This window comes from Streptomyces sp. CA-210063 (genome assembly GCF_024612015.1).
Lineage (GTDB): Bacteria > Actinomycetota > Actinomycetes > Streptomycetales > Streptomycetaceae > Streptomyces.
This window is the reverse complement of record NZ_CP102512.1, coordinates 285,235-514,744: the sequence shown is the minus strand read 5'-3', so window position 1 is coordinate 514,744 and position 229,510 is coordinate 285,235. Positions and strand designations below refer to the sequence as shown.

Below are 229,510 nucleotides of genomic sequence, written 5' to 3'. Positions count from 1 at the left end.
AAAGCTTCCTCGGCCCCATACGTGCCACTGATGGTCCCCCCCCGTCAGCTCTGTGTTTCGTCGTCAGCGCCGGACGCGGCGGAACACGTCGTCGGAGTCGGAGTCGTCCCAGCCCGCGATCTCCTCCGGCGCGGTCCGGCGGGCGGCCCGCGCGGAGGTCGCGTACATCGCCTCGATCTCGGCCTCGTACCGCTGCACGATGCTGTCCCGGCGCAGCTTCATCGACGGGGTCAGCAGGCCGTTGGCCAGGTCGAACGGCTCGGGCAGGATACGGAAGACACGGATCGACTCCGAGCGCGACACCGCGCTGTTGGCGCCGGCGATCGCACGCAGCACCTCCTGCCGCAGCGCGTTCTCCTCCCGCGCCTCCCGGCCCAGCAGCTCACCCGGCGCGGACAGCGACCCCCGCCAGTGGGCCAGGAACTCCGGGTCCAGCGTGATCAGGGCGCCCACGCAGGGCCGGTTGTCGCCCACGACCACGGCCTGGTGGATCAGCGGATGCATCCGCAGCTGCTCCTCCAGCGGCGCCGGGGCCACGCCCTTGCCCCCGCTGGTGATGATGATCTCCTTCTTGCGGCCGGTGATCGACAGATACCCCTCGGAGTCCAGCCGCCCGATGTCGCCCGTGGCCAGCCAGCCGTCCTGGAGCGCGTCCCGGGTGCCCGCCTCGTCGTTGACGTACCCCTGGAACACCGACGGCCCGTTCACCAGGATCTCCCCGTCCCGCGCCACCCGGATCTCCGTGCCCGGCAGTGGACGGCCCACGGTGCCGAACTTCTCCCGGCCCACCGGCTGGGCGGTGATGCCCCCGGCCGTCTCGGTGAGGCCGTACCCGTCGTGGACGAGGATGCCGATGCCGGCGTAGAAGAGCGTGAGGTCACGGTTGAGGGGAGAGCCGCCGGAACAGCCGCCGCGCACCCGGCCGCCGAGGGCCGCGCGCAGCTTGCGGTACACCGTCTTCTCGTAGAAGGCGTGCTGGAGCCTCAGGTCCATGGCCGGGCCGGAGCCCGTGTTCAGCCGCTGCCGTTCGACGGCGAGGGCGTAGTCCTGGGCGGTGCGCACCGCACGGTCGAACAGCGGGCCCCGGCCCGCCTGTTGGGCCTTGCGCAGGAAGTTCTTGTAGATCTTCTCGAAGACGTAGGGAACGCCGAAGAGGAACGTCGGGCGGAACGACCGCAGCGCGGCGGACAGCGCCTCCTCCGTCAACTCCGGCTCGTGCGCGAGGAGCAGCCCGCCGCGCAGGCACATCCCCTGGATCATGAGGCCGTAGACGTGCGAGAACGGCAGGAAGGCGAGGATCGACGGCTGTTCGCCGGGCGCGGCGGCGGTGTGCCGCCACCCGGCCAGCAGGACGTCACAGGGGCTGGCGAGGCTGCGATGGGAGAGCGCGCAGCCCCGGGGCCGGCCGGTCGTGCCGGACGTGTACGCGATCACCGCGGTGGAGTCCGGCATGACGATGCGGCGCAGCGAGTCCACCGTCGCGTCCGGTACGTCCCGGCCCGCCTCGACGAGTTGCGGCAGCGAGTGAGTGTCCAGCTGCCAGACGTGGCGCAGCAGCGGGAGCTTGGCGCACACCGAGCCGACCGTCATCACACCCGGCTCGTCCTCGACGACCACGCCCACACAGGCCGCGTCCCGCAGGATCCACTCGATCTGGTCGCGCGACGACGTCGGATAGATCGGCACGATCTCGGCGCCCACGGACCACAGCGCGACCGCGAGCACCGTCCACTCGTAACGGGTCCGCGCCATCACGGCCACCCGGTTGCCCGGCCGGATCCCGGACGCGATCAACCCCTTGGCGAGATCCACCACTTCGTCCCGCGCCTCGGCCGCGCTCACCCGGGTCCAGGTGTCCGGGGAGGTGGTGTCGCGGCGCGCGATCTGCGGCAGCGCGGGATCACGGTCGGCCGTCTGGAAGAGCGAATCGGCCAGCCCCGCGGTCATGACCGGGTCCGTCGGTGGAGCAGTGCCGAAGTTGCCCATACGACGCTCCAGAACCTTCCCTGCACGCGACCTCGCCGATGGTGCGGTAACCGGCGGTGATCGAACGTAGCGTACGGCGCCGACGCCCGCGCGGGGAATCGGCAAGTCGGCCGCCGCACATCCGCACAGCCGCATATCCGCACAGTGGGCGGTGAACGTGATGTGCGGCACGTAAGGGACCCCCTCCGCGAGCCCCTCCCTGGAATCGTCGCTGCACACGGCTTGATCACGTCTGACCGGCGGTAATGCCCCGAAGCAGGACGTCTGACGGGTGTGGCACTGTGGTGCGCGCGAACGCGGGAGGTGTCCCGCCGGTGTGGAGAGGTGGACGGTGCGCGAGCCCAACGTGATCGGGGACTGGCAGGAGTACGACGGCGATCTGGCCGGCCTGCGCGTGCGCGTCCACGGAGTGGAGTGCGCGGAACCCCCACGGGGACGCGACGACGCCGCCGAGGGCCTGACGTACTTCCGGTTCCGGGTGACCGTGGAGAACCGCGGCACCGAGCACGTCGGCCTCCACCTGGAGGACGGCCAGCTCGACATCCGCATGGGCCCGGACGGCGAGAGCGCCTTCCTCGACTGGCGCAACTCCCGGTTCATCGAGGGCTTCGACCTCTACCCCCTGCGCCGCGCCACCGCCGTCCTGTACGCCGCCGCCACCGAGGCCCAGCTCACCCAGTTCGACATCCAGGTCCAGCTGCGCGTCGACGAGGAGTGGGCCGAGCGGTATCTGTGGTCCGGCGGCATCGGCGTGGACGAGGACCTCCTCGACCCGGCGGGCGGCACGGGCCGGGAGGGCATCGCCGGGCAGATCAGCGCGTTCCTGCACGAGGAGGCGGAGCGCGGCGCGAGCTGAGCGGGGTGCCGCGGCTCGCCGGCGCTCGGCTCACCGGGTCCCGGCGGGCGTGCGGTCGCGGTCGCGGGTCACCAACCGCTTCAGCAGCGGCCAGGCCAGCAGCACGGCGATGATCACGTACACCGTCACCGCGAACGGCGTGTTCACCAGGCCGGTGACGCTGCCGTCGCTGATCTGCAGGGCGCGCCGCAGCTGCTGCTCCGCGTTCGGGCCCAGGATGACGCCGATGACGGCGGGCAGCACCGGCAGCCCGTAGCGGCGCATACCGAACCCGATCAGGCCGATGACCAGCAGAATCACCAGGTCGATGACCTCGCCGCCGACCGCGTACGCGCCGACCGCCGCGAAGAAGAGGATGCCCGCGTAGAGATACGGCCGCGGGATCCGCAGGAGCTTCGCCCACAGCGGGGCCAGCGGCAGGTTGAGCGCGAGCAGCAGCACCATGCCGACGAAGAGCGAGGCGATCAGGCCCCACACCAGGTCGGGCTCGCGTTCGAACAGCAGGGGGCCCGGCTGGATGCCGTACTGCTGGAAGGCGGCCAGCATGACCGCCGCGACCGCGGTGGTGGGCAGGCCGAGCGTCAGCATCGAGACCAGGGTGCCTGCCGCGGAGGCCGATGCCGCCGACTCCGGGCCGGCCACCCCCTCGATCGCGCCCTTGCCCCACTCGTCCTTGTGCTTCGACAGCCGTTTCTCGGTGACGTACGACAGGAAGGTGGGGATCTCGGCGCCGCCCGCCGGGATCGCACCGAACGGGAAGCCGATGAACGGGCCGCGCACCCACGACTTCCAGGTCCGCTTCACATCGGAGCGGCCGAGCCACGGCCTGCCCACCGGGATCGGCTCGGGCGGGCTGCGCCGCAGATGGGCGGCGACCCACAGGGCCTCGCCGATGGCGAAGAGACCGACCGCGACGATCACCACGTCGATGCCGTCGGCCAGTTGCAGTGAACCGAAGGTCAGACGCTGCTGACCGGTCATCTGGTCCAGGCCCACCAGGCCGATCGTCAGACCGATCAACAAGGAGGCGAGCCCCCGGATGCGGGACGAGCCCAGCACGGACGTCACGGCGATGAACGCCAGCACCATGATCGCGAAGTAGTCCGGGGCACCGATGTCCACGGCCAGCTTGGCGACCGTCGGCGCCAGCGCCACCAGCAGGAGCGTGCCGACCATGCCGCCGGCGAAGTGCCCGATGGCGGCGGCCGCCAGCGCCTGCGCACCGCGCCCCGACTTGGCCATCGGGTTGCCCTCCATGGCCGCGACCACAGCCGCGCTCTCACCGGGCGTGTTGAGGAGGATCGAGGTGGTGGAACCGCCGAACATCGCGCCGTAGTAGATGCCCGCGAACATGATGAACGCGCCGACGGGGTTCAGCCCGTACGTCACCGGCAGCAGCAGCGCCACCGCCATGGCGGGCCCGATGCCGGGCAGCACGCCGATCGCCGTGCCCAGCAGGACGCCGATCGCGGCCCACAGCAGGTTGATCGGGGTGAGGGCCGTGCCGAAGCCGTCCAGGAGGGAGTTGAGGGCGTCCATGTCACAGCACTCCCATCAGCGGTCCGCCGGGGAGCGGCACCCCGAGCAGGTTGTTGAAGACGCCGTACGTGACCAGGGAGATGACGGCCGCGATCAGCGGATCGCGGTCCAGGCGACGGCTGCCGAGGGCGAACGCCGCACCCCAGAAGAGCAGGGCGCCCGCTATCGGGAAGCCGAGGGGTTCGATCAGGACGGCCGCGCCGAGGAACACCCCGGCGAGCAGCAGCACCGTGCGCCAGTCGGCGGGCTCGGACAGGTCGATGTCCTCGCCGGTCTCGGCCTGGCCCCGGCCGCCGCGGAGCACGTCCACGGCGAGCAGCGCGGCGATCAGCAGCAGGCCGGCGCCGACGACGATCGGCACGGTCTTCGGGCCGACGGGACCGCGCTGCGCGATGTCGACGTCCATGGTGAGCGCGTCGGTCAGGACCAGGACGCCGAGGGCCAGCAGGACTACGCTGACGCCGAGTTCAGAACGCTGGTAGAGTTTTTGACTGCGTAGCGAGAGCCAAGCGCGCATGTCAAGTCCCGCAGTTCGTAATCGTGTCCGGGCTGGTCTCAACCCGGCTGGTGTTGATCGCGTAAGTCCCGGTCGCTTGCTCAGCGGCCGAGCGGCGTGAGCCAGGAATCCCCATCCTGTGGGGAGGAGTCAAAGCCCCAGCTCCTTCAGTACTGAACTGACGCGCTGATCCTCACCGGCGAGGAAGTCGCCGAACTCGTCGCCGGTGAGGAAGGCGTCGTCCCAGCCGTTCTGCTTCATCGACTGCCGCCACTCCGGCGAGTCGTGCAGCTCCTCGATCAGCCGGGTGAGCTTGTCCCGCTCGGCCCCGGTCAGGCCGGGCGGGGCGACGATGCCGCGCCAGTTGGTGAAGTTCACGTCGTAGCCCGCCTCCTGGAGGGTCGGCGCGTCCAGTCCGTCGACCCGCTCCGGGCCGGTCACCGCGAGCAGCCGCAGCTCGCCCGCCTTGATCTGGTCCAGGTACTCGCCGACCCCGGACACCCCGAAGGCGACCTTGTTGCCGAGGATCGAGGCGAGCAGCTCACCGCCGCCGTCGAAGGGGATGTAGTTGACGTCCTTCGGCGCGATCCCGGCGGCCTGCGCCATCAGCATCGGCGCGAGGTGGTCGGGCCCGCCCGGCGCCGACCCGCCGCCCACCGGCAGTTTGCCGGGGTCGTCCTTCCACGCCCCGATGAGATCGTCGATCGTCTTGTACGGCGAGTCCTTGGCGACCACCACGACGTCCTGCTCCTCGGTGAGGCGGGCGATCGGCGTGGTGTCGGCGAGGGTCTTCGGGGCGTCGTTGGAGCGGACGGCGCCCACGACACCGAGGCCCATGGACATCGCGAGCTTGCCGTTGCCGTGCTCGCTCACCAGCCGGCTCAGACCGACCGTGCCACCGGCGCCGGGCAGGTTGAAGACCTCGATGTTGTGGGTGAGCCCGGCGTCCTCGGCGTTCTTCGCGGCCGTCCGGGCCGTGATGTCGTAGCCGCCGCCGGGCGTGTTCGGCACCATGAAACGCAGTCCCGGGATCTGTGTGCCGGTCTCGCTACCGCTGCCGGCCGTCAGCAGCGGCGGCCCCACGAGCACGAGCACGGCGGCCCCGAGCAGGGCGAGGACATGTCCTCGGGGGGTGCGCAGACGCACGAATGCCACCACCTGTCGGTTGGGTCGAGGGCGAAGAGTGACCTGGGACACAGCGTGCCCGCGAGGGGCGGGCCTGCCTCACTTGCGGAAGCAACGGAGGTTGTGGTCGTTGTGGTCACGGCGCCTGTCACCTTATGGGCACGTCCCCCACACCTCTCTTTCCCTGATCGCACGGGGGCGCCATGATTGTGCGACCCACCGCACAGCCGGCGCCTGAGCCGCCCCGGATGTCGTGTCGGCACGAGAGATGAGTCCGCCGTGGTCGCCGAGTTCCGTCGCCATACCCTCGCAGGCGAGATGCTGGTCCTCCAGCTCGCCATCGTCGTGGTGGTGCTGCTCGCGGTCGCCGCGGTCTCGCTCACCCAGTCCGCCGCGACGTTCAACCGGGTCGAGGGCCGCCGCGTCACCGCGCTCGCCGAGCAGCTGGCCGCCAACCCCCTCGTACGGGACCGGCTCACGCGGCCTGTCGCGCACGAGGCGCTGGCACCTCTGGTGAACTCCACCCAGACCCAGTCCGGGGTGACCTCGGTCACGGTCGCCGACGCCGACGGCCGGATCGTCAGCTCCACCGACCCCACGGTGATCGGCGACCCGATGCCGGTCGGCGAGGGCGCCGCCGCGGGCCGTGGCTGGTCCGGCTCACTGACCCTGGACGGCAGCCACGAGCTCGTCGCCCAGGTGCCTGTCCTCGGTGACACGGAGGCGAACCTCGGCCGGCTCCTGGGCACGGTGATGATCGGTGAGGCCTCCCCGACCGTGTGGCAGCGCCTCAGCGGCGCCTCCTCGTACCTCCTCGCCTACCTCGGCATCGCCAGCGGCCTCGGCCTCGTCGGCTCCTGGCTGCTGGCCCGGCGCGTCAAGCGGCAGACCCTCGGCCTGGAGCCCCACGAGATCGCCGGCCTCGCCGAACACCGCGAGGCCATGCTGTACGGCATCGCCGAGGGCGTGATCGCCCTGGACCCCCACCACCGCCTCACCCTCGTCAACGAGATGGGCCGGCGTCTGCTCGATCTGCCCGAGGACTGCGTCGGCAAGAGCCTGGCCGACCTGGGTGTCGAGGGACGGCTGCGGGACGTGCTGGTCGGAGCGCAGGAAGAGGCATCCCACAAGCGCGACGAGGTCGTCATACGCCGGGGCCGGGTCCTGGTGATGAACCGGATGACCGTCACCAAGGACGGCCGCCACCTCGGCTCGGTCACCACCCTGCGGGACCGCACCGAGCTGGCCCGCCTCGAACGCGAGATCGGCTCCTTCCGCAGCTCCTCCGAACTGCTGCGCGCTCAGGCCCATGAGTTCGCCAACCAGCTGCACACCATCTCCGGGCTCATCCAGATCGGCGAGCAGGACGAGGTCGTCCACTACATCCGCGCGCTGAGCCGGCACCGCCACTCCCTCGACGTCACCCTCAGCCGCCGCGTCCGGGACACCGCCGTCGCCGCCCTGCTCATGGCGAAGACATCCCTCGCCGCCGAACGCCGGGTCACCCTGCGGATCTCCGACGACACCGCACTCGACCGGCTCGCCCCGGAGGACGCCGCCGACGTGGCGACCGTGGTCGGCAACCTCGTCGACAACGCGGTGGACGCGGCCGCCACCACGACCACGTCCGACGACCCCGAGCCCTGGGGCGGCGCCGACGGCCGCGAGGCCTGGGTAGAGGTGGAGCTGCGCCACGACGCCTCCAGCGTGGAGATCGTCGTCCGGGACTCGGGCCCCGGCGTGGCTCCCGAACTCGCCCGTGAGGTCTTCTCCCACGGTTTCACCACCAAGGCCGCGCGGGAAGGCGAACGCGGGATCGGCCTGGCCCTGACCCGCCTGGTCTGCGAACGGCACGGTGGTGAGATCTCGGTGACCAACACCCCCGACGGGGCCATGTTCACCGCCCGCATGACCGTCAGCCACCTCGCCGACGCGGTGGCGGAAGGAGCGACACCATGACCGGCACGAGCAGTGCGCCCGGCACGATCGACGTGCTCGTGGTCGACGACGACTTCATGGTGGCCCGGGTCCACCGCACCTTCGTCGAACGCGTCGAGCCGTTCCGCGTCGTCGGTGTCGCCAGCACCGGCGAACAGGCGGCCCTGGCCGTCGACGAGCTGCGCCCCGATCTGGTCCTGCTGGACCTCTACCTTCCCGACGGCTTCGGCCTCGACGTCATACCCCGGCTGCGCACCGCCGGCCACGACTGCGACGTCATGGTCATCAGCGCCGCCCGCGAGGCCGACTCCGTACGCGGCGCGGTCCGCCACGGCGTCGTCGACTACCTCCTCAAGCCCTTCGAGTTCGAGGAGCTGCGCTCCCGGCTGCAGCGGTACGCCGCCCAGCGCGGCCGCCTGCTCACCACCGTCGTACGCGGCCAGGCCGACGTCGACCGCGTCCTGGCCGGAGCCGCCGCACCCGCCTCGGCGGCCGGAGCCCTGCCCAAGGGCATGAGCGTCGAGACCGCCGAGCTGATCGAAGGCACCCTCCGCGGCACCGACGGCACCCTCTCCGCCACCGAGTGCGCCACCCTCACCGGCATCTCCCGCGTCAGCGCCCGCCGCTACCTGGAGTACTTCCACGGCATCGGCAGCGCGGACGTCTCCCTGCGCTACGGGGTGGCGGGGCGGCCGGAGCGGCGGTACAGCTGGCGGGTGTGACGGCGCGGACAGGCAGAGGTCGCCCCTGGGCTACAGCCCGAGGTGCCGCCGTACGACGTCGACGACCTCCTGCGGCCGGTCGTTGAGATAGAAGTGGCCGCCGGGGAACACACACAGCTCGCTCGGCCCGTCGGTGTGGGACGTCCAGGCACGCGCGTCCGCCACCGGGGTCACCGGGTCCTCGTCGCCGGTGAGGACGGTGACCGGGCAGGCAAGCCGGTCGCCGGGGCGCGGTTCGTATGTCTCCAGGGCCTTGTAGTCGCCGCGCAACGCCGGCAGCACGAGCTGTACCAGCTCCGGGTCCTCGAAGACCTGGCTGTCGGTGCCGTTCAGCCGGCGCACCGCCTTGAGCAGATCGGCGTCGCTCGCCTTGTGCAGTTCCCTGCCGTCCCGGTCCGTGGAGGGGGCGCGCCGTCCCGACACGAAGAGCCGGAGCGGGGCGCGGTCGGCCGCCTCCAGTTTCAACGCCACCTCGTAGGCGACCACCGCGCCCATGCTGTGCCCGAAGACGGCGAGCGGACGGTCGTCGTCACCGGAGACGGCCTCGACGATCCGCTCGACCAGTTCCCCGACGCTCTCCGCCGGCGGCTCGGCGTAACGGTCCTGACGCCCCGGATACTGCGCGGCCAGCACATCGACCGAGGGGGCGAGGGCCTGCGCCATGGGGTGGTAGTAGCTCGCCGAGCCGCCCGCGTGCGGCAGACACAACAGCCGGACCGCCGCTTCGGGCGCGGGCCGGTAACGACGTATCCACACGCCGCTGTTGACCGCTGAGGTCATGTGAGAACTCGCTTCCTGGTCCGCACGCACCGTGCCACCGCCGTCCGCTCACAGGCTACGCCCGAGGTCCACCGGCTGGGGCAGTCCGCGTCGGGCCTGCTCGGTCGGTACGCGTTCCAGGACGCCGCCCGCGAAGACGTCGTACAGGGGGAGCGTTTCGAGGTGGACGTACCCGATGTGGCAGTCGCAGACGGCAAGCGGGCACGGGCGGGGTGCGAGCGCCGTGCGGAACGAACCGTCGTAGAGGTTGCCGAGTTCGGCCTTGACGAAGTGGCAGCGACGTACCGTTCCCTCGCCGTCCACGGACACGACGGTCGAGCCGGTACGGCACGCGTTCCCCGCCGAGCGGTGCGGATGGCGGCTGAAGTGGAACAAGGGGTCCAACTCGCCCCACAGTGCCGCCTCTTCGTCCGTGTATGTGTGCCCCTCGGCGGCGTTCACCCACAGATACACCCGCTCCGGCAGCTCCCCGCGCAGCCGACGGGCATGCTCCAGGTGCTCGGGAAGACCGACGATCCCCACGCTGAAGCGGATCCCCATCGCAGCCAGCCGCCGGGTCTTCTCCAGGAATCGCTCGTAGGGGGTCTGCCCGGGGTGGTAGGTGCACCACAGGGCCACCGTGTCCGGGTCGGCCTCCGCCAGCCACTCCGTTCGGCAGCTGAGGTTGGTCTGGATCGCCACCCGGTCGATGTGCGGCTCGTGGGAGAGGTCGACCAAGGCCTTGCGGTACCAGGAGCGCACCAGCCCCTCGCCCCACGGTGTGAAGAGCACCGACAGCCGGTCGCCGGACTGCGCCCGCGCCCATGTGGTGAAACGGTCCAGGGCCGCACGGTCGGCCCGCAGTCGGTCCGTCGAATCGCGGCGCTTGGCGAACGGGCAGTAGGGACAGTCGTAGTCGCAGGAGGCGAGGGGGCCGCGGTAGAGGATCGTCAGGTCCATGGGCGCCGTCACTTCAGCTCGTACTCGGTCATCGCGGCCCGTACGGAGGGGGAGAAGAAGTCGGGACCGATGGCGTCCGAGTGGGCCAGCCCCTCGGCGGAGAGCTTCAGCAGCCCGGCTCCCGCCTCCGCCAGCCAGCCGCGCGATTCCAGCCGCTCCAGCTCCACCGGGAAGTCCGCGTACGGGTCGGACCCGAACCGCCGGCGGTACTCCGCCACCGGCAACCCCTGCGCCTGGAGCAGCGACTGCAGCAGATGGCGACGCCGCGCCTCGTCCTCGTCGACCTCACGGCCGTGCACGGCCCGGCTGAAGTCCTCCGTGGCGGTGTAGTCGTCGATGATGCCTCGGATCTCCCGCATGGCGACCGCGTAGTCGAAGGAGTAGTGCAGCTTCGAGGTGTACGAACGGGCCCCGCAGCCCAGGCCGATCATGCCGTCGGTCTGGCAGGCGTAGTCGTCCGGGCCCTGCGGGGGCGCGTCCGCGCGGCGGAACATCCGCATGGAGACCTGCTCGTAGCCGTGCGCGAGCAGATGGTCGCGGCCCTCGCGGTAGCGGCGCAGTCGCGCCTCGTCCCACTCTCGGTCCGCGATCGACGGATCGGCGTTGCGGCCCAGCCCCGTCAACGGCCGTACGTACAGCGGATAGAGGTAGATCTCCTCCGGCCGCCAGGCGAGGGCCGCGTCCAGGGACAGCCGCCAACTGGCCGCCGTCTGCCCGTCGATGCCGTAGATCAGGTCGATGTTGAGGACCGGGATGCCGGCCTCGCGGATCCGCGACAGCGCCGCCTCCACGTCGGAGCGCCGCTGCGGTCGTACGGCCGCACGCGCCTCCTCCTCCACGAAGCTCTGCACGCCGAGGCTCAGCCGCGTCGTGCCCCGCTCGGCCAGGACGGCCAGCCGGTCGGCCGTCGCCGTGGCGGGGGAGGCCTCGACCGACAAGGGGATCGCCCGCAGATCCGCGCCCATGTGCCGCTCGGCGATGTCGCACAGCCGCTCCAGCTCGGCGGCCTCGAGATAGGTGGGCGTGCCACCGCCGAACGCGGCGTTCGCGAACCGCACGGGCTCTCCGTCCCCGAGCGCCTCCCGCACCGCGACCGCCTGCCGTTCGAGGGCGTCGAGATAGCGGCCGGTCAGCCCGTCCGGCGCGCCGATCCGGGTGAAGAGGTTGCAGAAGCCGCAGCGGACCTCGCAGAACGGTATGTGCGCGTACAGCGACAGCGCCTGCCGGGACTCGCCGGCCCACAGGTCCGAGAGGAGCGGGTGGTCCGGCAGCTCCCGGTAGGCCGTCTTGTGCGGGTAGGCGTACACGTACTGCTGGTACGGCCGCGTCGGCGCGTGAGTGGTGGTGACGGCGTTGGCGGCTGTGATGGTCATGCGGACGACTCCAGGAAGAAGTGGCTGTAGGGGACGGTCCACACGGCCTCGTGGCCGAGCCGGTGCCCGGTGTAACCGTCCTCGCCGTACGTGGTCCCGTGGTCGGAGCAGACGACGGCGAAGCAGCGGCGCCGCGAACGCATCGCGGCGAAGAGCCGCCCGACGTGCCGGTCGATGTACTCCAGGGCCGCCGCGTGCGTGACCAGGCTGTCGCCGGTCTCGCGGGTGGCGCCCGGCAGGTGGAACCAGTTGGGCTGGTGCAGCGCCGAGGCGTTGAGGAAGAGGAACAGCCGCCGCTCGGCGGGCAGTTCGGCCACGACCCGCTCGGCGCGGGCCACCTGGGACTCGAAGGACGTCGGCGACGCCACGGAGAACTCCGGCTCCCAGTGGCTCTCCTGGAACAGGCCGGGCAGGACGCTGCCGAGCGCCCCCTGCTTGTTGAAGAACCCGACACCCCCGATGCACACCGTGCGATAGCCGTGCTCGGCGAGCGCCGACACCAGGTCGGGGCTGTCGAAGACGAAGGTGCGCCCCGCGGTCGTCTCACTGCCGGCGAACCGGCCCGCGAAGAGCCGCGGGTGCTGCCCGGGGGCCGCCGGGGTCGGCAGGAAACCCGCGAACATCGCCTGGTGCGAGGCATAGGTGAAGCTGCCGGGCGCGTGCCGCTTCTCCCAGGTACCGCCCGGCAGTTCAGCGGTGAGATTCGGCAGCCGGCCCTCCGCCGCGAGCCGCACGGCCACGTCGTACCGCAGGGTGTCGAGCGTGAGCAGCAGCAGATCGTCGCGGCCGACCACCTCGTTCATGTCGGGGACGCCCACCGTCTCGTTCAGGTCGGGTGCGCCCACCATCTTGTTCAGGTCGGGTGCGCCCTTGACCTCGATCAGGCCGGGTTCCTGCGTGGCCTCGTAGGGCCGGCGGGCCGGGGCAGCCGGGTCAGCCGGGTCAGCCGGGTCAGAAGGGTGCATGGTCTTTCCTTGTCTGAGGGGGGTGCGAGGGCGCCGGGAGCAGCGCGCTCCGCACCGCCGCGAGCTGCGCCGCATAGGTGTCCAGGCCCTCTGCCGGGCCGCCCGGCAGCCCGGTCAGCCGGGGCAGCAGATCACCGAACGCGTTGACCTCGCCGACGGCGAACCGGCGCCAGCCGATCGCCGGCAGCAGGTCCACACCGACGCACAGTGTGTCCGGGAAGCAGGCGGCGGCTCGCTCGCAGATGTCGAGCGCCTGCCGCCAGCGGTCGCCCGCCGCGTCGACGACCGACGCCAGATCGCCCCGTGCCCCGCCGAGATGGAGATTGGTCATGGGGAAACGGCTGGTGCGGACGACCGCGTGCGTGGCCCGGCCCGCCACGACCAGGACCCGCAGGTCGGCGGACCTGCCGTGCGCGGACGCCTTCGGCAGCCAGCGCTCGATGTGCAGACCGTCGACCGCGAGGGCGTCGACGATGCCGGCGATCTCCCGCTCGTCCGTGTAGCGCCGGACCCGCAGCGAGTTGTGCAGCCGCCCGTCCGGGGCCGCTTCCACCGAAGTGGTCGCCCTGATCCGCCCGCTGATCGCCGACTCGACGGCCAGCACCCCGGACGCGGAGGACCCGTGCGCCGGCTTCACGAAGACACGCGCCATGCCGTGCTCCCGCATGGCCGCCCGTACGTCGTCCCAGCCGCGCACCGGCGGCGTGTCGCCCGAGGTGGGCGACGGGGGCACCGGCACCCCCGCCGCGTCGAGCCGGGCATGGCACAGCCGCTTGTCGAACAGCACCGCCAGATCCGCCGGATCGTCCAGCCGCACCCCGCCCCGCAACGAGCCCACCGCGGCCAGGAAACGGGCGTACCAGGTGGCCGAGCCCTCCACGCGCGTCGGATCGTCGACACCCCGCAGCAGCCGGTCCACCTCGGCGTTCTCGCCCGGCGAGTCCAGCCGTACGATCTCGTCGGCGGCGAACTCGTGGCCGCCGTCGCGCAGCACGTCCCGCCACTCGACGACACGCGGCGTGCCGACACCGGCCGCCTCCGCCGCCGCGACGAACAGCCCGACCCGCCGGTTCTCCCCGTTCCCGACGACGACCCACCTGTACGGGCCGGGCCCCGCATCTGCCGCTCCGGTCCAACCGGACACGCGGACCCCCCTCACCTCGAAAACCCTGAACCCCCTGCGCCGCGCGGTGCGGTGCTACTCGCCGACCGCGACGAAGCGCCAGACCGTGCCGTCCTCCTCCTCGTCCGACTCGGCGTCGTCCGCGTCGACGTCGACCTGGACCCCCTCGGCCTCCAGGGAGTCCCGGAGGCGGTCGCGTATCGCCGGGCTGAGGTAGTTGTGGTGCAGGTCCAGCGTGGTGAGGTGGGTGAGCGGCTGGCCCGTGAGCAGTGCGGTCGCGCCGTCGTCGGTGAGGACGCCCATCGACACGTCGAGGACGTCGAGGCGGGCCACCACCGGGGCGGAGGCGAGCGCCGCACAGATGTCGTCCTGCATCTCGCTGTTGCGCAGCGCCAGATACTTGAGAGCCGGCAGCCGGGTGCCCGCGAGGATCGGCGCCAGGTCGGCCACCTCCGAGTCGCCGCCGTACTCGGAGGTTCCCAGCCACAGGTCGAGGTGGACGAGGGCCGGCAGGTCGCTCTCCGCGACACCCCGGACCGCGTCGACGGGCATGCCGCCGGTCTCGACCGTCAGCGTCCGCAGCCGCTCGTGACGCACGGCGGGGAAGACGAGCCCCTGGCCGCCGCGCACACCGAACTCCTCCAGCTCGGTGAAGGCGTTCAGCAGCGGGTCCACATCGCCCTGGTTGATCCAGGAGATCTCGCACTCCTCCATCACGATGTCGCCGAGGAACAGCGCGCGCAGCGCGGGCAGCCGGTCCTTCGCCGCCACCAGGGCCTTGATCAGGTCCTCGGGGCCGTTGTCGTACGCGTCGCTCCAGGCGCCCACGACCAGCGCCCGCACCTCGGTGGTGTCGACAGAGGCGAGGAACCGGGCGAACGCGTCCTCCCACGCCTCCTCGCTGTCGTAGGAGTCCACGGCGATGCTCCAGGCCACCGACTCGGGAGCGGGCAGGTCCGCGGCGCCCTCCGGGCCCTTCACCGACTTGGGGAAGCGGTGGACCGGCAGGTCGTGGAACTCCTCCAGATGGCTCCCGATGGTCATGTGTGCCCCGCCCCTTCGTTCCATGTCCGGTCGGGCGGCAGCCGAGTCCGTGCACGGTCCGCCCGTTGCGCACCCGAAGCGCACACAGCGCCGCCGGGTACGGGAGTTCTACCAAGCCCCACTGACATCGTGTGCGGCGGACCCCTGTCCTGTGGACGAACAGTCGTGCGCGGCCCGACGAACAGCCTGCGCGGGCCGATTGTCAGTGCCTGCCTCTACCGTCCTTTCCGTGGCACAGCGAGTGCCCGACGGGAGGGAGACCCATGTACCGGCAAGGAGACGTCCTCATCGTGCCGTTGGCGCAGAGCGCCGTGCCCGCCGCCGCGCTCGACGCCGCGTCGGAACCGCGCGACGGGCGCGGCCGGCTCGTCCTCGCCCTCGGCGAGGTCACCGGCCACGCCCACGCCGTGGTCGGCCCCGGCCGTCTCGTCCGCGAGGCGAGCGTCTTCGGACCGATGCTGCTGCATGTGCCGGAGGGCGCCCGCGTCGTCCACGAGGAACACGCGGCCATCTCCCTGCCCAAGGGCTGGTACCGGGTCGTACGGCAGCGCGAGTACGTACCGGGCTCGATCCGGATCGTCGCGGACTGATACGGCGGTGGATGTGCGGCACAGGACGACGACGAGGAGGAACGACGTGACCGAGCAGGCGAGTTGGCGGGCGGTGGCAGCCGCCACCGGAGCGGGCGACCGGGCGCGGGCCGAGGCGGGCGTACGGCTCGCCTACCGGCAGGCGGGGCTGCGGGAGCCCGAGCGGATCGTGTGGGCCCGCTCGCCCCTGGAAGCGATACACCTGCTGTCGGGAACACCGGCGGAGGACGGCGAGACACTGCCGGCGACCGGGGCGAGCGTCCGTGACGCCGTCCGCAACAGAGCCGTCGCCGCCGCACGCGACCGGCTGCACACCCGGCTGGGCCCCACCGGCTGGAGCGACCACTGGCGTGCCACGGGCGCCGACCTCTGGGACACGACCCGGCCGCTCGTCGACCGCGTCCGCACCGGCATCGTCGAGGCCCTGGCCCCCGCCGACCGCAAGGAGGAGACCCGCGTCCGGCTCCTCCTCCTCGACGCGGTCCTGGGCCAGCACGACGCGGCCTGGCTGTGCGCCTTCGACGCCGCCCCCGGTCTCGACGGGCTCACGGAGGTGGCCCGTACGGCGGGCTGGTGGTGGCCCTACGAGACCGTCGCGGTCGTCGCCGAACGGCCCGTGGAACTGCACCGCGACGAGGCGGGCCGCCTCGACCGCGGCGACGGGCCCGCGCTCGCCTACGCCGACGGCTTCGCCCTGCACGCCTGGCGCGGGCTGCCCGTGCCAGGCGAATTCCTCGACCGGCTGGGCGAGCTGACCGCCGAGCGGATCCGGACGGAGGAGAACGCCGAGCTGCGCCGCGTGATGCTCGAGTACTACGGCTACGACCGCTACCTGGAGGAGTCCGGGGCGAAGCCGGTGCACCGCGACGAGACGGGTGTGCTGTGGCGGACGGCCCTGCCCGGCGACGAGGACGTGGTGATGGTGGAGGTCGTCAACTCCACACCGGAGCCGGACGGCACGAGCCGCACCTACTGGCTGCGGGTGCCGCCCACGACGACCACGGCCCGGGAGGGAGTGGCCTGGACGTTCGGCCTGAGCGCCGAGGCGTACGAGCCGCTGCGGCAGACCTGAGACCCACCGAGGCCCCCGGGCCTCACTCGAAGCGTGAGGTGTCGCCCGCGCCCTTGCGGATGATCTCGGCCTCGCCGCTGGAGAAGTCGATCACGGTCGTCGGCTCCGTGCCGCAGTCCCCGGAGTCCACCACCGCGTCGACCAGGTAGTCCAGGCGCTCCTTGATCTCCCAGCCCTGCGTCAGCGGCTCCTCCTCGTCGGGCAGCAGCAGCGTGCTGGAGACGAGCGGTTCACCCAGCTCCGCGAGCAGGGCCTGGGCCACCCGGTGGTCGGGGATGCGCACACCGACGGTCTTCTTCTTGGGGTGCATCAGTTTGCGGGGCACCTCCCTCGTCGCGGGGAGGATGAAGGTGTAACTGCCGGGCGTCGACGCCTTCACGGCACGGAACACGTCGTTGTCGACGTGCACGAACTGACCCAGCTGCGCGAAGTTCTCGCACACCAGGGTGAAGTGGTGACGGTCGTCGAGCTGCCGGATCGAACGGATCCGCTCGATGCCGTCACGACTGCCCAACTGGCACCCCAGCGCGAAGCAGGAGTCCGTCGGATACGCGATGAGCCCACCCTGACGAATACTGTCGGCCACCTGCCCGATGGCACGAGGCTGAGGATTGTCGGGGTGCACGTCGTAGTACTTGGCCATTGCCCGAGCTTATGCCTCCGAGGGACACGCGCCCGCTGATGGGGCCGCAGGCCCCTGAAAGGGGCGCGGGGAACTGCGCGACCAGCCACGACCGACCCGCAGTCGGACAACAGCCGCGCAGTCCCCCAACAGCCTCCTCGCGGGCGCTACGCGCCGCTCTCCCGCAGCATGTCCTCACGCTCGACGAGCTTCACGCGCTCACGGCCCTGCGGCTCACCCAGCGCCTTCTCGGCCGCGTCGAGCTTGTACCAGCCCTCCCACGTGGTGAAGCGGACGTTCCGCTCCGCCAGGAAGGCGTCGACGGCCTCCGGGGCGGGCGCGGAGGGCTCCTGCAGCCGCCCGTTCGCGAAGTCGTCCAGCAGGTTGGCGACGGTCTCGTTGGCGTCGCCCTTGGTGTGCCCGATGAGGCCCACCGGACCGCGCCGGATCCAGCCGGTGACATACGTCGACCGCAGGTGCGCGCCGGTCTCCTCGATGACCCGCCCGCCCTCGTCCGGGACGGTGCCCGACTCGACGTCCCAGGGCAGCTTGGGCAGCTTGTCGGAGAGGTAGCCGACCGCGCGGTAGATCCCGGTGACGTCCCAGTCCTTGAACTCTCCGGTGCCCTTGACGTTGCCGGTGCCGTCGAGGGCGGTGCGCTCGGTGCGCAGGCCGACGACCTTGCCGTCCTCGCCGAGTATCTCGGTGGGCGACTCGAAGAAGTGCAGGAACAGCTTGTGCGGGCGGTCGCCGATGTCGCGGATCGCCCAGTTCTCCAGGGTCTTGGCGACCATGTCGGCCTGCTTGTTGCCGCGCCGGGTCGCGATCGAGCCCTCGTCGTAGTCGATGTCCTCGGGGTCGACGATGACCTCGATGTTGGGGGAGTGGTCCAGCTCCCGCAGCTCCATCGGGGAGAACTTCGCCTGCGCCGGGCCACGGCGGCCGAAGACGTGGACCTCCAGCGCCTTGTTGGCCTTCAGGCCCTCGTAGACGTTCGCGGGGATCTCGGTCGGCAGCAGCTCGTCGGCCGTCTTGGCGAGGATGCGGGCGACGTCGAGCGCGACGTTGCCGACACCGAGGACGGCGACCTTCTCGGCCTCCAGGGGCCAGGTGCGCGGGACGTCCGGGTGGCCGTCGTACCAGGAGACGAAGTCGGCCGCGCCGTACGAGCCGTCGAGGTCGATGCCGGGGATGTCGAGCGCGCGGTCGGCCGTCGCGCCCGTGGAGAAGATCACGGCGTCGTAGAACGCGCGCAGATCGTCCAGGTTGATGTCCGTCGGGTAGTCGACGTTGCCGAAGAGACGGATCTGCGGCTTGTCGAGCACCTGGTGGAGGGCCGTGATGATGCCCTTGATGCGGGGGTGGTCGGGGGCCACGCCGTAACGGATCAGTCCGAACGGGGCGGGCATCCGCTCGTAGAGGTCGATGGACACACCGGGCTCGGTGGCCACGTCGGACTTCAGCAGCGCGTCGGCGGCGTAGATCCCGGCGGGTCCGGCTCCGACAATGGCTACCCGCAGAGGGCGGGGCATGTTCAGGTTCCCTTCGAGCGGAGACAAGCAACTCGTCGGCAACCCTAAGCTAAGGTAACCCTTACCCGGTACGCGGGTCGGGTCTATGACCTCATAAGGCGATCTTATGCCATGCGGACGCATGGGTGGACGGTGGGGAAGCGGTGAGGTCCGGTCGCGGAAACAGGTATCGACGCGCGGTGTTTGCGCGGGCGGCGAGCGGCAACGCGGTTCCCATGAATCGAACGAACAAGGACACCAGCGAGAACGCCGCGTCCGCCGGGACCACCGCCGCCAAGGCCCGCCGGACCACCGACAAGGCGACGGCCCCGGCCACCGAGTCCGCGAAGACGGCCGCGATCAAGATGGACGACGCCGCGTCGTCGACCAAGAGTGGTGCCGGACGCGCGGCCGACGCGACCAAGCGTGCGGCCGACAGCACGAGCAGCGCCGTGCACAGCGCGGTCAAGGGCGTCGAGGCGGGCCGTCAGGCGGTGGTCCAGGCCTCCGGCCAGGTGGCCGCCACCGCGAAGACGGCCATGACCGTCCTCGCCCATCGCAAGTTCGTCGCCGCCGGTGTGGGAGCGGGCCTGACCGTGCTGACCGCCGCCTCCTACGCGGCCGGCCGCCGCTCCGAACGCCATGTGCAGGGCCCGCTCACCCGGCTCACCGGCGGACGCATCTGACACGCCCGACGAGGCACGGACGCACCGCGCGGGAAGCGGCCCGACCGGCCGCTTCCCGCGCGGCGGCACCGCCTGGTGCTACCAGCGGCTCTCCACCTGCTCCTTGATCCGCCGGTCGTACAGCTCCCGGATCGCGGTGAGCGTCTCCTCGGGCAGCGCCGGCAGCGCGGCGGCGGCCGCGTTGGCGCGGGCCTGCTCGGGGGTGCGGGCACCGGGGATCACGGTCGTGACACCCGGCAGCTGGATGATCCAGCGCAGCGCCAACTGGGCCGGAGTGAAGCCCTCGGGAGCGAGCGCGGCGAACTCGACGGCCGCCTCGACACCCGTCCCGTAGTCGACGCCGGAGAAGGTCTCGCCCTGGTCGAAGGACTCGCCGTGCCGGTTGTACGTGCGGTGGTCGTTCTCCGCGAAGACCGTGTCCTTGGTGTACTTGCCCGACAGCAGCCCCGACGCCAGCGGAACACGGGCGATGATCGCGACGCCCGCCTTCTCGGCCGCCGGGAGGACGTCCAGGAGCGGCTTCATACGGAACGGGTTGAGGATGATCTGCACGCTCGCCACGTTCGGCCGGGCGATCGCCGTCAGCGCCTCGGCACAGGTCTCCACGCTGACGCCGTACGTGGCGATGCGCTCCTCCTCGACCAGGGTGTCCAGGGCGTCGAACACCTCGTCCGAGGAGTAGACGGGCGTGGGCGGACAGTGCAGCTGGACCAGGTCGAGGCGGTCCACGCCGAGGTTGCGGCGGGACCGGTCGTTCCAGGCCCGGAAGTTGTCGAGGACGTAGTTCTCGGGGATCTGGTCAACGCGACGGCCCATCTTCGTCGCGACGAACACATGGAGGTCGGGCCTGCTCCGCAGGAACGTGGCGATGGTCTCCTCGCTTCGCCCGTCGCCGTAGACGTCGGCCGTGTCGAAGAAGGTCACCCCCGACTCGGCCGCCGCCTCCAGCACCGCCAGGGCTTCCTTGTCGTCGACGTCTCCCCAGTCGGCGCCCAGCTGCCATGTGCCGAGACCGACCACGGACGCGTGCTGACCCGACCTACCGAATGCGCGTTCTTCCATGGCGTCAGTCTGTCATCTGTTCCGCACGGACCCCCACGGTCAATGCGGGAAGGCGCGTGGCTGGCGCTGCCGGGGAAGTTCGTCCCGGAACTCCGCGATGACCGAGCTGATCTGCCGGGTGAGTTCGGTCTTCTCCAGCCGGTCGAGATAGAGGTTGCGGCGGGCGAGCCCGACGGCGTCCACACAGAAGTACAGGGCCATCAGCGGGTTGATGAACAGTTCGCTGTTCCGGGTCCGGTCGGTGAACCGGACGTCGCCGAACTCGCCGCGTACGGCCGCCGCGACCGACCCGTTCACGATGCTCGGGTGATCCGGCGTACACCGCTGGGCATGGGCCACCGCGTCCAGATACAGGGCCCCCTCACGGCTGTCGCGCGGCAGCGAGAACGCGCCGAGGTAGGCGCCGTCGCGCTCCAGCGCGGCCAGGTTCTCCAGGACCAGCGAGTGGTTGACCCCGTGGTAGGAGTCCACGCCGAAGCCGAGGCACGCCACCAGCCGCTCCGGGACCTCGTCGAGCCCGGCGACAGCACCCAGACTCGCCATGTCCTCCTCCGGCGTCCCGAGCCCGTGCTCGTCGCCGCGCATCAGGATGTCGGTTCCGCCGTCCACCAGCACGACGGCGTCCACCCCGCCCAGATGGTCGAGGAGCGCGCGATACGCGGCCCGCAGGGGTGTGACACCCGTACGGGAGAGCGCGTACACCGTGCTGGGCAGCCGGTGCAGGGCCAGCCACTGGGCGAGGGCGCGCTCGGGGAAGTAGTCGCCCCGGAACGTGGTGTCCGGACCGATGGCCGCGACGTCCTGTTCCAGCCACACGTCCAGGCTCAGGCCGTACAGATCGGCGAACGAGAGGTTCGCGAGATGGACCTCCTTGCCCGCCGAACGCAGGGCGAGGGCCAGCGGCAGACCGGCGTAGACGTCGAAACCGCCACCGGCACCGGCTATGAGCACGCGCCGCGCGTCGCGCAGCCGGGTGAAGAACGCGGGTTGTCCGAGTGAGAACACCGGGGGAAGCTAACAGGGCCCTGGGCGCGGGCGCGCGCGATTTCCGGGAGCCGGCGGTCATGAACGAGTGCGGGGGCACCCTCGATTTCCTTGGTGGACTTCCCTGGACGACGATGACGCGGGGCCGGGCCGGCGGATACCGTACCGGCCAGTAACCGGATCGCACCGCAGGAGGCCCTCATGCCGCAGCTCGAAGTCGCCGGCGCCGCACTGACGTACGACGACGAGGGCCCCCGCGACGGCGACGGGGTGCCCCTGGTGTTCGTCCACGGCTGGACGGCGAACCGGCACCGCTGGGACCACCAGGTGGCGCACTTCTCCGCGAAACGGCGCGTGGTCCGGCTCGACCTGCGCGGGCACGGCGAGAGCGGCGGCGCCGGGGTGCGCACGATCGAGGAGCTGGCAAGGGACGTCCTGGCCGTCCTCGATCACCTGAAGATCGAGCGGTTCGTGCTCGTCGGCCACTCCATGGGCGGCATGATCTCCCAGACCATCGCCCTGTCCCACCCCGAGCGGGTGGAGCGCATGGTGCTGGTCAACTCCATCGGCCGCATGACCTACAGCCGTGGCCGGGGCCTGCTCATGGCGGCCTCGGCCCGCGTCCCCTTCAAGCTGTTCGTCGCCGCCAACATCCAGCGCGCCTTCGCCCCGGGCTACCCCCGCGAGGAGATCCGCGAGTACGTCCGCGCCTCCGCGGCCACTCCGCGCGAGGTCGTCATGACCCTCTACGGCGCGATGCGCGCCTTCGACGTCCTCGACCGCCTCGGCGAGATCCGCACCCCGACCCTGCTCGTCCACGGCTACTACGACATCCAGCTCCCCGTCTCCCAGATGCTCCGCATGGCCAAGGCCTACCCGGACGCCGAAGTCCGCATCCTGGACGCCGGCCACGAGCTCCCGGTGGAGAAGCCGGCGGAACTCACCGCCACGCTGGACCGATTCCTCACCGGCACTCGCGCCTGAGGCCCCTGCCGGTCAGGAGTCGCTGATCAGAGCCCGGCCGGGTGTGGTCACGTCGCCTCACGCGAGCGCGGCTTCCCCCGGCCCACGAGACCGCCGAGGCCACGGAGCCAGTCGAGCACGGCCCCGACGACCGCCCGGGTCCGGGACAGACGGTCGATGTCCGCGGCGAGGGACAGGGCCGCGCCCGTCCAGGCGAAGCCGAAGGACCAGACGGACAGCCACTCGCACAGGTACAGGGGCGTGATCAGCCAGTCGTCGCCCACCTTGGTGAGCGCCGCCGCGGCCGCGAGTGCCATGAAGGCGAGGATCAGCACACCGGCCACGAGGTAGGGACGCCGCACGTACGACCGGTCCTTGACACCGGGCGCCCGGTACATGAGCAGGCAGAAGGCGGCCATCGACGTCAACAGGGCGACGGCGAAGATCTGGTGGAACACGGAGATCGTCTGCTGACCGGTGTCGCCCCCGGAGCCCGGGGCGGTCGGGAAGAGCGCGACGCCGAGGGCGCAGGCTCCGGCGATCGTGCCCATGACGTCGTTCAGCTTGTTGTAGCGGTAGACGATCAGGAAGATCCCGAGGGCGCACAGCGCGCCGACGAAGATGTCGCGGGTGCTGGTGTAGTACGCACCGCTCATGGACCCGGGCCAGGCGTCCTCCCCGGTCCGGCCGTCGAGCCGCGCCGCGATCCAGTTGCCGGCCGGCAGCGCGAGGGGCAGTAGGACGCCGATGACGCCGACCCCCAGGCGCAGCCGCATGACCGTCCGCGCGTCCTGCTCCCTCTGTCCGGCCGCCGCCCCGTCCCTCGGGGGCACGGCGGCGGTCCCGTCCGGTTCGCTCACGGGCACCTCCTCACCGAAAAGCGCGAGGCGAAGGCGTGCCCGCCACCGGTCGATTGCCGGTGGCGGGCGAACACAAACCCGAACAGCGTCGGTGAGTTGGTGTGTCAGCCGGTCAACTGCCCTTCAGCGGCGACCAGCAGCTCGGTCACCCGCAGCGCGAACGCGGCGTCGCACGGGTGCGGGCGGCCACCGCGGGCAGCGGCCAACAGGGCGTCCCCCGCGCGGACGAGAGCCGGTACGGCACCTTCGTCGGACGTGGGCAGTACGGTCGTCCCGGCCCGGCCGCGCAGCTCGACCGTGGCGCCGGAGGCCGCCGGCGGGGCCGTGAGGCTGAGGGTGACCGTGCTGGACGCCCCGCCGGTGTGCAGGAGGATCAGATGGACCGTGTCCTTGGGCCCGCGCACGGCGGCGGCCACCTTCTCGACGTCCCCGAGGATCGGCAGCAGCACGGACAGGGCGTGCGGGCCGACATCCCACAGGGCCCCCTTCTCCCGCCGCCACGGCGAGGCCGCGAAGGGGCTGTCGCTCTCGTCGTCGAACAGTGAGCCGAACCACTCCGCGCGGGCCGTGAACCAGCCCTCGCCGGCGGCCTGTTCGGTGATCCACGCGTCGATCGCGGTCTGGAAACGGGCGGTGAAGAAGACGACGGAGGCGACACCGGCCTCCTCGACCGCGTCGACGACGGCCCGCCCCTGCTCGACGTCCGTCGCGAGGGGCTTGTCGAGCAGCAGATGACAGCCCGCACGGGCGGCACGCGCCGCGAGCGGTGCCTGGACCGAGGGCGGCAGGGCCACGGCGACCGCGTCCACGTCGGCGAACAGGGCGTCGACGTCCTCGTACACGTGCAGACCGCCGTACTGGTCGGCCAGTTCCTTGGCCGCCTCCGGCCGCCTGCCCCACACCCCCACGAAGTCCAGCTCCTGGTGAGCGCTCAGCGCGGGGGCGTAGGCCATCTCGGCCCACGGTCCTGTTCCGAGCAGTCCGATACGCATGCTCCGGTCTCTCCTTGGGCGTGGGGGGCCGTGTCCCTCAGGACGAGGCCTGTGCGGTGGCCGTCAGGGCAGTGCCTGTTCGGTCCAGATGGTCTTGCCGGTGGGGGAGTAGCGGGTGCCCCAGCGCTGGGTGAGCTGGGCGATGAGGTAGAGGCCGCGGCCGCCCTCGTCGGTCGTGGCGGCGTACCGCAGATGCGGCGAGGTGTGACTGCTGTCGGTGACCTCGCAGATCAGATTGCGGTCGTGGATGAGCCGGACACGGATGGGGTCGCCGCCGTACCGGATCGCGTTGGTGACCAGCTCGCTGAGGATCAGCTCGGTGGTGAACTCCAGCTCCTCCAGGCCCCATGCGGCCAGCTGCCGGGTGGCGTCGGCCCGTGCCCGGGCGACTGCCGCGGGATCGCCGGGCACCTCCCACTCGACGACGCGGCCGGTGTCCAGCGCACGGGTGCGGGCGACGATCAGCGCGATGTCGTCGCTCGCCCGGCTCGGCGGCAGAGCGTCCAGCACGGCCTGACAGGTGCCCTGCGGCGAGGTGTCGGACCCGGCCAGGGCGGTGCGCAGCAGTTCGAGCCCGTCGTCGATGTCCCGCTCCCGGTCCTCGACGAGCCCGTCGGTGTACAGCACCAGCCGGCTGCCCTCCTCCAGGTCCAGCTCCGCCGTCTCGAAGGGCAGGCCGCCGAGTCCGAGCGGCGGACCGGCCGGTATGTCGGGGAAGTCGACCCTGCCGTCGGGCCGGGCCACCGCGAGCGGCGGATGGCCGGCCCGGGCGACGGTGCAGCGCCGCGAGACCGGGTCGTAGATCGCGTACAGGCAGGTCGCCCCGGTGATCGGGGCGGTGCCGTCCACCACCGCCTCGTCCTGGTCGATACGGCTGACCATCTCGTCGAGCAGTCCGAGGATCTCGTCCGGCGGCAGGTCGAGCGCGGTGAAGTTGTGGACGGCGGTGCGCAGCCGCCCCATCGTGGCCGCGGCGTGCAGCCCGTGCCCGACGACGTCGCCCACGACGACCGCGACCCGGGTGCCGGACAGGGGCAGTACGTCGAACCAGTCCCCGCCCACCCCGGCCTGCGCGGGCAGATACCGGTAGGCGACGTCCAGTGCGCTCTGCTCGGGAAGGTTGCGCGGCAGCAGGCTGCGTTGCAGGGTCTCGGCCATCGTGTGCTCGCGCGTGTAGCGGCGCGCGTTGTCGATGGAGACCGCCGCCCGGGCGACGAGTTCCTCGGCGAGGGCCAGCTCCTCCTGGTCGAACGGCTCGGGCTTCTCCGAGCGCCAGAAGTTGGCGACCCCCATCACCAGCTGCCCCACGCGCAACGGCACGGTGATCAGCGAGTGGATGCCGTACTCCACGACCTGCGCGGACCGTTCGAGGTCCTGTGCCTGCCAGCCGGGTGCCCTGCTGAGGTCGACCACGAGCACCGAACCGCCGCTGTCGATGCTGTGGGCCTGCGGAGAGGAGGGGACGAGGTCGATCGTCTCGCCCACCTTGTACAGCGGCGCGTCCTTGCGGATCCCGCTGAACGCCGTACGGCGCAGGGTGGTGACCGTCTCCGGCTCGTCACCGCTGAGCGCCGCCGGGGCCAGGTCGACGGTGACGAAGTCCGCGAACCGGGGGACGGCCACCTCCGCCAGCTCCTCGGCGGTGCGGGTCACGTCCAGGCCGGTGCCGACACCCACTCCGGCGTCGTAGAGCAGCTTCAGGCGCTCCCGCGCGGCCTCCGCCCGGCCGGAGAGGGCGCGCAGCTCGGTGGAGTCGCGGAGCGTGGCGACGCTTCCGGAGGGCTCGCCCTGCAGATCGGTGGCGCGCTGGTTGACCGCGATCAGCCGGTCGCCCACCAGGTGCACCTCGTCGTTGGCGACGCGTCCCGAGGCCAGCAGGTCGGCCATGTGCGGCTCCAGGCCCAAGGCGAGGACGTCTTGGCCCTCGGCGTCCGCCGGCAGGTCGAGCAGGCGGTGGGCCTCGTCGTTGGCGAGCAGCAGCCGGCCCCCGCCGCCGACGATGATCACGCCCTCCCGTACGGCGTGCAGCACCGCGTCGTGATGCTCGTACATGCGGGTCATCTCGGACGGGCCGAGGCCATGGGTCTGGCGCAGAAGCCGCTTGCTGACGAGGGCCGTGCCCGCCGTGCTCAGGACGAGGGCCGCCGCGGCGGCGGCCAGTACGAGAGGCAGCTGCTGTTCCGCGGCCCCGCCCACGTTCTCGGTGGTGATTCCGGCCGAGACCAGGCCCACGACCGAACCGTCGGGTGCCTTGATCGGCACCACGGCCTGGACGAGCGGTCCGAGCGTTCCGTCGATCTCCTCCGTGAAGGACTCGCCTTCGAGCGCGGGTTCGAGGGTGCCGACGAACTGCTTGCCGATGCGGTCCGTCTTCGGATGGGTGTACCGGACCCCGTCGGTGTTCATCACGACGATGAAGTCCACCTCGGACTGGATCCGGGCGGCCTCGGCCCTCGGCTGGAGCACCGCCGTCGGATCGTCCGCGCTGAGCGCCTCCCGGGTCCCCGGCGCGTTGGCGAACGTCTCCGCCACGGCGAGTGAACGGTTGTGCGCTTCCTTGGTGCTGTCGTGCCGTACCTGGAGGACCAGCGCCACCACGGCCGACACGACCAGGACCAGCACGATCACCACTTGCAGCAGGAACACCTGCCCGGCGACACTGCGCCCGCTCAACGCCGCCCGCAGCCCCGCGAGCCGGCCCCACCCGCCTCCGCGCTCCCGAGGTGCGCCGCCGTCGGATCCGTGCATCACCCGCCGGGCGCGGTCCGCCCGGCCCTGCGCGCGCTGACCTCGGGGACGGCGGGTCGACTGAGAGCGAGATCGACCCAGGAGACGGACCATGTGCCCATGTCTACACTGCCCCGCGCTCAGAGGCGAGAGGGGATCACACACTGTCACAGCCCGTGCCACCGGCCGCACGGCGGGGAGAGCGCCCGCCGGTGCGGTGACCACCTGCGACATGCGGCTTCCTATGAGATTCCTGTGAATTCACCAGGCGCTTGAACGCACCGGGGGCCGGCTCCGTATGGGGCTGGGGTTTTCCATGCCCGGAACCGACCACGACGTCGTAGGAGCTATCCGTGGGACGCACCACCAGGCGCAGACGCCCATCAGGAGCACGGCGCGCGACCTCTGCCGCGATCGCGCTGATCTTGGGCGGGGGCGGGCTCGTGGCCGTCAACGTCTACGCGTCGGCCACCGAGGAGGGCTCGCCGGACGACACTGTCCAGCAGGTCGACTCGGCGGCCGGCACGATCGACTGCCCCGATGTCGGCAGCGAACTGACGGAGGTGCCCGACGGGGCGCGGGCGGAGGTCGACAAGGAACTCGCCGCCCTGGACCAGCAGATAGCCGAGGCCTACCAGCGGCTGCAGAACTCCGTTCAGGCCCAGCAGCAGGACAGCGGCTTCGCCGACAACGCGATCATGAACCCGTTGAAGGAGAAGCGGGCCGCCACGATCGAGCGGATCGCGATCGCCATCGACCGCGTCGGGGACCGCCCCGAGGGGCTCGACTCGCTCGCCACCTGTGAGCTGCGCCCCGCCGAGAACCCGAACGCCGATCAGAACGGCGGCGATCAGGACGGCGCCGACCAGAACGGCGACGGCGGCGACGGTCAGGACCAGGGCGATCCGCAGGACGGTCAGCAGGGCAACGGCGGGCAGGCCGGCAACGGGCCGGTGGCCGCGGACTACGCCGACATCACATCCGTTCAGCCGAACGCACAGGATCGGGGCGGGCAGCAGAACGGCTCCACCGGTTCCTTCAGCACGGACTGCGGTGTGAACGCGAACGGTCTGTTCAACTCGGACAACGTCATCGTCGCGCCCGGTGTCTCCAACGGCGCCCACCACTTCCACGACTACGTCGGCAACCAGGGCAACAGCGCGTTCGCCAGCGACGAGGACCTCGCCGCCGCCGACACCAGCTGCGAGAACCAGGGCGACAAGTCCTCGTACTTCTGGCCGGTGATCCGTCTGCAGAACGGCACCGTCGAGCAGGACGCCAACTCGCCCGGCGGCGGTATCGAGGGCAACGCCGGAGAGATCGTGACGCCCAAGCAGGTCACGATGACCTTCGTGGGCAGCCCGCGCGGCGAGGTCACGGAGATGCCGAGGCTGCTGCGCATCATCACCGGTGACGCCAAGGCCTTCATCAACGGCACGGCCAACGCCAACGCCTCCTGGAGCTGCACCGGCTTCGAGGACCGGCAGCTGAAGGACAAGTACCCGCTCTGCCCCGCCGGCAGCGACGTCGTACGCACCTTCGAGTTCCAGAGTTGCTGGGACGGCCGCAACATCGACAGCGCCAACCACCGCACCCACGTGGCCTTCGCCGCCGCCGACGGCAGCTGCCCCAGTGGCTTCCAGGCCATCCCGCAGCTGGTCCAGCGCATCGTCTACGACGTCGACGCCCCGAGCCTCCAGGACGGCGGCCGTACGACCCCGCTCTTCGCGGTCGACGCCTTCCCCGAGCAGCTCCACAAGCCCGTCACCGACCACGGCGACTTCATCAATGTCTTCGACGAGGACCTGATGCGGGAGATGGTGGAGTGCATCAACAGCGGGCGCGAGTGCGACGCGGCCGACGTCGGTGGTGACCAGGGCAATGGTGGTGATCAGGGCAATGGTGGTGACCAGGGCGACGGTGGCGACCAGGACCCGGGTCAGGAGCAGCCGGGCAACGACCAGGGTCAGGACCAGGAGCAGCCGGGCAACGACCAGGAGCAGCCCGGCAACGGCGAAGGCCAGGACCAGGGACAGGACCAGGGCCAGGAGCAGCCGGGCAACGACCAGAACCAGGACCAGGATCAGGACCCGGACCAGAACCAGGACGAGAACACGGCCGAGCCCACCGAGACCGCCCAGGCACCCGCCGACGGTGACGACGCGGCGAACCAGGGCGGCGACAAGGAGCCTCAGGTCCTCGGCTCGCTGAAGGCGACCCAGCGCGGCACCGCCGCCGGGGGCGAGGGCGGTGACGATGCCGGAGACAACGGCGCCAAGGCCGTCACCCCCGAGCAGACGACCCCCGCCGCCAACGTACCGTCGGCCGCGGGTCAGCCCGGATCGCAGGGGTCCGAATCGCAGGGGTCCGAATCGGCGACGGGCGACCTCGCCGAGACCGGGGCGCAGTTGTGGCCGGCCATGATCGGTGGCGCGGCGGTGCTCGCCGGAGTCGTACTGCTTCGCCGGGTCAGGCGCGGGGGCGTCTGACCCCGGGAAACCTTCCGGACGCGATCCCATGCTCCGCCGACCTTGTTGATGCGAACAGGAACTGACCTGTATCGGATGACCCGGGGCGGAGCATGGCGGAGGTACGGGCCCCGGCGGCTGCCGTCGCTCGACGGCCCGCGGCCGTCAGGCGCCGCGCACCGCCGACCGGGTGCGTCCTGGGCACGGCCGGGCTCGCCGACGAACTCGCCCACGCCGCCCAGGAATCCCCCGCCGCCGGACCCCGGTCCCCGGACCGGCGGCGGGAAAGTCCCCGTTCACCGAGCACGGGCCGTGTGACCGAACCTTTCGCGCCACGTCTCGGGCGGTGGTCACGAATAGAAATCGATCTCCACCTGCGCCCGAGAACCGCCTGTCGCGGCATCGAGTTTCGGCCGTACACTGACAATTCGTAGGCATGCGGGTGGAGTTGACGGGGGGATCTGAGATGTCCGGGGATCAGTACGGCGTAAGAGACCAGGACGGCTGGAGCCACAGTTTCGTCGTCCCGCCCATGCCGCAGGGGCCGCCGCCCGGTCCGGCGGACGGCTGGCGGGCCGTCGGGGTGGGGCTGCTGAACCTCAGCGGGCTCGGACTCGGCTACGCCCTGATGCGCCGCCCGCTCCTGACACTGCTGTGCTGGGTGGCCACCGGCCTCCTGCTCTTCACCGTGCTGCCGGCCGACCCTGACGGCATCTCGGGCGCGACCCTCGTCGTCTACGGTCTGTTCCTCGTCCTCACGGCCGTCCACGGTGCCTTCCTGGGTCTGCGCAACCGCCTGGTGTGGCCCGCGAAGTCCCCGCTGGCGATCGCGCTCGGCGTCCTGCTCCTCGCCGTACCGGTCGCGGGCGGTCTGCTCTACGAGACCGCGCGGAAGGAAGCCGTCGAGGAGATGCTCCTGGACCGGCTGGAGAAGGCCGACGAGCTCGTGCGGAAGGCATCCGGCGAGTCGTTCGGCACGACCCAGTCCGAGTACCGCAGGGCCCTGACCGCCTACGACGACCTCAGCACCGACCACCCCGACTCGCGGGCGGCCGAGGAGGTACCGGACCGGCTGAAGACCTTCTACACGACCGTCGGCGCCCCCTACGAGGAGCAGGAGTACTGCGACGCGGTCGCGCCCCTCGAGTACCTGCGCACGGTCCCGCAGACCGTGAGCAAGCAGGACCTCGGCTCGCTGGCCGGCTGGCCCGACGACCGGCTCGCCACCTCCCTGTACGAGTGCGCCTCCGACAGCCTGGCGGGCGGCACGGCCGGCTGGCAGGACCAGTTCAGCGACCTCCTCACCACGTTCCCCGACTCCGACCAGGCGGCGAAGGTCGAACCCGACATCAAGACGGCCGTCGACAAGGCGATCAAGGCCGTGGGCGGCGACGACCCGTGCACCGCCGTGGACCAGCTGGAGACGCTCGGCACCCAGGTCAAGGCGCTGCCGGGCGACAAGGCGGGCGTGGCCGACGCCCTCGCCGCCGACGCCGGACGCGCCGAGGACTCCGCCTCCGCGGGCGTCTACACCTGCGGCGTGGACCAGTACAACGACGGCGCCTTCGCCGAGGCGGTGACCTCGATGAACGACTTCGTCGACGCCAACAAGAACCACAAGAACGCGCCGCGCGCCAAGAAGATAGCGATCGCCGCCGAGATCGCCCAGGAGGTCCCGGAGGCGGGCAAGAAGCTGCCCACCACCCGCTCCGGCGGCAGCATCACCGTCACGGTCAAGAACGACAGCCCCGACGAGATCCAGGTCATGTACACCGGCCCCGTGACCGGCACCTTCACCCTGAAGGGCTGCGGTGGCTGCACCAGCTACGACTGGAGCAGCACGCTGAACCCCAACTTCAAGCCGTGCAGCGGCAGCAAGAACTACCCGCAGCGCACGATCAGTCTGCCGGTCGGCACCACCTACTTCCTGCACAAGCCGAAGGGCGGCAGCGCGTCCAGTCCCGCCTCGGACACCGCCAAGCTGGAGTCGGGCTACATCTACACAGAGTGCGCCTACGTGACCACCGGCTACGGCCTGAACTCCTGACGCACACGGACGCACACCGACGCACGGTGACCGGAGGGCCGCGGGGCGGCTCAGCTCCTGCGGCCCTCCACCCACGCGGCGACGTCGTCCAGGTCCTTGGCGACGGCCTTGCGCACCGCGCGGGCGCCGACCCCGCCCATGACCTTGGCGAGCAGCCCCGCGACGGCACCGGTCGGCTCGGCCGAGAACGTCATGAGGATCGTCGTGGTCGTGGGGCCGTCGGCCCGCAGCACCCACTCCGAGACATAGCGGGAGCCGTGCGACTCGGCCTCCACCACATAGCGCTCGGGCGGCACGCTGACGGTCACCCCCATCTCCTCGGTGGCCTCCTTGCCGAACATCCGCCGGGTCTCCCGCCATCGCGTGCCCACCCCGAAGACCCCGTCCGTGAGCACCTCGACCTTCGTGACACCGCTGAGCATCCGATCCATGGCGCCGAGGTCCGTCAGGGCCTCCCACACCCGCCCCTGAGAAGCGGCGACCCGCCGCTCGACGACGACACTTCTGCTGGTCATGACTCCCATGAAACCACCGGGCACCGACAACTGCCTTACGACGGCCACCGCCCCGGCCGGCGCTTCAGGTCGCGGAACCAGGGTGCGTAGTTCTGCGTCTCCGCCGCCGCACCCCGTCCACCACGACACGAGGAGAACCCGATGACCGAACGCCCCGAGGGTGCACCGGCGCAACCACAGCCGCAGGATCAGCCGTCCGCGTCCCCGGCCTGGCCGCCCCCGGCACAGCCCGGCCCCCAGAGTCAGCCGCAGCCACAGGCGGCGCCCCAGCCGCAACCGGCGCCGCCCCCGGGGCAGGCCCAGCCGCAGACACCGACCCAGCCGCAGATACCGGCCCCGGCGCAGGCGCCGACGCAGGCGGCCCCGAGCGCCTACCCCTACCCCAATCCCCAGTCACCGGCCGGCTTCGGCCCTCCGGTCGCCCCGATACCCACCCAGGCCCATCCGTACGGCCAGCCGCCCGGCGGCTACCCGCCCCTCGCGGCCCCGCCCGCGACGGGCGCCGGCGGACGCGCCGTGCTGTGGCTCCTGGTGGGCGCGGCGGTGGCCTCCGCGGCCTGGGCCGGCGGTGTCTTCCTGCTCGGCGAGGACGAGACGAAGGCGGACCTGCGCGGCTACCAGGCCAAGACCAACCTCTGCTCCTCGGTGGACTACTCGTCGTTCAAGAACGAGTACCCGGAGGAGGACGGCTCGCCCGTGGACCAGTCCCTGGAGCACGAGGCCCTCGACCAGAGCTACTGCAGCATCTCCCTCAAGAAATCCTCGGCCTCCACCCTCTCCGACGCGTACTTCTCGGTCCAGGTCGACCTGCACAAGAAGACCGACCCCGGACCCGAGTTCACCGCCCTGTGGTCCGAGTACGACCAGCGGTACGACGACTACGACGTGGACGAGGTCTCCGGCTTCGGCGACGAGGCGTATCTGGTCACCGAGGACACCACCTCCGGCGACGACACCAGCGGCAGCCGGTCGGCCACCCTCGCAGTGCGCGACGGCTGGATGACGTACGAGATGCGCTGGAGCGCCTACGGCTCCAGCTACGACGACGTGACCATGCCGGAGGTGAACGACGTCGTGGAGTGGCTCAAGAGCGACTCCAACGCGACGCTCGACAACCTCAAGTCGTCCGACGGGATCTAGCGTGCTTCGTCAGGGGCGGGCGCGCGGACGGATGGAGGCGGGGTGCTCGCACACCACCGCCTCCACTCCCTCTCGCACCCGAACGGGTTCCCTCGGAAGCCCGGTCGATCGGTTCCCGCGCACCGGGTCGCTCGACCGGATCCCGGAGGATCACTCCTCGTCGGCCGCTTTGGCGTAGTCCTGTGCCATCCCACCGGCGAAGTCGAGCACCACGCACGGCTCGTCGCCCACGACCCACGCGTCGTGCCCGGGCGGGCACACAAAGGCGTCGCCCGGTCCGACCTCGCCCTCACCACCGTCGTCCATGCGGATGTGCAGGCGCCCCTGGAGCACATAGCCGTTGTGGTGGATCTGGCAGCTCTCCGTGCCCGCGAGGGGGGCGACGGACTCGGACCAGCGCCAGCCCGGTTCGAAGGTGGCCACGGCGAAGTCGAGCCCCGAGAGGTGAACGGCTTCCAGGTGCCCCCGTGGGAAATCGCGCCGCTCATCGGGCTTCTCGACCGTCTTGATCTCCAGCATCACGGCTCCTTCCGTTCCGTCCCACCTCCCCATCGTCCGCCCGTCAAGCCGGGCCCGCCAACCGGGGGACCGGGGGTCGCCGGAGGCGCCGGGCGACGGGGGCATCGTGTGGGGAAGACGGGAGACCGCTCCTGCTGGAGAGGCCTGTGGAAACTGCGGCACGTGCTGTCGGTCCAGAACCCGCTCACACGGCCGAGCGGCCGGTCCCGCGAGGGCAGGACCGACCGCTCAGCAGCTGACTCTGTTCAGCCACAAGGGAGTTGACAGAACGTCAGAATGTCAGCTTCCAGCTGTTGATGTAGCCGGTGTCGAGGCTGGCCACGTCCTGGACCCGCAGGTTCCAGGTGCCCGCGGCGGTTTCGGCGGAGGCGTCCACCGTGTACGTCGCGATCACGTTGTCGGCGGAGTCGGACGAGGCGGAGTTCTTCAGCCGGTACGTCGTGCCGTCCGGGGCCACGAGGTCGATGACCAGGTCACCGCGCCAGGTGTGGACGATGTCCACATCCACGGTGAGCGCGCTGGACGCGGCTCCGGCCCGGTTGACGTTGATCGGGGACTCCACGGTGGAGTTGTCGGGGATCTGGTAGTCGGCGGTGTTCTCGAAGACCGACGCGTTGCCCTCCTCGTCCACCCGCCAGGCGAAGCTCGCCGTACCGGTCTCGCCGGCCGAGTCCGTCACGGTGACCGTCGGCGTCCAGCTCCCGGCCGTGGTCGGCGTACCCGAGACGCGGCCCGTGGCGGTGTCGATGGACAGCCCGTCCGGCAGACCGGTGGCCGCGTACGACAGTGCGCCGACGTTGGTGGAGGACGCCTGGACGTCCAGCGTGACGGCCTGGCCGATCAGCGAGTACTGGGCGGCCGGCGGGATCACCGTCACCCCGTCCAGGATCCGGGAACCGACGTTGATCGCGGCCCAGGCGTTGGCGGTGTTGTTGTAGGTCACCGAGCCGAGCCCGTACAGGTCGGCGGCGGCCTGCAGGGTGGCGGTGCGGGCGGCCGCGTAGTTGGTGGTGGACGTCATGTACGTGGTCAGCGCCCGGAACCAGATCTTCTCGGCCGCTTCCCGGCCTATCGGCGTCACCGGGAGCCCGTCGTACGTGGGGGAGTCGTAGTCGACCCCGTTGACGGTCTTCGCGCCGCTGCCCTCGGAGGCCAGGTAGTACCAGTGGTTGGCCGGGCCCGAGGAGTAGTGGACGTCGATGTTGCCGAGCGTGGAGGACCAGTAGTCGCGCGAGGACCCGTCCCGGCTCGGCTTGTCCATGTACCGCAACGGCGTACCGTCGCCGTTGATGTCGATCTTCTCGCCGACCAGGTAGTCCCCGAGGTCGCCCGCGTTGCCGGCGGCGAACTCGACCGCGGCGGCGAAGATGTCGGAGGTCGCCTCGTTCAACCCGCCCGACTCACCGCTGTAGTTGAGGCCCGCGGTGACCGACGTCAGGCCGTGCGTCATCTCGTGCGCGGCCACGTCGATGGAGGTGAGCGGGTTGGCGTTGCCCGCCCCGTCGCCGTACGTCATGCAGAAGCAGGAGTCCTGCCAGAAGGCGTTGACGTAGGCGTTGCCGTAGTGGACCCGGCTGTACGGCGCGACCCCGTCGTTGCGCAGCCCGTTCCGCCCGTGCACGTTCTTGTAGTAGTCCCAGGTCAGCGCCGCCCCGTAGTGCGCGTCCGCGCCCGCGGTCTCCAGGTCGGCGGTGGTCCCGTCGCCCCAGACGTCGTCGGTCCCGCTGAACAGCGTGCCCGTCCCGGACGAGCCGCGGTTCAGGTTGTACGTACGGTGGTTGCCCCGGTCCGCGTCGGTGAGCGTGTACGACGACCCCGACTGGCTGGTGCCGAGCGTGACCGTGCCGCTGTAGCGGGTGTTGCCCGTGCCGGTGTGCACGGCCTCGTACTCGTACAGCTTGTCGCCGGTCTGCGCGTCGGTGATGACGTGCAGCTCACTGGGCGTGTCGTCGTGCTGGAAGCCGCTCACGACGGTCTCGTAGGCGAGCGTGGGCGTGCCCTTGGCGGCCCAGACGACCTTGCGGCTGCTGTCCGCCTCGGTCTTGGAGGAACCCTCCTCCTTGGCCGCCGCGAGCGCCTGCTTCTCGGCCGCTGCCTTGCCGACCTCGGCGCTGAGGTCCGACACCTTCAGCCCGGGCTTGTAGGCCCGGGTGACGCTCTCGACCGCGCCGCTCTTGGAGGCGTGGACGACCAGGTCTCCGCCGAGCACCGGCAGACCGGCGTAGGTGCGCTCGTACCGTGTGTGCACGGTGCCGTCGGCGTCCTTGACGACGTCACGGACCCGCAACTCCTCCTGGCCGCCCAGTCCGAGGCGGTCGGCGGTCTCGTCCGTGGCCTTCTCGGCGCGCTGGATGAGGGTCTCGCGCTGCGTGGGAGTGAGCTGCGCGGGCAGAGACCCGCGGTCCGGCTTGGGAGCGGCAGCGGTACGTACGGTGCCTTCGCCGCCGTCTCCGCGTGCGAGGGCCGGGGCGCCCGGGACGGCGACGGCGAGCACCGCCGCCGTGACGACGAGCGCGGCCGTGGTCTTGGTACGTCTGTGGGGGGTGGATCTCACGCGAACTCCTTTGCTGCGGCCGACGTCGGACGAGCGGCCGTACGAAGGACCCGGTGCACGGGTCGAGGCACCGGGTGGTGCAGGGAGTACTGCGATGCGGGTGCGCGTGCGCCGTCGTGAGACGGAGTGCGCACAGAGTGACAGACGGGCGCTGGCTATGTCAGGGGCATATCAAGTGTTTGGCCGGAACCGTTCGATCAATGAGTGGCGTCGACCAGGCGTTTCCCGGCGGCGGCCCGTACCTCGGCCTCCTCCATCGGGTCGTCCCGTAGCTCCGCCAGCCGCTCCCGGACGTGCGGCAGACCGGGCGCGTGCGCGATCCCCAGCAGGCGGGCGTTCGATTCGCAGTCCCACAGCGATTCGGTGTACGCGAAGTCGAGTCCGGCCGGTGCGACGGCCGACAACGCCCTCAGGCAGTCGGGCCGTTCGTACGAGTGCGGCGTGCGCAGCCACAGTCTGCGCAGGACCGGCCCGGCTTCCGCGCCTGCCGCGCCGAAACGGGCGATCCCGGCGGCCAGTGTGGAGGGACCACACCACTGGCGTGCCTCTTCCTGCGCCGACAGCTCCGCCATCAGTACCGGCAGATCCTGGGTCGTACCGTGTGCCGCCAGCACCTGGACGCCGATCCACGACAGCCACGGCCGCCCGTCCACCGCCCAGGCCCGCGCCTCGGGCACGGCGAGGGCACCGAGCCGCAGGACCGCGACGCCGAGCAAGGGCAGGGGCAGTTCACCGTTCACCTCCGCAAGGTCGGGCACCAGCGGGATCAGTGCCGGTTCGGGGGGACGCCCGGTCAAGGCGCGTAGAGCCCGGGTCTTCGCGTGGGCGGCCGACCCGTCATCGGCGAGGACTTCCAGGAGCTGACGGCTGCTCGGCCCCACGTCGATCGTGTGCGGCATCGTGTGTGGCCGGGGCGGGCGAACGGGCGTGTTCGTCCCGGCCCTCATCCTCCAGCGCGCCCAGGGCTCGGAGCGCCACCATCGAGGCCGGTCCCCGCCGAGACGATCCCGTGCGACATCGGCCAGGTCGTCCCACCACTCGGCAGGCCAGAGATCCGCCACCGACTCCAGTACGTCGGCCCAGTGCTCGCCCTCGCGGACGTAACCCCGCAGCCCTTCACGCGCCTCGACCGATCCCGCCAAGGCCAGCAGCTCCAGAATCCCGGTGGCCCGCTCGCAGTCGTCACCGTCCCCTGCCAGCAGCGCGAACACCGGATCCAGGGGGAGCTCCAACTCCCGGATCAGGCGCGCGAGATAGAGGTGGCGGTCGTCCACGATCGTGTCCCACCGCCAGTCCTGCCGCACGACCTCGTACACCAGCTCGGCCGATGTCTCCGGTTCGTCGAGCGCCCGCAACGCGCCCAGGCCCCGTCCCCGTTGCAGCAGACCCTTGAGCGAGCGCGGCGAGGCATACACGGGGTCGCCCGCGGATTCGTCAGTCATCGCCGCGAAGCCTGCCGGAGACCCCCCACCGGCAACCAGCGAATTTCGCGCGGGACCCGCCCCTACGGCAGGTCGCGTCCGCCCGTGAGACGCCCCCCACCGAGGAGGAACTCCCCGCCCACGGCCAGTGGGCGGGCGCGGGCGGGGATGAAACCGGCCCGCGCCCGCGCCACCTACGTCACGGCATCACGGCAGCACGGCGTGGCGTCACGGCTTGCGGGCGAGGCCGCCGTGTTCGGCGATGACGTCCGGGGCCGGGTCGATGGGGTCCGGGCGCCAGAGGGGGACCGAGACGACGCCGGGCTCCAGGAGTTCCAGGCCGTCGAAGAACGAGGTGATCTCGTCGACGGTGCGCAGGTTGTACGGTACGGCGCCACTCTCGTTGTACGCGTCCTGTGCCTGCTCGAAGACCGGGTCGATGCCTCGCGAACCGTCGTTGATGGAGAGGTAGCTGCCGGAGGGCAGTGCCCCCATCAGGTGGGTGACGATGGAGCGCGCCTGGTCGTACGTGGCGACATGGCCCAGGATGTTGCTGAGGATGAGGGCGGTGGGTCGGCTGAAGTCCAGTGTGTCGGCGGCGGCCTCGAGGATGCGGTCCGGGTCGAGCACATTGGAGTCGACGTAGGAGGTCGCCCCCTCCGGCGTGGAGTAGAGCAGTGCGCGGGCGTGCGCCAGGACCAACGGGTCGTTGTCGACGTAGACGATCCGGGCCTCGGGGGCGATCCGCTGGGCGACCTCATGGGTGTTCTCGGCGGTCGGCAGGCCCGTTCCGACGTCCAGGAACTGGCGTATGCCCGCCTCGGCGACCAGGTACGTGATGTTGCGGCGCAGGAACGCGCGGCTGCTGCGGGCGATGGTCACGATGCCGGGGAACACGGCGGTGTACGCGTCACCGGCCTGCTCGTCGACGGGGTAGTTGTCCTTACCGCCCAGCCAGTAGTTCCAGATACGGGCCGAGTGCGGCACCGAGGTGTCGATCTTCTGATGCGCCGCCGGTCCGGGGGTGGTCGCGTGGTCGGTCATGTCTACCGTCCGTCTTTCAGCCGAAGCGAGGAGTTCCGGTCACAACTTACGGCCCGACACCCGTGTTACGTACGTCAGTTCATATTTCCGGGGGGTCCCCAGCAGGGTTTTACGGACACCGGTACCTGTTCGAGCGACCAGCGGTCCACGACTCGCTGGCGACAAGGCGATACGGAGATCCCCCCAGGGGAACTTCTTGGCTCGAACAGGCGTCCTTCGAGTTGAGGCTGGACACACCTGGTGTGCGCGATGGAAGTGAGTTGCCATGACGACGAACGACCCGACCAAGCTGGAGACCACCCTGGCCGACGGCCGGCGCATGACCCTGTCGCTGCCTCCGACGGACGCGGGATGGGCCGCCGACGGCATCAAGGCGCTCCGGGTCGTCCCGCCCACGCACACCGGCCGAGGCGAAGAGCCTCCGGCCCTTCCCGAGCGCCCCGCGCTGCCCCTCGAGGTGGCCCTGCTCGGCCTGGGCGCCTAGCCGGAGCGGAGCCTTTTCGTCGAGCGACTGCGAGGTGGACGAGGTCGGGCCGGTGGTCGAGTCCCCGTTCGCTGAGCAGCCGGGCGGGTGGATGCCGTGGCGTCCACCCGCCCGGTGGCCGTTGAGTGCTATGGCCCGGCCTGGTCGCCGGAGTCGTAGACGGAGATCTCGGTGAGGGTCGGCGTGTACTGCTCCGTGGCGATCTGCCCGGTCAGCGCCACCCGGAGCCGGGAGGTCGTGATGTCGCCGAAGCCGGTCACGGTGAGGTCGTGACCGATGCCGGTGTCGCGGGTCGCGAAGGTGACCCACCGGCTGCTTCCGGCGTCCCACCGCTGCAGGTCGAACGACCGCACTCGCGGGTTGGTGCCCGAGTCGGTGTACTCGTCCAGGTAGACCTCGTCGAAGGTGGTGTCCGCGCCGAAGTCGATATCGAGGGTGAGGGGGTAGGTGGCGTCGTCGGCGGCGGCCCAGCGGGTGGTGAGGCTGCCGTCGGTCAGCTTGTCGGCGGTGAGTGTGCCGTTCGCCCCGGTGTGGGTCGAGCTCGCGGTGGCCGGTTTGCCGAGGGCGAGGTCGACCCGGTTGTCGGCCTCCTCCTCGATGGGATCGTCGTCGACGGGGTTCGGGACCATCGGACCGATGCGGGTCTCGGCCATGCCGATGTCCGGTGCGTCGCCGTAGTAGATGTGGGCGCCGAGGAAGTCGTCGGTGCCCAGATGCGGGTTGTACCGGCCGGCGTCGACGAGCGGCGAGTCGTCACGCAGCGCGAAGTGCGCGGCGGCTTCCCGGATGCGGTTCACGCCCACCCCGGTGACGTAGTCGGCGGGGTCACCGACGAACCGTGGGTCGGTCCGTAGCCCTCTCGGGTCGGCCGGTTCCTGGGTCGAGTGGGTGCCGCCGGCCTCGTAGTAGTCGTTGTTGGCGAACACGGCCTGCCGCAGGGCGCCGGTCCGGCGATACCACGTGGTCGGCTTCGTCTTCGAGGTGTTGTAGAAGATGTTGTTGAGGAAGTAGACGCGGCTCAGGAACGTCTCGTCGTGGACGTGGTCGAGGTCGGCGCCGTCGTAGACGAAGGTGTTGTTCGTGAAATACGTCGGCGAGTAATTCGTCGACAGCATGTTCTTCACCAGCACGCCGTTGTCGTTGACGCTCAGGTTGTAGCGCGCTGTCGAATTCGAGCTGTTGCCCATGTAGGCCATCCAGCCCGCCGCGTTGTCGTGCGAGTAGTTGAACTGGTACGTGACATTGAAGTTCGTGTACTCGAGGTCCCAGGGCGTGCCGTCGTACTCGTTGTCCGGGCCGCCGTAGACCTCGTTGAACTGCATGACCGAGTCGGCGCCGGCCCACAGATAGAGCGCGCAGGACACCGCGTCGTAGCGCTCCAGATAGCCGTTCACCTCGTTGTACTCGACCGTCATGTTCTTGGTGTTGGCGAGCTGGATCGCGCCCTGGCCGATGCTCTCGGCGTAGTTGTGGCCGATGTGGACATCACGGCTGTACAGATCACGCGTGCGCACCCACAACTGCTCCCAGCCCTCGTGCCACTTGCCGCTCTCGTCGTACTGACCGGCGTCCGCGCCGTCGGCCGCGAACCAGTTGAACGCGAACTGAACGGCGTGCAGTTCGACGTTCTCGAAGGTGTTGTTCTCGATCCGGACGTCCTTGAAGTAATAGCCGCCGGTGCCGTAGTCCTTGTAGCTGCGGCTGCCGAAGACCTGGAAGTCGACGGCGCCGTAATGGATTCTCTGCCAGTGACTCGGGCCGTCGAGGTTGTGGACGAACACGTTCGAGACGCGGAAGTGGTCCATGATGCTGTCCGCGCCGTTGGACAGGAGGTCGGCGTTGATCGAGACCATGATTCCGTCGCGGACGTACGTCCCCGTGGTGATGTCGGTCGCGAAGTCGTCGTCGTTGGACAGCTCGACGTTGTTGATGTCCCAGTACTGCTGATTGCGCAGCACGATGGCACCGGTCAGCCCGACGGTCGCGGGATTCTTCGTACCGTCCGCCTTGAACGGGCTCGGCACCTCGCCGTTCGTCGCGATGTACGGCCGGCCCGCGCCCGGGTCGCCGTACGCCGAGATGGTGATCGGCCTGCCCGCGCTGCCCGACCCCTTCGGCCACAACTGCTCGTCCTGCCACTCCTCACCGGCCTTGAGCAGGATGCGGTCACCGGGCCCGAACGTCGTCGCGTTCGCCTTGGCCAGGGTGCGCCAGGCGGTGCTCGGCGAGGTCCCGGCCGCGCTGTCGCGACCACGCGTGGCGTCGATGAAGTAGTCCCTGCCGCCGGTCGTGTTCGGCGTGTTGCCCGGCCAGGACGGCTTGACCTTGACGGGGGCGCGGTGCGGGGCCGTGGTGGCGTGCGCGGCGGGCACGAGCGCTCCGACGAGCAGCGCGGCGAGCAGGGCGACGAAGCCCACGTACAGCGTCCGTGTCGGGGGTGGTCCGGTGTCGAGGCGTCTCATTGCTGCACATCCTCTGCGTTGATGGCACCCAACGCCGAGACGTCGACATCGATGTCGCTGTCGTCGACCCGGCGCTGGAGGTACTGGTCGAACTTCTCCTCGACGAGCGACTGCCGGATCCGCTGGGAGTACGCGGCGAACGCCTTGTCCTCGTCGACGCTCCTGCCGTCGAGCTCGTAGTAGGTGATCTGGCCGGTGCCCGTGACGGGAGCGGAGACCTCGCCCGTCCTGAGCTTGCCGAGCACCGCCATGAGGTCCTGGTCGTGCGTGTTCAGCCCGGTGGAACCACTGCCGTCGTACGTGTCGGTCGTGAGCCTCGCGCCGGGTTCTTCGGGCGCGACGTCCGCGAGGCCCTTGGCCGCGGCCACACGTCGCTGGAGCCCGGCGGCGTAGTCCTCGGCGGCGTCGGCCGGCACCGGGACAACAAGCTTCGCGTACGTGTACGTGGTCGCGTTGGCGCTCCAGGCGTCCCGGTCGCTGTCGAACGCGTGCCGGACGTCGGCGTCGGTGACCCGGAGGGGGCCGTCGGCGTTCGCGCCGAGCCGTTTCTTCAGGCTGGTGGTGAGCTCGGTCAGCCGGTGTGTGTAGTACTCGTCGGGGGAGAACTCCGTGACGCCGTAGACGGTCCGGCCCGCGGCGACGGCCTTGGCCCGGGACTCGTTCTCCCTCGCCAACTCGGCCAGGAAGTCCGCGTGGTCCACCGAGTCGACGAGCCCCTGCTCCTCGGCGAGGACGAGGGTGCTCTTGTCCCGCCAGATCTCGTCGAGCGCACGGCCTTCGAGACGCTGCAGCGCGGTCCTGTCACCGGCCTTCGCGTTCCAGTCGATCGTGCCGCGCAGGTCGTACTCGTTGCGCAGCTCGTTCCGCACGGTCGGGGCGAGCCGCCGCATGTGGAAGAGCAGTTCGTCGCGGGTCACGGGGTGCCCGTCGAGGGAGGCGACCCGACTGTCGCTCTCGCTGTTGCCGAGCACCGTCACTCCGGTGACGACCAGCGCGGCGAGCGCGAGGCCCGCGCCGGCGATCAGGACGACGGCTCGACGGGACGGTCTGTGGGAGACGCTCGGTCTGTGGGAGGCGCTCGGTCTGCGGGAGGCGCTCGACTTGCGCGAAGTGCCTGGCTTACGCGAGTTGGTCGGCTTACGCGAGTTGGCCGGCTTACGGGATGTGCCCTGCCTGGGCAACGTTTCCTTCATGACGCAGCCCCTATCGCCGCCACTCGGACCAGGACGGGCGTGTCCCGGGATTGGGCCACCTCGGCCCGTACGGCGTCGACCTCGGTCGGCGGGAACGTCAGGATGCGCTGGTATCCCACCGACTTCGCCTCGGTGAGCGTCGTCCACCGACCGTCCCGGAAACCCCGTACGACAACGTGCTCGACGCGCTGCCCCCGCGTGATGTCCTCGCCGAGGACGACCGCCTCGACCGGGTGGGGCCGAGTGAAGGTGAGTGTCACCGCCGTCAAGGGAGTCGCGTCGCCCGGGGCGCCGGACGAGACCGTCACCGCCGCCTCGATCCGCCGTGCCCGGAAGTCCTCGATCCGCCGGCCCAGCCCCTCCAACACCGCCACGTCGGTGTCCCGTACGAGCCCGTCCCTGGCCGGCGGGACGTTGAGCAGGAAACAGGAGTTGCCGCCGACCGAGCGCAGATAGACGGTGAACAGCTCGTCCACGGAGCGGACCTCGCCGTCCTCGGCCGGATGGTGGAACCAGCCGGGCCGGATCGAGGTGTTGACCTCGGCCGGGTACCAGACGAGGTCGTCCTCGTGCCCGGCCAGCGCGGCACGGCTGCCCAGGTCGCGCTCGTCGCTGCGGACGAGGCGGGCGAAGGCCCCGTCGTCCGCCTGCTGCGAGCGGTCCGCGGTCCGCTCCGCGTCCCGCAGGGCGCGCGGCACCACGCTCCACTCGTCGGGGCGGGTGTCCCCGGCCTCGTTGCCGCACCAGCGGACGTCGGGGCCGCACACGCTGATCACCGCGTCCGGCTGCAGCTCGCGGACCACCGCGTAGTACCGCTCCCAGTCGTAGACCTGGCGCCTGCCGTTCGGGCCCTCGCCGTTCGCGCCGTCCAGCCAGACGGAGAACACCGGCCCGTACCGGGTGAGCAGTTCGGTGAGCTGGGCGACGTAGAAGTCGTCGTACGCCGTGCCGGAGCCGTACGACGCCTCGGTGCGGTCCCAGGGGGAGAGATAGATCCCGAACCGCAGTCCGTGCCGCCGGGCCGCGTCGGCGACCTCCGCGACCACGTCGCCCCGGCCGCCCCGCCACGGCGACGCGGCGACCGAGTAGGACGTGACGTCGCTCGGCCAGAGGCAGAACCCGTCGTGGTGCTTGCAGGTGAGGATCACCCCGGTCATCCCGGCGCTCTTCAGCGCCGCGACCCACTGGTCGGGATCGAGTCCGGCCGGGTCGAACAACGCGGGGTCGTCGTGTCCCTCGCCCCACTCCCGGTCCGTCATCGTGTTCATGCCGAAGTGGATGAAGCCGTAGAACTCCATGGCCTGCCAGGCGAGTTGGCGCTCGCTGGGCCGCACCGAGGCCAGAACCTGTCCGGACACGGCGGCCGCGGTCACCGGAACCGCCGGTTGTACGAGGCGAGCAGGGCCAGCAGCCCGGCCAGCGCGGCGAGCATGACCAGGAGGTTTCCCCACCCGACCGTCGTGCGCGCGGTGACGACGAGCGTGACGCACGCCGCCGCGACGAGCGTACGGACGGCGACGAGCAGCGCCGTACGCGTCGATTCCTTCATGTTCGGCATGTTCGGTTTCCTTCCGCTGATGCCGCGGGGGCTCACAGCCGCAGGGGTCGGTCAGCCCTTCACTCCGCCGGATGCCATTCCCTCGATGAGCCGGCGCTGGATGACCGCGTAGAGGAGGAGGACGGGAACGATGACGATGACCATCCCGGCGTAGAGGCGCCCGTAGTCGGCCGCCGCCTTCTGCGCGGTGAACAGGTTGAGCAGGCCGACCTGCAGGGTCTTGCCCTCGCCGGGGAGCAGGGTGAGCGCGATGATGAAGTCGTTCCAGTAGGCCAGGAAGTTGAAGAGGATCACGGTGGTGACCGCCGGACGCGCCATCGGCAGCATGACGGTGGTCATGATCCGGAAGCGCGAGGCCCCGTCCAGCGCGGCGGCCTCCTCGTACTCGACCGGGATCGACCGGAAGTACGCGGTGAGCAGATAGATGGTGAACGGGATCGACGTCGCCGCGTAGACGAGTGACAGGACGGCCGGGTTGTCGATGAAGAAGCCGCCGGGGAAGACGTCGATGAGGGAGCGGTCCCAGTCGACGAGCATGAGGAAGATCGGTACGACGATGTAGTTGACGTTGACGAAGAGGCCGGCCAGGAGCGCGAGTTCCACGAGGCGGCGGCCCCGGAACTCGTAGCGGGCGATGACGTAGGCCGCCGGCACGGAGACCGCCAGGACGAACACCAGCCCGAGCGCCGTGACGAACACCGAGGTCAGGAAGTACTGGCCCATGTGCGCGGTGACGAACGCGTCGACGTAGTTCTGGAAGTGAAGGCTCTTCGGCAGCGTCCAGGGGCTGCCGAAGAACTCGCTCTTCCGCTTGAGCGAGGCGAGCAGCACCCAGGCGACCGGCACCGCGATGGCGAGCGCGAGGGCGACGACGAGAACGTGGGTGAGCACCCGACCGGCGCGTGGGCGGTCGGTGCGCGGGCGGGGCGAGTTGATCGTGGTCATGGTGTCTGTCCTCAGAGCTCTCAGAACTGGAGGGGCTCGCGCCGCGTCGCCCGGCTCACCAGGAGCGACACGAGGAACGAGAACGCGAAGATGACGACACCGATGGCCATGCCGTAGCCGTACGACGAGTTCGTGTACGCCTGCTTGTACATGTAGCTCAGCAGGACCTCGGAGGAGCCGTCGGGCCCGCCGCCCGTCATCGCGCGGACGAGGACGAAGCTGAGGTTGACGGCGCTCATGATGAAGAAGGTCAGCGTGGTGCGGAGGTTCTCCCAGATCAGCGGCAGCGTGAGGGCGAAGAACTGCCGGGCGGGGGAGGCACCGTCGAGCGCGCTCGCCTCGTAGAGCTCCTCCGGGATGCCGGCCATGCTCGACATGTAGAGGACCATGTAATAGCCCAGCGACTGCCACACCATCGCGATGGCGACGGAGTAGAGCACGACCTTCTGGTCGCCGAGCCAGACCTGTTGCAGACCGTCGAGCGACAGCAGCCGGAGCGTGCCGTTGAGCAGGCCGTTCTCCTGGTCGTACATGGCGGAGAAGATCGCGGCGATCACCACCACCGAGAGCACGTTCGGAATGTAGAGCACGAACCGGTACAGGTTCCGGCCGCGCAGCCGTTGCCGGGTCATGATCGCGGCGAGGAACAGGCCCATGCCCATCGTCACGACGGTCACCACGACCAGCAGCGCGATCGTGTTCTGGAACGCCCGCACGAACTGCTGGTCGTCGAGGAGATGGCGGAAGTTGTCGAGCCCCACGAAACGCATGTCCGGGGAGAACCCGCTCCAGGTGTAGAGCGACATCCGGAACACGTTCACGGTCGGCACGATCATGAACACCGCGAACAGCACCGACGCGGGCAGCAGACAGACGAGCACGAACCGCGTGTCGGCGCGTCGACGGACCCGAGGTCGGGCGCCGCGGGAATTCCCGGCGGACGGCGCCGCTTCGGACTTCGAGATGCCGTCAGCCGAACTCGGGGGTGGAGTGGCGGGGGGCGTCGCGGTGCCTGTCCTCACCTCAGCTGCCCGCCTGCCGCAGCTTCTCGCTCGCCTCGTTCAGCGCGGACTGCCACTTGTCCTCGGTGGTGTCGCCGCTGACGATGCTGTTGGCGGTGTCGAAGAGCGTGGCCTTGATGTCGACGCCCTCGACGGGCGCGGTGCTCGCGAAACCGCCCACCAGCGCGGCGACCTTCGGGTCCTCGTACACCTTGTAGAACTCGGCGTTCTCCGCCGACAGGCTGTTCGCGATGCCCTCGACGGGCTGGATCGCGTTCGACTCGGCGAAGATCTTCGCCGCCTCGTCGGAGTACAGGTAGGCGATGAACTTCTTCGCCGCGTCCTTCTGCCGGGCCGCGCTGGGCACCCACACCGACTCGACCGACGTCGTGATGTACCGCTTGCCGCCCGAAGTGACCGCCGGCAGCGGTGTCAGGCCCCACTGGAAGCCGTCCGCGCGCGGCGCGTCCGCCATCTCCCCGACGATCCAGGTGCCGTTCGGCATGAACAACGCCTTGTTGTCGAGGACCAGCTGCTGGTTCTTGGTGAAGTCCTGCTCATTCGCGTAGCCCACGGTCGCCGGCGCGGCGTACCCGAGCAGCTTGGTGGTGATGTCGAGCGCCTTCCGAGCGTTCGCCGACTTCCAGACGTCCTTCTTGTACGTCATGACGTCGGTGTAGAACTGCTCCCCGCCGACATCGGCGAGGAGCGCGAAGAAGTACGAGTCGAGGTACCCGGCGGTCGGATAGGTGAACAGCGGTATGCCCTGCTTCTTCGCCGTGTCACCGAGCGCGAACATCTCGTCCCAGGTGCCCGGGACCTTCCAGCCCTTCTGCTCGAACAGGCCCTTGTTGTGGAAGAGCCCGGTCGGCGCGTAGTACATCGGCATCAGATAGGTCTGGTCCGTGCCGTACGGGTTGGTGTTGAGGTTCCCGACGATGCCCTCGGTGAGCTTGTCCCCGACGGTGGTGTCCTCACCGGGGACCTTCTCCTTGAGCACCGGGGTCAGGTCTTCGAGGGCCTTGTCCTTGACCAGGGTCTCGGTGAGGGCGGCCTTGCGGCCCTGGCCGAGCACCACGACGTCCGGGTACCGCCCCGCCTTCATGTTCGGGGTGATCTCGTCCTCGATGCTCTTCGAGATCTGCAGCTGGACATCGATGTCGGGGTGCGAGGCCTCGTACGCCTTGATGACCTGCGTGTACATGTCCCGGCCGTAGCCGCCTTCGAGGGCGGCGACCTGGAGAACCGTCCTGCCGGAGTCCGAGCCGCTCCCGCCGGCCGAGCAGCCGGCGAGCAGTCCGAGCACTGTGACCGCGGTGCCCGTGCGGACGAGCGATCTCCTCATGCCGTGTCCTTCCCGTGGACGGTTGCCCACCTGGCTGCGAGCGGTGGAGCAGGTCCGAGGCCGGCCCCGTCGGGGGCCACGCCACCGGGACGCCGCGCCACCGCGCCCGAGATCTGGATCACATGATGATCCGGTGTTGTTACGGTGGCACCGATAACATGGCGGCGCAAGGGGCCCATGAGAGGCAATCGGCGAACGGTCGGGACGGAGTCCGGTCCGAGAGCGGCGGTGCAGGGTCAGGCAGAGCGCGGCGGTGCGGTGGAGGCGCGTACCGTCAGTGACGCGGTGACCACGGACGTGTCGACATCGGCTTCGTCACCCAGCAGCAGGGCGACGGCCGCCGCGCCGTAGCGGTAGAAGTCCTGCCGGACGGTCGTCAGCGGGGGAGCGGAGTAGGCCGCCAGGGCGATGTCGTCGACGCTCACGATGGACACGTCGTCGGGCACCGACCGGCCCCGCTCGTGCAGCGCGCGGATCACCCCGAAGGCCATCTCGTCACTGGCGACGAAGACCGCCGTGACCTCCGGGATCATCGCGATGATCTGCCCCTGCCGGTAGCCCGAGTCGGGCGACCAGTCGCCCTCCAGGATCGGCGGCGCCTCGATCCCCGCCGCGGCAAGGCACTCCTGCCAGCCCTGCCGCCGCCGGCGCGCCTCGATCCACTCGTCCGGCCCGGCGAGGTGCCAGACCTGACGGTGCCCCAGGTCGAGCAGATGCTGTGTGGCGACCCGGCCCGCCTCCTGCTGGTCGATCCCGAGCACCCGGGCACCCGCCGTCCGCGAGCCGTCGAGGGTGACGGTCGGGATGTCGCGGGTGATCTCCTCCATCTTCCGCGTCACGGAGATGAGCGGTACGGCGATGACGAAGCCGTCGACGCCCTGGTCGGCCAGCTTGGACAGGGACTGCTCCATCAGGCCGGTGTCCAGCGCGGCGATGGTCGCGATGCTCACCGCGTACCCGGCGGCGCCGGCGGCCGCCTCGACACCGGCGGTCACCGCCGAGCGCGAGTAGTACCCGCCGGACGCCAGCAGCACGAGTCCGATGGTGTGGCTGCGCCCCGAGGAGAGCGCCCTGGCGGCGCTGTTGAACCGGTACCCGACCTGCTCCACCGCCACGAGCACACGCCGCCGGGTCTCGGGGTTGACGTTCGGTGAGCCGCGGAGCGCACGCGAGACGGTCTGCGCCGACACCCCGGCGGCCCGGGCCACGTCGGCCATGCTCGGCTGCCTGAGCCTCGCGGTCTCGTCGGTCATGGCGCTCCTCTCCCGCGGCCGGCCCGCGGTGTCGTTCACCGATTCTATCGACCTTGTTACACATGGCACCGATAACATAGGCTCACCTCGTGACTGAGCCGTCCACGACCCACCTCTCTCCGGCCCACACCACCACCGATACGTCGGCCCGCGGCGCGAGCGATACGGCGGGCGACCGCGCGACCGAGGCGGCGGCGGACGCGGCGGGCAGCGCCGTCACCGGGGCCCTCACCTGGGGTGGGCGCCGCCTGTACCGGCACGGCGTGCCCCATCGCATCCTCTCCGGGGCACTGCACTACTTCCGCGTCCATCCGGACCTCTGGCGGGACCGGATCCGCCGCCTCGCCGACCTCGGACTCAACACGGTCGACACCTATGTACCGTGGAACTTCCACCAGCCCCGCGAGGACGAGCCGCCACACTTCGACGGCTGGCGGGACATCGAACGGTTCATCCGCACGGTGGGGGAGGAGGGCCTCGACGTCATCGTCCGGCCCGGCCCCTACATCTGCGCGGAGTGGTCCAACGGCGGCCTGCCCAGCTGGCTCACCGCCCGCGACGCCGCGATCCGCAGCTCGGACCCGGCGTTCACCTCCGCCGTCGGCCACTGGTTCGACGACCTGGTCCCCCGCATCGCCGCACTCCAGGCCGCTGCGGGCGGTCCGGTCGTGGCCGTCCAGATCGAGAACGAGTTCGGCAGCTACGGCGACGACCACGCCTACCTCAGCTGGAACCGCCGGGCCCTGTCCGAACGGGGCATCCGCGAGCTGCTGTTCACCGCCGACGGCCCCACCGACCTCATGCTGGACGGCGGCACCCTGCCCGGCACCCTGACGGCCGTCACCCTGGGCTCCAAGCCCGACGCCGCCCGCCGGCTCCTCGCGGCCCGGCGCCCCGACGAACCGTTCGTGGTCGCGGAGTTCTGGAACGGCTGGTTCGACCACTGGGGCACACGGCACCACGTCCGTGGCGTGGACAGCGCGGTCCACACCCTGAGCGGCATCGTCGCCGACGGCGGCAGCGTGAGCGTCTACATGGCACACGGCGGCACCAACTTCGGCCTCTGGGCGGGCGCCAACGACCACGAGGGCCGCCTGCGGCCCGTCGTGACCAGCTACGACTCCGACGCGCCCATCGCCGAGGACGGCAGCCTCACCCCCAAGTTCCACGCCGTACGCGAGGCACTCGGCGCACGGGGGCCGATCCGGTCGCCCGCGCGGATGCCGACGCTCCCACCGGCCCGTGTCCCGCTGGTCCACCGTGCCGACCTGCTCGCCGGCCTCCGTGCCGTACCGGCTCGGACCACGACGGCCCCACGCCCCGCCTCGTTCGAACAACTCGGCCTCGACGCGGGCATGGTCCTGCACACCGCGCACCCGCGCATCCCGGCGGGCGAGCACCGACTCGTCCTCACCGATGTACGCGACCGGGCTCTGGTCCTCGCCAACGGCACGCTCGTCGGTGTCGCCTCTGCCGACTCCCCGGAACTCCGTGTCGACGGAACCGGTGACGTCGTACGGCTGGAGATCCTCGTCGAGAACCTCGGCCGGGTGAACTACGGTCCGGGCATCGGCGGGCACAAGGGCCTGCTCGGCCCGGTCCTCATCGACCGGCGCATGGTGCAGGGGTGGGACAGCACACCGGTCGCACTGCAGGAGTGGTCCGACGCGGAGCTGGCCGACGCGATCGCCGCCGGGTCCCCGTCCCCGCACGTCGCCGGGTCCCCGTCCCCGCACGCCGCCGGGCCCGCGACCGCGCACACGGGGTTCGCCGTCGCGGAGCTGCACGTCGACGCGCCCGCGGACACCTTCCTCGCACTGCCGGGATCGGGCCGCGGCCTCGTCTGGGTCAACGGCTTCCTCCTCGGCCGCTACTGGGAGATCGGACCGCAGGTCACGCTGTACTGCCCGGCACCACTGCTGCGTGTCGGCGAGAACACGGTCACCGTCCTCGAACTGGAACGGCTCGGCGGGGTACTGGAGTTGAGGGATCGTCCTGAGCTGGGACCGCCGGAGGAGTACGTCGAGGAGTTCGACTGAGCCGGCGGCAGCCGGCCGCAGCCGGTGACAACGCTGATGCGAGGGGATCACGGGGTCTGACACATGGGGTAGATCTGCCGACGCCCGCGCGATGCCGACGCCTGCGCGAACTCGTGGAATGGAGCTGAGCGGAATGGAGCGGAGTGGGATGGATGCCTGAGGGATGGGAGTGGGACCGCACACTGTTCCAAGGGAGCGCCGCCTATTACGAGCGCGGCCGGCTCCCGTACGCGCCGGGCTTCGCCGACGCGCTCGCCGAGGCCCTCGATCTGGACGGCCGGGGCAGACTCCTCGACGTCGGCTGCGGCCCGGGCATCGTCCTGCTCCCGATGGCGCGGTTCTTCACGGAGGCGGTCGGCGTCGACCCGGACGAGGACATGCTGGCCGAGGCCGAGCGACAGGCCGGGCGCCGAGGGGTGACCAACGCCCGCTGGGTGGCCGCCCGGGCCGAGGACCTGCCGGCGGGACTGGGGGAGTTCCGGGTCGTGGTGTTCGCCCAGTCCTTCCACTGGACGGACCGCGATCGGGTCGCGGCGACGGTACTGGAGATGCTGGAGCCGGGCGGCGCGTTCGCCCACATCAGCGACCTCAAGGACCCGCTCCCCGAACCGCCGCCCCTGCCGTTGACCGCGCCCCCGTACGACCAAGTAAGTGACCTGGTACGCCGATACCTGGGCCCGGTGCGCCGCGCCGGACAGGGAATGCTCGTCAACGGCACGCCGAACCGGGAGGACCTCGTCATCGCCGGCGCCGGATTCGGCAACTTCCAACGACGTGTCGTGCCCGCCGGGGACGTGGTCACCCGCACCACGGACGACATCGTCGCGTGGACGTTCTCCCGATCCGACTCCGCGCCACACCTGTTCGGTGACAGGCTGAACGACTTCGAGCGGGATCTGCGCGCGCTGCTGGAGCGGGCAGCCCCTGACGACCGTTTCGCAGAACGTCTTCCGGCAACCGAGATCAGGACGTGGCGAAAGCCACGCGCCTGACAACTGGTGCGGGAACGTGCCCCGCGGTGAGCACTGCCCAGGTGAGCGGGCTCATGCCGTAGAAGTGGCGCCGGCAGGTCAGGGGTACCGGGGGACAGGTAGGCTCGGCGCGTCCAGGGTGCCGGCAAGCTCTGGGCGTCCACCGGCGGCCGCGCCCACCTAGTGCCGCGTCAGCCAAGGTTCGCCCCGTCGCGACGCCCGGCACGTACTCTCGCCGCACCGGCCGAAAGCCCAAGTACGTCCAGTACGAGGACTTCCGGCCGGCACGCCGAGAGCACGCACCGGACGCCGCTCCTTGACGGGCAAACCTTGGCTGACGCGGCACTAGCTCCTGCTCGGAGTGGGGTCCGTCTCATGACGGGTGGCCGCCGGTCCAGATGCTGGAAGGAACCAACGAGATCATGCGCGTCCTCGTGGCCCGGGGCCTGACGGAGGCAGTCGCTACGGAGGCAGTGGGATGACCGGCAGCGAAGAACCCGTCCTGCTGCACACCGCCGGCCGGGCCGCCCACATCACCCTCAACCGTCCGAGGGCCATCAACGCCCTCAACCACGCCATGGTGCGGCGCATCGACGAGGCACTGACCGCCTGGGAGCACGACCCCACGGTGGAGACCGTCGTCCTCACCGGCGCGGGGGAGCGCGGTCTGTGCGCGGGCGGCGACATCCGCGTCGTCCACGACGACGCCCGCGACGGCGACGGCACCGTCGCGGCCGCGTTCTGGCGCGACGAGTACCACCTCAACGCCCGTATCGCCCGCTACCCCAAGCCCTACGTCGCCGTCATGGACGGCATCGTCATGGGCGGCGGCGCCGGCGTCTCCGCGCACGGCAGCGTCCGTGTCGTCACCGAGCGGTCGAGGATCGCCATGCCCGAGACCGGCATCGGCTTCGTCCCGGACGTCGGCGGCACCCATCTCCTGGCCCGCGCCCCGGGCGAACTCGGCACCCTCCTCGCCCTCACAGGCACGCGGATCGGCGCCGGTGACGCCCTGCTGTGCGGCCTCGCCGACCACTACATACCGTCCGCCGAGCTCCGGCGGTTCGTCGACGACCTGGCCGACCTGCCCGTACGGGAAGTCCTCGACCGCCATGTGCGGCCCGCCCCTCAGGGGGAGTTGGCCGGACGACGGGAGTGGATCGACTCCTGCTTCGCCGCCGACACGGCCGAGGAGATCCTCCGCCGGCTGCTCGCCCACGGCGACCCGGCGGCGAAGGAGACCGCGGAGACCCTGCTCGCCAAGTCACCCACCGCCGTCAAGGTCACCCTGGCCGCCCTGCGCCGCGCCCGGCGGCTCGGCTCCCTGGAACGGGTGCTGGACCAGGAGTACCGCGTCTCCTGCGCCGCCCTGACCACGCCCGACCTGGTCGAGGGCATCCGCGCCCAGGTCATCGACAAGGACCGCGACCCCCGCTGGTCCCCGGCCGCCCTCGCCGACGTCACCGGCACCGACGTGGAACGCTTCTTCGAGCCGCTCGGCGAACACGAACTCGGCCTCACCGGGCCCTGACACCACCGAGCAGACGGCCCGCTGACCCAACGGGTTCCAGAATCAGCCGGCACTAGGCTTCTGCCATGACCGACCTCTCCCCTGACATACGGATCAGACCTGGCGGCCCGGCCGACGCACCGGCCGTCCTCGGCATGCTCGACTCGGCGGTGGCCTGGATGAACGCCCGCGGCAACACCGAGCAGTGGGGCACGATTCCGTATTCACGGCGGCCCGGCGGGGTGGAGCGGGTCGAGCGGTACACGACGGAGAACGCCCCGTACATCGCTGAGTCGGACGGAACACCCGTCGGAGCCCTCGTGCTGGACTCCGGCCCCAGCCCGCAGATGCCGATCGCACCGGCCGGCGAACCCGAGCGGTACGTCCGGCTGCTGGTCTCCGACCGGCGGTACGCCGGTATGGGCATCGGCGCGGCGCTGCTGGCCCACGCCGTCGAGGAGACCCGGCGGGCCGGCGTACGGCTCCTGCGTGTCGACTGCTGGGCGGGCGGCGGAGGCCAACTGGTCGCGTTCTACGAGCGCAACGGCTTCACCCCCACCGACCGCTTCCTCTCCGACACCTGGCCGGGACAGGTCCTGTCCCGCCGGGTCACCTGACGCCGTCCATCCCGGGTTAGGCGACCCGGACTCGCGGGCCGTCGACGGCGGCCGGCTCGTCCGCCGTACGGACTACGAGTTCCTCATATCGCCCCGTGCCCACGAACCCCTGAGCCATGAGGGCACCGTCGTGATCGACTACCGGACGGTCCAGGAAACCCGGACACGGGTCAGTGGGGAATGCCGTCGATGAGGTTCCGCGCGCCTTGGCGGAGCAGGGCCACCGCGACGGAGGTGCCGAGGGTCGCCGGATCGAGTCGGCCGGCCCATTCGTGGGCGTTGAGGACGGTCTTGCCGTCCGGGGTGAACACGGAGGCGCGCAGGGAGAGTTCGCCGTTGCGTTCGGTGCGGGCGAATCCGGCGATCGGGCTGTTGCAGTGCCCCTGCAGGACGTGCAGGAACATGCGTTCCGCGAGGGTTTCGCGATGGGTGTCGGGGTCGCCGAGCCCGCTGACCGTGTCGATGGTGTCGGCGTCGTCCTCGCGGCACTGGAGCGCCAGGACGCCCGCGCCGATCGGCGGCATCATCGTCTCGACGGACAGGATCTCGCTGATCACATCCGCGCGCCCGATCCGCTCCAGCCCGGAGGCCGCCAGCAGCAGGGCGTCCGCCTCGCCGGCGTGGAGCTTCTCCAGACGGCGGTTGGCGTTGCCCCGGAACGGGATGCAGTCCAAGTGCGGGTGGGACGCGGCGAGTTGCGCGGTGCGCCGTACGGACGAGGTGCCGATACGGGTGCCCGCGGGCAGCTCGTCCAGAGTGCGCCCGGCGGGATCCACGAGGGCGTCACGGATGTCGTCGCGCTTGAGGAACGCGGCGAACATCGTCCCTGCCGGGAGCGGCCGGTCGGCGGGAATGTCCTTCACACAGTGGACGGCGAGATCCGCCTCACCCGCGACGAGCGCCGCGTCGACCTCCTTGGTGAACGCGCCCTTGCCCTCGACTTTGGCGAGGTCCCCCATCCACTTGTCGCCGGTCGTCTTCACCGGCACCACTTCGGTACGAAGCGCCGGGTGGAGCACGGCCAGTTCGGCACGGACACGCTCCACCTGGGCCAGAGCCATGGGCGAGTCCCGGGAGACGATACGAATCAGGTCCTGCGGCATGAAGGCACGATAGCCCCTCACGCATCCGCCTCCCGGCACTGCCCAGCAAGTCGACGCCGGAAGCACGCGAGTTCGAGGATTCCGGATGCTCGAACTTGCCGGCCCTCAACCGCCAACCACCATTGACGTGGATGAGGAACTGCCCCACTCTGAACGCATGTTCAGAACAGTTGTTCAGAACTCTGGTCGGTGCGCGGACGGTCGTGATGCCGACGAGTGCGCCCATACGTGCGCCGACGTAGCCGTGATCGGCGGTGGCATGGCCGGCATGGCGACAGCGCTGCGGTTGCAGGCGGCGGGACTGTCCACGGTCGTGCTGGAAGCGCACGGCCACGCGGGCGGCTGCGCCGGCTACTACCGCAAGCGCGGCTTCTCCTTCGACGTCGGCGCGACCACCCTGGTCGACTTCGGCCTCGGAGGCGTCGGCCGTGAACTCCTCGACAGCGTCGGGATTCCACCGCTCGACGCCCAGGAACTACCGGGCTACCAGGCCCATTTGCCGGACCGCCAGGTCGTGCTCCATCGCGACCAGGCCGCCTGGCACGCCGAACGGCTGCGCAAACTCGGCGACAGCGAGCGGCATCGCGCGTTCTGGGCCCTGCTCGACCGGCTCGCACACACCTTCTGGCGGGCAAGCCGGGCGGGCGTACGGCTGCCGATCCGCGGCCCCGCCGACGCGGTGCACGCCCTGCGGGCGGTCGGATTGTCCGGACTCCCGTACGCCCGCCATCTGAACCGGACCCTGGGAGGCGCGCTGCGCGACCACGGCCTGCGCGGGGACGCAGCGCTGGTCGGGCTGCTCGCCATGCTGGTCGAGGACACCGTGCACACGGGCGTCGACGACGCGCCCCTCATCAACGCGGCGCTCGGGGTGACCATCCGGGGCGCGGGACTCAGCAGACACAGCGGCGGCATGCACGGTTTCTGGCGCGTGCTGGTCAGGCACTATCGAGGATTGGGCGGCTCGCTCCGCACCGCCTGCCGCGTCACGCACGTGGAAGGCGGGCCTGGTGCCTACCGATTGACGACCCGTCAAGGGTCGCGTCAAGGAACTGCCCACGCCCGCCGGATCGTCTGCGCCGTACCCGCCGCCACCACGGCGACGATCTGCGCGGGACTCCCCGTCGCCCGCCGACTCCGCACCTACCTGCAACGCGACGCGGACGCGCTCGGCGGCGCGACCGTCCTTTTCCTCGGCGTCCCCGAATCCGAGGTCGCCGGGCGGGAGCTGACCCACCACCAACTCCTCCAGTCCTACGACCGTCCCCTGGGCGACGGCAACAACATGTTCGTCTCCGTGTCCGCCCCCGGAGACACGCTCAGCGCACCGCCCGGCCACCGCGCCGTGATGATCTCCACCCACACCGACCTCGCCCACTGGCGCGACCTCGACCCTGCGGAGTACGAGCAACGCAAGAAGGAGACCGGTGAAGGGCTCCTCGCCCACGCGCGGCGTGCCTACCCCCGGCTCGGGGAGCACGCCGTGATCGCCCAGACCGGAACGCCCCGCAGCTACGAACGGTTCGGGTTCCGTCCGGGCGGCGCGGTCGGCGGCGTACGCCAGCGCCTCACCAACACCAACCAGCACGCCGTTCCGCACGACCTCGGCGGGCCCGGCCTCTGGCTGGTCGGCGACTCGACCTGGCCGGGCCTCGGCACGGTCGCCTGTGTGCTGGGCAGCCGCATCGTCGCCGAAGGCATGCTGAGGGAGAAGGGACACGGCAGATGACCACACCTGACCATGCCGCCGAAGCCGCCGGGCCCGGCGAAGGACCTTATGGGCCCGGGGGACCCGCAGGACCCCCCGCCCCCGGTCTGCCGACCCTGGCCGAACTCGGTGAGGACCTTCTCGTCACGACCCGCCGGCAGCGGATCGTCGCGCTGGTCCGCCCCGGTGCCGGAGTGCTGGTCTTCGCGGGCGCGGTGTGGCTCGGCTGGTGGTGGCTGACCCCCGTGATCGTGTTCGGGATCTTCGTCGCCGTCGTGACCGTCACCCACGACGTGGTGCACCGCACGATCGGCCTCTCGCCCCGGGCCACCGACTGGGCACTGTTCGCGATGGGGCTGACCCTGCTGGAGAGCGGGCACGCCTACCGCGCCACGCACACCCAACATCACCGGTTCTTCCCGCACCCCGACGACCCCGAGGGCTACCCGGCCGAACTGTCGCTGCTGGGCGCGGTCTGCTACGGCCCCGTCTTCCTCGTACGCCTGTGGCTCTGGTCCTACCGGCGCGGCCGGGACCGCCGCTGGCTGCTGGCGGAGGCCGCGGCGCCGCTCGCCGCACTCACCGGCGGAGTGCTGCTCCTGCCGTACACGCCGGGACTGCTGGTCTATACGGTGATGGCGATCGTCGGGAGCTGGGTGTACCCCCTCCTGACGGTGTACCTGCCGCACCACGACTACGGAGACACCCCGTTGACGCAGACCCGCACCCTGCGCGGGAGGATCATCCCCGCAGTCTTCCTGGAGCTCACGTACCACCTGGAGCATCACCTCTACCCGCGTGTGCCCAGCCACCACCTGCCGGAGCTGGCACGCCGGCTCGAAGGCCACTTCGCCGCCCACGGTGTACGGCCGGTGCGCGTTGTCTGACCCCCGCGGCACCCGTGACCGCGTCCTGGAAGCCGCCCTCGTCTGCCTGGTCCGCAACGGCTACGGCGGGACCACCGCGCGGGCGATAGCCCAGGCCGGCGGTTTCGCACCGGGGGTGATCTACTACCACTTCGCGGACCTGGACGACCTGCTGGTGGCGGCCCTGGAACGTACCAGCGGAGCCCGCATCGACCGCTACCGAGCCGAACTGTCCGGCATCGACCGGGCGGTGCCCGCCCTCGCGCGGCTGCGCGAGCTGTACGACGAGGACACCGAGACCGGGCACATCGCGGCGGTCCAGGAGCTGTACGCGGGGGCCAGGCCCGGAACGCGGCTGGCCGCCCAACTCGCCCTCGAAACCCGCAAGTGGGAGGAGTTGGCCGAGGAACAGCTCACGGTCCTCCTGCGCGGCAAACCCCTCGCGTCCGTCGTCCGGGTGCGCGTACTCGCCGGCGCGGCGGTGGCGTTCTACCTCGGCATGGAGACCCTCACCCACGTCGACGGCGACCGCTCCCGCCCGGCGACCCTCTTCGACCAGGGAGCCCGACTCGCCGCGATCTTCGACCGCGTACCCCGCCTGAAACGACGGGCACGCCGGGTGAGATGAACGAACGACTGCCGTCGAACGCAGTGCGGTCAGGGTGATCTTGAGCAACAGGGCTCAAAGGTTGTACGGCCGATCAGTCGGCCGATCGTCGTCGCTTCGCCGCCGGTGTTCTCAGGTGGCGTGGATGAGGAGGAGCGCGATGTCGTCGCTGCGTGGGGCGGAGCGGCGGGCGTGCTGGATGAGGGTGTCCGCGACGGTGCTCATGGCGTGGGGTTCGGATCGGGCGAGCACATGGGCGAGGTCGTCGACCGCTTCGTCGATGTCGGTGCCGGGGGCCTCGACGAGTCCGTCGGTGTAGAGGGCCAGCACGGAGCCCGGGGGCAGCGGGATCTCGGTGGACACGTAGGTGGCGTCGGGGTCGATGCCGAGGAGGAGCCCGGGTGGCAGGTGGAGGGGCTCGGTGCGGCCGCCGGGGTGGCGCAGCAGCGGGGGAGGGTGTCCGGCGGTGGCCAGGCAGGCGCGGTGGGAGCGGAGGTCGAGGTGGACGTAGAGACAGCTGGTGAACAGGCCGGGGTCGAGGTCGGTGAGCAGACGGTTGGTGCGGGCGAGGACCTCGTCGGGCGGTGCGTCGGCGGTGGCGTGGACGGCGGTGCGGACCTGTCCCATGAGGGCGGCGGCGTTGACGTTGTGGCCCTGCACATCACCGATGGTCGCGGCGGCCGTGGTGGTGTCGAGACGGATGAGGTCGTAGAAGTCGCCGCCGATGTCCATGCCACGCGTGGCCGGGAGGTAGCGGGCGGCCACGTCCAGACCGGGGACGTCGGGCAGGGTGTGGGGCAGCAGGCCGGCCTGGAGGTTGTGGGCGAGCTGCTGCTTGGTGTCGTACAGACGGGCCCGGTCCAGGGCCTGGGCGATCAGCCCGGCGGTGGAGACGAGGACGGCGCGCTTCTCCGGCGAAGGGGTGGGGCCGCTCGTAGGCCAGGACGAGCGAGCCGACCGGGCGCCCCGAGGTGATCAGGGGAAGGAAGGCCCAGGCGGCCATGTCGTCCTGGAGGACCGCCGGGGGATGGGCGCGCTCGAGGTCGGCGAAGCTGCCGAAGAAGCCGGGACGCCCGTGGTCAGGGCGCGTACGGCAGGGGTGTCCGAGGTGAGCGGGACGGCGTCGAAGCGTTCCATGAGCTCGGCGGTGTAACCGCGGTAGCCGATGATCCGCAGCCGGCCCTCCTCCGCGGTCATCAGGGCGAGCGCCGCGGCACCGAAAGCGGGCAGGAGCTGGTCGGCGACCTGGTCGACCACGTCCCGTACACCGACGGCTTCGGTGAGCGTGGCGGCCAGATGCATCAGGTGGTAGAGGGTGGCGGCCCGCCCCGGCGCGGCGGGGGACGACGGACGCGCCCGGGGAGGAGGCGCGACCGGAGCGTGGGCGTGGGCGGAGTGGGTGGGCGCGATGCGGACGCTGATACCGGGGGCGTCCGGCACGAGGCTGAAGGACAGCCAGTGGTCCGGCGGACGCAGCGCGATAGGGAACCTTCTCCTGGCGGACAGATCAGAGCGGACCGCCGCCGAATCCGATCTCGTTCCCGTCCGGGTCCTTGTACGTGACCTTGCGTACGCCGTTGGCGTAGGTCTCGCGACTGCTGGGCTCCAGTCCCCGCCCGGCGATCCCGGCGACACGGGCGTCGAGATCGCCGACGAAGACGGTGTGCAGGGCGTGACCGGCCCGCCCGGGCCGGTGCTCGATGAACAGGTACCGGTGCTCCGCCAGCTCCCACACGGCCTCGGTGTCGTTCGGGAGGAACGCCGGCGGGGAACCGAGCAGTCGCTCGTACCAGTCCAGCGCGGACGCGTAGTCGTTCACCGGGATGCCTGCGAAGAGGTCGACGGCCATGACCCCATGGTAGGGCCGGCGGTGCCCCGCCTTATTCGTCGACGTCGAGTTCCAGGTGGGTGCGGGGGCCGTCCAGGGTGATGTAGCCCTCCCCGTAGGCGGACCTGTAGTGGCCGGTGCCACCGATGATGGCGGTCTTGGCGGTCACCGGCTTCGGCGGGCGGTAGGTGATCATGTCGCTGAGAGTCAGCGTCCCCTTCTTCAGGCGCAGTACGCGGGTGCACTGCGAGGTCACCTCACCATGGGAGACCTGGACCGCGCCGCACTCGGACTCGCCTTTACCGGCGTACTGGACCGTCCTCTTCCCTTTCGTCTTCTTCACCGTGTACAGCTTCTGGTGGGTCACCCACCGGTCACCGGCGGCGATGTGCTCGGGTGCCGTGTCCACGCTGACGCCGAACAGCTCGACCTTCTCGATGTTGTTGTCCTTGTCGGACTCCTCGGCCTGTGCGGCTGTCGTGGGAAGGAGGGCCAACGCGGTGGTGAGGGCGGCGACGACGGTGTGACGGACAGCTGAATTGATCATGGAATCTCCAGAGGGACGACCGGCCTGCTGTCGGGCGGGGGAGCGGGATCGACGTCAGTCGTCGACGTGGAGGTCGAAGTGGACCCGGTCGCCGTCCAGGGTGATGTAGCCCTCCCCCTCGGCGTCGTTGTAGATACCGGTGCCGCCCGCGATGGACGTCTTGGCGGTGATGGGCGAACGGTCCACACGGGTGATCACGTCGTGGAGCGTGATCTCCCCCTTCTTCAGACGCAGCACGCGCGTGCACTGGGTGGTCAACCGGTGCTCGGTCGCTTCGACGGCGCTGCACCGCGCACTCGCGTCGCCGACGAACTTCTTCTTCGGGGAGTACAGCTCCAGGTAGGTGGTCCAACTGTCACCGGCCTTGACGTGCCACGGCTTGGTGTCGACGGTGGTGACGCCGGTGAGCCTCACCCGCACGATGTCCTCGTCCCCGGTGTCCGCCAACGCCTGCGCGGACATCGACGGAAGAGCGAACACGGCGGTGAGGGCGGCGGCGGTCACGGCGCGACGGACAGGGGCAGTGGGCATGGATCCTCCCGGGGGCGGACGGCGGATGCCCCGGCCTCCGGGGCATGGATGAGCCATTCGATGCGCCCGGGATGTCGACGGGCAACGCGCCTCGCGGGCCCGGACCGCCCCTGCCACCCGGCCAGGTGAACGTGTTGTCCCTGAACTGGAGGAGGTCCACCCGCACCTCGACCGGGGGAGCGGTCAGTGTGCGGGCGGCGCGGACCTTGCGCGGCAGACTGCCGTAGGCCGCCTGGAACTGTGCCGGACCGACCCCGTGCCGGCCCTGGGCGATCCGCGTGTGCTCGCTGCCGAGCCGCTCCCCGATCAACCAGCCGTGGGCGGTACGGGCGTTCTGGGATGTCGTTGTGCCCACGGTGATCGAGTCGCCCACGAACTCGACCAGTTCGGCCGGCGCGGACGGGCGAAAGTCGTCGCGCCGCTGTGCAGGACCTCACGGGTCCGTCGTCGATCCGCGCCCAGAAGTCGATCGTGCCGCGCTGCTTCACCTAGGGGGTGTTTTGAAAGCCCCGCACAGCACCCACGGCGCCCGGCACGCCGAGGCCACGCACCGAACACCGCGGGCACCGCACTGGACTTTCAAAACACCCCCTAGGACCGTCCGGCCGGTGAAGCCGACAAGTGCCGAGCCGTGCTGATGACGGGAGCCGGCCGGTCGTGTCGACGTAACGGCCCGTCGAGGGGGAGAGACGGAGTCAGCGGCCCTTGCGTACCCGGGCCGCCGCTCGGGCTTCCGCGGTCTTGCGGGCCTCGGCGGCCTTGCGGGACTCCTTCGCGGGGCGGCCCGGACGGGTGCCGAGACCGCGGAAGGGCGCGTTGCCGCCGCCGGCCTTCGTCCCGGTCGGCGGACGCTTCGCTCCGGTGATGGAGGTCAACTGAGCCTCCCCGGAGCGCACCTGAGTGACCGTCGGGCGGACCCCGGCCTCGGACATCACCCGGTTCACATCGCGCCGCTGGTTGGGCGTGACCAGGGTGACCACCTTCCCGGACTCCCCGGCGCGCGCCGTACGCCCGCCACGGTGCAGGTAGTCCTTGGCGTCGGCGGGCGGGTCGACGTTGACGACGAGGTCGAGCGCGTCGATGTGAATGCCCCGCGCCGCGACATTCGTGGCCACCAGCACGGTGATCGCACCGTCCTTGAACTGGCCGAGCGTGTGCATGCGTTGAGGCTGTGACTTCCCGCTGTGCAGGGCCCCGGCCCGTACCCCGCTGGCCCGCAGATGACGGGTGAACTGGTCCACCCCGGCCTTGGTGTCCAGGAACATCAGCACCCGGCCGTCGCGCGCGGCGATCTCGGTCGCGGTCGCGTACTTGTCGGCGGCGTGGATGTTCAGGACGTGGTGTTCCATCGTGGTGACCGAGCCCGCGACCCGGTCGACCGAGGCGAGCACCGGGTCGTGCAGATAGGTCCGCACCAACTGGTCGACGTCACGGTCGAGGGTGGCGGAGAACAGCAGCCGCTGCCCGTCGGCGCGGACCTGGTCCAGGAGTTCCGAGACCTGCGGCAGGAACCCCAGGTCGCACATCTGGTCCGCCTCGTCCAGCACCGTGATCCGTACCTGATTCAGATGGCAGTCCCTGCGCGACACCAGGTCGGTCAGCCGCCCCGGCGTCGCGATGACCACCTCGGCGCCGGTCTTCAGCAGCGCCGACTGCTTGTTGATCGACAGCCCGCCGACCACCGTCGCCAGTCGCACCTTCAGTGTCTGCGCGTACGGCGCCAGCGCGTCGTTCACCTGCTGGGCGAGTTCCCGGGTCGGCACCAGGACCAGTCCGAGCGGCCGCTTCGACTCCGCCCGCAGACCCGCCGTCCGGACGAGCAGCGCCAGCCCGAAAGCCAGCGTCTTGCCGGAGCCGGTCCGCGCGCGGCCGAGGACGTCGCGGCCGGCCAGTGCGCCCGGCAGCGTCGCCGCCTGGATCGGGAAGGGCTCCGTCACCCCGAGGCCGGTCATCGTCGTCATCAGCTCCGGCGGCAGCCCGAGCGCGTCGAAGGACTCGGCCGGCGGCAGATCCGGGGACACCGTCTGCGGCGTCGAGACCTTGCCCTGCGGCGCTGTCACCCGCCGGGGCTCGTCGGCGGGGGAGAGTCCGGAGGCCGGCGGCTTCGCGTTCATGGGGAACCTTCCTGGTCTGACGCCCGGAACGCGCCGGGGCCCGTACCCCTTGGTACGGGCCCCGGCGGGGTCGAAGCGTGCCCCCATTTTACCAGCGGGCGCCCGCAGGCCCGACGGCTAGAAGGCGCCGTAGTTGACCTGCCAGGTCGGCAGGCCCATACGGCGCCACACGGCGACGACGCGGTCGCGGTCGTCGAGGGAGACCCGTACGGCGAAGCGGTGGCGCACATGCCGGTCGAAGAGCTCGGCCTTCACCACGTCGTCGCGGCGCCCGTCACCGGCTGCGCGCATCCACAGCTCGTCGTACGGGACGTCGTGCGCACGCAGCCACGACTCCGTCCGGTCGCGGTGCTCCTCACCGCGGCCGGACAGCAGGACGATGACATCGCCGTCGGCGCTCCGGAAGGAGCGCAGGGCCCCGCGCACCGACACGTTGAGCAGATCCTCCTCGCAGCGCGTGAAGTCGTACGCGCCCCGGTCGCCCCTCAGGGCGAGCGTGCCGTCGATGTCGCACATGACCGCGGAGGGCAGCGCCGGGTCGGCGGTGTACGGCTCGACGGAGGGCTCGTCGTTCAGCCACTCCGCGGTGAGCCGCCAGCCGCCGCTGCGGGACTTCGTGTGCTTGTCGGCGAGGAGCCGGATGATCTCCTCGCCGACCGGCCTCTCCCGCTCGGCGTCGCGCCGTACACACTCCTCCACCGGTACGTCGGTGAAGTCGTGCACGACGAAGGTGGCCTGCCCCGCCACCGCCGCCTTCAGCCGCTTCGGTATGTGCGGCGTCATGTGCGTGTTGTCCACCACGACGTCGAAACCGCCGTCGACGGCCGCCCGCACCGCCGCGTCCTGGATCGCCAGCACGGTCTGCTCATGCGCGTACGACCGGCGCTCGGGTGCCGGGATGTCGAGCATCGTCCGCAGATCGTCGAGGTTGACGCGACGCATCCGGCCCTCGGACTCCGCCTGTAGCTTGCGCGCGGCGGTCGTCTTCCCCGAGGCCGGAAGCCCCGTCATGACGTGTACCTCGGGCACGGTCAGTTCTCCTCGTCGGTCTTGAACGGGTCGGACGCCTCCGGCCGGGCGGAACGGTACGTCACGAGTTCGGTCGGGCGCCCGTCCAGGCGCAGGAACATGGCGGGGCGCACGGCCGCGTCGGGCAGCTCCTTCACCGCGCGGGCGAAGGCTCCCCGGTCACCGGCGAGAGGGGCGAGCGACCGGAACGCCTCGTCGATCGCCCGCTCACGGTCGGCCACCTGCTTCTCGATGCCCGCGACGACGCCGCGCACCCAGGCGTCGAACTCGTCGGGCACCTGCTCCAGCAGCGCGTCGAGGGGCCGGCCGGCGGACGCGTCGATGTCCTCGGCCGAGCAGCCCAGCGCCTGGGCCACCTGCTTGGCCGGCAGGCCCGCGAACCTCTGGATGCCGTGACCGCGCCAGATGTCCCGCTCGGTCACGCCGGTGAGCACCTTGTGCAGCCGGACGTACTCGGCGAACTTGGCCTTGGCCCGGACACCCGAGGCGAAGCGCAGCACGAACCCCTCCGCGTCGGTGCCCGTGGCCGGCCCGCCACCGGGCAGCCGGTTGGCCTCGGCCATGGCCAGCAACTCGGCGAGCGGCATCGCGGGCCAGACCGTGACGACCGACCCGATGCCACGCCAGCCGGCCGCGGCCTCCGCCAGGGGCACTTCGGTGCCGTCGTTGGCGAACGCGGCCAGCAGCACCACATCACGACGGTCGCCGTAGTCGACGACGATCCGGTTCTCCGGGTACAGGATCTCGGCGAGGTAGGTCACCCCGGGCACGAGGCCGGACGTGTCCTTCGCGTCGAGCAGACGCTGCGCCCAGGTGGCCTGGGTGCTGATGAACGAACCCTTGGACGCGACCCGCCACCGGCCGGCGTAGTGGAAGACCACGGCCAGGCTGCCGTCGACCTTGTCGTACACCTCGAACGGCTCGTCCGGGAGGCTCGGCGCATAGGGCTGACCGGCCTCGTGCTCACCGACGTTGAAGAACTTCGGCAGCGGAAGCGCGACGATCTCACCGGTGCTGTCGTCGGCCACGAGGCCGCGGCAGCGCGTGGTCACCCGGTTCCACACCCGCTCGTACTGGCATGTCCTCGTGTACGTGTAGATGGACAGCGGCAGTTCCGGATGCGGCTTGCGCGTGACGTGCCCCGCGTCGAGCGCCGCCGCCAACTCCTGCGGCGGCAGCAGCTCCTGAAGAGTCAGGTGGGCCTGGCTCATGTGTTCCTCCCCCTTGCCGGTCCCTGATTGTCAGGGGGGAGGAGGGCCGGTGACCACCGATTTTGTCGCCCGGCCGGTCACTCGTCACTCGCAGGTGATCTCGTCACGCGGGGTGTAGTGGGTGCGGAACGGTTCCCGCTTCACTTCCTCGCCGTTGTCGTAGAAGACCCGCTCCACGGTGACGTCGAAGCCCTCGAGCGGAGTCTGCGGCACGCACTCCTTCTCCTTGCTCACCTTCTTCGCCGGCTGCTTCACCTGGGTGCGAGGTCCCTTGACCGACCTGACCTCGTCGTACTTCTTGGTGCCGAGGAAAGTGATGGTCACGGAGGTGTCGGTCGACTCGGCCTGGATGTACAGGGCGTTGCCGGAGTCGTTGGTGAACCTCAGATCGAGGCTGCCCCAGGCGACGGTGGCCTCGCGGCCCTCCGGGTAGCGTTCGATGTAGAAGGAGTGGGCGCCGTACTCCACGGGCTTGACCCCGGCGAAGAACATCGCGTTGAACACGGTCGTGGCCACGGCGGAGACACCGCCTCCGGACGCCTTGGTGAACTGGTCGTCGAGGATGATGATGCCCTCGACGAAGCCGTTGGCCTCGGTGCGCTCGCCGACGGTCCGGTTGAAGCTCCATGTCTCGCCCGGCATGACGACGGAGCCGTTGATGAGGTCCGCGGCCCGGCCCACGTTCGTCGTGCGGTACGCGGCCGGTTCGAAGTTGACGGTGAAGGAGGACATCTTCTCCGTCAGCCCCAGCCGTGTGGCGTTCTCGCGGGTCACCTCCGGCTGGATCTGCCGGGTCACCACCTCGCCGGTGCGGTCGGAGCCCGACTTGGTGAGCAGCGGCAGCACGGCCTTGCTCAGCGCCTTGTCGGTGACTTCCACGCCGGGTCTGCCGTCCGCGGACACCACGGCTTTGTCGCCGTCGAGCCGGAGCCTGGCGTTCTCGGCCGGGCCGGTGACCTCTGCGAGCGTGCGGGCCACGGTGGGCGCGGCGCGTAGGCCCTTCCCGTCGAGCTTCGGCGTCAGCCGGCCCGTGTCGTCCGGCCGCATCGTCAGGTACCGGCTCAGAACGGCCTGATCGATCGTGAACCGTTTGCCGCCCGCCGTGAGCACGACAGGCGCCGAGACGGCCGGCCGCGCGAATTCCCGGACCGCCCGCCGCACCTCTGCCGCCGTGACCTTCGGTCCGGTCTCGCGGGCGGGCAGGGCCGTGACCCGGTCCGGTGTGCCGTTCAGGAACGAGGTACGCAGGATGCCGACCGCCGCCTCCACGTCCAGCGCGTACCCGCGGCGCGGGGCGACTTCCCTGACCTGACCGTCCGCGAAGGTGACCGTGCCGTCACGGACCGTCTGGTCGAGTGTCTTCGCCAGCTTCCCGAGGGCTGCGCGCGCCTTGTCCTCGTCGACGCGTACGACCGGCTCGATGTCACCGCCGGAGCGGAAGAACGCTCCGATCACACTGAACGGATCGGCTCCGGTGCGCGCCGCCCGGTCAACGGTCCGCCGAGCGTCGAAGGCGAGTCCGGCCTGGCGCGGGACGACCGTGCCCGTGCGGTCGCCGACCTTCACGGTCAGTTCCCGTGAGCCGGCCTCCGCCAGGGGTTTCTCCAGCTTCGAGGTGGCCTCCGCACGGCTCAGACCCCCGATGTCCACACCCCGCACGGTCGTACCGGCTTCGACCTCCCCGCCGGTCAGCAGCAGCCCGGCGACATACAGACCGCCGAGGCCGACGGTCAGGGCACCACCGGCGAGGGCGAGGGGCGGAACAGAACCTGTCCGCGTGGCGGAGGTTATTCGGAGGCGCATGGGTCTCCTGGACGATCGACAGAACGGTGCACCCGATGACACAACGCTGTGCGCGGTACAAGCAAGCGCATCAAACTATCCGCAATCGGGCGCCGACACGTATGTCCCAGGTCACGTGGGACGACATCGACCTTGGCGGGCACACCGCCGAGGTCGACGACGTCGACGGCGTGGCCCGCAAGAGGCGATGACGATGCCAGACCCCGAGCCGCCGCGCGGTAGACCGGGCTCACCTGCATTCCTCCCCCATGCCGGAAGGGTATTTCGGTCATACGATGACAAGCGGGCCGGTGCGCTCTCATGTGCGAGCCCGCGGACTGGATCCAGGCTGACGGGGGGATCCGAACAGACAGGGACCGACCCGGACAGGGCCGATGTACACAGGGAGCAGGACATGATCCATCCCGCCGACATCCGTGAGTGGCGCAACCACGACGTGGTCGATCCGAAGCAGCGCAAGATCGGCATGCTCGAGGCGATCTACGTGGACACGGCGACGGACGAACCGACCGTGGCCACCGTCCGGACCGGGCTGCCCACCCGCCAGAGGCTGGTCTTCGTCCCTCTCGACGAGGCGGTCCTCGGACCGGACTACGTCAAGGTCTCCTACGACAAGGGACAGGTGCGGAAAGCTCCCTCGATCGGAACGGACGACGTGCTGCCCGCCGAGCAGGAGGAAGAGATCTTCCGGCACTACGGCATGACGTACCGGCCGGGCGCGGGCGGCGAACGCCAGCTCGCCCGCCGCTGACCGCCCCCACGCGCCACAGCACGTGGCACCAAGACGGTCAGGGCAAGGAGGTGCGGGGGTGACGGCGCTCTTCCTGCTGCTCGTCCTGGTGGCCATGGTGCTGGGAATCATCGGCGTGGCGGCGGACGGACTGGGATATCTGCTGGCCATCGGCATCGTCCTCTTCGTGGCCGATGTGGCCTTCTTCGCGGCACGCGGGGCCCGGCGCGTCAGGCGGCGTCCCGTGCGGTGACCCGCCCTCTCGCAGCGGCCGTCTCTTGGAGAGCGCAACCTCTTCCCGGGTGTCGTGTGGGCGCATGGTCCTGATGCGTCTCACGGTGGGCCACTGCCATGGCGTCAAGGCCGTGCCGCCTGTTCAGCAGTCCAGGTGATCGTGCGAGTTCCGGTGTGGCGGTGGGGGAGATACGCGGTGACTCCCGTCGGCCCTCCGAGCAGCCCAAGGTGTTCCCCATGTCCCAGACCGCACCCGCGCCGGCAGCCGCCTCCTGTCGCAGAGCCCGGTCGACATCCGCCCGCAGGACACCGACTCCTCCGCGCTTCCTCCGCTGCGATTCCACCAGAGCCAGGCCTGATGGCGCCCGGCCCGACTGCGACCGGGACGACGAGGGCACGGTGAAGGCCGAGCCGCCGCTCGGGGAGGAGTGTCTGCTGAGCGTGGGCACCGACGTCTACCGACTGGTCGACGTGCACTGGCACACGCCGTCCGAGCACACCGTCGGCGGAGTGGCGTTCCCGAGGGAACAGCACATGAAGCGCTCGCCCACTACCGGGAAGTGTTCCCCAAGGGCAACGCCCGAGCGGTCCAGCCGCTCGGCGACCGGCGGATCGCCAGTGACCGCCATCGCTGGTGGTAGCGCCTGGGGGAGCACCGCCCGACACCGGGCTCGCCGCCGTCGACGTACCCGTCCACGTCCACCAGCCACGCAGCCGGGACCGTCGGGTGACGGATCCCTCACGGATCCCTTGCGCAAGGGAGTGGACCCACCGGCTCACCCGGGCTGATCGTGGGCGACATGGACGATCACTCCATCGCACCTGAAGATCCTGCCGGTTCCGTCGAATCCAGTGACGTGTCCGTGGGGGAGGAGGCCGAGGAAGTACGCCGTTTCTGGGGTGGGCTCGATCTTCCCGGGCTGGTCGACGTGCATACGCACTTCATGCCCGAGCGTGTCCTGCGGAAGGTCTGGGACTACTTCGACGCGCTCGGTCCGCTGACCGGTGGGATGGAGTGGCCGATCACCTACCGGCAGGAGGAGGCGGAACGGACGGCTCTGCTCCGGGAGTTCGGCGTACGGGCCTTCACCGCGATGCTCTACCCGCACAAACCGGGCATGGCCCGGTGGCTGAACGGCTGGGCGGCCGACTTCGCCCGCCGCACGCCCGACTGTCTGCACACCGCCACCCTCTACCCCGAGCCGGGCGTCGAGGCATACGTCCGGGAGGCCGTCGAGGCGGGCGCTCGCGTCTTCAAGGCGCATGTGCAGGTGGGGGCGTACGACCCGGCCGACGAACTCCTCCAGAGTGCGTGGGGGGTGCTGGCCGAGGCCGGGATCCCCGTGGTGATCCACTGCGGTTCCGGGCCCGCGCCCGGCAAGCACACCGGTCCCGAGCCGATCGCGCGGGTGCTGGCGCGACATCCCCGGTTGCGGCTGGTCGTCGCGCACATGGGGATGCCCGAGTACGAGGAGTTCCTCGAAATCGCCGAGCGGTACGGGGAGGTGTGGCTGGACACGACGATGGCGTTCACCGACTTCACCGAGGCGTTCATGCCGTTCCCCGGCCGGGCCCTGCCCCGGCTGGCCGACCTCGGCGACCGCGTCCTGCTCGGCACCGACTTCCCCAACATCCCCTATCCCTACGTGCACCAGCTTCACGCCCTGGAGCGGCTGGGTCTTGGAGAACAGTGGCTGCGGGCGGTGTGCCACGACAACGGGGCAGAGCTGTTCGGGCTGTGAGAGCCCGTTCGTGATTCCTGCCAGGCCAGGGCATGGGGGCGCGCCGCCGTGGGGGAACAGCAACTTCACAGGAATCGTGCTTCTTTTATTGACAGCGGAAAAGAAGTGCCCGTACGTTCCCGGCCATGCCCTCGACCCCGTTCTCGGAGGCGTTCCCGGCCCATACGCCGGCCGCCGCCCAGATCTTCACCATCGTGCTCTCCCACGGCCCGCTCGCCCGGGCGGAGATCGCACGGCGGGCCGCGCTGTCTCCCGCTGCGGTGACCAAGGCCGTCCGGCCACTGATCGAGACGGGATACCTGGTGGAAGACGTCGACGGCAAGCCCCGGCCGGGGCTCGGCCGCCCCGCCAACCCCGTGCGGGTCGACGGCGGTCGCGCGCTGTTCCTCGGGGTCAAGGTGACCGGCGACGAGATCATCGCCGTACTGACCGATCTTCGCTGCCGGATCAGGCTCGCCCGGCACACCCCGCTGGCCGACCGACGGCCAGCGGGCGTACTCGCCACCCTGAGCGGCCTGGTCCTCGAACTGCTCACCGAGGCCGAAGGGTTCGGGGTGGCGGTCAAGGGCGTGGGGATCGCCGTCTCCGGTGATGTGGACCGCGCCGAGGGCATGGTGCGGTACTCCCCGTTCCTCGAATGGCGGGACGTCCCGCTCGCGGACCTCGCCGCCATGACCGTCGGCCTGCCGGTCACCGTCGACAACGACGTCCGCGCGCTCACCGTCGCCGAGCAGTGGTTCGGCGCGGGCGTGGGCCTGTCCGACTTCGCCCTGGTGACGGTGGGCGCCGGCATCGGATGTGGTCTCGTCGTGGGCGGCCGGGTCGTCTCCGGCGCGCATGGTGTGGCCGGTGAGATCGGGCATCTCTCCCTCGACCCGGAGGGCCCGCGCTGTCACTGCGGCAACCGGGGCTGTGTGGAGGCCATCGCCTCCGAGTCGGCGATCGTGCGCGACGTACGGGCGGAGACCGGCGTCGCCGTGGCGGACGCGGCCGAGGCCCTGGAACTCGCGCACCGCGGCGATCCCGGAGCCCGGAAGGTCTACGCGCGTGCCGGCGCGGCCATCGGACGGGCCATCGGATCCGTGGTCAATCTGCTCGGGCCCGAGCGCGTGATCATCTCCGGCGAAGGGCTCGCCGCCTACGACCTGTTCGCCGAGCAGATCAGGGACGCCTTCGCCGCCTCCGCCTTCGGCGCCGCCGCGCGATGCGACCTCAGGACGCACCCGCTGCCCTTCGAGGAATGGGCACGTGGAGCGGCGGCCACCGCGATCCAGTCCTTCATCCGATCGGACACGCCCAAGGAGCAGGGATGACGCCGCAGAGCAGTGCCAGGCCGAGGCTCGATCTCCTGTCCAGAATGTCATGAGCGCGTCACCCACATGTCCTTCCACACCCCGGAGGTCGCCAGCCATGAGGTTCTCCCCCCACCGCACCGGCAGAGCTCTGCTCGCCCTCGCCCTGAGCGCGGGCCTCGCGGCGTTCGCCCCCGCCGCCCCGGCCACCGACACCACCCCGGCCGCGGACGCCGCCCCGGCGCCGGTGGCGGCCAAGCCGTACATGGGCTGGACGAGCTGGAGCATGCAGTCCTCCAAGTACCCGGGACTCAACCCCGACGGCGACTACAGCTATCTCACCGAGCGGAACGTCCTGAAGCAGGCCGATGCCCTCGCCACCAAGCTCAAGCCGTACGGCTACGAGTACGTCAACATCGACGCCGGCTGGTGGCGCGACATGGACTGGAAGCCCCGCTTCGACGCGTACGGCAGACAGGCCGCCGACCCCGGGCGCTTCCCCCGCGGCATGAAGGCCGTCGCCGACGACCTCCACGCCAAGGGACTGAAGGCCGGTATCTATCTGCCGGTCGGGCTGGAGAAGGAGGCGTACGGCGAGGGCAAGGTCCCCCTCTGGAACGCCGAGGGCTGCACGACCGCCGACATCGTCCACGGCGACCTGCGCACCACCAACGGCTGGGACAGCGCGTACAAGATCGACTTCTCCCGGCCCTGCGCCCAGAAGTACATCGACTCGCAGGCGCGGTTGTTCGCCGACTGGGGATATGACTTCCTCAAACTGGACGGAGTCGGTCCCGGATCGTTCAAGAGCGGTGAGAACTACGACAACGTCGCCGACGTCGCCGCATGGCAGAAGGCGATCGCCGCCACCGGACGGCCGATCCACCTCGAACTGTCCTGGTCCCTCGACATCGGCCATGTCGCCGACTGGAAGCGGTACTCGAACGGCTGGCGGATCGACACCGACGTCGAGTGCTACTGCAACACCCTGGTGACCTGGGAGAACTCCGTCGAGGACCGCTGGGACGACACCCCCGCCTGGACCCGCCACGCCGGACCCGGCGGCTGGAACGACCTGGACGCCCTCAACGTCGGCAACGGCGAGATGGACGGCCTCACCAAGGCCGAACGGCAGAGCTACGCCACTCTGTGGGCCATCGCCAAGTCGCCCCTCTACGCCGGTGACGACCTGACACGCCTCGACTCCTACGGGCTCTCCCTGCTCACCAACAAGGAGGTCATCGCGGTCAACCAGGGCGGCACCCCGCCCGCCCGGCCCCTCACCCCCTCCGACGACCAGCAGGTCTGGGCGGCGAAGAACCCCGACGGCAGCTTCGCCGTCGCCCTGTTCAACCTCGGGGACGCGCCCGCCTCCGTGACCGCCGACTGGTCCGCCCTCGGCTTCTCCGGCAAGGCCGGGGTCCGCGACCTCTGGAACCACGAGAACCTCGGCACGTACCGGGACAAGATCACACAGGCGCTGCCCGCACACGGCTCACGACTGTTCACCGTCACCCCGAAGGGGCCGGCCCTGGCGAAGACGGCCTACGAGGCGGAGGCGGGGAGCAACACCCTCAGCGGCAACGCCTCGGTCGCCGACTGCGGAGCCTGCTCCGGGGCCAGGAAGGTCGGCAACCTCTACCTCGGCGGAAAGCTCACCATGAACGGCATCAAGGTCACGAAGCCGGGTCGGTACGTCGTCGACATCGCCTACGTCAGCGGTGACGCGCGGTCCGTGCGTATCTCCGCCAACGGTGGCGGTGCCACCAGTCACAAGCTCGCCTCCACGGGCGACTGGGGGACCGTCGAGACGGTCGGCGTGCCGCTCGACCTGAAGGCCGGCACCAACACCATCACCTTCGACAGCGGTGACGGCTACGCCCCGGACATCGACCGGATCGACGTACCGGACCTGTCCTGACGGCCCACTCTCAAGGGAGCGCATCCTTGGACACCCCACGCACCGATTCGCCGGAACCCCTCCCCAACAGACGCGGCCTCCTCTCCCTCGCCGCCGCCACCGGAGCTCTCGCCGCCCTCGGCGGGGTGCCCACCTTCACGGCCTCCGCCGCACCCGCGAGACCTGCCGACTCCCCGATGCTCGCAGCGGGCGAGGGCACCACCACCGAACTGTGGTGGCAGGCGCCGGCCGACGACGGCTCGATGATCACCCAGGGCCTACCGATCGGCAACGGCCGTCTCGGGGCGCTCGTGAGCAACGACCCCGGCCGGGAGCGCCTCTTCCTCACCGACGCCACCATGTGGACCGGAGGGCTCAACGCCACCCTGGACGACGACGGCCAGTTCGCCTACGCCCGCGAGAACTTCGGGTCGTTCACCCTGCTGGCCAAGCTGACCGTCGACATCCCTGACCACGACCTCTCGGCCGTCTCCGGCTACCGGCGCGCCCTCGACCTCCACCAGGGCCTGGTCACCGCCTCCTACGTGCGCTTCGGCGTGACATACCGGCGCAAAATCTTCGCCAGCGCCCCCGACGACGTCCTCGTCCTGCACTTCACCCAGGACGGCGGCGGGTGCTACACCGGCAGCATCAGCCTGGACGGTACCCACGGCGAGACCACCACGGGCGCACCCGGGGGCCGGTACGCGTCCTTCGGCGCCCAGTTCCCCAACCGACTGCGGTACGGGGCCGCCGTCACCGCCTACGGCAGCGGGGGAGCCGTGGCCGTCGACGGGGCACGGATCTCCTTCCGGAACTGCGAGAGCCTGACCGTGATCGTCGCCGGCGGCACCGACTACGCGCCCGACGCCGCCCACGGGTACCGCAACCCGTCACTCGACCCGCGGAGGCTCTCCCGTACAAAGGTCCTCGACGCCGCCGAACACTCCGCCACCACCCTGCTGCACACCCATGTCGCCGACCACCGCAAGCTGTTCGAGCGCATGGACGTCTCGCTCGGCACCTCCACCGCGCTCCAACGCGGCATGGACACCTGGGAACGGATCAGGGCCCGCCACACCGATGGCACGCCCGATCCCGAACTCGAGGCCGCCTACCTCCAGTTCGGGCGCTACCTCATGATCGCCGGGTCACGCGGCAGTCTGCCGCTGAACCTCCAGGGCCTGTGGCTCGACGGCAACGACCCGGACTGGATGGGCGACTACCACACCGACATCAACATCCAGATGAACTACTGGATGGCTGACCGAGCCGCCCTGTCCGACTGCTTCGACGCCTTCACCGACTACTGCCTGGCCCAACTTCCTTCGTGGACCGAACTCACCCGCACCCACTTCAACGACCCCCGCAACCGCTACCGCAACTCCACCGGGAAGATCGCGGGCTGGACCGTCGCCATCTCCACCAACATCCACGGCGGCATGGGCTGGTGGTGGCACCCCGCCGGCAACGCCTGGCTGTGCAACTCCCTGTACGAGCACTACGAGTTCACCGAGGACCGCGCCCATCTCGCCCGCATCTACCCGATGCTGAAAGGCGCCTGTGAGTTCTGGGAGGCGCGCCTGCTGACCACGACGGTCACCGATCCGGCCACGGGGGAGAAACGGGACGTCCTCGTCGCCGACAGCGACTGGTCGCCCGAGCATGGTCCGCTCGACGCCAAGGGCATCACCTACGCCCAGGAACTCGTGTGGGCCCTGTTCGACAACTACCGCAGGGCGTCAGAGGTGTTGGGCAAGGACACCGCGTACGCCCGGACGGTCGTCGGCCTGCAGAAGAGGCTCCACCTGCCGCACGTGAGCCCGAAGACGGGCTGGCTGGAGGAGTGGATGTCCCCGGACAACCTCGGAGAGACCACTCACCGGCATCTGTCCCCCCTCGTCCAGCTGTTCCCCGGTGACCGGATCCGCCCGGACGGCTCGACACCTCAGGAGATCGTCGAGGGCGCGGCCGCGCTGCTCACCGCGCGCGGCATGGAGAGCTTCGGCTGGGCGAACGCCTGGCGCAGCCTGTGCTGGGCCCGCCTGAAGGACGCGGAGAAGGCCTACCAGCTTGTCGTGAACAACCTGCGACCCTCCACCGGTGGCGGCAACGGCACCGCGCCCAACCTGTTCGACATCTACGAGGTCGAGCGAGGCCGTGGCATCTTCCAGATCGACGGCAACTTCGGCACGCCCGCCGCCATCATCGAGATGCTGGTGTACTCGCGTCCCGGCCATGTCGAGCTGCTGCCCGCGCTGCCCGACGCATGGGCCGCGTCCGGATCGATTACGGGCGTGGGCGTACGCGGGGGCTTCACCGTGGACCTGAGCTGGAAGAACGGCAGGCCGACCGAGGTGACGGTGACGAGCGTCGGCGGTCGCACGACCACGGTCGCGTACGGGGAGAGGTCACGAAAGCTCACCTTGGCTCCCGGCCGGTCCGTGACCGTGCGCGACTTGGGGCGGTGAAGCGGTGCGTCAGCACACTCCCCGCCGCTCCGGCATGCTGTGGGCCCCGCACCGGCTCGCCGTACCGATCGTCGCGCTGGTCACCGCCGCACAGATGTTCACCGCCCCGGCGACGGCGGCCTCTGCCGAGAACGCCGCGACTGCCGCGACGCACGAGATCGTCACCTGGGGTGCGAGCGCCGACCGCATGGGCGAGGCCGCCTCGAACCGCAGCCACCGGCTGATCGTACGGACCAGCGCCGGCGGAACCGACCCGCGTATCCGCTTGTCCAACGCCTTCGGCGACCGGCCCCTGACCTTCGGCCAGGTCTACGCGGGCGTACAGAAGGAGGGCGCCGCCCTGGTCCGGGGCAGCAACCGCCGTATGACGTTCGGCGGCGAGCGGTCCGTCACCGTACCCGCCGGTGAGACCGTGCTCAGCGATCCACTGCCCGGACGGCTGCGGGCCGCGACCTCGCTGGTGGTCAGCCTGTACGTGGCCGAGGCCGGCGGCCCGGCGACCGGTCACGGCATGGCCATGCAGACCTCCTACACCACCGAGGGCGACCACACGGCGGAGGAGAACCCGGACAACTGGACCGGAACCGCCGGCTCCTGGTTCTACCTCGACGCCGTCACCGTACGGACCCGCTCGGACATCGGCGCGCTCGTCGCCCTCGGTGACTCCATCACCGACGGCTGGCAGTCCACCCCCGACAAGAACCGCCGCTGGCCCGACTATCTGACCCGCCGCTTGCAGGCCGACCCCGACACCCACATCAAGGGAGTGGCCAACGAGGGAATCTCCGGCAACAAGGTCCTCGCCGACGGAGCCGGGCAGAGCGCCCTGAACAGACTGCACCGGGACGTGCTCTCCCACCCCGGCGTACGCACGGTCCTCCTCTTCGAAGGCGTGAACGACATCAAGGCCCACACCGGTGTCACGGCCGAGGACCTGATCGCCGGCTACCGGCGGATCATCGACCGTGCGCACGCGGCCGGCGTCTGTGTCGTCGGCGCCACGGTCGGGCCGTTCAAGGGCTGGTACGAGTGGGACGCACCGGCCGAGGCCGTACGGCAGGAGGTCAACGCATTCATCCGCACCACCGGCGAGTTCGACGCCGTGGCGGACTTCGACCGCGTCCTGCGCAGCCCGTACGACCACGAGCGGATCCTGCCGTTCTTCGACAACGGCGATCACCTGCACCCCAACGACACCGGTATGCAGGCGATGGCCGACGCGGTACGGATCGCGGACCTCTCCTGCGACCGCCAAGCCGTCCGAACCCGATGAGCGGGTCCGGACGTCACTCGTCGATGCCCGTCGATGTCATCCGGCCATGCCGCCGGCGAACGGCATGGTCTGCCACTGGTCCACGGCGGGCTTCAAGTAGTCCAGCAGCGGAGGCAGTTGCTGTACGAGCGAGAGGGAGGCGATGGCTCGTAGCATCCCCACGGCGTTCACGAAGTTCAGGACATCCTGGTTCAGGGGCCTCATGCCGTTGCGCCGCGCACCGCCGTTGTAGGCGGATTCCAGGGTGGGTCCGAGAGCGGCCAGGTCCCACTCGACGGGGCCCAGTGTGACCAGCTCGAAGTCGGCGTAGAGGTCCCCGGCCACCCCGGAGAAGATGTTCGCGGGCGGGGAGTCGCCGTGAATGGGCTGGAGGTCGATCCCCGGGAACCTCCTCTCGAACGCCGTGCGTGAGCGGACGAGGGGTTCCAGGGCCTGCCACTCGCGACGCGCGCGGTCCAGATCGGCGGGGCCGAGGAGATCGGGGTGCTGTTCCAGCAGAGCGAGGCTGTCCACGACGAACTGAGGCTCGGCCGAGGACAGAAAGGACAGCCGGCCGGGGTAGGCGCGCATCGCGGCGTGCAGGTCGGCGGTGATGTCGGAGTTCGCCGCGTAGTCGGGCTCCTTGTCCCGGTCCTCCTCGACGAACTGCCAGAAGGTCATGGAGAACCCGTCGCGCTGAACCGGCTCCGGTGGCACGAGCGGGCTGGGCGGGATCACGGGAGTTCCCTGGTCCGCGAGCCACCGTGTCACGTCGAGTTCAGCCCGCTGTCGGCGCGTCAGGGCGGCGACGTCCGTGTGGCGCGGCAGGACGGTGGGAATCCGGGCCACGACCGGCGAGGGCGCGAGGTGGACCACGACGGAGAACAGGTCGTGGAGCACCTCGGCCTCGGTCACGGTGAGCCCGAGATCGCGCCCGGCTCCGACAGCCGCGTCGACTGCGGCGGAGGTGCGGTGGGCCCTGTGGTGGGGTGTCGCGAACTCAGTCACGGATCGATCGTCGCACGAGACCCGACCCGTGCCGGGCGCGTCGTGGCCAGGAACCTACTCACCTTCTGTTCACACTGATGAACATTGCCCACATGGGTGTACAGCGTCGAGGTCTCCGTGTAACGCTCGGTCAACTCCTATCTCCTGCGGCTCAGTTGGAGGCGTGGACATGAGTGTTTCCCGACGCAGTGTGCTGACTACGGCTGCCGGTGCCGCCGTGGTGTGCGCTTCCTCGACACCGGCGGCATCGGCGGCTCCGGCGGTGGGTGCGGTCGACGACGGCCGGATTCCGGCACCCGCCCTGCGCACGCTCCGTGCGGCCGCCGACTACGCCGTCGAGAAGATCCACACCGTCGCGCCCGGCGTGACCGCCTTCCCGGTCGGGACGAAGTTCGAGAAATGGGTCTACTCGCAGAACGGCGGCTGGGTCGGCGGGTTCTGGCCGGGAACGCTGTGGATGGCGTGGCTGCACACCGAGGACGACGCCTTTCGCTCGTGGGCGCTGGCGTCGGCGGAGAAACTGGCCCCTCGCCAGTACGACACGGGCACACACGACCTCGGCTTCCTCTTCTACCCGTCGTGGGTCACCGCCTGGCGGCTGACGGGCGACGACGCCTGGCGGGCGGGCGCCGTACGGGCCGCCGACTCCCTGATCCAGCGGTACAACCCGCGCGGGCGCTTCATCCGCGCGTGGGGCGCACTGACCGATCCGACCAACGCGGGCCGGGTCATCATCGACACGATGATGAATCTCGACCTGCTCGCCTTCGCTAGCCGGCAGACCGGCGACCCGAAGTACCTGGACATCGCCGTGGAGCACACGAAGACCACCCAGCGGGTCTTCCCGCGCCCGGACGGATCGACCCCGCACGTGTTCGACTTCGACCCGGACAGCGGCGCGTCGATCGGCCCGAACACCGTACAGGGCTACAGCCCCACGTCGTGCTGGTCGCGAGGGCAGGCGTGGGGACTGTACGGATTCACCACGATGTACCGGCGGACCGGGAACGCCGAGTTCCTGGCCACGGCACGCAGACTCGCGGACTTCGCGGTGCGGTCCCTGACCCTGGACCACGTTCCGGTGTGGGACTACCGTGCGCCGCAGCAGCCCCACGACATCAAGGACGCGTCGGCCGGCGCGATCACGGCCTGCGGACTCCTCGACCTGTCCGAGGCCACCGGCAGGCGCTCGTACCGTGAGGTGGCGCTACGCCTGCTCACCGCGCTGGCGGAGACCTGCCTGACGAGGAACTCCGCCCGCGCGGAGGCGGTCGTGGCCCGCTGCACGCGCCACCGGCCGAACGAGGACGGAATCGAGATCTCCCTCCCGTACGCCGACTACTACCTGCTCGAAGGCATCCTGCGCGTGCTGCGGCCACGGGAGGTCGACCGGGCGATCGACCTGTCCACGGTCTGACGGCCACCGCGGGACGCCCTCGGAGCAGGGCAGTTGACGGCGCGGATCAGCCCGCGATGGAGTCCAGCTGTTCCGCCGCCGGACGCAGCACCCACAGGTCACCGCCCGGCGGCTCCTCCAGCGACGGAACCGCCCTTCGTGCCCGTGCGTCACCGGCGTCGGCGGCCGCGTGGACGACGTCGGTCGCCGCGTACCGATGGAACGCGAGTTCCGGATGCGGCCAGGCGGCGGATGCCGTCGCGGCGGGCAACAAGTAGTCCACCGCCTTGAACAGGCTCTGCCCGTCCGGACCCCGGTACGCCCACAGGTTCACGCCGACGTGCCGGCCGATGGCCGCGAGCCGGGTGTGGGCGACCAGGGCGAAGGTCGAGTAGTGCCAACTCCTGGTCCGCGTCAGCTCCTGCGGCTGGCTGCCGTCGGACGCGATCTGCGGCGCGATGCGCGTGCCCCGGGCGTTCAGGACCGTGCGACGGGCCAGCTCCTTGTCGCCGGTCGCGTAGGCGAGTGCCGCGAGCTGCATGTCGTGGAAGGTGCCGTGGTTGTTGGTCGCGCTGCCCTCCTCCTTGCCGAAGTCGCTGTTCTTGAGCCAGTCGAGGAAGTCGGTGTTCCACCGCGCCATGCCGGCGCGGTCCTTCCTCGTCCAGCCCGGGGCGCCGGTGTCCAGCAGGGCCAGCGCGTCGAGGACGCTGGTGAAGGACTGCGAGAAGTCGATGATGCCGATGGCGCGACCGTCGTACTTGCAGGGGATGAACTGCGCGTGGTTCAGGTTCGGGTTCATCCTGGTGGCCGGATCGAGGAACCAGGTGCGCAGGACCTGCCCGGCCTTTACGGCGTACCGCTTCTCGCCGGTGTAGTACCAGGCGAGGGAGAGGTCGTACGCGGCGTCGAAGGTCTTCTCGACGTCCCTTCGGTCGGTGCCGGAGTCGACCTCGGGGTTGCGCTCGCCGTCGCGTTGGACGTACGGGCAGCCCCAGGGATTGTCGGCGGTCGGGGGCCGGGAGGGCCACCAGTACGGGGCCTGGCTGAGGTAGTCGTGGAGGTCGCCGCCGGGCGCGGGCCTCGGCTTGTCGACGACCGTCCAGGGGCCCTGGTCCAGCCATGTGTCGGCGCGGTTCGTCAACGCCCTCACCGCTCGCCGCAGTTGTCGGTCGCCGCGATCCAGGCGGAGCTTGGTCTGGTGCAGACGGGTGCCGTCCATGACGACGGTGCGCGGGACTTCGGGCGGGGCATGCGCCGTCACCCGCGCCGAGGCGGCGGGGACGGCGCCGACGGCCAACGCGGCGAGGGCCACCAGAAGGACACCCAGACGTGCTGATGCGCTCATCGATCCACTCCGTTCATGTGGGTGAACGTGCGGTGTGGTGATCGCCGTGCTACAGCGCGCGCTGCGCCGCGTGCAGGTTCCGCGGCCGTACCGCGTGCGGGCTGCCGTACAGCTCCAGGCGCGTATGCAGGTCACCCGTGAAGTCGGGGACGTCGATCTGGTCGAACTCCCTGACCTCGTCGATGCCGACGGTGGCGGAGTACGGTGCCACGCCGTCGATCCTGACCAGGCCCGCCCGGGCGTTGGTGACGCGGATGTTCCAGTGGGTGAAGCGGGCGCCGAACAGGGGGCCTGCGCTCGCGTCACCACCGTGGCGGCCGTTGTTGTTCACGGTGATGTCGGTGCGGACATTGGCGAAGGGCAGACCGCGGTGGCTGTCGAAGGTGCCCATCCGCATGTCGCCGCGCGACCAGACGTTGTACGAGGACAGCCCCTCGACGTTGATGCCGTGCAGTTGGGTGTTCGAGGGCGCGGGGCCGGTGCGCTCCTCGATGGTGAAGTCCTCGATGAGGTTGTCGTGCGAGCCCTCGCGGCAGAAGTAGGGGTGATGGCTGCCGCGGCCGGTGACACGTGTCCGTCGCAGGGTGCACGCGGAGGCGGACACGAGGCCGAAGCCGTTGTCGACGTGCCGGACCGTCACGTCGTCCACCCAGCAGTCGTACGCGCACTGCAGGACGACCCCGTTGTGGCCCTTGTCCAGCAGATGCGGCTGCTGTGGAGTCTCGACCGACTCCAGGGTGAGGCCCTCCACGCCTGATCCCGTCAACTCCTCTACATGGGCGGAGAGTTGAGGGGTCCACTCGGGACGTACGTCGAGCGGGAGCGGGCGTTCGAGGGTGACCTTGCGGCCCCGGACCCGGGCGATGCGGACGGGCCACTCGTAGGGGACGTACGACGTCAGTTTCGTCTTGTCGTCCCAGGAATAGGCCTCCGGCCCCGGGCCGCCACCGCACATGTGCTGAAGGAGTGTGTGGTCCGCGTCGTCGGCGAGCCGGAGGAGCACCAGGGCGCCGGGGCGCAGCGACGACGCGTCCGACACCGTGATCGTCCACGAGCCCCGCCGGGCCGGAGCGACCGCCGTGAGCGGACGCCACTCGTCGCGCCGGTTGCCCGTCCAGCCCTCGAAGGGCCAGGCCTTCGCCCTGATCGCGGCGACGAGAGAGGCCCAGCGGGCCTTGGGGGCGAGCCAGATCAGGCCGCCGGCCCACGACCAGCCCGACTTGTCGCCGCCGTAGCGGGAGCCGTACACCCCGATCAGCTCGGTCAGGTTCTTCGTCGCGTACAGCGTCGTACGGCCGCTGCCGGCGCCCTTGAGGATCACGTTCGAGCGGTCCAGGCGGATCACGTCGTCGATCCGGAAGGTGCCGGGCGGGATGGTGACCGTGCCACCGCCGGCCCGGCCGGCGGCGGCGATGGCACGGTTGATCGCGGGGGCGGAGTCGGCGGTGCCGTCCGCCACGGCGCCGAAATCGCGTACGTCGGCGACGGCGGGGCGCCGGGGGAGGTGCACCGCTCCGCCGTGGCAGCCCGCTCGGCCGATGTACGGGATCTGCGGGTGCGTGAAGGGTGTGCGCCTGAACTCCCGCCACAGGAGCGGGGTGTCGGCCGCTTCCGCACCCGAGCCGACTGCCGACGCCGTACCTGAGCCGGTTGCCGCCGCCGAGTTCGAGCCGATTGCCGCCGCGGTACCGGCGCCGACCGCAGTGGCGATGGCGCTCCCCAGCAGAGCCCGCCTAGTCATGCCCATGACATTTTGACCGCCCATGGCAGCCCCGTGCGCATCTCTCATGTCCGTTCGCCCTTCCCATGGCTTTTCATGGATGTGAACGACGTTCAGATGTGCGTTGAGCGGTGAGCATGCCACGGCGCCCTTGAGGACGAAAGGGCTCACGCAGTGTTTATTGGATTGGACCTCTGGGTGAGGGGCGCTCAGGCGTCGGGCAACCCCCAACGGGGCGCGTCCGCGTTCGGGCGTACGGGCCTGACGGTGAGGTCGGGCCGGTCCCCCTTGGCGGTGATCAGCGCCGAGTCGCCCTCGCGCAAGGGGACTTGGATCGTGCCGTCACCGGCGGCGGAGTACCGCAGAGGGCGGCCCCGACCGTCCCGTACCTCGATCGGTCCCGTGATCCCGTGCCGTACGAGGCAGGGGGCGCCCGCCTCGCTGACCAGTCGCACCCAGCGGGTGGTGCCGCCCTGGCGGTGCGCGCTGAGCAGGAAGGCACCCTGCGTACGGAACCTGTGCACCATCAGGTCGGTCCAGGCGGCGGGCAGGGCGGGGAACACCCTGATGACGCCGCCCCACGACTGGCACACCATGTCGTGCAGTGACTGGGCGGCGGACAGCGGGGTCTCGATGACCGGCCCGGACTCCTTGTACATGGTGTTGGGCTGGATGAAGCGGGTCATGAGCTCGCCGAGGTACCGCAGCGCGTCCTCACCCTTGCCGAGCAGCGCGGACATCGAGGCCGCGCCCGTGAAGGTGTAGCCCTGGAGGGCGCCCTCGAAGCCCACCCAGTGCGCCAACGACGTCTCGATGAGGGCGCGTTCGTCGGCGGTCTCGCCGGTCACCTCATACAGCGGGTAGACCGCGAGCAGGTGGGAGTAGTGGCGATGGGACTTCGCGAAGGGGAGGTCCGCGCCGATCATGAACCCGTTGGCGTCCGTCGGATAGGGCGCCAGCTTCGCGAGCACCTCGCGCCAGCGGGGTGCCGACGCATCGCTTGTTCCGAGGAGTTCGGCGGATTCCAGGAGGGTACGACAGCCCCAGGTCAGGAGCATCAGATCGTAGTTGCAGTCGCGTGAGTTGCCGCCGTACTCGGGGGAGAAGGTGGCGGGCAGGTGCAGTCTGCCGTCCGGACCGGGCTCCAGGAAGTGCAGGTAGTAGGTGATCGCCCCGCGCAGGAGCGGGAACAGGACGTCCCGGAGGATCCGCTCGTCCATCGTGTGCCGGTAGCTGAGCCAGACGTTGTGCAGCGCCCAGACCAGGTTGCCGACTTCGGGAGTCGGCGGATCCTGGCCCGGGATGCCGACGCCGTACCCCATCAGGGCGCTGGCCGCGCCGTTGACGAGGTGGGGATCGGTGGTGCGGGGGATGCCGAGCGAGTCGGCGCCGTAGGGTGCCGGCACCTCCTTGGCGAGGTTGCTCCGGAACTCGCTCAACGCCCGGGTGACCGCGTCGAGTTCGAGGTGGTTGGAGCCGTGGATGAGCCAGTACTCCAGCTGGGCGTTGAGGTTCCACCAGGTGTTGGGCCACGGCGTGGGTTCCAGCCAGGGTCCGCACGTCGCCATCACCGGGGCGTCACGGCGCGCGGCGGAGGCGGTCTTGTAGAGCTGGATCCAGTAGAAGCGCTGGATGCGGGCATCGGGGACGGACAGGAAGCTCTTGCGGTAGTAGGCGTGCCACCACGCGCGGTGGGGCATGGCCAGGGCGGCGTAGGGCAGTCGGTCCGCGGCGCGGACGGCCGCGAGGGCCCGGTCCAGGGCCGTGGTCCGCGGATGCGAGTGCGCGACGTGCACGTACAGCGTCCGCGTCCGGCCCCTGCTCCGCTCCCGCCACGCGGTGACGTGCTGCCCGCCCGCCAGCAGCGGCTGTACGGCGGCGCTCACGCCGTTGTGATCGGCGACCTCGGCGGGTGGGTTGCCCTGGTAGCCGTCCGGCAGCGGCTTGAAAGCGGCCCGCGGACTGATCGCTTCCGCGGGGTGGAACACCCAGCGGAAGCCCTGCTCGCCCTTGCTCGGCGTCACTTCCACGGCGAGGACCGAACGGTCGTTGTGCACGAGTGCCCGCAGGGACAGCGTGCCCTTTTCCGTGGTGAGTGTGCCGGTCAACTCGGCGTCCCGAAGGGACAGTCGCCAGTCCAGGCCGGTGATCGCGCCCACCGGCTCCAGCGTGAAGTATCCGATCGGCAGCCGGGCCAGGCCGAAGAGCGATCCGAACTCCGGCCGGTGGTCCTGCACTTCGGAGTGCTGGATGTTGAAGCGCACGGCCGTGGACGCGGCGCCCGGCTCGGCGTAGATCCCGGAGCCGAGGAAACCGTTGCCGAGGAACGGGCCTTCGTACCAGGTCGTCGGCGCCCGCCGCCAGACCAGGTCGGCGTCGTCGAGGACGGTGCGCCAGGGGTCGACAGGGGCTACGGCGGCCTCGGATCGGCCTGTCTCGGCGTCGGCCTCGGCCGCTGCCGCCTGCGCCTGCGGGGGCAGACCCGAAGTGAGCAGGACGCCACCCAGGGCGGATCCGGTGGCGAGGACGGTACGTCTGGACGGATCGGGCGCGGAGGGAGAGGGCATGGTGCCTCCAAACGGCTCTCGCGAATCATCGGAGCTATACCGCGTTGCACCCTAGGGACGGGGTGAGTGCGCGTCAATGAGAAGGGATAGCTCCGATGTGTTGACCGCTGCGCGCCAAGACGTGCGGCGATTGGCTCGTCGAACGGCGGGGACCGGTCGCTGGGGTGCGCCGGCTCACCCTCCCCGCATCCACGCCCGGGTTCCGAACGAGGCACACGCCCGCGAGGCCACTGCGGCCGCACCGCGCAGGGCCTCGACGAAGCCCTGCGACGTCAAGTCGTCCTGAACCGCGAGGTGATGAGTGAGGGCCCCGTGCAGGACGTCACCCGCGCCGAGTGTGTCCGCCACCCGTACGGCTGGCACGTCCACCGTGCCCCCGCAGTCGGGGCCCGCCCACACGATGGGCCGCCCTCCCCGGCTGACCGCCGACCAGCCGACCCCGTGCTCCCGCAGGAACCGCAGGGTGTCCGTCGGCGTGTTCGTGCCGGGCGGGTGGAAATCGTCCGAGCAGACAGCCACGTCGATCGACGGCAGCAGCTTCTCCGTGCCGGCCTTCCAACTGCCCCCGTCGAGGACGGTCCGACGGCCGGCGGCACGCGCCGCGTGAGCGGCGGCCACGGCCACCTCCCCGTGGTGGCCGTCGAATTCGACGATGTCGCAGGCCGCCACCAGCACGTCGAGACCGTCGGGCGGGGCCAGCCGGTACCCCGTCGCGTTGGTCGAGGCGACGGCACGGTCCCCACTGGAGGCGGTCACCAGAATGGACGACACGGCGGGCGGCTCGACCGAGTCGGCTGCCAGGTCCGCCACCGTCACACCCAGCCGGTCCAGGTCCGCCACGACGGCGACTCCCAGCGGATGGCGGCCGATCGCGGTGAGCAGCGTGGCCGCACCGCCCAAGTACGCGAACGTGGCGGCCGCGTTCGCGGCCGGACCGCCTGCGGCCACGACCTGCTCACGAGCCGTCAGTTTCTCGTTGGAACCCGGGGCGTGATCGACGAGCTGGATGACGTCCAGCGTGCACAGGCCGACGAACAGACCTGCGGGGCGCCCCCGCGTCTCCGCCACCACCGGCCCGCGCACTGATCCTGCCAAGGTTTCCCCACCTCTCCCGCTGCTGTCCGCCGACCAGTGGGCGTTTGTCGGTACCGCGTCAACGTATGCTCCCGACCGTGGCCGAGACCGAACTCATGCGGCTTCCCGACATGCCGCTGCACGATCCGTACATCGTCGCCGACGTCGCGACCCGCTCCTACTACCTCTACACGTCCAACGACCCCTCCGTATCGGGCGTGGACGGCACGGGCACCATGGTCTACCGCAGTCATGACCTGCGTGACTGGACGCGTCCCGTCGTGGTCTTCCTGACCGCCGAACAACCGGGGATCTGGGCGACCGACGGCGCGTGGGCGCCGGAGGTCCACGGATGGGGCGACAAGTACTACCTGTTCACCACCCTGCACAACGCGGACAGACCCCTGCCGGTGCCCCCACCCAACCGATGGGGCACGCCGTTCCAGATCCCGAACCACATGCGCGGCACCATCACCGCCGCGTCCGACTCGCTGCTGGGCCCTTTCACGGTCGTCGACCCCTCACGTCCCACCCCGCCCGAGAACCTCATGACCCTCGACGGCACGCTCTACGTAGACCCGTCCGGACAACCCTGGATGATCTACGCGCACGAGTGGCTGCAGACCATCGACGGAACCATGGAAGCGATCCGCCTGGCCCCGGACCTCTCCCGGACGCTCGGAGATCCTCTCTTCCTGTTCAAGGGCTCGGACGCGCCTTGGCTCGGTGAGCAGATCCCCGGCGGCGCACCGCATCAGCTCCCGCCCTACATCACCGACGGGCCGCAACTGCACCGTGCCCCTGACGGGTCGCTGCTCATGCTGTGGTCGACGTACGAGAAGAACCTGATCGGTCAGGACGGCACGATCAGCGGCGGATACGTGCAGACCTACGCCGTCTCGGAGTCCGGCGACATCACGGGGCCGTGGCGACAGCGACGGCCGCTGGTACGGGACGACAGCGGCCACGGCATGTTGTTCACCACCTTCGACGGCCGCCTGATGATGGTCCTGCACCGCCCCTTCGACAACGCACGGGGCAAGCTGTACGAGATGCGGCTCCACGGCCACGAGCTGCGGGTACTGCGTCAGCGCACCGACCTCGACGGCGGCGGATGACAGCGGAGGAACGCGAATCGCGGAGAGGGAATCCCGCACAGCATGTGGTTCAAGTCGCCGTGGATGAAGGACAGTTGACGCACTTGGCGTGATGGCAGGGCGGGGCAGTGAACCGTCCGGCAGTGCGAGGGGATCTCTCATGACCCAGACGCTGGATTCCTCGGCGGCCGCGGCCGGCGGCGGTTCGCCCTCGGGATCGAGGCTGGACCGGGTGCTGGCCGTGGTCGAGGAGCGGCGGGCCGAATGCGAGGAGCGGCGGCACATTCCGCGAGACATGATCGCGGTGTTCAAGGACGCGGGACTCTACCGGGCGAGCGCGCCGAAGCGTTTCGGGGGCGATGCCCTTCCTCCCGCGGAATTCCTCCGCCTCATCGAGCGGATATCGGTCGTCGACGGCTCGGCCGGCTGGGTCGCGAGCTTCGGCTCGGCCCTGGTCTATCTGGCCGCGCTGCCGCTCGACACCCAGGCCGAGCTGTACGCCGAAGGACCCGACGTCGCCTTCGCGGGCGGCCTGTTCCCCGTACAGCCCGCCGAGCGCGTCGAGGGCGGCTACCGGGTCTCGGGCCGATGGAGGTTCGCCAGCGGCTGCATGGGCGCGGACGTCCTCGGCGTGGGCATCAAGGCCGGTGAGGGCAAAGCCGGGGAGGGCAAAGCCGGGGAGGGCAAAGCCGGGGAGGGCAAAGCCGGTGAGGGCAGGGCCGGTGAGGGCAGGGCCGGACGGCCCCTCACCGCCGTACTGCGCCCCGACCAGGTGAAGATCGCCGAGAACTGGGACGTCATCGGCCTGCGCGGCACCGGCAGCCATGACCTGGTGGTCGACGGGGCCGTCGTACCCGAGGAGTGGACGTTCGTCCGCGGCGGTGCCCCCACCGTCGACGAACCCCTCTACCGCTACCCGACCGTCCCCTATGCCTCCCAGGTCCTGGCCGTCGTCGGCCTCGGTGTCGCCCGCGCCGCCCTCGACCACGTCATCGCGCAGGGCGGCCGGTCCGCCTACACCGGTGCCCCCAAGCCCGCCGAACGCGCCACCTACCGCACAGCGGTCGGCCAGGCCGAAGCCCGACTCCGGTCCGCACGCGCCTTCTTCTACGAGGCCACGGAGGAGGCGTGGGCGACGGTCGAGGCGGGCGACCCCGCCACCGCCGACCAGGCGAGCATGCTGCGTCTGGCCTCCACACACCTCGCCAAGACCTCCTTCGAGGTCGCCCGGGCCGCGTACCAACTCGGTGGCATCGGCGCCATCGCCGACGACAGCCCTCTCCAGCGCCACCTGCGCGACGCCTCGGTGGTACCGCAGCACGCCTTCCTCCAGGAGGGCATGTACGACGGCGCCGGCGCGGTCCTCATGGGGGTCCAACCCTTCCCCGGCTATCTCTGAAGGCGGGAGTACGGGTTCAGGTACGGGTGCGCGCCCTGTCGGGCCGGGCAGAGTGGGACCGTACGCGCGGTGGATGCCCATGGACGGCACCGATCGCACTCTTCGAAAGGGGGATCATGCGTTCTCTGACCTTCGTCTTCGGTACGGGGCGCAGCGGTTCGACGGCGCTGTCCCGCATCCTCAACGCCCACCCGGACGTGCTGAGCCTGAACGAGTTCATGGCCTCGGTGGGCGACGCGGCCTTCCCCGCGGGGAAGGTGGGCGGCGAGGAGTTCTGGCAGGCGCTCTTCCGGCCCGCGCCGCATTTCGAGCGGATGATCCGCAGCGGGCTGCCGCTGCCGGAGTTCCTCCACACCCGCCGCCCCGGCAGGTACGCGGCGCGGACCACCGGCATTCCCGCGCTCTCTTTGATGGTGCTGCCCCACCTCACCGACGACCCGGACGGACTCCTCGACGAACTGGGCGCGGCGATCGTCCGGTGGCCGGAGCGCACCGCCGCCGAGCACCACCGGGCCCTGTTCGGACTGCTCTGCGCCCGGTTCGGACGCACCGCCGTCGTGGAGCGCTCCGGCTACTCGACCGGCTGGGCACCGGGGCTGCGGGAGACCTTCCCGGACGCGAAGTTCGTGCACATGTTCCGCGACGGCCCGGACTGCGCCCTGTCCATGAGCCGCCATCCCGGATACCGCGCGATCTCCCTCCTCCGCGAGATCAAGACCCGCTCCGGCATCGACAGCTTCACCGACCTGACCCCCGAGCACGTCCGCGCGCTGCCCCCGGACCTGGCACCCCTGCTCGACGAACGCTTCGACCCCGCCCTCGTACGCGACCGTCACATCCCCCTGCGGACCTTCGGTGCCGTGTGGTCCGAACTCGTCACCGAGGGAACGGAGTTCCTCACCCGGCTCCCCGCCGACCGGCGCACCGCACTCGCCTACGAGCGCCTCCTGGACCACCCTGCCGAAGAGCTGACCCGTCTGGCGGAGTTCATCGGCGTGGCCCCCCTGCCACGGTGGCTGCACGCCGCGTCCGTCCTCCTCGACCACAGCCGGCGAGGCTCCGCCCGCAGCCTGCCCGCCGCCGAACTGGCCGAACTGCGGGACAGCTGCGCCCCGGGCACCCACGTCCTGGAGGGATGACCGGTCCCCTGACGCTCGCCCGCAGCCGCTTTCACCGATGGGCGGCGCGGCGGCGCACGCCGGCGTTCACCCTCATCCATGGCAACGAACGAGGAGTGTGGCGCGGGGTGGGGCTCGCCGCCAGTTTCGCCGTGGCGGCCCTCGCTTCCTGGATTCCCTGGGGCCTGGCCAACGCCCTGGTCACCACGGTCGCCACGCTTCTCGCCACCGAGCTGCACGCCCGTTTCACCTTCGGCGGGGGCAGGCATGCGACCTGGCGCCAGCATGCGCAGTCGGCCGGGTCCGCGGCGGGCTGCGTATGCGGTGACCTGTGTGGCGATGCCTGCCCTGCGGCAGCTGGTGGCGGCACCCGGCGCGGTGCTCGAGCAGGTTGTCCACCTGTCCGCCTCCGCACTCGCCGGCACGCGCGGTTCGCGGTGCCGCGCCTCGTCGTCTTCGCGCCGAACCGCTCGCAGGCCGCGGCCACCTGCCGTCACCGCCCGTCCCGTGCACACGACCGTGGCCCGCACCGCGGCACCCGCCGGCCCGGCGGTGCTCTGCCGCGCCGTCTGACCGTTCGGCGGGGCGCCGTGCCGCGCGGGGCGACGAGGACCCAGGCCACTCCCGGTGGTGGGGGCAACGCGCCCGGCGGTGCGAGGGCTGCGCTCTGACGGCGCGCCCGGGCCGCTGCCCGCGCTCACTCGCCCGCTCGGACGAATTTCCTGCGTCCGGTGAGTGCAACGCCGCTCGTGGTGGCCGCCCGTGTGCGCGAACGGCGGAAAGGTGGCGCCCATGCTCACACCTCATGTGCGACCGGCGCGGCGGCGAGACAGCGAACGCCGCCGGTCCTTGCCGGCCCGGGCCGGGACCGTCGCGGCGACTGTCCTGGCACTCATCTTGACCCTCCCCGGCACCGCGGCCGCGGCCCCGGGCGACCTGGATCCCACCTTCAGCGGTGACGGCAAGGTGCTCACCGGCTTCGCCGACGACGATCGCGCCAACGACGTGGCGGTGCAGCCCGACGGCAAGATCGTCTCAGTCGGCGCTTCGATCGACTACTCGCTGTCGGAGAGCCGCTTCGCGCTGACCCGCCACAACGCCGACGGCACCCCGGACACCGGCTTCGGCGGCGACGGCACGGTGACGACCCCCATCAACAACATGGACCCGGACCTCCAGTGGAGCGAGGCCCACGCCCTGGCGCTGCAGCCCGACGGCAAGATCGTCGTGGTGGGCAGCAGTTGGCGGGGGTACGAGAACTGCTGCTGGTTCACGGTGGCCCGGTACAACGCCGACGGCACGCTGGACTCGGGTTTCGGTGGCGGCGACGGCAGGGTGTTCACCGACTTCGGGGGCCCGGACGAGGCCCGGGACGTGGCGGTGCAGCCCGACGGCAGAATCGTGGCCGTCGGCTTCGGCGGTGCCGGGGTCGCGGTGGCCCGCTACAACGCCGACGGCTCCCCGGACACGAGTTTCGGCGGTGGCGACGGCCAGGTGAGCAACGATCCGGCGCCGGAGCTGCCTGAGGAGGGCGGCGACGGGCGCGCCCTGGCGCTCCAGCCCGACGGCAAGATCGTGGTCGGGGGTCAGGTCGGGACGACCCGCTTCGACTTCGTCCTCCTGCGCTACCACGCGAACGGCATCCTGGACACGAGCTTCAGCGGCGACGGCATCGAGCGCACCGACTTCGGCGCATACGAGTCCGTGGAGGGGCTCGCGGTCCAGCCGGACGGAAAGATCGTCGCCGCCGGCGGCAGCAGCGGCAGGTTCGCCCTGGCTCGCTACCACCCGGGCGGCACCCTGGACACGAGCTTCGACGGCGACGGCAAGGTGCTCACCCCCGGAGGCGGCGGAGCCGCGGACGTGGCGCTGCAGCCGAGCGACGGCCGGATCGTCATCGCCGGAGGCAACGGGCCCGGCGGCGATTTCGCCGTCCTGCGCTACAACCCCGACGGCAGCCAGGACAACGGCTTCGGCACCGGCGGCATCGCGACCGCGGACTTCGGCGGCGCCGACGCGGCCCATGGCCTGGCCCTCCAGTCCGACGGAAAGATCGTCGCCGGCGGCGGAGGCGGACCGGACAGCGACTTCGCCCTGGCCCGCTTCGAGGGCGGCGGCGTACTGCCGCCGCCACCGGCCGGCGTGGACCTGTCGGTGACGAAGTCCGGTCCCACCACGGTCAGCATCGGTGACCGGCCCACCTACACCGTGCGTGTGACCAACAACAGCACCACGACCTCCGCCACCAACGTCTCCCTGTCCGACACGCTCAGCGGCGTCGCCGTCTCGGTCGTCTCGGCGACCACCGGCTCGGGGACCTGCACCACCACAGCCACCAGCGCGAGCTGTTCCCTGGGCACCCTCGCCCCCGGAGCCGCCGCCACGGTGACGGTCGCCGCCGAGCCCCGGGCCACCGGCACCCTCACCGACCGGGCCACGGTCGGCGCCACGCAGACCGACCCGAACTCCGGCAACAACACCGCCACGGCGACCACCACGGTCAACAACGCCCGCGGCTGCACCCGCGTCGGCACCAGCGGCAACGACACCATCACCGGCACCTTCGGCAGCGACGTGATCTGCGCCCTCGGCGGCGACGACACCGTCAACGCGAGCTACGGCAACGACACCGTCCACGGCGGATACGGCAACGACCGCCTCGACGGCGGCTTCGGCAACGACACCCTCAACGGAGGTCCCGGCACCGACAATCTGATCGGCAACTCCGGCAGCGACAACCTCAACACCGTCGACAACGTCTCCGGCAACGACACCGCCAACGGCGGCTCCAACACGGACACCTGCACGACGGACCCGGGCGACATCCGCATCAGCTGCCCCTGACCCGCGACACCCGCTGTATCGGGCCCCGCACGACGACGCGCGGGGCCCGCGCCCGTTCGTCGCACCCCCTTGATCCCCGGATCTCCACCTGAAGGCGGCCCACCGCTCAGGCAGCCACCTCCGCGCACCCGGGAACCGTGAACTGAGCGGCCGCCCTCGCCCCTGGAACCGACTCAGGGTTTGCCGGCGGCTTCGGTGACGTTGCCGGCGCCGGCCGCTTCGTCCTGCGCCATGCGAAGGAAGCGTTGGATCGCTTCGACCGACATGTCGAGCGCCTCGGACGCGGACTGCTCGTCGCCGAACACCTGTACCGCCTCTGTGACCGCCACGGCCAGTTCCGCTTCTGCCTTGCGGACCTTGACCTCGGCCTTGTCCACGGTGTCGACGACCGACAACTGGCGGCGCTGCTTCTCCTGAAGCCGCTGTTTACGGGAGAGCGTTTTGTCGGAGTTCTGCACAGTCATAACCAAGATCATAAACGGCCGAGTGTGCAGCCATGAAACCCGCAGGACTCGGCCGGACGCACCTTGCCGCCCCGCAGGTTCACGGAGTCGTGCGCGCGCTGGGAGGCAGGCCCGGGACCGCCGGTCGCGTGTTCTGCTCAGCGCACCCCGCCGGCCTGCGTAGCCGGTACCGGCCGCCGGAGCAGGTAGACGCCGGCGGTCGACACCAGAAGGGCCATGCACGCGATGAACACCAGCCCGGCGCCCTCCAGGCCGATCGTCTCCGCCAGTACCCCCACACCGATGACCGGCACCGAGATACCCGCGTAAGCCACCACGAACAGCGCCGAGATCACGGCCGCGCGCCGGTCCGCCTCGGACGTCGCGGCCACGGCGGACAGCGCTCCGCGGAACGACATCCCCTGCCCGGCCCCACCGACGACGGCGCTCAGCACCACGAGCGGCAGCAGATCCCATCGCAGTGCGCCCGCCAGCAGCGCCAGCCCGGCGAGGAGCGCGGCGCAGCCCAGGGGCAGCGACCGGCTCACGCCGACCCGGCCGACGGCCAGCTGCCCGATGGTCGAGGCGAAGAAGGCCAGCGCGACCACCAGCCCGCTCACCGCGTGGTTGTGCACGTTCAGAGACTGGGAGAGGAAGGCCGGGCTGACCGATGTGAACACCCCGAACAGGGCGAACCCCACGAAGGAGGCAGCCGCCGCAGGCCCGAAGACCGCCCGCACCCGCGGGGGCAGACTGGGCCGTTGCGGCCGTACGGTGTTCAGCGGCCGACGCTCCCGCACGGTTTCCGGAAGTCGCAGCAGGACGGTGGCCGAGCAGGCCACCAGGGCGAGGTGAACGACGAACGGCAGATACAGCGGCCACTCGGCGTACTGCGCGAGCACCCCGGCGAGCAGCGGACCGCAGCCGAGCCCGCCCATGTTCGCGGCGGTCGCCACGAACGTGGCCCGCGAGGCGCCGCCGGGCGGCGCCAACTCCAACACATACGCCGTGGCGGCCCCGGTGAACAGGCCGGCGGACAGGCCCGACAGCAGCCGCCCCGCATACAGCCAGCCCAGCGCGGTGGCGCACAGGAAGCAGACGGCACTCGCGGCCGCGCATCCCAGGCCCCACGACAGCACCGGACGCCTGCCCACGGCGTCCGAGGCGTTACCTGTCAGCAGCAGCACCCCCATACCGCCGACGGTAACCTCGCCCACAGCCGCACGCGCCCTGACGCCGCCGGCCCGGCGGATGCGACGGTGGCACGAAGGCGCGACATGCCTGTGCGGTCGCGCGGCCGAATATCGCGTGCGCTGCCGTCGGTGGACGTAGCAGACTCCCCGGCATGGTCGACATGCGCATGTTCCGGGACGAGGTCACAGGCTGGGCGGGCGGTGGCTCCGGCGGGCCGGCGGGGGAGCTGGCGGAGCTCCTGGGGGTGCGTACGGTGGTTTTGCTGGAGGGGCTGAGCGACCTCGCGGCCGTCGAGGCGCTGGCCGCGGGGCGGGGCCGTGACCTGGCGGCCGAGGGGGTGTGCGTGGTGCCGATGGGCGGTGCGATGAGCGTCGGCCGCTACGCAGGACTTCTCGGGCCGTCCGGTCTCGGCCTGCGCCTGATCGGGCTGTGCGACGAGCGCGAGAAGCCCTTCTTCGACCGGGGCCTCAACCCGGCCTGGGTGCCGCGCCCGAGCGTCTTCGTCTGCACGGCGGACCTGGAGGACGAGCTCATCCGCGCGCTGGGCGTGGCGCGGATCGAGGAGATCGTCCGGGCCGAGGACGAACTGCGCGCCTGGCAGACCTTCATGCGGCAGCCCGCCCAGCACGGCCGGCCCCGGCACCAGCAGTTGCGGCGCTTCATCGGCACGAAGAAGGGCCGCAAGATCCGCTATGGCCGCCTCCTGGTCGAAGCCCTCGCCCCCGACCAGGTGCCCACCCCGCTGGACGACCTCCTCGCCAGCCTGTGACGGCCTGTCCCCGCAGGCAGGTACGCCGGGGCGTAAGCGCTCATCCGACTGGCCACCCGGGCACGCCTGGAGCGACGCCCGGCCGGCGCCCTGGTCGACGACCCCGACCGCCTCGACGACCACAAACTACGGTGTCAGTGCTTCTCCGCCACAGCCCCCAACTGGGGTACGACCGTGGGCTCGTCTCCAGGGTCGGGGCGCCACAGGGAGCACGAGACGAGGCCCGGATCCAGGAGTGTGAGGCCGTTGACGTACTGGCCGATCTCCTTGCTGCTGCGTGCGGTGACCGGCGGCTTGGCGTTGGCGTTCCAGAATTCCATGGCCTCCAGCTGGAGATCGCCGCCGAGTTCGGGCTCGGTGGTGGGGTGGGTCAGCACGAGGAAGCTGCCGGGGACGAGCGGCTCCAGAAGGCGGCGCGCGATGGCCTGCGCCTCCGTGTCGTCGAGGATGAAGTTGAGGATGCCGAGCAGCATCAGTGCGACGGGCTTGGTGAAGTCGAGTGTCTCGCCGGCGATGCGCAGGATGGTGTCCGGGTCGTGCGCGTCGGCGTCGATGTAGACCGCGGCGCCGGTCTCGGTGCTGGTCAGCCGGGTGCGGGCGTGCGCGAGCACGACAGGGTCGTTGTCGACGTACACGATTCTTGACGTGGGCGCGATGCGCTGGGCGATCTCGTGGGTGTTCTCCAGAGCGGGCAGGCCGGTGCCGATGTCGAGGAACTGGCGTATCCCTCGCACCTCGGCCAGGTGACGCACGGCGCGAGTGAGGAACTGCCGGTCGGCGAACGCGATGTCACGGATGATGGGAATCAAGCCGGCGACGTGATCACCGACCTGCTGGTCGACCTCGTAGTTGTCCTTGCCGCCCTGCCAGTAGTTCCAGACGCGGGCGTTGTGCGCCGTGCCGGTATCGGGTCGCTTCTGTGGGGTGTCGGCGGCCTGCTTCTCGCTCACGTCTTCCTCTCCTCGCACGCCCAAGGATCCGATGGTGGCGGGCAGTTGAGGCCCGCTGCGGCGTGACGTGGCGTTATTGTGCCGCTGCCGTTCCCCTCGCGTCCGGAGAATCGGCTGCCGGCGGCTGACGTCGACGAGGCTCCACTGGTCGATGTGCACGGTCCGTTGCCGCTGTCACGTCCCCGACGGACGCGGTTGTTCCGGGGGGACCGAGCTCTCGGCGACCGCCATCCACTGGTCCAGGTCGGCCTGGGTGAACTCTGCCCACGGGGGGATCTCGGGGAGTCGGCGGAGGATGTCGTAGGCCTCGGAGATCTGGGGGCCGCGGAGGACCGGGCAGTGGCAGCCGGCGATGACCTCTGCGTTCAGGCGTTGGAAGTAGTCCACGACTGTCCCGAATTTCTGGCTGTCCAGCAGCGCGGCCCAGGGGGAGACCAGGCGGCCGCCGAAGAATTGGCCGTCGCGGAATTCGTCCGCGGTCAGGGCGGCTATGTCGGGAATCGGGCTCGGCACGTTCGTGGCGAAGGTGTCGACCGCCCACAGGACGTTGGTCTTCGGGTCGAAGAGGGCGCGGGTTGTGGGGTTGTCGTACAGCGGGGGTCGTTTGGCGACCAAAGTGCGGTCGCCCGCGTCGATCGTGTCGCCGTCGGTCATGAAGCGGCACCGGCTGATGGGTGTCTCCCACTCCTCGGCCATGCGGCCGATGGAGAACCATGTCGTCAGCAGGGTCGCGTTCGGGCATTCGGCGAGGACCGCCAAGAGGTTGCCGGCGTGGTCGCGGTCGTCATGGGTGAGGAAGATCCACCGTACGTCCAGGGGATCCACGACGGACCAGGCGGCCTCCAGCCACTGGGACCGCACAGCCGGCGCGCCGGTGTCCACGAGGACCGGTTCGGCTCCGCGGATCACCATCGAGTTCATCGGGAAGTGGCCGACCGGCGGGGCCTCGAGTGCCCACGGGATGACGAACGTTTCCTCGGCGATCTTGTACGGCTGGAGGAGATGAAAGGTTTCCATAGTTGTCATCGCTGCTCTCCCTAGGACGGAGTCGCCGCAGCGTCCATGAATCCAGTGCAGCCCCGTGGCGGGCCATCGTCAAACGCAGAACCTGTGACGGTCCGCTTCAGAGAGCGACGATGAGGGGGCCGTGGCTGTGGCGGGCGGACGGGCGGGGCTCGCGTCGTCCCGGTTCTCGCAAGGCGGGGGCCCTTCCCGGTGTGCGGTGGTAGGACGGGGCGGTGATCGGCACTGCGGGCAGCAGCCAGAGCGCGGGCCGAACCAGGGATCGTGAGAGGGGAGTTGGGCATGGCGGCAGAGAACATCGACGATGTCGTGGACGGGCTTGCGGGAATCGTGCGGGAGGCCGGCCGCGCCGGTGACCGGGTCGGGTACTTCACGGCGCTGTACCGGCAGGTGACCGTTGAGGTCCGTACGGCCATTCACGGTGGGCTGTTCGACGACGGCGCCCGAATGGACCGTTTCGACACGCTCTTCGGCAACCGCTACTTCGACGCGTACGACGCCTGGCGTCGTGACCGGAGCGGGCCGCGTTGTTGGCGCGAGGCGTTCGGGCTGCTCGACGACGCCGACACCGTCATCGTCCAGCACCTGATACTCGGCGTGAACGCGCACATCAACCTGGACCTGGCCATCGCCGCCGCGCGGACCAGCCCGGGCGAGGCCATCCACGCGTTGCGGCGCGACTTTCTGCTGATCAACGACATCCTCGCGCGGGTGGCGCTGGCGGTGCAGGACTCGGTCGGCGCCCTGTCGCCCCTCATGTCGCTGCTGGATCAGGTCGGAGCCCGCACCGACGAGCGGATCCTCGACTTCAGTGTCCGTCAGTCCCGCGAGGAGGCGTGGTACAACGCCGTCCTGCTGGCCGGGCAGAACGAAGAGGAGCGCGAGGCCACCATCGAGCGGCTCGACATCCGGGCCGCCGTGCTCGCACGGTTGACAGCGCGACCGGGCGGCCTCGTCCGGCCGGCCCTGCAGCTGATCCGGAGCACCGAGAGCGATGACGTGCCGGCCGTCATCGCCCACCTGGACAACACCATGGAGCGGTCCTCCGCCCGGCAGAGGAGGGGGTGAGGCGCGACCCGGCGTGCCCGGCGCCGGCCGCGACTGCCCAGGGGGTGTCGTCCCCGGTGGCCCGCGGGATGTCCGGGCGGGCCGCTGCGACCCGCCGCCAGTGAGCGGAGAGCACGTTCCTGGCCACGCGGAGAGCATGTTCCTGGCCACGTCGAACAGGCAGGCCCGTACGGAGCCGCGGGTTGCCGGGTCGAAGCCGCGTCGCGTCGCGTACGCCTGGAGCCACAGTTCGGCGAGCAGATCGTCGGCGGCTCTGGGCGCGCGTCGCGCGAAGTAGCCGTGCAGGGCTGTCGAATGACTCTCCACCAGCGGCTCGCAGAAGGCCGGGTCGCGTGCCGTAGCGTTCGCGCCCCCGGCCGGGCCCTGCGCCCAGGCATTCTCCGGTTCAGCGTCGGCCGGCCGCGCAGCGGGCTGTGGGACGCCGAGTCCCGCAGAGGCGTGGCCAGGGCGGAGGGGAAGGTGTTCACCCGCCTCGCGCCGAAATCCGCGAGGGGCCAGGAAGGCTCAGGAAGGCGCTGGTGAGCCCGTTGACCCGGGGTGCAGTGACGGGGATCACACCGAGGTGAAAACCTGTCGCCCGGGGCCGGCGTCTAGCGGGTGTGAGATCAGTCAGGAAGGCACCGGGCGAGTTGGACGAGGAACGTCTCGTCCGGCTGGTGGCCAGGGGCGACCGCGCGGCGTTCGAGGAGCTGTACCGGCGTACCGCGCCGTGGCTGGTGGTGCGGCTGCGTCGCCGCTGCGCCGACGAGCAGATCGTCGCCGAGGTCATGCAGGAGACATATCTGGCGGTGTGGCGTGCGGCGGGCGCGTTCGCCGGGGCCGCGGTCGGCGGGAGCGCCGTCGGCTGGCTGTGGACGATCGCGGCGCGCCGACTCGTCGACGCGTTCCGGCGTCGGGCCCATCATGCGGAGCCGCCGCCCGCGGCCGCCGCGCAGCCCGTGGCGCCCGCCGCCGAGGACGAGGCGCTCGCGGCGACCGTCGGCGGTGACGTCGGGGACGCGCTGCGACGCCTCGCACCCGAACTCAGACAGGTACTGCAGGCCATGGTCCTCGACGGACTGTCCGTCCGGGAGACAGCGGTCCTGCTCGGCGTGCCCGAGGGCACCGTCAAGACCCGTGCCCGCCGGGCCCGGACCGAGATGCGGAGGGCGCTGGCATGAGCGTGGAACACGCGTCGACGCGGATCATCGACGGTTACGCGCGCGGCGACACGGACATCGCCGCCGACGAGGTGTGGGCCCTGGAGGCCCATCTGGAGGGGTGCCGGCTCTGCCGTGACCGGCTGTCGGCCGCCACCACGGCGACGGCGCCTGCCGTGGCGGCGCTGGTCGGCACCGTGTGGTCCGACCTCGAACCCCGGCTGGCCGCCACCGCCACCATGCCCCGCCGACGACGCTGGTCGGCACGGTTGTCGAGGTGGCTGACGCCCACGATGGTGCCGTGGCTGGCCATGGTCATGAGCGTGACACTGCTCGCGCTGCTGCTCGACCTGGCCGACACCGGCACGGGCTACGGCACCGGCACGGGCTACGGCACTGGCTCCGGCGAGGTGTCGCTGGTGCTGTTGCTCGCTCCCGTCCTGCCCGTGCTCGGCGTCGCGGCGTCGTGGTCGCGCGGACTGGACCCGGCGTACGAGCTGACGGCCTCCGTGCCCAGGGCCGGGCTTCCCCTGGTGCTGAGGCGCACCGCGTCCGTGCTCTCCGTCGTCGTCCCCGCGCTGCTGGCGGGCGGATGGGTGACGGGGGTGACGGCCGCGCAGTGGTTGCTGCCCTGTCTGGCGTTCACCTCGGCGACCCTGGCGCTCGGCGGAGTCGTCGGCGTGACCCGTGCCGCCGTCGCGCTGGTCGCGCTGTGGGCGGCCGTGGTCGTGGCGCCGACCCTGGCCACCAGCCGTACGTCCTTCGCTCTGCAGACGGACGGGCTGCCCGTGTGGGGGCTGATTCTCACCCTCGGCATCGGTGTCGTGATCGCCCGCAGGGGCGCGTACACCGTGCTGGGAACCCATCGATGACCAACGGGAAGGAACACCACGTGATGTCCGCGGTGAGCGCGGCCGACCTCGCGCCGACGCCCTACGCCTGGGAGATCCGGGCCACGGGGCTGAAGGTGAGGGTCGGCCGGAAACGGATGGCCGTCGACGGGCTCGACCTGTCGCTGGGCACCGGCGTGCACGGCCTGCTCGGCCCCAACGGGGCCGGCAAGACCACTCTCATCCGGGCGCTGGCCACTGTGCTGCGCCCCGCCGGGGGCACCCTGGAACTGCTCGGCGAGTCCGCGGGAGGTCTGGGCGAACACCGGGCGCTGCGCCGCCGGATCGGCTATCTGCCGCAGGAGTTCGGCTACTACAAGCGCTTCACGGTGCGCGAGTTCATCGAGTACATGGCGTGGCTGAAGGAGGTTCCCAAGGAGGACATCCCCGCGGCGGTGCAGCGAGCGGTCGAGCGGGTCGGCCTCGCGGACCGCGCCGACGAGCGGATGAAGGCCCTGTCGGGTGGCATGGTCCGGCGCGTCGGGATCGCCCAGGCCATCGTCAACGACCCGGCGATCCTGCTCCTCGACGAGCCGACGGTCGGCCTGGACCCGGCCCAACGGCTGCGCTTCCGCGAGCTGTTGCAGGAGCTGGGCACGGACACCTGCGTGGTCGTCTCGACCCATCTGGTGGAGGACGTCGCCGCCGCCTGCACCGACGTGGTGCTCTTCGCCGAGGGTCGGCTCGTCTTCCAGGGCACCCCGGACGAGTTGGCCGCGGCGGGCGGCCCCGAGCACGTGGGCGACAGCCCGCTGGAGCGCGGCTACTCGGCGCTGCTGCTCGATCCCGAGCAGGGAAGGGGCACCTGGTGAACGTCCGCGTCCTGCGCATCGAGTCGAGGCGCTCCGCCTCCCCGTGGGCGTCCGCGATACTTCTGGCGACCGCGGTGGCGTTCCTGTATCTGGAGTCCGGAGCGTGGTCGAGGGGCACCGCGCAGTGGACGGCCCAGTGGACGTCCATGGCCCTGTGGACCCGCTCCCTGCTGGTCTTCCTGTGGCCGCTCGCCGTGGCGCTCGGGGCGCTCCAGGGTCTGCGCGACCACCGTTCGAAGATGTCCGAGCTTCTGACGACTACGCCACGGCCCGCCCGGCACCGCGCGGCCACGACGGCGGGCGCGACCGCGATCGCGCCGGCCGCGGCCTTCGCGCTCCTCGTCCTCCTGGGCGCGGTCCAGGTGTTCGGCGACACCGAGTACACGCACCTCGGCTGGCTGCCGATCTCGCTGGTCGGCGTACTCGCCCTCGTCGCGGGGGCCATGCTGGGCCTGGGGGTCGGGCGGAGCCTGCCGTCCCCGCTCACCCCGCCCGTGCTGGCCGTGGCCGCCTTCGTGCTCACCAACCTCCTGCGACAGTCCACGGACTGGGCGGTGCCGACCGCCGCCGTGCCGAACCGGATCTCGCTGCTGTCACCGGTGCAGGGCGAGGTGCGCGAGATGCTCCTCACCCTCTCCGCCGCCGTGCACATCGGACAGACGGTCTGGCTGCTCGGCATGGCCGCGACGGGCTTCGCCCTCCTGACCGCCGTGACCCCGCGCGCCCGGCTCCTCGCGCTGACACCCCTCCTGGTGGGCGCGGCCGTCGCCCTGCTCGTCCTTCCCTCCGACCCACGCCGGACGTACGTCGTCGACGAGGCCGCCGCCGCGCAGGTGTGCGACGGCCCGGTGTGCGTGACGAAGGCGCACGAGGCACGACTCGCCGACCTCGCGGATCCCGGGAAGAAGGCGCTGCGTCTCCTGCACGACGTCCTGGGCGGCCAGGCACCGGTCTCGGTCCGGGAGGGCACCGCGCTGCGGGGCATCCTCGACGTCGAACCGCCGGAACGTTCCCGCACGGCCGTGCTCGTCGACTTCGACGACGGCCTGATCGCCGACGCGAAGGGCGAGGAGCTGACCCGGGCCGTGCTGGCCCAGGGCCTGGCGCCGATCTGCTTCGCCCGCAGCGCCAACGAGAGCGGCACGCTCGGCGAGATCGCCGCGCAGAGCGTCGTGGCGAGCTGGGTCCTCGGGGACCTGAAACCGTTCGGCGGCACCGTGCACTCGTCGAGCGACCAGCTGGAGGCGGCCCGCCCGGTGTGGACGGAGCTCAAGGCGCTGCCGTGGTCCGAACAGGTCGCACGTATCAGGGCGGCGCACACCGCCGCCGTCTCCTGCGAGGGCTACCCGCTCGACATACTGGACGGCGGTACGTCCCGGTGAGATGGCTGACGCTGTACGCGCGCTCCCGGCAGGTGCCCGCGTCGCTCGCCGCGGTGGTGCTCAGCGCCGTGGCGGTGTGGGCACTCGTCCGGGACGGCGGCGGGGGACCGGTGGATCCGAAGGTACCCGTGTTCGTCCTCGTCGCCGGAGTGACGGCGGCATCGATCGGCCTCGGCGGGCAGGACCTCGCGCTGGACCGCACGGCCGCGATCCGCTGGCGGCCCCGTAGAGCGGCACACGTGCTGCTCATCGGCACGGTCGTCTGCGCCGTGCTCCTCGCGGCGCGGACGACGGGCGCGGAGCTGGCCGCCACCGCGTTCGTCGTCCGCGACAGCGCGGGGCTGATGGGCCTCGTCGCTCTCGGAGCGGTGGCGTGCGGGGCGCGGTACGCCTGGACTCCGCCGATCGCCTGGCTGTCGTTCTCGGTCTTCGCCCCGCCCCCGACGGGCGTGCCGACGCAGGTGGCGACCTGGATGCTGCTGCCGCCCGGCACCCCGACGGCCACCTGGACGGCCCTGGTCCTCGCGACCGCCGGTACCGCGGCCTACGCTCTCGCAGGTCCGAGACGGTAGCCGGTCCGTAGCGCCGCTGCCCTGGGTGGTGCCGTAAGCGCCGCGAGCGGGCCGGGGGCCTGGCAGTCGACCTTGCCTCACGGGTCTTCTCCACCAGGACCAGATCGCCGACGGCGAGGACGGACGACCCCCTGTCGCCCCTCCAGTTATCAGCTAACATAGAATAATTAGGTAGATGAATAGTCGACTCGTGGCGAGGAGTGGCCGTGGACTTCGGGCTGACCGACGAGCAGGATCTGTTGCGCGCGACGGCACGGCAGTTCGTCGCCGATGTGTGCCCGGCCGAGAAGGCCAAGGAATGGGACGAGGAGGGTGTCGTACCGCCCGAGTTGTTCCGGGGCATGGCCGAGCTGGGGTGGTTCTCTCTTCCGTTCAGTGAGGACGAGGGCGGTGACGGCGGCGGGCCGCTCGAACTCATCCTGATCGCCGAGGAGTTGGGGCGGGCGAGTTTCGATGTGGCCATGTGCTACATCGGGGTGCTCATCCCCGGGATCACCGTGTTCCGATGGGGCGACGAGACGCAGCGCGCGTTCATCCGTGAGCAGGTGATGACGGGCCGCCACCGGCTCGCCGTCGGCCTCAGCGAGCCGGACAGCGGATCGGACGCCGCGGCGCTGCGCACCACCGCCGAGGACCACGGCGACCACTTCCTCGTGCGCGGCCAGAAGGCCTGGTGCACGGGCGGGGGGCTGCCCGACACGACCATCGCGACCTATGTGCGCACGGGGCCGCGCGAGCCCAAGCACGGCGGTATCAGCCTGCTGCTCGTCGATCCGTCGACGGAGGGCGTCGAAGTGCGCCGGACGCCGACGCTGGCCCGGCACATCCTCGGCACGAACGAGATCTTCTTCAACGACGCCCTCGTGGCGAAGGAGAACCTCGTAGGTCCGCGCGACGAGGGCTGGAAGGTCATGCTCTCCAACATCGAGCTGGAGAAGGTGATCATCAGCGGGGGGTATCTGGGCGCCGCACAGGCCACGCTGGACGAGATGCTGGAGTACGCCCGTACCCGGCACGCCTTCGGCCGCCCGATCGGCAACTTCCAGGCGCTCGCCCACGCCATGGCCGACCTGCAGACCGAGATCGACTCCGCCCGGCTGCTCGCCTACCGCGCCGCGTGGCTGCTGGCACAGGGGAAGCCCTGCACGCGGGAGGGCTCGATGGCGAAGCTGAAGGGGTCGGAGACGTATGTGGCGGCGGCCCGGCTCGGGATGCAGGTCTGCGCGGGGCACGGTTTCTCCACGGAGAGTGTGATGAGCTTCCGGTACCGGGAGTCGATCGTCGCCACGATCTCCGGCGGGACCAGCCAGATCCAGCGGAACGGCATCGCCCGCAGCATGGGCCTCAGATCTTATTGATGGAGCTCACCACAGCCCGGGACGTGGTCGAGTGCGGCACCACGTCGTGGTCCTTCAGCCCGCCGCCGAACACCCACACGCCGGCGTCCTTGGCCTCCTGGCCGACGCGGACCAGGAAGATGTCCTGGCTGGGCTTCTTCGCGCCGGGCTGTGCGGACTTCGGCATGGAGCGGCACGGCCGGTTGCCGGTCGGTGTGTTGGATGACGCTCTCACGTCTCTCCTGCGTGCTGACCCTGTCTGCGCCGTCATTCCAGCAGGCGCTTGACAGCTCTACCTGAACGGGGCCGGGGCGTGGCCCGGGATCAGTTCCCTCCTTGGACTTGCGCGCGGAAACTGATCGGTTTACGGTGATGGAAACCGATCAGTTTTCTCTACGGGTTCCGGAGTGCATGATGACGACAAATCGGCCGGTGGCGCTTGTGACGGGTGCCTCCTCCGGCATCGGGAAGGAAACCGCGCTGGCGCTGGTCGCGGCCGGGTTCGAGGTGGTCGGCACGAGCCGCGACACCTCGCGCGTCACCCCGCTCGGCGGTGTGTCGTTACTCGACCTGGACGTGGCCAGCGACGCGTCGGTCACCGCTGTGGTCCAGCAGGTGGCCGACCGGTTCGGACGGATCGACGTCCTGGTCAACAACGCCGGTACGGGCCTGATGGGTGCGGCCGAGGAGAACTCCCTCGCGCAGGCCCAGGTCGTCTTCGACGTCAACGTCTTCGGTGTGATGCGCATGGTGAAGGCAGTCCTGCCGCACATGCGCGCCCGGGGACGCGGACGCATCATCAACATCTCCTCCGTGGTCGGCTTCCTCCCCTCGCCTTACATGGCCGTCTACTCCGCGTCCAAGCATGCGGTCGAGGGGTACTCCGAGTCCCTGGACCACGAGGTCCGTGAGCACGGCGTCCGGGCGCTTGTCGTCGAACCCGCCCACACCAGCACCGGGTTCGAGGCCAACAGCCCGCGGCCCGACACACCCCTGGAGGTCTACGCGGACCAGCGGCGCGCCGTCGACCGCATGATGGAGGCGGCGATCAAGGACGGCGACGACCCCGCCGTCGTGGCCAAGGTGATCGTCGCGGCAGCGACCGACCCGAAGCCGAAGCTCCGCTACACCGCCGGTCCCCTCGCCGGACGCGCCAGCACACTGCGCCGCATCGCTCCTGCGGGGATCTTCGACAAGCAGATCCGCAAGATGAACCAGCTGGCCGGCTGACACCCGCCGCGGTCAGCGGGGCGATGCGTGCCTGACGCTGACGGTGTGGCTGGAAGGTGCGGGTTCGGCACGTTGGGGCAGATCATGTCCGGCGTCGGCTGCGTGTGAAGGGCGACCCCGCGCGCGGCGAGACCTGTCGGCAACCCGAGAAGTCGTACGGGGGCAGACCCGCCGCCGTGGCCCAGATCGTCGACGGCCCGGACGAATTCCTCGGCCGAACTCTCAGCGTTCTCGGCGAGCTCTCGGTCCTCGTCCACACCGACGCCGCCCCGCCCGCATGCCGATCTTCGGCGCCGTCGACTTCGCCGCCGCCCTCTGCCGGGCCGGCCGCTTCCTCGGCTACCGGGTCACGGTCTGCGACGCCCGTCCCGTCTTCGCCACTCCCGCGCGCCGCACGCCCGAACCGCGATCCGCGTCCTCACCCGCGACGCCAAGCTCGCCATCCGCCTGCCGCGCAACGAACTCGAGGAGGACCGGACCGACGGGCTGCCGTTCTGTACCCGGCGACTGCGCGAGTGCTCCAGGTCGGCGCCCGCTGGTTGGGCTGGGGCCGCGCAACCGGCGAGCCACGCTGCACCCGCGAGGGCGACCGCCTGATCGGCCTCGGGCACGAGTACCAACTCGGTGCTGTTCCGGGCCTGATGGCGATGCGCGCGCGGGTCGTCACGCAACTCTCACGTCGTCCGTCCCGGTGTCCGGACGGCTGGAAACACCCGTGCCCGTCGGAGGGTCGCCGCCGAGTCGAGAGGTCTACCGCTCTTCCGAGGCGCGCACGCGCCGAGGGCTGAACGTACCGCGGAGTCCGTCCCGCAATGATGCCGTGCGGTCTCCTTCTGACGCAGTCGTGCTTGTCGAGACCGGAGTAAGTCATGAATGGAACCGCCCCCTTCCGCGTCCTGCGCGCGAAGCCCCTGTGGATCGCCAGCGGTGTGATCACAAGTCTCCTGGCGTTGCTCTTCACCGTGCTGTATGTCGGTGCCAACGTCGATCCGGTCGATCACCTGAAGAAACTGCCCGTCGGTCTGGTCAACGCCGACAAGGGAGCCGCTGTCGGTGGCAAGCAGGTCAACCTGGGGGCGCAGATCACCGAGTCGATCGCGAAGTCCACCACTGGCGGAGACAAGATCGACTGGAAGGTGATGGACGAGAAGGAGGTGCGGGAGGAGCTCGGCAAGGGCAAGCTGTTCGGTGCGCTCGTCGTCCCTGCCGACTTCACCTCCTCGGTCACCGCACTGACCGGCACCACGGCCACCGGGACCCCGGTTCGTCCGACGCTGACGGTGCTGACCAACCAGTCCGCCGGCAGCATGGGCTCCGGCCTGGCGCGGACGGCGACGACGCAGGCGGCCGAGAACGCCTCGCTCCAGGCGGGCAAGGAGCTGACCGCGCAGAACGCGGCCGGGCGGGCGAAGCTGCCCGCCGCGGCGCGCGTCCTGCTCGCCGATCCGGCCGCCGTCACGGTCGAGGACGGCCATCCGCTCGACTCGCACAGCGGCCTGGGCATGACGGCGTTCTACTACGCGCTCGCCCTGGTGGTCTGCGGCATGCTCTCCGCCAATGTGATCAGCGGTCAGGTCGACCACGCCCTCGGCTACACCCACAACGACTTGGGCCCGATACGCCTGCACCGCCCGCTGATCCGGGCGACCCGGGTGCAGACCCTCGCCATCAGCAGCACTGTGATGATCGGTCTGTCCCTGCTGATGGGAACCCTGGTCATGGTCGGGGCGGTCGGCGTCATGGGGATGCATGCCGCCCATCTGCCGCTGCTGTGGCTGTACTCGGTGTGCGCCATCGCGGTCTCCGGGATCGGTGCGCTCGCCCTCCTCGCCGTCTTCGGCACGCCCGGCATGCTGGTGGTCACGCTGGTCTTCATCGGGATGGCGGTGCCGACGGCCGGCGCCACCACCCCCATCGAGGCGCTGCCCGGCTTCTACCGCTTCCTCGCGGAGTTCGAGCCACTGCGGCAGATCACCGACGGTCTCCGCTCGATCCTCTACTACGACGCCCAGGCCGACGCCGGTCTGACGCGGGGCTGGCTCATGATGGCTGTCGGGCTCATGGCGGCCGCGCTGTTCGGCTTCGGCGTGACGGGCTGGTACGACCGCAAGGGGCTGCATCGCATCCCGGCCGAGAAGAAGCCCGAGGGGACTGTCATCCCGACGTAGCGGAGACACCGGTAAACCGATCGGTTTTCATTTCCCGAAAACCGAGTTAGCCTCCCACCATGACGACAGAGGTGAAGGCGACTCCCCGAGAGCGGCTGCTGGAGGCGGCGGCCACGCTCGCCTACCGCGAGGGCGTCAGTATCGGCGTCGATGCGTTGTGCAAGGCGGCGGGTGTGTCGAAGCGCTCGATGTACAAGCTGTTCGAGAGCAAGGGTGAGCTGCTGGCCGCGAGTCTGGAGCGACTGGCCGCTTCCTACGCGGTCTGTCTCCTGCCTGAGGCGGACGATCGGCGTTCGGCTCGTGAGCGGGTCCTGCACGTCTTCGAGCAGCTGGAGTCGCGGGCGGGTGCGCCTGGGTTCCAGGGCTGTGCCTACCTGGCTGTGCAGATCGAGCTCAAGGATCAGAGTCACCCCGCGAGCCGGGTGGCCCGGCGGGTCAAGGGCCACCTGAAGGCCTTTTTCCGAGCCGAGGCCGAACGGGGTGGGGCGAGCGACCCGGATCTGCTGGCCCGGCAGCTGATGCTGGTCTTCGACGGCGCCAGTGCCCGCGCGGGCATCGGCGCCGAGACCCTGGCAGGGCTCATCGCGCCCACTGCGGTCACGCTGCTCGATGCGGCCGACATGCGCTGACGCATCGCCTCTGCGAGGAGGCTCGAGGTGACCGATGTGCTCTTCGAGGCTGCGGGAGTGGCACGACTCGCTTCAGGTGCCGTAGGCGGTCCGTGAGGGGGTACCGCAACCGCGGCCGCGGTTGCGGCGGCGTTCTTCCGGCGGCTCCCCCGGGCGCATGGGCCCTTGTCTCGACACCACTGGATGCCGACCGCCCTGAGTCAGGGCTTGCGCTCGGAAACCGATCGGTTTACAGTGGTGGAAACCGATCGGTTTCTCATCTGTGGAGGCAGTCATGACCGCACTCAAAGGCGCAAACGTCCTCGTCACCGGCGGCAGCCGTGGCATAGGCAAGGCACTGGTGGAGGAGCTCTATGCGCGCGGCGCCGGCAAGGTCTACGCCACGGCCCGCGACCCGCGCGGCGTGACGCATCCCGACGCCGTCCCGGTGGCGCTGGAAGTCACCGACCCGGCCTCCGTGGCGGCGGCCGCCGCACAGGCCGACGACGTGACCGTACTGATCAACAACGCCGGTGCGTCGGTCGGCGCGTCCTTCCTCGACTCCCCGGTCGACGACGTGCGCCGGGAGTTCGAGACCAACTTCTACGGCCCGCTGCTTCTCGCCCGGGCCTTCGTGCCGGTCATCGAGCGCAACGGCGGCGGTCACCTCCTCAACGTGCACTCCGTGCTGTCCTGGCTGGCCATCGGCGGCTCCTACAGCGCCTCCAAGGCCGCCCTGTGGTCGCAGACCAACTCCCTGCGCCTGGAGCTGCAGCCGCGTGGCATCGCCGTCACCGGACTGCACGTGGGATACGTGGACACGGACCTGACGGCCGGCGTCGACGCACCCAAGTCCGACCCTCGCGACATCGCCGCGCTCGCCCTCGACGGCGTCGAGGCGGGAGCGTACGAGGTGCTCGCCGACGACATCTCGCGGCAGGTCAAGACGGGCCTGGCCGGCGACCTGGCAGGACTGTATCCCCAGCTGGCGAAGTAGGTCGCGGATCACAGCCAGGGCCATGGCCGCGCGCCATCGGCGTCACGGCCCTCGCTGCCGCACCGCGACCAGATCACCCATGCGCAGTTCGGACACAGGGAGTCGGAGCGATGCCCGCACCAGTGTCACGTCCCACGATCCACATCTCGGGGACCACCAGCCACACCCTCGCGGGTGGGCCCGGTGATCGCCGGGGTGGAGCCCAAGCCTGGCCTCCGCAAGATCCTGCAGGGCGGCCTTGTCGACAAGAGGGCGCTGCGGGAGGACTACGTGGACGAGTTCCTCCAGGTGGGCGGTCGCCGCGGCGCCTGCTGAACGCGGTGGCGTGAGCGCCCCGAGAGTGCCGTAGCCACCCCCATCCGGGGGTGGTGCCTGAGGTGGACCCGACTCGACCATGACGAGTGAAGACGTCGTGGCACGCAAAGGAGCAGCGCATGACGGAGATTCAGATCGAGTTCGATGTCCCGGCGGAGATGCGGGACGGCACCGTGCTGCGCGCGGACGTCTACCGGCCCGGCGGCAACGGACCGTGGCCGGTGCTGCTGAGTCGGCTGCCGTACGGCAAGCACACGCCCATGATGGTCGTCATGCTCGATGCCGTGGCGGCGGCCCGGCGTGGCTTCATGGTGGTCGTCCAGGACACCCGTGGCCGGTTCGCCTCCGAGGGGGAGTGGGAGCCGTGGACGTACGAGGAGAGCGACGGGTACGACACCGTACGGTGGGCTGGTGCCCTGCCCGGTTCGAACGGCTCCGTCGGCATGATCGGCGGCAGCTACTTCGGTAACACCCAGTGGATGGCGGCGCTGTCGAAGCCGCCGGAGCTGAAGGCGATCGCGCCGATGATCACGTGGTCCGATCCGGACGACGGGCTGTGGACGCGCGGCGGTGCGATCGAGCTCGGCCTCAGCGTGCCCTGGTCGCTCCTGCAGGGGGCCGACACCCTGATGCGCCGACACAGCACCGACCTTGAAGGTCTCGTGAACGGCATCACCGGGCTCATACAGGACTTCGACGGTCTGGCGAGCGGCGGTTACGGGGAGCTGCCCGCCGGGCGGTTCCCTGCGTTCGCCCGGCACGACCTGCCCGAGCTGGGCTACGAGCGTTCCCGGCGCGAGCCCGAGTGGGCGGCTTCCTGCCGGGTCGCGGGCCGGCACGGCGAGGTCGATCTGCCCACCTTCCAGGTCGGCGGCTGGTTCGACATCTTCGGCCAGGGCACGCTCGACAACTTCACCGCCATGCGCCGCGCCGGCCGGTCCGCCACGCTGGTGATGGGCCCGTGGTCCCACACCAACTGGCGGCATGTGGTCGGGGACGTCAACTTCGGGTTCGCCGCGAACTCCGACTTCATGGGCATGCGCGGACGTCTGCACGACATGCAGCTCGACTGGTACCAGCGCACGCTCGGCGACGGCGAGCCGCTGGAGCCGGACACGGGCAACGTGCTGCTGTTCGTCATGGGCATCAACCAGTGGCGCGAGGAGACGGAATGGCCCCTGTCGCGGGCGGTGGACACGGACTTCCACCTGCGCGCGGACGGAAGCCTGACGCAGGAGCCGCCGTCCACCGCCGAGCAGGCCGAGGAGTTCACCTACGACCCCATGGACCCGGTACCCACCACCGGCGGCGCGCTCCTCATGGGTGGCGGGCTCCTGGGGACCGACGAGTTCCGTCCCGGGCCGCTCGACCAGACGGCCGTGGAGGCGCGCGATGACGTCCTGGTCTTCACCACCGAACCGCTCACCGAAGACGTCGAGGTGACCGGCCGCGTCCGGGCGGTGCTCTTCGCGGCCACCGACGGACCCTCGACCGACTGGGTGGCCCGTCTGTGCGACGTCGACGAGAACGGCGTCTCCCGCAATGTGACCGACGGCATCGTGCGGGTCCGCGCGGCGACACCGGGTGAGCCGGCCGAGCACGTCGTGGACCTGTGGTCGACCAGCATCGTCTTCCGGGCGGGGCACCGGATACGGGTCCAGGTCACCTCCAGCAACTTCCCCCGCTGGGACCGCAACCTCAACACGGGCGAACCCGAGGAGAACGCGACCACCGCCCGAGTGGCCCGGCAGCAGGTCTTCCACGACCTCGCCCGGCCGTCCCGCATAGTCCTGCCCGTGGTGGTTCCGGCCTGACAAGACCCGGTAGGCAGCGGGGGAGTTACCCATGGGCGACTGCTGGTCGAGGAGCTGACGAGCGCGGTGCCGGCGCAGCCCGGACGGGGGCCCCTCGTTGAGTGTGAGCGTGCTGGAACCGGGCCCAAGGCCGACGTCGAAGCGGCCATCGAGTTCGACGACTTCGCCTTCAAGCCCTCCCCGGCCCAGGAGTCCTGACCGGCCCCGGCCTGCCACCGCGCTGAACGACGGCGTCGACGCACGCCATCTCCAAGAACGGCCGCGCGCGGACCGCCGTCCCCCTGCAGGACACCCCCTGCACCCCAAAGCAGCCCAAGACGGTCGCCGACCACACCCTGGGCTTTCTGAACAACCGACCCAAACCCCCCAACCAGACAGAGGACATATCGATGTCGGAGCGCAATCCCATCCTGATCACCGGTGCAGGCGGAGCAATCGGTGGCGTGAGCCGAACGATGGTCGACATGCTGCTTGAACAAGGGCACCCGGTGCGCGCGTTCGTGCGGCGGGACGACGAACGCGCGGACTCGCTGCGTCAGGCCGGGGCCGAGGTCTTCGTCGGTGACCTGCTCAATATCGCCGACGTGACCGCCGCGCTGAAGGGTGTCCGGCGCATCTACTTCAGCATGAGCCTGTCGCCGTACTACACCGACGCCGTCAGCCTGATGGCCGCGGCGGCACGGGCCAAGGGCGACATCGAGGTCTTCGTCAACATCTCCGAGTTCGAGCAGTCCTTCATGACGGTCGAGAAGATGACCGCACCGGAGGACGAGCGGCGTGCGTGGCTCGGCGGGAACATCACGGAGTGGTCGCCGCAGCAGCGGGCCCACTGGATCGCCGAGCGGGTGCTGGAGTGGTCCGGCCTCCCGACCGTCAACATCCGGGGGGCCATGTTCGTAGAGAACCCCCTGATGACCTGGCTGGCGCTGGAGCCGCTGAGCAAGGGTGAACTGCGCCTTCCCTTCGGCCACCACCGGCTCGCGCCCGTCGCGGGATACGACGTGGCGGAGGTGGCCGCGAAGATCCTGGCCGACCCGGCGCCGCACATCTCGAAGTCCTACGAGCTCAACGGTCCGGAAGCGAAGGACATGCACGGGTTCGCGGAGGACTTCGCGGCCGTGCTGGGACGCGAGGTCGTCTACGTTCCCGAAGACATCGAAACCTGGAACGAGACCTTCGTGGACAGCAACCTGGCCGAGTATCCGCACACCGCGGCGCACCTGAAGACCCTGACCCGGCTGATGGGCGGCGGCGGGTACCGCGGTGTCACCGACCAGCTGGAAACCCTGCTCGGGCGCCCGCCGAAGACCGTGCGGTGGGCGCTGGAGAATCATCCGCGCATCCAGGAGCTGGCGGCTGCCCTGAGCAACTGAGCCGCCCGGAGCAGCACCATGACGCCCCACCGGCGTCCTCCGCCTGAGGACGCCGGTGGGGCGCACCCGGTTGAGGGCGGAGCGGCCCTTCAACACCGGCCGCCACACACCCGCCGTAGGCCAGGCCCGTGGTCTTCTGCCTGCGTACGTGGCGTATCGCCGCAGGGCGCCGCCTGACCTCACGGTCAGGCGGCGCCCTGCGGCGGGATGAGTTGCCCCGAAGTGGATCAGAGCTCCAGGACCAGGCGGTCGCCCTTGGCTCGGGAGACGCAGATCATCATGGTGTTGCCCGCGGCGCGATCCTCGTCGTTCAGGACCGAGTCGCGGTGGTCGATCTCCCCGGACAACACCGTCGTCTCGCAGGTTCCGCAGATTCCCTCCTCGCACGAGGTCATCACCGGCACACCGGCATTTTCGACGGCCTCAAGGATGGACATGTCCTCTGAGATCTTCAGTGTCTTGCCGGACTGGGCCAGTTCGACCTCGAAGGTCGTGAGCGGGCCGGCGGTGACGTCCTTCTTCGGGGCGAAGCGCTCCAGGTGCAGGGCTCCGCTCGGCCACTTCTCGCAGCCGGATTCGACCGCCGCGAGCAGCGGTTCCGGACCGCAGCTGTAGACGGCTGTCTTCCGTTGCGGTTTGCCGAGCAGCGAAGGCAGGTCCAGCAGCCCGTATTCATCCTGCGGCCGCAGGCTCACCCGGTCGCCGTAGGCCCGCTGCAGAGTCTCGCCGAACGCCATCGAAGCCCGGGTGCGGCCCCCGTAGACGAGGCGCCAGTCGGCGCGGCTCGCGTGGACGGCTGCCACCATGGGCAGGATGGGGGTGATCCCGATTCCGCCTGCGATGAACAGGTAGTTCTTGGCCTTCACGAGCGGAAAGTGGTTGCGTGGCCCGCGAATGCGCACCGACTCACCTTCCGTGAGCACGTCGTGCACGTAACTCGACCCGCCGCGGCTTTCCGGTTCACGCAGCACCGCGACCTGAAGACGGGACCGGTCCCCCGGGTCCCCGCACAGTGAATACTGCCTGACCAGGTCGGCTCGCAGTATCAGGTCGATGTGTGCTCCCGGCTGCCATTCCGGCAGCGGACGGCCTCGCGGGTCGCGCAACGTCAGCAGCACGACACCTTCGGCGATCGTTTCCTTACGTTCCAACACGAGGTCGAGCTCGACTTCCGTGCTGAGAGTGCTCATGACCGGCCTTCCATTTCTTACAGTGATGATTCGGTGAGGGGTTCTGACGGGAACTGATGGGTCCTTTTCCGGCCGATCAGGACGGGAAGCAACGGCCGAAGTCGCGCAGCAGTCGGGGGGATCCCTGCAGCTTGATCTGGCGACGCACCAGTGCCCACGCCAACAGCGAAGGCTTGCTGAGGAAACGCAGCCAGGTCCGCGTATCGGCGGTGATCCTGAGATCCGGTTCACCGTGATGTCCGTCGGCGACATCGAGTTCGCGGTCGCGGATGGTCACGGTGATCTGCCGGGATTCGTCGCCGGTGAAGGTGAAATGGTAGGTGGCGGACATGTCCTTGGCCTGTTCGCGCTGAAAGATCAGCGGCAGGCCTTCCACCAGGCCGTCGATGCTGTTCGCTCGCAGGCTCATCGCTACATGCTTCGTGCGCTTGTGCGGGAACCGGGCGGCCACATGCTGCTCGGCGTCGGAACCCGGGACGACGTAGACGGTCTCTTCCTTGTCCAGCAGTGGGCGCACGACCTGGGTCAGATGTGCCTTGCGATCGTCCAGCCAGGGGCCGATGACGTCCTCGCCGGCCGGGCAGACCGACATGCAGTAGGCCGCCTTGTAGTTGGCGCCGAAGGACAGGCTCTGCCACATCGAGGCGCTCTCGCTGTCGCTCACTCGCGCCCGGTAGTCATGGGCGTTACGGCTTTCTGCGACCTGCTCGGCCCAGTCGCCGAAGCCACCCATGAACTCGCGGTAGTTGTGCGTGTAGCAGGCGGAGAAGTTGAAATGACCGTCGGAGGCGATCGCCCCGGTCGGGCAGGCTGTCACGCACAGCTTGCATTCCAGGCAGGGGTTGTACTCGATAGGCCGGGTGTATTCGCTGACCTCGGCGTCGATGAGGATGGTGCCCAGCAGGATGAAGTTGCCGAATTTGGGGTGGATGACGTTGCGGTGGATGCCCATCTTGCCGAGCCCCGCTGCCACGGCGACGGGCTTGTGCGAGACGACCCACGCCTTCCTGGGGAACTTGTCCATCTCCATCGGAAAGCCCATCGCGGGGTTGATGGCGCGCACGCCCGCCGCTTCCAGCTTGCCCACCACGTGCCGGCCGACCTCGTTGGAGTGGTCGCCGGTGTGATGGAACTCCAGGTTGGCGACCGAGCGCGCAGGAGTGCGGACGTTCTCCCGGTTCATTCGGGACACGATGCTGATCAACGTTCGGACACCCGGCAGCGCGGCGTCCAGGTCCTCTCGCTGGTCGGCGATGTCCGGCCGGCCGATCTCGACGAAGCCGACGTCGTCCGCACCCGCGTCGAGACACAGCTGGCGCAGCCACGACGCATCCAGCGGCTCGGCGGGCCGGACGGCGGTGCGGTCGCGTCGGCGGGCTTGGACGACGGTGGGATGGTCTTCGAGCTTTTTCTTGGCCATCGAGCGTCACCTCACGGGGGTGGGCTTACAAGTTTCATGAAGCAACTCGCACCCTAGTCGTCGAGAGTTTCGTGAAGCAACTTGGTGGTGTCGAGTCGTGATCCACCTGTACTGAGACGCCGCAGCGGGGCGGGCCGCGGACGGCGCGCGGATCATCCCTGTGCTGAGCAAAGTACGGGTCCGCCGACCCGTCGGCCGCCCCGCACCGGTCCGGACGACGGGTCGAACCGGAGACGGCGCGTAGTCGGCCCGCGGAAAGCACGGGTGACCCGTCCGTCAGTCGCGACGCAGGCCCTCTGCGGGGAGAGGAACATCGTTGAGTGTCTGATCGACACTCACGGCATGGATGTCAGGCCTGGGAGTCGGTGAGCGCCGGGCCGGGAAGCAGGAGAACGGCGTCCGGGCCCACCGCTTGTCCGCATTCGGTGCACACGAGCTGTTCCCGAACGTTGCCCCCGCACCCCACGTGGCTGGTGATCCTCGGCGGGCCGGCCGGATCCGCGGCGTGCTCATCGCCCCAGTGCATCAAGGCGAGCACGGCGGTGAGCAAGTCCTGGGCCTTGCTCGTCGGCCGGTACTCATAGCGGGCGGGCCGCTCCTGATAGCAGACCCGATCCAGCAGTCCCTCGTCGACCAGCTTGGTGAGGCGGTTCGTCAGCACATTGCGGGCGATGCCGAGGCTGTCCTGAAACTCCTCGAACCGGCGCAGCCCGAGCTGCGCGTCGCGAATGATCAGCAAGGTCCAGCGCTCGCCCACAACCTCCAGAGTCCGGGCGATGGAGCACAGCTGATTGTCGTATGTCTGGCCCAACATGCTGTGAATCTAGCACGTTGCTCCACGCAACTGACGGACTCGGGGGTCGGGCGCCGGACAGTCCGGTCGGTGCTCACCCCACACTTCGCGGCCTTTGGGCTCGACACTCCCAGGCTCGGTGCCGCCGAGGCCGGAGTACACGAAGTCGACGAGGCGCAGGTCCTCCGTCGATGATGTGAGTCGGCATTGATCACGGCACAGAAGTGTTGAACCACGCGACTGAGTTGACTGAGTTGGTGAACACGTCGTTCGACCGGGAGCGGACCGGCCCTCACGTGGAGCCGGACGCCCCAGCGGAAAGGAACCGTCCATGGACGAGCAGGGTGAACATTTCGACGTCGTTGTACTCGGCGCGGGACCTGGCGGATATGTGGCCGCCATCCGGGCTGCCCAGCTGGGCAAGCGGGTGGCGGTCGTGGAGGAGAAGTACTGGGGCGGCGTCTGCCTGAACGTGGGCTGCATTCCCACCAAGGCCCTGCTGCGTAATGCCGAACTCGCCCACGTCTTCACCCGTGAGGCGAAGACCTTCGGCATCAAGGTCGACGGACAGGTCTCCTTCGACTACGGGGAGGCCTACCGCCGTAGCCGGAAGGTCGCGGACGGCCGGGTCAAGGGCGTCCACTACCTGATGAAGAAGAACAAGATCACGGAAATCAGCGGTCGCGGCACGTTCCTCGACCCGCACGCGCTCCAGGTGGCCGACTACGACGGGAACACCCGCACGATCGGCTTCGATCACTGCATCATCGCCGCTGGGGCGACCCCCAAGCTGCTGCCCGGCACCCGCCGTACATCGCGCGTGGTGACATTCGAGGAGCAGATCCTCGCCGAGGACCTGCCGCAGTCGATCGTCATCGCGGGCGCCGGGGCCATCGGCATCGAGTTCGCCTACATCCTGCACAACTACGGCGTGAAGGTCACCGTCGTCGAGTTCCTGGACCGGGTCGCCCCACTGGAGGACATCGAGGTCTCCGCTGAACTCGCCAAGCAGTACCGCAAGTTGGGCATCGACGTACTGACCTCGACCCGCGTCGAGTCGATCGACGAATCCGGTCCGCAGGTGCGGGTCACCGTCACCGCCAAGGACGGGGCTCAGCAGGTCCTGGAGGCGGACAAGGTCCTGCAGGCGATCGGCTTCGCGCCGAACGTCACCGGTTACGGGCTGGAGAACACGGGAGTGCGGGTCACCGATCGCGGCGCGATCGACGTCGACGGCCGCTGCCGCACCTCCGTTCCGCACATCTACGCCATCGGTGACGTCACCGCGAAGCTGATGCTCGCGCACGCCGCCGAGGCGATGGGCGTCGTCGCCGCCGAGACGATCGCGGACGCGGAGACCATGGAGCTGGACTACGCGATGATCCCGCGCGCCACCTTCTGCCAGCCGCAGATCGCCAGCTTCGGCTACACCGAGGCGCAGGCGAGGGAGAAGGGCTTCGACGTGCGGGTGGCGAAGTTCCCGTTCACCGCGAACGCCAAGGCACACGGCCTGGGCGATGCGACCGGCTTCGTGAAGCTGATCAGCGACGCCAAGTACGGCGAGCTCCTCGGCGGCCACCTCATCGGCCCGGACGTCACCGAACTGCTGCCCGAGCTGACTCTGGCCCAGCAGTGGGACCTCACGGTCCACGAGGTCGCTCGCAACGTCCACGCCCACCCCACCCTCGGCGAGGCGGTCAAGGAAGCCGTACACGGCCTCGCGGGTCACATGATCAACATGTAGCGATCACCGCCATGCCCTGACCGGCCTCGTCTCCTACCGCGACGCCCCGTCCGCGTCCTGTCCTGCCAGCCACTCCTGGTGCCGGGCGAAGTGGCCCGGGTCCCGGGTCACCCAGATCCCGGAGGCCCGGGCCAGGACGGCGCGCGTCGGCAGGAGCACCATCTCGCCCGCGATGTACCAGCGCCTGCCCTCCCGCTTCTCCACCCAGGCCCGGACCTCCAGCGGCCGTTCCACGGGCACCGGCTTCACGAAGCTGACGGTCAGTTCCGCCGTCACGCTCAACACCCGGTGCAGCAGCGGCAGATGGCCGAGACAGTCGTCCAGGACGGCGGCGGTCCAGCCGCCGTGCGCGACCTCGGGCCCGCCCTCCTGGTCACGCGGACAGGACAGCTCGAACCACGCCGCCCCGTCCTCGTCGAGCCGCTCGCGCTCCACCCCCAGCCGGCAGGACCCGGCGGCGCGGCACGCCCCGCACAGGGCCACCCCGCCCGGGGTCCGGGGCGGCTCCTGGAAGTCCGCCCCGGCCCAGGGCCCCGTCGGTGTCGTCGCGGACATGGTGTGACTCCTCTTGTCGGGCATCGGGGGGGGCCGACCCGCGCGGGGCCGGCATCGGAGTGTCAGAGATCGGCGAGCAGCGGGCGCAGCTTCCCCGCGATGAGCTGGACCTGGCGGGCCACCATGTCCTCGGGCATCCCGGCCAGCGAGGCCCACAGGAACACCCCCTCCACCGGCAACCCTGCCACGTACGCCCGGATGGCGTCGGCGGTCTCCTGCGGGGTGCCGTACAGGAACTGGCCGACGCCGGTCGCGCTCAGCCCCGTCTCCCGCCACTTCTCGGGGTCGATGGGGCGGGGGGCCGGCTGATCGGTCCCCTCGACCATGTAGCGGCGGTAGCTGTTCCACTGGTACGCGAGGTGTGTGCGGACCACCGGCCAGTCGCCCTCGGGGTCCTCGGTGACGAACGTGGTGAACGAGCCCTGCATCCGGGCCGCCGACACGTCGTATCCGCTCTCGGCGAGGCCTTCCCGGTACGGCGTCAGGAGCGCCGGGTTGAGCGACAGCAGCCCGGTGCCGAGCCGGCCGGCCCGTCTGGCGCCCTGCGGTCCCTGGTAGCCGAGCCAGATCGGCAGCGGGTTCTGGACCGGGCCGGGGGTGACCAGGGACTCGGCCCACAGGGCGCGGATGTCGCGTACCCGCTGGTCGGTCGTGGTGTAGCGCTTGGTGAGGTCGGCCCCGTACAGCCGGTACTCGGGCACCCGGTAGCCGGTACCCAGCCCGAGGTCGAGGCGGCCGTCGCTGATGATGTCGACGATCGCGGCCTGTTCGGCGATCTCGGGGGCCGCGTGCAGCGGTGCCGGGACGACCGCGGTGCCCAGGCGTACGTGCCGGGTGCGGGCGGCGGCAGCGGCCGCCATGGTGAGCGGCTGGGGGAGGTAACCGTCCTCGAAGCCGTGATGTTCGGAGAACCAGACCGAGTCGATGCCCAGCCGGTCCGCCTCCTCGCACATCTCCAGCGCGAAGCCGTACACCCGTGACCAACTCCGCTGCCACGGCGGGGGGTTGCGCATATCGAAGTAGATGCCCACCTTCATGCCGGGCTGCCTCCTGTGGTGTTGTCCGCCAGCCGGATCGTCGCGTGTGCGACGGCGACTCCGTCCCCGGGTGGTAGAAGTCGTACGGGGCGCAGTTCCAGCGCCTCGATCTCGGGGTGGTCCTCGACCATCGCCGAGATCCGCAGGACGGTCTCCTCCAGGGCCGCGAGATCCACCCCCGGCCCGCCCGCCCGGCCGTCCAGCAGGGGGGCCGCCCGCAGTGAGCGGACCATCTCCCGGGCGTCGCGGTCGCTGAGCGGAGTGACGCGGTGCGCGACGTCCGCCATGAGGTCGGCGTAGTCCCCGGTGAGGCCGAAGGAGACCACCGGACCGAAGACCGGGTCGGCGCCGACGGAGAGGAACGCGTCCGGGCCCGCGCCCGGGCCTGTCTCGCGCAGAGCGATCCCGTACGAGGCCAGCAACTCGGCGGTGACCGCCGCCGGGAGCGGGCCGGGAGCGCCGGCCGCGATCAGCGAGCGGGCGCGCTCGGTGTCGACGCCGGCGAGATCCGGGACAACGCCCGCGGGGGTGCTGCGCCAGGCCTGGTAGGCCGCCGCGTGGCCGAGCGAGGCGGCCGCCGCCTCGGGGAACGTGTACGTCGGTACCACCAGGTCACCCCGGTGCAGGAGATCGGCGACGCCCGCACCGCCGAGGAAGCTGGCCACCACCGGCTTGTCGGGCCGGGCCGCGGCGGCGTCGAGGATCGCCGACGCCACCTCGTCGGGCTTGTCCGCCAGCGGGGGCATGAACAGGACGACGGCCGCGTCGATGTCGTCGTCGGCCAGGACCGCGTCCAGTGCCTGCCGGTACTGGGCGGCCGTGGCCGTGGGGGTCAGGTCGATCGGGTTGGCGACGTCGGCATGGGGCGAGAGGGCGGAAGCGAGCCGCTGCCGGGTGTGCTCGCCGAGTGCGGGTACGCGCAGACCGCTCGCCGCGCAGGCGCCGACCGTCAGCGCCGCGGGCCCGCCCGCGTTGGTGATCACGGCGACCCGGTCGCCGGGCGGGGGCGGCTGGTGGGCGAGGAGAAGGGCGACGTCGAACAGTTCCTGGAGGCTGCGGGTGCGGATCACGCCGGACTGGGCGAACAGTGAACTCACCGCCGAGTCCGCGTGACCCGGATGCACCGCGACGATCGGCTTGCGCGGCGCGATCCGGCGGGCGATGCGGGCGAACCGGCGGGGATTGCCGAAGGTCTCGACGTGCAGCAGGATCACCGAGGTCGCCGGGTCCTCCTCCCACCACTGCAGCAGGTCGTTGGTGGACACGTCCACCGCGTGCCCCACCGAGACGAACCCGGAGAAACCGAGCCGCAGTCGCTTGGCGAAGTCGAGCACCGCGAGCCCCAGCGGCCCGGACTGGCTGGACATCGCCACCCGGCCCGGCGCCGGCAGGGCGGGCGAGAAGGTCGCGGCCAGCCGCGCCGCGGGGGTCGTGTTGACGACGCCCATGCAGTTCGGGCCCACCAGGCGCATCCCGGAGGCACGGGCGAAACGGGCCAGGTCGAGTTCCGCGGCCCGTCCGTCGGTTCCCGTCTCCCCGAAGCCCGACGAGACGACGACCACCGCCTTGACCCCGGCCTCCGCGCACTCCCGTACGACCCCGGGCACGGCCCCGGCCCGTACGGCCACCAGGGCCAGGTCCGGCGCCTCGGGAAGGTCGCGCACCCCGGCGTACGCCCGTACCCCGGCGATCTCGTCGGCCCGTGGGTTGACCGGGAACACGCTGCCGTCGAAGCCGCCCCGCAGCAGGTTGGCCACGATCTCGTGGCCGATCGTCAGCGGGTCGCGGTTGGCGCCGATCACGGCGACCGACCGTGGTTCGAGCAGGGGCCGCAGGGAACGCCGTACGGCCGTGTGCTCGCGGCGCTCGGCCCGCGCGACGGCCAGGGCCTGCGGGTCGATGGCGATCTCGAAGTGGATGATCTGGCCGGGCGGGCCGGTCTCGATCCGGTAGCCGGAGCCGAGGAAGACGTTGATCATCCGGGTGTTGTCGGCGAGGACGTCGGCCTCCAGCACCCGGATGCCCCGGGCACGCGCGGCGGCGGCGATGTGCTCCAGGAGCAGCCGGCCGAACCCCTCGCTCTGGTGGTCGTCCCGGATGGTGAAGGTGACCTCGGCGTGCTCCGGGTCCTCCGGGTCGCGGACGTAGCGGACCAGTCCGGCGATCTCGTCGCCGGCCAGGGCGACGAGGGCCAGTTCGTTGAGGTAGTCCACGTGCGCGCCGCGCCGGATGACGTCGTCGCGGGCGCGGACCACCGGGCCGAGGGAACGGTAGGCGAGGGTGGCCCGGGACAGGCTGCCGACGAAGGCGACCAGGCGGTCGGCGTCCTCGGGCCGGATGGGCCTGAGGAACGTCGACCGTCCGGTCCTGACGAGTCCGGGCCGTTCCAGGTCGTCGGGATACGAGGGGTACGGGGGAGTGGTCACCGTCGGTTCGCCTTGCTGCCGCTCAGACGGCCGCTTCCTGGGGAGTCTGCTCCGGCAGCCGGAAGAGCTCGTTGAACGTGCCGCGCGTGACACGCTCGCGGATGTCGTCGGACACGCCGTCGAACAGGTCGTGGAGGGTGGACTGGGTGTGCCCGTACGTGCCTTCGAGGTGGGGGTAGTCGTCGCCCCACATCACGTTGCGGTAGCCCGTCGACTCGACGATCTCCACCGAGCTCTTGTCGTGCTGGAAGGAGGCGTACACCTGCTGCCTGATGATCTCGCTGGGCAGCCGGCTCAGCTTGGGCCGGACGAACATGCCGTGCTGGCGGTACGCCTCGTCCATCCGGTCCCCGATGGCGGGCACCCAGCCTGCGCCGCCTTCAGCGATGAGGATCTTGAGGTCCGGGTGACGGTCCAGGGCGCCGCCCGCGACCAGGTGGGACACCACCCGCATGCCCGGGTAGGTCGTCTCCATGTAGTTGACGACCGCGCCGCCGGGTCCGCGGAAGACGACGTTCTGTCCGCCCGTGCCGATGTGGAAGCCGAGCACCATGCCCGCCCGCTCGGCCGCGGTCCACAGCGGCTCCCAGCGGTCGAGGGCGTACTCCTCGCCCTCCCGTGTCGAGCACGGGAGGAAGACACACTGGAAGCCCATCTCCGCCGCCCGCTCCAGCTCGGCGACCGCGTCGTCGATGTCGGCGGTCGAGACACAGGCGGTGGTGATGACGCGCTTGTTCTTGCTGAGGATCTCCTCGTGCGCCCAGTCGTTCCAGGCCCGTACGGTCTCCCGGGCGAGCTCCCGGTCGGTGATCGACACCAGCCAGAACCCCATGGACGGGAAGGCCAGTTGGCCCCACACGCCCTCCTGGTCGAGGTCCTTGAGGCGGACCTTCAGATCCCAGGCGCCCGGCGGGCGCATCGCGTCCATGAAGTCGCCGAGCTGGCGGTCGATGCGTTCGCCGTCGATGTAGAGCATCTCGTACTTCTCGCCGCGCTCGCTGCGGGGGGCCCGGGCGCCGAGCCGCGCCGACAGCCTCTCGGTCCACACATCGGCGGGTTCCATCACGTGCGAGTCCCCCGAGTTGACCCAGATCTTCGACATGACGCTCCTTCGGGTCAATGGATGTAATCAGTTAGCGATTTTAGTGGTATGGCTGGTCGAAGGGAAGGCCGGGGTGCGAAAGATCGGCTCCGGGCGCGGGAGGTCAGCTCCGGCGTCGCTCGATCTCGTCCGCCAGCTGCGGCAGCACCTCGAAGAGGTCCCCGACCACGCCGTGGTCGGCGAGTTCGAAGATGGGGGCGTCGGCGTCCTTGTTGACGGCGACGATGGTCTTGGACGTCTGCATGCCCGCCCGGTGCTGGATCGCCCCGGAGATTCCGGCGGCGAGGTAGAGCTGCGGGGAGACCTGGGTGCCGGTCTGCCCGACCTGGTGGCTGTGCGGGTACCAGCCCGCGTCCACGGCGGCACGGGACGCCCCGACGGCCGCGCCCAGCAGGTCGGCGATGCGCTCGATGACGGCGAAGTTCTCCGCGCCGTTCACTCCCCGGCCGCCGGAGACCACGATGTCGGCCTCGGTCAGCTCCGGACGGTCGCCACGCTCGCGTGGGGTGCGGGACAGCACCTTGACGGCGGTGGAGGCCGGCCCGAAGGCGATGTCCTGCTTGTCGATGACGGGGTCGGTGGGGGCGGGCTCGGGGGCGACGGCGTTCGGCTTCACCGTGATGACGGGCACGCCTTGCGTGATGTGCGCGGTGACCTGGTAGGTCGCCGCGAAGGCCGACTGCTCGGTGACGGGGCCGTCCGCCCCGGCGGTGACGTCGACGGCGTCGGTGATGAGCCCGGAGCCGAGCCGGAGCGCGACCCGGGCGGCGGTCTCCTTGCCGTCCGGTCCCGACGGCAGCAGGATCGCCGCCGGGCCGGTGCGCTCGGCGATCTGGGTGAGGGCGTCGACGGCCGGGGTGACGAGGTACTCGTCGACCTCGGGGGCGTCCACGACGTAGACCTTGCGCGCGCCGTACCGGCCGAGGGCCGCGGCGGCGAAGTCGGCGCCCTGCCCCAGGAAGACGGCCGAGGGTTCGCCCAACCTGCGTGCCAGGGTGAGCAGTTCGAGGGTCGGCTTGCGTACGGCGCCGTCCGTGTGGTCGACGAGGACCAGGATCTCGGCCACGGTGATGCAACTCCTTCGGGACGGGGGATGATCTTCCTGCTTCAGGTGAGCTTCTCGGCCAGGTGAGCTTTTTGGCCAAGTGAAGTTCTTGGTCGGATGAACTTCTTGGTCAGATGAACTTCTTGGCGGTGAGGAACGCGGCCAGTACGGTGCCGCCGCTGCCGTCGTCGGCGAGGATCTCGCCCTTGCTGCGGGGCGGGCGCCTGGTCGCGGTGTCCACGGCGGATCGCGCCCCGGCCGGGCCCACCTGCGCGGCCTCGATCCCGAGGTCGTCCAGGTCAAGGGTCTCCAGCGGCTTCTTCTTCGCGGCCATGATCCCCTTGAAGGAGGGGTAACGGGCGTCCCCGGAGCGGTCGGTCACCGACACGACGGCCGGCAGGGTGCCCTGGATCCGTACGGTCGCGCCGTCGCCCTCGCGACGGCCCGTCACCGTTCCGTTCTCGACCGCCAGGTCCTCCAGGTGGGTGACGGCGGGGACGCCGAGCCGCTCGGCCAGCAGTGCCGGTACGACACCCATGGTGCCGTCCGTCGAGGCCATCCCGCACAGGACGAGATCGAAGCCGTTCCGTTCGATCGCCTTGGCCAGGACGAGTGACGTACCGAAGGCGTCGCTGCCCTCGAGGTCGTCGTCGCTCACATGGACCGCCGAGTCACCGCCCATGGCCAGCGCCTTGCGCAGCGCGTCCTTGGCGTCGTCGGGGCCGACCGTGAGGTAACTGATCTCGGCGTCGTCGTCCGACTCCGCGATCCGCAGGGCCTGCTCGACCGCGTACTCGTCGAGTTCGGACAGCAGTGAGTCGACCGATTCCCGGTCGGTGGTGCCGTCCTCGGTGAAGGTGCGGTCCGCAGTGGCGTCGGGCACGTGCTTCACGCAGACAACGATCTTCACAGTGCACGCTCCAGGCGCTTCCGAAGGTGTAATGAGTGCTAATAGTTAACTATATAGACCGGCGGGATGCGAGTCCTCATCTTGATTCCGTCGAATTAGTTGACTGATTGCGCTGATAGCTGGAAGATCTGGGCACTGAGCCGCGAGGAGGCGCCATGGTGGGTGACAGGCACACCGGTGACAGGTACTTCGAGCCACAGGTGGAGACCATGCCCCGCGAGCTGCTGCGGGCGCAGCAGGAGGAGAAGGTCCTGGAGCTGGTGGGGTACGCCTACGCCAACTCCGCCTTCTATCGCGAACTCTGGGACGAGCACGGCGTCCACCCGCGCGACATCCGCTCGCTGGAGGACTTCCGGGCACGGATCCCCTTCATGACCAAGGACATGGTGCGCGCCCACCGGGCCCGCACCGGCGACCCCTTCGGCGGTCTGCTCTGTGTCCCCGTCGAGGAGCTGACCTCGGTCTCCTCCAGTTCGGGCACCACCGGCGACCCGGAGTTCTTCGCCGAGATCTGGCAGGACGCGCCGCCCCTGGTCACCGCCCAGGTGCGGGACCTGTGGGAGCTGGGCCTGAGGCCGGGGGACCGGGTCCTCAGCCCGCCCGGCACATTCCGCAACCTCATGGACGCGGGCTTCCAGGCACTCGGCGCCGTGGTCATCGAGGTGGACACCTGGATGGGGAACATGGCCGAGGTCGTCGAGGCCCTGCGCACCTACCGGCCGGCCTACCTCCAGATGATGTATCCGCAGATCGTGGAGCTGGAGCACCTGGCCGAGAAGACGGACCTGAAGGAGGCCTTCTCCTCCCTCAAGGGCGCCTCCTGCGCCGGACAGCCCCTCAGCCGGAAGATGCGCGCCCGGGTCCGCGACGACTGGGGCATCGACATCTACGAGTACACCAGCGCCGCCGACACCGGCACCGCCTGGGAGTGCCGTGAGCACGACGGCTTCCACCTCTGGGAGGACACCGTCTTCGCCGAGTGCGTCGACATCGACGACCAGGGTGCCTGGCAGGACGTCCCGGCGAGCGACCTCGGCGAACTGGTCGCCACCGACCTGGACAACCGGGCCGCGCCGCTGATCCGTTACCGCAGCGAGGACCTGGTCCGCATGGCCCGCGACGGCTGCGGCTGCGGCCGTACCCACGCCCGGATGTGGGTGGCCGGACGGCGGGGCGACGAGACCCTGGTCCACGGGCGCTCGGTGGTCCTGCGGGACATCTGGCAGGCCGTGGAGGACCAGCCCGAGACGGTCGCCGGCGTCTTCCAGATCGTCCGGGACGGTCGCGAGGTGGACGAACTGCGGCTCCGGGTCGGCTACGACCCCCATCTCACCGAGGACGTGGACGCCCTGGCCGGGCGGCTCGGCGAGGCCGTGCAGGAGCGGACCGGAGTGAAGCCGGTGCTCGACATGCGCACCGAGGAGGACCTGTTGAAGACCATGACCAGCGTCGCCAAGTTCCCCCGGGTGGTGAAGAGCTGATGCGCGCCGACACCCTCGCCCGGGCCAGGACCCTCGACCGGCCCGACCTCGCCTACCTCGTGCGCTTCCCCAGCGCCGACGGCATGCGGGACATGGATCTGACCCGGGCGGAGCTCGCCCGCGACACCGACTGGGTCGCCGAGCGGCTGCGAGCGCACGGACTCGCCGCCGGGCAACGGGCGTTGCTGACCGCCTCCGGCTTCGAGGGCTTCTGGGGGCACTCGGTGATCGGCGCCCTGCGCGCGCTCAACGTCCCGTACGGCATCGCCGAGGCGATGGGCTGGGACCACCGCCGCACCTCGGTCTTCCACCGTGAACTCACCCCGCACGCGGTGATCGGCCTGTCGGAACAGACCCTGGAGGGACTCGCCGGGACGGCCGACCTCGGTGAGATGTTCCGGCCGACACGGGTCGTGCTGGCCCGGCCCTCCGCCATCCCGGTGCTGCGCGCGGTGGGCGTGTCCGCCTGTGTGATCTCGGCCGTGGGACCGGCGCTCGCGCTGGAGTGCCCCGAGCGGACCGGCGCGCACATCAACGCCGCCGCATGGCGGATCGGCGAACGCGACGGGCGGCTCACCGTGGCGGCGGGCGAGGAGCGCACCTCGCCGCTGGCCGAGACCCCGCTCGCTGTCGCGGGCCGCGTCGTCACCGGCCGGTGCGCCTGCGGCAGCGAGGACCCTCGGGTCCTGCTCGCCCAGGCCAACTGAACATCATCACAAAGGAGTCGAGGATGTCCGAAGCAGTTGTCGACGGCCGGGTCGTGGTCGTCACGGGCGCCGGCAACGGCATCGGCCGGGCCCACGCCCTGGCGTTCGCCGCGCACGGGGCGAAGGTCGTGGTCAACGACCTGGGCGGTGCGCGCGACGGGGCGGGGGCCTCGGCCGGACCCGCCCAGGCCGTGGTGGACGAGATCGTCGCGGCCGGCGGCGAGGCCGTGGCCAACACGGACGACATCTCCACCTGGGACGGCGCAGGCCGGCTCGTCGGCCAGGCCGTGGAGACCTACGGCCGCCTGGACGTCCTGGTCAACAACGCCGGCATCCTGCGCGACCGGATGATCGTGTCGATGACCGAACGGGACTGGGACAGCGTCGTCGCCGTCCATCTCAAGGGCAGCTTCGCCACCCTCCACCACGCGGCGGCGTACTGGCGTGAGCGCGCCAAGGCCGGTCACGACAACGACGCCCGGGTGATCAACACCACCTCGCCCTCCGGCATCTTCGGCAACCCCGGCCAGTCCAACTACGGCTCGGCCAAGGCCGGTATCGCGAGCCTCACCGTCATCGCCGCCGCCGAACTGGCCCGCTACGGCGTGACGGTGAACGCCATCGCGCCGACCGCGCTCACCCGGCTGACCGAGGACATCGACATGATGAAGCGGGCCGCCGAGGCCCAGGACCTCACCCCCGAGGCCATCTCGCCCCTCGTGGTCTGGCTCGGCTCGGCCGCCTCGCGCGAGGTCACCGGCCGTGTCTTCGGCGTCATGGGCAACCGGATCACCGTCCTGGAGGGCTGGGTCAACGGCCCCGGCGCGAGCGCGGAGTCCCGGTGGACACCGCAGGAGCTGTCCTCGGTCGTTCCCAACCTGGTGGCCAAGGCGGCTCCGAACGCCGACGCGCTGGGCGAGCGGAAGGGCGCGTGAGATGACGCTCAATCAGAAGCCGGTCGCGGAGGGCCTGTTCACCTGGCCGCCCGACGCCACCGCACCGCCCCGGCTCATCGGCTCCGAGTGCGTGGCCTGCGGCCTGATCAGCTTCCCCGCCGCCGCGGACTGCGTGCGGTGCGCGAGCCAGGAGTCCAGGCAACGGCTGCTGTCGGACCGCGGGACGCTGTGGACGTACACGACCCAGAACTTCCGCCCGCCGTCCCCGCCGTACGACGGGCCCGACGCCTTCGAGCCCTACGCGGTCGGCTACATCGAGCTGCCGGGTGAGCTGCTGGTCGAGGCCCGTCTCACCGAACCCGACCCGGAGAAGCTCAAGGTCGGGCAGGACATGCGGCTGACGCTGGTGCCGTACGCCGTGCGGGACGACGGCACCGAGGTCGTCACGTTCGCGTTCACGCCCATGGAGAAGGAGGGGTCATGACCGAGGCCGTCATCATCGGTGCGGGGCTCCACCCCTTCGGGAGGTTCCCCGGGAAGCCCGCGCTGGACATGGGCGCGGACGCGGTCCGGTTGGCGCTCGCCGACGCGGGTGTGACCTGGCCGCAGATCCAGGGCGGTTACATCGGCAGCTATGAAGTCGCCAACCCGGACGCGATCGTCGGGCGCCTGGGACTGACCGGGGTTCCGCTGCGTGGCGTGTTCAACGGCTGTGCCACGGCCGGTACGGCCATCGCGCTGGCCGCCCGCGCCATCGAGACCGGCGAGCACGACCTGACCATCGCCATCGGCCTCGACAAGCACCCGCGCGGCGCGTTCGCCGCCGACCCGTCCGTGGCCGGCATCCCCTCCTGGTACGGACAGACCGGGCTCTTCCTCACCACCCACTTCTTCGGCATGAAGATCAACCGCTATATGCACGACCACGGCATCTCCCACGAGACGCTCGCCCGCGTGGCGTCGAAGAACTTCCGCAACGCGGCCGGGAACGACAAGGCCTGGCGCCGCACCCCGCTCACCCCGGAGGAGGTTCTCGCCTCCCCGGTCCTCAACTACCCCCTGCGCCAGTTCATGTACTGCGGCCCGAACGAGGGCGCCGCGGCGCTGATCCTGTGCCGTGCCGACCAGGCCCACAAGTACACCGGGAAGCCCGTACGGGTCCGTTCCACCGCCCTGCGCAGCCGCAGGCTCGGCGCGTTCGAGGTGCAGAGCCCGTCCTTCCCCGTCGGGGAGCCGGTGGCGAGCCCGACCGTGGACGCCTCCCTGGCGGCCTACGAGAGCGCGGGCATCGGCCCCGAGGACGTCGACGTCGCCCAGCTCCAGGACACGGACGCCGGGTCGGAGATCATCCACATGGCCGAGAACGGCCTCTGCAAGGACGGCGAACAGGAACGCCTCATCGCCGAGGGCGTCACCGAGATCGGCGGCCGGCTCCCGGTCAACACCGACGGCGGACTGCTCGGCAACGGCGAACCGATCGGCGCGTCCGGACTGCGCCAGATCCACGAGATCGTCCTCCAGCTGCGCGGCACGGCGGGCGACCGCCAGATCCCCGGCACACCCCGCGTCGGCTACACCCACCTGTACGGCGCGCCGGGCGCGTCGGCGGTGACGATCCTCTCGACCTGACCGACTTCTGCGACCTGACAGCGGAGCGCACGCGATGGAACCCGACGACATGCAGGACTTCGCCGCCGAGGCCCGCCGTTTCCTCGACGCCCACGCGGCGAAGGCCCCCGACCGCACCGCCGTCACCTGGGGCGAGGGCGACGACTCGATGGCGTACTTCAGCAGCCTCCCGCCCGAGGAGGAGGCGGAGCAGGTGCGGCGGGCCCGCGAGTGGCAGCGGATCCGCCACGGACACGGCTTCGGCTGGATCACCGGCCCGCCCGAGTACGGCGGCCGGGGCCTGACCGCCGTCCACGACCTGCTCTACGACGCCGTCGAGTCCGAGTACGACGTCCCCGACACCGGCGTGCTCGGTGTCGTCGGCCTCGGCATGATCGGACCGACGATCCTCGCCCACGCCCAGCCGCACATCAAGGACCGCTGGCTGCCCGCGATGTACCGCGGGGACGCCATCGCCTGCCAGCTGTTCAGCGAGCCCGGCGCCGGATCCGACCTGGCGAGCGTGGCGACCCGGGCCGTCCGGGAGGGCGAGGACTGGGTGCTGAACGGGCAGAAGGTGTGGACGTCGGTCGCCCACCACAGCGAGATCGGCCTCGCGCTGACCCGTACGAACCCAGGCGCGCCCAAGCATCGTGGCATCACGGCCTTCCTGGTCCCCATGGACGCCCCCGGCGTCGAGGTCAGGCCGCTGCGCCAGATGACCGGTGGCGCGGACTTCAACGAGGTCTTCCTCACCGACGTACGCGTCCCCGACGACCACCGCCTCGGCGAGGTCGACGGCGGCTGGACGGTCGCCCTGACCACCCTGATGAACGAGCGCAACACGGTCGGCAGCGAGGGCGCGGGACCGGTGGCCGCCGCCCTGTCCCCGGACCACCTCTCGGCGCTCATGCGCGCCACCTGGACCTGGGACGACCGAGCCCTGCGGGGCCGCCTCGCCGAACTCCTCGTGGACGCGATGGCCACCGGCTACCTCAACGACCGCGCCCGACGAACCCTGCGGGCGGGGATCGCCCCCGGCCCCGAGAGGTCCGTCGCCAAGCTGATGTACGGTCAGAACCTCACCCGTGCCGCCCACTTCGTGTCCGAGTGCCTCGGCCCGCGCATCATCGCCGACACCGGCAGGTGGGGTACGTACGCCTGGTCCGAACTCCTCCTGGCCACACCGGCGTTGCGCATCCTCGGCGGCACCGAGGAGATCATGAAGAACATCCTCGCGGAACGCGTCCTCGGCCTGCCCAAGGAGCCGGTGACCACCATGGCCAAGGAGGTGCGGTCATGACCGCCGACGACAGCGAGCTCAAGGAACTCCGCGCGTCTGTACGGGAGTTCATGGAGGCCAAGTCGCCCGAGGAGGCCGTGCGCAAGCTCATGGAGAGCGAGCCGCACTTCGACACCGAGGTGTGGGCACAGGCGGCGGACCAGCTACGGCTGCCGGGCCTGGCCATCCCCGAGGAGTACGGCGGCGACGGCTTCGGCCTCGTCGAACTCGGCGTGGTCCTGGAGGAGATGGGGCGCGCCCTGTTCTGCGCGCCCTTCTTCGCGACCGTCCTCCTGGCCGCCCAGGCCCTGCTGGCCTCGGGCGACAAGGAAGCCTGCGCCCGTCATCTGCCCGGCATCGCCGCCGGACGCACCACGGCCACCCTCGCCGTCGCCGAGGACAACGGTTCCTGGGACCCCGCGCTGATCACCGTGCGTGCCCTGCCGGACGGGAACGGCGGGTGGCGGCTGAAGGGCCGCAAGTGTTTCGTCATCGACGGCACGACGGCGGACCTGGTCCTTGTCGTCGCCCGCACCGTCGCCGGTCCGTCACTGTTCGCCGTCGACCGGTCGGCGACGGGACTCTCCGCCGAGCCGCTGGAGACCCTCGACGCCACGCGGGCCATGGCCCGGCTGACCTTCGACTCCGTGTCCGCGACCCTCGTCGGCGCGGACGGGGCGGGCGGGCGGATCATGGCCAGGGTGCTGGACATCGCCTCGGTCGGACTCGCCGCCGAGCAGGCGGGCGGAGCGCGCCGGTGCCTGGAGACGAGCGCCGAGTACGCCCGTGTCCGGCACCAGTTCGGCCGGCCGATCGGCTCCTTCCAGGCGGTCAAGCACAAGTGCGCGGACATGCTCGTCCAGGTGGAACTGGCCGAGGCCTCCGCACGGGAGGCGGCCCGGCTGGCCACCGAGGACGCGCCGGACTTCCCCGTCGCCGCCGCCGTGGCCCACGCCTGCTGCTCACGGGCGTACATGGTCGCGGCCATGGAGAACATCCACGTCCACGGCGGCATCGGCTTCACCTGGGAGCACCCGGCCCATCTGTACTTCCGCCGGGCCAAGTCCTCCCAACTGCTCTTCGGCGGACCGGCGGTGTACCACGAGCGCCTGCTGGACCGGCTCGGCATCTGAGCACCGCACGACGAAGGCCCCGGATCGCTCCGGGGCCTTCGTGTGTGTCGCCGGTCGGCGCGCTCGCCGCCGGTCAGCCGCGCGCGGCCTCGCCCAGCAACGCCTTGGCGATGATGACCTGCTGGACCTGGCTGGTGCCCTCGTAGATGCGGAACAGCCGGGCGTCGCGGTAGAAGCGCTCGACGGCGACGCCGCGCATATAGCCCGCGCCGCCGTGCACCTGCACCGCGCGGTCCGCGACCCGCCACACCATCTCGCTGGCGAAGTACTTCGTGCAGGACGGACCGATCTTCGTGTCCTCGCCCGAGTCGAAACGCCGGGCGGCCTCCAGGACGGTGGCACGGCCGGCGTAGTAGTCGGTCATGGAGTCGGCGATCAGACCCTGGACGAGCTGGAAGGAACCGATGAGCTTCCCGGACTGCCGGCGGGTGCTCGCGTACGCGACGGACTCGTCGACCAGACGCTCGGCCATGCCGACCATCAGGGCCGAGATGTGCACCCGCCCGTGCGCGATACAGCCCATCGCGGTGCCGAACCCGCGGTTCAGGCCTTCGTCGCCGCCGACCAGTGCCGAAGCCGGTACGCGAACGTCGTCGAAGTACACATCCGCGGTCCAGGCGCCGAACTGGCCCATCTTGTGGTCCTTGGGGGCCACGGTGAGGCCCGGGGTGCCGGCCGGGACCAGGAAGGTGGAGATGCCCCGGGTGCGCGGGGCGTCCGGGTCGGTGCGGGCGAAGACCATGAAGACGTCGGCGAGCGGGGCGTTGGTGATGTACCGCTTGGCGCCGTTGATCACCCACTCTCCCCCACTCTCGGCTGCGCTCGAGCGGGAGGTGCCCCCATCGTCGAGATGGGCGCGTGTGGTCAGCGTCGACGGGTCGGAGCCGGCCTCCGGCTCGGTGAGCGCGAACGACGCCAGCACCTCGCCCGAGGCGATCCTCGGCAGCCACTCGGCCTTCTGCTCCTCGGTGCCGCCGACCATCAGGACGTGTCCGGCGATGCCGTTGTTGGTGCCGAACATCGAGCGCAGGGACGGGGTCGTATAGCCCAGCTCGAACATCAGCTGGGCCTCCTCGTACATCGACAGTCCCAGCCCGCCGTACTCCTCGGGCAGCGCGAAGCCGAACAGCCCCATCTTCTTCGCCGCCTCGCGGATGTCCGCGGGCATCTCGTCCTTCTCGTCGATCTCCGTTTCGACGGGCACGACGCGTTCGCGGACGAAGCGCCGGACCTCGGACAGCACCGCGCTGAAGTCAGCCGCGTCCATGTCGACTCCCTGATAGTCCCGGTTGCATTTATTGATCGGTTTGTGTGTCGTCCGGCTTCCGCTCCGGCCGGTAGCAGGCCGCCAGCAGGGCAGCGGCGCTCGCCGTGCCGAGCCCCGCGGCCAGCAGCGCGGGGCCCACGCCCCCGCCACCCGGGCGCAGCAGCCCGTCGAGCGAGTACCGGCCGTGGCCCAGCGCGGCGAGCGCGACGGCCGCGCCGCCCACCACACCGGCGTACTCCCAGCCGCCCTTGAAGACGAAGAAGCCCTTGCCCCGGTGGTCGGTCCGCGCGGCCACGGTCATCAGTCCGACGGCCGCGGCGGCGGGGAGCGGGTTCGCCACGCCGAGGGTGAGGGCGGCCCCGGCCGCCATCTCGGTGCCGGCGGCCATGCGGGCGTGCACCTCGGCCGGTTCGAGGCCCAGCGCCTGGAACCAGCCCGTCGTTCCCTCGATCCCGCCCGGCCCGTTGACCTTGTTCCAGCCGTGCACGAAGAGCATCGGGCCGAGCGTCGCGCGCAGCACGAGAGCGGCGGTGTCGTGGCCCCTGGCCACGCGGGCCTTCACTGGCCGACCCCCGTGGCCCGTCCGGCCGGCACGACACCGTACAACTGCGGTACCGCGTCCACGAGTTCGTCGTAGGTAAGGGCCTTGCCGGACTCGCTCGGGTGGACGCCGGCGACGGTCCAGCCCTGGAGCCGGTTCAGCCGGTTGCCCTCGATGCGCAGGACCTGGCCGGTCAGCCATGCCGCGCTGTCGGAGGCCAGGTAGACGACGACGCCGGAGGCGTTGGCGGGATCGCGCGGGTCGAAGCCGTCGGTGGCCCGGAGGGACGCGCCGACGTCCAGCCCGTCCGTCATCCGGGTGGCCGCGATCGGTGAGACGGCGTTCGCGGTGACGCCGTACTTGCGCATCTCCAGGGCGGTGAGCACGGTGAGCCCGGCTATCCCGGCCTTCGCGGCGCCGTAGTTGGACTGCCCCTGGTTGCCGAACAGACCGGTCCCGGACGTCGTGTTGATCACCCGGCCGGCCACACGCTCGCCCCGCTTCGACGCCTCGCGCCAGTACGCGCACGCGTGCCGGGTGAGCGCGAAGGTGCCCTTCAGATGGACCGCGATCACCGAGTCGAACTCGGCCTCCGTCATCGAGAACAGCATCCGGTCGCGCACGATGCCGGCGTTGTTCACGACGATGTCGAGGCGTCCGAACTCCGCGACGGTGTCCGCGACCATGCTCTCGGTCGCCGCCCAGTCCGTCACCGAGCTGTGGTCGGCGACCGCCCGGCCGCCCAGCTTGGTGATCTCGGCGACCACGTCGTCGGCGGGGGAGTCGCCCGTGCTCTCGCCGTGCACGCCCGCGCCGAGGTCGTTCACGACCACGGTCGCGCCGGCCTCGGCGAGTGCCAGACAGTGCGCCCGGCCCAGCCCTCTGCCGCCGCCGGTCACGATGGCGACCTTGTCGTCGAGGATGCCCATGCCCCTACCTTCCAGTCCGGTCGAGTTCGTCGAGTACGTCGTCGGTGTGCTCGCCGAGCGTCGGCGCGCCGGTGCGCGGCTTGTCGTCCACGCCCCAGAAGCTCACCGGCGTCGCCACGGTCCGCAGCGGCGGCGCGTCACCCATGCCGGGCTGCTCGACGAACGCCCCCACCGCCTCGGCCTGCGGATCGGCCGCCACCTCGGCGAGGGTCTGCACGGGCGCCCACCACACGCCCTCGGCGTCGAAGCGTGCCGCCCACTCGGCCAGCGGCCGCTTGGAGAACTCCTCGTCGAAGGCGGCGATCAGTTCGCGTACGTGCCCGCGCCGGGCCTTGCCGGTCGCGAACCGCTCGTCCTGAGCCAGGTCCTCCCGGCCGAGCGCCTTCACCACACCGGGCCAGTGCCGGTTGCCCTCCAGGCCGACGAGCCAGAACCAGCGGTCGTCGGCGGCCCGGTAGGAGTTGTAGAGGGGGGACTCGTGCTCGGTGCGATGGCGGGTACGGCCCCGCTTGCCGAAGAAGTTCTGCAGGGCGAGGTCGTTGCCGTTGGCGTAGGTGCCGGAGCGCAGCAGCGACACGTCCACCACCCCGCCCTCGCCCGTCCGTTCGCGGCGCAGCAGCGCGGCCAGCACGCCCGCCACCAGGTTGGACGCGGCCGTACGGTCGCCGAGGCCGGGCCGGATGCCGGGCGGCGGCTCCCCGGCCGGGTTGAGCATGGCCGCGATGCCGGGCCGGGCCCAGAAGGCGGACACGTCGTACCCGGCCCGGTCGCGCTCGGCGCCGGCCCAGCCGTATCCCGTCAACGTTCCGATGACAAGGCGGGGATGGCGGATCCGCAGCTCGTCCGGTCCCAGGCCCAGCCGCTCCAGGGCGCCGGGACGGAGGTTGGTGACGAACACGTCGGCGCGCTCGAGGAGCCGCGTCAGTACGTCCTTGCCCTCCTCAGAGCGCAGGTCGAGGACGATCCCGCGCTTGCCGCGGTTGTCGGTCTCGAACGGCGGCGCGCTGTCGATGTCCTGGCCGACGTGCCGCAGGGTGTACCGGTTGGGATCCCCGGTCGGCGCCTCCACCTTCACCACGTCCGCGCCCCAGTCGGCGAGCATGGTGGCCGCGGCCGGTGCCGCCACCCACATGCCCAGCTCGACGACGGCAATGCCCTCCAGTGGCCGCACGGCCCACCTCCCAGTTCGTCGGTACGTCCGGTTCAGGGTGCGTTCGGTACGCCGGGCACACGGTTCGTCGGTACGCCCGTGCCCGGTTCGTCGGTACGTCCGCTACACGCCGCGGAAGTCGCCGGGGCGGCGCTCCCGGAAGGCCTTCAGACCCTCGGCCCGGTCCTCGGTCGAGAACAGCACCGAGACGGTCTCGCGCTCGTACGCGATCGCCGCCTCCAGATCCATGCCGAGCCCGTGGCCGATCAGCCGCTTGCCCGCGGCGAGGGCCAGCGGAGCCCCGGCCGCCAGCGTGGCGGCCAGCGCCTCGGCGGCGCTCAACACCTCACCGGGCGCGGCCAGTTCATTGACCAGTCCCAGCGCGTGGGCCCGCTCCGCGTCGATCGGTTCGCCGGTGAGGATCATCTGCTTGGCGATCGCGGGCGGCAGGAGGCGCGGCAGCCGCTGGGTGCCGCCGGCGCCCGGCAGGACGCCCAGCTTCATCTCGGGCAGACCGAGCCGGGCGCCCCGCTCCGCCACCCGTAGGTCGCAGGCGAGCGCCAGCTCCAGACCGCCCCCGAAGGCGAAGCCGTGGACGGCCGCGACGGACGGCTTGGGGAACTCCTCAAGGAGCGCGTACGCCTCGGTCAGACGCCCTACGAAGGCACGGAACTGCCCCGGCGCCGTGAACGACTCGATCTCACCGAGGTCCGCCCCGGCCGAGAAGGCCCGGCCGGCTCCGGCGACGACCAGGGCGCGTACGTCGTCGTTGTCGCGGACGTCGTCGAGGGCCCGCGTCAGCTGCTCCACGGTGTCGGAGCCGACGGCATTGAGCTGCCTGGGCCGGTCCAGCGTCAACACGGCGATTCTGTCGCGGAGTTCGACCCGCAGCACACTGCTCATGGGTGTCACCTCAGACCATCGTGAGGCCGCCGCTGACCGACAGCGTCTGCCCGGTCACATAGGCGGCGTCGTCGGACGCGAGGAAGGCCACCACACCGGCGATCTCGGCGGGCTGGGCGACGCGGCGCAGCGGGATCGCCCGCACGGTCGCGTCGTACATCTTCTGGCTGTACTCGGCGACCTGCCCGAGCAGCGCGGTCTCGGTCGGCCCGGGGCAGACGCTGTTCACGGTGATGTTGTGCCGGGCGACCTCGCGGGCCAGGGCCTTGCCGAAGGCGATGACGCCGCCCTTCGTCGCGGAGTACACGACCTCGCCGGACGAGCCGACCCGGCCGGCGTCCGAGGCGATGTGGACGATCCGGCCGCCGCCGCGCTCGATCATGGAGTCGAGCACGGCCCTGGTCACCGTGATGGTGCCGCGCAGATTGACGGCGATGATCCGGTCCCAGGTCTCCTCGTCGCTGTCGACGAACCGGCCGATGACGTCGACGGCCGCGTTGTTGACCAGGACGTCCACCGGGCCGAGTTCGGCGCGCACGCGTTCCACGGCGGCGCGTACGGCCGTGCTGTCGGAGATGTCCGCGCCGACTCCCGTGGAGCGGACCCCGTACCGCTCGGCGAGGCCGGCCGCCACCTTCCCGGCGGCCTCCGCGTCCACGTCGCAGACGGCGACCGAGGCACCGGCGGCGGCCAGCGCGTCGGCGATCGCCTCACCGATGCCGCGGCCCGCTCCGGTGACGAGTGCCACCCTGTCCCGTACGCTCACGCGCCCTCCCTCGCCCGACTGCCGATACAGCGCTATCGTATAACTACTTCAGCTAAATAAGCGAGATGTGTGATGAGTGGAGTCGAGCATGCGCCGTACGATCTTCACCGAGGAGCACGAGCTGTTCCGCGAGACCGCCCGCACCTACTACCTGCGCGAATGCGCCCCGAACGCCGAGCAGTGGGAGCGGGACGGGCAGGTGAGCCGGGCCGCGTGGGCCGCCGCGGGCAAGGCCGGGCTCATCGGCTGGGAGTTCCCGGAGGAGTACGGCGGTCAGGGGATCCGGGACTTCCGCTACAACGCGATCATGGCGGAGGAGATGGCCGCCACCGGCTCCGTCGGTATCGGGCTCGGGCTGCAGAACGACGTCATCCCGCCCTATCTGATGAACCTCACCACCCCGGAGCAGAAGGCCCGTTGGCTGCCCGGAGTGATCAGCGGCGAGACGATCTGCGCGCTCGCCCTGTCCGAGCCGGCCGCCGGGTCCGACCTCAAGGCCATCCGCACCACCGCCCGCCGGGACGGCGACGAGTGGGTGATCGACGGGTCGAAGACGTTCATCACCAACGGCATCCTGGCCGACCTGGTCATCGTCGCCTGCAAGACCGACCCGGCCGCCGGACACAAGGGCATCAGCCTGATCGCCGTCGAGCGCGGCACCGAGGGTTTCGAGCGCGGGCGCAAGCTCGACAAGGTCGGGATGAAGGCCCAGGACACCGCCGAGCTCTTCTTCCGCGAGGTCCGCGTGCCGGCCGAGAACCTGCTCGGGCAGGAGGGGCGGGGTTTCTATCACATGATGGGCAACCTCCCGACCGAGCGCCTCGCCATCGCCGTCTCCTCCCTGGCGTCCGCCGAGCGGGCCTACGGGCTGGCGCTGGAGTACGCCAAGACCCGTACGGCCTTCGGGCAGCCGATCGGCGCGTTCCAGGCCAACCGGTTCGCCCTCGCCGACATCACGGCCAAGCTGGGCGCAGCCCGGGTCTATGTGGACGGCTGCATCATGGCCCTGGTCGAGGGCGAGTTGACGCCCGAGGAGGCAGCCGCGGCCAAGTACTGGACCTCCGAGACCGGCTGGGAGGTCATCGACCGCTGTATGCAGCTCTTCGGCGGCTACGGCTACGTCAACGAGTACGAGATCGCCCGGATCTGGCGGGACAGCCGGGTGCAGCGGGTGTTCGGCGGGACGTCGGAGATCATGCAGGAGATCATCGGGCGGTCGCTGGGACTGTGAGCCGGACCTTGCCGGTTTCATTGATAACCTTGGCTAAATAGGTTATCTATTTAAGCGAGATGCGGGGGTCGGTGGAATCGGGTTCGAGGAGGCATCCGTGGTCACGGTGGACGTGAAGCTGCACCAGGACAGAGCCGAGCGAGATCTGCCGCGACCGCGGCTGGTGATCGGCGGCAAGAACCTCACCGACACGAGCGGCGGCCTCTACGAGCACCGCAACCCCGCGACCGGTCTGGTCCAGGCGCACATCCCGCTCGCGGGCCCCGCCGAGGTGGACCGTGCCGTGGCCGCCGCCCGCCAGGCCTTCGAGGTGTGGGGCACCATGCGCCCCGCCGAGCGCCGCCGGCTGCTCACCCGCTTCGCCCAGCTGCTCCGCGACCACATCCCCGACTTCGCGGCGATCTGCCCGCTGGAGAACGGTGTCTGCATCGGCGGCTGGGCGGAGAACGTCGGACCGCACGTCGCCGAGTGGACCGAGTACTACGCCGGCTGGGCCGACAAGATCGAGGGCATGGTCGGCGCGGCCTACAGCCCGTACGAGAGCGTCGAGTACACCGTCGCCGAGCCCTACGGCGTCATCGGCCACATCATCACCTGGAACTCGCCCGCGCTGTCGCTGGCGATGAAAGTCCCGCCCTCGCTCGCCGCCGGCAACACCGTGGTCATCAAGCCGGCCGAGTCCACGCCGTTCTCCGCGCTGCTCTTCGCCGACCTGGCTCTCGAGGCCGGCATCCCCGAGGGTGTCATCAACGTCGTCACCGGACTCGGCGACGCCGGATCGGCCCTGGTGACCCACCCCGGCGTCGACAAGATCTCCTTCACCGGCGGGCCCGCCACCGCGCGCCGCATCATGGCCGACGCGGCGCTCAGCCTCAAGCCCGTCGTGTTCGAACTGGGCGGCAAGTCCGCCAACCTGCTCTTCGCCGACACCGACCTCGACACCGTCGTGCCGTACTGCGCGGCCTTCGCCATGAGCAACACCGGCCAGGGCTGCGCACTGCCCACCCGGCTGCTGGTGGAGCGGTCCATCTACGACGAGGTCGTCGCCCGGGTCACCGGCGTCGTGGCCCACCTGCCCGTCGGCGACCCGCTCGACCCGGCCACCTACATCGGCCCCCTCATCAACGAGGCCGCCCGCGACCGCGTCCACGGCGTGATCGACAAGGCGGTCGAGAGCGGCGCGGGCCGGCTGGTGCTCGGCGGCGAACGCATCGACGCCGACGGCTACTTCGTGTCCCCGACCGTCTTCGCCGACGTCGACAACCGCAGCGACCTCGCCCAGCAGGAGATCTTCGGTCCGGTCCTGGCCATCACCCCGTTCGACACGGAGGACGAGGCCGTCGCCCTGGCCAACGACACCGAGTACGGCCTGTCCGCCTACATCCAGTCCCGCGACATCGCCCGCGTCAACCGCCTGGTGCCCCGCCTGAAGGCCGGAACGGTCTACGTCAACCCCGGCCCGAACCCCATCACCTCGCCCGCCACGCCCTTCGGCGGCGTCGGCATCAGCGGGTTCGGCAGGGAAGGCGGCAAGGCCGGGCTGGACGAGTTCATCAGCGTCAAGGGCGTGGGTGTCGGCCGTGTCTGACGATCTCTCACCTTCTGGAGCGAAGAGCATGCACCCAGCCCGCCGCCTGACGTTCGGCGACCTCATCCGTGAACACCGAAGGTCCTTCCCCGACGGCGTCGCCCTCGTCGACGGCGAAGTCCGGCTCACCTGGCCGCAGTTGGACGAGCGCACCAACCGACTCGCCAACGCCCTCGCCCATGCGGGTGTCGGCCCCGGCGACCGCGTCCTGTGGCTGGGCCAGAACTCCTTCCGCATCTGGGAGCTGCTCGGCGCCGCCGCCAAACTCGGGGCCATGGTGTGCCCCGGCTACTGGCGCTGGGCCGCCCCGGAGATGGCGTTCGCGCTGGAGGACTTCGACCCCAAGGTCGTCGTCTGGCAGGACGAGGAGATCGGCGACACCGTCGGCAAGGCCAGGGCCGAACTGGGCGTCGACCACCGGGCGTTGTGGCTGCGTCACGACGCCGAGGGCCCGGAGTCCTACGAAGCCTTCCTCGCCTCCGGCGCGCCCGAGGACCCGGCCGCCGCCTCGGACGACGCGGCCGTCGACCCCGACTCCGCGCTCCTGGTGATCTACACCGCGGCCATCTCCGGACGGCAGTCCGGCTCGATGCTCTCGCACCGCAACCTGCTCGCGATGGGCGCGAGCGCCGCCTGGATGGGCGACATCGGCACCGAGACCGCCTTCCTGGGCGCCGGACCGATGTTCCACATCGGCAACTACCAGTTCTGGGGCGTCCCGGCCTTCGTCCACGGCGGCAAGAACGTGATCGTCCGCCGGGTGGTCGCCGAGGAACTGCTCCCGCTGCTGGCGGCCGAGCAGTGCACCCACGCCTATCTGATGCCGCCGACCATCGCCCAGCTCGTCGCCCTGAACAGCGAGGCCGGGCACGACCTCTCCCACCTCAGGGCGACCGTCGCCGCACCCCTGTGGCAGGGCACGATCCCCACCGACCAGAGCCGCTTCACCCGCAACGGGGGCGGCGAGGGCCGGGGCTACGGGCAGACGGAGGTGACCGGCTTCGCCGTGACCGGCGCCTACGGCGGCACGGGCGCCGGCAACGCGGGACGACCGGGCCCCTTCACCACTGTACGTGTCCTCAACGGCAGCGGTGAGGAGTGCGCCATCGGTGAGGCCGGCGAGATCTGCGTCCGTGGCGACCTCGTGCACCTCGGCTACTGGAACCGCCCGGAGATCAACGAGGAGCGCTTCCGCTTCGGCTGGTGGCACACCACCGACCTCGGCCGCCGCGAGCCCGACGGCACGCTCAGCTTCCTCGGGACGACGACCCGCATGCTGAAGTCGGCCGCCGAGAACATCTTCCCGGCCGAGGTGGAGAACTGCATCGAGTCTCACCCGGCCGTCAAGGAGGCCGCCGTGATCGGCGTCCCCAACGAGCGCTGGGCGCAGGACGTCAAGGCCGTCGTCGTGCTCCGCCCGGACGCCGACGCGGTCACGGCCGAGGACGTCATCGAGCACTGCCGGGCGAGGATCGCCTCGTACAAGAAGCCGAAGACGGTGGAGTTCGTCGACGCCCTGCCGCGCACCAAGGACTACGCCAAGGACTACGAGGCGCTCGACGAGCGCTTCGGTGGGGGCGGCTACCCCGGCGGCGACCAGCTCGGCGCGGGACGGTGACGCGGTGAAGGACGGCCGCCGGCCCGTGGTCGCGGGGGTGTACGCCACCGAGCAGGCGCTGTCCCTCCCGGACCGCGACGCCATGGACCTCGCCCTCGAAGCGGTGCGCGGAGCGATCACGGACGCCGGGCTCACCCCGGCGGACGTCGACGGCGCCCAGGTCGACTGGCCCGGCCCGGGCGGCGTGCCCGGCGAGGGCAGCTCCTGGGCCCGCATGCTCGGCCGGGACCTGCGCTGGACCAGCGATTCCATGCTCGACAACGCGGGCTCGCGGGGCCTGCTGAAGGCGGCGGCGGCCATCCACGCCGGGTTCGCGGACACCGTCGTGGTCGGCGGCTGCAAGCTGGTCGCGCGCGGTGCGGGCCCGGTCGCGGCCGGGGTGCCGCTGGAGTTCGCCGACGTGTGGGGCAGCTATGTCGTCGCCCAGTTCGCGCTGGTGGCCGCGCGGCACATGCACGAGTACGGGACGACCTCCCGCCAGCTCGCGGAGGTCGCCGCGACCATCCGCAACAACGGCACCACCAACCCGGAGGCGATGATGTACGGGCGCGGCCCGTACACCGCCGACGACGTGCTCGCCTCCCGCATGGTGGCCACACCGTTCCACCTGCTGGACTGCTGCATCGTCGGCGAGGGCGGCGCCGCCCTCGTGGTGACCACCGCCGAACGCGCCCGCGACCTGCCGCACCCGCCCGTCGCCGTCCTCGGCGGAGGCATGGAGTACCACCAGGCCGCCTACGCCAACCCGGCCCTGCACCGCGAGGTCGGTCAGCTAGGCCGGGACGCGGCCGAGCGCGCCTACGCCATGGCCGGCGTGAGCCCGCACGACGTGGACGTCTTCTCCCTCTACGACCCCAACTCCTTCGAGATCATCCGGCAGTTGGAGATCCTCGGGCTGTGCGGAGAGGGCGAGGGTGGACCGCTCGCGGCCAGTGGCGCGATCGCCGTCGGCGGCAAGCACCCCGTCAACCCGGACGGCGGCTGTCTGGCGTACGCCTGGAACGGCACCCAGCAGATGACGCTCAAAGTCGTCGAAGCTGTACGGCAGTTGCGCGGAACCGCCGTGCACCAGATCGAGGGCGCGGAGCTGGCGGTCGTCGGCAACGCCGGTTCCGGGGCGCAGCACTACGAGATGAGCGTTCTGGGGAGGACACGATGAGCAGGCCCGTACCCGCCCCCACCCCCCTGACCCGGCCCTTCTGGGACGCGGCCCGGCGCGGCGACCTGGTCGTCCCCCACTGCCCGACCTGCGGCCTGCGCTTCTTCGTCCCCGAGCCCGCCTGCCCGGGGTGCCTGGCACGGGACTGGCGGTATGTGCCCAGCGCGGGCCGGGGCACGGTCTACTCCGTGACCGTGGTGCACCGCGCGCCGGGCCCCGGCTTCGACACGCCGTTCGCGCTCGCCGTGGTCGATCTGGACGACGGCGGCACCCTGCTGTCCCATGTCGACGCGGGCGACCTGGACGGCGTAATCATCGGCCTGCGCGTCCGGGTGGACTTCCGTCCGCTCACCGACGAGATCATGTTGCCGTACTTCGTGCCGGATGCGGGTGACTGAAGGAGATGGACGCCGTGGCGAACACACCGGTACGGGTGCCCAAGATGGCCGAGCTGGTGGCGGCACAGCTGCGCCGCAAGATCGTGCGCGGTGAACTCGCGGAAGGAGACGCGCTGCCCGCCGAGACGGCTCTGATGGCGGAGTTCGCCGTCTCCCGGCCGACGCTGCGCGAGGCGTTCCGGGTGCTGGAGTCGGAGTCCCTGATCAGCGTGCGCCGGGGCGCCCGGGGCGGGGCGCGCGTGCAGACCCCGGAGGGCACGGTGGCCGCCCGCTACGCGGGGGTCGTCCTCGAGTACCGGGGCACGACCCTCAAGGACGTGTACGACGCCCGTACGGTGATCGAGGCGCCGTGCGCCGGACTGCTGGCCGGGCGGCGCACGGACGAGGACCTGGAGCGGCTGCGGGCCGCCGTCGCCGAGGCCGAGGCGCTGATGGACGACCCGTCGGCCTTCATCCGCGCCCACATGGAGTTCCACGCCCTCGTCGTCGAGCTGGCGGGCAACGAGACGCTCGGCGTCCTCAACGGCATGGTCCGGAACATCATCGACCAGGCGAACTGGTCCCATGTCGACCTCGACGCCGGCAGCCCCGAGAACATCCGGGCCAACCGCCGGGGCTTCCGCGCCCACGGCGCGCTCGTCGAGCTGGTGGCCGCGCGGCGGGCCGAGGCCGCCGAGGAGCTGTGGCGCCTCCACCTCCAGGAGGCGGAGGACTATCTGCTGCAGAACAGGTCCATGACCACCGTCCTGGACCTGCTCGGCTGACCTACCGTCAACTTCCGTGCAGCTCCCCGACGATGGGCTCCCACACCGCGGCGTCGATCTCGTACGCGGTGTAGAAGGACACCCGGTCGACGAGCGCCCCGTACCGGCGGCGGATCTCGCCCGCGACCCGGTCCGGCTCGGCCACCACCGCGAAGGTGTGCAGCACCTCGTCGTCGACGAGCCGGCTCATCGCCTCCCACTTGTCCTCGCGGCGGGACGTCGACAACGCGTGCAGTTCGTCGCCGAGTTCCCCCCACCCGTGCAGCTCCAGCACCCCGCGATAGGCGGGAGTGCTGCCGTAGAAGGCGATCTGGGCACGGGTGCCGTCGATCGCGCGGGCCATCTCCTCCTCCGTGCGGCCGGTCGCGGTCAGCAGGAGGTGGGAGACGGAGAAGTCGGCTCGGGTACGGCCGGACTTCGTCAGCCCCGTCTCGACGGTCGGCAGCGTGACCTCCCGCAGATACCGCTCGGTGGTGAAGCCGTGCGCGAGCAGTCCGTCGGCGACCTCGCCGGCCACCCGGGTCATCGCCTCACCCACGGCGGCCACGAACACCTTGGGCGCGCCGCCGGGCGCGGGCGGCGGAGAGAAGAAGGGCGACATCAGGGTGTGCGAGTAGAAGTCGCCGCGGAAGTTCAGCCGCTCGCCCTCGTTCCAGGAGGCCCAGATGGCGCGCAGCGCGCTCACGTACTCCCGCATCCGGGCCGCCGGCCGGCTCCACGGCATGTCGAAACGCCGCTCGATGTGGGGCTTGATCTGGCTGCCCAGGCCGAGCGAGAAACGTCCCCCGGCATAGGTCTGCAAGTCGTGTGCGGTGTAGGCGAGTTGCATGGGGGAGCGGGCGAAGGCGACCGCGATGGCCGTGCCGACTTCCAGGCGGTCGGTGTGCTCCGCCGCCAGCACCAGCGGCAGGAAGGGGTCGTGCTTGGACTCGGACGCCCACAGACCGTCGTAGCCGGCCTTCTCGTGGTGTCTCGCCTCCTCGACCACGCCCGTGGTGCTCCACACATTGAGCTTGCCGTCGACCTTCATGCCGCTCCTTCTTCCGTGTCCGCGTCCGATGTCACTGTGATGGCGTCCAATCCGATGCGCCGCGCGAGCAGTTCCCGGTGGTACGCAGGGTCGCCGAACAGCAGTTGTGATGTCTTGGCCCGCTTCAGATACAGATGGGCCGGGTGCTCCCAGGTGAAGCCGATGCCGCCGTGCACCTGGATGTTCTCCGCCGTCGCCCGCAGACAGGCGTCCGAGCAGAACGCCTTGGCCAGGCTCGCCACGGCGGGCAGCCCCGGGTCCTCGCCCTCGGCGGCGAGCAGCGCGTAGTGCGCGGCGGCGCGTGCCGACTCCACCTCCAGGAGGACGTCGGCGAGAAGATGCTTCACGGCCTGGAACGAGCCGATGGGCCGCCCGAACTGGTGCCGCGTCCTGGCGTACTCCACGGCCATGTCGAGCACCCGGGAGGCCACCCCGACCTGCTCGGCGGCCAGCGCCACCGATGCCCGGTCCAGTACCTCGGCGACCAGGTCCCAGCCGTCGCCGTGCGTCCGCAGCCGGGTCGCCGGTACGTCCTCGTAGTCGAGGCGTGCCTGCCGGCGGGTCGGGTCCATCGTGGGCAGGGGCTCACGGGTCAGCCCGGCCGCGTCGCCGTCCACGCGGAAGACGCCGATGCCGTCGTCGGTACGGGCCACGGTGAGGACGACATCGGCGGTGGCCCCGTCGAGGACGAACGTCTTGTGCCCGGTCAGCAGCCAACTCCCGTTGGTCTCCCGGGCGGTGAGCCGCACTCCCGCCGCGTCCCAGCGGGCGGAGTCCTCGGTCAGGGCCAGCGTCCCGACGAGTTCCCCGGAGGCCAGGCCCGGCAGCAGGGCCTTGCGGGCGTCCTCGTCGGCGCAGCGCAGCAGCGTGGTCGTGGCCAGCACGGCTGAGGACAGGAAGGGCGCGCACAACAGCGCCCGTCCCATCTCCTCCATGACCACGCCCACCTCCACCGGCCCGCACCCGGCGCCGCCGTACTCCTCGGGGACGGCCAGCCCCTGGAGGCCCAGCTCCGAGCCCATCCGGCGCCACAGCGCCCGGTCGAAGCCCGCCGGGGTCTCCATCAGCCGCCGGACCTCGGTCTCGGGCGAGGTGTCCGCGAGGAACGCCCTTACCGTGCGCCGCAGTTCCTCCTGCTCGTCGCTGAAGGCGAAGTCCATGTCTCAGCCCTTCTCGTCGGCCCGGCGCCGGGCGCGCGCTGCGATGATCTTCTCGACGAGGGCGATGTGGTCCGGGGAGTGCATGCTGTCCCGCTCGGCGAGCAGGGCGGGCTCGAGGACGGTGGCGAGCGCCTGCTCCAGATGCAGGTTCACCGCCCGTTTGGTCTCGCGCAGCGCCTGCGCGGGCAGGGCGGCCAGCCGCCCGGCCAGGTCCATGGCCTCGTCCATGAGCTTGTCCTTCGGTACGACGCGGTTGGCGACGCCCAGCCGGACCGCCTCCTCGGCGCTCATCCGGTCGCCGAGGAACAGCAGTTCCTTCGCGCGGGTCAGGCCGACGAGCAGGGGCAGGACCAGCGCGCCACCGTCGCCCGCGACCAGCCCGACCTGGACGTGCGGGTCGGCCACATACGCGTCGTCGGCGATCAGCACGAGGTCGCTCAGCAGGGCCAGGCTGCAACCGAGGCCGACGGCGGGGCCGTTGACCGCCGCGATCACCGGCAGCGGGCAGCGGACCATGCCGGTGATGATCCGCCGTGCCTCGTCGACGTTCTGTTCCCGGAACGCGCTGTCGCGCTGGACGCGGGTCATGATGTCGAAGTTGCCCCCGGCGCTGAACGCCCGGCCGCGCCCGGTGAGCACGACGACCCGTGCCTGAGGGTCGTCGGCGAGCGTGTCCCAGACCGAGGCGAGCCCGGAGTGCAGCTCCTCGCTCATCGCGTTGAGCTGGTCGGGCCGGTTCAGCTCGATGAGCCGGACCGGCCCGTGGGAGGTCACCACCAGATCCGCCATGTCCACATCCACCGCCGCATCCATGAATGAGTAAGTAGAGTTCAATGGTATAACTAATTCAGCTTACTGGGAACGGCTCGCTTGGTGATGAGGCTGACGGAGGGTGACGCGTATGCCGGAGCAGGAGTACGAGACCGTGCGGGCCGAGGTGGCGGAACGGATCCTCACCGTCACACTGAACCGGCCCGAGAAGCTCAACGCCTTCACCCCTCAGATGATGCAGGACCTGCTGGACGTCCTGGACGCGGCCGATGCCGACGACGAGGTACGGGTGATCGTCGTGACCGGCGCCGGACGCGGCTTCTGCGCGGGCGCGGACGTCAGCTCCGGCGGCTCGTCCTTCGACCACCGCAAGGCGGGCGCGTGGCACAGGGACACCGGCGGCCGGGTCGCGCTCAGGATCTTCTCCAGCACCAAGCCGGTCATCGCGGCGGTCAACGGCCCGGCGGCGGGCGTCGGGGCCAGCATGACCCTGCCCATGGACATCAGGCTGGCGTCGACCTCGGCCAAGTTCGGCTTCGTCTTCGCGCGGCGCGGGATCGTGCCGGAGTCGGCGGCGAGCTGGTTCCTGCCGCGGGCCGTGGGCATGCAGCGGGCCATGGAATGGGTGTCCACCGGCCGCGTCTTCGGCCCCGACGAGGCACTGGCGGCCGGGCTGGTCCGCTCCGTCCACCCGCCTGAGGAGCTGCTGCCGGCGGCGTACGCACTCGCCCGCGAGATCGCCGAGAACACCTCGGCGATCTCCGTCGCCCTGTCACGCCAGATGATGTGGCGCATGCTCGGCGAACCCCACCCGATGACCGCGCACCGCCTCGACTCCCGCATCATGAGCCAGATCGGCGGCGGCCCGGACCCCGTGGAGGGCGTCCAGTCGTTCCTCGCCAAACGGCCGCCCGAGTTCCCGGGCCGGGTCAGCAAGGACATGCCGCCCGTCTACCCCTGGTGGCATGAGGGGGAGTTCCGTCCCTTCGGGGAGCCGTCGGGGCAGGTGGAGCGATGACCACCTTCGACTACATCGTGGTGGGCGCGGGCTCCGCGGGCTGCGTACTCGCAGGCCGGCTCTCCGAGGACCCCGGGAGAGGCCCCCCTCACGATCACGCCGAACTACTACGGCTCCGATCACGACCGCACCGTGGGCGCCGCCCTCTTCCGCCGTATGCGGGAGCTCTTCGAGACTGAGCCGATCGCCGACCGGATCACGACCGAGACATTGCCGGGCCCCGCGGTCCGCGAGGACCAGCAGATCATCGACGCCGGCCTCGACCACGGGCGCTGCGGCTACCACGTCGTCGGCACCTGCGCCATGGGCCCGGCCGAGGACGACGTCGTCGACGCCGAGCTGCGGGTGCGCGGTGTCGCAGGCCTGCGGGTGGTCGACTGCTCGGTCATGCCGACCATGGTGTCCGGCAACCTGAACGCACCGATCATGGCCATGGCCTGGCGGGCGGCCGACCTCGTCCTCGGCACCGCCTGATCCGGCGCGAGGAGATCTGGCCGAAACATTGTCGTAGTTTCCCCGAAGTGTTAGCGTCCGGTCGGCGGACATTCAGTTGAATGCGCTAAACCATTGACCGCCTGGACGGTAGCCATGAGCGATGGTTTCCTGCATGAATCCCTGCGCGATGTCGACTGGGGAGTCGCCACCGCGGACACCATCGCGGCCCCGCCGCCGCCTCCGCAGGAGCGCGGCGGGCACTTCGGGCAGTGGACCGACGACATCCGGCAGTTGGTCGGCGTCACACCCGACTCGCACCGGGCGGTCGCCGGATGGCCGCGGCTCCAGCCCGACGGGCCGGGCAGCTGGGACCGGGACGCCCTGGACCGCTGCGACCGCGAACTCGATGCCCTGCTGGAGCTGGGTCTGCGGCCCGGTCTGACGCTGCTCGACCGGTCACTGCCGGCGTGGCTGGAGGCCTCCGGCGGCTGGCTCGCCCGCGACACCGCCGAGTACTTCGCCGTCTACGCCGCCGAGCTGGGCCGACGCTTCGGCGACCGGGTGGCACGCTGGATCACCTCCACCGACCTCGCCGGTCCCACGCTCGCGGAACACGTGGCCGGAATGTACACACCGGGCCGGGGCATCGGCCGCGCCGGCCTCCCCGCGATCCACCACATCCTGCTCGCCAACGGACTCGCGACCCGGGCCCTCAGGGCCGCCGGCGCACCCGGCCGGATCGGCACCACGGTCACCCTCGTCGGCGGCTACCCGGCCACCGACGACCCCTACGACCGCCTCGCCCTGGAACGCCTGGAGAGCTGGACCAACCGGCTCTTCCTCGACCCCCTGCTGCTCGGCGAGCACATGGTGACCGAGGAGGACGTCGCACCGGTGGAGGCCACCGGCTGCGTACGCCCCGGCGACCTGGAGGTCATCGCCACACCGCAGGACCTGCTGGGCCTGTCCTGGCACACCCCGTTCCGCGTCACCGCCCCGGAGAACCTGCCCCGCGTGCTGCCGACCAGCCGCTGCCTCGGCGCCCTCAACGAGGTGAACCGCCTGCTCGTCGGCCTCGGATTCGCCATCGTCCCCTTCGACGACGTGGAGACGACGGCGTACGGCTGGCCCATCGTCCCCGAGGGGCTCGCCGACGCCGTCGCCGGACTCCACGACCTGTACGGAGACCTGCTGCCGCCGTTGTCCGTCATCGACAACGGTATGGGCGACCTTGACCTGGTCGACGAGTCGGGACGCAGCGACGACGTCCGGCGGCGGGCCCTGCTGCGCGCCAGGCTCACCTGGCTGGCACGCCTCGTCGCGGCCGGGGTGGACGTCTGCGGTTACGAGTACTGGTCGGTGCTCGACAATCTGGAGGCGAAGTTCCGCTACACCCGCCTCTACGCGATGGCCGTCCCCGACCACGAGCCCCCGCCGCGCCCCCCGATCCCCTCGGACTGGGTGCACGGGGAAGCGTTCGGCGGCGCCGTCGTCCCCGGCGAAGGCCACGCGGCCGGGCTGACCCTGGTGCCGGCCCCCGCCCGGACTCAACGCGTTTCGGCCACGTAGTCCTTGCCCCGGATCAGCCGCACCGGCGTGTAGACGAGCACCTCCTCGTCCCGCTGATTGCGTACGGTGATCCGGCTGGTCACCACACCCCGCCCCGGCTTGCTGGACGGGCGGCAGCCCGTCGTCTCCACGATCGCGTGGAGCGTGTCCCCGACGTACACCGGCCCCCGCACGGTCAGTTCCATGTGCAGGAAGGCGAGGCCCGTACCGTGCAGCACATTGGTCTGGAGGACGAGCCCTTCGGCGAGGCAGTACGTCAGGCCGCCCGGGACCAGCCGGCCGGTGTACCCGCCCTCCGCCGCGTGTGTGGCGTCCCAGAACAGCGGCTCGGTGAAGCCGCCCCAGGTGACGAAATTGACGAGGTCGGTCTCGGTGACGGTCCGGCGGGCGGTTCGGAAGACCTGCCCGACCGGCATCTCCTCGTAGGTCAACCCCCGGACCAGCGGGGGGACTTCGGTGGTCTGCTGCAGCGTCATGATCGGTTCCTTGTTGATGGGGTCAGAGATCGAGCGGGTGCTTGCCTGCCACACCCTCGAAGTCCGGGGAACGCTTCTCGCGGTGGGCCGCCAGTCCCTCGACGACCTCGTGTCCGCCGAACCCGAAGAACTCCAGCCCCAGCGAGGCCTCGAAGATCGGCTGGGCGGTGCGGTACCAGTGGTTGAGGGACCGCTTGGTCCAGCTGATCGCGCTGGCGGGGCCGGCGGCCAGGACGGTCGCCACGCGCAGGCCCTCCGCGTGGACCTCGTCGTCGTCCACGCACTTCGACACCAGGCCGATCCGCTCCGCCTCCTCGCCGGTGAGGGTCTCGCAGGTCAGCAGGTAGTACTTGGCCTTGGCCATGCCGCACAGCAGCGGCCAGCAGATCGCGGCATGGTCACCGGCGGCGACCCCGAGGCGGGTGTGCCCGTCGACGATCTTCGCGGTGCGCGCGGCGATGGAGATGTCCGCGAGCATCCCGATGACCAGCCCGGCGCCGACCGCCGGACCGTGGATGGCGGACACCACGGGCTTGGAGCAGTTCATCACTCCATATACCATGTCCCGCGCCTCGCGCATGACCCGGGCCCGCACCGCGTGGTCCTCGGTCAGCGCTTCGATGGAGTCGAAGGTCCCGCCGGCCGAGAAGGCCCGGCCGGCCCCCTGGACCAGCACGGCACGCGTCTGCTCGTCCCGGTCGATCACCCGCCAGACGTCGGCCAGCTCGCCGTGCATCTCCGGATCCACCGCATTGAGGTGCGGCGCGTCGAGCACGACGCGGAGCACGCCGGGCGCCGGCCGCTCGAAGGTCAGGCTCCCGAACGCTGCGTACGGATCGGTCACGTCGCCCTCCTGGTGCAATCAGTGCGGATACTATAATTATCTAACTGTATCGTGGAGTGTGTGGGCAAGCGGTCGGCAGGCGAGGACGGGAAGCTCGGCATGGATCTCACCTTCAGCGAGGAACAGGACGAACTGCGCAAGGTCGTCCGGTCGTTCCTCGCCAAGTACTCCGACGAGGCGGCCGTGCGCCGGCTGGCCGCCGATCCGCGCGGCCACGACCCCGTCCTCTGGCGGCGGATGGCCGGCGAACTCGGCCTACAGGGACTCGCCGTGCCGGAGGAGTACGGCGGCTCGGGTTTCGGCTACGTCGACCTCGGCATCGTCTTCGAGGAGGCGGGCCGCGCGCTGCTGTGCGGGCCGTACTTCGCCACCGTCGCCCTGGCCGCCGAGGCCCTGCTGCGCTGCGACGACGAGCGGGCACGACGTGACCTCCTGCCGGGCATCGCCTCCGGCGCGACGGTGGCCACCCTGGCGCTCACCGAGGACGACGGCCGCTGGGACGCGCAGGGCATCGGGCTCACCGCCCGCGAGAGGGCCACCGGATGGCAGCTGACCGGCACGAAGACCTACGTCCCCGACGGCCATCTCGCCGACCTGCTCCTGGTCGCCGCCCGTACCCCCTGCGGCATCAGCCTCCTCGCGGTCGGGGCCGACGCGCCGGGCCTCGACCGTACGTCTCTGCCCACCCTCGACCAGACCCGCAAGCAGGCCCGTCTGGAGTTCACGGACACCCCCGCCCGCCTGGTCGGCACCGAGGGCACGGCATGGCCCGCCCTCGAACGCACCCTCGCCACCGCCTCCGTCCTGCTCGCCGCGGAACAGGCCGGGGGAGCGGCGGCCGCGCTGGACGCCGCCGTGGAGTACGCCAAGATCCGCGTGCAGTACGGGCGGCCCATCGGCTCGTTCCAGGGGATCAAGCACAAGTGCGCCGACATGCTGGTGGACATCGAGTCCGCCCGCTCGGCCGCGTACGCCGGGCTGTGGGCCCTGGATGCCGGCGACGAGACCGAGACCGCGATCGCGGCGGCCCTCGCCCAGACCTTCTGCTCGGAGACGTTCACCAGGGTCGCCGGCGACAACATCCAGGTCCACGGCGGGATCGGCTTCACCTGGGAACACCCCGCCCACCTGTACTTCAAGCGGGCCAAGAGCTCCGAGGTGCTGCTCGGCACGCCGTCGCACCACCGGGAACTGCTCGCCACGCGGCTCGGCATCTGAGCCCTCTGCCCGGCTCGGATGCCGAGACCCTGCCCGGCTCGGTATCCGAGTCCCCTCCGAGACCCTTCTAGACCCCAGGAGAACGCAGACATGGAAGTGGACTTCGGGCCCGCGGTACGCGACTTCCGCGACGAACTGCGGGACTGGCTGGCGGACCACCTGGTGGGTGAGTTCGCCGAGCACCGGGGCGTGGGCGGCCCCACCGACGGAGCGGCCTGGGAGGTCCGCCTCGCCTGGGACCGTGAGCTGTCCGCCGGGCGCTGGCTGGGCGTCGCCTGGCCCGAGGAGTACGGCGGCAGAGGGCTCGGACTCCTCGAGGAGATCGTCTTCGAGTACGAGTACGCCCGTGCGAACGCCCCCTACCGGGCCACCGTCAACGCCCTCGACCTGCTCGGCCCGATGCTCCTCAAGATGGGCACCGAGGAGCAGAAGAAGCGCTTCCTGCCCCCGATCCTCGCCGTCGAGGAACTGTGGGGCCAGGGCTTCAGCGAACCCGGCGCCGGCTCCGACCTCGCGTCGGTCCGCACGCGTGCCGAACGCGACGGCGAGGAGTGGGTGGTCAGCGGGCAGAAGGTGTGGACCTCCTTCGGCATCCACGCCGACTGGCTCTATGTCCTCACCCGCACCGACCCGGACTCCGTACGGCACAAGGGCCTCACGCTGCTGCTCCTTCCGACGGACCAGCCGGGCGTGGAGATCCGCCCCATCCGCAACCTCGCCGGCCAGGACGAGTTCGCCGAGGTGTTCCTCTCGGACGCGCGGACTCACGCGGACATGGCCGTCGGCGAGGTGGGCCAGGGCTGGCGCACGGCGATGGCCACCCTCGGGATCGAGCGCGGCACCACGCTCCTGCCCCAGCAGCTCGGCTTCGAACGGGAGGCCGAGGCCCTGATCGACCTGGCCCGCGAACGGGGCGCGCTCGACGACCCGATGCTGCGCCGCCGGATCGTCGACGCCTGGATCTCCGTACGCATCATGCGCACCACCAACCTGCGCACCCTCGCCGAACTGACCGCGGGCCGAACCCCCGGAGCCCAGGCCACGACGGCCAAGCTGTACGCCTCGACACGCCACCAGCAACTCGGACACCTGGCCATGGAGTTGGCCGGCCCGGCCGGGCAGATCGTGGGCGAGGACTACGGCCTGGACATGCGGCAGCGCTCCTTCCTGCTCTCCCTCGCGGAGACGATCTACGGCGGGTCCAGCGAGATCCAGCGCAACATCATCGGGGAACAGCTCCTCGGCCTGCCGAAGGAGCCACGGCCGTGACGCCGATCGAGGAGCGCGTCGACCGCATCGAATCCCACCTGGCCGTCCAGCAGTTGCCCGTCCGCTACGCACTGGCCGTGGACGCCCGCGACCTCGACGCCTGGGTGGGCTGCTTCCGGCCCGACGTCGACATGGGTCGCCACGGGCGCGGCAGAGACGTACTACGGGCGCACATCGAACCCCTCGTCCGCGGCTTCCACCGCTCGATCCACCAGATCTGCGGCCACCGGATCGAGTTCACCGGCCGCGACACCGCCACCGGCTCCGTCTACTGCCGGGCCGAGCACGAGGTGGGGGAGCGGTGGATCGTCATGGCCATCCGCTATCTCGACGAGTACGCGCGCGTGGACGGCGAGTGGTACTTCTCCCGGCGCCGCGAGCAGCACTGGTACGCGGCCGATGTGACCGAGCGCCCCCAGGACGTGGGCTTCAACGGCTGGGAGGGCGCCGGAGCACCGGCGCTGCCCGACGCCTTCCCCACCTGGGCGGCCTTCTGGAAGGACTGGACGGAGACGTGATGCAGCGGTTGTCGGGTAAATCGGCCCTGGTCACCGGCGGCGGGCAGGGCGTGGGACGAGGTATCGCGCTCGCGCTGGCCGCCGAGGGCGCGGCCGTGGTGATCACCGGCCGAACGGCCGGGAAGCTCAAGGACACGGTCGCCGAGATCGCCGAGCGCGGGGGGCGGGCGCACGCGGTCGTGGGGGATGTGGGCGAGGGCGCGGACGTCGACCGTATGGTGGCCGAGACGGTACGGGAGTTCGGCGGCCTCGACGTCCTCGTCAACAACGCGCAGAGCTCCGTGCAGCGCCGACTGGAGGAGACGTCGTACGACGACGTCGAACTCGCCTACCGCAGCGGCCCGTTGGCCACCTTCCACGCCATGCGGGCGGCCCTGCCCCATCTGAAGGCCGCCCGAGGCAGTGTCGTCAACCTCGGCTCGTCGGCCGCGGTGCAGGGAGAGGCGAACTTCGCCGCGTACGCGATGGCCAAGGAGGCCGTCCGGGGCCTGACACGGGTCGCCGCGCGGGAGTGGGGGCCGTACGGGATCCGCGTGAACGTCGTCTGCCCGGCCGCGCTCAGCCCGGCGGCGGAGGCGTACTTCACCGCCCACCCGGAGAAGGCCGAGCGGGTGCTCGCGGGTATCCCGCTGGGCCGGATGGGCGACCCGGAGACGGACATCGGCCGGGCCGTGGCCGCGCTGGTCAGCGACGACATGGCGTATCTGACGGGGGCGACGCTGATGTTGGAGGGCGGGCGGACGCTGATCGGGTGAACAGGGGGGTTGCGCGGGACAGGGTTTATCGCCCCCGCCGCCCCTACCCGTCCCATCCCAGGGGGCTGCGCCCCCAGACCCCCCTTTGAGGGTCGTTGCCTGTCTGCGGGTAGGTGGGGGCTGATCGCGCAGTTCCCCGCGCCCCTGAAGGGGCCTGCGGCCCTTCAGGAGACGGTAGGCCCGCAAGGCCGTCGTCTTTCAGGGGCGCGGGGAACTGCGCGACAAGCCCCCACTCGCCCGCAGTCAACCAACCGACCGAGGGGGGTCTGGGGGCACAGCCCTCTGGGATGGGACGGGTAGGGGCGGCGGGGGCGAGGAAACGCCGTTACACGACCCCCCGCACCCGCAGCTGCGTAAGCTGACTATCCGTCACCCCCACCAAGGCCGCGAGGACTTCCGCCGTATGCTCCCCCAGCGCCGGCGGCGCCACGTACCCCTCGACCGGTGTCGCCGAGAACCGGATCGGATTGGCGAGCAACGACAGCCGCCCGGACACGGGGTCCTCGACGTCGACCAGCATCTCCCGGTGCTGGATCTGCGGATCGGCGAAGACCTCGGGCAGCTCGTTGAACGGCCCCGCAGGGACGTCGTGTTCGTCGAGCACCACGAGCCACTCGTCCCGCGTCCGGGTCCGCAGGATCGCCGCCAGCACCGGCAGTATCTCCTCACGGTGCGCGATCCGCGCGGACGTCGTGGCGAACCGGGCATCCTGAAGCAGATCGGTGCGACCGGCCGCCGCGCAGAACCCGGCGAACTGCTTGTCGTTGCCGGCGACGAGGAAGATCGGTTTGTCCGAGCACTGGAAGGCCTGGGAGGGGATCCCGCCGTAACCGCCGTTGCCGCGCCGCCGCGGCACCTCGCCGGAGACCAGGTAGTTCATCGCGAAGTGCGACAGCGAGGCGAGACCGCAGTCCAGCAGGGACAGATCGATGAACTGGCCCTCCCCGGTGGCGTCCCGGTGCCGCAGCGCGGCCAGCACGGCCGTGGACGCGTACAGCCCCGTGAGGATGTCGACCATGCTGACGCCGACCTTCATGGGCTCCTCGGGATGCCCGGAGACGCTCATCATCCCGGACATGGCCTGGAAGATGCCGTCGTAGCCGGGCCGCGAGGCGTACGGCCCGGTCTGGCCGAAGCCCGTCACGGAGAGGTAGACCAGCCGGGGGTTGAGCTCCCGCAGGCTCTCGTGGTCGAGCCCGTACTTCGCGAGCGTCCCCGCGCGGAAGTTCTCCACCAGCACGTCCGACCGGGCGGCGAGCGCGCGGATCAACTCCTGCCCCTCGGCGGTGGCGTGGTTGACGGTGACCGACCGCTTGTTGCGGTTGCAGGAGAGATAGAAGGCGGCGGTGTCCGTCCCCTGCGCGAACGGCGGCCCGTACGTCCGCGAGTCGTCGCCCGAACCCGGCCGTTCCACCTTGATCACCTCCGCGCCCAGGTCGGCCAGCATCTGGGTGGCCAGGGGGGCCGCGAGGATGCGGGACAGATCGAGGACACGGATCCCGGCCAGGGCGGTCGACGGCATCGAGCTCTCCCTCTGTTCACAGACAGGCAATCAGTTATATAAATAATACATCTAGCATCGAGATCAAGCCCTGCTTGATTGCTTCAACTATCCAATTCATGTAACTATATAGATCGGCCGCAGGCCGAGACCGGAGGGCGTGCTGATGACCGTCGCGGCGAGGACCCTCACCGAACAGGAGCAGCGCGAACGCCGGGCGTGGTTCCGCGCCCGCTGGGAGCGCGGGGTCGCCTTCAACCGCCGCTGCCGCATCCGGGTGACCCGCTGGGACCCGGAAGCCGTGGAGATCGTGCTCCCCTACGCCGAGTCCCTCTCCGCCCACGAGGACGTCTTCCACGGCGGGGTGATCTCGGCGCTCATCGACACCGCCGGCGCCGGCGCCGTGATCGCCGGGCACGACTTCACCAAGGGGAGCCGGCTCAGCACGGTGTCGATGTCGGTGCAGTACCTCGCGCCCGCCCGGGGCCCGGAGGCCGTCGCCTACGCGCGCTGCGTCAGGCGCGGCCGCAGGGTGCACTTCGCCGACGTCGACGTGATGGCCGGCGGACGTATCTGCGCGCGGGGGCAGGTCGTGGTGACCATCTCCGGGGAGCGGCCGGGCGTCGGCGACCCCATCGAACCCCTGGCCGAACCGCTGACCGAGGAGTGACGCGATGCCCGACGAGGCTCAGGAACTGGTGCTGTACGAGATCGACGAGGACGGCGTGGCCACGCTCACCCTCAACAGGCCCGAGCGGAAGAACGCCTGGAGCATCCCCATGGAGAACCGCTTCTTCGCGCTTCTCGACGAGGCAGCCCAGGACCCAGCCGTCCGCGTCGTGATCGTCACCGCCGCCGGCAGGGCCTTCTGCCCCGGCATGGACGTCCAGCGCCTGGAGCAGAACGCGCAGCCGGGGCAGTCCCTCAACCTCCAGGCCCGCGTCCCCATGTACAGCAGGCGCGACATGCCGAAGCCGGTGATCGCCGCGATCAACGGCGCCTGCGCCGGCATCGGCCTGGTCCAGGCGCTCATCTGCGACGTCCGTTTCGCCGCCCGCGGCGCCCGCTTCACCACCGCCTTCACCCGGCGCGGCCTGGCCGGCGAGTACAACCTGCCGTACGTGCTGCCGCGCGTCATCGGTCTGGAGAACGCGCTCGACCTGCTGCTCTCCGGCCGGGTCTTCGACGCCGACGAGGCGAAGGACCTCGGCCTCGTCAGCCGGGTCGTCGAACCGGAGGACCTGCTCGACGCCGCCCGCGCCTACGCCCGGGACATCGCCCGCAACTGCTCACCGCGCGCCATGGCCGTCCTGCGCCACCAGGTGTACGGCGACCTCGACCGCACCTTCACCGACGCCCTGGCCCGCTCCTACTCCGCCATGGAGTTCTTCGCGGGCTCACCGGACTTCCGGGAGGGCGTGGCGAGCTTCATGGAGAAGCGGGAGCCGAAGTTCGAGGGCCTGCCCCCGGACTTCGACCCGGACGACGCCACCCGCGACGCGTTCCTGCCCTACTGACCGAGGAGCCTACGAAGATGACAGGGCAAACGTTCCCCGTCGAGGCCGGACACATCATGATGTTCGCCCGCGCCATCGGCGACGAGAACCCGGCGTACCAGGGCGAGTCGGCCCTCGCACCGCCCACCTTCACCATGGCGAGCGCCCACTACGACCCCGACTACCACCTGCGGCCCAAGCCGGACCAGGAGTGGTTCGGGTCCGGCGCCGGCCCCGGCGTGATGGCCGAGGGCGGCGGCGGACTCCACGCCGAGCAGCACTTCGAGTACCACCGCCCGGTGCGCGCCGGCGAGACGCTCTACGCGCACACCGTCCCCGGACGCAGCTGGGAGAAGCAGGGCCGCAGCGGCCGGCTGCTGTTCAGCGAGCGCGTCACCGAGTACCGGGACGCCGACGGCGAGCCGGTTGTCAGCGCCGTGACCGTGGCCGTCGTGCCGGAAGGCCCCGCAACCCCGAAGGACCCCCGATGAGCGTGAGCGTGGCCGGTATCAAGGTCGCCGACATCAAGGTCGGCGAGACCCGCGAGGGCGTCCTCGTCGACGACCTCAAGCGCACCCGGATCGTCCAGTACGCGGGCGCCTCCGGCGACTTCAACCCGCTGCACACCGATGACAGGTTCGCCGTCGAGGCCGCCGGCTATCCCGGTGTCTTCGCCCACGGCATGCTGACCATGGGCATGACCGGCCGGGTCCTCACCGACTGGGTCGGCACCGAGGCGCTGCTGCGCTACGGCGTGCGCTTCAAGGCCCAGGTCTGGCCCGGCGACACCCTCACGGCCACGGCCACCGTCGAGTCCATCGAGGACACGCCGACCGGCCCGGTGGCCCACTTCTCCGTGCGCACGGTCAACCAGGACGGCGTCGAGGTGGTCACCGGCACCGCGGCGGCCCGCCTGGAGACCTGAGCCGATGGGCGCCGCACAGCGGGCCGGGACGGCAGCCACCTGGACCGCCCTGGTGAGCCGCGCCTATGACCACGCCCGCCCCGCCGTCCGGTTCGGCGACCTGACCTGGACCGGACGTGAACTCCTCGACCGGGCGGCCGGTGCGGCCGACTGGCTGGACACCCTCGGCCCCGAACCCGGTGCGCCGGTCCCCGCGTTGGTCGCCACCTCCGCCGACGCCCTCGCCCTGGTGATCGGCGGCGCCGGGTCGGGCCACCCGCTCGCACCGCTCGGCGTCCGGATGACCGCGTACGAGATCGCGGAAGTCGTCAAGGCGACCGGCTCTCAAGTCCTCGTGGCACAACGCGAGTTCGCGGACCTCGGCAGACAGGTCGCCGAGCTGTCCGGCCGCCGGATCAGCATCGTGCCCGAACTGTCCACCAGTACCCGGGAACTGACCGCCGAGCCCGACGAACTCGCCGCCGTGCTGCACACCTCCGGCACCACGGGCCTGCCCAAACCGGTTCCCATGACCCAGCGGCGCCTGGCCGCCCGGGCCCGCGTCAACGGGCGGCTGTGCGCGCTCGACCCCGACAGCTTCTACGGCGGCAGCGCCCCCTTCCACCACATCGCGGGCCTCGGCAACATCGCCGTCGCCCTGGCTGCCGGCGCGCTGATCACCGGTCTGCCCCGCTTCACCGTCGAGGGCTGGGCCCTGCTGCGGCACCTCGGCACCACGCACACCAGCATGGTCCCGGCGATGCTGGAGACCCTGCTGGCGGCCGGCGAGGCACGCCACGAGACGCTGCGGACCCTCCAGTACGGCGGCGCGCCCATCCGCCCCGGCACCCTGCGGCGGACGTACGAGGCGATGCCCGGCGTCCGCATGCTCAACATGTTCGGCCAGACCGAGGGCTCGCCGATCAGCGTGCTCACCCCTGAGGACCACCGGGAGGCGGTCGCCGGACGTACCGAGCTGCTGCGGTCGGTGGGGCGCCCCGCACCCGGGGTCGAGATCAGGGTCGAGGGCGCGGGCCCGGACGGCGTCGGCGAGATCCACGCCCGCGCGGACCATTTCTTCCGGATCGACGCCGAGGGCTGGCTGCACAGCGGCGACCTGGGCCGGGTGGCGGAGGACGGCTATCTCTATCTGCTCGGCCGACGGACCGACATGATCATCCGGGGCGGCGAGAACGTCCACCCGCTGGAGGTGGAGACGGTTGTCGCCGCCCACCCCGGCGTGGCGGACGCGGCGGTCACCGGCGTGCCGGACGAGCGGCTCGGCCAGACCGTGGTCGCCTTCGTCGTACCGTCCGACCCCGACGCCCCGCCGGAACCGGCGGCACTCAGGAGCCATGCCCGTGCCCGGCTGTCCGGGTTCAAGGTCCCCGTCCGCTGGTGGTTCGTGGACGATCTGCCGCGCAACGCGAACGGCAAGGTCGTACGCCGTGACCTGCGGGAGCCGTACCGAGGAGGAACACATGCCTGACCAGGTCGACCCGCAGCGACTCGACGTCCTGCTGAGCCTCATCCGCCGGGAGGTCGAGCACGGTCCTCTGCCGTCCGCCCAGGTCGCCGTCGCCCTCGACGGCCGCCTGGTGGCCTTCGAGACCTACGGCGATGCCGAGCCCGGCACCCGCTACGTCCTGCAGTCCGTCGGACGGTCGATCGTCGCGGGCGCGGTGTGGAAGCTGATCGGTGACGGGCTACTGGACGTGGATGAGCAAGTCGCCGCGATCATCCCGGAGTTCGCGCCGAACGGGAAGGAGAAGGTCACCGTCGAGCAGGTGCTCACCCACACCGCCGGCTTCCCCTTCGCCCCACTCGGGTACCCGAAGATGCTCGACCGCGAGCAGCGGCTGGCCGCCTTCGGGCGCTGGCGGCTGGACTCCCCGCCGGGCAGCCGCTTCCAGTTCCACCTCACTTCGGCGGCCTGGCTGATCGCCGAGATCGTCGAGCGGCGCACGGGTCTGGCCTTCGCCGACTATCTGCGCGAGCGGATCGTACGGCCGCTGGGCCTGTCGTCGATCGAGTTGGGGGTGCCGGTGGAGCGTCAGCCGGGCAGCGTCGCCCCGATGCTCGCCACGGACCGCACGGACGACGACCAGGAACCCGACCCGTGGGGGCCGTGGTACCTGTCCGACCCGAACGTCCTGGCGGCCGGTGAGCCCAGCCACGCCCTGGTCGCCACCGCCGCCGACGTCGCGCTCTACTTCCAGGCGCTGGTCCACTCCGGCCTGTGGAAGCCCGAGGCGGTGGCGGAGGGCATCCGGATCCGGCTGACCGCCCATCCGTACGGTGAGCAGATCTACGGGGGCGGCGGCGTCCGCCGTACGAGCATGGGCCTGTTCGTGACCGTGGCCGGACCTGACGCGGGCAGCAACCTGCCCTCGACCGGCTCGCCCGCGCTCTTCGGCAGCGCCGGAGCGGCGTACCAACTGGGCTTCATGGACCCGGAGTCCGGCCTGTCCTTCGCCTGTCTGAGCAACGGCTATCCGCTCGCCGGCTATGACCACTCTCCGCGCGGCACCGCCCTGCTGACCGACATCGCGAACCTGGCGGCGGGCCTGGTCGGTTAGACCGGGCCCGCCGCCAGGCGGAAGGTGCGTACGGCGCTCAGCGGCTGATCAGCTGCTGAGCGTTGTTGTACATGATGTCGTCCTGGGCGGACTCGTCCAGCTCCGCGATGTGCTTGCGGAAGTCGGCCGGGGCGGCGAGGCCCTCGGCGTGCGGGAAGTCGGAGCCCATCACGATGGACTCGTGGTGGCCGAGGCGCTTGACGACGTTCACGATGTCGTCCTCGGGATAGGGCACCACGCGGACGTGCTTGCGGAAGATCTGGCTGGGGCGCTCGTCCAACTGCCCGCCGATCCAGGGGCCGTTGCGGCCCATGCCCCGGCTCTTGTCCATGTGCCGGACGAAGTGCGGCACCCACTCGGAGCCGAACTCGGAGACCAGGATGTTGATGTCCGGGAAGCGCCCGAAGAAGTTGTCGAAGATCAGCGCGGACAGCGTCTCCTCGATGGGCCGCTGGCCGTAGGTGTTCTGCCACTGCCAGGCCGACATCCGGAAGTGGATGGGGCTGGGGTCGAAGCCCCAGGCGGGCGCCACCTGCGAATTGTAGTAGAACTCGCTGATGTGGTAACAGACGCTCGCCTTGGCCTCGTTGACCAGTTTCCAGAACGGGTCGAAGTACGGGTCGCCCGGCGAGCGGCCGTACATCGGGCCGGTGGGCAGCAGGATGAAGCGGGCGCCCTCGTTCAGGACGTACTCCAGCTCCTTCACCGCGTGGTCCAGGTCCCGCAGTGAGAGCAGGGCCGGGGCGTAGATGCGGCCCTGGTGGTTGAAGCCCCACACCTCGTTCATGTACCGGTTGAACGAGTGGTAGTTGGCGTAGAGCGGCTCGACGCCGCTCACATACTCCTCGGCGACCAGTGCCCAGCCGCCCGGGTACATGATCGTCTGGTCGAGTCCCTGCTCGTCCATGATCCGCAGCCGGGCGTCGCGGTTCTGGTAGGCCTCGTGCATCGGCTCGAACTGGTACGTCTCCTCCGGATTGCCCGAGGCCATCGCCTTGAGCATCTCCTTGAGCGAGCCGGGGCGGTAGACCTGCCCGAACTCCGGTTCCAGACAGACGACGATCCGGTCGCCGGCGAGAATCACCTCCCGCCCGTCCGGCAGGGTCACCGGTGCGACAGCCGCACCGAGGAACTCCTTCGGGAGATAGCGGGTGAAGGAGTCCCGCTCCTCGTACATGTGCTGGTCGCAGTCGAAGATGCGCTTCCGCTGTTCGGCCATGGCCGTCGCCTCCGGAACCCCAGGATCTATTCAGTACGCCTTCTATAATTATCTAACTGTTTATCGAGCGCAAGGGGTCGGAGCGAGGGAGTGCCGGGAGGTGGCGGAGGGCGGGTCGGCGGGGGCCGTTCCGCCCGGTCAGTCGAGGAGTTCGAGCACCGTCTTGGGGCCGGCCGCGTTCACCACGTCGTCGGCGCTGGAGATGTGCCGCTGCCACAGCTTCTCGGCCTCGTCGGCCTTGCCGGACTCGATCAGGCCGACCATCCGCACATGGGCGCGGTGCCCCTTGAGGGCCTGTGCCTTCTGGGTCTCGGCGTCGGTGGCGGCCGCGGTGTAGGAGGCGTTGGCCCGGTCGATGATGTTGCGCAGCATGCCGCACAGCAGGATCAGGGTCTGGTTGCCGGTGAGTTCGATCAGGAGGGCGTGGAAGGCGTCCTGGGCTTCCACGAGGGCGAGCGGGTCGTCCAGGACGGACTTCTCGGCGGCCACCGCGTCGCGCAGTCGCTTGATGTCGTCCGGGGTGTGCTTCACGGCCAGCTGGCGGGCGCAGGGCGGCTCGATGAGGGCGGCGGCGCGGTAGATGTCGCCGAGGGTGGCCCCGCGGTATTCGAGGATCAGACCGGCGAAGCGGGCGGCGACGTCGGCGTCGGGCGCGCTCACCCGGGCGCCGCCGTGGGCGCCGCGGCGGACCGTGATCAGGGACTCCGACTCCAGGACGCGGAACGCCTCCCGCAGGGTCGGCCGTGAGATGCCGAACTGCTCCATGAGGCCCGACTCCGGCGGCAGCGCGTCACCGGGCTTCAGTTCACCCCGTACGATCTGGCGGCGCAGATGCGCGGCGACCAGCTCGGCGGTCTTCGGCACCCGCACCTGGCGTCCGACGCGGTTGCGGGAGGGGGCGGGCACGATCGCCGTTTCTGCTGCGCGGGCTGCCTCGGCCACGGTGAGCTCTCCTCATATAGCCAAATGAATCGTCTTAGTGCATCGAGGATACCAGGTCAAGGGTTGGATGATCGTCGCCGATGAGATATAGATGATTCATCTATCTATTAACGCGACGGTTTCCGTGGGAGTGACCCCGATGACCGAGAATCCGACCCCGGTGATCCTCACCGAACTCACCGACGACGGGGTCATGCTCCTCACCCTGAACCGGCCCGAGCGGCACAACGCCTGGACGCTGGAGATGGAGCTCCTCTACAACGAGCTGTTCGACCGGGCGGAGGCCGATCCCCGGGTACGGGCCGTGGTGCTCACCGGTGCCGGGCGCAGCTTCTGCCCGGGGATGGACATGAGCGTGCTGGACGGGGCGTCCTCCGGTGCCCGCCCCTGGCCGACCGACCAGCTGCCCCCGCGCAGCCGGCCCATGTCCTTCCCCAAGCCCGTCGTGGCGGCCGTCAACGGCGCCTGCGCGGGCATCGGCTTCAACCAGGCGCTGATGTGCGACATCCGGTTCGCCGTGCCGCACGCCAAGTTCGCCGCCGCCTTCAGCGCCCGCGGACTGGTGGCCGAGGACGGCGTGTCCTGGCTCCTGCCCCGTCTGGTCGGCCACGGCAACGCCAGCGATCTGCTGCTGTCCTCACGTCGGATCACCGGGACGGAGGCCCATGCGATGGGCCTGGTCAACCGTCTGGTCGAGCCGGGCGAACTCCTCCCGACGGCCCTGGCGTACGCCACCGAACTGGCCCGCTCGGCCAGTCCGTACGCGATGTCCCTGATCAAGCGGCAGCTCGCCGACGACCAGGCGAGGGGCTTCACCGAGAGCCGCGACAGCGCGGCCGCGCTGCTCGCCGTGGCCAAGCGCGCCCCCGACTACCGCGAGGGGGTGCGCAGCTTCATCGAGCGCCGCACGCCCGAGTTCGCGGCGCTGGGGGAGGAGGAGTCGTCGTGACCCGGAGCGAACTGCCGTTGCACCGCCGGACGATCACGGTCTCCGCGTACCGGGAGGGCGACGACGAGATCTCGGTCGAGGCGGAGCTGCTCGACGACCGACCCTGGGCCGAGCCGTCGGCCGCCGTCATCCACAGCATGGTGCTCGCGGTGCGGGTGCGCCTCGCGGACATGGTGATCGTGGCCGCCGGCGCCGACATGCGCGGCTTCCCGCACGCCGAGTGCCCGCTGATCACGCCCGTCTTCGACGGCCTGGTCGGGCTGAGCGTCGCCGCCGGATACAACCGCGCCATCCAGGAGCGGTTTCGCGGTGTCTCCGGGTGCTCCCACCTGTACGAGCTGGCGCGGGTCCTCGGGCCGGCCGTGGTCCAGGCCGGCATCTCGGCCAACGCGGGGCTGCGGATGGCCGGCCGGCCCTCCCACGACCCGCGCGCCACGGCCGGGGTGCTGAACAGCTGCCACATCTGGGCACCGGACGGCGTGGGCCTGCGCAAGCTCGACGCGGGCTGGCGCCCGGGGACCGGCCCGCGTCCGGTCCCCGAGCTGAGGATCTTCGAGATGTCCTCGCAAGACCCTGAACCCGAAGCGGGCCGGGCCGATTCGTCCGGCGGTTCGGTAACGCCCTAAGGGGCGCTATGCGACTCCGTCGCGTGACGCGACCAGCCACGACGGCGCCCCGCCGAAGACGAAAGCGACCCGGTGGGTCACCTCGGCTCCCGCGGCAGCCCCAGCACCTTCTCCGCGAGGATGTTCCGCTGCACCTGGGACGTCCCCGCGTAGATCGTGCCGGAGCGGGCGATCAGGTACGTCGTCGACCAGGACGCCGAGGAGTTGGCGGCGCCGGGGTCGTCGGCACGGTAGGTGCGCAGCGGCGGGCGGCCCACCGGGACCTGGCCGTGCAGGCCCATGATGTCCATCGCCAGATCGGTGACCTCGGTGTGGTACTCGCTCCAGTACAGCTTGGCGATCGACGTCTCGGGGCCGGGCTCGGCACCCTTCAGCCAGCCGGTGAGGATCCGGTAGCCGAGATAGCGCATGATCTCCACCTTCGACCAGCACCAGGCGATCCGTTGCCGGATGACAGGGTCCTGGTCCTTGCCGTGGAGTCGCGCCAGCTCGACCAGCCGCTCCACCTCCGCCTTGAACAGGATCGGATTGGTCGCCGCCTCCTCCCCACGCTCCACCCCCAGCAGGCTCTGGGCCACCGTCCAGCCGTTGTCGACGCCGCCGACGACGAGATCGGCGCGGGTGCGGGCGCCGTCGAAGAACACCTCGTTGAAGTGGAGCTGCCCGCTCATCATGCGGAACGGGCGTACCTCGACGCCGGGTTGGTCGAGCGGGACGAGGAGGAAGGAGATGCCGCGGTGCTTGGAGGCGTCCCGGTCCGTGCGGGCCAGGACGAAGATCCAGTCGCTGTGGTGGGCGCCGGAGGTCCACACCTTCTGGCCGTCGATCACCCACTCCTCGCCGTCCAGTGCGGCGCGCGTCTTCAGGGAAGCCAGGTCCGAGCCCGCGTCCGGCTCCGAGTAGCCCTGGCACCAGGTGTCCTCGCCGCTGAGGATGCGGGGCAGGAAATGGGCCTTCTGCTCCTCCGTGCCCCAGCGCAGCAGGGTGTTCGCCAGCATCTTCACCCCGAAGGTGTCCTGTGGCAGCCCGAACGGCACACCGGCCAGGGCGAGTTCCTCCATCAGGACGACCTGGTGGAGCTTGGACAGGCCACGGCCGCCGTAACGCTCGGGCCAGGTGAGGGAGAGGTAGCCGCGCTCGGCGAGCCGCCCGCGCCAGTCGCGGGCGAAGGCCCGGGCCGCCTCCTCGTCGAGGGCGCCGATGCCCGCCCAGTCCGGCGGGAGCGCCTCGGCGAGGAACGTCCTGACCTCGGTGCGGAACGTCTCGGTCTCCGGGGGATAGCTGATGTCCACCTGCGCACTCTCCTCGTTCCGGCCCGCTCGCACAGCAGATCGCTGTATTGATTGTTTCAGCATAATAGGTTATCTATTTACAAGGAATAGTGAGGGAAGCGTCGAGCCAGGGGCGGGCTGACATGGGACTGCTGGACGGCCGTCACGCGGTGATCACCGGTGGCGCACAGGGCATCGGCTTGGAGATCGCCGGCGTGCTCGGCGCCGAGGGCGCATCAGTCGTCCTCGGCGACATCAACGCGGACGCCGCGGCACAAGCCGCCGAACGCCTCACCAGGAGCGGCGTGGCCGCCACGTCGCTGCGGTGCGACGTCACCGACGAGCACGAGGTCGCCGCCCTGATCGCCCATGGCACGGCCGCCTTCGGACCGGTCGGCATCATGGTCAACAACGCCGGGATCACCCGGGACGCGACCCTGCGCAAGATGGCCCTGGCCGACTTCCGCGCCGTCGTCGACGTCCACCTCACCGGCGCCTGGAACGGCACGCGCTACGCCGCCGAGGCGATGCGCGCCCACGGACAGGGCGGCAGCATCGTCAACATCTCCTCCATCGCCGGCAAGGTCGGCAACTTCGGCCAGACGAACTACAGCGCCGCCAAGGCCGGACTCGTCGGCCTCACCAAGGCGTCCGCCAAGGAACTCGCGAAGGCGGGCATCCGCGTCAACGCCGTCCAGCCCGGCCTGATCCGTACCGCCATGACCGAGGCGATGCCCCCGGCCGCCTGGGACGCAAAGCTCGCGGAGATCCCCATGGGCCGCGCCGGCGAACCCGCCGAGGTCGCCCAGGTCGTCCTCTTCCTCGCCTCCGGCCTGGCGAGCTACGTCACCGGAGCCGTGGTCGAGGTGACCGGTGGCCGGTACATGTGACCCCCTGCACCCGCTGATGAAAGGCATGACGGATGCGTGACGCGGTGATCTGCGAACCGATACGGACCCCGGTCGGAGGGTACGGGGGAGTCTTCCGGGACGTCACGGCGGCGCACCTCGCGGCCACCGTGGTACGTGCTCTCCTGGACCGCACCGGGGTCCCGCCCACGGCGGTCGACGACGTGATCCTCGGGCAGTGCTACCCCAACGGCGAGGCCCCGGCCATCGGCCGCGTGGCGGCCCTGGACGCCGGACTGCCCGTCGAGGTGCCGGGACTCCAGATCGACCGCCGCTGCGGCTCCGGACTCCAGGCGATCATCACCGCCGCGATGCAGGTGCAGACCGGCGCGAGCGATCTCGTACTGGCCGGCGGCGTCGAGTCCATGAGCCAGGCCGAGTTCTACACCACCGACGCGCGCTGGGGCGTGCGCGGCGCCGGAACCATGCTCCATGACCGCCTGGCCCGTGGACGCGTGACGTCAGGAGGCGTCAACCACCCCGTCCCCGGGGGGATGTTGGAGACCGCCGAGAACCTGAGACGCGAGTACGCCATTCCCCGCGAGGAACAGGACCGGCTGGCTCTGCGCTCGCACGAGAAGGCCGTCGCGGCCCAGCGGGAGGGCCGCTTCGCCGACGAGATCGTGCCCGTCACCGTACGCACCCGGAAGGGCGAGACGGTCGTGGACACGGACGAACACCCGCGCCCCGACTCGTCGTTGGAGAAGCTCGCCACACTCCGCCCCGTGCTCGGCCGGCAGGACCCGGAGGCCACCGTGACCGCCGGCAACGCCAGCGGCCAGAACGACGGCGCCTCGCTCTGCGTCGTCACCCACCCCGAACGGGCCGCCGAACTCGGCCTTCGCCCGCTGGCCCGCCTGGTCTCCTGGGCCGTGGTCGGCGTACCGCCCGAGACCATGGGCATCGGGCCCGTGCCCGCCACGGCCAGGGCCCTGGAGCGCGCGGGGCTGAAGCTCGCCGACATCGACCTGATCGAACTCAACGAGGCCTTCGCCGCCCAGGTACTCGCCTGCACCCGCGAATGGGCCCTGACCGACGCCGACTTCGAGCGGTTCAACGTCAACGGCTCCGGCATCTCGCTGGGCCACCCCGTCGGCGCCACCGGCGGCCGCATCCTCGCCACCCTGCTGCGCGAACTGGACCGCCGCCAGGCCCGCTACGGCCTGGAGACGATGTGCCTCGGCGGCGGACAGGGACTGGCGGCCATCTTCGAACGCACCGGCAACGAAGCTCCTGGAGGACGCTGATGCCCGGACTGATCGCGTACGGCGCCCACGTGCCGTACCACCGCCTCGCCCGCGCCGATGTCGCGGCCACGCTGGGCACACCCCCGGGACGCGGCACCCGCGCGGTCGCGGGCTACGACGAGGACACCACCTCCATGGCCGTCGAGGCGGCCCGCGCCGCGCTGACCCGCGACGGACTGCGCTCCCGCGTCGGCCAGCTCTTCCTCGCCACGGCCGCACCCGCCTACCTCGACAAGACCAACGCGACCGCCGTCCACGCCGCGCTCCGGCTCGACGAGCACGTACTCGCCGTCGACATGGCCGGCTCCGTACGCTCCGGCCTCGGCGCGCTGGTCACCGCCGCCCGCTCCGCGGTGCCGACCCTGGCCGTGCTGTCGGACCTGCGCACCGGGCTGCCCGGCGGCAACGACGAGATCGCGGGCGGCGACGGCGCGGCGGCCTTCGTCTTCGGCGGCCACCGCAACGGTGCCCCCGTCATCGCCGAACTGCTCGCCCACGACACGGTCAGCGACGAGATCCTCGAACGCTGGCGGCTGCCGGGCGCGCGCACCTCCCGGGTCTGGGAGGAACGGTTCGCCGAGGACATCTACGTCTCCCTCGCGGACAAGGCACTGAGCGCCGCCCTCGACCAGGCCGGTCTTGACCGCGCGGCCATCGACCACCTGGTCGTCTCCGGCCTGCACGCGCGCGCATGCACGGCGGTCCGGCGGGCGGCCGGCGCACGCCCCGAGGCGGTGACCCCGGACCTCACCGCGACGATCGGCAACGCCGGCACCGCCCAGCCCGGCCTGCTCCTCGCCGACGTCCTCGACCGGGCCGCCCCCGGCGAGACCATCGCGCTCGTCGTGCTCGGCGACGGCGCCGGAGTGCTCCTGCTGCGCACCACCGACGCCCTCCCGGCCCACCGAGCCGCCCGCCCGGTCGCCGCCCAGATCGCCGCGGGCAGCGCCCCGATGCCGTACGCCACCTACCTCACCTGGCGCGGCCTGCTCGACCGCGAACCACCCCGCCGGCCGGACCCCGAGCCGCCCTACGCGCCGCCCGCGCACCGCCGCACCGCCTGGAAGTACGGCTTCGTCGCCGCCCGCTGCGAGAAGTGCGGCACCCGGCAGCTGCCGCCCGACCGGGTGTGCGCGTCCTGCCGGAGTGTCGACGCCATGACCGACGAGCCGATGGAGCAGGTGCGCGGCACGGTCGCCACGTTCACCGTCGACCGGCTGGCCCACACGCCCAGCCCGCCGATGCTCGTCGTGGTCGTCGACTACGACGGCGGCGGACGGTTCCGCTGCCAGCTGACCGACGCGACCGAGGCCGACGCCGTCATCGGCGCCCGGGTGGAGATGACGTTCCGGCGGACCGTCACGGCCGCCGGCGTCCACAACTACTTCTGGAAGGCGCGGCCGGTGCGGCCGGCCGAGAACGTCGAGGGTGGGGAGACGGCCGTATGAGCTCGCACGGAATCCGGGACCGGGTCGCGATCGTCGGCATGGGCTGCACGCCCTTCGGCGAGCACTGGACCCGTTCGGCCGACGATCTGCTGGTGGACGCCGTGGGAGACGCGGTCACCTCGGCCGGCGTCACCCTCGACGACATCGACGCGTTCTGGTTCGGCACCCAGGCCTCCGGTGTGTCCGGGCTGACCCTGAGCCGGGCACTCCGCCTGCCCTGCAAGCCGGTCACCCGCGTGGAGAACATGTGCGCCACCGGATCCGAGGCGCTGCGCAACGCCTGCTACGCCGTCGCCTCCGGGGCGTACGACGTGGCGATGGCCGTCGGCGTGGAGAAACTCAAGGACTCCGGTATGTCCGGGCTGTCCGGCACGGCGATCCCGGGCGCGGGCGACGACAGCCGAGGCGAGATCACCGCCCCGGCCAACTTCTCCCTGCTCGCCCCCGCCTACGCGGCCAAGTACGGGCTCTCCGACGAGGAGATGAAGGACGTCATCACCCGTATCGCCTGGAAGAACCACGTCAACGGGGCCCGCAACCCCCGCGCCCAGTTCCGCAAGGAGGTCCCGCTGGAGCGCATCCGCTCGGCGCCCATCATCGCGGGCATGCTCGGCGTGTTCGACTGCTCGGGTGTGTCGGACGGTTCGGCTGCGGCGATCGTCGTGCGTGCCGAGGACGCCTACAAGTACACGGACAAGCCGGTCTTCGTGAAGGCGCTGTCCTTCGTCGCCGGTCCGGCGGACGGGCTCCTCGACCCGCAGTACGACTTCACCACCTTCCCCGAGGTCGTCGCCTCCGCACAGGAGGCCTACCGGCAGGCGGGCATCACCGACCCGCGCGCCGAACTCGCCCTCGCGGAGGTCCACGACTGCTTCACCCCCACCGAACTGGTGCTGATGGAGGACCTCGGCTTCGCCGAGCGCGGACAGGCGTGGAAGGACGTGAGCAGCGGGGCGTTCGACCTCGACGGCTCGCTGCCCGTGAACCCGGACGGCGGTCTGAAGGCCTTCGGCCACCCCATCGGCGCCTCGGGCCTCCGCATGATGTTCGAGGCGTGGCTGCAGCTGCGGGGCGAGGCACCGCCCGAGCGGACCGTGAAGTCCGTCGCCGAGGGGCGTTCGCTCGCCCTGACGCACAACCTCGGTGGCGGGCCCGGCGAATGCGTCTCCTTCGTCTCCGTCGTCGGCAGTGAACTCACCGACTAGGGAAGGCGGTTCGGCCATGGGACGGCTCGACGAGAAGATCACGATCGTCACCGGCGCCGCGTCCGGCATCGGCGCCGCCACCGCCCGCCGCGTGGCGGCGGAGGGAGCGCACACGGTCGTCGCCGACCTGAACGCCGACGGCGCGAAGGCGGTCACGGAGGAGATCCGGGCCGCCGGAGGCTCCGCCACGGCGGTCGTCGTCGACCTGGGGGACGTCGACAGCGTCCGGGCCATGGTGGCCACGGCGGTCGAGACGTACGGCGGCCTCGACGTCCTGCACAACAACGCGGCGGCCACCCATCTGGCCGCCCGTCAGGACCTCGCCGTGGTGGAGGCCGACCCGGCGGTCTGGGACGACACGATGCGGATCAACCTGCGCGGCACCATGGTCGCCGTCCAGGCCGCCGTCCCGCACATGATCGCCCGGGGCGGCGGCTCGATCATCAACACCTCGTCCGGGTCCGGCCTCGCGGGCGATCTGCGCAATCCCGCGTACGGCGCCTCCAAGGCCGCCCTCATCAACCTCACGCAGTACGTCGCCACCCAGTACGGCAAGCAGGGCGTCCGCTGCAACGCCATCGCGCCGGGGTTCATCGTCACGCCGGCGAGCTCCGGCTCGGCGCACGGGGCGATCCGGGAGGCGATGCTGCGCCATCACCTCACGCCGCGCCTTGGCCGGCCCGAGGACGTCGCCTCGGCGGTCGTCTTCCTCGCCTCCGACGAGTCGGCCTTCGTCACCGGGCACACCCTGCGCGTGGACGGCGGGCTGCTGTCCCACGCGCCGTATGTCGCGGACCTGCGGGACGCCTGAAGCAGAAACGAGGGCCGGAGGCGCTTCCCGTACTGGGAAGCGCCTCCGACCCGTTTCAGGACAGCGACTCCGAGCGTTTCAGGACAGTGTCTCCGGCTCCAGGTCACCCAGATAGGCCGCTCGCACCGCCGGATCCCGGCGCACCTCCTCCGGCGTACCGGCGCAGATCAGCCGCCCGAAGTCCAGGACCACCACCTGGTCGCAGACGCTCATCACCATGTCGACGTCGTGCTCGACGAGCAGCACGCCCATGCCCCAGTCCTCGGCGAGCCGCCGCACCAGACGGGCCAGCTCCCGGGTCTCGTCGTCGGACAACCCGGCGGCCGGTTCGTCGAGGAGCAGCACGGACGGTGAGGCCGCCACCGCACGGGCGATGGCCAGCAGCCGGCGCTCCCCGTACGACAGATCGCCCACCGGCCGGTCCAGACTGTCCTGGAGCCCGAACTCCCGTACCGCGACGAGGACATGGGCGGGCAGCGGACGGCTGCCGGGCCGCACCAGGTCCGTCAGGAACGTCCAGCGGCCGGGCCGGTCGCAGGCCGCGTACAGGTTGTCGAGGACGGTCATGTCCTCGAAGAGCTCCAGCGACTGGAAGGACCGGCTCAGCCCCGCCGCGGCCCGCCGGTGCACCGGCAGCCGGGTCACCTCCCGGTCACCGAGGCGCACACCGCCGGACGCGGCACGGGTGAAGCCGGTGACGGCGTCGATGGCGGAGGTCTTGCCGGCGCCGTTGGGTCCGATGAGACCCACGACCTGCCCTGGCTCGACATCCAGCGAGAGTCCGTCCACGGCGACGACACCGCCGTAGCGCACGGTCAGGCCCCGTACGTGGAGGGGGAGCGGTGCGGCTCGGGGCACGGCCGCTTCGTCCGCCGAGGCCGCCGAGGCCGCAGAGGCCGCCGAGGTCGCCGAACCCGCAGAGGCCGCCCTGGCCGCCGTGGCCGCTGTCCTGGCCGCCGTGGCCGTGACCGTGTCGCGCCTCGGCGACAGTCTGCGGCGGATGCCCTCCGCCTGCTTGCCGATGTCCTTGCCGATGCCGTCCTGGTTGCCCACGAGGGTCAGCACCAGGATGATCCCGCCGATCAGCGGCATCCATTCGCTGAGCCCGGGCAGCACCAGGTCCCCGAACCGGGCGCCCACCGTGCCGGCGGCGAAGGTCGCGGCGAACAGCGGGCCGACGAGGAAGCCGACCCCGCCGATGACCGCGAGTCCGAGCGCGGTGATGGAGTCGAAGGACGCGAAGTCGGAGAAGACCACCGACGTCGAGCGGAAGCCGGTGAGCACTCCGGCGAGCGCGGCGACGGCCGCCGAGAGGCCGAAGGCGTAGAGCTTGGCCGCGCGGACGTCGATGCCCAGCGCGGCGGCGGCCCGCTCGTTGGCCCGTACGGCGATGAGCCGGCGGCCGGTGCGGCTGCGCCGTACGTTGGCGACCACGAGTGTGGCGGCGACGAACAGCACGAGCACCACGGCGGCGTACCGCTGCGGATGGTCGACCCCGGAGACGCTGATTCCGAAGAGTGTCTGACGGCCCACCGCGATGCCGTCGCTGCCCGGGCTCGTCGACAGGTCGGTGTTCTGGAAGACCATCGCCTCCAGTGTCGTGCCGAGACCCAGCGTGATGATCGCGAGATTGACGCCACGGGTGCGGACCGCTGGGAGCGCGAACAGCAGACCGATCGGCACCGTGCCCAACACGCCTGCCAGCAGGGCGAGTTCGAAGGGCCAGCCCCAGTCGGCCGCCGTGTGTCCCGCAATGAACGCGCCCGTCCCGGCGAGGGCGTAGGCCGCGAGGGAGACCTGGCCCGCGTAACCGGTGACCACGACGATCGACAGGATGATCAGCGACATCACGAGGGTGTTGGTGATCGCGTCGGCCCACAGCGGCGTCGACACGCTCACCAGCAGCAGTCCGACGGCGACGGCGACAGCCAGTGCCACGGGGCGGACCCTGCCGGTGCCCAGGGCGGGCAGCCGGTCCAGGAACGTGCCGCGCAGCGGCAGCGCCCGGCCGCGCGCGACCAGCACCAGGGCGATGACGAGGAAGGGCACCGACGAGGCGAGTCCGGTGATGTCGGAGCCGAAGCGGGTCAGTTCGGACTGCACGATCCCGATGACCAGACCGCCCGCCAGCGTGATGGGGAACGAGGAGAACCGGCCGACCAGGGCGGCGGCCAACGCGCTCAGCAGCAACGTGGTCAGCCCGGTCACCGACAGGCCGATCACCGGCACGATGAGGATGCCGGTCAGTCCGGCCAGCGCCGAGCCCAGCGCCCAGTTGCCGGTGGCGATGAGATCCGGGGACCAGCCGAGCGCGGCGGCGGCGCCCTCGTTCTCCGCGACCGCCGTGGTGCCCAGGCCGAACAGGGTGCGCTTGTAGAGGAGATGGAGGAGCGCGGTCACGAGGACCGCGATGCCGAGCAGCCAGACGCGGTCCTCGGAGATCGTCGCCCCGGCGATCGTCAGCAGCTCGGTGGGCAGCTTGCCCGGCACCAGCTCCAGGCTGTCGCCGTAGCGCTTGACGGCGATCGCGGTGATCACGATGAACACCGCCAGGGTGCCGACCAGGCGGGCCAGCGTGGACGCCCGGCGCAGCGGGCGCAGCACCAGCAGGTGGGTGAGGACGCCCAGCACCGCCGAGGCGAGGACGCCGCAGGCGGTGGCGGGCCAGTACGGGACGCCGTGCTGGGTGGAGAGCTCCCACTGCACATAGGCGCCGGCCATCCCGATCGCGCCGTGCGCGAAGTTGAGGACACCGGAGCCCCGGTAGACCAGCACGATGCCGTGCGCGGTGAGCGCGTACAGGGCACCGAGCCCCAGGCCGAGCAGCGCGAACCGCAGGATGTCGTCCATCGAGGAACCTCCCAGGGGACAGGGCCAGACAGCGCATTTATTTAAATAATTGTGCCGAGAGTACTTCACTAACCCAAAAACGCACCCCATGCTGTTCGCCAACTCAATGACGAGTCCCGCGGAGGGAACCATGAACGACTCACGCCGACGCAGAAGTGCCGCAGCGAGCTGTCTCGCGGTGACGGGAGCGCTGCTTGCCGCGGGCTGCGGGGGAGAGGCTTCCAGCACCTCGAGCGACACCTCCGCCCTGAAGGGCGCGCCGGTCAAGGTGATGGTCTGGGCCCCTGAGGACACCCAGGGCAGCGCCCAGCCCGGAGTCCGGCACACCGCCCAGGCCTACGAGAAGTGGATCAACGCCAACGGCGGCATCAAGGGCGGCCGGCTGGAGGTGCTCACCTGCAACGAGAAGAACGCCCCCGCCGAGGCCGAGAAGTGCGCCCAGCAGGCGGTCGCCGAGAAGGTGGTCGCGGTGGTGGGCTCGTACAGCCTCGCCGGTGACCGCTACATGCCCATCCTGGAGAAGGCCGGCATCCCGTACATCGGCGGGACCGGCGTCTCGGCGGCGGAGTTCTCCAACCCGCTGTCCTTCCCCGTCAACGGCGGCACCCCGACGGTGTTCGCGGCCCACGGGCAGCAGCTCGTGGAGGAGGGCTGCAAGAAGATCTCGGGCGTTCGGTACGACGTGGCCGCCGCCGAGACCGTCGCGCGGTTCCTCGCCCTCGGTGTGACCTCCGCCGGAGGGGCGGCGCCCAAGGACCTCAAGGTGCCGGTGACCGCCACCGACCTCGCCCCGCAGGTCGCCGCCGCGACCAAGGGCAGCGACTGCGTGAGCGTCATCCTGGGCACGCACTCCGACCTTTTCGTCAAGGCGTATGTGCAGTCCGGCTCGAAGACCGAGGTCGGCAGCGTCGTCGGCAACCTCACTCCGGAACTGGCCGAGACCACCGGCGGCAGCGGCAGCCCGCTGGAGGGCGCCGCGATCACCGGTTACTACCCGCCGACCTCCGACGCCGCCTGGAAGAACTTCGTCGAGGCCGCCGAGGGCGACAAGGAGATCGACACCAGCAACGGCGCCAACGGGACGACCTGGGTGGCCTTCAAGGTCTTCACCGAGGCCGCCGAGAAAGTGCCGACGATCACGGCCAAGGCCCTGGTGGAGGAGCTGAACACCACCTCGGGCATCGACACCGGCGGACTGACCCCGTCCCTGACCTGGAGCGAGAAGACCGCCCTGCCGATCGAGGGCATGAACCGCATCCACAACACGACGGCCACCGAACTCGTCATCCGTGACGGCAAGATCGAGTGGGCGAAGGAAGGGGCGACCTTCGTGGACGTCCGCAAGGTGCTGACGGCGATGTCGGCCGGCTGACCGCCAGCTGACCGAAGGAGAACGCGCGTGCACGACACCGGCTCACCCCTGATCGAAGCCCGCGCCCTGTCCGCCGGATACGGCAGCCGGCCCGTCGTGGCGGACCTCGACATCGAGGTCCGCCCCGGCGAGGTCGTCGCCCTCCTCGGACCCAACGGCGCGGGCAAGACCACCACCCTCCGGGCGCTCTCGGGCAGCCTGGCCCCGATGGACGGCGAGGTGCGCTGGCTGGGCGAGCCCGGCCGCGCACCGCTGCACCGCCGCGCCCGCCAGGGCCTGGCGTACGTCGGTGAACGGGCGGTCTTCACCCGCCTCGACACCGCGGACAACCTGCGGGTCGGCCGGGTGGCGACGCGGCAGGCACTGGAACTCTTCCCCGAGCTCGAAAAGCGCCTCAGGACGGGCGCGGGAATGCTGTCGGGCGGCGAGCAGCAGATGCTGTCGCTGGCCCGCGCGCTGTGCCGCGCCCCCAAGCTGCTCCTCGCGGACGAGCTGTCGCTCGGTCTCGCCCCGCTCGTGGTCGACCGCCTGCTGCGCGCGGTACGCGAGGCGGCGGACCGGGGCCTCGGGGCGCTGCTGGTCGAACAGCACGTCCGCAAGGTGCTCGACATCGCCGACCGGGTGTACGTCCTGCACCGCGGCCGCGTCACCCTGACGGGCACCCCGGAGGAACTGCGCGGGCACCTGGACGCGATCGAGTCGTCCTACCTCGCCGAAGAGACAACTTATGCAACCGAGTGAACCGAATGAACGGACTGAACCGAATGAACCGAATGAACCGAATGAACCGAATGAACCGAATGAGGTGAACACCGTGTCCGGCGCACGCGAGCAGATCCGCTCCCTCGTCTTCTCCGGCACCTTCGACCAACCCGCCGCGGAACTACGCGAATTGCAGCTGGAGGCGGCCCGAGAGGCCTTCACCGCACACCGCGAACGCATCCCGCTGCTGCGCACCCGCGCGGAGGAGAGCGGCGTACGCGACATCACCGGTCTCGACGACCTCGTACCGCTGCTCTTCTCGCACACCAGCTACAAGTCCTACCCCGTCTCCCTCATCGACGCCGGCCGCTGGGACCGGCTGCTGCGCTGGTACACCACCGTCTCGGCGGTCGAACCGGACGACGTCGACATGGACGGCGTCCGCGACATCGACGAGTGGACCGACCGCATCACCGCCGCCGGCCACCGCCCGTACATCACCAGCGGCACCTCCGGGAAGGTGTCCTTCCTCAACTGCGACGCGAGCGACCTGGGTTTCCTGCACGACATCCTGGAGAACCTCACCTGCTGGCCCGACCCGCTCCCGCCGAAGCCCACCCGACGCGGCTATCTGCTCGCACCCGCGAGCGGCCCGATGCGCTCCGTCGACGGCTTCCGCTGGCACGCGGACGTCTTCGCGCGCCCCGGCGAGACCCGGCTGCTCACCGACGACCCGATGCGGGTGTCCGAGCTGATGAGCAGCGCGCTGCTGCGCCGGCGGATGGCGGAGGGCACCGCGACCCCGCAGGAGATCAGCGCCTTCGAGAGCGTCTCGGCCGCCAGGGAGGAGGAACTGGACGCGGCCCTGGCCCGGATCGTCGACGACATCGCCGAGCACCGCGACGAACCGCTCCTCATCGCGGGCATGAACAACCAGCAGTTCACCCTGATCCAGGCCCTGCGCGCCCGCGGCGTCCCGGACGGCGGCCTCCACCCGGACACCCTGGTGCTCAGCGGAGGCGGCAACAAGGGCCGAGCGCTGCCCGACGACTACCAGGCACAGCTCGCCGCCTTCTACGACGGCGTCCGACGGGTCCGCAGCTACGGCATGACGGAGCTTCAGGGCTCCTGCCTCGCCTGCGAGAAGGGCGACTACCACGTGCCGCCGTGGGTGATCCCGCTGGTGCTGGACGAGACGGGCGAGACCCTGCTGAACCCCGAACAGGGCGTTGTGGAAGGCCGGTTCGCCTTCCTCGACGTCTCCCTGGAGGGCCGCTGGGGCGGGCTGATCAGCGGTGACCGGGTCCGCGTGAACTTCTCCCCGTGTGACTGCGGCAGACCGGGCCCGACCGTCCTGCCCGACATCCGGCGCTACGGGGACCTCGGCGGCGACGACAAGATCACCTGTGCCGCGACACTCGACTCCTATGTGCGGGGGATGATCCACGGATGAGGCCCACGACAACGGCAGTGGGCCCGGTGGCCGTCGCCCATGTGATCCGCGGCGAGGTCGACGTCGGCCCGCACACCACCCACGGCCGGGCGGACGCCTCCTTCACGGCACCGGCCCTCGACCTGGACCGCCTCGTCTGGCCCCGCACCGAACCCGGCCCCGCCTTCCACGTCCCCGTGGCGGAGATCGTCGACCTGCTCGTGGAGACCGGCGACGCCCTCAAGGCCGACCGCGAGGGCCTGCTCACCGAGGCCCTGGAGCGGATGGACCGGGTCAGCCCACTGCCCACGGAGGTACTCGAACGCGCCTACGCCGCACTCTGGCGCAGCTTCCAACGCCCCAACCTGTACGCCCAGATCGACCACGAACTCGGCGGCGCCGACGTACTCGACGGCTGGCGCGAGGTGCGGCTGCCCGAGAACCGGATCGCGGCCACCCGCGCGTTCCCGCCCAGGCTGGTGCACATCATCGCCGGCAACGCACCCGGCGTCGCGGCGATGTCCGTCGTGCGCGGCGCCCTCACCAAGGGCGTCAACCTGCTGAAGCTGCCCTCGAACGACCTGTTCACCGCGACCGCGATCCTGCGCACCATGGCCGCGGTGGCCCCCGGACATCCGGTGGTCCGCTCGTTCTCGGCGGTGTACTGGCGCGGCGGCGACGAAGCGGTGGAGAGCGTCCTCTTCCGCCCACAGTTCTTCGACAAGCTGGTCGCCTGGGGCGGCGAGGCCACGATCCGCGGGGCGCTGAGGTACGTCGGTCCGGGGTTCGAGCTCGTCTCCTTCGACCCCAAGACCTCCATCTCGCTGATCGGCCGCGAGGCCTTCGCATCGCCACATGCCCTGGCCCGGGCCGCCGACGCGGGCGCCGCCGATGCCACGTTCTTCAACCAGCAGGCCTGCGTGGCCAGCCGCTTCCAGTTCGTCGAGGGCACCTGGGACGACGCCGACCGCTACGCGGCACTGCTGTGCGAACGCCTCGGCGTGGCAAGGGAGTTCAGCTCCGCCGACGGCCCGCGGGTCGCCGCGGAACTCCGCGAGGAGATCGACGTCCTGCGCTCCCTGGCGCCCGAGTACCGGGTATGGGGCGGCTACGACGGCCGGGGCCTGGTCATCCGCTCGCCCGAACCGGTGGACTTCCACCCCGACGGAAAGATCGTCAACGTGGTCCCGGTCACCGCCCTGTCCGAAGCCGTCGCCCAGGCCGGGGTCGCCACCCAGACGGTCGGCGTGTACCCCGACTCCCGCAAGGCGGAACTGCGCGACGCCCTCGCCTGCGCCGGGGTCCAGCGCGTGGTGTCCCTCGGCCGAGCGGGTGGCATGCCGCCGGGCCTCTCCCACGACGGCTTCTACCCACTGCAACGCCTCATGCGCTGGGTGAACGACGAGTGATCCGGGGCCCCGGGGCGAGCATCCAGGTCCTCGTCCGTAGGGCCCGCATGTCGACTCGCCGCCCGGGGCGACGGGGAAGGCCTCCCGACACGGGATCATCAGAACAGGATGATCTCCGCTCCCTTGCGATGGTAGATGGCGATCTTTCCGTTCTTGCTGGTGTCGAAGGCGCGGAGGGCCATGGGGGCGTGGTCCAGGGTGAAGGTCCGGGCGATCGGCACGTGCAGTCGGCCTGCCACGACCTCGGTGGCGAGATGGTCCAGGACCGTGGCGCCGGCATCGGCCATGACCGGGATGACGGACAGTCCCCGGTCGGCGTAGGCATCCGGCGCGGGCTGGGCCGCGGGTGTGGCGAGTCGGCCTCCGTCCTTGACGAGGCCGGTGACGGTGTCGAGGTCTCCGGCCAGGTGGAGGGCCGCGTGCACACCGTCGGGGGCGTGCTTGCGTACGGCGGCGGCGAGGTCGTCGGTGGCGTCGATCGGCTCGTGGGCGCCGAGTCCGGTCAGGTAGGAGGCGCCGCGTGTATCGCGGTGGGTGGCGAGGATCCGTGCCCCGGTGGCCTTCGCCAGTTGCACGGCCAGCGAGCCCACTCCTCCGGTGGCGCCGACGATCAGGACCGTCTCGCCGGGCTGAAGCGCCAGGGCTTCGACGGCGGCGTAGGCGGTGGATCCGGCGATGGTCAACGCGCCGGCCTGCGCCCTGTCGAGTCCTGCGGGACGGTGGGTCAGACCGACTGTGGGTCGCACCACCGCGTACTCGGCGATCGTGCCCCGGCCGACCGACAGGTCCGTCACCGCGCCGAACACCTCGTCGCCCGGCGCGAAGCCCCGCACGTCGGCGCCGACCGCCTCGATGGTTCCGGCGAAGTCCTTGCCCAGCACCGCGGGGAACGTATGAGGCAGCATGCCCTTGAGGTGACCGCCCGCGGCCATGGCGTCGAAGCCGTTGACGGAGCTGGACACGACCTCCACCAGTACCTCGTCGGGGCTGAAGTCCGGGCGTGGGACTCTGGCGATCTTGGGGGAGTCGCCGTAGTCGTTGGTGATGAGAGCTCGCACGAGCGCGTTTCCTTTCTTGCTTTTCGCTTCTTGCGTCAGAGGGCAGCGTTCGTGGTCGAGCCCGACAGTTCGTGGTCGGCGGAAGCCTTCTCTCGGATCGCGCCGCGACGTATCGGGCCACGGCGCGATCAGGGTTCGACGAGGGAACGGTGCGGTGTCAGCCGCGAGGGAAGTCCTCGTTGCCGAGCTTGAAGACGACTTCGGCCTCGTCGCGCTTGGTGGTGTGCAGGTCCCAGTAGAGGGGGGTGATCTGCTCGGGCCGGGCCGCTTCCACGCCGGGGATGACGGAGACGCCGATCGATGAGTCGATGCCGATGTGGGCGGCCTGGATGCCGGTGCCCGCGTCGGCCAGTTCCTTGTGCAGGTTCATCACCCAGTTGCGCAGCGCGGCCGCGGCGGCGTTGACGTTGGCGACCCGCGGGTCGGGCCAGATCGAGCCGGCGCCGGTCGTGTAGAGCAGGGTGCCGGCGCCGGCCTCGCGCATCGCGGGCAGGACCGCCTGGGTGGCGGCGATGGCCCCGTAGAGCTGGAAGTTCATCTCGAACTCGACGTCCGACGGTTCGGTGGTGGCCGGAGCGGTCAGGGTGGTGACGCCGAACGTCCCGACCGGGGAGTACTCCAGGACGTCGATCCCGCCGAACCGGTCGGCGGCGTCCTTGAGGGCCTTGGCGAGTCCGGCGCGGTCGAGCACGTTCGCGGGGAACGCGGCGGCGGTGACGCCCTCGGCGCCGAGCTTGCCGACGAGGTCGTCGAGCTTCTCGCGGTTGCGGGAGATCAGGGCGACGTCGAAGCCCTGGGCGCCGAAGGTACGGGCGATGGCCAGGCCCATCTGGGGGCCGGCTCCGACGATGGCGATGCTGGTCACAGCGATCCTCCGGGGAGAGAACGAGGAGTATTCGGAAAGGCCTATCCGTTTAGGGATCCGGATAGACCCTTCCGGTTCGATGTGGCCACAGTAGCACGGCAAGTGGATAGGGCGATCCGGTTGCTGGACCCCCAGCGTTCGCCCGCGACGGCCTGAACGCCTCCACGGCCTCCGTGGCCCGCGAAGCCGGGGTCGGGTCGGTGTGCTTCGCGGATGACGGCGACGCCTCCCGGCGGGACGGTGGCGGTGCCGCTGACCGGCGTGCCGGTGAGGAGTTCCACGCCCTCGGCCGGTACGTCGGCTCCCTGGGCCGGCGTGGTCGATGAGGAACAGGTAGTCGGCCTCCTTGCCGCGGCGCCGGACGACCTCGATCCCGGCAGGGACCTGATGCTCCGGTGTCACATCGGCCTCCCGGCACATGCGGTGCAGCAGGTCGGCGAGAGTGCCCGGGTCGGGGTGGGTGGCCAGATACCGGGCGGTGCCGTTGCCCTTGGCGCGTCGGCTCCAGGGCATGGCGGGAGGTGGTCGCTGATACGACCAGAAACAAACGCGATCGGACAAAGTCGATCGGTCGACGCGTCGAAGAGTGAACTTTCCGAGGGTCCGCTGGCAAGACTCCGAGCAGGACGCGTCGAGCGGACCGCCCCTGCCGAGGTCGTCCCGCCTGTCGACGCAACAAATGCTGTGTGTGCCCTTGACGCGGAGCCTGCGGCTACGTAGACATGGCCGCGCGGCCAGTGACCGCGCGGTCATGCGGTTGACCTCGTTCGATGGTCACATGCGTCGGGAGTTCTCATGACACCAGTGGTGGGGCGTGGCGCGGGTTCCCCCGCACCGCGCCGCGCGGACGTCGCCCGGGTGGCCGGCGTGTCGGCCGCACAGTGGCGAGCGCTTGATGTTGACGCCGGGGCCGAGGAGTACGTCCACGCCCAGTGCCCTCGCCTCGCGGCCGAGCGCCTCTCCCACCCGGCCGACCAGGTCCCGGTCCCAACTGGACGCCAGCGCGACCGAGGGCGGAAAGCAGGTCGCCGGCTCGCTGTCGTACAGCCCGAGGCTGTCGGCTTCCCGACGCTGGCGGCGGACACCGTGCGGGCCGTCGCTGAGTACGAGCGAGGGGATCCCCGCGTGTTCCGCGGACTTGGTGGACCAGAAGTCATGGCCCGAGAGCAGCGAGGCCTTGTCGTCGAGACTCAGCTCGGCGGCGCCGTGGTCGTGGTCGGTCGGCATGGTGCGCGTTCCTTGGTCTGAGGGGCTATGAGCGGGAGTGCAGGACCAGGCGGTGGTCCCCGGACCCGAGTCGGCCGACATCGGTGGTGCAGCGCCAGCCCTCGGGTGCGCGGAACCTTCCGGTCGTGCCCGGGGGTAGCGAGACGTCCACCGTCAACGTGGTGTCACTGAGGGACCAGGCGACGGATGCCTTGCCGTACGGGGTGGTCACGGAGGCGTCGGCCGAGGTGAGCCCGCCCCCCGGTCGCGGGGCTACCTCAAGGGTGCGGTAGCCGGCTGTGGTGGGGCGCAATCCGGCGACGGTCCGGTAGAGCCAGGCGGCGACGGCGCCGTAGGCGTAGTGGTTGAACGACAGCATCGTGCCGGCCTTCTCGGTGTCGATGGTGCCGTCGGGGCGGATGGCGTCCCATCGCTCCCACATGGTGGTGGCGCCGCGCTCGACCTGGTAGAGCCAGCCCGGGCACTCGGTGTTGAGAAGCAACTGGTACGCCTCGGCCGTGTGGCCGGTGCCGCTGAGGGCGGGCAGGACGAAGGGGGTGCCGAGGAATCCCGTGGCGATGCGGCCGCTGTTGGCGCGGACCAGGGCGGCGAGGGCCTCGCCGACCGCGGCTCGTTCGGCGGCGGGCGCGATGCCGAACTGAAGGGCGAGGGCGCAGCCGGTCTGGGTGGTACGGGCGTGGTCGCCCCATGTGCGCCAGGCGGCCTCGGCCGTACGGCGGTGCAGGGCCGCGTACCGGTCGGCGTCGTGGGCGTGGCCCAGCTCGAGGGCCGCGTCGGCGAGCAGCCGGGCGCTGTGCGCGACGAAGGCGGTGGCGACATAGGCGGAGTCGGTGGTGGCGCGCGCCGGGTCCTCCGGTGGGGCGGCCGGGTCGAGCCAGTCACTGAGTTGAGCGTTGCCGCTCCACGTCCCGTCCTCGTCCAGGCGACCGGCGGTGAACTCGACCCACGCGCGTTCTCCGCGTTCTCGGCCGCATCGCGAGCCTCGGCCAAGGCATGGCCAGGGCGGATTTGGCACCGGGCACAGGTAGCTGCCTTCGCCCTCCTTGTCTACGACTCCATCGGCAGCGATGAGCATTTACAGCACCCACCGAAGCTGCGCTGGGTCGCTGACCTGCACATTCGCAACTCCCTCCACACCATGGCGCCACAGATGTGACATGTGGCGCCACATCTGGCCCCTAATGGTGCCACTCATGTGCCATACTGGCGCATGAGTGGTGCACCACTCGGCCTCGCAGACCGAGTGGTGCGCGTTTTCGCGGAGTAAGCCATCAAAGGGGCCGGATCATGGAGACCGCACAGAACATGCAGCAGGCGACACCCGGCGCCTTCACCGCCTTCGCCCGCTTCGTGCTCTGCGGCGGCGGGGTGGGGCTCGCCTCCAGCTTCGCCGTGGCAGCCCTCGCCTCCCGGATTCCCTGGGCCCTGGCCAACGCCCTGATCACCGTGGCATCCACGCTCCTCGCCACCGAACTGCACGCCCGCTTCACCTTCGGCGCGGGCGGGCGCGCCACCTGGCGCCAGCACGCGCAGTCGGCCGGGTCCGCGGCGGCCGCGTACGTGGTGACCTGCGTGGCGATGCTTGTCCTGCAGCAGCTGGTGACGGCGCCTGGTGCCGTGGCCGAGCAGGTCGTCTATCTGTCCGCCTCCGCACTCGCCGGTGTCGGGCGGTTCGCGGTGCTGCGCCTGGTCGTCTTCGCGCGGAACCGCTCCCAGGCCACGGTCCCCGTCCGCACCGCCCGTCCCGTGCCCGCGACCGTGGCCCGCGCCTCGGCCCCGGCCGGCCGCGCGGTGCTCTGCCACGCCGCCTGACCGTTCCGCCGGGCGGCGTGCCGCGGGCCTGCGGGCGGAAAACGCCCGATCATCTGCGGGTTTGAATCAACCAGATCACCCCGATCTGGACGGCGCTGAACGATCGACAGTCCGGCTCGTCACTGACTCATCGGACAGGCCCTGGGCGTCGTCTTCGCCGGACGGAGCGCTGGGTCAGCCGCCGACGTGGATGCCGGGGCGTCGGTCGGGGTCGGGTTCGTTGCTGCGGATGATCTCGCGGGTGACCGGAGCGGTGTCGCCGCGGCCGAGCAGGAAGTAGCGGAACATGTGCATCAGCGGGCTGCCTTCGGCCCACGCGAAGTAGCAGTGCGGCTGCACACCCGTGGCGTTGCGCAGGGCGAGCAGGATCGCGGCGATGGCATTCGGGGCGGCCGGTGCCTCGGCGCGCAGGATGCGGTATCCGTCGACCTCGACGCCGCGGACGGCGAGGACTTCGCTGAAGTCGGACGGGTCGACCACGTCGATTTCCACGAACAGGACATCGGCCGGGGCAGGCACCGGATTGCTGCCGCGCTGCTCGCGCTCCTTGGCCGCGTACTCGGCGCCGTCGCCGGCCTGACGGCGGTTGGCGATGATGTTGATGGAGTTGTCGTGGGTGAGGGTGTCGGTGATGAACCGGCGGGCGGCCTCGTCGAAGACGATGCGGTCGGCGCGCAGTTCGGTGGTGCGCGACACCCGGGAGATCAGCGACACAGCGATGATGCCGGCGATGAACATGCCGGAGATGGCGATGCCGTCGGGCTTGTCGACGATGTTCGCCACCAGGGCGTAGAGCAGGACCGCGGTGAGAGCTGCGAAGCCTGTGGCAGTCGCGCGCCGCCGGCGGCGTACGACCGAGACGGTGACGGCGAATGCGCCGGAGACCATCATGGCCAGGATGCCCGTGGCGTAGGCGCCGGCCTGGGCGTCGACGTCGGCGTCGAACGCGATGGTGATGAGAACACAGAGGGCGGTGTAGACCATCACGACCGGGCGTACCGCGCGTCCCCACTCCGGGGCCATGCCGTAGTGGGGCAGGTACCGCGGGACGATGTTGACCAGCCCCGCCATCGCGGATGCGCCCGCGAACCACAGGATGAGAATGGTGCTGACGTCGTAGACGGTGCCGAACGCCTCCCCGACGTGCTCGTGGGCCAGCCAGGCCAGGGCACGGCCGTTGGCCGCGCCGCCGGGCTCGAACTCCTTGTGAGGGATGAGGACGGTGGTCACGAAGCTCGCGGACAGCAGGTAGACGCTCATGATGAGCGCGGCGGTGGTCAGCAGCCTGCGGGTGTTTCGGATCCGCGAGCGCAGCCGCTGCTCAGCGTCGGCGCCGTCGGCGGACACGAGCGGCATCATGCTCACCCCGGTCTCGAATCCGGACAGGCCCAGCACCAGCAGCGGAAACGCCACCAGTGCCGGCCCCGCCAGATCGCCGAACCCGCCTCCGCCCTCGCCGAGCGCGTCCGTCCACGCCGACCAGGCCCCCGGCGTGGTGAACACATCCACCAATCCGACGGCGATAATCACGGCGTTGAGGACCAAGAAGACCGCGACCAGCGGGATGGCCACGTTGACCGCTTCGCTGAACCCGAGCAGGAACACCCCTCCGAGGACCAGCAACAGCGCCACCGTGATGGCGACCTCGTGACCGTGCAGGGCATGGGGCAGGTAGGGGTTTTCCACCATGTGGACGGAGGCGTCCGCGGCGGACAACGTGATCGTGATGATCCACGACGTGGCCACGAAGCCGAGCAGCACCAGCACGAACAGCTTGCCCCGCCAAAACGGCAGCAGATCCTCCAGCATCGCCACCGACCCTGCTCCGTGCGGGCTCTCCCTAGCCACCCGCCGGTACATCGGCAGCATCCCCACCAGAGTCAACGCCACGATCAGCAACGTCGCCAACGGCGATACCGCCCCGGCCGCGAGTGCCGCGATCGCCGGCACGTAGGCCAGGCTGGAGAAGTAGTCCACCCCGGTCAGACACATCACCTTCCACCAGGCGTGCGGCTCGGTATGCCCCTCACCTGCCGCCGGCCCGACCGGCTGCACCCGATGATGCAGCAACCACCGCGCCAGACTTCCGGTCGGCTGCGCCCGCAGAGCAGGACTGTCCACCACTTCCGGCACCGTCAGCTCGTTGGCGTCCTTCATATCCCCCACGTGTCCCCCATTGGCCTTGCCTACCTGTGCAGCGCACCCGGTCCCACCAGTCACCGCACCCGACGATCATCGAGTATGCGGATCTCAGCCCTGGCAGCCGCATCCGGGGTGGGCACACGGTCGGCTGGGCTCGTCCTCGGCCTTGTTCCCCTCCCAGCCTCACCCCGTTGAGCGTGCTGAAACCGCGCCAGGCGGGGCACGGTCAAGGGCGGAAGAACATCTCCATCAGGCCGACGGTGATCAGGAACCATGCCGCGATCCCGAGCAACCACACCGTTTCCGTGACCACCCCGGCGGCTCCCAGGGCCACGACGATCAGAAGCAGGGTGTATTCGGTGCGCCGGATTCTGCGGTACGGGTCTTCAGGGTCGGTCGTTCCGCCGACTTCCTCAGCGTCAAAGAGCTCAACGGATGCATCGACTGCCTATGGCTGGGGTCACGGGCTCGGCATCGGGAGACACTCCAGGCACAGTGGGGGATATCCGGAGCGCAGGTTCACACTGGCGCTGGTTTGTCTCCTGTGATCTCAGTGGGCGTGCAGAGGTCGTCCGGCCAACGCCGGGGCCTCGCCGGGGACCGACTCATCCGGCGCGGCCAACGGACCGCCTCGCGTGGGGCGGGCGGCGAGTTCCTCGCCATCCAGTAGAACGGGACGACGGGCTCACCACCGCCTCCCCCGAACTCCTCGCCCACCAGCGGGCCCTGGTCGAAGAACTCGGCGGCAGCTTCCGCACGGTGACCGGGGACGACACCGCCCGGGCCGTTCTCGAGTTCGCCCAGCAGATCATCGCCCCCCCAGATCGTCATCGGCGCCACCCGGCGCAGCCGGCTCAAGGAACACGGCCGGTTCCTGCACCGCCGCACGCACCCCGACGAAACCCGCGGCGCGGTCCGGTGACCTGACAGCAGCACCGCCATCAGCCGGTCCCAACGCCTTCTTAACGCCGTGGCGCGTTCCGTACGCCCGCCCAGACAGGGATGCTGTGAGCTGGTGATGGCGGGACAACGGAGGTAGCTGGTGGCCGTGGGTACGACTCGGGCCCGCTGGTCCCGCCTCGCCGGCCATCCCGCCCAAGGTGTCGTCCTGGCCTTCGCGTTCGTCGTACTGCTGGGTGCCACCCTGCTGATGCTGCCCGCCGCCACCGAGACCGGACGGGACACCGGCGTGCTGACCGCCCTGTTCACCGCCACCGGAGCGGTCAGCGGTGGGCTGTCCATCGTGGGCACCGGCAGCCACTGGAGCGGGTTCGGTGAGGGCGTGGTCCTGGCGCTGATCCAGGTCGGCGGGTTCGGCATCATGACGCTCGCGTCGCTGCTGGCCCTGCTCGTCTCCGGGCGGCTGCGGATGCGGACGCAGCTCACCACACAGGCGGAGCGGAGCGGCGGCGCCGGTGACATCCGTCGGGTGGTCCTGGGAGTCGCGGGCACCACGCTCGCCATCGAGCTCGTCGCGGTGGTCGTGGTCGCGGTCCGTTTCCACGTCGGCCACGGCCTGGGGGCCGGAAACGCCGCCTACCACGGGATCTTCTACGCGATCTCCGCCTTCAACAACGCCGGGTTCGGGCTGCGCGACGACAACCTCGTCGGCTACGCGGACGACCCCTGGATCGTCCTGCCGATCGCCGTCGCCAGTGTCCTCGGCGCCCTCGGCTTCCCCGTCCTGCTCGAACTGCTGCGCAACCGCCCCCGCGCCCGGGGCGGCATCCGGCGCCGCTGGTCCCTGCACACCCGGCTCACCCTCGTCACCTCCGCGGCCCTGCTCGTTGTCGGCACCGTCCTGACCTGCGGGCTGGAGTGGGACAATCCGCGGACGCTCGGCTCCATGGCATGGGCCGACAAGCTGCTCAACGGGTTCTTCACCGCGGCGAGCGCGCGCACCGCGGGCTTCAACACCGTCGACACCGGCGCCATGGAACCGGCCACCCTGCTCGGCATCTGCGTGCTGATGTTCATCGGCGGCGGCAGCGCGGGTACCGCGGGCGGCATCAAGGTCACCACGTTCGCGGTGCTGGGGGCGGCGATCCTGGCCGAGATCCGTGGGCACGCCGACACGGACATCATGGGCCGGCGGCTCACCGCGGCCACGCTGCGCCAGGCCCTCACCGTGGCGCTGCTGGGCGTCGGTCTCGTCATAGCGGGCACGCTGGTGCTGCTCGCCGTCACCGAGGAGCGGGCCGAGGCCGTGTTGTTCGAGGCCGTCTCCGCTTTCGGCACGGTCGGTCTGAGCACCGGCATCACCGCAGACCTTCCGGCGGCGGGCCAACTCACTGTCATCGTCCTGATGTTCGTCGGGCGCGTCGGCCCGATCACTCTCGCCAGCGCGCTCGCCCTGCGCCAGCGCGACCGCCGTTACTCCCTGCCCGAGGAGCGACCCGTCATTGGCTGACCGTCTCAAGTTCCTGCGTCCCCACCGGCGTCGGCGTTCGGGCGTCGATCGTCGCCCGGCCCGCCCGGATTCCAGAGTGGCGGTCATCGGTCTCGGCCGTTTCGGACAGTCCGTGGCGGCGGAGCTGATGCGGCGCGGCTGGGACGTGCTCGGCATCGACGCCGACGCCGGTGTCGTCCAGAAGGTCGGCGACGAGCTGACCCAGGCCGCCGCCGCGGACTGCGCCGACCCCGCCGCGCTGGCCCAGCTCGGCGTCGGCGATTTCTCCCGCGTCGTGGTCGGCATCGGTACGGACCTGGAGGCCAGCATCCTGACCACCTCGAACCTCGTCGACGCCGGCGTGGCCAGTATCTGGGCCCGGGCCAACTCCCGGCAGCACGGTCGGATCCTGGAGCGTATCGGTGCCCACCACGTGGTCCTGCCGGAGCACGACATGGGCGAGCGTGTGGCTCATCTGGTCACCGGCCGGATGCTCGACTTCATCACCTTCGACAGCGACTACGCCCTGATCAAGACACTCGCCCCGAAGGTCGTCGGCGGCGTCCCCCTCGGCGAGAGCCGGGTACGCAGTTCGTACGGCGTGACGGTCGTCGGCATCAAACGCCCCGGCGCCGACTTCACCCACGCCACCGCCGAGACGGTCGTCCACCCGGGCGACGTCATCATCGTCACCGGCAGGACCCAGGCCGTGGAGACGTTCGCGGAGCTGGACCAGTGAGGCGATCGTGCACCGGCTCACCTTCAACGCCACCCTCATCGAGACCGGCACCGCGAGCTACCGCCTGGCCCGCACCAAGGCGAACAAGAACAACGAGACCGACCCATGTCAATTCCTACGGCCGGTTCGAGCTGGACACGAACAGCCGTCTCGATCTGGACCTGTCCGTCCGGGCTGCGGTGCCCGGTCCGCGTACCCCGCAGGGTGAGGCTGTGCGTGAGCGGCAGGTCTACCGCGGGAGCCGCAGGACTGACCCGAGCCCTCGCTATTCCGTCTTGCTAAGTACCGGTAGTCAGCGTTACTGTGTACCGGTACTCAATAGCGCTGACTAGTGGAGGGAGGAGGGGGTCCATGACCAAGCTGGAGACGGAGATGCTCAAGGGCACGCTGGAGGGGATCATCCTCGCGTCCCTGTCCGGCCGCCCCGCCTACGGCTACGAGATCACGGCACGGCTGCGGGAGCAGGGCTTCTCCGACATCGCAGAAGGAACCATCTACGCGCTGCTCCTCAGGATCGAGAAGCGCGGTCTCGTCGACGTGGAGAAGGTCCCCTCCGAGAAGGGGCCGCCACGCAAGGTGCACTCCCTGAATGCTCAGGGACGGGAGTACCTCGAAGAGTTCTGGAGGACGTGGAGCTTCCTCACGGAACGACTGGAACAGCTCCGCGAAGGGGGCAAGTAACCATGTCCGACGCCGAAAAGACCGGCTTCATCGCGAAGATGATCGGGCCCAAGAAGCGCTGGAGGGCGTACAAGGCGCGCGTCAAGAGCTTCCCGAGAACTACCGCACGGCTGTCGAGGCGATCGAGCGGTACCTGATGCACTTCGTGCCGACCGACGGCGACAGCAATGCGGCGATGTTCGAAGACCTCGCCGACCTGTTCGAGCAGGCCGTAGCCGACGAAACGCCGGTCCGCGAGATCGTCGGGGAAGACCCCGTGGAGTTCGTCGACGCGTTCGCCCAGAACTACTCCGAGGGCGGCTACGTCCCCGCCCGTGCCCGGAAGCAGCTGACCGACGACATCGAGCGCGCCGCCGGCGACGAGACCGGAAAAGAAGACACGACGGTCTGATCACGCCGCCCCCCGGGCCGAGCGCCACGTTCATCGCCCGTCCGCACCACGCGGCTGCAGGGCCATGCCCGGCCGCCTCACCGCGCACGGCCTGGTCCTGGAGATGCTCGCCGACCCCGTCCAAGGGATGTGCGACCCCAGCGGGCCTGGCCGTCTGCCGTTCGGGTTCTTCGCGTCCCGACCGCGACCTCTTCGGCACCCGAGGACGACTCGTGCGGCTGCCGGCCTGGCTGTTCCTACTGCTGACCCGGACTACAGCCGTCGTCCGTCACAGCCTGTCGCTCTACGGAACGGCCGTCGCGGAAAGGTCGGAAGTGACCGGTGGGCGGCCCGCGGCCGGGAGGCTGAGGACCATGGTGAGGCCGCCGCCGGGGGTGTCCTCGGCCTGGAGGGTGCCGCCCATGGCCTCAGTGAAGCCGCGGGCGACCGCGAGGCCGAGGCCGACTCCGTTGCCTCGGGGGGCGTCGCCGTAGCGCTGGAAGGGCTCGAAGATGCGGTCCTTGGCCTCGTCGGGGACGCCGGGACCGCGGTCCACCACCCGGACCTCCACACGGTCGGCGAGGGCGCTGGCCGAGACCAGGACGGGCTCGTCGGTGGGGCTGTATTTGACGGCGTTCTCGACGACGTTGGCGACGACCCGCTCCAGGAGCCCCTTGTCCGTGGCGACCATGGGCAGGCTTTCCGGTACGTCCAGGACGACAGTGGATTCGGGGTCCGGTATGCCGCCCATCGCCATGGGCACGACTTCGTCCAGGTCGATCTCACGGATCAGCGGAGCGACGGTGCCGGTCTGGAGGCGGGACATGTCCAGGAGGTTGCCCACCAGGTTGTCGAGCCGGTCGGCGCCCTCCTCGATCGCGGCCAGGAGTTCGGCCTGGTCCTCCTCGGACCACTCCACGTCGTCGGAGCGCAGGGACGACACCGATGCCTTGATGCCGGCCAGCGGGGTGCGCAGGTCGTGGCTGACGGCGGCGAGCAGCGCGGTGCGGATGCGGTTGCCCTCGGCCAGCATCTTCGCCTGGTCGGCCTCGTGCTTCAGCCGCTGGCGGTCCAGCACGACGGCGGCCTGCGCGGCGAACGCGGCCAGCACCCGGCGGTCCTCTGCGGGCAGCACCCGGCCGGAGAGGGCGAGCGCCATGTGGTCCCCGACCGGCATGTCGACGTCCGCCGCCTCCGGGGACTGACACGGCCGTGGGCCAACGCTGCCCGCACAGGTCCAGGGGTCGACGTCGCTCCGGCGCTCCAGAAGGGCCACCGACTCCATGCCGAAGGTCTCGCGCACCCGCTCAAGGAGCGCCTCCAGGCTCGTCTCGCCGCGCAGCACGCTGCCTGCCAGGAAGGAGAGGATCTCCGACTCGGCGCGCAGCCGGGCCGCCTGGTGGGTGCGCCGGGCCGCGAGGTCCACCACGGACGCCACGGACACCGCCACGGCGACGAAGACCACGATGGCGACGATGTTCTTGGGGTCGGCGATGGTCAGCCGGTGCAGGGGCGGGGTGAAGTAGTAGTTCAGCAGCAAGGAGCCGAACGCCGCCGAGGCGAGGGCCGGGTAGAGCCCGCCGAGCAGGGCCGCCGCCACCGTCACCGACAGAAACAGCAGCATGTCGTTGGCGAGACCGAGGTCCGCGTCGATGTTGGTCAGGAGCAGGGCGAGGATCGCCGGGCCGACCACGCCGGCCAGCCAGCCGGCCATGATCCGGGAGCGGCTGAGCCGCGCACTCCGCGCGACGGGCAGCCCGCGCCCCTTGCCGACCTCGTCGTGCGTGATCAGGTGGACGTCCAGGTCCGGCCCGGAGTCCCGGGCCACCGTCGCCCCCACGCCCGGCCCGAACACGTACTGCCAGCCCTTGCGCCGCGAGACGCCCAGCACGATCTGGGTGGCGTTCACCCCGCGCGCGAAGTCGAGCAGCGCCACCGGGATGTCCTCGCCGACCACATGGTGGAAGGTGCCGCCGAGATCCTCGACGAGAGTGCGCTGGACGGCCAGCTCCTTGGGCGAGGCGGAGGTCAGGCCGTCGCTGCGGGCGATGTACACGGCCATCACCTCGCCGCCCGCACCCTTCTCCGCGAGCCGGGCGGCCCGGCGGATCAGCGTCCGCCCCTCGGGCCCTCCCGTCAGTCCGACCACGATCCGCTCACGCGAGCCCCAGATCTTCGACACCTGGTGTTCGCTGCGGTACTCGGTCAGGTACTCGTCGACCCGGTCCGCCACCCACAGCAGGGCCAGCTCCCGCAGCGCGGTGAGGTTGCCGGGCCGGAAGTAGTTCGACAGGGCCGCGTCGACCTTGTCGGGCTTGTAGATGTTGCCGTGTGCCATACGGCGGCGCAGCGCCTGCGGCGACATGTCGACCAGTTCCACCTGGTCCGCGCGGCGCACGACCTCGTCGGGGACGGTCTCCCGCTGCCGTACGCCCGTTATCGACTCCACCACGTCACCGAGGGACTCCAGGTGCTGGATGTTCACCGTCGACACGACGTCGATCCCGGCCGCGAGCAGGTCCTCGACGTCCTGCCAGCGCTTGGTGTTACGGGAACCGGGGACGTTGGTGTGCGCGAGTTCGTCGACCAGCGCGACTTGGGGGTGCCGGGCCAGGACTGCGTCGACGTCCATCTCGGTGAAGACCGCGTCCCGGTACTCCAGCTCCTTGCGCGGGATCTCCTCCAGGCCGTGCAGCATCACCTCGGTGCGCGGCCGGCGGTGGTGCTCGACGAAGGCCACCACGCAGTCGGTGCCCCGTTCGGTCCGGCGGTGGGCCTCGGAGAGCATGGCGTACGTCTTGCCGACGCCCGGTGCCGCACCGAGGTAGATCCGAAGCTTGCCGCGTGCCATGTTCTCGTCTCTGCGGTCGTGGGCTATCAGGCCAGGGGGCAGGTCTCATCCGCTGGAGTCACGGGATTCATCCCTCGAAGCGGTAGCCCATCCCCGCCTCGGTGATCAGGTACCGGGGATGGGCAGGATCAGCCTCCAGTTTGCGGCGCAATTGGGCCATGTACACCCGTAGATAGTTGGTCTTGTTGCTCTGCGACGCACCCCACACCTCCTGCAGGAGCTGTTTCTGGGTGATCAGGCGTCCGGGACTGGTGACGAGGATCTCCAGCAGGTGCCATTCCGTCGGGGTCAGGCGCACGTCGTGCCCGTCTCGGCGGACCTTCTTGGCCAGCAGGTCGATGGTGAAGTCGTCCGTCTCGACCAGCGTCGCCTCGGGCGCGAGCGGCAGGTCCTCGGTGCGGCGGACGGCGGCCCGCAGCCGGGCGAGCAGTTCGCCCATGCTGAACGGTTTGGTGATGTAGTCGTCGGCGCCCGCGTCCAGTGCCGCCACCTTCTCGTCGGAGGCACGGCGCGCGGACAGCACGAGGATCGGTACGCGGGCCCAGCCCCGCAGGGCCTTGATGACGTCCACGCCGTCCATGTCCGGCAGCCCGAGATCCAGCAGAACCACGTCGGGCTGGCGCGCGGCGGCGAGTCGGAGCGCGGTGGCGCCGTCGGGTGCCGCGTCCACGCCGTACTGGCGGGCCTGCAGGTTGATCACAAGGGCTCGTACGAGCTGGGGGTCGTCTTCCACGACCAGCACCCGAGTCATCGGCGTGCGCCTTTCCTGTCATGCGCGGGGTAGGGACCCCCACCGGTTCGCCTACGGCGGCGGGAGCCGACGGACTCGGAGCGTGCTCCGGGCCGCCGGCTCCCGCGGGGGTCGCATAACGCCATCAGCTCTTCGCCGCGAGTTCCCTGAGCGCGATGTTGAGTTCGAGGACGTTCACGCGGGGCTCGCCGATGAAGCCGAGGGTGCGGCCCTCGGTGTGCTCGTCGACGAGTTTCTGCACCTGGTCGACGGGCAGGCCGTTCTGCTCGGCAACCCGGTGGACCTGGAGGTCGGCGTACGTCGGGGAGATGTCCGGGTCCAGTCCGGAGCCGGAGGAGGTGACGGCGTCGGCGGGGACCTCCGACGGCTTGACGGTGTAGGCGGTCACCGAGTTGTCCTTGATGACTGCGGCCTTTGCGTCCTTCACCCACTGGATGAGCTCTTCGTTGTCGGCGGAGCGGTTGGTGGCGCCGGACAGGATCAGCTTGTACTGGGTGTTGACGCTGTTGCTGCCCAGCCCGTTCTGCGGGCGGCCCTGGAACCACTTCAGGTCCGGCTCCGGGGTCTCCCGGCCCTCAAGCGGCAGGTTGTACGCCTGCCCGATCAGGGACGAGCCGACGACCTTGCCGCCCGCCTTGATCTCCGAGCCGTTCGCCTTGTCGTTGAACAGACCCTGTGCGATGCCGGTGACGACCAGCGGATAGACGACACCGGTGACCAGGGTCAGCACGAGGAGGGCGCGCAGGCCCGCCGCGAACAGCCGGGCGGTGTTGATGACCGTGTTTTTCATGGCGCTCAACCGATTCCGGGGATGAGGGAGATGAGCAGGTCGATGATCTTGATGCCGATGAACGGGGCGATCAGCCCACCCAGGCCGTAGATCCCGAGGTTCCGGCGCAGCAGTTTGTCCGCGCTCACCGGCCGGTACTGCACGCCCTTCAGGGCCAGCGGCACCAGCGCGATGATGATCAGCGCGTTGAAGATGACCGCGGAGAGGATCGCGGAGTCCGGCGAGGACAGGTTCATGATGTTGAGCTTGTCCAGGCCCGGGTAGACGGCCGCGAACAGCGCCGGGATGATCGCGAAGTACTTCGCGACGTCGTTGGCGATGGAGAAGGTCGTCAACGCGCCCCGGGTGATCAGCAGTTGCTTGCCGATCTCGACGATCTCGATGAGCTTGGTCGGGTTGGAGTCGAGGTCGACCATGTTGCCGGCCTCCTTCGCGGCCGACGTACCGGTGTTCATCGCGACGCCGACGTCCGCCTGGGCGAGGGCGGGAGCGTCGTTGGTGCCGTCGCCGGTCATCGCGACGAGCTTGCCGCCCGCCTGCTCCCGCTTGATCAGCGCCATCTTGTCCTCGGGCGTCGCCTCCGCGAGGAAGTCGTCGACCCCGGCCTCGTCCGCGATCGCCTTGGCGGTCAGCGGGTTGTCACCGGTGATCATGACGGTCTTGATGCCCATGCGGCGCAGTTCCTCGAACCGCTCCCGCATGCCCTCCTTGACGACGTCCTTCAGGTGGATGACGCCCAGCACACGGGCGCCCGCGTCGTCCTGGACAGCGACCAGCAGCGGGGTGCCGCCGGCCTCGGAGATCCGGTTGGCGAGGGTGTCCGCGTCCTCGGCGATCTCTCCGTCCTGCTCCCGCACCCAGGCGATGACCGAACCGGCCGCGCCCTTGCGGACCTTCCTGCCGTCCACGTCCACGCCCGACATGCGGGTCTGGGCGGTGAACGCGACCCACTCGGCGTGCGCCAGCTCGCCCTGGTGACGCTCACGCAGCCCGTACTTCTCCTTCGCCAGTACGACGATGGAGCGGCCCTCGGGCGTCTCGTCGGCCAGCGACGACAGCTGTGCCGCGTCCGCGACCTCGGCCTCGGTCGTCCCGCTCACCGGCACGAACTCCGACGCCTGGCGGTTGCCGAGCGTGATGGTGCCGGTCTTGTCGAGCAGCAGCGTCGACACGTCACCGGCGGCCTCGACGGCCCGCCCGGACATGGCGAGCACATTGCGCTGCACCAGTCGGTCCATGCCCGCGATGCCGATGGCCGACAGCAGGGCGCCGATGGTGGTCGGGATCAGGCAGACGAGCAGGGCGACCAGGACCACCATGGTCAGGTGCGTGCCGGCGTAGTCCGCGAACGGCGGCAGTGTGGCCACGGCGAGCAGGAAGACGATGGTCAGCGAGGCGAGCAGGATGTTGAGGGCGATCTCGTTGGGTGTCTTCTGCCGGGCCGCGCCCTCGACCAGGTTGATCATCCGGTCGATGAAGGTCTCGCCGGGCTTGGTGGTGATCTTGATGACGATGCGGTCGGAGAGGACCTTCGTCCCGCCGGTGACGGCGGACCGGTCACCGCCGGACTCCCGGATGACCGGGGCCGACTCGCCGGTGATGGCCGACTCGTCGACGCTCGCGACGCCTTCGACGACGTCACCGTCGCCGGGGATGATGTCGCCGGCCTCGCAGACGACCAGGTCGCCGACGCGCAGGTCCGTGCCGGGGACCTGCTCCTCACGGTCGTCCACGAGCCGCCGGGCCACCGTGTCGGTCTTGGCCTTCCTGAGCGTGTCGGCCTGCGCCTTCCCGCGGCCCTCGGCGACCGCCTCCGCCAGGTTGGCGAAGATCACGGTCAGCCAGAGCCAGGCGCTGATCGCCCAGCCGAACCAGTCGCCGGGGTCCTTGAAGGAGAAGATCGTCGTCAGCACCGAGCCGACGAGGACCACGAACATCACCGGCGACTTGACCATGATGCGCGGGTCGAGCTTGCGGCAGGCGTCCGGCAGCGACCTGACCAGCTGCTTGGGGTCGAAGAGCCCGGCGCCGACCCGGCCTTCCTTGTGACCGGTCGGGACATCCTGGTGGGGAGCCCGGGTGGGAGTGGTGGCGGTGGACATGGCGTCCTCTTGCTTCTTGGTGTCGGTGGTCATGTCGCCAGTCCCTCGGCCAGCGGACCCAGCGCGAGGGCCGGGAAGTACGTCAGACCGGTGATGATCAGGATCGCGCCCACCAACAGACCGGTGAACAGCGGCTTCTCGGTGCGCAGCGTGCCCGCGGTGGCAGGGACCGGCTTCTGCTCGGCGAGGGACCCGGCCAGGGCCAGCACGAACACCATCGGCAGGAACCGGCCCAGCAGCATCGCGATCCCGATGGTGGTGTTGAACCACTGGGTGTCGGCGTTCAGGCCGGCGAAGGCGGAGCCGTTGTTGTTGGCGCCCGACGTGTAGGCGTACAGGATCTCGGAGAATCCGTGCGCGCCGGAGTTGGTCATCGAGTTGCCCGGGGTGGGCAGGGCCATCGCTGCGGCGGTGAAGATGAGCACCAGCGCCGGAGTGATGAGGATGTAGCAGGCCGCGAACTTGATCTCGCGGGTGCCGATCTTCTTGCCCAGGTACTCGGGCGTACGGCCGACCATCAGACCGGCGATGAACACCGCGATGATCGCCATGATCAGCATGCCGTAGAGGCCGGAGCCGACACCGCCGGGCGCGATCTCGCCCAGCTGCATGCCCAGCAGCTGGATACCGCCGCCGAGGCCGGTGAAGGAGGAGTGGAAGGAGTTGACCGCACCGGTGGAGGTGAGGGTCGTGGAGACTGCCCAGATCGCCGAGGTGCTGACGCCGAAGCGCACCTCCTTGCCCTCCAACGCGCCGCCGGCGATGTCGAGCGCCGGCCCGTGGTGGGCGAACTCGGTCCACATCATCAGAGCGACGAAGCTCAACCAGATCGTCGCCATCGTGCCGAGGATCGCGTAGCCCTGCTTCAGGGAGCCGACCATCCGGCCGAAGGTCCGGGTCAGCGAGAACGGGATCACCAGCAGCAGGAAGATCTCGAAGAGGTTTGAGAACGGGCTCGGGTTCTCGAACGGGTGGGCGGAGTTGGCGTTGAAGATGCCGCCGCCGTTCGTGCCGACCTCCTTGATGGCCTCCGTCGAGGCGACGGCGCCGCCGTTCCACTGCTGCGAGCCCCCCATGAACTGCCCGACCTCGTGGATGCCGGAGAAGTTCTGGATCACACCGCACGCGACGAGCACGACCGCGGCGACCAGGGAGAGCGGCAGCAGGATGCGGGTCACGCCACGCACCATGTCGGACCAGAAATTGCCCAGCTCACCCGTGCGCGAGCGGGCGAAGCCGCGCACCAGCGCGACCGCTACCGCCATGCCCACGGCCGCCGAGACGAAGTTCTGCACCGCCAGGCCGCCGACCTGCACGACGTGGCCCATGGCCTGCTCGCCGTAGTACGACTGCCAGTTGGTGTTGGTGACGAACGACGCGGCCGTGTTGAACGCCTGATCCGGGTCGATCGAGGAGAAGCCCAGCGAGCCGGGCAGGACGCCCTGGAGCCGCTGCAGCAGGTAAAGGAAGAGGACTCCGGCGGCCGAGAAGGCGAGGACGCCGCGCAGATAGGCGGGCCAGCGCATCTCGGTGCTCGGGTTTGCGCCGATGCCCTTGTAGATCCACTTCTCGACGTGCCAGTGCTTGTCGGAGAAGTAGACCTTGGCCATGTAGTCGCCCAGGGGGCGGTAGGCGAGCGCCAGTGCCGCGATCAGCGCGAGCAGCTGGAGCACGCCGGCAAGTACGGGACCCATGTGGCTGCTCAGAACCTCTCGGGGAAGATCAGGGCGAGGACGAGATAGCCCAGCAGGGAGACGGCCACGATCAGGCCGACGACGTTCTCGACGGTCACAGCTTCGTCACCCCCTTGGCGACGAGAGCCACCAGCGCGAACACCGCGATCGTGGTGACGACGAAGGCCACATCGGCCATCGCGAACTCCTAGAAGAGGTTCGAAAGAGAATCGGACGAAAAGAGGAAACCCCTTCGTCGGCCAAAAACGATCGGCCTTGACGGGTCCCTAACGGCAACGCTTCGACCTTTGACACCGCTCTTACACCGCAGGGGCGCTCATCGCAGCCGGAAGCGCAGCCGGCAGATCACCGCGTCCGTCTCCCGCCGTACCGCGTGGGCCACGACCACGCCGCGCTGGTTCTGAAGGAGCCGCTGCCACAGGCGCCCCGGTTGGCCTCCGGGATGAGCACCGTGACGCGGGCGCCGGGCTCGGCGGCGGCCGTCTCGCGGACGTACGCGGCGATCGGGCGGCCCAGCGTGCGGCGCTCGGAGGTGAGCGGGATCAGCGGGATGCCGGGGTCCCACTCCGCCCAGGCTCCCGCCAGGGCATGCGCTTGGGCCCGGTCCTCAGGTTCCGGGTGCCACACGGTGACCGCGCGGACCTCGTCGCCGAGGGAGGCGGCGGCGCCCAGGGCCTCGGCGGTCAGCCGGGACAGGTTCGACACCGGGACGATCACGATCGAACGGTCGCGGTGCGGCGGCTCCGGGACCCGGCCGAGACCGAGACGCTCGCCGATCTCCCCGTACGCGCGATGCACGGTCTCGAAGAGCGCCACCAGCAGAGGCAGCGCGATCACGATCAACCAGGCGCCTTCCTCGAACTTGGTCGCCGTGACCACCACCGCGGACAGGCCGGTCAGCAGCGCGCCGAAGCCGTTGAGAACGGCCTTGGCGGGCCATCCCGGGCCCCGCTCCGCGCGCCAGTGCCGGACCATCCCCACCTGGGCGATGGTGAATCCGACGAACACTCCGATCGCGAACAGCGGCACAAGGGTGTTGGTGTCGCCGCCGGAGAAGACCAACAGCGTGGCGGAGACGGCGGCCAGGGCGAGGACGCCGTGCCGGTGGACCTGGCGGTCGGCCTTGAGGGCGAAGACGTGCGGGAGGTAGTTGTCCCGGGCCAGCAGCTTCAGCAGCGCCGGCAGCCCGCCGAAGGAGGTGTTGGCCGACAGGGCCAGCAGGATCATCGTGGCGAACTGGATGACGTAGAACGCCCAGTTGTGGCCCAGCGAGGCATCCGCGAGCTGCGCGAGGACGGTCGCGCCCTGACCACGGGGGCCCGGTTGGAGGAGGGCGGCAGTCTGCTGGAGCCGGAGCTGGCCCGGCTGCGGCCGTTGCCGGAGGAGCGTTCTACGCGGCTGGACCTGGCGGTGCTGACGACCAAGGGCGACCGCGGCCGGTCGGTCTGGCTTCCGGTGCGGGTGCTGCGGCGGGTGACGGAGTACGCCGAGGTGGAGCGGGCGGTGACGCTCGCTCGGGCCGCCGGGCGAGGAGGCTGGCCGGGACGGCGGTGGATCGAGGCACGCGACGCGGGCCCGCTGGGCGGCTCGCTGCGGGCGGCGTCCGGCCGGTGGATCTCGGTCCGGTGGTCGGATCTGTCGCCGGACGAGCGGAGGCGGCTGGTCGAGGTCGACGCGGGCGGCACCCGGCTGGGGCCGCTGGCCTTGTGGTTGAGCGAGCGGGGCACTCCGATGACGCTCAACTCGTGGGAGTACGCGTTCACCCGGGCCGGCGAGCGCACGGCGGCGGCCGGGACGCCGGTGGAGGCTTCGCCCCACACATGCCGGCACACGTTCGCCATTCACATGCTCACGCAGCTGGTCCGCCAGCAGATCGCCTCAATGCGCTCGGGCTCCTCCGACCTGCGGATGGGCGCCTACGAGCGGGTCATGGGCGACCCCTTGCGGATCTTGCAGCGATTGTTGGGGCACCGCCACATCAGCTCGACCTACATCTACCTGGACTCCCTGGCGGAGGCCCAGGAACTCATCGACGAGGCGGTCGCGGAGATGGCGGGACGGCTGACGGAGGGCAGTATCGACGACCTGTCGGCCCTGGAGGGTGCGTGATGAGCGGGCTGAGGCGCCCGCGCCGGGCGAACTTCGCGCTGCCGATGGATGAGGCCGCGCAGGCGGGCGAGGACATCTCTCCGCTGGCCTTCCGGGTTGAGCTTCCCGACCGGCCGTCCACCCTCGTCGACCTCACGGACGCCAAGTGCTTGCTTCTAGCACGCGAGTTGGCGCAGACGATCCGCTCGATGGCACGGGTCGGCCGCCGGATCGCCTCGCCCGGAACGGTGCAGGCATACGTCCAGGTCGCCCGGAACCGGGACGCGTTCTTCGCCGACCGGGTCGAAGAGGCCGCGACCTGGACGACCGGGCAGATCACGCTGGAGGACCTCAACAACTTCGAGACGTGGCTCTACGCGACGATGCCGACGCCGCGGACGGGTTACGCGATGCTGACGCAGGCGATGACGTTGCTGCGGGAGATCCGCGACGCTCGGCCACAGACGCTGAGCCCGGCTCTGCACGACCGGCTGATGTTCGTCGGGCTCCAGCCCCGGCCGCACTTCGGGAACCAGGTGGACGCCTTTCCGCCGCAGGTCGCCGAAGCCCTGCGGGAAGCCTGCCGCAGCCATATCCGTGAAGCGGTACGGCGGCTGGCCACCGAGGCGGACCCCGCGGTGGCCGCAGGCGAGGACCCGCTGACCGGCGGCTGGGGACGGTGGGAGAACGTGCTGTGGTACTTGGACCGCCACGGCCCCATCAGCCGCCGGCAGTTGATGTCTCACCGCACCCGCCGGCCGGGCATGGGCCCGCAGTCCTGGGCCGGCAAGCACCCCGAGCTGCACCACGCGGTGTTTCCCTCCTCGGAGGACCTGACGGCCATCTACCTGCTGCTGATCCTGTCCACCGGTCTGGAACCGGAGAGCGCGCTGGAACTCTCGGTGTACTGCCTGAAAAACGCGACCCGCGGCTATGTCGAGATCGAGTACGTCAAACGGCGCCGGCACGGCAGAGAGGTCAATCGGATGCGGGTCCGGGACGGCAGCCCAGGCACCCCGGGCGGGCTGATCCGCCTCGCCCTGCGGCTGACCCGCCGGGCACGGGCCCACACCGGGGACGAGTCGAAGACGGCGTTGTGGATCTACTGGCACCCCAACGGCGCCAAGATCCGCGGCGGAGTACGGCACTACCGGCCCCGGTTCGCCGCCATCGCGTTCTGCGAACGGCAAGACCTGCGCGACGAGCACGGTGACCGGCTGACGGTCCACCTCAGACGTCTGCGCAAGACCTACAAGGCGGAGTTCTACCGGGTCACCAAGGGCCAGCTGCCGCTGCTGGCCCGCGGCCATTCCAAAGAAGTGGCCGCCGCCCACTACGCGGACATCCCCGCGCTTCGGCCGCTGCATGAGGCCGCGGTCGCCGACGGTCTGTCCCACGCTCTCCAGGAGGCGGTCCAGCTGCGGGTGATCCCGCCGCAGCGGGAGGCCGAGCTGAAGCACGACACCGCCACCGCGGCGAAGGAACTCGGCGTCGAGCCGGCAGACGCGAAGAAGCTGCTGGCCGGCGAGATGGACCTGTGGCTGTCGTCCTGCCGGGACTTCTTCGACTCGCCCTTCGGCACCACCGGGCACTACGGCATGCCAAAAACGCCTTTGACGGCGCGGCCTGCATCAAGAACGGAGCACACCCCATGACCGCAACACAGGCGACCGAGCCGAGGACGCACCAGAGCGAAACGGCCGCGGAGGTGGTCGGCCGCCTTCGTACGACGTTCAACACCGGCGTCACCCGCCCACTCGACTGGCGCGTCAACCAACTGCAGCGGCTGCGGGCACTGCTGGTCGAGAACGAGCAGGAACTGATCGAAGCCCTCTGGAAGGACCTGAGGAAGAACGCCGCCGAGGCCAAGGCGCACGAGATCGACTCCACCATTGGCGACATCGACGAGGCACTGGCGAATCTCGAGAACTGGCTTCAGCCCCGCCCGGTGGAGGTTCCCGCCCACTTCGGTCCCACGACCACGGCCTACACCACGTACGACCCGCTCGGGGTCGTCCTGGTGATCGCTCCGTGGAATGCCCCCCTGCACCTTCTCATCGACCCCATCATCGGCGCACTGGCCGCCGGGAACACCGTGGTGGCCAAGCCGAGCGAGATCTCGGTGCACACCTCGGCGGTCGCCTCACGCCTCCTGCGTGAGTACTTCGACGCCGATGTGCTCACCGTGGTCGAGGGGGGCGCCGAGGAGACCACGGCCCTGCTGGCGCAGCGTTTCGACCACATCTTCTACACCGGCAATGGCACCGTCGGCCGGATCGTCATGGCCGCAGCCGCCAAGCACCTCACCCCGGTCACGCTCGAACTCGGGGGCAAGTCACCGGTCTTCGTGGCGCCCGACGCTGACGTGGACGAGACCGCGAAGCGGCTGGTCGGCGGCAAGTTCGGCAACGCGGGGCAGATGTGCATAGCCCCCGACTACGTTCTGGCCGATCCTGCCACCGCCGCCGCACTGGTTCCCGCCCTGCGCGCGGCGGTCGAGGCCCGGTTCGGCACCACCCCGCAGACCTCACCCGACTTCGGCCGGATCATCAACGAGCGGCACTTCGACCGGCTCACCCGTCTGCTCGATTCCGGCCGGCCGGCGGTGGGAGGCCGGCACGACCGCGACGACCTGTACATCGCACCGACCGTGCTCACCGATGTCGACCCAGCATCGCCCATCATGCAGGAGGAGATCATGGACAGGCGCCCGACCGGCGACACTGTGCCCGTCGCCACGCCGACCCCGGCCCGTCGGGCCGGTCGCCATGGGCGCGTCGATGCCGTGCTCGGCGAAGACCACGCGGGCAGCCGAGAGGATGCGCCGCCGGTTGCGTCGGGCGTCCGCCCGCAGACTGTCCTGCCCCGCGATCCGAGAGGATTCCCCCACCGCTGGCTCTCACCTCCGGTCAAGTGGACGATCTCGTCCGTCGGCCAGCCTACGCTCGGCGCCACGATCCCCCGCACGGCCACTGGTGGCGAAGGTGAGAACGCAACGATGGACGACCGCACGATGAAAGCCGTACTGTTCGACCGCTTCGGCGGCCCCGAGGTGCTGTATGTGGGCCGGGTGCCACGTCCCGGACCGGCACCCGGCGAGGTCCTCGTGCGCGTGCGCGCGTTCAGCGTGAACGGCGGCGAACTGGCGGCCCGTTCCGGTCGGGCCCGCCTCATCACCGGCCGGAGGTTCCCGCAGCGCATCGGGCTGGACTTCACTGGCGAGATCGCCGCACTCGGCACCGGCGCGACCGGCGTAGCGGTCGGCGACCAGGTGTGGGGCGTCCTGGGCCGCAGCTCCGGATTCGGCAGCGCTGCCGAGTACGTGACGGTACGGCCCGAGCGGCTCGGCCGGGTCCCGGACGGGCTGGACCTCGTGGCCGCTGCCGCGCTGCCGGTGGCCACCACGGCCGTCACGGCCCTCCGCGACAAGGCCGCACTGAGCCTCGGCGAACGGCTGCTTGTACGGGGCGCGGCGGGCGGCGTCGGCAACGCCGCCGTCCAGCTCGGACTGGCGTACGGTGCCGAGGTCACGGCCCTGGCCCGCGCTGCCAACCTCGACTTCGTCCGTACGCTCGGTGCCCACCACGCCGTCGACCACCGGACCGTGTCTCCTGCGGAACTGGGACTGTTCGACGTGGTCCTCGACACGGCGGGCACCGACCTGCGTGCCGTACGGCGGATGCTGAAGCCGGGCGGACGCATGGTCACCATCGCCTTCGACCTGACGCGGCCCGCCGCCTCGCTGGGCTACATCGCGGCCAGCGCCGTCCACGGACGCGGCCGGGTGCGCTTCTTCAGCGGCAACCCCGAACGTGCGCTCTTCGACGACCTCGCCCGCCAGGTGACGGAGGGGAAGCTGCGGCCGGCGGTGGACACGGTCTTCCCGCTGGAAGAGACAGCGGCGGCACACCGGGCGCTGGAGGCGGGCGGGGTGCGGGGCAAGTACGTGGTCAGGGTCGACTAGGGTTTGTTGGGAAGGTGCTGGTCACAGCCACTCGTTGAGGACTGCGACCAACACGGTCGCCTCGTAGCGGACGGCGAGCTTGTCGTATCTCGTGGCCACGGCTCGGTGGCGCTTGAGGCGGCTGATCCCGCACTCGACGGCATGTCGCTCGCGGTAGTCGGTTTTGTCGAACTTCGGCGGCCGACTGCCTCGGGAGCCGAGCTTCTGGCGGTTGCGGACGCGGTCGGCGGGGACCGGGATGGTCGCCTTGATCCCGCGTCTGCGCAGGTAGGCCCGGTTGCGGCGGGAGCCGTACGCTGTGTCGGCCCGCACCCGGTCCGGCCGCCTGCGGGGCCTGCCCGGACCAAGGCGAGGTACCCGGATGGCTTCCAGGACCGGCTCGAATTGCGGCGAGTCACCCCGCTGACCGGCTGTGATCACGACACTCAGCGGCTTCTGCCCCTGCTCGACGGCAAGGTGGATCTTGGTGGTCAGGCCGCCTCGGGAGTGTCCGAGACCGTGGTCGGCCGGCTCGACGGCAATGCCGCCGGGCGGCTCCTTTTGCAGACCCCCTTTTTCGAGGCCCCGGCGGCGTGCTGGTGGGCCCGGCAGACGGTGGAGTCGACATTCACGTCCCAGGTGATCAGGCCCTTCGCGTCCGCCTGAGCTTGGAGCTGAGTGACGATCCTGGCCCAGGTGCCGTCGCGCTGCCAGCGCCGGAACAGGTCGTACACCCGATCCCAGGGCCCGTAGCGTTCCGGCACATCACGCCAGGGAGCACCGGTACGGGTCCGCCACCGGATGCCGTCCATCAGCTGCCGTCGCGTCCACACCGGCGGACGGCCCGGCCTGATGCCCTGCGGCAACGACGGCTCAAGCCGGGCCCACTGTCCATTCGTCAGATCGCCACGCCCCACAGGGCGTGATCATCCACGACCAAGATCCACTTTCGTAACAGACCCTAGTAGCAGAGCGACTACCCGGCCGGTGGCTGGTCCAGGGCGATGGCCGACACCGCCGTGGCTCGCTCCCTCGAGCTCATCCACGCGCAACCGGGTGCCTCCTGGACGGTGGCCACCCTGGGCGCCCGGGTGGGTCTGTCCCGTGCGACGTTCGCACGCCGCTTCACCGAAGCCGTCGGTGAACCGCCACTGACCGACCTGGCCCGCTGGCGCATGACCACCGCCGCCCGCCTGCTCCGCGAGTCCACCGTGCGGCCGCCGGTGGGGCATCCCCACCCGCCGAGGGCGGGGATGCCGAAGATGTCGTGATGTGACCCGGGGGCTGTGTCGGGCCCGACCGGTCGAGGCCTGTTGGGGATCAGGCGCCCGGGTGCAGACCGGGCCAGCCGGGTGTCGGGTCGCCCTTGACCTCGCCGAAGTAGAGGGCGAAGGTCTGCTTGAGCCGCTCGACCTGGGCCCGGTCCTCCATGAAGCGGGGGAACCCGTCCAGGTTGGCGTTCGGGTACTCCCAGATGGGCTTCAGGCCGGTGGGTGGCGCGATGTCCGTGCGCACCGACCAACTGTTGGAGGTCTGACGCTCGGTGGACAGCTGCCAGTTGAGGTAAAGCTTGGCCGCCGTGGGGTTGGCGGCCTGCTTCAGGATCGCGATCCGTTGTCCCCACGCCATGAACGGGTGCCCGTCGGGCATCACCCAGCGGTTCGGGCTGGTGATGAGCGGGCTGCCACCCGTGCCCACGCCGATGATCTTCTCCTTGTTGGTGACCGCGGTGCCGGGGGAGAAGGAGCCGCGGGCGAACTGCGGCTGTTGCGCGGCGAAGTCAGCCATCCAGTCCCAGCCGTAGGTCTGGGCGTAGAGGGCGAAGAGGTAGAGCACCGCGTCGTCGTCGTGCGGGTAGGAGGAGGCGATGGCGCCCTTCCAGCGCGGGTCGACCAGGTCCAGCGGCGTCTGCGGTGCGTCGGTCCCGGCCGCCGCCACGTCGTACAGGTAGCTGAAGGCGATGACCATGCCGGCCACCCAGGCACCGTCCGGGTCCCTGAACTTCTTGTGGAGCTTGCTGAAGCCGGCGGGCTTGTAGGACAGCAGCCGCCCCTGACGCTTCCAGCGGGTGAAGTCGTGCAGCGTCTGCAACTGCACCAGGTCGGGCACCAGGGTGTCGGTCGCGAACTGGTTGTCCACGCGGACGTCGTGGTACTTGCTGTAGTCCACGATGAGGTTGAGGTCGATCTGCGGGAACCGCTGGCGGAAGGCGGCCCGGGCGCCTGCGCCGCTGCCCGAGTTGGCGAGGTCGCCGCCCGCGTAGATCACGAGCTTGCCGCCTTCGGCGATGGCGGCCTGGTACAGCTCGTCGAGGGTCCTGGTCTCCTCGGCGCCGGCGCCGCGCGCGGCTGCGGCCGGGGCGGGGGCGGCTGCGGCTGCGGCGGGGGACGCGGTGGCGCCGAGTGCGCCGAGGCCGAGCGCGGCGCCCGCTCCGGTGGCGAGGAGGCGCCGTCGACTGGGAAGGCTGGTCATTTGGGTAACCCTTTCTGCGTGGGGGGCAGGGATGTTCCCGGCGTTCGGGCGGCGGACCGCCTCGGCCGGGACGGCGGGGCGGAAACGGCGAAGCCGGTGTTCCGGTACGGCGTGCTCATCAGGCCCATATCAGCCCCACGTCATCTCGACTTTGGAGACCTTGGCGCCGATCTGTGCGGCGATCCGCATGCCGTTGTCGGGACAGCGCTTGATGAGGGTGTCGGTGAGGGCGGCATCGTCCGTGGCCGTGGCGAGTTCCTCTTCGAAGGCGGTGAGGTAGCCCGCGGGTGGCCGTGATGGCGGAGGCGCCGGCCGGGGTGCCGGGCAGGTGGTGGCCGGGGACGACCAGCTCCGGTTCGAGGGAGGCCGTGCCGTCCAGCAGGGTGATCCAGACGGACCGGTCGCCGGGGGTGGGGGTTTCGGCGACCCAGACGTGGTCCTGCTGGAAGAGCAGGACGCCGCCGAAGAGGGCGCGGTGCTCGGCCTGCCGGAGGTAGTGGCGGTCGGGCAGGCCGGCGGGGCCGCCCCTGAACTCGAAGCGGTGGCCTTCCAGGTTGAGGTCACTGGTCAGCGGGGCGAGGACCACCAGGCGGGTGAGCAGGTTCTGTCCGAGCGCCGCCCACGCCCTCAGCTTGCCCCCGTAGGTGAGTTTCTTGCCGCAGTCGAGGATCTCGGCGGCGAGCCGGTGGCCGTCGGCGTGGGTGAAGCCGGTGTCGACCAGCAGGGCTTCGTTCTCGCCGGTGACGAGGGTGGCGGCCTTGTTCTTGCTGCCGGCCGGGAAGTCGCGGTCGAGGACAGTGAAGTCGAGCGTGCTCATCAGGGCTCTTCGCTGTTCGGTCGAGAAGGGGCCAGCTGGACGCGAGCGGTTCATCCGACAAGATATCTGACGAGTCAGGTTTTTTTGTGGCGGGCGCACCCGGTGTGATGTGAATCGCATGCTGTTGCGGCCAACGGTGGTCGGGTGGGTGACGCCGGAGCCGCTCGGTTCTCAGCCCACCAAAACCACGGCATCGGCCGGCCACATCGAGGACCTGAACGACATCTCGGAGCCGGCAACGCCACTCGTCCAGGAACGTACGGGGTGCGGCGACCTGTGCGGGCTCGCGGACCCCCACTTAGTCTTGATCCACCGATCCGACGTCTGTGGATAACTCTTCTAGAAACGAGGAAGTGCCTCGTGAACTGCGATGATGGGAGTTCTTCAGGCTTCCAGCACGCTGGATCAGCAAGGCACTTCCGAGATGCAAGTTTCCCATATGCCGGCGGCGGTCTCCGTTGTGAGAGGACACCGCCACCGGGGGCATCAGCGTGCAGTACACCGGTGGCGGCGACGCCGCCCGTGGAACCGCCCGGGGAACGTCGACGACCAAGTAGTGGGGCTGCGCGAGCCCCAGGAACATCAAGCCGCCGCTGGCGGACCAAGGAGCCACGATTTTGCGGTGCCCGGCCCAGGAGCAGGGGTGAGACATGCGTTGCGTTAACTGTGGACAAGAGACTGAGTATGAACACGCGCCCCCCATGGGGGGCTCACCGGAGATAGGGTTGGTACACGTCAGCAGCGGTATGATGGCCTGTTTCCCGGAGCGTGGTCCGGCAAGCCCGATTGTCAAAGCTCCGGTGCCACCGCACCTCCGCCGCCTTCTGGAACAGGCACCGCAGTTGCCTCCGCCGCCACCACCCGGATTCCTGATCGAGGAGGACGAGCCCGGTTCGGGGGCGTGCAGTCCAACGGCACTGTGACGTCCGTGTCACGCGGGCCGCCCCAGCCGTCGGAGCCCTGTCCGACCCGGACCGTAGCCTGACCGCTGTCCGCACGACACAGGAGGTACGCCCCGTGGATCCCACGACCGCCCGCCACATCAGGTCCGCCACGGCCCTGTCGGCGGACGCGCTCGCTATATTGAACCAGGCTTTCCTCCGCCGGTGACACCAGGGCGGCCCGGGTGCCCGCCTCGGAGCACTCCGCGATCGACCACGCCGTCTCATCGGCATTGCTCCTGCGCGTCGATGAGCTGAACCAGGTCCGCGAGGGCCTTCTCACACAGAGCAAGTCCGCCTGCGCCATCGCCGCACGGGCCGTGCACAAGCGGAAAACTGACTGAGGATCAGGATCGCGCGGTCCTTGACCCGTTTACCGCCGCCGGCGTCGCCGATCTCGTGGAGTGCTCCCTCCTCGGGGTACATCGGGATGATCCGCGACGGCGCACTGTGCATGCTGGATCCTGAGCTGCCGACTGCCCGTAGCCTTCCTCCATGCAGGCAACTTTGATGATCTACGACGGCACGGCCGCGCCCGATGCAGACGTGCCACGTACCGGGGGTGTGCCGCTGGCCCCCGAGGGGTTCACCTGGCCGGTGTGCGGCGACTACTGCGGAGGGCCGATGCAGTTCTTCGCGCATCTGCCGGTCGAGTACGGCGTCCTGTCGGTGTTCGTGTGCCAGAACGATCCGGGCGCCTGCGAGCTGTGGGACGCGACCTCCGGGGCGAATCGGGTCCTTCTTTTCCCGCCCGCGGGACTGGTACCGGTGGCCGTACCCGAGAAGGGCGTGACGCTGCTGCCCGCAGTGTCGGCGATCACGACCCGGGTCGTGACGCTCGATCCCGAGGAGGATGACAGCGACGATCTCCCGCGCGACACATACGACCTCGCCCGTTCAGGGTGGAAGCGGGAGCCCGGCGAGCGGTTCGGGAAGCAACGCGAGGTGCTCGGATCGCTCGGCGGCAGCCCCTCCTACCTTGACGACGACCGGTTGCCCGGGTGCCCCTCCTGCTCCGGCACGACGGAATTCGCGGCACACTTGGAGGAGGGGATCGACCGGCAGACCGCGATGAACCTCGGCGGCCAGTTGGGCTACGTCTTCGTCTGCCGCCCCTGCTCCGAGGGCGCCTTCCTCACGGGCTGAGCGCGCCTGTGGCGGCGGGCCCCGCCGCCTACGCGGACGGGCCGCCCCCCGCTCTCCTCCTCCGCCACAGTCTCCTCCGGGGTGGCCGTGAGTGTTCGGTGCAATCCCTGATCCAGGAAGATTCATCGGTTCCCAGTAGCACGTGACGGAGGCCGAGACCGCCGAGACGCCTGAGCCGAAGCAGCCGAAGACGGTTGACGGTCAGTTGATCCACGAGTAGATGGTGCGGGCTGCAGGCCGAGAACCTTCGGCTGACAGATGAGGGGGCCTCCTTCAGCGGCTGACGAAGTGGCAGCCGCTGTCCGATCGGTGGTCGGGATCAACCGACCACCTCGGCTCCGACAAGCACAATCCGCGTTCGGCGTCAAGGGGGCGGAGCGCGGGCAAGGGCGGCGGCGTCACCCTTGTGTGCCGCTGCCGTTGTTGTCGAACTTCTCGAGCGGCGTGCGAGCGCCGTCGCGGAACGCGTCGAGGCCCGTCTCGAAGTCGACCGCTGACCCCGCGAACAGCGCCGATTCGTCGGGTGCAACGTAGATCTTGCCTCCGCCGCGTACGGCGTGCACGAGGCAGACGCCGAGTCCGTCGGGCAGCTCGATGACGTTCAGCACCGGGTCGGTCCTGAGCTGAGCGAAGTGCGCTCTGCCCACCACTATGAGCCGGTCGACGCCCTCGGATGCCGCGTCACTGCCGCCTGCGGCAGGTGGCAATGGTGCCGTGCGGTCCTCGACCGCCTCGACCGCGTAGCCGGAACGCTCGGCAGCGTCGAGGAATGTATGGAGATCGGATGCCTCGCGCAGGAGCGCTCCGAGTTCGCCCTCGCATTCGGCCACGTGGAACGTCGCAGTGGCGAACGGATGCGTGACCGGTGCAGCCCCTGGCAGCGGCGGCGGGGTTGAGGTGCTTACGAGCACCCCCGGTTCGCCCCTGAGTCCCATCGCGAGCCGCTTGCCGTGAAAGAGGCGGTATGTGCGCACCGACCCGGTTGCATCACTCACGACGTCTGCTCCGTTTCCTACAATTGCCCGTAGGGCTCCGCGTATGCACCGCCGGGCAGTAGAACGGCCCGCCGCCCGCAACCGCAGGCGTCCTCAACTTTCGAAACGCCGGTTGCTGGCCAGCACCGCGCAGTGAGCCCGGCGCGGCCGCCTACTCGGATCCGACCTCGACGATCCGGACGTCCTCGGCAATCGAGTCCTCCGCCACCCCCTGGCCCGGTAGAGCGCCAGGTCGTAGGCGTCGTACGACGCCAACGAGCTTCCCTCGTAGGTCCACTCCACGCGGTATCGCTCCGCCACCCGGCTCCCCTCCCGTTCGCGACCAGCAGCCGAAACTCTGTCCGAATTCGACCTGCAGGCGTTCACCCAACTGGGAGACATGCGCGTGGCCGTAGAGGCGAGAGGACGGCCTCCATATATTCACCCTAACGGCCCGGCGGCCGGGGGGTGGGCGGCCCGCGGTCACATCGTGAACCAGGCAACACCGGCCTGGTGGCCAGTACCACCGGGCTCGTGTTCGGGGAAGCGGACCTGATCGGCAGTTCCGTTGAAGCTGACCGGGGCGACGAACGGGGCGGGTGCGGCGGCGGACGCCAAGGTCACCAGCATCGTCGCGGGCATGGCAGCGGGCGCGGACAGTATCGATGACCTGGCGATGTTGCGTCACGGGGCGATGCCGGCGGTGTTCGGAGGTATTCGCGCCCCGTCCACGCTGGGCACGTTCCTGCGTGCGTTCACCCACGGACACGCTCTGCAACTCCACGCCGTGCACCGCAGGTTCCTCGCCGCACTCGCCGCGCGCACCCCGCTGCTGCCGGGTGCGGGTGAGGTGGCGTTCGTTGACGTCGACTCCACCCACAGGCGGGTCTACGGCCGGGCGAAACAGGGCGCCGAGTACGGCCGGTTCAAGGGCATCCGCACCCTGCACCCGCTGCTCGCCACGGTCTGCACCCCCCCGGTCGAGGCCGGTGATCGCCGCAGTGCGGATGCGACGCGGCCAAGCAGCAGACTCCCGGGGCGCCCCGAAATTCGTGAGCGAGGCCCTGGCCACCGCCGCCGAGGCCGGCTGCACCGGGCCCCGTATCCTGCGGGCCGACTCGCAGTTCTACAACGCCGGGGTCATCGCCGCCTGCCGCCGGGCAGGCGCCCACTTCTCGGTCACCACCGGGATGAACCCGCCGGGCACTTCCACGCCAACGCGGCCTGGCTCACCCTGTGGGCGATGACCTACAACCTGCTGCGGTCCGCTGGTTCCCTGGCCTCTGCGTTCCACGCCAAGGCCACCACGGCCACCATGAGGACCCACCTGGTCCAAGTCCCGGCCCGCATCGCCCGCTCAGCGCGACGCGTCACTCTGCACCTGCCCCACAACTGGCCCTGGCAGCACGCCTGGGCACACCTCTTCACCACCGTCCACAGCCCACCCGACTGACCCGAACAGCCCCTGCCCACCCCGCTCACCAGGGCCCAACCGGAACCGAACCCGTGGAAAAGCTGGGCAGACCAGCAGATGCCGCCTGCCCACACCAGCCACCAGCCCAAAGCGGACACAGAAATCGATCAGAAGATCACTCTCGAACCACCTCGGTGGATCAAGGCTTAGCGGGCCTGGGCATCGGCGGGCGCCCGGCGGCAGCGGCAGGGTCGGTCCGGCGCGGGCCCCCGGGGGCGGGCGCGGCGGCAGAGGCGCAGGCGGTGGGTGATCCCCGATCGTTCAGCAGCTCCCACGACGCAACAGGTCCGCCATGGTGCGCGGCCGCTCAGCCCGATCGCCTTGCGTCGTCTCCGGATGGATGACGGGTAAGGGAGGACGGGTAAGGGAACCCGTCCGACAGTCGATGGCCGGCAGGTGTGCCGCACCTGCGCTCATTGTGCAGTGGCGCCTGATCAGGGCTGATCGCTGATGGCTCGGTAGGCCGCGATGAACAGGGTGTGGCACAGGTCGATCAGTTCTTCGACGGTGGCGTTCTGGTGGCCGAGCGTCCAGTCCACGAGGAGTTCGTTGACTCCGCCGACCAGGCTCATCGCGGTCATGGTGAGCCGGCTGGAGGAGGCTTCCGGGCCAGGGGGCGGTGCGACGACGGCGGCGACCATTGCGGCGAATTCGTGCAGGACCTCACGGCGGCGCACTTCGAGGCGGGGGCTGGCACCCACGACCTCGATGAGCACCAGGCGGGCCATGCGGGCGTCGCCGGCCAGTGTGCGGATGAACACCTCGAGGCCGGCGCGCAGTTGGGCGTCGACATCGGGTGCGGCAGCGGCCGCGGCCTGCGCGACTTCGGCTGTGATCGTAGTGATCAGCTCGTTGTAGACCCCGGCGAGAAGGTCTTCGCGGTCGCGGAACGACTCGTAGAAGTAGCGCTCGGTCAGTCCTGCATGCGAGCACACCTGCTTGACGGAGACCGAGGCGTATCCGGTCGTGCCGAACAGGTCGAGGCCCGCCTGGATGAGGCGGGTGCGGCGCTCCTGCTGTCGTTGCGCCGCATCACGTCCGCCGTAGCGCCGTCCGGCGGTCTCTGTGCCGGTCATTTCTCCCCTTCGCAGAGGTGTTGACACCGGTGTGCTCTGAACTGACACTCTAGCTTGTCAGTTCATCTGACATGGCGTCGTGTCAGACGCGCGTGGGCGTCGCACGCCGCTCGGCGTTCCGCTCATGCTCAGGCAAGGAAGGGGCTCGACCGTGGCAACACCGCCCAGGCACCCGTACACGTTCAGCCGAAGAGACCGCGGCCGCGACAGGTCCCCCCGTACAGAACCGCTGGCCGGCCGAGTGATCGCGGTCACCGGGGCGGGCCGCGGAATCGGGCGTGCCGTCGCAGCCCGGCTCGCCGCGGCCGGGGCCGCCGTGGCGATCGGCGATCTCGACGCGGAGCTTGCCACGGAGACGGCTGGTGCCATCGGCGCGCATCCCGGTGGCCGACTGCTCGGGCTGCCTCTCGACGTCACCGACACACATTCCTTCGAAGACTTCCTGCGCACCGCCGAGACCCGGCTGGGGCCGATCGACGTACTGATCAACAACGCCGGAATCATGTGGGTGGGCCCCTTCGAGGAGGAACCGGAGGAAGCCGCCCTGCGCCAGTTCGACGTCAACGTCCACGGCGTAGTACGTGGGATGAAACTCGTGATCCCGGGGATGCGGAAACGCGGTCGCGGCCACGTGGTGAACATCGCCTCCGCCGCCAGCAAGGTCGCCCCGGCCGGCGAGGCGACCTACGCGGCGACGAAGCACGCCGTCCACGGCTACAGCACAGCCGTCCGCGCCGAACTGCGCGGCACCGGCGTGCACGTGTCCTTGGTGATGCCCGGCGTCGTGGACACCGAGCTGGCCGTGGGCACCGCGACCGGCCCCACCCGACGCCTGACGACGGATCAGGTGGCCGACGCGGTGCTCGACGTCGTGCTGCGCCCGCGGTTCGAGGTCTTCGTTCCACGCCAGGTGGCCGCCCTGACCCGGTTGGCCACGCTGCTGCCGGGCCGCGCCCGCGACGCCCTGCATCACCTCCTTGTCCCCAACCAGCTCGCCGCCCTGTCCGACCGGTCGGTCCGCGCGGCCTACGAGCAGCGCACCCGCACCGCCCGCCTGCCCGAAGGATGAGCCCGTGACCACCACGCCCAAGCCGGCGCCCAGCGCGAAGAAGGCCCAGGACGCCGCCGCTCCGCGTCCCATCCCCGAATTCGAAGGTGTCCACGACGTATGGCCCCGCGGTGACCGGCTGCGCGCCGTGCGCAGCGCCGCGGCCGCCTACCGTGAGCGGTTCGTCCAGCAGGGCCGCATCAACGCCGTCCGCAGTTTCGACATCGCCGCCGCCCCGTACCCGACCCGGTTCGGCTTTCACGGCGCCGCGCTCGCCGTCAACCCGTTCGTGAGCATCGTCAACCGGATGCTCGTCGTGCAGTTCGACGGCTTCGACGGTGAGCCGAAAACACTGGTGTGGGAGCCGACCGTCGCCGCCGGAACGGCTCGAGCGCCGTTCTACGACCAGCTCAAGCGTCTGGCGGGGGACTTTCTCACCGAGCACGTCTTCGCCCGCTACTACCAGGACCCGAACACCGTCCTGCCCTCCTGCGGTCTGCGACCCGAGGACGTGGACTTCGTCAGCTTCGACCACCTGCACGTCCAGGACGTGCGCATGATCATGGGAAGCACCAGCACCATTCCCGGCGAACGGGCGCCTCGCGAAGCGCTGTTCCCGCGCGCCCGGTTGCTGGTGCACCGCAGGGAGCTGGGCACCTTCGAATCGGTGCATCCGATGCAGTGGGCCTGGTACGTCGACGGAGGCATGGACGGGGTACCGCCCGAGCGCATCACCGCCTTCGACGGCGATGTCGAACTCGGTGTCGGCGTCAGCCTGTTGTGGACCCCCGGCCATACGGACGGCAACCACTCCCTGGTGCTGAACACCCCCGACGGGGTGTGGGTCTCCTCCGAGAACGGCATCTCGGCCGACAACTGGCAGCCCGAGCTCTCCCGCATCCCCGGGGTGCGCCGCCACGCCGCGTTCTACGGCCGTGAGGTGGTGCCCAACGCCAACACCCTGGAGGACTCCCTCGACCAGTACGACTCCATGGTCAAGGAGAAGACCCTCGCCGACCCCAGCCGGCGCGATCCGCGCTGGCTGCAGATCCTGCCCTCCTCGGAGCTGGCCCCCTTCAAGCGGCAGTGGCCGGTGCTGCCCAGCTTCGTCCACGGCGGTCTGAACTACGGCGAACTGACCCCTGCCGGTGGTGGCCGATGACCGGCCCGGCTGCCCGCCGCATCGCTGCGGACGGCGTGGAGTTGGCCGCCTACCAATGGGGAACGTCCACGGCTCCTCCGGTGGTGCTGGTCCACGGCTATCCGGACACCAGCGCCGTGTGGCGCCCGGTCGCCGAGCGCCTGGCCGACCGCTTCCACGTCACCGCCTTCGACGTGCGGGGAGCCGGCGCCTCCCACCGGCCCAGGGGGCTGCGCGCCTACCGGATGTCCCGCCTGGAAGCCGACCTGGAGGCGGTTCTCGACGCTGTGAGCCCCGACCGCCCGGTGCACCTGGTCGGACACGACTGGGGATCGATCCACTCCTGGGAGTCGGTCACCGGCACCCGCCTGGCCGGGCGGATCGCCTCGTTCACCTCGATCTCCGGACCCTGCCTGGACCACGTCGGCCACTTGATCCGTGCCCGCCTCCGGCCGCGGCATCCGGATCTGCCGAAGATGCTGCGGCAGGCCGCACGGTCCTGGTACATCGCCTACTTCCATTTCCCGCTCCTGCCCGCCCTGACCTGGCGAGCACTGGGACACCGCTGGCGCGCCTTCCTCACCGGCTCCCAAGGCATGCCCGGGCACACCCCCTACCCCGCGCCGACGCTGGCCCGCGACGCCGTGTCCGGCACCGCGCTGTACCGCGCCAACATGCTGCCCCGCCTGCTGCGTCCCCGGGAGCGGCCGACCACCGTACCGATCCAACTCATCGTCCCCACGCGCGACTTCTGCGTCACCCCGGTGCTGTCGTACGGAGTGGAGCACTGGACGCGCCAGCTACAACGGCACCCGATCGACGCCGGGCACTGGGTACAACTCAGCCACCCCGAGGAGATCGCGTCCCGGATCACGGGATTCGCCGACCGCGTCGAAGACGGCTCCCGCCGCGATCAGGACCACACCGCACACCCGATCTGACAGCCCAACAGACCGGCAGTAGTGGACGACGACTGCCTGACCGCCCCTTCGCACACACCGATCGCCGACGGAGGAGGAACCTGTCATGTTCCGAGCCGCACATGCCCACCCGCACCGTCCGCCCGAGCCCATCGACCACCACGACCTGGTGCTGCAACCCCGGGACGTCACCTTCGACTGGAGCACCACCCCGCTGCACTGGCTGCCGGGTGAGCCCTTCGCGACCCACACCTTCGATGTGCTCCACCTCATGCTCCCCGAACTCGAACGCTGGTTCGTGCGCACCTTCGAGCAGGCACTGCCACTGATCACCGATGACCGGCTGCGCGAGGACGTACGCGGCTTCATCGGCCAGGAAGCGATGCACGCCGAGGCGCACCAGGAGGTCCTGGAGCACCTGCTCACCAAGGGGCTGGACCCGGCTCCGTACACCCGGCAGTCCGAATGGATCTTCCGGAGGGTGCTCGGAGACCGGCCGGAGCTGACGCCGGCCGCCACACACGCGCACCTCCTCCAACGGCTCGCCCTCATAGCGGCCTTCGAGCACTTCACCGCGTACATGGGGCACTGGATTCTCAGCAACGGGCACCTGGACCAGGCCGGCGCGGATCCCGCGATGCTCGATCTGTTCCGCTGGCACGGCGCGGAGGAGGTCGAACACCGTTCGGTCGCGTTCGACCTGCTGGTGCACCTCGATCCCCGGTACCGGCGCCGAGCGGTCGGCATGCTCGTCACCGCTCCGGTGCTGACCCGGCTATGGATCCGCGGAGTCCGCTTCCTGATGAGCGCCGACCCCGAACTCGACGACCGGGTCAAGGTCCGCTTCCGCGACTACCTGGCCGCGGCCCGCAAGGACCTGTTGCCCCCGCCGGGCGCGTTCGCCCGCTCGGTGCTGCGCTACTTCCGCCCCGGATACCACCCGACCCAGGAGGGCTCGACCCAGCAGGCGGTCGCCTACCTGGCGGCGTCCCCCGCCGCCCGAGCGGCTGCCCGATGACCCGGCAACCCGTGAGGCATCCCATGGACATCAGCGCACCCGTCACACGGCCGCCGGACCTGTACGGCAGGCCGCGCAGCGACTCCTTCATGCGGAAGCTGGCGGATTTCAGTGACCACGCGGTCGCGGGTCTCGCGCGGCGCGGCACTCCTCCCAGGCGCCCGCCGGCCACCGGGACGCCCGTGATCCGGGAACTGGTGGTCGCCGCCAAGCAGCAAGAGGCCGAGGATGTGGTCTCCCTGCGGCTGGCAGCACCCGACGGGGGAGTACTCCCGCGCTGGCAGCCCGGCGCCCACATCGAACTGCACCTGCCCTCCGGCCGCAAGCGGCAGTACTCTCTGTGCGGCGACCCTGCCGACCGGTACCGGTACCGCATCGCGGTGCGCCGCATCGCCGACGGCGGAGGCGGTTCGGCCGAGGTACACGACGCCCTCGCAGACGGTATGCGGGTCGCCGTCACCGGGCGGCCCCGGAACGCCTTCCCCTTCGCCGCCGAAGCATCCATCCTGCTCATCGCGGGCGGCATCGGCATCACCCCGATCCTGCCGATGGCTCGGGAAGCCGCCCGACGCGGGCTGGACTGGAGGCTCGTGCACACCGGCCGCAGCCGCGGCTCGATGCCCTTCGCGGCAGAGCTGGCCGAACTCGCGGCCGCGGCCCCTGGCCGGGTCTCCATCCGTCCTGACGACGAGTCCGGCGTGCCCGAAGCAGCCGATCTGTTGAGCTCGATCCCGGCGGCGGGTGCGGTGTACTGCTGCGGGCCCGCGCCCATGATCGACGGCGTTCGGCGCGCGTTCGGTGGCAGCCGCGCGTCAGCCCTGCACTTCGAGCGTTTCGCCCCGGCCCCGATCACGGACGGCCGTCCCTTCGAACTTCAGCTGGGCGACACCGGACGGGTTCTGCCGGTGCCGTACGACCGCTCCGCCCTGGATGTTCTCCACGAGGCCCTGCCGGACCTGCCGTTCTCCTGCCGCCAGGGGTTCTGCGGCACCTGCCGGGTACGGGTGGCCCACGGCCATGTCGATCACCGTGACCGCCGGCTCACTGCCACCGAACGTGCGGCCGGCGCCATGCTGCCCTGCGTCTCGCGTGCACCGGAAGGGGAGCGGTTGGTGCTGGAGGTGTGAGCGAGGGCCGAGCGCCCGTACAGCACTGCCGTCGCCGCGAGGAACCTCAGCGGCAGGGTTGATTCGTTGCGGGCCTGGCCGAGATCGACCGGGTCGCCGCGCACTGCACCGGCGGGCCCAACCCCGCCCGGGGCAGCGCCCGGGGCGGGGTCGACCGCTGCACGGCTGGGGTGCGCACCGAGACAGCGCCCAGGCGGCTGCCTGGCGCGGGCCGGAGAGGTCACGCGAGCCTGACGGGTCCGGCGTCGATCGGCAGGCGGACCAGGAGGTAGGGCTTGCGGCGCAGGTCCTTGCCCTCGTGGAAGGGTGACAGGCGGTTGAGCTGGTTGGCGATGGCGTACAGGTGCCGGTCCGAGGCGACGGACAGGGTGTCGACCCAGATCAGGTCGTTCCCCTGGGCGAGGGTCCGGTAGGTGCCGTTCGGGCTTCTGCGCCAGATCGTGTTGTGTTCCAGGTCGCCGCCGTAGAGCCGCCCCTTGTCGTCGCTCTCCAGGCCGTCGGCCATCGGCTTGAACCCGAGGTCTTCGACCGTCGCCGCCACCTCGGCGTCCGTGGCGTCCGGGTCGGCGAGGGCGTCGGTGGACACGCTGTGCAGTCGGCGGCTGGACAGCGGGCAGTAGTAGAGGCGCGTGCCGTCGGCGCTGAGGGCGATGCCGTCGGAGCCGGTCTCGTAGTGCGTGGGCTCGCCGCCCGCGGGGCGGACCATGAAGGGCTCGCCCTCGATGACCGGAAGGAACTGCTCGTCCGGGAGTGCCGAGGGGTGGCCGGTCAGTCGCCGCCAGGAGCGGCCGGTGGCGAGGTCGACCACGATGATGCCGTTGGAGCCGCCGGAGTCGGTGATGAACGCCGTGCCTTCGGCGCCGCGCCGCAGGTCGAAGCGCACGTCGTTGGGGTAGCTGTTCGCGGGCACCACCTCGGGCGGGAAGAGGATCTTCTGTACGATCCGGTCGGTGCGCAGGTCGACCGCCACGAGCTTGGGACCGCCGTAGGAGGACCCGGCGAACAGGGGGCTTCCGGTGTCGAGGATCCACAGCCGGTCGGCCCCATCGACGACGACGCTCTGCACCGACTGGAAGTGCCCGGCCAGGTCCAAGGCGTCCTCGCGGTTCACCTCGGCGTCGGGGTAGGCCACCGGCTTCCCGCCCCGCAGTTCGGCGACGGTGAACGGGACGTCGTCGCCCCAGCGGGGAAAGTTGACGAAGACCCGGCCGCGGCGCGAGAGGGTGACACCCGTCGGCATCGCGCCCCAGAAGCGGGCAACGACCTCGTAGTTTCTGGCTGTTGAACCGGAGGCGGAGGCGTAGGCGGGTCCGGCGAGTTGGGTGGCGGCCAGCGACGCGGTGGTTGCCGTGAGGAACGTACGTCGTTTCATGCGAGCGTCTCCTGTTGGGTCAAGTCGCTGGAGGGCGCGGCGAGTTGCCGCGTCACCTCGGCGCGTGTGGGGGATCGGCGGGACGTTGCCGTGGCCGGTGGAGGACGCCGCCTCCAGCGGCCGCTCTCGGGGAGTCGGCTTCGCCCGTGTGGTCAGGGCGAGCCGAAGCCCACCTGGACGGCAGGTACCTCCTGCGTTCCTCCTACCCGAAGCTGTCCGCCGGGGACATCGCCTGCGGCTGCGGCCCACTCGTGGAAGGGGAACGGGGTCAAACGCCCCGTGGACCTGGTGCTCTCAGGTCTACCGGGCCGCCGGGCGGGTCTTTGCGACCATGCTGCGGTCCCCCGAGGAGACCATCGCGTGAATGGGCATGGTGCTGACGCTCATGAGCGTCGCGAGGCCCCGGCGGCCCTGCTGGCGAGCGAGCGCGGGACCCATGAGGTGCATCAGGGCGGTGAGGGCCGGCATCGGACGCCCGAAGAGCGTGATCTCCGTGATGCGTGCTTGGTCGTCGAGCCGCAGCATCTGCACCTCCTCGAACGACTGGGACCCCACCCGCGCCCGGTAGACCAGGGCGTACGTGTCGCCCTCGCCGGTCTGGGTGTGGTACCGGACGTCCTTGACCGCCGTGAACGCCACGGTCAGGAAGTCGCGCAGCTGGTCAGTTCCCTCGAAGCGGAACTGGTCGGTGAGCGGCGAGCTGAGCACGACGTCCGGGCTCAGGCACGCGACCGCGGCGTCGACGTCACCGCGTTCCTCGGCGGAGCGCCAGCGCGCGACGGTAGCGGCGGCGGAGTGCAGGGTCTCGGACATGGGTCTCTCCCGGTATCGGCGGCGCGATGGGGTTTGCGGGCGGCGGGGTGCGCGGGGCGGGGGATGTCAGCCGGTGAGCTTGTTCATCGTGCGGATCTGCTTGTCCAGGACCCAGGCGGGAACGAAGCGGAGCATGCGTGCGCGTCCGGCCATGGGACCGGCGGCGTAGCGCAGTTTCGGCTTCGCGTCGGTCGCGGCCGTGACGATCGTCTTGGCGACCACGGCGGGGTCGTCGCCGCCCTTGATCGCCTCCTCCATCAGGCGGTCGAAGACGTGCCGCTGGCCGGCGTAGGTCTGCAGGGGGGTGTCGGGCTTGGCGCTGTTGGCCTCGAATCCGGTGTTGGTGTAGGCGGGTTCGACGAGAAGCGAGCGGACGCCGTACTCCCGGACCTCGTGGTCCAGGGACTGGGAGTAGCCCTCGATGGCGTGCTTGGACGCGCCGTAGACGGCCATGTAGGGGGCGGGGATGAAGCCCTGCACGGACGAGAGGTTGATGATGCGCCCACGTCCCTGGGCGCGCATGTGCGGCAGGACCTCCTGCACCATGCGCATGACCCCGAAGACGTTGATGTCGAAGACGCCCTGGGCCTGCGCGACGGAGGTCTCCTCGGCCGCACCGATCGAGCCGATGCCGGCGTTGTTGACCAGGACGTCGATCCGCCCGAACCGCCCGATCACCTGCTGGACCACCGTGGTGACCGACTTGTCACTGACCACGTCGAGGTCGAAGAACGTCACCCCGCCGAGCGGGGCGACCCGCGAGGTGTCCCGGCCCGTGCCGGCCACGTCGAAACCCGCTGCGACCAGCGCGAGCGCGGTCTGCTTGCCGATGCCGGAGGACGCGCCCGTCACGAGGGCCACCGGTCGATTGGTCGTCATCATGCACTCCCGAACTCATTGGGGAAACCGATCGGTTTCCTCTGGCCCTACTGTAAACCGATCGGTTTCCGATGTGCAAGCTCAAGCACGGAACTGATGCCGGCCGCGTCACCGACCGGCTTCGTGAGCTGACCGGCGCCCGCCGGCATGTGTGAGAAGGCGATCGCCGTCGCCGCCTTGACGCGGAGCACGGAAGACGCCCGCCAGGCTTGCGGGAGCGTGGCCAAAGGGATGAAGGGGTGCGGGCGGACCCTCCCACGCGATGGGCAGCCCCATGGCGATCGCTTACACGCGGCCGATCTCGACGCACCCCGGAATGCTCCGGATGTAGATGCAGGGATACGCCGTCGCGGCAGCCGTCGACGCACGGGGCGATGGCCAAATCGGCGAGCGTCCGGGCCGGCTGGATGAGGCTCCGGGGAGCCAAGCCCTGCCGCTGGGCTCTGATACCGACAAGACCCGCGAAACGCCGGGCTGCTCATAATTCCCTTGCGATCGCCGGACTTGGCCCCGAGTGCCGGGGGCAAGGGCATGAAGCCATGCGGGCCGTGCCGGTTACCTGAGACCGGCATCAGCCAGGAGGGCACGCCAGTCACCGAACTCGCCGTAAAGGCGATGCGTCAGTGCACGCCTGCCACGTCGAGCAGGGCGGCCGCTGTGGGCGCGATGAGCCCGGTCGGGTTGTCGGCGCCGATCCCCGCACGGGCACTGGCGCCATCGAAGACCAGGATCAGCTGCCGGGCCAGCAGGTCGGGATCACTCGCGCCGCCCCGTTCGGCCTCAGTACGGAAAAGGCCGTCAGGTTCGCTTTGATCCAGTGTGCCACCTGGCTCGCAGGGTGACTCTGGTCCTTCAGTTCGATCTGCACAGCCAGGTATCGACAGCCGTGGAAGTCGGGCGCACTCGCCTGCAGTTCCACCCGCTCGAAGACGTGCAGGATCCGCTCGCGGGGGGAACTGCTCGCGGCGAGCCTGGAGGAACGCGCCTCCGCCTACGTGGCGAGGGCCTTGCCTGACAGGACTGCCGACGAGTTGGCCATCCGTGGCCTCACCGCACACTTCAACCACATGGCGATCGGCCTCGGACACTGGCTTCTCCTGTCTCGGGAGGCTTCGTCATCCGGACGGGCTGGTGACCAGCCCGGCGGGGACCGCCTCGACCGGCAGTTGCGGGCGACGGGAGACAGGCACGGGGGCGTGGACGTGGGGGCGAGGACTGCCAACGGAACGGGCTTCCGACGCATGGCCGAGGCGGCTTCGGCGCCCAGCCCGGCCGGCGATCGGGTGCCCTCCGCTCCGGTGCAACGGAGGTCATAGGGGCCGGACGTGCTGCATCTCCAGCGACGCCTCCGCCGCTGGAACGCGTCGTGCAAGGCAGCGCCAACCGCCACCGTCAGGTGTTCAGCGCGTCGATGAGTGCCTTCGTGACCTCCTCGGTGGAGGCGGTGCCGCCGACGTCGCGGGTGAGGATGCCGGCGCCTGTTGTCGCCTCGATGGCCTTGTGCAGGCGGGCCGCCTGGTCGGGGAGGCCGAAGTGCTCCAGCATCAGCGCGGCGCTGCCGACCGCGCCGATCGGGTTGGCCAGGCCCTGGCCCGCGATGTCCGGGGCGGAGCCGTGCACCGGCTCGAACATACTGGGGAAGCGGCGCTCGGGGTTGAGGTTGGCGCTGGCGGCGAGGCCGAGGCTGCCGGCGAGAGCGCTGCCGAGGTCGGAGAGGATGTCGGCGTTGAGGTTGGAGGCGACGACGACGGAAAGATCCTCCGGCTTCAGTACGAACTTCGCGGACATCGCGTCGACCAGGACGCTCTCGGTCTCGACGTCCGGGTAGTCGCGGGCGACACGCTTGAAGACGTCGTCCCACAGGACCATGCCGTACTGCTGGGCGTTGCTCTTGGTGACGGAGGAGACCTTCTTGTGGGCCCGGGTGCGGGCCAGGTCGAAGGCGAAGCGCATGATGCGTTCGCAGCCGACCTCGGTGAACAGGGCCGACTGGACGGCGACTTCACCACCCGGTCCGCGTCCGGAGAGGTTGCGGCCGCCGAGACCGGCGTACTCGCCCTCGCTGTTCTCGCGGACCACCACCCAGTCCAGCTCGGTGTCGTCGGCCTTGCGCAGCGGGCTCTGGACGCCGGGCAGGAAGTGCACGGGGCGGACGTTGGCCCACTGGTCGAAGTTCTGGCAGATCTTCAGGCGCAGGCCCCACAGGCTGACGTGGTCGGGGACGGTCGGCCAGCCGACCGCGCCGAAGTAGATCGCGTCGAAGTCCCGAAGCCGCTCCAGGCCGTCGTCGTCGATCATCTTGCCGGTGCGCTCGTAGAACGCGCAGCCCCAGGGGAACTCCTGCCAGGCGAAGGCGAAGGCGCCGTCGGAGTCGGCGGCCAGGGCGTCCAGCACGGCCCGTCCCGCGGCGACGACTTCCTTGCCCACGCCGTCGGCGGGGACGGCTGCGATACGGAACGTCCGGGGTGTGGTCGTCATCAGTGCATGTCCTCCGGCTCGCTGTGATGCGGTCGGTTCGAGTCAACACAGGGGGGTCGTAGGGCGTCCAAGACGTGCTGCCGATGCGACCTATAGGCCAGGCCGATCGGTTGATGCCTCTCGCGTCCTGAGATGGGCCAGTGACCCGGTGAGGGCGAGGAAGGCGCGCGCGGCCGGGGTGAGGTGCGCGGGCAGGCTGACCATCGCCACATGCAGGTGGGCCGTGGAATCGATGGGCGCGACGACGGCCCCGCAGCGGCGGGCCAGCCGGGTCCACGAGGACGGCAGGACGGCGACGCCCACGCCGGTGAGGACCAGGGGCAGGATGGAGGTGCGGTGATCGACGACTGTCACGATCTTGGTGCCGGCGCCTCCGGCGGTGATGTCGTCGACGATGCTGCGCATCAGACTGCCGGTGCGGGACGCGATGAGCTTGTGCCCGGCGAGGCCCTCGGGCCGGATCGTGACGCCGTCCTCGAAGGTCCCGCCGGGCGCGGCGACGACCACGAACGGCTGGTCCTCGACATGCAGGACATCCAGGCCGGTCGGCTTCACGGCGCCCGCCGAGCCCAACAGGCCCAGTTCGCACGCGCCGCTGCGGACGAGGGAGAGAACCTCGTCGGGGGTGAAGGCGGCCTGAGTGCTGACCGTCACGGACGGGTGCAGCTCCGCGAAGCGGTGGATGAGCGTGGTGAGCGGTTCGATGCCGGGTGAGGGCATGGTGGCCACCTCGACCGTGCCCCCCTGCAGCCCGGCGAGCGCGGCGGCCGTGTCGCGGACGGCCGTCAGGTCGCGCAGCACCCGGCGGCTCGGCTCGAGCAGCTCCGCCCCGGCCTCGCTCAGTACGACGCCCCGGCCCACCCGGTGGAAGAGGGCCACCCCGAGGTCGGCCTCCAGGTTGGCCATGGCCTGGGAGAGCGAGGGCTGGGCCACATGCAGGGCGGCAGCCGCCTTGCTGAAGCCACCGTGCTCGACGATGGCCAGGAAGTACTCGAGCTGCCGGGCGTCCAACGGTGACCTCCCGCGTCGTTCTGGGCTGCTGCGGCGAGGCCAACCTATCCGGCGCTCGGCCGGCTCCTACGCGCCCGCGATCCAGCGGGCGGCGAGGGCCCGCCCGCACTGTTCCAGGAGCCGCACGGACAGGGTGGGGTCGTTCGCGCAGTCCTGGTCGGTGAGTTCGGTCAGGGCCTGTACGGAGCGGAAGTGCGCGGCGGTCCGCTCGGCGGGGAGCGTGCACCGGCCGGCCACGGCGTGCACCGAGGTGCCGTACCGCCGTGCCCGCCGGGCGAGCGCGACAGGCAGCTTGCCCGACAGGGACTGCTCGTCGAGGCTCCCCTCGCCCGTCACCACGAAGTCGTTCGCGGTCAGCAACTCGTCGGCGCCGAGGAGGGTGAGGAAGTAGTCCGCACCGGAGCACACCCGACCGCCCAACAGCATCCCGGCGTAGCCGAGTCCGCCGGCCGCCCCGGCGCCGGGCGCTTCGGCGAGACGGGCCGCGTCCGCGACGCCCGCCGCCTCCAGCCGTCGTACGAAGCACCCGAGTGCTGCCTCCAGTTCCCGCACATCGTCCGTGGTCGCACCCTTCTGCGGGCCGTAGACGGTGGCCGTGCCGGTCGGTCCGAGCAGCGGGTTGTCCACGTCGGTGGCGAGGACGAGATCGACTCCCCTCAGCAGGGCGCGGGGTTCGCCGAGGTCGACGGTGTGGAGTTCGCCGAGGCCTCGGCCGCCGGGGCCGATCGGGGTGCCGTCCTCGCGTGCCAGTACGGCGCCCAGCGCCTGGAGCAGGCCCGCGCCACCGTCCGTGGTGGCGACGCCGCCGAGGGCGAGGACGATCGTGTCCGCCCCGCCGGCCAGCGCGTACCGGACGGCCTGCCCGACCCCGCGGCTGGTGGCGGTGAGCGGCGCCTTGTGCCCGTCGGGCAGTACACCGAGTCCGCAGACGGCCGCGGCCTCGACGAGGACGGTACGGCCGTGCACCGCGACCGTGGCGGTGACGGGCTGCCCGGTCGGCCCGGGCACCGTGATCGTCTCGGGGCTGAACCGACCCGAGCAGGCGGCCGCCACGCTCCCCTCTCCGCCGTCCGCCAACGCGAGCCGACTGACGCTCGCGTGCGGGGCACCCTCCCGTACCCCGCGTGCCAACGCGTGGGCGACGTCGTCGGCGCTGAGGGAGCCCTTGAACTTGTCCGGAGCGATCAGTACGGACACCATCAGGGGGTCACCTCGGCGGTGTGCGCGGTGTGCGCGGTGTGTGAGGTGACGGTCGGACGACTCGCTTCGGCCACCTCGGGGCTCTCGGCCGCGAGAGTCTTCGGCTCGGTGGTGGTCGGCGGTTCTCCGGCCCTCCCCGCGAGGACTTCGCGTGCCCTGGCGAGGTCCAGGGTGTTCTCCCAGCGGGCGATGAACAGGGTGGCGACGGCGTTGCCGAAGAAGTTCACCAGCGCCCGGCACTCCGACATGAACTTGTCGATGCCGAAGACGAGCATGATGCCCGCCGCCGGAACGTGGCCGACCGTGGAGAGGGTGGCCGTGAGGGCGATGAAGCCGCCGCCCGCGACACCGGCGGCGCCCTTGGACGTCAGCAACATGACGGCGAGGAGACCGAGTTGCTGGGTGACGGACAGGGGGGTGTCGGTGGCCTGCGCGATGTACAGGGTGGCCAGCGACAGGTAGATCGCCGCACCGTCGAGGTTGAAGCTGTAGCCCGTCGGTACCACCAGACCGACCGTGGACCGCTCCACGCCCATGAACTGCATCTTGCGCATCAGCCCCGGCAGCGCCGGCTCGGCCGTGGACGTACCGAGGATGAGGAAGAACTCCTCCTTGAAGTAGCGGAACAGCTGGAAGATGTTCAGCCGCACGTACGCGGCGAGCACACCGCCCAGCACCACCACGACGAACAGGGCGGAGGTGACGTAGAAGAGCAGGATCAGCGAACCGAGGCTGGTCAGCGTGGACAGGCCGAACTTTCCGATGGCGTACGACATCGCGCCGAAGGCGCCGAGCGGCGCGGCCTTCATCACGAACGACAGCACCTTGAACACGACCTCGGTCAGCCGCCCCACACCCGCGATGATCGGCTCACCCGCCTTGCCCACCATCTTCAGCGCGATGCCGAAGATCACCGCCAGGAAGATGACCTGAAGGATGCTGCCCTCCACGAACGGCCCGAAGAAGCTTTCCGGCACGATGTTCGTCAGGAACTCCCACCAGTGCTGGTGCTCACCCTTCTCGATGTACTCGCCCGCGTCGCCCGAGGTGTCGAGCGAGGAGGGGTCGGCGTGCACACCGTCGCCGAGGCGGAAGATGTTGATTGCCACCAGCCCGGTGAGCATGGCGACGATGGTGCCGATCTGGAAGTACGTCAGAGCCTTGATGCCGGTGAGCCCGACCTTCTTCAGGTCGGCGACACCGGCTATCCCTCCGACGATCGTCAGGAAGACGATCGGCCCGATCAGCATCTTCATCGCGGTGATGAACGTGGTGCCGATCGGTTCCATGGACGTGGCCAGGTCCGGCCACCGCCAGCCCAGGACGATTCCGATCACGATCGCCACCAGCACCTGGACGTACAGCTGCCGGTACCACGGTTTCGCGGCGGCTCGCTCGCTGTGCGGAGTGTGCGTCGGGGTATGCGTCATTGCAGCCTCCCTGATCGCGCGGCACCGAGCCCGATCGGTCCACGCTGACTTTCCGCCACAGTGAACCGGGCACAGTCAGGGGGGTCCACGACCAAAAATCGATGGCCCGTATAGGCGACGCCTATCGGTTCGGCTCTGTGTGACCAGCGAAGGACGCGTCCTGGGTGCGTCCTAGGCGGTGCTCGTGCCGGTGCGCGAGAGGCGAATCATGGCGCGGTAGAGGGCGGTGGGGGCGGGGGACTCGGGCAGCGGGGGCATCTCGGCGCCGGGGCCGGCGTAGGAGCGGAGCATGTGGCCGACGAGGCGGCGCCAGGTGTCGGGGGCGGCGTCGCCGGTGGCGGCGATGACGCCGGCGTTGGCCATGAGCAGGATGACCACATCCTGGTGGGTGAAGTCGTCGCGCAGGTGCCCGGTGTCCTTGGCGCGGGCGATG

196 protein-coding genes and 11 pseudogenes are annotated in these 229,510 nt (G+C 70.5%); 105 read left to right on the top strand and 102 right to left on the bottom strand.

Annotated elements, in window-relative coordinates; genetic code table 11:
- Positions 1-63: 63 nt before the first annotated feature.
- Positions 64-1,986: an AMP-dependent synthetase/ligase gene (locus JIX56_RS02210; protein WP_257537047.1), complete on the bottom strand. Its 1,923-nt coding sequence runs from the start codon at positions 1,984-1,986 to the stop codon at positions 64-66.
- A 331-nt stretch (positions 1,987-2,317) separates the two neighbouring features.
- Here JIX56_RS02210 and JIX56_RS02205 point away from each other — a divergent pair, with 331 nt between their 5' ends.
- Positions 2,318-2,842: a hypothetical protein gene (locus JIX56_RS02205; protein WP_257537046.1), complete on the top strand. Its 525-nt coding sequence runs from the start codon at positions 2,318-2,320 to the stop codon at positions 2,840-2,842.
- 30 nt (positions 2,843-2,872) lie between these two features.
- Here the strand turns inward: JIX56_RS02205 and JIX56_RS02200 are convergent, their stop codons facing one another.
- From JIX56_RS02200 to JIX56_RS02190, 3 genes are all read right to left on the bottom strand, one after another.
- Positions 2,873-4,381, bottom strand: coding sequence for a tripartite tricarboxylate transporter permease (locus tag JIX56_RS02200; RefSeq protein ID WP_257537045.1), 1,509 nt, complete (start codon positions 4,379-4,381; stop codon positions 2,873-2,875).
- A 1-nt stretch (position 4,382) separates the two neighbouring features.
- Positions 4,383-4,898 (bottom strand): tripartite tricarboxylate transporter TctB family protein, encoded by a 516-nt coding sequence (locus JIX56_RS02195; RefSeq protein ID WP_257537044.1) that lies wholly within the window; start codon positions 4,896-4,898, stop codon positions 4,383-4,385.
- A 129-nt stretch (positions 4,899-5,027) separates the two neighbouring features.
- Entirely contained in the window at positions 5,028-6,023 is a 996-nt protein-coding gene (locus JIX56_RS02190; RefSeq protein WP_257537043.1) for a Bug family tripartite tricarboxylate transporter substrate binding protein, read from the bottom strand.
- A 258-nt stretch (positions 6,024-6,281) separates the two neighbouring features.
- On the opposite strand from JIX56_RS02190, the gene JIX56_RS02185 reads away from it, so the two are divergent.
- Both JIX56_RS02185 and JIX56_RS02180 read left to right on the top strand, forming a co-directional pair.
- Positions 6,282-7,961, top strand: a complete 1,680-nt coding sequence (locus JIX56_RS02185) for a sensor histidine kinase (protein WP_257537042.1) — start codon at positions 6,282-6,284, stop codon at positions 7,959-7,961.
- The gene (locus JIX56_RS02180; protein ID WP_257537041.1) at positions 7,958-8,662 is read left to right on the top strand and encodes a response regulator; all 705 of its coding nucleotides are present in this window, start codon (positions 7,958-7,960) and stop codon (positions 8,660-8,662) included. Before JIX56_RS02185 ends, JIX56_RS02180 begins: the two co-directional genes overlap by 4 nt.
- Positions 8,663-8,692: 30 nt before the next feature.
- Here the strand turns inward: JIX56_RS02180 and JIX56_RS02175 are convergent, their stop codons facing one another.
- The 6 genes from JIX56_RS02175 to JIX56_RS02150 form a co-directional block, all read right to left on the bottom strand.
- Entirely contained in the window at positions 8,693-9,442 is a 750-nt protein-coding gene (locus JIX56_RS02175; protein WP_306819816.1) for a thioesterase II family protein, read from the bottom strand.
- Between the two features lie 48 nt (positions 9,443-9,490).
- Positions 9,491-10,381 carry an STM4011 family radical SAM protein gene (locus JIX56_RS02170; protein ID WP_257537040.1) on the bottom strand — a complete coding sequence of 297 codons (891 nt, stop codon included), beginning with the start codon at positions 10,379-10,381 and terminating at the stop codon, positions 9,491-9,493.
- Between the two features lie 8 nt (positions 10,382-10,389).
- Positions 10,390-11,754 (bottom strand): STM4012 family radical SAM protein, encoded by a 1,365-nt coding sequence (locus JIX56_RS02165; RefSeq protein ID WP_257537039.1) that lies wholly within the window; start codon positions 11,752-11,754, stop codon positions 10,390-10,392.
- On the bottom strand, positions 11,751-12,557 hold the full coding sequence (locus JIX56_RS02160; protein WP_257550699.1) for an STM4013/SEN3800 family hydrolase: 807 nt from the start codon (positions 12,555-12,557) through the stop codon (positions 11,751-11,753). Before JIX56_RS02160 ends, JIX56_RS02165 begins: the two co-directional genes overlap by 4 nt.
- Before the next feature lie 148 nt (positions 12,558-12,705).
- Entirely contained in the window at positions 12,706-13,863 is a 1,158-nt protein-coding gene (locus JIX56_RS02155) for an STM4014 family protein (RefSeq protein WP_257537038.1), read from the bottom strand.
- A 54-nt stretch (positions 13,864-13,917) separates the two neighbouring features.
- On the bottom strand, positions 13,918-14,886 hold the full coding sequence (locus JIX56_RS02150; protein WP_257537037.1) for an STM4015 family protein: 969 nt from the start codon (positions 14,884-14,886) through the stop codon (positions 13,918-13,920).
- 263 nt (positions 14,887-15,149) lie between these two features.
- Between JIX56_RS02150 and JIX56_RS02145 the strand changes: the two genes are divergently transcribed.
- Complete coding sequence (locus JIX56_RS02145; protein ID WP_257537036.1) at positions 15,150-15,476, top strand: hypothetical protein; 327 nt, start codon at positions 15,150-15,152, stop codon at positions 15,474-15,476.
- 46 nt (positions 15,477-15,522) lie between these two features.
- Positions 15,523-16,548: a DUF6745 domain-containing protein gene (locus JIX56_RS02140; protein WP_257537035.1), complete on the top strand. Its 1,026-nt coding sequence runs from the start codon at positions 15,523-15,525 to the stop codon at positions 16,546-16,548.
- 22 nt (positions 16,549-16,570) lie between these two features.
- On the opposite strand, the gene JIX56_RS02135 is transcribed toward JIX56_RS02140, so the two are convergent.
- A complete protein-coding gene (locus JIX56_RS02135; protein WP_257537034.1) occupies positions 16,571-17,191 on the bottom strand; it encodes an L-threonylcarbamoyladenylate synthase in 621 nt (206 codons plus the stop codon).
- Between the two features lie 146 nt (positions 17,192-17,337).
- Complete coding sequence (locus JIX56_RS02130) at positions 17,338-18,702, bottom strand: FAD-dependent oxidoreductase (protein ID WP_257537033.1); 1,365 nt, start codon at positions 18,700-18,702, stop codon at positions 17,338-17,340.
- Positions 18,703-18,917: 215 nt separating this feature from the next.
- Between JIX56_RS02130 and JIX56_RS02125 the strand changes: the two genes are divergently transcribed.
- Positions 18,918-19,367: a hypothetical protein gene (locus JIX56_RS02125; protein ID WP_257537032.1), complete on the top strand. Its 450-nt coding sequence runs from the start codon at positions 18,918-18,920 to the stop codon at positions 19,365-19,367.
- A 78-nt stretch (positions 19,368-19,445) separates the two neighbouring features.
- Here JIX56_RS02125 and JIX56_RS02120 read toward each other — a convergent pair whose 3' ends face one another.
- Both JIX56_RS02120 and JIX56_RS02115 read right to left on the bottom strand, forming a co-directional pair.
- Complete coding sequence (locus tag JIX56_RS02120) at positions 19,446-20,429, bottom strand: aldo/keto reductase (RefSeq protein WP_257537031.1); 984 nt, start codon at positions 20,427-20,429, stop codon at positions 19,446-19,448.
- A gap of 39 nt (positions 20,430-20,468) precedes the next feature.
- On the bottom strand, positions 20,469-21,434 hold the full coding sequence (locus JIX56_RS02115; RefSeq protein WP_257537030.1) for a DUF1152 domain-containing protein: 966 nt from the start codon (positions 21,432-21,434) through the stop codon (positions 20,469-20,471).
- A gap of 180 nt (positions 21,435-21,614) precedes the next feature.
- Between JIX56_RS02115 and JIX56_RS02110 the strand changes: the two genes are divergently transcribed.
- Positions 21,615-22,397, top strand: a complete 783-nt coding sequence (locus JIX56_RS02110; protein WP_257537029.1) for an alpha/beta fold hydrolase — start codon at positions 21,615-21,617, stop codon at positions 22,395-22,397.
- Between the two features lie 47 nt (positions 22,398-22,444).
- Here the strand turns inward: JIX56_RS02110 and JIX56_RS02105 are convergent, their stop codons facing one another.
- The 3 genes from JIX56_RS02105 to JIX56_RS02095 form a co-directional block, all read right to left on the bottom strand.
- Positions 22,445-23,236, bottom strand: coding sequence for a hypothetical protein (locus JIX56_RS02105; RefSeq protein ID WP_257537028.1), 792 nt, complete (start codon positions 23,234-23,236; stop codon positions 22,445-22,447).
- A gap of 104 nt (positions 23,237-23,340) precedes the next feature.
- On the bottom strand, positions 23,341-24,228 hold the full coding sequence (locus tag JIX56_RS02100) for a Gfo/Idh/MocA family protein (RefSeq protein ID WP_257537027.1): 888 nt from the start codon (positions 24,226-24,228) through the stop codon (positions 23,341-23,343).
- A 63-nt stretch (positions 24,229-24,291) separates the two neighbouring features.
- Positions 24,292-26,976: a SpoIIE family protein phosphatase gene (locus tag JIX56_RS02095; RefSeq protein WP_443031742.1), complete on the bottom strand. Its 2,685-nt coding sequence runs from the start codon at positions 26,974-26,976 to the stop codon at positions 24,292-24,294.
- 422 nt (positions 26,977-27,398) lie between these two features.
- Here JIX56_RS02095 and JIX56_RS02090 point away from each other — a divergent pair, with 422 nt between their 5' ends.
- On the top strand, positions 27,399-29,444 hold the full coding sequence (locus JIX56_RS02090; RefSeq protein WP_257550698.1) for a DUF1996 domain-containing protein: 2,046 nt from the start codon (positions 27,399-27,401) through the stop codon (positions 29,442-29,444).
- Between the two features lie 445 nt (positions 29,445-29,889).
- The gene (locus tag JIX56_RS02085; RefSeq protein ID WP_257537025.1) at positions 29,890-31,470 is read left to right on the top strand and encodes a hypothetical protein; all 1,581 of its coding nucleotides are present in this window, start codon (positions 29,890-29,892) and stop codon (positions 31,468-31,470) included.
- A gap of 50 nt (positions 31,471-31,520) precedes the next feature.
- Here the strand turns inward: JIX56_RS02085 and JIX56_RS02080 are convergent, their stop codons facing one another.
- Positions 31,521-31,985, bottom strand: a complete 465-nt coding sequence (locus tag JIX56_RS02080; RefSeq protein WP_257537024.1) for an SRPBCC family protein — start codon at positions 31,983-31,985, stop codon at positions 31,521-31,523.
- A gap of 141 nt (positions 31,986-32,126) precedes the next feature.
- Here JIX56_RS02080 and JIX56_RS02075 point away from each other — a divergent pair, with 141 nt between their 5' ends.
- A complete protein-coding gene (locus JIX56_RS02075; protein WP_257537023.1) occupies positions 32,127-33,125 on the top strand; it encodes a hypothetical protein in 999 nt (332 codons plus the stop codon).
- A 150-nt stretch (positions 33,126-33,275) separates the two neighbouring features.
- Here JIX56_RS02075 and JIX56_RS02070 read toward each other — a convergent pair whose 3' ends face one another.
- The 4 genes from JIX56_RS02070 to JIX56_RS02055 form a co-directional block, all read right to left on the bottom strand.
- Positions 33,276-33,644, bottom strand: a complete 369-nt coding sequence (locus JIX56_RS02070) for a cupin domain-containing protein (RefSeq protein ID WP_257537022.1) — start codon at positions 33,642-33,644, stop codon at positions 33,276-33,278.
- A gap of 271 nt (positions 33,645-33,915) precedes the next feature.
- Positions 33,916-36,198 carry a M4 family metallopeptidase gene (locus JIX56_RS02065; protein ID WP_257537021.1) on the bottom strand — a complete coding sequence of 761 codons (2,283 nt, stop codon included), beginning with the start codon at positions 36,196-36,198 and terminating at the stop codon, positions 33,916-33,918.
- 197 nt (positions 36,199-36,395) lie between these two features.
- Positions 36,396-37,640, bottom strand: a complete 1,245-nt coding sequence (locus JIX56_RS02060) for a hypothetical protein (protein WP_257537020.1) — start codon at positions 37,638-37,640, stop codon at positions 36,396-36,398.
- Between the two features lie 207 nt (positions 37,641-37,847).
- Positions 37,848-38,663 carry an SAM-dependent methyltransferase gene (locus JIX56_RS02055; RefSeq protein ID WP_257537019.1) on the bottom strand — a complete coding sequence of 272 codons (816 nt, stop codon included), beginning with the start codon at positions 38,661-38,663 and terminating at the stop codon, positions 37,848-37,850.
- Positions 38,664-38,928: 265 nt separating this feature from the next.
- Here JIX56_RS02055 and JIX56_RS02050 point away from each other — a divergent pair, with 265 nt between their 5' ends.
- Entirely contained in the window at positions 38,929-39,147 is a 219-nt protein-coding gene (locus tag JIX56_RS02050) for a hypothetical protein (RefSeq protein ID WP_257537018.1), read from the top strand.
- Between the two features lie 128 nt (positions 39,148-39,275).
- Here JIX56_RS02050 and JIX56_RS02045 read toward each other — a convergent pair whose 3' ends face one another.
- The 8 genes from JIX56_RS02045 to JIX56_RS02010 all read right to left on the bottom strand — a co-directional run bounded on the left by JIX56_RS02045 (position 39,276) and on the right by JIX56_RS02010 (position 48,904).
- Positions 39,276-41,609: a discoidin domain-containing protein gene (locus JIX56_RS02045; RefSeq protein WP_257537017.1), complete on the bottom strand. Its 2,334-nt coding sequence runs from the start codon at positions 41,607-41,609 to the stop codon at positions 39,276-39,278.
- Positions 41,606-42,802: a hypothetical protein gene (locus JIX56_RS02040; RefSeq protein WP_257537016.1), complete on the bottom strand. Its 1,197-nt coding sequence runs from the start codon at positions 42,800-42,802 to the stop codon at positions 41,606-41,608. The genes JIX56_RS02045 and JIX56_RS02040 overlap by 4 nt, the downstream gene beginning before the upstream one ends.
- On the bottom strand, positions 42,799-44,160 hold the full coding sequence (locus JIX56_RS02035; protein WP_257537015.1) for an alpha-L-fucosidase: 1,362 nt from the start codon (positions 44,158-44,160) through the stop codon (positions 42,799-42,801). The genes JIX56_RS02040 and JIX56_RS02035 overlap by 4 nt, the downstream gene beginning before the upstream one ends.
- Positions 44,161-44,171: 11 nt before the next feature.
- Positions 44,172-44,360 carry a DUF6903 family protein gene (locus JIX56_RS02030; RefSeq protein WP_257537014.1) on the bottom strand — a complete coding sequence of 63 codons (189 nt, stop codon included), beginning with the start codon at positions 44,358-44,360 and terminating at the stop codon, positions 44,172-44,174.
- Positions 44,361-44,411: 51 nt separating this feature from the next.
- Entirely contained in the window at positions 44,412-45,305 is an 894-nt protein-coding gene (locus tag JIX56_RS02025; protein ID WP_257537013.1) for a carbohydrate ABC transporter permease, read from the bottom strand.
- A 20-nt stretch (positions 45,306-45,325) separates the two neighbouring features.
- Complete coding sequence (locus tag JIX56_RS02020) at positions 45,326-46,186, bottom strand: carbohydrate ABC transporter permease (protein ID WP_257537012.1); 861 nt, start codon at positions 46,184-46,186, stop codon at positions 45,326-45,328.
- 142 nt (positions 46,187-46,328) lie between these two features.
- Complete coding sequence (locus JIX56_RS02015; protein ID WP_257537011.1) at positions 46,329-47,651, bottom strand: carbohydrate ABC transporter substrate-binding protein; 1,323 nt, start codon at positions 47,649-47,651, stop codon at positions 46,329-46,331.
- Positions 47,652-47,887: 236 nt separating this feature from the next.
- Positions 47,888-48,904 (bottom strand): LacI family DNA-binding transcriptional regulator, encoded by a 1,017-nt coding sequence (locus tag JIX56_RS02010; RefSeq protein WP_257537010.1) that lies wholly within the window; start codon positions 48,902-48,904, stop codon positions 47,888-47,890.
- Positions 48,905-48,993: 89 nt separating this feature from the next.
- Between JIX56_RS02010 and JIX56_RS02005 the strand changes: the two genes are divergently transcribed.
- The 4 genes from JIX56_RS02005 (at position 48,994) to JIX56_RS01990 (ending at position 54,041) form a co-directional block, all read left to right on the top strand.
- Positions 48,994-50,943, top strand: a complete 1,950-nt coding sequence (locus tag JIX56_RS02005; protein ID WP_257537009.1) for a glycoside hydrolase family 35 protein — start codon at positions 48,994-48,996, stop codon at positions 50,941-50,943.
- A gap of 152 nt (positions 50,944-51,095) precedes the next feature.
- A complete protein-coding gene (locus JIX56_RS02000; RefSeq protein ID WP_257537008.1) occupies positions 51,096-51,935 on the top strand; it encodes a class I SAM-dependent methyltransferase in 840 nt (279 codons plus the stop codon).
- A gap of 457 nt (positions 51,936-52,392) precedes the next feature.
- A complete protein-coding gene (locus JIX56_RS01995) occupies positions 52,393-53,445 on the top strand; it encodes an enoyl-CoA hydratase/isomerase family protein (RefSeq protein ID WP_257537007.1) in 1,053 nt (350 codons plus the stop codon).
- Positions 53,446-53,510: 65 nt separating this feature from the next.
- On the top strand, positions 53,511-54,041 hold the full coding sequence (locus JIX56_RS01990; protein WP_257537006.1) for a GNAT family N-acetyltransferase: 531 nt from the start codon (positions 53,511-53,513) through the stop codon (positions 54,039-54,041).
- Between the two features lie 170 nt (positions 54,042-54,211).
- Here the strand turns inward: JIX56_RS01990 and hemC are convergent, their stop codons facing one another.
- Complete coding sequence (gene hemC / locus JIX56_RS01985; protein WP_257537005.1) at positions 54,212-55,144, bottom strand: hydroxymethylbilane synthase; 933 nt, start codon at positions 55,142-55,144, stop codon at positions 54,212-54,214.
- An 85-nt stretch (positions 55,145-55,229) separates the two neighbouring features.
- On the opposite strand from hemC, the gene JIX56_RS01980 reads away from it, so the two are divergent.
- Genes JIX56_RS01980 through JIX56_RS01970 form a run of 3 tightly spaced genes read left to right on the top strand, consistent with a single transcriptional unit; the run spans position 55,230 to position 58,346 of the window.
- Positions 55,230-56,873: a phytoene desaturase family protein gene (locus JIX56_RS01980; protein ID WP_306819815.1), complete on the top strand. Its 1,644-nt coding sequence runs from the start codon at positions 55,230-55,232 to the stop codon at positions 56,871-56,873.
- Positions 56,870-57,739, top strand: coding sequence for a fatty acid desaturase (locus tag JIX56_RS01975; RefSeq protein WP_257537003.1), 870 nt, complete (start codon positions 56,870-56,872; stop codon positions 57,737-57,739). Before JIX56_RS01980 ends, JIX56_RS01975 begins: the two co-directional genes overlap by 4 nt.
- Positions 57,732-58,346 (top strand): TetR/AcrR family transcriptional regulator, encoded by a 615-nt coding sequence (locus tag JIX56_RS01970; protein ID WP_257537002.1) that lies wholly within the window; start codon positions 57,732-57,734, stop codon positions 58,344-58,346. Before JIX56_RS01975 ends, JIX56_RS01970 begins: the two co-directional genes overlap by 8 nt.
- Before the next feature lie 111 nt (positions 58,347-58,457).
- Here the strand turns inward: JIX56_RS01970 and JIX56_RS01965 are convergent.
- From JIX56_RS01965 to JIX56_RS01930, 8 genes and pseudogenes are all read right to left on the bottom strand, one after another.
- Positions 58,458-59,804 (bottom strand): annotated as a pseudogene (locus JIX56_RS01965) (PP2C family protein-serine/threonine phosphatase); the annotation flags it as partial.
- A 28-nt stretch (positions 59,805-59,832) separates the two neighbouring features.
- Positions 59,833-60,174, bottom strand: a complete 342-nt coding sequence (locus tag JIX56_RS01960; RefSeq protein ID WP_257537001.1) for a VOC family protein — start codon at positions 60,172-60,174, stop codon at positions 59,833-59,835.
- Between the two features lie 31 nt (positions 60,175-60,205).
- A complete protein-coding gene (locus JIX56_RS01955; RefSeq protein ID WP_257537000.1) occupies positions 60,206-60,700 on the bottom strand; it encodes a hypothetical protein in 495 nt (164 codons plus the stop codon).
- 54 nt (positions 60,701-60,754) lie between these two features.
- A complete protein-coding gene (locus JIX56_RS01950; protein WP_257536999.1) occupies positions 60,755-61,231 on the bottom strand; it encodes a hypothetical protein in 477 nt (158 codons plus the stop codon).
- A 695-nt stretch (positions 61,232-61,926) separates the two neighbouring features.
- Positions 61,927-63,345 carry a DEAD/DEAH box helicase gene (locus tag JIX56_RS01945; protein WP_257536997.1) on the bottom strand — a complete coding sequence of 473 codons (1,419 nt, stop codon included), beginning with the start codon at positions 63,343-63,345 and terminating at the stop codon, positions 61,927-61,929.
- 117 nt (positions 63,346-63,462) lie between these two features.
- Positions 63,463-64,374, bottom strand: a complete 912-nt coding sequence (locus JIX56_RS01940; protein ID WP_257536996.1) for a phosphatase domain-containing protein — start codon at positions 64,372-64,374, stop codon at positions 63,463-63,465.
- 2 nt (positions 64,375-64,376) lie between these two features.
- On the bottom strand, positions 64,377-65,585 hold the full coding sequence (locus JIX56_RS01935; protein WP_257536995.1) for a T4 RnlA family RNA ligase: 1,209 nt from the start codon (positions 65,583-65,585) through the stop codon (positions 64,377-64,379).
- 84 nt (positions 65,586-65,669) lie between these two features.
- On the bottom strand, positions 65,670-67,388 hold the full coding sequence (locus JIX56_RS01930; RefSeq protein WP_257536994.1) for a VanW family protein: 1,719 nt from the start codon (positions 67,386-67,388) through the stop codon (positions 65,670-65,672).
- A gap of 394 nt (positions 67,389-67,782) precedes the next feature.
- Between JIX56_RS01930 and JIX56_RS01925 the strand changes: the two genes are divergently transcribed.
- The 7 genes from JIX56_RS01925 to JIX56_RS01895 all read left to right on the top strand — a co-directional run bounded on the left by JIX56_RS01925 (position 67,783) and on the right by JIX56_RS01895 (position 77,030).
- Positions 67,783-68,139, top strand: a complete 357-nt coding sequence (locus JIX56_RS01925; protein WP_257536993.1) for a PRC-barrel domain-containing protein — start codon at positions 67,783-67,785, stop codon at positions 68,137-68,139.
- Positions 68,140-68,197: 58 nt separating this feature from the next.
- On the top strand, positions 68,198-68,371 hold the full coding sequence (locus JIX56_RS01920; RefSeq protein ID WP_257536992.1) for a hypothetical protein: 174 nt from the start codon (positions 68,198-68,200) through the stop codon (positions 68,369-68,371).
- A gap of 781 nt (positions 68,372-69,152) precedes the next feature.
- The gene (locus JIX56_RS01915) at positions 69,153-70,094 is read left to right on the top strand and encodes an amidohydrolase family protein (protein WP_257536991.1); all 942 of its coding nucleotides are present in this window, start codon (positions 69,153-69,155) and stop codon (positions 70,092-70,094) included.
- Positions 70,095-70,219: 125 nt separating this feature from the next.
- Positions 70,220-71,407 (top strand): ROK family protein, encoded by a 1,188-nt coding sequence (locus JIX56_RS01910; protein ID WP_257536990.1) that lies wholly within the window; start codon positions 70,220-70,222, stop codon positions 71,405-71,407.
- 97 nt (positions 71,408-71,504) lie between these two features.
- Positions 71,505-73,307, top strand: coding sequence for an alpha-galactosidase D (locus JIX56_RS01905; RefSeq protein WP_257536989.1), 1,803 nt, complete (start codon positions 71,505-71,507; stop codon positions 73,305-73,307).
- Between the two features lie 26 nt (positions 73,308-73,333).
- Positions 73,334-75,757 carry a glycoside hydrolase family 95 protein gene (locus tag JIX56_RS01900; protein ID WP_257536988.1) on the top strand — a complete coding sequence of 808 codons (2,424 nt, stop codon included), beginning with the start codon at positions 73,334-73,336 and terminating at the stop codon, positions 75,755-75,757.
- Positions 75,758-75,791: 34 nt separating this feature from the next.
- Positions 75,792-77,030, top strand: coding sequence for an SGNH/GDSL hydrolase family protein (locus JIX56_RS01895; protein WP_443032018.1), 1,239 nt, complete (start codon positions 75,792-75,794; stop codon positions 77,028-77,030).
- Between the two features lie 36 nt (positions 77,031-77,066).
- On the opposite strand, the gene JIX56_RS01890 is transcribed toward JIX56_RS01895, so the two are convergent.
- On the bottom strand, positions 77,067-78,017 hold the full coding sequence (locus JIX56_RS01890) for a phosphotransferase family protein (RefSeq protein ID WP_257536987.1): 951 nt from the start codon (positions 78,015-78,017) through the stop codon (positions 77,067-77,069).
- A gap of 169 nt (positions 78,018-78,186) precedes the next feature.
- On the opposite strand from JIX56_RS01890, the gene JIX56_RS01885 reads away from it, so the two are divergent.
- Complete coding sequence (locus JIX56_RS01885) at positions 78,187-79,434, top strand: glycoside hydrolase family 88 protein (RefSeq protein WP_257536986.1); 1,248 nt, start codon at positions 78,187-78,189, stop codon at positions 79,432-79,434.
- A gap of 46 nt (positions 79,435-79,480) precedes the next feature.
- Here JIX56_RS01885 and JIX56_RS01880 read toward each other — a convergent pair whose 3' ends face one another.
- The 4 genes from JIX56_RS01880 to JIX56_RS01865 all read right to left on the bottom strand — a co-directional run bounded on the left by JIX56_RS01880 (position 79,481) and on the right by JIX56_RS01865 (position 86,140).
- The gene (locus tag JIX56_RS01880) at positions 79,481-80,758 is read right to left on the bottom strand and encodes an alginate lyase family protein (protein WP_257536985.1); all 1,278 of its coding nucleotides are present in this window, start codon (positions 80,756-80,758) and stop codon (positions 79,481-79,483) included.
- 49 nt (positions 80,759-80,807) lie between these two features.
- Complete coding sequence (locus JIX56_RS01875) at positions 80,808-82,505, bottom strand: glycoside hydrolase family 55 protein (RefSeq protein ID WP_257536984.1); 1,698 nt, start codon at positions 82,503-82,505, stop codon at positions 80,808-80,810.
- Positions 82,506-82,687: 182 nt separating this feature from the next.
- Positions 82,688-85,045, bottom strand: coding sequence for a glycosyl hydrolase family 95 catalytic domain-containing protein (locus tag JIX56_RS01870; protein WP_257536983.1), 2,358 nt, complete (start codon positions 85,043-85,045; stop codon positions 82,688-82,690).
- Positions 85,046-85,219: 174 nt separating this feature from the next.
- Positions 85,220-86,140 (bottom strand): PfkB family carbohydrate kinase, encoded by a 921-nt coding sequence (locus tag JIX56_RS01865; protein WP_257536982.1) that lies wholly within the window; start codon positions 86,138-86,140, stop codon positions 85,220-85,222.
- A 95-nt stretch (positions 86,141-86,235) separates the two neighbouring features.
- Here JIX56_RS01865 and JIX56_RS01860 point away from each other — a divergent pair, with 95 nt between their 5' ends.
- The 4 genes from JIX56_RS01860 (at position 86,236) to JIX56_RS01840 (ending at position 92,577) form a co-directional block, all read left to right on the top strand.
- A complete protein-coding gene (locus JIX56_RS01860) occupies positions 86,236-87,237 on the top strand; it encodes a glycoside hydrolase family 43 protein (RefSeq protein WP_443032017.1) in 1,002 nt (333 codons plus the stop codon).
- 139 nt (positions 87,238-87,376) lie between these two features.
- Positions 87,377-88,615: an acyl-CoA dehydrogenase family protein gene (locus JIX56_RS01855; RefSeq protein WP_257536980.1), complete on the top strand. Its 1,239-nt coding sequence runs from the start codon at positions 87,377-87,379 to the stop codon at positions 88,613-88,615.
- Between the two features lie 116 nt (positions 88,616-88,731).
- The gene (locus JIX56_RS01850) at positions 88,732-89,754 is read left to right on the top strand and encodes a sulfotransferase (RefSeq protein WP_257536979.1); all 1,023 of its coding nucleotides are present in this window, start codon (positions 88,732-88,734) and stop codon (positions 89,752-89,754) included.
- 771 nt (positions 89,755-90,525) lie between these two features.
- Positions 90,526-92,577, top strand: coding sequence for a calcium-binding protein (locus JIX56_RS01840; RefSeq protein ID WP_257536978.1), 2,052 nt, complete (start codon positions 90,526-90,528; stop codon positions 92,575-92,577).
- A gap of 173 nt (positions 92,578-92,750) precedes the next feature.
- On the opposite strand, the gene JIX56_RS01835 is transcribed toward JIX56_RS01840, so the two are convergent.
- Both JIX56_RS01835 and JIX56_RS01830 read right to left on the bottom strand, forming a co-directional pair.
- Entirely contained in the window at positions 92,751-93,041 is a 291-nt protein-coding gene (locus JIX56_RS01835) for a hypothetical protein (protein ID WP_257536977.1), read from the bottom strand.
- A 137-nt stretch (positions 93,042-93,178) separates the two neighbouring features.
- The gene (locus JIX56_RS01830) at positions 93,179-94,273 is read right to left on the bottom strand and encodes an MFS transporter (protein WP_443032016.1); all 1,095 of its coding nucleotides are present in this window, start codon (positions 94,271-94,273) and stop codon (positions 93,179-93,181) included.
- A 92-nt stretch (positions 94,274-94,365) separates the two neighbouring features.
- Here JIX56_RS01830 and JIX56_RS01825 point away from each other — a divergent pair, with 92 nt between their 5' ends.
- The gene (locus JIX56_RS01825) at positions 94,366-94,983 is read left to right on the top strand and encodes a TOPRIM nucleotidyl transferase/hydrolase domain-containing protein (protein ID WP_257536975.1); all 618 of its coding nucleotides are present in this window, start codon (positions 94,366-94,368) and stop codon (positions 94,981-94,983) included.
- Between the two features lie 39 nt (positions 94,984-95,022).
- Positions 95,023-95,115, top strand: a pseudogene (locus JIX56_RS01820) (TetR/AcrR family transcriptional regulator); the annotation flags it as partial.
- Positions 95,116-95,117: 2 nt separating this feature from the next.
- Here JIX56_RS01820 and JIX56_RS01815 read toward each other — a convergent pair.
- Positions 95,118-95,933, bottom strand: coding sequence for an SAM-dependent methyltransferase (locus tag JIX56_RS01815; protein WP_257536974.1), 816 nt, complete (start codon positions 95,931-95,933; stop codon positions 95,118-95,120).
- Positions 95,934-96,107: 174 nt separating this feature from the next.
- Positions 96,108-96,959, bottom strand: coding sequence for an MBL fold metallo-hydrolase (locus JIX56_RS01810; protein ID WP_257536973.1), 852 nt, complete (start codon positions 96,957-96,959; stop codon positions 96,108-96,110).
- A 279-nt stretch (positions 96,960-97,238) separates the two neighbouring features.
- On the opposite strand from JIX56_RS01810, the gene JIX56_RS01805 reads away from it, so the two are divergent.
- The 7 genes from JIX56_RS01805 (at position 97,239) to JIX56_RS01775 (ending at position 104,177) form a co-directional block, all read left to right on the top strand.
- On the top strand, positions 97,239-98,024 hold the full coding sequence (locus tag JIX56_RS01805; RefSeq protein ID WP_257536972.1) for a DUF5995 family protein: 786 nt from the start codon (positions 97,239-97,241) through the stop codon (positions 98,022-98,024).
- Between the two features lie 599 nt (positions 98,025-98,623).
- The gene (locus JIX56_RS01800) at positions 98,624-99,184 is read left to right on the top strand and encodes an RNA polymerase sigma factor (protein WP_257536971.1); all 561 of its coding nucleotides are present in this window, start codon (positions 98,624-98,626) and stop codon (positions 99,182-99,184) included.
- Complete coding sequence (locus JIX56_RS01795) at positions 99,181-100,035, top strand: zf-HC2 domain-containing protein (protein WP_257536970.1); 855 nt, start codon at positions 99,181-99,183, stop codon at positions 100,033-100,035. The genes JIX56_RS01800 and JIX56_RS01795 overlap by 4 nt, the downstream gene beginning before the upstream one ends.
- Positions 100,032-100,865, top strand: a complete 834-nt coding sequence (locus JIX56_RS01790; RefSeq protein ID WP_257536969.1) for an ABC transporter ATP-binding protein — start codon at positions 100,032-100,034, stop codon at positions 100,863-100,865. The genes JIX56_RS01795 and JIX56_RS01790 overlap by 4 nt, the downstream gene beginning before the upstream one ends.
- Positions 100,862-102,247: a hypothetical protein gene (locus JIX56_RS01785; RefSeq protein WP_257536968.1), complete on the top strand. Its 1,386-nt coding sequence runs from the start codon at positions 100,862-100,864 to the stop codon at positions 102,245-102,247. Before JIX56_RS01790 ends, JIX56_RS01785 begins: the two co-directional genes overlap by 4 nt.
- The gene (locus JIX56_RS01780; protein WP_257536967.1) at positions 102,244-102,819 is read left to right on the top strand and encodes a hypothetical protein; all 576 of its coding nucleotides are present in this window, start codon (positions 102,244-102,246) and stop codon (positions 102,817-102,819) included. The genes JIX56_RS01785 and JIX56_RS01780 overlap by 4 nt, the downstream gene beginning before the upstream one ends.
- A gap of 206 nt (positions 102,820-103,025) precedes the next feature.
- Positions 103,026-104,177 (top strand): acyl-CoA dehydrogenase family protein, encoded by a 1,152-nt coding sequence (locus JIX56_RS01775; protein ID WP_257536966.1) that lies wholly within the window; start codon positions 103,026-103,028, stop codon positions 104,175-104,177.
- Here JIX56_RS01775 and JIX56_RS01770 read toward each other — a convergent pair.
- A complete protein-coding gene (locus tag JIX56_RS01770) occupies positions 104,164-104,391 on the bottom strand; it encodes a hypothetical protein (RefSeq protein WP_257536965.1) in 228 nt (75 codons plus the stop codon). The genes JIX56_RS01775 and JIX56_RS01770 overlap by 14 nt on opposite strands.
- A gap of 179 nt (positions 104,392-104,570) precedes the next feature.
- Here JIX56_RS01770 and JIX56_RS01765 point away from each other — a divergent pair, with 179 nt between their 5' ends.
- From JIX56_RS01765 to JIX56_RS01730, 8 genes and pseudogenes are all read left to right on the top strand, one after another.
- Positions 104,571-105,386 (top strand): oxidoreductase, encoded by an 816-nt coding sequence (locus JIX56_RS01765; RefSeq protein WP_257550696.1) that lies wholly within the window; start codon positions 104,571-104,573, stop codon positions 105,384-105,386.
- A 268-nt stretch (positions 105,387-105,654) separates the two neighbouring features.
- A pseudogene (locus JIX56_RS01760) lies at positions 105,655-105,777 on the top strand (XdhC family protein); the annotation flags it as partial.
- 478 nt (positions 105,778-106,255) lie between these two features.
- Positions 106,256-107,554, top strand: coding sequence for an SNG1 family protein (locus JIX56_RS01755; RefSeq protein WP_257536964.1), 1,299 nt, complete (start codon positions 106,256-106,258; stop codon positions 107,552-107,554).
- A gap of 59 nt (positions 107,555-107,613) precedes the next feature.
- On the top strand, positions 107,614-108,183 hold the full coding sequence (locus tag JIX56_RS01750; RefSeq protein WP_257536963.1) for a TetR/AcrR family transcriptional regulator: 570 nt from the start codon (positions 107,614-107,616) through the stop codon (positions 108,181-108,183).
- Between the two features lie 274 nt (positions 108,184-108,457).
- Positions 108,458-109,159, top strand: coding sequence for an SDR family oxidoreductase (locus JIX56_RS01745; protein ID WP_257536962.1), 702 nt, complete (start codon positions 108,458-108,460; stop codon positions 109,157-109,159).
- Between the two features lie 162 nt (positions 109,160-109,321).
- Positions 109,322-109,465, top strand: a pseudogene (locus JIX56_RS01740) (alpha/beta fold hydrolase); the annotation flags it as partial.
- 128 nt (positions 109,466-109,593) lie between these two features.
- Complete coding sequence (locus JIX56_RS01735) at positions 109,594-111,288, top strand: CocE/NonD family hydrolase (RefSeq protein ID WP_257536960.1); 1,695 nt, start codon at positions 109,594-109,596, stop codon at positions 111,286-111,288.
- Between the two features lie 464 nt (positions 111,289-111,752).
- Positions 111,753-112,661 carry an NAD(P)H-binding protein gene (locus JIX56_RS01730; protein ID WP_443031738.1) on the top strand — a complete coding sequence of 303 codons (909 nt, stop codon included), beginning with the start codon at positions 111,753-111,755 and terminating at the stop codon, positions 112,659-112,661.
- A 227-nt stretch (positions 112,662-112,888) separates the two neighbouring features.
- Here JIX56_RS01730 and JIX56_RS01725 read toward each other — a convergent pair whose 3' ends face one another.
- The 3 genes from JIX56_RS01725 to JIX56_RS01715 all read right to left on the bottom strand — a co-directional run bounded on the left by JIX56_RS01725 (position 112,889) and on the right by JIX56_RS01715 (position 116,085).
- Entirely contained in the window at positions 112,889-113,851 is a 963-nt protein-coding gene (locus JIX56_RS01725; RefSeq protein ID WP_257536958.1) for a PDR/VanB family oxidoreductase, read from the bottom strand.
- 76 nt (positions 113,852-113,927) lie between these two features.
- Entirely contained in the window at positions 113,928-115,271 is a 1,344-nt protein-coding gene (locus JIX56_RS01720; protein ID WP_257536957.1) for an SCP2 sterol-binding domain-containing protein, read from the bottom strand.
- 349 nt (positions 115,272-115,620) lie between these two features.
- Positions 115,621-116,085, bottom strand: a complete 465-nt coding sequence (locus JIX56_RS01715) for a winged helix-turn-helix transcriptional regulator (RefSeq protein WP_257536956.1) — start codon at positions 116,083-116,085, stop codon at positions 115,621-115,623.
- A gap of 310 nt (positions 116,086-116,395) precedes the next feature.
- Between JIX56_RS01715 and lpdA the strand changes: the two genes are divergently transcribed.
- Positions 116,396-117,808: a dihydrolipoyl dehydrogenase gene (lpdA, locus tag JIX56_RS01710; protein ID WP_257536955.1), complete on the top strand. Its 1,413-nt coding sequence runs from the start codon at positions 116,396-116,398 to the stop codon at positions 117,806-117,808.
- 33 nt (positions 117,809-117,841) lie between these two features.
- On the opposite strand, the gene JIX56_RS47590 is transcribed toward lpdA, so the two are convergent.
- From JIX56_RS47590 to JIX56_RS01675, 6 genes are all read right to left on the bottom strand, one after another.
- Positions 117,842-118,363 (bottom strand): PaaI family thioesterase, encoded by a 522-nt coding sequence (locus JIX56_RS47590; RefSeq protein WP_306819814.1) that lies wholly within the window; start codon positions 118,361-118,363, stop codon positions 117,842-117,844.
- Positions 118,364-118,425: 62 nt separating this feature from the next.
- Entirely contained in the window at positions 118,426-119,400 is a 975-nt protein-coding gene (locus JIX56_RS01695; RefSeq protein ID WP_306819813.1) for an LLM class flavin-dependent oxidoreductase, read from the bottom strand.
- Positions 119,397-121,826, bottom strand: a complete 2,430-nt coding sequence (locus JIX56_RS01690) for a bifunctional acetate--CoA ligase family protein/GNAT family N-acetyltransferase (RefSeq protein ID WP_257536954.1) — start codon at positions 121,824-121,826, stop codon at positions 119,397-119,399. The genes JIX56_RS01695 and JIX56_RS01690 overlap by 4 nt, the downstream gene beginning before the upstream one ends.
- 22 nt (positions 121,827-121,848) lie before the next feature.
- A complete protein-coding gene (locus tag JIX56_RS01685) occupies positions 121,849-122,928 on the bottom strand; it encodes an amidohydrolase family protein (RefSeq protein WP_257536953.1) in 1,080 nt (359 codons plus the stop codon).
- 103 nt (positions 122,929-123,031) lie between these two features.
- Positions 123,032-123,994 (bottom strand): electron transfer flavoprotein subunit alpha/FixB family protein, encoded by a 963-nt coding sequence (locus JIX56_RS01680; protein ID WP_257536952.1) that lies wholly within the window; start codon positions 123,992-123,994, stop codon positions 123,032-123,034.
- Between the two features lie 109 nt (positions 123,995-124,103).
- The gene (locus tag JIX56_RS01675; protein ID WP_257536951.1) at positions 124,104-124,865 is read right to left on the bottom strand and encodes an electron transfer flavoprotein subunit beta/FixA family protein; all 762 of its coding nucleotides are present in this window, start codon (positions 124,863-124,865) and stop codon (positions 124,104-124,106) included.
- Between the two features lie 173 nt (positions 124,866-125,038).
- Here JIX56_RS01675 and JIX56_RS01670 point away from each other — a divergent pair, with 173 nt between their 5' ends.
- Genes JIX56_RS01670 through JIX56_RS01640 form a run of 7 tightly spaced genes read left to right on the top strand, consistent with a single transcriptional unit; the run spans position 125,039 to position 131,990 of the window.
- Positions 125,039-126,364 (top strand): phenylacetate--CoA ligase family protein, encoded by a 1,326-nt coding sequence (locus tag JIX56_RS01670; RefSeq protein WP_257536950.1) that lies wholly within the window; start codon positions 125,039-125,041, stop codon positions 126,362-126,364.
- Entirely contained in the window at positions 126,364-127,071 is a 708-nt protein-coding gene (locus JIX56_RS01665) for a hypothetical protein (protein WP_257536949.1), read from the top strand. The genes JIX56_RS01670 and JIX56_RS01665 overlap by 1 nt, the downstream gene beginning before the upstream one ends.
- A gap of 23 nt (positions 127,072-127,094) precedes the next feature.
- Positions 127,095-128,006: an SDR family oxidoreductase gene (locus tag JIX56_RS01660; protein WP_257536948.1), complete on the top strand. Its 912-nt coding sequence runs from the start codon at positions 127,095-127,097 to the stop codon at positions 128,004-128,006.
- A gap of 1 nt (position 128,007) precedes the next feature.
- Positions 128,008-128,451: a Zn-ribbon domain-containing OB-fold protein gene (locus JIX56_RS01655; RefSeq protein ID WP_257536947.1), complete on the top strand. Its 444-nt coding sequence runs from the start codon at positions 128,008-128,010 to the stop codon at positions 128,449-128,451.
- Positions 128,448-129,596 (top strand): thiolase family protein, encoded by a 1,149-nt coding sequence (locus tag JIX56_RS01650; RefSeq protein WP_257536946.1) that lies wholly within the window; start codon positions 128,448-128,450, stop codon positions 129,594-129,596. The genes JIX56_RS01655 and JIX56_RS01650 overlap by 4 nt, the downstream gene beginning before the upstream one ends.
- Before the next feature lie 34 nt (positions 129,597-129,630).
- The gene (locus JIX56_RS01645; protein WP_257536945.1) at positions 129,631-130,878 is read left to right on the top strand and encodes an acyl-CoA dehydrogenase family protein; all 1,248 of its coding nucleotides are present in this window, start codon (positions 129,631-129,633) and stop codon (positions 130,876-130,878) included.
- Positions 130,875-131,990, top strand: coding sequence for an acyl-CoA dehydrogenase family protein (locus tag JIX56_RS01640; RefSeq protein WP_257536944.1), 1,116 nt, complete (start codon positions 130,875-130,877; stop codon positions 131,988-131,990). Before JIX56_RS01645 ends, JIX56_RS01640 begins: the two co-directional genes overlap by 4 nt.
- Before the next feature lie 73 nt (positions 131,991-132,063).
- Here JIX56_RS01640 and JIX56_RS01635 read toward each other — a convergent pair whose 3' ends face one another.
- The 6 genes from JIX56_RS01635 to JIX56_RS01610 form a co-directional block, all read right to left on the bottom strand.
- Positions 132,064-133,257, bottom strand: a complete 1,194-nt coding sequence (locus JIX56_RS01635) for an acyl-CoA dehydrogenase family protein (RefSeq protein ID WP_257536943.1) — start codon at positions 133,255-133,257, stop codon at positions 132,064-132,066.
- A gap of 28 nt (positions 133,258-133,285) precedes the next feature.
- A complete protein-coding gene (locus tag JIX56_RS01630; RefSeq protein ID WP_257536942.1) occupies positions 133,286-133,807 on the bottom strand; it encodes a DoxX family protein in 522 nt (173 codons plus the stop codon).
- An 8-nt stretch (positions 133,808-133,815) separates the two neighbouring features.
- A complete protein-coding gene (locus JIX56_RS01625; protein ID WP_257536941.1) occupies positions 133,816-134,727 on the bottom strand; it encodes an SDR family NAD(P)-dependent oxidoreductase in 912 nt (303 codons plus the stop codon).
- A 4-nt stretch (positions 134,728-134,731) separates the two neighbouring features.
- Positions 134,732-135,898 carry a CaiB/BaiF CoA transferase family protein gene (locus JIX56_RS01620; RefSeq protein ID WP_257536940.1) on the bottom strand — a complete coding sequence of 389 codons (1,167 nt, stop codon included), beginning with the start codon at positions 135,896-135,898 and terminating at the stop codon, positions 134,732-134,734.
- A gap of 102 nt (positions 135,899-136,000) precedes the next feature.
- On the bottom strand, positions 136,001-136,780 hold the full coding sequence (locus JIX56_RS01615) for an enoyl-CoA hydratase/isomerase family protein (RefSeq protein WP_257536939.1): 780 nt from the start codon (positions 136,778-136,780) through the stop codon (positions 136,001-136,003).
- 10 nt (positions 136,781-136,790) lie between these two features.
- Positions 136,791-137,546 carry an SDR family NAD(P)-dependent oxidoreductase gene (locus JIX56_RS01610; protein ID WP_257536938.1) on the bottom strand — a complete coding sequence of 252 codons (756 nt, stop codon included), beginning with the start codon at positions 137,544-137,546 and terminating at the stop codon, positions 136,791-136,793.
- 88 nt (positions 137,547-137,634) lie between these two features.
- On the opposite strand from JIX56_RS01610, the gene JIX56_RS01605 reads away from it, so the two are divergent.
- From JIX56_RS01605 to JIX56_RS01580, 6 genes are all read left to right on the top strand, one after another.
- Positions 137,635-138,777: an acyl-CoA dehydrogenase family protein gene (locus tag JIX56_RS01605; protein ID WP_257536937.1), complete on the top strand. Its 1,143-nt coding sequence runs from the start codon at positions 137,635-137,637 to the stop codon at positions 138,775-138,777.
- A 97-nt stretch (positions 138,778-138,874) separates the two neighbouring features.
- Positions 138,875-140,365 carry an aldehyde dehydrogenase family protein gene (locus tag JIX56_RS01600; RefSeq protein WP_257536936.1) on the top strand — a complete coding sequence of 497 codons (1,491 nt, stop codon included), beginning with the start codon at positions 138,875-138,877 and terminating at the stop codon, positions 140,363-140,365.
- A gap of 28 nt (positions 140,366-140,393) precedes the next feature.
- Positions 140,394-141,983, top strand: coding sequence for an AMP-binding protein (locus tag JIX56_RS01595; RefSeq protein ID WP_257536935.1), 1,590 nt, complete (start codon positions 140,394-140,396; stop codon positions 141,981-141,983).
- Positions 141,937-143,142: a thiolase family protein gene (locus tag JIX56_RS01590; RefSeq protein WP_257536934.1), complete on the top strand. Its 1,206-nt coding sequence runs from the start codon at positions 141,937-141,939 to the stop codon at positions 143,140-143,142. Before JIX56_RS01595 ends, JIX56_RS01590 begins: the two co-directional genes overlap by 47 nt.
- Positions 143,139-143,540: a Zn-ribbon domain-containing OB-fold protein gene (locus tag JIX56_RS01585; RefSeq protein WP_257536933.1), complete on the top strand. Its 402-nt coding sequence runs from the start codon at positions 143,139-143,141 to the stop codon at positions 143,538-143,540. The genes JIX56_RS01590 and JIX56_RS01585 overlap by 4 nt, the downstream gene beginning before the upstream one ends.
- Positions 143,541-143,545: 5 nt before the next feature.
- A complete protein-coding gene (locus JIX56_RS01580) occupies positions 143,546-144,304 on the top strand; it encodes a FadR/GntR family transcriptional regulator (protein WP_257536932.1) in 759 nt (252 codons plus the stop codon).
- 7 nt (positions 144,305-144,311) lie between these two features.
- Here the strand turns inward: JIX56_RS01580 and JIX56_RS01575 are convergent, their stop codons facing one another.
- From JIX56_RS01575 to JIX56_RS01565, 3 genes are read right to left on the bottom strand one after another with little or no spacing between them, the layout of a single operon-like run.
- A complete protein-coding gene (locus JIX56_RS01575; RefSeq protein ID WP_257536931.1) occupies positions 144,312-145,334 on the bottom strand; it encodes a TIGR03617 family F420-dependent LLM class oxidoreductase in 1,023 nt (340 codons plus the stop codon).
- The gene (locus JIX56_RS01570; protein WP_257536930.1) at positions 145,331-146,494 is read right to left on the bottom strand and encodes an acyl-CoA dehydrogenase family protein; all 1,164 of its coding nucleotides are present in this window, start codon (positions 146,492-146,494) and stop codon (positions 145,331-145,333) included. Before JIX56_RS01570 ends, JIX56_RS01575 begins: the two co-directional genes overlap by 4 nt.
- 3 nt (positions 146,495-146,497) lie before the next feature.
- Positions 146,498-147,307, bottom strand: a complete 810-nt coding sequence (locus JIX56_RS01565; protein WP_257536929.1) for an enoyl-CoA hydratase/isomerase family protein — start codon at positions 147,305-147,307, stop codon at positions 146,498-146,500.
- Positions 147,308-147,395: 88 nt separating this feature from the next.
- Between JIX56_RS01565 and JIX56_RS01560 the strand changes: the two genes are divergently transcribed.
- The 3 genes from JIX56_RS01560 to JIX56_RS01550 all read left to right on the top strand — a co-directional run bounded on the left by JIX56_RS01560 (position 147,396) and on the right by JIX56_RS01550 (position 150,287).
- Entirely contained in the window at positions 147,396-148,283 is an 888-nt protein-coding gene (locus JIX56_RS01560; RefSeq protein WP_257536928.1) for a crotonase/enoyl-CoA hydratase family protein, read from the top strand.
- A 132-nt stretch (positions 148,284-148,415) separates the two neighbouring features.
- Positions 148,416-148,757, top strand: a complete 342-nt coding sequence (locus tag JIX56_RS01555; protein ID WP_443031736.1) for a GMC oxidoreductase — start codon at positions 148,416-148,418, stop codon at positions 148,755-148,757.
- Positions 148,758-148,871: 114 nt separating this feature from the next.
- Positions 148,872-150,287 carry a glycoside hydrolase family 1 protein gene (locus JIX56_RS01550; protein WP_257536927.1) on the top strand — a complete coding sequence of 472 codons (1,416 nt, stop codon included), beginning with the start codon at positions 148,872-148,874 and terminating at the stop codon, positions 150,285-150,287.
- On the opposite strand, the gene JIX56_RS01545 is transcribed toward JIX56_RS01550, so the two are convergent.
- Positions 150,266-150,763 (bottom strand): MaoC family dehydratase, encoded by a 498-nt coding sequence (locus tag JIX56_RS01545; RefSeq protein ID WP_257536926.1) that lies wholly within the window; start codon positions 150,761-150,763, stop codon positions 150,266-150,268. The two genes, JIX56_RS01550 and JIX56_RS01545, sit on opposite strands and share 22 nt — an antisense overlap.
- Positions 150,764-150,785: 22 nt before the next feature.
- On the bottom strand, positions 150,786-151,607 hold the full coding sequence (locus JIX56_RS01540; protein WP_257536925.1) for an enoyl-CoA hydratase/isomerase family protein: 822 nt from the start codon (positions 151,605-151,607) through the stop codon (positions 150,786-150,788).
- A gap of 99 nt (positions 151,608-151,706) precedes the next feature.
- Between JIX56_RS01540 and JIX56_RS01535 the strand changes: the two genes are divergently transcribed.
- From JIX56_RS01535 to JIX56_RS01520, 4 genes are all read left to right on the top strand, one after another.
- Positions 151,707-152,825, top strand: a complete 1,119-nt coding sequence (locus JIX56_RS01535) for an acyl-CoA dehydrogenase family protein (RefSeq protein ID WP_257550694.1) — start codon at positions 151,707-151,709, stop codon at positions 152,823-152,825.
- A 90-nt stretch (positions 152,826-152,915) separates the two neighbouring features.
- The gene (locus tag JIX56_RS01530; RefSeq protein WP_257536924.1) at positions 152,916-154,094 is read left to right on the top strand and encodes an acyl-CoA dehydrogenase family protein; all 1,179 of its coding nucleotides are present in this window, start codon (positions 152,916-152,918) and stop codon (positions 154,092-154,094) included.
- Positions 154,091-154,612: a nuclear transport factor 2 family protein gene (locus JIX56_RS01525; protein ID WP_257536923.1), complete on the top strand. Its 522-nt coding sequence runs from the start codon at positions 154,091-154,093 to the stop codon at positions 154,610-154,612. Before JIX56_RS01530 ends, JIX56_RS01525 begins: the two co-directional genes overlap by 4 nt.
- The gene (locus tag JIX56_RS01520) at positions 154,612-155,367 is read left to right on the top strand and encodes an SDR family NAD(P)-dependent oxidoreductase (RefSeq protein ID WP_257536922.1); all 756 of its coding nucleotides are present in this window, start codon (positions 154,612-154,614) and stop codon (positions 155,365-155,367) included. The genes JIX56_RS01525 and JIX56_RS01520 overlap by 1 nt, the downstream gene beginning before the upstream one ends.
- Before the next feature lie 325 nt (positions 155,368-155,692).
- Here JIX56_RS01520 and JIX56_RS01515 read toward each other — a convergent pair whose 3' ends face one another.
- On the bottom strand, positions 155,693-156,889 hold the full coding sequence (locus tag JIX56_RS01515) for a CaiB/BaiF CoA transferase family protein (RefSeq protein WP_257536921.1): 1,197 nt from the start codon (positions 156,887-156,889) through the stop codon (positions 155,693-155,695).
- A gap of 145 nt (positions 156,890-157,034) precedes the next feature.
- Between JIX56_RS01515 and JIX56_RS01510 the strand changes: the two genes are divergently transcribed.
- Genes JIX56_RS01510 through JIX56_RS01485 form a run of 6 tightly spaced genes read left to right on the top strand, consistent with a single transcriptional unit; the run spans position 157,035 to position 161,847 of the window.
- Positions 157,035-157,538, top strand: coding sequence for a PaaI family thioesterase (locus JIX56_RS01510; RefSeq protein WP_257536920.1), 504 nt, complete (start codon positions 157,035-157,037; stop codon positions 157,536-157,538).
- Positions 157,539-157,542: 4 nt separating this feature from the next.
- Positions 157,543-158,385 carry an enoyl-CoA hydratase-related protein gene (locus JIX56_RS01505; protein WP_257536919.1) on the top strand — a complete coding sequence of 281 codons (843 nt, stop codon included), beginning with the start codon at positions 157,543-157,545 and terminating at the stop codon, positions 158,383-158,385.
- Positions 158,386-158,402: 17 nt separating this feature from the next.
- Complete coding sequence (locus JIX56_RS01500) at positions 158,403-158,855, top strand: MaoC family dehydratase N-terminal domain-containing protein (protein ID WP_257536918.1); 453 nt, start codon at positions 158,403-158,405, stop codon at positions 158,853-158,855.
- Entirely contained in the window at positions 158,852-159,289 is a 438-nt protein-coding gene (locus JIX56_RS01495) for a MaoC family dehydratase (protein ID WP_257536917.1), read from the top strand. The genes JIX56_RS01500 and JIX56_RS01495 overlap by 4 nt, the downstream gene beginning before the upstream one ends.
- Positions 159,290-159,293: 4 nt before the next feature.
- Positions 159,294-160,757 (top strand): class I adenylate-forming enzyme family protein, encoded by a 1,464-nt coding sequence (locus JIX56_RS01490; RefSeq protein ID WP_257536916.1) that lies wholly within the window; start codon positions 159,294-159,296, stop codon positions 160,755-160,757.
- A complete protein-coding gene (locus JIX56_RS01485) occupies positions 160,750-161,847 on the top strand; it encodes a serine hydrolase domain-containing protein (RefSeq protein WP_257536915.1) in 1,098 nt (365 codons plus the stop codon). The genes JIX56_RS01490 and JIX56_RS01485 overlap by 8 nt, the downstream gene beginning before the upstream one ends.
- 37 nt (positions 161,848-161,884) lie before the next feature.
- Here JIX56_RS01485 and JIX56_RS01480 read toward each other — a convergent pair whose 3' ends face one another.
- A complete protein-coding gene (locus JIX56_RS01480; RefSeq protein ID WP_257536914.1) occupies positions 161,885-163,066 on the bottom strand; it encodes an amidohydrolase family protein in 1,182 nt (393 codons plus the stop codon).
- 138 nt (positions 163,067-163,204) lie between these two features.
- The gene (locus tag JIX56_RS01475; RefSeq protein ID WP_257536913.1) at positions 163,205-164,008 is read right to left on the bottom strand and encodes a FadR/GntR family transcriptional regulator; all 804 of its coding nucleotides are present in this window, start codon (positions 164,006-164,008) and stop codon (positions 163,205-163,207) included.
- Between the two features lie 139 nt (positions 164,009-164,147).
- Between JIX56_RS01475 and JIX56_RS01470 the strand changes: the two genes are divergently transcribed.
- Together JIX56_RS01470 and JIX56_RS01465 are read left to right on the top strand one after the other, a co-directional pair.
- The gene (locus JIX56_RS01470) at positions 164,148-164,957 is read left to right on the top strand and encodes an enoyl-CoA hydratase-related protein (protein ID WP_257536912.1); all 810 of its coding nucleotides are present in this window, start codon (positions 164,148-164,150) and stop codon (positions 164,955-164,957) included.
- On the top strand, positions 164,954-165,583 hold the full coding sequence (locus JIX56_RS01465; protein WP_257536911.1) for a DUF2889 domain-containing protein: 630 nt from the start codon (positions 164,954-164,956) through the stop codon (positions 165,581-165,583). Before JIX56_RS01470 ends, JIX56_RS01465 begins: the two co-directional genes overlap by 4 nt.
- A gap of 77 nt (positions 165,584-165,660) precedes the next feature.
- Here the strand turns inward: JIX56_RS01465 and JIX56_RS01460 are convergent, their stop codons facing one another.
- Positions 165,661-166,875: an acyl-CoA dehydrogenase family protein gene (locus tag JIX56_RS01460; RefSeq protein WP_257536910.1), complete on the bottom strand. Its 1,215-nt coding sequence runs from the start codon at positions 166,873-166,875 to the stop codon at positions 165,661-165,663.
- Positions 166,876-166,997: 122 nt separating this feature from the next.
- Here JIX56_RS01460 and fabG point away from each other — a divergent pair, with 122 nt between their 5' ends.
- Genes fabG through JIX56_RS01435 form a run of 5 tightly spaced genes read left to right on the top strand, consistent with a single transcriptional unit; the run spans position 166,998 to position 172,473 of the window.
- Positions 166,998-167,744 carry a 3-oxoacyl-ACP reductase FabG gene (gene fabG, locus JIX56_RS01455; protein WP_257536909.1) on the top strand — a complete coding sequence of 249 codons (747 nt, stop codon included), beginning with the start codon at positions 166,998-167,000 and terminating at the stop codon, positions 167,742-167,744.
- Positions 167,745-167,776: 32 nt separating this feature from the next.
- On the top strand, positions 167,777-169,009 hold the full coding sequence (locus JIX56_RS01450; protein WP_257536908.1) for an acetyl-CoA C-acetyltransferase: 1,233 nt from the start codon (positions 167,777-167,779) through the stop codon (positions 169,007-169,009).
- The gene (locus tag JIX56_RS01445; protein ID WP_257536907.1) at positions 169,009-170,457 is read left to right on the top strand and encodes an OB-fold domain-containing protein; all 1,449 of its coding nucleotides are present in this window, start codon (positions 169,009-169,011) and stop codon (positions 170,455-170,457) included. Before JIX56_RS01450 ends, JIX56_RS01445 begins: the two co-directional genes overlap by 1 nt.
- Positions 170,454-171,662, top strand: coding sequence for an acetyl-CoA acetyltransferase (locus JIX56_RS01440; RefSeq protein ID WP_257536906.1), 1,209 nt, complete (start codon positions 170,454-170,456; stop codon positions 171,660-171,662). Before JIX56_RS01445 ends, JIX56_RS01440 begins: the two co-directional genes overlap by 4 nt.
- A gap of 16 nt (positions 171,663-171,678) precedes the next feature.
- Positions 171,679-172,473, top strand: a complete 795-nt coding sequence (locus tag JIX56_RS01435) for an SDR family NAD(P)-dependent oxidoreductase (RefSeq protein WP_257536905.1) — start codon at positions 171,679-171,681, stop codon at positions 172,471-172,473.
- A 78-nt stretch (positions 172,474-172,551) separates the two neighbouring features.
- On the opposite strand, the gene JIX56_RS01430 is transcribed toward JIX56_RS01435, so the two are convergent.
- Positions 172,552-175,323 (bottom strand): ABC transporter permease subunit, encoded by a 2,772-nt coding sequence (locus JIX56_RS01430; protein WP_257536904.1) that lies wholly within the window; start codon positions 175,321-175,323, stop codon positions 172,552-172,554.
- A 130-nt stretch (positions 175,324-175,453) separates the two neighbouring features.
- Between JIX56_RS01430 and JIX56_RS01425 the strand changes: the two genes are divergently transcribed.
- From JIX56_RS01425 to JIX56_RS01410, 4 genes are all read left to right on the top strand, one after another.
- A complete protein-coding gene (locus JIX56_RS01425) occupies positions 175,454-176,695 on the top strand; it encodes an ABC transporter substrate-binding protein (protein WP_257536903.1) in 1,242 nt (413 codons plus the stop codon).
- A gap of 27 nt (positions 176,696-176,722) precedes the next feature.
- Entirely contained in the window at positions 176,723-177,436 is a 714-nt protein-coding gene (locus JIX56_RS01420; RefSeq protein WP_257536902.1) for an ABC transporter ATP-binding protein, read from the top strand.
- Positions 177,437-177,509: 73 nt separating this feature from the next.
- Entirely contained in the window at positions 177,510-178,850 is a 1,341-nt protein-coding gene (locus tag JIX56_RS01415; RefSeq protein ID WP_257536901.1) for a hypothetical protein, read from the top strand.
- Entirely contained in the window at positions 178,847-180,238 is a 1,392-nt protein-coding gene (locus tag JIX56_RS01410) for an acyl-CoA reductase (protein WP_257536900.1), read from the top strand. The genes JIX56_RS01415 and JIX56_RS01410 overlap by 4 nt, the downstream gene beginning before the upstream one ends.
- A gap of 98 nt (positions 180,239-180,336) precedes the next feature.
- On the opposite strand, the gene JIX56_RS01405 is transcribed toward JIX56_RS01410, so the two are convergent.
- The 5 genes from JIX56_RS01405 to JIX56_RS01390 all read right to left on the bottom strand — a co-directional run bounded on the left by JIX56_RS01405 (position 180,337) and on the right by JIX56_RS01390 (position 184,403).
- A complete protein-coding gene (locus JIX56_RS01405; protein ID WP_257536899.1) occupies positions 180,337-181,296 on the bottom strand; it encodes an NADP-dependent oxidoreductase in 960 nt (319 codons plus the stop codon).
- A gap of 157 nt (positions 181,297-181,453) precedes the next feature.
- Complete coding sequence (locus JIX56_RS01400; RefSeq protein ID WP_257536898.1) at positions 181,454-182,161, bottom strand: SDR family NAD(P)-dependent oxidoreductase; 708 nt, start codon at positions 182,159-182,161, stop codon at positions 181,454-181,456.
- 41 nt (positions 182,162-182,202) lie between these two features.
- A complete protein-coding gene (locus JIX56_RS47825; RefSeq protein ID WP_331594597.1) occupies positions 182,203-182,442 on the bottom strand; it encodes a hypothetical protein in 240 nt (79 codons plus the stop codon).
- 493 nt (positions 182,443-182,935) lie between these two features.
- Positions 182,936-183,388 carry a glycoside hydrolase family 3 N-terminal domain-containing protein gene (locus JIX56_RS01395; protein ID WP_257536897.1) on the bottom strand — a complete coding sequence of 151 codons (453 nt, stop codon included), beginning with the start codon at positions 183,386-183,388 and terminating at the stop codon, positions 182,936-182,938.
- A 25-nt stretch (positions 183,389-183,413) separates the two neighbouring features.
- Positions 183,414-184,403 carry an alpha-L-rhamnosidase-related protein gene (locus JIX56_RS01390; RefSeq protein WP_257536896.1) on the bottom strand — a complete coding sequence of 330 codons (990 nt, stop codon included), beginning with the start codon at positions 184,401-184,403 and terminating at the stop codon, positions 183,414-183,416.
- Positions 184,404-184,675: 272 nt separating this feature from the next.
- Here JIX56_RS01390 and JIX56_RS01385 point away from each other — a divergent pair, with 272 nt between their 5' ends.
- Positions 184,676-185,200 (top strand): hypothetical protein, encoded by a 525-nt coding sequence (locus JIX56_RS01385; RefSeq protein WP_257536895.1) that lies wholly within the window; start codon positions 184,676-184,678, stop codon positions 185,198-185,200.
- Between the two features lie 174 nt (positions 185,201-185,374).
- On the opposite strand, the gene JIX56_RS01380 is transcribed toward JIX56_RS01385, so the two are convergent.
- Positions 185,375-187,357: an amino acid transporter gene (locus tag JIX56_RS01380; protein WP_257550693.1), complete on the bottom strand. Its 1,983-nt coding sequence runs from the start codon at positions 187,355-187,357 to the stop codon at positions 185,375-185,377.
- 1,033 nt (positions 187,358-188,390) lie between these two features.
- Between JIX56_RS01380 and JIX56_RS01375 the strand changes: the two genes are divergently transcribed.
- The 6 genes and pseudogenes from JIX56_RS01375 (at position 188,391) to JIX56_RS01355 (ending at position 191,542) form a co-directional block, all read left to right on the top strand.
- Complete coding sequence (locus tag JIX56_RS01375; protein ID WP_257536894.1) at positions 188,391-189,752, top strand: TrkH family potassium uptake protein; 1,362 nt, start codon at positions 188,391-188,393, stop codon at positions 189,750-189,752.
- The gene (locus tag JIX56_RS01370; protein WP_257536893.1) at positions 189,745-190,470 is read left to right on the top strand and encodes a potassium channel family protein; all 726 of its coding nucleotides are present in this window, start codon (positions 189,745-189,747) and stop codon (positions 190,468-190,470) included. Before JIX56_RS01375 ends, JIX56_RS01370 begins: the two co-directional genes overlap by 8 nt.
- A gap of 1 nt (position 190,471) precedes the next feature.
- Positions 190,472-190,552, top strand: a pseudogene (locus JIX56_RS47585) (IS21-like element helper ATPase IstB); the annotation flags it as partial.
- Between the two features lie 269 nt (positions 190,553-190,821).
- On the top strand, positions 190,822-191,151 hold the full coding sequence (locus JIX56_RS01365) for a PadR family transcriptional regulator (protein ID WP_257536892.1): 330 nt from the start codon (positions 190,822-190,824) through the stop codon (positions 191,149-191,151).
- A gap of 2 nt (positions 191,152-191,153) precedes the next feature.
- Entirely contained in the window at positions 191,154-191,288 is a 135-nt protein-coding gene (locus JIX56_RS01360; protein WP_257536891.1) for a hypothetical protein, read from the top strand.
- A complete protein-coding gene (locus JIX56_RS01355; RefSeq protein WP_257536890.1) occupies positions 191,288-191,542 on the top strand; it encodes a DUF1048 domain-containing protein in 255 nt (84 codons plus the stop codon). The genes JIX56_RS01360 and JIX56_RS01355 overlap by 1 nt, the downstream gene beginning before the upstream one ends.
- A 283-nt stretch (positions 191,543-191,825) precedes the next feature.
- On the opposite strand, the gene JIX56_RS01350 is transcribed toward JIX56_RS01355, so the two are convergent.
- From JIX56_RS01350 to JIX56_RS01320, 7 genes and pseudogenes are all read right to left on the bottom strand, one after another.
- Entirely contained in the window at positions 191,826-194,372 is a 2,547-nt protein-coding gene (locus JIX56_RS01350) for a sensor histidine kinase (protein ID WP_257536889.1), read from the bottom strand.
- A gap of 67 nt (positions 194,373-194,439) precedes the next feature.
- Complete coding sequence (locus JIX56_RS01345) at positions 194,440-195,123, bottom strand: response regulator (protein WP_257536888.1); 684 nt, start codon at positions 195,121-195,123, stop codon at positions 194,440-194,442.
- Positions 195,124-195,247: 124 nt separating this feature from the next.
- Positions 195,248-195,913, bottom strand: coding sequence for a potassium-transporting ATPase subunit C (locus JIX56_RS01340; RefSeq protein WP_257536887.1), 666 nt, complete (start codon positions 195,911-195,913; stop codon positions 195,248-195,250).
- Positions 195,914-195,918: 5 nt separating this feature from the next.
- On the bottom strand, positions 195,919-198,048 hold the full coding sequence (gene kdpB / locus JIX56_RS01335) for a potassium-transporting ATPase subunit KdpB (protein WP_257536886.1): 2,130 nt from the start codon (positions 198,046-198,048) through the stop codon (positions 195,919-195,921).
- On the bottom strand, positions 198,045-199,709 hold the full coding sequence (kdpA, locus tag JIX56_RS01330; protein WP_257536885.1) for a potassium-transporting ATPase subunit KdpA: 1,665 nt from the start codon (positions 199,707-199,709) through the stop codon (positions 198,045-198,047). The genes kdpB and kdpA overlap by 4 nt, the downstream gene beginning before the upstream one ends.
- An 8-nt stretch (positions 199,710-199,717) precedes the next feature.
- On the bottom strand, positions 199,718-199,807 hold the full coding sequence (kdpF, locus tag JIX56_RS01325) for a K(+)-transporting ATPase subunit F (protein WP_257536884.1): 90 nt from the start codon (positions 199,805-199,807) through the stop codon (positions 199,718-199,720).
- Positions 199,808-200,025: 218 nt separating this feature from the next.
- Positions 200,026-201,017, bottom strand: a pseudogene (locus JIX56_RS01320) (amino acid permease); the annotation flags it as partial.
- Between JIX56_RS01320 and JIX56_RS01315 the strand changes: the two are divergent.
- From JIX56_RS01315 to JIX56_RS01305, 3 genes and pseudogenes are all read left to right on the top strand, one after another.
- A complete protein-coding gene (locus tag JIX56_RS01315; RefSeq protein ID WP_257551541.1) occupies positions 200,970-201,818 on the top strand; it encodes a tyrosine-type recombinase/integrase in 849 nt (282 codons plus the stop codon). The pseudogene JIX56_RS01320 and the gene JIX56_RS01315 overlap by 48 nt on opposite strands.
- Positions 201,818-203,452 (top strand): hypothetical protein, encoded by a 1,635-nt coding sequence (locus JIX56_RS01310; RefSeq protein ID WP_257536883.1) that lies wholly within the window; start codon positions 201,818-201,820, stop codon positions 203,450-203,452. Before JIX56_RS01315 ends, JIX56_RS01310 begins: the two co-directional genes overlap by 1 nt.
- Positions 203,449-204,537, top strand: a pseudogene (locus tag JIX56_RS01305) (aldehyde dehydrogenase family protein); the annotation flags it as partial. The gene JIX56_RS01310 and the pseudogene JIX56_RS01305, both read left to right, overlap by 4 nt.
- On the opposite strand, the pseudogene JIX56_RS01300 reads toward JIX56_RS01305, so the two are convergent.
- Positions 204,528-204,687: pseudogene (locus JIX56_RS01300) on the bottom strand (TetR family transcriptional regulator); the annotation flags it as partial. The pseudogenes JIX56_RS01305 and JIX56_RS01300 sit on opposite strands and share 10 nt — an antisense overlap.
- 108 nt (positions 204,688-204,795) lie before the next feature.
- On the opposite strand from JIX56_RS01300, the gene JIX56_RS01295 reads away from it, so the two are divergent.
- Positions 204,796-205,761 (top strand): NAD(P)-dependent alcohol dehydrogenase, encoded by a 966-nt coding sequence (locus tag JIX56_RS01295; RefSeq protein WP_257536882.1) that lies wholly within the window; start codon positions 204,796-204,798, stop codon positions 205,759-205,761.
- 21 nt (positions 205,762-205,782) lie between these two features.
- On the opposite strand, the gene JIX56_RS01290 is transcribed toward JIX56_RS01295, so the two are convergent.
- A protein-coding gene (locus JIX56_RS01290; RefSeq protein WP_443031732.1) for an IS5 family transposase occupies positions 205,783-206,657 on the bottom strand; the annotation gives its coding sequence in 2 pieces (ribosomal slippage) (positions 205,783-206,264 and positions 206,264-206,657; 876 coding nt in all).
- A 66-nt stretch (positions 206,658-206,723) separates the two neighbouring features.
- On the opposite strand from JIX56_RS01290, the pseudogene JIX56_RS01285 reads away from it, so the two are divergent.
- Positions 206,724-206,948: pseudogene (locus tag JIX56_RS01285) on the top strand (AraC family transcriptional regulator); the annotation flags it as partial.
- 112 nt (positions 206,949-207,060) lie between these two features.
- On the opposite strand, the gene JIX56_RS01280 reads toward JIX56_RS01285, so the two are convergent.
- Both JIX56_RS01280 and JIX56_RS01275 read right to left on the bottom strand, forming a co-directional pair.
- Positions 207,061-208,212, bottom strand: a complete 1,152-nt coding sequence (locus tag JIX56_RS01280) for an ABC transporter substrate-binding protein (RefSeq protein WP_257536880.1) — start codon at positions 208,210-208,212, stop codon at positions 207,061-207,063.
- Between the two features lie 129 nt (positions 208,213-208,341).
- A pseudogene (locus JIX56_RS01275) lies at positions 208,342-209,029 on the bottom strand (MBL fold metallo-hydrolase).
- Positions 209,030-210,155: 1,126 nt separating this feature from the next.
- Between JIX56_RS01275 and JIX56_RS01270 the strand changes: the two are divergent.
- Together JIX56_RS01270 and JIX56_RS01265 are read left to right on the top strand one after the other, a co-directional pair.
- Entirely contained in the window at positions 210,156-210,314 is a 159-nt protein-coding gene (locus tag JIX56_RS01270; RefSeq protein ID WP_257536878.1) for a hypothetical protein, read from the top strand.
- 151 nt (positions 210,315-210,465) lie between these two features.
- Positions 210,466-211,116 carry a YwqG family protein gene (locus JIX56_RS01265; RefSeq protein ID WP_257536877.1) on the top strand — a complete coding sequence of 217 codons (651 nt, stop codon included), beginning with the start codon at positions 210,466-210,468 and terminating at the stop codon, positions 211,114-211,116.
- 398 nt (positions 211,117-211,514) lie between these two features.
- Here JIX56_RS01265 and JIX56_RS01260 read toward each other — a convergent pair whose 3' ends face one another.
- A complete protein-coding gene (locus JIX56_RS01260) occupies positions 211,515-212,111 on the bottom strand; it encodes a hypothetical protein (RefSeq protein ID WP_257536876.1) in 597 nt (198 codons plus the stop codon).
- Positions 212,112-212,658: 547 nt separating this feature from the next.
- Here JIX56_RS01260 and JIX56_RS01255 point away from each other — a divergent pair.
- A complete protein-coding gene (locus tag JIX56_RS01255) occupies positions 212,659-213,543 on the top strand; it encodes a transposase (RefSeq protein ID WP_257536875.1) in 885 nt (294 codons plus the stop codon).
- A gap of 455 nt (positions 213,544-213,998) precedes the next feature.
- On the opposite strand, the gene JIX56_RS01250 is transcribed toward JIX56_RS01255, so the two are convergent.
- Complete coding sequence (locus tag JIX56_RS01250) at positions 213,999-214,640, bottom strand: TetR/AcrR family transcriptional regulator (RefSeq protein WP_257536874.1); 642 nt, start codon at positions 214,638-214,640, stop codon at positions 213,999-214,001.
- 151 nt (positions 214,641-214,791) lie between these two features.
- On the opposite strand from JIX56_RS01250, the gene JIX56_RS01245 reads away from it, so the two are divergent.
- From JIX56_RS01245 to JIX56_RS01225, 5 genes are all read left to right on the top strand, one after another.
- Positions 214,792-215,709 carry an SDR family oxidoreductase gene (locus tag JIX56_RS01245; RefSeq protein WP_257536873.1) on the top strand — a complete coding sequence of 306 codons (918 nt, stop codon included), beginning with the start codon at positions 214,792-214,794 and terminating at the stop codon, positions 215,707-215,709.
- 4 nt (positions 215,710-215,713) lie between these two features.
- Complete coding sequence (locus JIX56_RS01240; protein ID WP_257536872.1) at positions 215,714-216,850, top strand: hypothetical protein; 1,137 nt, start codon at positions 215,714-215,716, stop codon at positions 216,848-216,850.
- A complete protein-coding gene (locus JIX56_RS01235; RefSeq protein ID WP_257536871.1) occupies positions 216,847-217,770 on the top strand; it encodes an alpha/beta fold hydrolase in 924 nt (307 codons plus the stop codon). Before JIX56_RS01240 ends, JIX56_RS01235 begins: the two co-directional genes overlap by 4 nt.
- 85 nt (positions 217,771-217,855) lie before the next feature.
- A complete protein-coding gene (locus tag JIX56_RS01230; protein ID WP_257536870.1) occupies positions 217,856-218,767 on the top strand; it encodes a metal-dependent hydrolase in 912 nt (303 codons plus the stop codon).
- Positions 218,768-218,790: 23 nt separating this feature from the next.
- A complete protein-coding gene (locus JIX56_RS01225) occupies positions 218,791-219,894 on the top strand; it encodes a PDR/VanB family oxidoreductase (protein WP_257536869.1) in 1,104 nt (367 codons plus the stop codon).
- Positions 219,895-220,114: 220 nt separating this feature from the next.
- On the opposite strand, the gene JIX56_RS01220 is transcribed toward JIX56_RS01225, so the two are convergent.
- The 9 genes and pseudogenes from JIX56_RS01220 to JIX56_RS01180 all read right to left on the bottom strand — a co-directional run bounded on the left by JIX56_RS01220 (position 220,115) and on the right by JIX56_RS01180 (position 229,440).
- Entirely contained in the window at positions 220,115-221,266 is a 1,152-nt protein-coding gene (locus tag JIX56_RS01220) for a major royal jelly family protein (RefSeq protein ID WP_257536868.1), read from the bottom strand.
- A gap of 300 nt (positions 221,267-221,566) precedes the next feature.
- Complete coding sequence (locus JIX56_RS01215; protein ID WP_257536867.1) at positions 221,567-222,079, bottom strand: nuclear transport factor 2 family protein; 513 nt, start codon at positions 222,077-222,079, stop codon at positions 221,567-221,569.
- Positions 222,080-222,145: 66 nt separating this feature from the next.
- Positions 222,146-222,958 carry an oxidoreductase gene (locus tag JIX56_RS01210; RefSeq protein WP_257550692.1) on the bottom strand — a complete coding sequence of 271 codons (813 nt, stop codon included), beginning with the start codon at positions 222,956-222,958 and terminating at the stop codon, positions 222,146-222,148.
- 620 nt (positions 222,959-223,578) lie between these two features.
- Positions 223,579-223,913: pseudogene (locus JIX56_RS01205) on the bottom strand (TetR/AcrR family transcriptional regulator); the annotation flags it as partial.
- Between the two features lie 437 nt (positions 223,914-224,350).
- Positions 224,351-225,436 (bottom strand): tartrate dehydrogenase, encoded by a 1,086-nt coding sequence (locus JIX56_RS01200; protein ID WP_257536866.1) that lies wholly within the window; start codon positions 225,434-225,436, stop codon positions 224,351-224,353.
- Between the two features lie 90 nt (positions 225,437-225,526).
- A complete protein-coding gene (locus JIX56_RS01195) occupies positions 225,527-226,447 on the bottom strand; it encodes a LysR family transcriptional regulator (protein ID WP_257536865.1) in 921 nt (306 codons plus the stop codon).
- A gap of 66 nt (positions 226,448-226,513) precedes the next feature.
- Complete coding sequence (locus JIX56_RS01190) at positions 226,514-227,647, bottom strand: glycerate kinase (protein WP_257536864.1); 1,134 nt, start codon at positions 227,645-227,647, stop codon at positions 226,514-226,516.
- Complete coding sequence (gene dctA / locus JIX56_RS01185) at positions 227,647-229,077, bottom strand: C4-dicarboxylate transporter DctA (RefSeq protein ID WP_257536863.1); 1,431 nt, start codon at positions 229,075-229,077, stop codon at positions 227,647-227,649. Before dctA ends, JIX56_RS01190 begins: the two co-directional genes overlap by 1 nt.
- Positions 229,078-229,248: 171 nt before the next feature.
- Complete coding sequence (locus JIX56_RS01180; RefSeq protein ID WP_257536862.1) at positions 229,249-229,440, bottom strand: hypothetical protein; 192 nt, start codon at positions 229,438-229,440, stop codon at positions 229,249-229,251.
- Positions 229,441-229,510 lie beyond the last annotated feature (70 nt).

What these genes read in the sequence shown, in the direction of transcription:
- JIX56_RS01725 (WP_257536958.1), bottom strand. Translation starts at nt 113,851, where the DNA reads ATGAGCACTCTCAGCACGGAAGTCGAGCTCGACCTCGTGTTGGAACGT.
- JIX56_RS02045 (WP_257537017.1), bottom strand. Translation starts at nt 41,609, where the DNA reads ATGAGACGCCTCGACACCGGACCACCCCCGACACGGACGCTGTACGTG.
- JIX56_RS01340 (WP_257536887.1), bottom strand. Translation starts at nt 195,913, where the DNA reads ATGAAAAACACGGTCATCAACACCGCCCGGCTGTTCGCGGCGGGCCTG.
- JIX56_RS01640 (WP_257536944.1), top strand. Translation starts at nt 130,875, where the DNA reads ATGACCGCCGACGACAGCGAGCTCAAGGAACTCCGCGCGTCTGTACGG.
- JIX56_RS01880 (WP_257536985.1), bottom strand. Translation starts at nt 80,758, where the DNA reads ATGAGCGCATCAGCACGTCTGGGTGTCCTTCTGGTGGCCCTCGCCGCG.
- JIX56_RS01365 (WP_257536892.1), top strand. Translation starts at nt 190,822, where the DNA reads ATGACCAAGCTGGAGACGGAGATGCTCAAGGGCACGCTGGAGGGGATC.
- JIX56_RS01520 (WP_257536922.1), top strand. Translation starts at nt 154,612, where the DNA reads ATGCAGCGGTTGTCGGGTAAATCGGCCCTGGTCACCGGCGGCGGGCAG.
- JIX56_RS01550 (WP_257536927.1), top strand. Translation starts at nt 148,872, where the DNA reads ATGAGCGATGGTTTCCTGCATGAATCCCTGCGCGATGTCGACTGGGGA.
- JIX56_RS02015 (WP_257537011.1), bottom strand. Translation starts at nt 47,651, where the DNA reads ATGAGGAGATCGCTCGTCCGCACGGGCACCGCGGTCACAGTGCTCGGA.
- JIX56_RS01510 (WP_257536920.1), top strand. Translation starts at nt 157,035, where the DNA reads ATGACCGTCGCGGCGAGGACCCTCACCGAACAGGAGCAGCGCGAACGC.
- JIX56_RS01945 (WP_257536997.1), bottom strand. Translation starts at nt 63,345, where the DNA reads ATGAACGCGAAGCCGCCGGCCTCCGGACTCTCCCCCGCCGACGAGCCC.
- JIX56_RS02145 (WP_257537036.1), top strand. Translation starts at nt 15,150, where the DNA reads ATGTACCGGCAAGGAGACGTCCTCATCGTGCCGTTGGCGCAGAGCGCC.
- JIX56_RS01910 (WP_257536990.1), top strand. Translation starts at nt 70,220, where the DNA reads ATGCCCTCGACCCCGTTCTCGGAGGCGTTCCCGGCCCATACGCCGGCC.
- JIX56_RS02180 (WP_257537041.1), top strand. Translation starts at nt 7,958, where the DNA reads ATGACCGGCACGAGCAGTGCGCCCGGCACGATCGACGTGCTCGTGGTC.
- JIX56_RS01860 (WP_443032017.1), top strand. Translation starts at nt 86,236, where the DNA reads ATGCGGCTTCCCGACATGCCGCTGCACGATCCGTACATCGTCGCCGAC.
- JIX56_RS01250 (WP_257536874.1), bottom strand. Translation starts at nt 214,640, where the DNA reads ATGACCGGCACAGAGACCGCCGGACGGCGCTACGGCGGACGTGATGCG.
- JIX56_RS02165 (WP_257537039.1), bottom strand. Translation starts at nt 11,754, where the DNA reads ATGACCATCACAGCCGCCAACGCCGTCACCACCACTCACGCGCCGACG.
- JIX56_RS01345 (WP_257536888.1), bottom strand. Translation starts at nt 195,123, where the DNA reads ATGACTCGGGTGCTGGTCGTGGAAGACGACCCCCAGCTCGTACGAGCC.
- JIX56_RS01925 (WP_257536993.1), top strand. Translation starts at nt 67,783, where the DNA reads ATGATCCATCCCGCCGACATCCGTGAGTGGCGCAACCACGACGTGGTC.
- JIX56_RS01535 (WP_257550694.1), top strand. Translation starts at nt 151,707, where the DNA reads ATGGATCTCACCTTCAGCGAGGAACAGGACGAACTGCGCAAGGTCGTC.
- JIX56_RS01605 (WP_257536937.1), top strand. Translation starts at nt 137,635, where the DNA reads ATGCGCCGTACGATCTTCACCGAGGAGCACGAGCTGTTCCGCGAGACC.
- JIX56_RS01490 (WP_257536916.1), top strand. Translation starts at nt 159,294, where the DNA reads ATGGGCGCCGCACAGCGGGCCGGGACGGCAGCCACCTGGACCGCCCTG.
- dctA (WP_257536863.1), bottom strand. Translation starts at nt 229,077, where the DNA reads ATGACGCATACCCCGACGCACACTCCGCACAGCGAGCGAGCCGCCGCG.
- JIX56_RS02095 (WP_443031742.1), bottom strand. Translation starts at nt 26,976, where the DNA reads ATGCACGGATCCGACGGCGGCGCACCTCGGGAGCGCGGAGGCGGGTGG.
- JIX56_RS01915 (WP_257536991.1), top strand. Translation starts at nt 69,153, where the DNA reads ATGGACGATCACTCCATCGCACCTGAAGATCCTGCCGGTTCCGTCGAA.
- JIX56_RS01795 (WP_257536970.1), top strand. Translation starts at nt 99,181, where the DNA reads ATGAGCGTGGAACACGCGTCGACGCGGATCATCGACGGTTACGCGCGC.
- JIX56_RS01580 (WP_257536932.1), top strand. Translation starts at nt 143,546, where the DNA reads ATGGACGCCGTGGCGAACACACCGGTACGGGTGCCCAAGATGGCCGAG.
- JIX56_RS01355 (WP_257536890.1), top strand. Translation starts at nt 191,288, where the DNA reads ATGCACTTCGTGCCGACCGACGGCGACAGCAATGCGGCGATGTTCGAA.
- JIX56_RS01545 (WP_257536926.1), bottom strand. Translation starts at nt 150,763, where the DNA reads ATGACGCTGCAGCAGACCACCGAAGTCCCCCCGCTGGTCCGGGGGTTG.
- JIX56_RS47590 (WP_306819814.1), bottom strand. Translation starts at nt 118,363, where the DNA reads ATGTCCGCGACGACACCGACGGGGCCCTGGGCCGGGGCGGACTTCCAG.
- JIX56_RS01295 (WP_257536882.1), top strand. Translation starts at nt 204,796, where the DNA reads ATGGACGACCGCACGATGAAAGCCGTACTGTTCGACCGCTTCGGCGGC.
- JIX56_RS02060 (WP_257537020.1), bottom strand. Translation starts at nt 37,640, where the DNA reads ATGACTGACGAATCCGCGGGCGACCCCGTGTATGCCTCGCCGCGCTCG.
- JIX56_RS01180 (WP_257536862.1), bottom strand. Translation starts at nt 229,440, where the DNA reads ATGGCCAACGCCGGCGTCATCGCCGCCACCGGCGACGCCGCCCCCGAC.
- fabG (WP_257536909.1), top strand. Translation starts at nt 166,998, where the DNA reads ATGGGACTGCTGGACGGCCGTCACGCGGTGATCACCGGTGGCGCACAG.
- JIX56_RS02085 (WP_257537025.1), top strand. Translation starts at nt 29,890, where the DNA reads ATGTCCGGGGATCAGTACGGCGTAAGAGACCAGGACGGCTGGAGCCAC.
- JIX56_RS01265 (WP_257536877.1), top strand. Translation starts at nt 210,466, where the DNA reads ATGCAGGCAACTTTGATGATCTACGACGGCACGGCCGCGCCCGATGCA.
- JIX56_RS01905 (WP_257536989.1), top strand. Translation starts at nt 71,505, where the DNA reads ATGAGGTTCTCCCCCCACCGCACCGGCAGAGCTCTGCTCGCCCTCGCC.
- JIX56_RS02080 (WP_257537024.1), bottom strand. Translation starts at nt 31,985, where the DNA reads ATGACCAGCAGAAGTGTCGTCGTCGAGCGGCGGGTCGCCGCTTCTCAG.
- JIX56_RS01855 (WP_257536980.1), top strand. Translation starts at nt 87,377, where the DNA reads ATGACCCAGACGCTGGATTCCTCGGCGGCCGCGGCCGGCGGCGGTTCG.
- JIX56_RS01720 (WP_257536957.1), bottom strand. Translation starts at nt 115,271, where the DNA reads ATGGCCAAGAAAAAGCTCGAAGACCATCCCACCGTCGTCCAAGCCCGC.
- JIX56_RS01435 (WP_257536905.1), top strand. Translation starts at nt 171,679, where the DNA reads ATGGGACGGCTCGACGAGAAGATCACGATCGTCACCGGCGCCGCGTCC.
- JIX56_RS01210 (WP_257550692.1), bottom strand. Translation starts at nt 222,958, where the DNA reads ATGACGACCAATCGACCGGTGGCCCTCGTGACGGGCGCGTCCTCCGGC.
- JIX56_RS01955 (WP_257537000.1), bottom strand. Translation starts at nt 60,700, where the DNA reads ATGATCAATTCAGCTGTCCGTCACACCGTCGTCGCCGCCCTCACCACC.
- JIX56_RS01430 (WP_257536904.1), bottom strand. Translation starts at nt 175,323, where the DNA reads ATGGACGACATCCTGCGGTTCGCGCTGCTCGGCCTGGGGCTCGGTGCC.
- JIX56_RS01190 (WP_257536864.1), bottom strand. Translation starts at nt 227,647, where the DNA reads ATGGTGTCCGTACTGATCGCTCCGGACAAGTTCAAGGGCTCCCTCAGC.
- JIX56_RS01225 (WP_257536869.1), top strand. Translation starts at nt 218,791, where the DNA reads ATGGACATCAGCGCACCCGTCACACGGCCGCCGGACCTGTACGGCAGG.
- JIX56_RS01495 (WP_257536917.1), top strand. Translation starts at nt 158,852, where the DNA reads ATGAGCGTGAGCGTGGCCGGTATCAAGGTCGCCGACATCAAGGTCGGC.
- JIX56_RS02030 (WP_257537014.1), bottom strand. Translation starts at nt 44,360, where the DNA reads ATGCCGAACATGAAGGAATCGACGCGTACGGCGCTGCTCGTCGCCGTC.
- JIX56_RS01840 (WP_257536978.1), top strand. Translation starts at nt 90,526, where the DNA reads ATGCTCACACCTCATGTGCGACCGGCGCGGCGGCGAGACAGCGAACGC.
- JIX56_RS01765 (WP_257550696.1), top strand. Translation starts at nt 104,571, where the DNA reads ATGACGACAAATCGGCCGGTGGCGCTTGTGACGGGTGCCTCCTCCGGC.
- JIX56_RS01870 (WP_257536983.1), bottom strand. Translation starts at nt 85,045, where the DNA reads ATGCCCTCTCCCTCCGCGCCCGATCCGTCCAGACGTACCGTCCTCGCC.
- JIX56_RS01280 (WP_257536880.1), bottom strand. Translation starts at nt 208,212, where the DNA reads ATGACCAGCCTTCCCAGTCGACGGCGCCTCCTCGCCACCGGAGCGGGC.
- JIX56_RS01570 (WP_257536930.1), bottom strand. Translation starts at nt 146,494, where the DNA reads ATGGACTTCGCCTTCAGCGACGAGCAGGAGGAACTGCGGCGCACGGTA.
- JIX56_RS01950 (WP_257536999.1), bottom strand. Translation starts at nt 61,231, where the DNA reads ATGCCCACTGCCCCTGTCCGTCGCGCCGTGACCGCCGCCGCCCTCACC.
- JIX56_RS01565 (WP_257536929.1), bottom strand. Translation starts at nt 147,307, where the DNA reads ATGGATGCGGCGGTGGATGTGGACATGGCGGATCTGGTGGTGACCTCC.
- lpdA (WP_257536955.1), top strand. Translation starts at nt 116,396, where the DNA reads ATGGACGAGCAGGGTGAACATTTCGACGTCGTTGTACTCGGCGCGGGA.
- JIX56_RS02150 (WP_257537037.1), bottom strand. Translation starts at nt 14,886, where the DNA reads ATGACCATCGGGAGCCATCTGGAGGAGTTCCACGACCTGCCGGTCCAC.
- JIX56_RS01220 (WP_257536868.1), bottom strand. Translation starts at nt 221,266, where the DNA reads ATGAAACGACGTACGTTCCTCACGGCAACCACCGCGTCGCTGGCCGCC.
- JIX56_RS02070 (WP_257537022.1), bottom strand. Translation starts at nt 33,644, where the DNA reads ATGCTGGAGATCAAGACGGTCGAGAAGCCCGATGAGCGGCGCGATTTC.
- JIX56_RS01835 (WP_257536977.1), bottom strand. Translation starts at nt 93,041, where the DNA reads ATGACTGTGCAGAACTCCGACAAAACGCTCTCCCGTAAACAGCGGCTT.
- JIX56_RS01215 (WP_257536867.1), bottom strand. Translation starts at nt 222,079, where the DNA reads ATGTCCGAGACCCTGCACTCCGCCGCCGCTACCGTCGCGCGCTGGCGC.
- JIX56_RS02125 (WP_257537032.1), top strand. Translation starts at nt 18,918, where the DNA reads ATGAATCGAACGAACAAGGACACCAGCGAGAACGCCGCGTCCGCCGGG.
- JIX56_RS02200 (WP_257537045.1), bottom strand. Translation starts at nt 4,381, where the DNA reads ATGGACGCCCTCAACTCCCTCCTGGACGGCTTCGGCACGGCCCTCACC.
- JIX56_RS01715 (WP_257536956.1), bottom strand. Translation starts at nt 116,085, where the DNA reads ATGTTGGGCCAGACATACGACAATCAGCTGTGCTCCATCGCCCGGACT.
- JIX56_RS01735 (WP_257536960.1), top strand. Translation starts at nt 109,594, where the DNA reads ATGACGGAGATTCAGATCGAGTTCGATGTCCCGGCGGAGATGCGGGAC.
- JIX56_RS02055 (WP_257537019.1), bottom strand. Translation starts at nt 38,663, where the DNA reads ATGACCGACCACGCGACCACCCCCGGACCGGCGGCGCATCAGAAGATC.
- JIX56_RS01560 (WP_257536928.1), top strand. Translation starts at nt 147,396, where the DNA reads ATGCCGGAGCAGGAGTACGAGACCGTGCGGGCCGAGGTGGCGGAACGG.
- JIX56_RS01960 (WP_257537001.1), bottom strand. Translation starts at nt 60,174, where the DNA reads ATGGCCGTCGACCTCTTCGCAGGCATCCCGGTGAACGACTACGCGTCC.
- JIX56_RS01310 (WP_257536883.1), top strand. Translation starts at nt 201,818, where the DNA reads ATGAGCGGGCTGAGGCGCCCGCGCCGGGCGAACTTCGCGCTGCCGATG.
- JIX56_RS01470 (WP_257536912.1), top strand. Translation starts at nt 164,148, where the DNA reads ATGACCGAGAATCCGACCCCGGTGATCCTCACCGAACTCACCGACGAC.
- JIX56_RS01425 (WP_257536903.1), top strand. Translation starts at nt 175,454, where the DNA reads ATGAACGACTCACGCCGACGCAGAAGTGCCGCAGCGAGCTGTCTCGCG.
- JIX56_RS01410 (WP_257536900.1), top strand. Translation starts at nt 178,847, where the DNA reads ATGAGGCCCACGACAACGGCAGTGGGCCCGGTGGCCGTCGCCCATGTG.
- JIX56_RS01200 (WP_257536866.1), bottom strand. Translation starts at nt 225,436, where the DNA reads ATGACGACCACACCCCGGACGTTCCGTATCGCAGCCGTCCCCGCCGAC.
- JIX56_RS01585 (WP_257536933.1), top strand. Translation starts at nt 143,139, where the DNA reads ATGAGCAGGCCCGTACCCGCCCCCACCCCCCTGACCCGGCCCTTCTGG.
- JIX56_RS01810 (WP_257536973.1), bottom strand. Translation starts at nt 96,959, where the DNA reads ATGACAACTATGGAAACCTTTCATCTCCTCCAGCCGTACAAGATCGCC.
- JIX56_RS01790 (WP_257536969.1), top strand. Translation starts at nt 100,032, where the DNA reads ATGACCAACGGGAAGGAACACCACGTGATGTCCGCGGTGAGCGCGGCC.
- hemC (WP_257537005.1), bottom strand. Translation starts at nt 55,144, where the DNA reads ATGCCGCAGGACCTGATTCGTATCGTCTCCCGGGACTCGCCCATGGCT.
- JIX56_RS01895 (WP_443032018.1), top strand. Translation starts at nt 75,792, where the DNA reads ATGCTGTGGGCCCCGCACCGGCTCGCCGTACCGATCGTCGCGCTGGTC.
- JIX56_RS02100 (WP_257537027.1), bottom strand. Translation starts at nt 24,228, where the DNA reads ATGCGTATCGGACTGCTCGGAACAGGACCGTGGGCCGAGATGGCCTAC.
- JIX56_RS01990 (WP_257537006.1), top strand. Translation starts at nt 53,511, where the DNA reads ATGACCGACCTCTCCCCTGACATACGGATCAGACCTGGCGGCCCGGCC.
- JIX56_RS01850 (WP_257536979.1), top strand. Translation starts at nt 88,732, where the DNA reads ATGCGTTCTCTGACCTTCGTCTTCGGTACGGGGCGCAGCGGTTCGACG.
- JIX56_RS01230 (WP_257536870.1), top strand. Translation starts at nt 217,856, where the DNA reads ATGTTCCGAGCCGCACATGCCCACCCGCACCGTCCGCCCGAGCCCATC.
- JIX56_RS01750 (WP_257536963.1), top strand. Translation starts at nt 107,614, where the DNA reads ATGACGACAGAGGTGAAGGCGACTCCCCGAGAGCGGCTGCTGGAGGCG.
- JIX56_RS01875 (WP_257536984.1), bottom strand. Translation starts at nt 82,505, where the DNA reads ATGGGCATGACTAGGCGGGCTCTGCTGGGGAGCGCCATCGCCACTGCG.
- JIX56_RS01695 (WP_306819813.1), bottom strand. Translation starts at nt 119,400, where the DNA reads ATGAAGGTGGGCATCTACTTCGATATGCGCAACCCCCCGCCGTGGCAG.
- JIX56_RS02195 (WP_257537044.1), bottom strand. Translation starts at nt 4,898, where the DNA reads ATGCGCGCTTGGCTCTCGCTACGCAGTCAAAAACTCTACCAGCGTTCT.
- JIX56_RS01995 (WP_257537007.1), top strand. Translation starts at nt 52,393, where the DNA reads ATGACCGGCAGCGAAGAACCCGTCCTGCTGCACACCGCCGGCCGGGCC.
- JIX56_RS01825 (WP_257536975.1), top strand. Translation starts at nt 94,366, where the DNA reads ATGGTCGACATGCGCATGTTCCGGGACGAGGTCACAGGCTGGGCGGGC.
- JIX56_RS01445 (WP_257536907.1), top strand. Translation starts at nt 169,009, where the DNA reads ATGCCCGGACTGATCGCGTACGGCGCCCACGTGCCGTACCACCGCCTC.
- JIX56_RS02075 (WP_257537023.1), top strand. Translation starts at nt 32,127, where the DNA reads ATGACCGAACGCCCCGAGGGTGCACCGGCGCAACCACAGCCGCAGGAT.
- JIX56_RS02050 (WP_257537018.1), top strand. Translation starts at nt 38,929, where the DNA reads ATGACGACGAACGACCCGACCAAGCTGGAGACCACCCTGGCCGACGGC.
- JIX56_RS01730 (WP_443031738.1), top strand. Translation starts at nt 111,753, where the DNA reads ATGCTGCTTGAACAAGGGCACCCGGTGCGCGCGTTCGTGCGGCGGGAC.
- JIX56_RS02040 (WP_257537016.1), bottom strand. Translation starts at nt 42,802, where the DNA reads ATGAAGGAAACGTTGCCCAGGCAGGGCACATCCCGTAAGCCGGCCAAC.
- JIX56_RS01625 (WP_257536941.1), bottom strand. Translation starts at nt 134,727, where the DNA reads ATGGGCATCCTCGACGACAAGGTCGCCATCGTGACCGGCGGCGGCAGA.
- JIX56_RS02110 (WP_257537029.1), top strand. Translation starts at nt 21,615, where the DNA reads ATGCCGCAGCTCGAAGTCGCCGGCGCCGCACTGACGTACGACGACGAG.
- kdpA (WP_257536885.1), bottom strand. Translation starts at nt 199,709, where the DNA reads ATGGGTCCCGTACTTGCCGGCGTGCTCCAGCTGCTCGCGCTGATCGCG.
- JIX56_RS02000 (WP_257537008.1), top strand. Translation starts at nt 51,096, where the DNA reads ATGCCTGAGGGATGGGAGTGGGACCGCACACTGTTCCAAGGGAGCGCC.
- JIX56_RS02175 (WP_306819816.1), bottom strand. Translation starts at nt 9,442, where the DNA reads ATGACCTCAGCGGTCAACAGCGGCGTGTGGATACGTCGTTACCGGCCC.
- JIX56_RS01575 (WP_257536931.1), bottom strand. Translation starts at nt 145,334, where the DNA reads ATGAAGGTCGACGGCAAGCTCAATGTGTGGAGCACCACGGGCGTGGTC.
- JIX56_RS01235 (WP_257536871.1), top strand. Translation starts at nt 216,847, where the DNA reads ATGACCGGCCCGGCTGCCCGCCGCATCGCTGCGGACGGCGTGGAGTTG.
- JIX56_RS01515 (WP_257536921.1), bottom strand. Translation starts at nt 156,889, where the DNA reads ATGCCGTCGACCGCCCTGGCCGGGATCCGTGTCCTCGATCTGTCCCGC.
- JIX56_RS01685 (WP_257536953.1), bottom strand. Translation starts at nt 122,928, where the DNA reads ATGTCGAAGATCTGGGTCAACTCGGGGGACTCGCACGTGATGGAACCC.
- JIX56_RS01755 (WP_257536964.1), top strand. Translation starts at nt 106,256, where the DNA reads ATGAATGGAACCGCCCCCTTCCGCGTCCTGCGCGCGAAGCCCCTGTGG.
- JIX56_RS02210 (WP_257537047.1), bottom strand. Translation starts at nt 1,986, where the DNA reads ATGGGCAACTTCGGCACTGCTCCACCGACGGACCCGGTCATGACCGCG.
- JIX56_RS01930 (WP_257536994.1), bottom strand. Translation starts at nt 67,388, where the DNA reads ATGCGCCTCCGAATAACCTCCGCCACGCGGACAGGTTCTGTTCCGCCC.
- kdpB (WP_257536886.1), bottom strand. Translation starts at nt 198,048, where the DNA reads ATGACCACCGACACCAAGAAGCAAGAGGACGCCATGTCCACCGCCACC.
- JIX56_RS01660 (WP_257536948.1), top strand. Translation starts at nt 127,095, where the DNA reads ATGTCCGAAGCAGTTGTCGACGGCCGGGTCGTGGTCGTCACGGGCGCC.
- JIX56_RS02010 (WP_257537010.1), bottom strand. Translation starts at nt 48,904, where the DNA reads ATGACCGACGAGACCGCGAGGCTCAGGCAGCCGAGCATGGCCGACGTG.
- JIX56_RS01385 (WP_257536895.1), top strand. Translation starts at nt 184,676, where the DNA reads ATGGAGACCGCACAGAACATGCAGCAGGCGACACCCGGCGCCTTCACC.
- JIX56_RS01980 (WP_306819815.1), top strand. Translation starts at nt 55,230, where the DNA reads ATGCTCGAACTTGCCGGCCCTCAACCGCCAACCACCATTGACGTGGAT.
- JIX56_RS01635 (WP_257536943.1), bottom strand. Translation starts at nt 133,257, where the DNA reads ATGGACGCGGCTGACTTCAGCGCGGTGCTGTCCGAGGTCCGGCGCTTC.
- JIX56_RS01665 (WP_257536949.1), top strand. Translation starts at nt 126,364, where the DNA reads ATGCGCGCCGACACCCTCGCCCGGGCCAGGACCCTCGACCGGCCCGAC.
- JIX56_RS02025 (WP_257537013.1), bottom strand. Translation starts at nt 45,305, where the DNA reads ATGACCACGATCAACTCGCCCCGCCCGCGCACCGACCGCCCACGCGCC.
- JIX56_RS02120 (WP_257537031.1), bottom strand. Translation starts at nt 20,429, where the DNA reads ATGGAAGAACGCGCATTCGGTAGGTCGGGTCAGCACGCGTCCGTGGTC.
- JIX56_RS02170 (WP_257537040.1), bottom strand. Translation starts at nt 10,381, where the DNA reads ATGGACCTGACGATCCTCTACCGCGGCCCCCTCGCCTCCTGCGACTAC.
- JIX56_RS01505 (WP_257536919.1), top strand. Translation starts at nt 157,543, where the DNA reads ATGCCCGACGAGGCTCAGGAACTGGTGCTGTACGAGATCGACGAGGAC.
- JIX56_RS02160 (WP_257550699.1), bottom strand. Translation starts at nt 12,557, where the DNA reads ATGAACGAGGTGGTCGGCCGCGACGATCTGCTGCTGCTCACGCTCGAC.
- JIX56_RS01440 (WP_257536906.1), top strand. Translation starts at nt 170,454, where the DNA reads ATGAGCTCGCACGGAATCCGGGACCGGGTCGCGATCGTCGGCATGGGC.
- JIX56_RS01485 (WP_257536915.1), top strand. Translation starts at nt 160,750, where the DNA reads ATGCCTGACCAGGTCGACCCGCAGCGACTCGACGTCCTGCTGAGCCTC.
- JIX56_RS01500 (WP_257536918.1), top strand. Translation starts at nt 158,403, where the DNA reads ATGACAGGGCAAACGTTCCCCGTCGAGGCCGGACACATCATGATGTTC.
- JIX56_RS01380 (WP_257550693.1), bottom strand. Translation starts at nt 187,357, where the DNA reads ATGAAGGACGCCAACGAGCTGACGGTGCCGGAAGTGGTGGACAGTCCT.
- JIX56_RS01805 (WP_257536972.1), top strand. Translation starts at nt 97,239, where the DNA reads ATGGCGGCAGAGAACATCGACGATGTCGTGGACGGGCTTGCGGGAATC.
- JIX56_RS01670 (WP_257536950.1), top strand. Translation starts at nt 125,039, where the DNA reads ATGGTGGGTGACAGGCACACCGGTGACAGGTACTTCGAGCCACAGGTG.
- JIX56_RS01885 (WP_257536986.1), top strand. Translation starts at nt 78,187, where the DNA reads ATGAGTGTTTCCCGACGCAGTGTGCTGACTACGGCTGCCGGTGCCGCC.
- JIX56_RS02135 (WP_257537034.1), bottom strand. Translation starts at nt 17,191, where the DNA reads ATGGCCAAGTACTACGACGTGCACCCCGACAATCCTCAGCCTCGTGCC.
- JIX56_RS01975 (WP_257537003.1), top strand. Translation starts at nt 56,870, where the DNA reads ATGACCACACCTGACCATGCCGCCGAAGCCGCCGGGCCCGGCGAAGGA.
- JIX56_RS01935 (WP_257536995.1), bottom strand. Translation starts at nt 65,585, where the DNA reads ATGAGCCAGGCCCACCTGACTCTTCAGGAGCTGCTGCCGCCGCAGGAG.
- JIX56_RS01650 (WP_257536946.1), top strand. Translation starts at nt 128,448, where the DNA reads ATGACCGAGGCCGTCATCATCGGTGCGGGGCTCCACCCCTTCGGGAGG.
- JIX56_RS01480 (WP_257536914.1), bottom strand. Translation starts at nt 163,066, where the DNA reads ATGGCCGAACAGCGGAAGCGCATCTTCGACTGCGACCAGCACATGTAC.
- JIX56_RS01350 (WP_257536889.1), bottom strand. Translation starts at nt 194,372, where the DNA reads ATGGCACGCGGCAAGCTTCGGATCTACCTCGGTGCGGCACCGGGCGTC.
- JIX56_RS01645 (WP_257536945.1), top strand. Translation starts at nt 129,631, where the DNA reads ATGGAACCCGACGACATGCAGGACTTCGCCGCCGAGGCCCGCCGTTTC.
- JIX56_RS01450 (WP_257536908.1), top strand. Translation starts at nt 167,777, where the DNA reads ATGCGTGACGCGGTGATCTGCGAACCGATACGGACCCCGGTCGGAGGG.
- JIX56_RS01395 (WP_257536897.1), bottom strand. Translation starts at nt 183,388, where the DNA reads ATGCCGACCGACCACGACCACGGCGCCGCCGAGCTGAGTCTCGACGAC.
- JIX56_RS01360 (WP_257536891.1), top strand. Translation starts at nt 191,154, where the DNA reads ATGTCCGACGCCGAAAAGACCGGCTTCATCGCGAAGATGATCGGGCCC.
- JIX56_RS01745 (WP_257536962.1), top strand. Translation starts at nt 108,458, where the DNA reads ATGACCGCACTCAAAGGCGCAAACGTCCTCGTCACCGGCGGCAGCCGT.
- JIX56_RS01530 (WP_257536924.1), top strand. Translation starts at nt 152,916, where the DNA reads ATGGAAGTGGACTTCGGGCCCGCGGTACGCGACTTCCGCGACGAACTG.
- JIX56_RS01595 (WP_257536935.1), top strand. Translation starts at nt 140,394, where the DNA reads ATGCACCCAGCCCGCCGCCTGACGTTCGGCGACCTCATCCGTGAACAC.
- JIX56_RS02130 (WP_257537033.1), bottom strand. Translation starts at nt 18,702, where the DNA reads ATGCCCCGCCCTCTGCGGGTAGCCATTGTCGGAGCCGGACCCGCCGGG.
- JIX56_RS01615 (WP_257536939.1), bottom strand. Translation starts at nt 136,780, where the DNA reads ATGAGCAGTGTGCTGCGGGTCGAACTCCGCGACAGAATCGCCGTGTTG.
- JIX56_RS01655 (WP_257536947.1), top strand. Translation starts at nt 128,008, where the DNA reads ATGACGCTCAATCAGAAGCCGGTCGCGGAGGGCCTGTTCACCTGGCCG.